Source organism: Nocardia ignorata NBRC 108230, assembly GCF_001612905.1.
Taxonomy (GTDB): domain Bacteria; phylum Actinomycetota; class Actinomycetes; order Mycobacteriales; family Mycobacteriaceae; genus Nocardia; species Nocardia ignorata.
The window spans coordinates 1-193,103 of sequence record NZ_BDBI01000020.1 but is presented as its reverse complement, the minus strand read 5'-3'; the positions used below and the strand labels follow the sequence as shown (position 1 = coordinate 193,103).

General features: G+C 68.5%; 186 protein-coding genes and 2 pseudogenes. 85 read left to right on the top strand and 103 right to left on the bottom strand.

The window, feature by feature from the left end:
• Positions 1-17: 17 nt before the first annotated feature.
• Both NI2_RS17875 and NI2_RS17870 read right to left on the bottom strand, forming a co-directional pair.
• Positions 18-1,307, bottom strand: coding sequence for an acetyl-CoA C-acyltransferase (locus NI2_RS17875; RefSeq protein WP_067492177.1), 1,290 nt, complete (start codon positions 1,305-1,307; stop codon positions 18-20).
• Between the two features lie 62 nt (positions 1,308-1,369).
• Complete coding sequence (locus NI2_RS17870; RefSeq protein ID WP_067492176.1) at positions 1,370-1,750, bottom strand: PPOX class F420-dependent oxidoreductase; 381 nt, start codon at positions 1,748-1,750, stop codon at positions 1,370-1,372.
• A 67-nt stretch (positions 1,751-1,817) separates the two neighbouring features.
• Between NI2_RS17870 and NI2_RS17865 the strand changes: the two genes are divergently transcribed.
• The 3 genes from NI2_RS17865 to NI2_RS17855 all read left to right on the top strand — a co-directional run bounded on the left by NI2_RS17865 (position 1,818) and on the right by NI2_RS17855 (position 4,420).
• On the top strand, positions 1,818-2,537 hold the full coding sequence (locus tag NI2_RS17865; RefSeq protein WP_067492175.1) for a DUF8817 family protein: 720 nt from the start codon (positions 1,818-1,820) through the stop codon (positions 2,535-2,537).
• 267 nt (positions 2,538-2,804) lie between these two features.
• Positions 2,805-3,512 carry an SMP-30/gluconolactonase/LRE family protein gene (locus tag NI2_RS17860; protein ID WP_133733760.1) on the top strand — a complete coding sequence of 236 codons (708 nt, stop codon included), beginning with the start codon at positions 2,805-2,807 and terminating at the stop codon, positions 3,510-3,512.
• 143 nt (positions 3,513-3,655) lie between these two features.
• Positions 3,656-4,420 (top strand): 2-phosphosulfolactate phosphatase, encoded by a 765-nt coding sequence (locus tag NI2_RS17855; protein ID WP_067492173.1) that lies wholly within the window; start codon positions 3,656-3,658, stop codon positions 4,418-4,420.
• 60 nt (positions 4,421-4,480) lie between these two features.
• On the opposite strand, the gene NI2_RS17850 is transcribed toward NI2_RS17855, so the two are convergent.
• The 4 genes from NI2_RS17850 to NI2_RS34650 form a co-directional block, all read right to left on the bottom strand.
• Positions 4,481-5,005 carry a DUF8020 domain-containing protein gene (locus NI2_RS17850; protein WP_067492172.1) on the bottom strand — a complete coding sequence of 175 codons (525 nt, stop codon included), beginning with the start codon at positions 5,003-5,005 and terminating at the stop codon, positions 4,481-4,483.
• Between the two features lie 107 nt (positions 5,006-5,112).
• Positions 5,113-5,880: a type I methionyl aminopeptidase gene (gene map / locus NI2_RS17845; protein ID WP_067492171.1), complete on the bottom strand. Its 768-nt coding sequence runs from the start codon at positions 5,878-5,880 to the stop codon at positions 5,113-5,115.
• A gap of 60 nt (positions 5,881-5,940) precedes the next feature.
• Positions 5,941-6,750 carry a mycofactocin-coupled SDR family oxidoreductase gene (locus NI2_RS17840; protein ID WP_067492170.1) on the bottom strand — a complete coding sequence of 270 codons (810 nt, stop codon included), beginning with the start codon at positions 6,748-6,750 and terminating at the stop codon, positions 5,941-5,943.
• Positions 6,751-6,835: 85 nt separating this feature from the next.
• Entirely contained in the window at positions 6,836-7,426 is a 591-nt protein-coding gene (locus NI2_RS34650; protein WP_174552214.1) for a hotdog family protein, read from the bottom strand.
• Positions 7,427-7,625: 199 nt separating this feature from the next.
• On the opposite strand from NI2_RS34650, the gene NI2_RS17830 reads away from it, so the two are divergent.
• The 4 genes from NI2_RS17830 to NI2_RS17815 all read left to right on the top strand — a co-directional run bounded on the left by NI2_RS17830 (position 7,626) and on the right by NI2_RS17815 (position 11,981).
• Positions 7,626-8,801 (top strand): 3-ketosteroid-9-alpha-monooxygenase, oxygenase component, encoded by a 1,176-nt coding sequence (locus NI2_RS17830; RefSeq protein WP_166655704.1) that lies wholly within the window; start codon positions 7,626-7,628, stop codon positions 8,799-8,801.
• A gap of 32 nt (positions 8,802-8,833) precedes the next feature.
• Complete coding sequence (locus NI2_RS17825; protein WP_067492167.1) at positions 8,834-10,012, top strand: acyl-CoA dehydrogenase family protein; 1,179 nt, start codon at positions 8,834-8,836, stop codon at positions 10,010-10,012.
• A gap of 26 nt (positions 10,013-10,038) precedes the next feature.
• Positions 10,039-10,944 carry a biphenyl-2,3-diol 1,2-dioxygenase gene (gene bphC / locus NI2_RS17820; protein ID WP_067492166.1) on the top strand — a complete coding sequence of 302 codons (906 nt, stop codon included), beginning with the start codon at positions 10,039-10,041 and terminating at the stop codon, positions 10,942-10,944.
• Positions 10,945-11,123: 179 nt separating this feature from the next.
• Positions 11,124-11,981, top strand: a complete 858-nt coding sequence (locus tag NI2_RS17815) for an IclR family transcriptional regulator (protein WP_067492165.1) — start codon at positions 11,124-11,126, stop codon at positions 11,979-11,981.
• Positions 11,982-12,068: 87 nt separating this feature from the next.
• Here the strand turns inward: NI2_RS17815 and NI2_RS17810 are convergent, their stop codons facing one another.
• The gene (locus NI2_RS17810; RefSeq protein ID WP_067492164.1) at positions 12,069-12,692 is read right to left on the bottom strand and encodes a Dabb family protein; all 624 of its coding nucleotides are present in this window, start codon (positions 12,690-12,692) and stop codon (positions 12,069-12,071) included.
• Positions 12,685-13,032, bottom strand: coding sequence for a hypothetical protein (locus NI2_RS17805; protein ID WP_067492163.1), 348 nt, complete (start codon positions 13,030-13,032; stop codon positions 12,685-12,687). The genes NI2_RS17810 and NI2_RS17805 overlap by 8 nt, the downstream gene beginning before the upstream one ends.
• A gap of 145 nt (positions 13,033-13,177) precedes the next feature.
• Here NI2_RS17805 and NI2_RS17800 point away from each other — a divergent pair, with 145 nt between their 5' ends.
• Positions 13,178-14,137, top strand: coding sequence for an alpha/beta hydrolase (locus tag NI2_RS17800; protein ID WP_084476492.1), 960 nt, complete (start codon positions 13,178-13,180; stop codon positions 14,135-14,137).
• A gap of 27 nt (positions 14,138-14,164) precedes the next feature.
• On the opposite strand, the gene NI2_RS17795 is transcribed toward NI2_RS17800, so the two are convergent.
• The gene (locus NI2_RS17795) at positions 14,165-14,791 is read right to left on the bottom strand and encodes a PadR family transcriptional regulator (protein ID WP_243749795.1); all 627 of its coding nucleotides are present in this window, start codon (positions 14,789-14,791) and stop codon (positions 14,165-14,167) included.
• A 168-nt stretch (positions 14,792-14,959) separates the two neighbouring features.
• Here NI2_RS17795 and NI2_RS17790 point away from each other — a divergent pair, with 168 nt between their 5' ends.
• Entirely contained in the window at positions 14,960-15,466 is a 507-nt protein-coding gene (locus NI2_RS17790; protein WP_067492161.1) for a flavin reductase family protein, read from the top strand.
• A gap of 51 nt (positions 15,467-15,517) precedes the next feature.
• Here the strand turns inward: NI2_RS17790 and NI2_RS17785 are convergent, their stop codons facing one another.
• The gene (locus NI2_RS17785) at positions 15,518-17,143 is read right to left on the bottom strand and encodes a flavin-containing monooxygenase (RefSeq protein ID WP_067492160.1); all 1,626 of its coding nucleotides are present in this window, start codon (positions 17,141-17,143) and stop codon (positions 15,518-15,520) included.
• Between the two features lie 195 nt (positions 17,144-17,338).
• Between NI2_RS17785 and NI2_RS17780 the strand changes: the two genes are divergently transcribed.
• Positions 17,339-18,874: an FAD-binding protein gene (locus NI2_RS17780; RefSeq protein ID WP_067492159.1), complete on the top strand. Its 1,536-nt coding sequence runs from the start codon at positions 17,339-17,341 to the stop codon at positions 18,872-18,874.
• Here NI2_RS17780 and NI2_RS17775 read toward each other — a convergent pair.
• The gene (locus NI2_RS17775; protein ID WP_243749661.1) at positions 18,871-19,881 is read right to left on the bottom strand and encodes a Rossmann-fold NAD(P)-binding domain-containing protein; all 1,011 of its coding nucleotides are present in this window, start codon (positions 19,879-19,881) and stop codon (positions 18,871-18,873) included. The two genes, NI2_RS17780 and NI2_RS17775, sit on opposite strands and share 4 nt — an antisense overlap.
• A gap of 81 nt (positions 19,882-19,962) precedes the next feature.
• Here NI2_RS17775 and NI2_RS17770 point away from each other — a divergent pair, with 81 nt between their 5' ends.
• The 7 genes from NI2_RS17770 to helR all read left to right on the top strand — a co-directional run bounded on the left by NI2_RS17770 (position 19,963) and on the right by helR (position 26,936).
• Positions 19,963-20,553 carry a TetR/AcrR family transcriptional regulator gene (locus tag NI2_RS17770; protein ID WP_067492157.1) on the top strand — a complete coding sequence of 197 codons (591 nt, stop codon included), beginning with the start codon at positions 19,963-19,965 and terminating at the stop codon, positions 20,551-20,553.
• Positions 20,554-20,646: 93 nt separating this feature from the next.
• Complete coding sequence (locus NI2_RS17765) at positions 20,647-21,018, top strand: nuclear transport factor 2 family protein (RefSeq protein ID WP_067492156.1); 372 nt, start codon at positions 20,647-20,649, stop codon at positions 21,016-21,018.
• A gap of 11 nt (positions 21,019-21,029) precedes the next feature.
• On the top strand, positions 21,030-22,691 hold the full coding sequence (locus NI2_RS17760; RefSeq protein ID WP_067492155.1) for an FAD-binding protein: 1,662 nt from the start codon (positions 21,030-21,032) through the stop codon (positions 22,689-22,691).
• Positions 22,692-22,704: 13 nt separating this feature from the next.
• The gene (locus NI2_RS17755; RefSeq protein WP_067492154.1) at positions 22,705-22,962 is read left to right on the top strand and encodes a hypothetical protein; all 258 of its coding nucleotides are present in this window, start codon (positions 22,705-22,707) and stop codon (positions 22,960-22,962) included.
• A gap of 24 nt (positions 22,963-22,986) precedes the next feature.
• Positions 22,987-23,778, top strand: a complete 792-nt coding sequence (locus NI2_RS17750) for an SDR family NAD(P)-dependent oxidoreductase (protein ID WP_067492153.1) — start codon at positions 22,987-22,989, stop codon at positions 23,776-23,778.
• Positions 23,778-24,629, top strand: coding sequence for an alpha/beta fold hydrolase (locus tag NI2_RS17745; protein ID WP_067492152.1), 852 nt, complete (start codon positions 23,778-23,780; stop codon positions 24,627-24,629). Before NI2_RS17750 ends, NI2_RS17745 begins: the two co-directional genes overlap by 1 nt.
• Positions 24,630-24,749: 120 nt before the next feature.
• Positions 24,750-26,936 (top strand): RNA polymerase recycling motor ATPase HelR, encoded by a 2,187-nt coding sequence (gene helR, locus NI2_RS17740; protein WP_174552213.1) that lies wholly within the window; start codon positions 24,750-24,752, stop codon positions 26,934-26,936.
• A 19-nt stretch (positions 26,937-26,955) separates the two neighbouring features.
• Here helR and NI2_RS17735 read toward each other — a convergent pair whose 3' ends face one another.
• Both NI2_RS17735 and NI2_RS17730 read right to left on the bottom strand, forming a co-directional pair.
• Positions 26,956-27,783 (bottom strand): mycofactocin-coupled SDR family oxidoreductase, encoded by an 828-nt coding sequence (locus NI2_RS17735; protein ID WP_067492151.1) that lies wholly within the window; start codon positions 27,781-27,783, stop codon positions 26,956-26,958.
• Position 27,784: 1 nt separating this feature from the next.
• The gene (locus NI2_RS17730; RefSeq protein ID WP_067492150.1) at positions 27,785-28,579 is read right to left on the bottom strand and encodes a mycofactocin-coupled SDR family oxidoreductase; all 795 of its coding nucleotides are present in this window, start codon (positions 28,577-28,579) and stop codon (positions 27,785-27,787) included.
• Between the two features lie 198 nt (positions 28,580-28,777).
• On the opposite strand from NI2_RS17730, the gene NI2_RS17725 reads away from it, so the two are divergent.
• From NI2_RS17725 to NI2_RS17710, 4 genes are all read left to right on the top strand, one after another.
• Positions 28,778-29,188 (top strand): hypothetical protein, encoded by a 411-nt coding sequence (locus tag NI2_RS17725; protein ID WP_067492149.1) that lies wholly within the window; start codon positions 28,778-28,780, stop codon positions 29,186-29,188.
• Positions 29,185-29,715, top strand: a complete 531-nt coding sequence (locus tag NI2_RS17720; protein ID WP_067492148.1) for a hypothetical protein — start codon at positions 29,185-29,187, stop codon at positions 29,713-29,715. Before NI2_RS17725 ends, NI2_RS17720 begins: the two co-directional genes overlap by 4 nt.
• A 115-nt stretch (positions 29,716-29,830) precedes the next feature.
• A complete protein-coding gene (locus NI2_RS17715; protein ID WP_067492147.1) occupies positions 29,831-30,298 on the top strand; it encodes an NUDIX hydrolase in 468 nt (155 codons plus the stop codon).
• 165 nt (positions 30,299-30,463) lie between these two features.
• Positions 30,464-30,751, top strand: coding sequence for a hypothetical protein (locus tag NI2_RS17710; protein WP_133733762.1), 288 nt, complete (start codon positions 30,464-30,466; stop codon positions 30,749-30,751).
• Between the two features lie 197 nt (positions 30,752-30,948).
• Here NI2_RS17710 and NI2_RS17705 read toward each other — a convergent pair whose 3' ends face one another.
• The 4 genes from NI2_RS17705 to NI2_RS34760 all read right to left on the bottom strand — a co-directional run bounded on the left by NI2_RS17705 (position 30,949) and on the right by NI2_RS34760 (position 33,770).
• Positions 30,949-32,157: an SMI1/KNR4 family protein gene (locus NI2_RS17705; protein ID WP_067492145.1), complete on the bottom strand. Its 1,209-nt coding sequence runs from the start codon at positions 32,155-32,157 to the stop codon at positions 30,949-30,951.
• A 234-nt stretch (positions 32,158-32,391) separates the two neighbouring features.
• Positions 32,392-32,793 carry an SgcJ/EcaC family oxidoreductase gene (locus tag NI2_RS17700; protein WP_067492144.1) on the bottom strand — a complete coding sequence of 134 codons (402 nt, stop codon included), beginning with the start codon at positions 32,791-32,793 and terminating at the stop codon, positions 32,392-32,394.
• On the bottom strand, positions 32,790-33,191 hold the full coding sequence (locus tag NI2_RS17695; protein WP_243749662.1) for a hypothetical protein: 402 nt from the start codon (positions 33,189-33,191) through the stop codon (positions 32,790-32,792). Before NI2_RS17695 ends, NI2_RS17700 begins: the two co-directional genes overlap by 4 nt.
• 447 nt (positions 33,192-33,638) lie before the next feature.
• Positions 33,639-33,770: a VOC family protein gene (locus NI2_RS34760; RefSeq protein ID WP_208115297.1), complete on the bottom strand. Its 132-nt coding sequence runs from the start codon at positions 33,768-33,770 to the stop codon at positions 33,639-33,641.
• A 181-nt stretch (positions 33,771-33,951) separates the two neighbouring features.
• Here NI2_RS34760 and NI2_RS17685 point away from each other — a divergent pair, with 181 nt between their 5' ends.
• Positions 33,952-34,371 carry a hypothetical protein gene (locus NI2_RS17685; protein WP_067492141.1) on the top strand — a complete coding sequence of 140 codons (420 nt, stop codon included), beginning with the start codon at positions 33,952-33,954 and terminating at the stop codon, positions 34,369-34,371.
• Between the two features lie 64 nt (positions 34,372-34,435).
• Here NI2_RS17685 and NI2_RS17680 read toward each other — a convergent pair whose 3' ends face one another.
• Positions 34,436-35,053: a uridine kinase family protein gene (locus tag NI2_RS17680; protein WP_243749663.1), complete on the bottom strand. Its 618-nt coding sequence runs from the start codon at positions 35,051-35,053 to the stop codon at positions 34,436-34,438.
• Position 35,054: 1 nt separating this feature from the next.
• On the opposite strand from NI2_RS17680, the gene NI2_RS33150 reads away from it, so the two are divergent.
• Entirely contained in the window at positions 35,055-35,621 is a 567-nt protein-coding gene (locus NI2_RS33150; RefSeq protein WP_218018529.1) for a hypothetical protein, read from the top strand.
• A gap of 101 nt (positions 35,622-35,722) precedes the next feature.
• Here the strand turns inward: NI2_RS33150 and NI2_RS17675 are convergent, their stop codons facing one another.
• Positions 35,723-36,241, bottom strand: coding sequence for a winged helix-turn-helix transcriptional regulator (locus NI2_RS17675; protein WP_067492140.1), 519 nt, complete (start codon positions 36,239-36,241; stop codon positions 35,723-35,725).
• 82 nt (positions 36,242-36,323) lie between these two features.
• On the opposite strand from NI2_RS17675, the gene NI2_RS17670 reads away from it, so the two are divergent.
• The 6 genes from NI2_RS17670 (at position 36,324) to dmpG (ending at position 42,866) form a co-directional block, all read left to right on the top strand.
• Complete coding sequence (locus NI2_RS17670; RefSeq protein ID WP_067492139.1) at positions 36,324-36,755, top strand: tautomerase family protein; 432 nt, start codon at positions 36,324-36,326, stop codon at positions 36,753-36,755.
• Between the two features lie 674 nt (positions 36,756-37,429).
• On the top strand, positions 37,430-38,467 hold the full coding sequence (locus tag NI2_RS17665; RefSeq protein WP_067492138.1) for a ferredoxin--NADP reductase: 1,038 nt from the start codon (positions 37,430-37,432) through the stop codon (positions 38,465-38,467).
• A 15-nt stretch (positions 38,468-38,482) separates the two neighbouring features.
• Entirely contained in the window at positions 38,483-39,892 is a 1,410-nt protein-coding gene (locus NI2_RS17660) for an MDR family MFS transporter (protein ID WP_067492137.1), read from the top strand.
• A gap of 127 nt (positions 39,893-40,019) precedes the next feature.
• Positions 40,020-40,805: a 2-keto-4-pentenoate hydratase gene (locus tag NI2_RS17655; protein WP_067492198.1), complete on the top strand. Its 786-nt coding sequence runs from the start codon at positions 40,020-40,022 to the stop codon at positions 40,803-40,805.
• A gap of 85 nt (positions 40,806-40,890) precedes the next feature.
• Positions 40,891-41,799 carry an acetaldehyde dehydrogenase (acetylating) gene (locus NI2_RS17650; protein WP_067492136.1) on the top strand — a complete coding sequence of 303 codons (909 nt, stop codon included), beginning with the start codon at positions 40,891-40,893 and terminating at the stop codon, positions 41,797-41,799.
• A gap of 38 nt (positions 41,800-41,837) precedes the next feature.
• On the top strand, positions 41,838-42,866 hold the full coding sequence (dmpG, locus tag NI2_RS17645) for a 4-hydroxy-2-oxovalerate aldolase (RefSeq protein WP_067492135.1): 1,029 nt from the start codon (positions 41,838-41,840) through the stop codon (positions 42,864-42,866).
• Between the two features lie 9 nt (positions 42,867-42,875).
• On the opposite strand, the gene NI2_RS17640 is transcribed toward dmpG, so the two are convergent.
• Both NI2_RS17640 and NI2_RS17635 read right to left on the bottom strand, forming a co-directional pair.
• Entirely contained in the window at positions 42,876-43,340 is a 465-nt protein-coding gene (locus tag NI2_RS17640; RefSeq protein ID WP_084476488.1) for an SDR family oxidoreductase, read from the bottom strand.
• A 101-nt stretch (positions 43,341-43,441) separates the two neighbouring features.
• Positions 43,442-44,419: an NAD(P)-dependent alcohol dehydrogenase gene (locus NI2_RS17635; protein ID WP_067492133.1), complete on the bottom strand. Its 978-nt coding sequence runs from the start codon at positions 44,417-44,419 to the stop codon at positions 43,442-43,444.
• Between the two features lie 124 nt (positions 44,420-44,543).
• Here NI2_RS17635 and NI2_RS17630 point away from each other — a divergent pair, with 124 nt between their 5' ends.
• Together NI2_RS17630 and NI2_RS17625 are read left to right on the top strand one after the other, a co-directional pair.
• Entirely contained in the window at positions 44,544-44,903 is a 360-nt protein-coding gene (locus tag NI2_RS17630; RefSeq protein WP_067492132.1) for a winged helix-turn-helix transcriptional regulator, read from the top strand.
• 90 nt (positions 44,904-44,993) lie between these two features.
• Positions 44,994-45,257 (top strand): helix-turn-helix domain-containing protein, encoded by a 264-nt coding sequence (locus NI2_RS17625; RefSeq protein WP_067492131.1) that lies wholly within the window; start codon positions 44,994-44,996, stop codon positions 45,255-45,257.
• Between the two features lie 44 nt (positions 45,258-45,301).
• Here NI2_RS17625 and NI2_RS17620 read toward each other — a convergent pair whose 3' ends face one another.
• Positions 45,302-47,710, bottom strand: a complete 2,409-nt coding sequence (locus tag NI2_RS17620; protein WP_067492197.1) for an MFS transporter — start codon at positions 47,708-47,710, stop codon at positions 45,302-45,304.
• Positions 47,711-47,959: 249 nt separating this feature from the next.
• Positions 47,960-48,811 (bottom strand): NAD-dependent protein deacetylase, encoded by an 852-nt coding sequence (locus NI2_RS17615; protein WP_067492130.1) that lies wholly within the window; start codon positions 48,809-48,811, stop codon positions 47,960-47,962.
• Positions 48,812-48,921: 110 nt separating this feature from the next.
• On the opposite strand from NI2_RS17615, the gene NI2_RS17610 reads away from it, so the two are divergent.
• Together NI2_RS17610 and NI2_RS17605 are read left to right on the top strand one after the other, a co-directional pair.
• Positions 48,922-49,377 (top strand): hypothetical protein, encoded by a 456-nt coding sequence (locus tag NI2_RS17610; RefSeq protein ID WP_067492129.1) that lies wholly within the window; start codon positions 48,922-48,924, stop codon positions 49,375-49,377.
• The gene (locus NI2_RS17605) at positions 49,374-49,916 is read left to right on the top strand and encodes an IQM protein middle domain-containing protein (protein ID WP_067492128.1); all 543 of its coding nucleotides are present in this window, start codon (positions 49,374-49,376) and stop codon (positions 49,914-49,916) included. Before NI2_RS17610 ends, NI2_RS17605 begins: the two co-directional genes overlap by 4 nt.
• A 9-nt stretch (positions 49,917-49,925) precedes the next feature.
• Here the strand turns inward: NI2_RS17605 and NI2_RS17600 are convergent, their stop codons facing one another.
• The gene (locus NI2_RS17600; RefSeq protein ID WP_067492127.1) at positions 49,926-50,777 is read right to left on the bottom strand and encodes an acyl-CoA thioesterase domain-containing protein; all 852 of its coding nucleotides are present in this window, start codon (positions 50,775-50,777) and stop codon (positions 49,926-49,928) included.
• Between the two features lie 199 nt (positions 50,778-50,976).
• On the opposite strand from NI2_RS17600, the gene NI2_RS17595 reads away from it, so the two are divergent.
• Positions 50,977-51,519, top strand: a complete 543-nt coding sequence (locus NI2_RS17595; protein ID WP_067492126.1) for a hypothetical protein — start codon at positions 50,977-50,979, stop codon at positions 51,517-51,519.
• Here the strand turns inward: NI2_RS17595 and cobN are convergent.
• The 6 genes from cobN to NI2_RS17565 form a co-directional block, all read right to left on the bottom strand.
• Positions 51,489-55,151 carry a cobaltochelatase subunit CobN gene (cobN, locus tag NI2_RS17590; RefSeq protein WP_067492125.1) on the bottom strand — a complete coding sequence of 1,221 codons (3,663 nt, stop codon included), beginning with the start codon at positions 55,149-55,151 and terminating at the stop codon, positions 51,489-51,491. The genes NI2_RS17595 and cobN overlap by 31 nt on opposite strands.
• Before the next feature lie 181 nt (positions 55,152-55,332).
• Positions 55,333-55,689: a DMT family transporter gene (locus NI2_RS17585; protein WP_067492124.1), complete on the bottom strand. Its 357-nt coding sequence runs from the start codon at positions 55,687-55,689 to the stop codon at positions 55,333-55,335.
• 41 nt (positions 55,690-55,730) lie between these two features.
• Entirely contained in the window at positions 55,731-56,051 is a 321-nt protein-coding gene (locus tag NI2_RS17580; protein WP_067492123.1) for a DMT family transporter, read from the bottom strand.
• Positions 56,052-56,123: 72 nt separating this feature from the next.
• Entirely contained in the window at positions 56,124-56,591 is a 468-nt protein-coding gene (locus NI2_RS17575) for a MarR family winged helix-turn-helix transcriptional regulator (protein ID WP_067492122.1), read from the bottom strand.
• Positions 56,592-56,643: 52 nt separating this feature from the next.
• Positions 56,644-57,795 carry a DNA polymerase III subunit beta family protein gene (locus tag NI2_RS17570; RefSeq protein ID WP_067492121.1) on the bottom strand — a complete coding sequence of 384 codons (1,152 nt, stop codon included), beginning with the start codon at positions 57,793-57,795 and terminating at the stop codon, positions 56,644-56,646.
• A 33-nt stretch (positions 57,796-57,828) separates the two neighbouring features.
• Positions 57,829-58,503, bottom strand: a complete 675-nt coding sequence (locus tag NI2_RS17565; RefSeq protein ID WP_067492120.1) for a hypothetical protein — start codon at positions 58,501-58,503, stop codon at positions 57,829-57,831.
• Positions 58,504-58,677: 174 nt separating this feature from the next.
• Between NI2_RS17565 and NI2_RS17560 the strand changes: the two genes are divergently transcribed.
• The gene (locus tag NI2_RS17560; protein WP_067492119.1) at positions 58,678-59,292 is read left to right on the top strand and encodes a dihydrofolate reductase family protein; all 615 of its coding nucleotides are present in this window, start codon (positions 58,678-58,680) and stop codon (positions 59,290-59,292) included.
• Between the two features lie 40 nt (positions 59,293-59,332).
• Positions 59,333-60,595 (top strand): precorrin-3B synthase, encoded by a 1,263-nt coding sequence (gene cobG, locus NI2_RS17555; RefSeq protein ID WP_067492118.1) that lies wholly within the window; start codon positions 59,333-59,335, stop codon positions 60,593-60,595.
• Here cobG and NI2_RS34475 read toward each other — a convergent pair.
• Together NI2_RS34475 and NI2_RS34470 are read right to left on the bottom strand one after the other, a co-directional pair.
• Positions 60,592-60,816 (bottom strand): nuclear transport factor 2 family protein, encoded by a 225-nt coding sequence (locus NI2_RS34475; protein ID WP_255284026.1) that lies wholly within the window; start codon positions 60,814-60,816, stop codon positions 60,592-60,594. The two genes, cobG and NI2_RS34475, sit on opposite strands and share 4 nt — an antisense overlap.
• Entirely contained in the window at positions 60,789-61,031 is a 243-nt protein-coding gene (locus NI2_RS34470; protein WP_167355148.1) for a nuclear transport factor 2 family protein, read from the bottom strand. The genes NI2_RS34475 and NI2_RS34470 overlap by 28 nt, the downstream gene beginning before the upstream one ends.
• A gap of 108 nt (positions 61,032-61,139) precedes the next feature.
• On the opposite strand from NI2_RS34470, the gene NI2_RS17545 reads away from it, so the two are divergent.
• Positions 61,140-62,231 carry an RNA ligase (ATP) gene (locus NI2_RS17545; RefSeq protein WP_067492116.1) on the top strand — a complete coding sequence of 364 codons (1,092 nt, stop codon included), beginning with the start codon at positions 61,140-61,142 and terminating at the stop codon, positions 62,229-62,231.
• A gap of 37 nt (positions 62,232-62,268) precedes the next feature.
• Here NI2_RS17545 and ddaH read toward each other — a convergent pair whose 3' ends face one another.
• Positions 62,269-63,120, bottom strand: coding sequence for a dimethylargininase (ddaH, locus tag NI2_RS17540; RefSeq protein WP_067492115.1), 852 nt, complete (start codon positions 63,118-63,120; stop codon positions 62,269-62,271).
• A gap of 129 nt (positions 63,121-63,249) precedes the next feature.
• On the opposite strand from ddaH, the gene NI2_RS17535 reads away from it, so the two are divergent.
• The 4 genes from NI2_RS17535 to NI2_RS17520 all read left to right on the top strand — a co-directional run bounded on the left by NI2_RS17535 (position 63,250) and on the right by NI2_RS17520 (position 66,570).
• Complete coding sequence (locus NI2_RS17535; RefSeq protein WP_067492196.1) at positions 63,250-63,687, top strand: Lrp/AsnC family transcriptional regulator; 438 nt, start codon at positions 63,250-63,252, stop codon at positions 63,685-63,687.
• A gap of 49 nt (positions 63,688-63,736) precedes the next feature.
• Complete coding sequence (locus NI2_RS17530) at positions 63,737-64,372, top strand: precorrin-8X methylmutase (protein ID WP_067492114.1); 636 nt, start codon at positions 63,737-63,739, stop codon at positions 64,370-64,372.
• Positions 64,369-65,934: a precorrin-3B C(17)-methyltransferase gene (cobJ, locus tag NI2_RS17525; RefSeq protein ID WP_067492113.1), complete on the top strand. Its 1,566-nt coding sequence runs from the start codon at positions 64,369-64,371 to the stop codon at positions 65,932-65,934. The genes NI2_RS17530 and cobJ overlap by 4 nt, the downstream gene beginning before the upstream one ends.
• A gap of 93 nt (positions 65,935-66,027) precedes the next feature.
• Entirely contained in the window at positions 66,028-66,570 is a 543-nt protein-coding gene (locus tag NI2_RS17520) for a PadR family transcriptional regulator (protein ID WP_067492112.1), read from the top strand.
• A gap of 2 nt (positions 66,571-66,572) precedes the next feature.
• On the opposite strand, the gene NI2_RS17515 is transcribed toward NI2_RS17520, so the two are convergent.
• From NI2_RS17515 to dprE2, 3 genes are all read right to left on the bottom strand, one after another.
• Entirely contained in the window at positions 66,573-67,325 is a 753-nt protein-coding gene (locus NI2_RS17515) for a cobalt-precorrin-6A reductase (protein WP_067492111.1), read from the bottom strand.
• A 503-nt stretch (positions 67,326-67,828) separates the two neighbouring features.
• Entirely contained in the window at positions 67,829-69,064 is a 1,236-nt protein-coding gene (locus NI2_RS17510) for a bifunctional cobalt-precorrin-7 (C(5))-methyltransferase/cobalt-precorrin-6B (C(15))-methyltransferase (RefSeq protein WP_067492110.1), read from the bottom strand.
• Positions 69,065-69,152: 88 nt separating this feature from the next.
• Positions 69,153-69,908: a decaprenylphospho-beta-D-erythro-pentofuranosid-2-ulose 2-reductase gene (dprE2, locus tag NI2_RS17505; RefSeq protein WP_067492109.1), complete on the bottom strand. Its 756-nt coding sequence runs from the start codon at positions 69,906-69,908 to the stop codon at positions 69,153-69,155.
• 387 nt (positions 69,909-70,295) lie between these two features.
• On the opposite strand from dprE2, the gene NI2_RS17495 reads away from it, so the two are divergent.
• Positions 70,296-70,694: a PPOX class F420-dependent oxidoreductase gene (locus NI2_RS17495; RefSeq protein ID WP_067492107.1), complete on the top strand. Its 399-nt coding sequence runs from the start codon at positions 70,296-70,298 to the stop codon at positions 70,692-70,694.
• Between the two features lie 11 nt (positions 70,695-70,705).
• Here NI2_RS17495 and NI2_RS17490 read toward each other — a convergent pair whose 3' ends face one another.
• On the bottom strand, positions 70,706-71,833 hold the full coding sequence (locus NI2_RS17490; protein ID WP_067492106.1) for a M24 family metallopeptidase: 1,128 nt from the start codon (positions 71,831-71,833) through the stop codon (positions 70,706-70,708).
• 153 nt (positions 71,834-71,986) lie between these two features.
• Here NI2_RS17490 and NI2_RS17485 point away from each other — a divergent pair, with 153 nt between their 5' ends.
• Positions 71,987-72,961 carry a 5'-3' exonuclease gene (locus NI2_RS17485; RefSeq protein WP_067492105.1) on the top strand — a complete coding sequence of 325 codons (975 nt, stop codon included), beginning with the start codon at positions 71,987-71,989 and terminating at the stop codon, positions 72,959-72,961.
• A 79-nt stretch (positions 72,962-73,040) separates the two neighbouring features.
• Here the strand turns inward: NI2_RS17485 and NI2_RS17480 are convergent, their stop codons facing one another.
• From NI2_RS17480 to NI2_RS17420, 13 genes are all read right to left on the bottom strand, one after another.
• Entirely contained in the window at positions 73,041-73,799 is a 759-nt protein-coding gene (locus NI2_RS17480; RefSeq protein ID WP_067492195.1) for a DUF4333 domain-containing protein, read from the bottom strand.
• An 88-nt stretch (positions 73,800-73,887) separates the two neighbouring features.
• The gene (locus NI2_RS17475; RefSeq protein WP_067492104.1) at positions 73,888-76,590 is read right to left on the bottom strand and encodes a DEAD/DEAH box helicase; all 2,703 of its coding nucleotides are present in this window, start codon (positions 76,588-76,590) and stop codon (positions 73,888-73,890) included.
• A 3-nt stretch (positions 76,591-76,593) separates the two neighbouring features.
• Complete coding sequence (gene tatC, locus NI2_RS17470) at positions 76,594-77,547, bottom strand: twin-arginine translocase subunit TatC (RefSeq protein ID WP_067492103.1); 954 nt, start codon at positions 77,545-77,547, stop codon at positions 76,594-76,596.
• Positions 77,548-77,642: 95 nt separating this feature from the next.
• Positions 77,643-77,909, bottom strand: coding sequence for a Sec-independent protein translocase subunit TatA (gene tatA / locus NI2_RS17465; RefSeq protein ID WP_067492102.1), 267 nt, complete (start codon positions 77,907-77,909; stop codon positions 77,643-77,645).
• Positions 77,910-78,001: 92 nt separating this feature from the next.
• Entirely contained in the window at positions 78,002-79,030 is a 1,029-nt protein-coding gene (locus NI2_RS17460; protein WP_067492101.1) for a 2-dehydropantoate 2-reductase, read from the bottom strand.
• A complete protein-coding gene (locus tag NI2_RS17455) occupies positions 79,027-80,004 on the bottom strand; it encodes a helix-turn-helix transcriptional regulator (RefSeq protein WP_067492100.1) in 978 nt (325 codons plus the stop codon). The genes NI2_RS17460 and NI2_RS17455 overlap by 4 nt, the downstream gene beginning before the upstream one ends.
• On the bottom strand, positions 80,001-80,996 hold the full coding sequence (locus tag NI2_RS17450) for a helix-turn-helix transcriptional regulator (protein ID WP_084456314.1): 996 nt from the start codon (positions 80,994-80,996) through the stop codon (positions 80,001-80,003). The genes NI2_RS17455 and NI2_RS17450 overlap by 4 nt, the downstream gene beginning before the upstream one ends.
• A 65-nt stretch (positions 80,997-81,061) precedes the next feature.
• The gene (locus NI2_RS17445; RefSeq protein ID WP_208115299.1) at positions 81,062-81,424 is read right to left on the bottom strand and encodes a VOC family protein; all 363 of its coding nucleotides are present in this window, start codon (positions 81,422-81,424) and stop codon (positions 81,062-81,064) included.
• Between the two features lie 79 nt (positions 81,425-81,503).
• Positions 81,504-82,997: a long-chain-fatty-acid--CoA ligase gene (locus NI2_RS17440; RefSeq protein ID WP_067492099.1), complete on the bottom strand. Its 1,494-nt coding sequence runs from the start codon at positions 82,995-82,997 to the stop codon at positions 81,504-81,506.
• Between the two features lie 305 nt (positions 82,998-83,302).
• Positions 83,303-84,487 (bottom strand): 3-oxoadipyl-CoA thiolase, encoded by a 1,185-nt coding sequence (gene pcaF, locus NI2_RS17435; RefSeq protein ID WP_067492098.1) that lies wholly within the window; start codon positions 84,485-84,487, stop codon positions 83,303-83,305.
• A complete protein-coding gene (locus NI2_RS17430) occupies positions 84,487-85,644 on the bottom strand; it encodes an acyl-CoA dehydrogenase family protein (RefSeq protein ID WP_067492097.1) in 1,158 nt (385 codons plus the stop codon). The genes pcaF and NI2_RS17430 overlap by 1 nt, the downstream gene beginning before the upstream one ends.
• A gap of 15 nt (positions 85,645-85,659) precedes the next feature.
• Positions 85,660-86,412 carry a 3-oxoacyl-ACP reductase FabG gene (gene fabG / locus NI2_RS17425; protein WP_067492096.1) on the bottom strand — a complete coding sequence of 251 codons (753 nt, stop codon included), beginning with the start codon at positions 86,410-86,412 and terminating at the stop codon, positions 85,660-85,662.
• A gap of 16 nt (positions 86,413-86,428) precedes the next feature.
• Entirely contained in the window at positions 86,429-87,580 is a 1,152-nt protein-coding gene (locus tag NI2_RS17420) for an acyl-CoA dehydrogenase family protein (protein ID WP_067492095.1), read from the bottom strand.
• 137 nt (positions 87,581-87,717) lie between these two features.
• Between NI2_RS17420 and NI2_RS17415 the strand changes: the two genes are divergently transcribed.
• Complete coding sequence (locus NI2_RS17415; RefSeq protein WP_067492094.1) at positions 87,718-88,350, top strand: TetR/AcrR family transcriptional regulator; 633 nt, start codon at positions 87,718-87,720, stop codon at positions 88,348-88,350.
• Between the two features lie 136 nt (positions 88,351-88,486).
• Here NI2_RS17415 and pafA read toward each other — a convergent pair whose 3' ends face one another.
• The 5 genes from pafA to dop form a co-directional block, all read right to left on the bottom strand.
• Positions 88,487-89,845, bottom strand: coding sequence for a Pup--protein ligase (gene pafA / locus NI2_RS17410; RefSeq protein ID WP_181696425.1), 1,359 nt, complete (start codon positions 89,843-89,845; stop codon positions 88,487-88,489).
• Between the two features lie 164 nt (positions 89,846-90,009).
• Complete coding sequence (prcA, locus tag NI2_RS17405) at positions 90,010-90,777, bottom strand: proteasome subunit alpha (protein WP_067492092.1); 768 nt, start codon at positions 90,775-90,777, stop codon at positions 90,010-90,012.
• The gene (prcB, locus tag NI2_RS17400) at positions 90,774-91,547 is read right to left on the bottom strand and encodes a proteasome subunit beta (RefSeq protein ID WP_084456337.1); all 774 of its coding nucleotides are present in this window, start codon (positions 91,545-91,547) and stop codon (positions 90,774-90,776) included. Before prcB ends, prcA begins: the two co-directional genes overlap by 4 nt.
• A 65-nt stretch (positions 91,548-91,612) precedes the next feature.
• On the bottom strand, positions 91,613-91,807 hold the full coding sequence (locus NI2_RS17395; protein WP_067492090.1) for a ubiquitin-like protein Pup: 195 nt from the start codon (positions 91,805-91,807) through the stop codon (positions 91,613-91,615).
• 117 nt (positions 91,808-91,924) lie between these two features.
• Entirely contained in the window at positions 91,925-93,424 is a 1,500-nt protein-coding gene (dop, locus tag NI2_RS17390) for a depupylase/deamidase Dop (RefSeq protein ID WP_067492089.1), read from the bottom strand.
• 170 nt (positions 93,425-93,594) lie between these two features.
• Between dop and NI2_RS17385 the strand changes: the two genes are divergently transcribed.
• Positions 93,595-94,776: a DUF418 domain-containing protein gene (locus NI2_RS17385; protein WP_067492192.1), complete on the top strand. Its 1,182-nt coding sequence runs from the start codon at positions 93,595-93,597 to the stop codon at positions 94,774-94,776.
• A gap of 3 nt (positions 94,777-94,779) precedes the next feature.
• Here the strand turns inward: NI2_RS17385 and NI2_RS17380 are convergent, their stop codons facing one another.
• On the bottom strand, positions 94,780-95,511 hold the full coding sequence (locus tag NI2_RS17380) for a TetR/AcrR family transcriptional regulator (RefSeq protein ID WP_243749664.1): 732 nt from the start codon (positions 95,509-95,511) through the stop codon (positions 94,780-94,782).
• A gap of 159 nt (positions 95,512-95,670) precedes the next feature.
• Between NI2_RS17380 and NI2_RS17375 the strand changes: the two genes are divergently transcribed.
• The 3 genes from NI2_RS17375 to NI2_RS17365 all read left to right on the top strand — a co-directional run bounded on the left by NI2_RS17375 (position 95,671) and on the right by NI2_RS17365 (position 97,446).
• On the top strand, positions 95,671-95,970 hold the full coding sequence (locus NI2_RS17375; protein ID WP_243749665.1) for a DUF6412 domain-containing protein: 300 nt from the start codon (positions 95,671-95,673) through the stop codon (positions 95,968-95,970).
• A gap of 81 nt (positions 95,971-96,051) precedes the next feature.
• A complete protein-coding gene (yidC, locus tag NI2_RS17370; protein WP_067492087.1) occupies positions 96,052-96,885 on the top strand; it encodes a membrane protein insertase YidC in 834 nt (277 codons plus the stop codon).
• A gap of 9 nt (positions 96,886-96,894) precedes the next feature.
• On the top strand, positions 96,895-97,446 hold the full coding sequence (locus NI2_RS17365) for an NUDIX hydrolase (RefSeq protein WP_067492086.1): 552 nt from the start codon (positions 96,895-96,897) through the stop codon (positions 97,444-97,446).
• Positions 97,447-97,449: 3 nt separating this feature from the next.
• On the opposite strand, the gene NI2_RS17360 is transcribed toward NI2_RS17365, so the two are convergent.
• Positions 97,450-97,761, bottom strand: a complete 312-nt coding sequence (locus tag NI2_RS17360; protein ID WP_067492085.1) for a hypothetical protein — start codon at positions 97,759-97,761, stop codon at positions 97,450-97,452.
• A 172-nt stretch (positions 97,762-97,933) separates the two neighbouring features.
• Positions 97,934-98,302, bottom strand: a complete 369-nt coding sequence (locus NI2_RS17355; RefSeq protein WP_067492084.1) for an arsenate reductase family protein — start codon at positions 98,300-98,302, stop codon at positions 97,934-97,936.
• A gap of 216 nt (positions 98,303-98,518) precedes the next feature.
• On the opposite strand from NI2_RS17355, the gene NI2_RS17350 reads away from it, so the two are divergent.
• From NI2_RS17350 to NI2_RS17340, 3 genes are all read left to right on the top strand, one after another.
• Complete coding sequence (locus tag NI2_RS17350; RefSeq protein WP_067492083.1) at positions 98,519-99,637, top strand: 50S ribosomal protein L11 methyltransferase; 1,119 nt, start codon at positions 98,519-98,521, stop codon at positions 99,635-99,637.
• A gap of 27 nt (positions 99,638-99,664) precedes the next feature.
• Positions 99,665-100,162, top strand: coding sequence for a nitroreductase/quinone reductase family protein (locus NI2_RS17345; RefSeq protein WP_067492082.1), 498 nt, complete (start codon positions 99,665-99,667; stop codon positions 100,160-100,162).
• A 94-nt stretch (positions 100,163-100,256) separates the two neighbouring features.
• Entirely contained in the window at positions 100,257-100,955 is a 699-nt protein-coding gene (locus NI2_RS17340) for a peptidylprolyl isomerase (RefSeq protein ID WP_067492081.1), read from the top strand.
• Positions 100,956-101,266: 311 nt separating this feature from the next.
• Here NI2_RS17340 and arc read toward each other — a convergent pair whose 3' ends face one another.
• A complete protein-coding gene (gene arc, locus NI2_RS17335; protein WP_067492080.1) occupies positions 101,267-103,027 on the bottom strand; it encodes a proteasome ATPase in 1,761 nt (586 codons plus the stop codon).
• Positions 103,028-103,228: 201 nt separating this feature from the next.
• On the opposite strand from arc, the gene NI2_RS17330 reads away from it, so the two are divergent.
• Complete coding sequence (locus NI2_RS17330) at positions 103,229-103,750, top strand: WKL family lipoprotein (RefSeq protein ID WP_067492079.1); 522 nt, start codon at positions 103,229-103,231, stop codon at positions 103,748-103,750.
• Between the two features lie 65 nt (positions 103,751-103,815).
• Here the strand turns inward: NI2_RS17330 and NI2_RS17325 are convergent, their stop codons facing one another.
• Positions 103,816-104,325 (bottom strand): DUF4442 domain-containing protein, encoded by a 510-nt coding sequence (locus NI2_RS17325; protein WP_067492078.1) that lies wholly within the window; start codon positions 104,323-104,325, stop codon positions 103,816-103,818.
• 145 nt (positions 104,326-104,470) lie between these two features.
• On the opposite strand from NI2_RS17325, the gene NI2_RS17320 reads away from it, so the two are divergent.
• Positions 104,471-105,751, top strand: coding sequence for an acyltransferase family protein (locus tag NI2_RS17320; RefSeq protein WP_067492077.1), 1,281 nt, complete (start codon positions 104,471-104,473; stop codon positions 105,749-105,751).
• 65 nt (positions 105,752-105,816) lie between these two features.
• On the opposite strand, the gene NI2_RS17315 is transcribed toward NI2_RS17320, so the two are convergent.
• A complete protein-coding gene (locus NI2_RS17315; protein ID WP_067492076.1) occupies positions 105,817-106,650 on the bottom strand; it encodes a tRNA (adenine-N1)-methyltransferase in 834 nt (277 codons plus the stop codon).
• Positions 106,651-106,720: 70 nt separating this feature from the next.
• Complete coding sequence (locus NI2_RS17310) at positions 106,721-107,857, bottom strand: DUF7373 family lipoprotein (RefSeq protein ID WP_067492075.1); 1,137 nt, start codon at positions 107,855-107,857, stop codon at positions 106,721-106,723.
• 74 nt (positions 107,858-107,931) lie between these two features.
• Here NI2_RS17310 and NI2_RS17305 point away from each other — a divergent pair, with 74 nt between their 5' ends.
• Positions 107,932-108,843, top strand: coding sequence for a RecB family exonuclease (locus NI2_RS17305; RefSeq protein ID WP_084476496.1), 912 nt, complete (start codon positions 107,932-107,934; stop codon positions 108,841-108,843).
• A 265-nt stretch (positions 108,844-109,108) separates the two neighbouring features.
• On the opposite strand, the gene NI2_RS17300 is transcribed toward NI2_RS17305, so the two are convergent.
• On the bottom strand, positions 109,109-110,329 hold the full coding sequence (locus NI2_RS17300; RefSeq protein WP_067492074.1) for a cytochrome P450: 1,221 nt from the start codon (positions 110,327-110,329) through the stop codon (positions 109,109-109,111).
• Between the two features lie 94 nt (positions 110,330-110,423).
• On the opposite strand from NI2_RS17300, the gene NI2_RS17295 reads away from it, so the two are divergent.
• Entirely contained in the window at positions 110,424-111,272 is an 849-nt protein-coding gene (locus tag NI2_RS17295; protein ID WP_166655706.1) for a helix-turn-helix domain-containing protein, read from the top strand.
• Positions 111,273-111,377: 105 nt separating this feature from the next.
• Here the strand turns inward: NI2_RS17295 and NI2_RS17290 are convergent.
• Positions 111,378-112,316: pseudogene (locus NI2_RS17290) on the bottom strand (YeiH family protein); the annotation flags it as partial.
• 271 nt (positions 112,317-112,587) lie between these two features.
• On the opposite strand from NI2_RS17290, the gene NI2_RS17285 reads away from it, so the two are divergent.
• The 5 genes from NI2_RS17285 to NI2_RS17265 are packed head-to-tail and all read left to right on the top strand — an operon-like array spanning position 112,588 to position 121,841.
• Positions 112,588-112,998 carry a hypothetical protein gene (locus NI2_RS17285; protein WP_067492073.1) on the top strand — a complete coding sequence of 137 codons (411 nt, stop codon included), beginning with the start codon at positions 112,588-112,590 and terminating at the stop codon, positions 112,996-112,998.
• A complete protein-coding gene (locus tag NI2_RS17280; RefSeq protein ID WP_067492072.1) occupies positions 112,995-113,615 on the top strand; it encodes a hypothetical protein in 621 nt (206 codons plus the stop codon). The genes NI2_RS17285 and NI2_RS17280 overlap by 4 nt, the downstream gene beginning before the upstream one ends.
• A gap of 3 nt (positions 113,616-113,618) precedes the next feature.
• Entirely contained in the window at positions 113,619-120,737 is a 7,119-nt protein-coding gene (locus NI2_RS17275) for a putative T7SS-secreted protein (protein ID WP_067492071.1), read from the top strand.
• Positions 120,734-121,138 carry a hypothetical protein gene (locus tag NI2_RS33865; protein WP_133733767.1) on the top strand — a complete coding sequence of 135 codons (405 nt, stop codon included), beginning with the start codon at positions 120,734-120,736 and terminating at the stop codon, positions 121,136-121,138. The genes NI2_RS17275 and NI2_RS33865 overlap by 4 nt, the downstream gene beginning before the upstream one ends.
• A gap of 55 nt (positions 121,139-121,193) precedes the next feature.
• Entirely contained in the window at positions 121,194-121,841 is a 648-nt protein-coding gene (locus NI2_RS17265; protein ID WP_067492069.1) for an SMI1/KNR4 family protein, read from the top strand.
• A 72-nt stretch (positions 121,842-121,913) separates the two neighbouring features.
• On the opposite strand, the gene hisG is transcribed toward NI2_RS17265, so the two are convergent.
• The 8 genes from hisG to metH all read right to left on the bottom strand — a co-directional run bounded on the left by hisG (position 121,914) and on the right by metH (position 133,319).
• Positions 121,914-122,765 (bottom strand): ATP phosphoribosyltransferase, encoded by an 852-nt coding sequence (gene hisG, locus NI2_RS17260; RefSeq protein ID WP_067492068.1) that lies wholly within the window; start codon positions 122,763-122,765, stop codon positions 121,914-121,916.
• A gap of 57 nt (positions 122,766-122,822) precedes the next feature.
• Complete coding sequence (locus tag NI2_RS17255) at positions 122,823-123,086, bottom strand: phosphoribosyl-ATP diphosphatase (RefSeq protein ID WP_067492188.1); 264 nt, start codon at positions 123,084-123,086, stop codon at positions 122,823-122,825.
• A gap of 194 nt (positions 123,087-123,280) precedes the next feature.
• On the bottom strand, positions 123,281-125,092 hold the full coding sequence (locus NI2_RS17250; protein ID WP_067492067.1) for a choline/carnitine O-acyltransferase: 1,812 nt from the start codon (positions 125,090-125,092) through the stop codon (positions 123,281-123,283).
• Positions 125,093-125,101: 9 nt separating this feature from the next.
• Positions 125,102-125,917 (bottom strand): class I SAM-dependent methyltransferase, encoded by an 816-nt coding sequence (locus NI2_RS17245; RefSeq protein ID WP_067492066.1) that lies wholly within the window; start codon positions 125,915-125,917, stop codon positions 125,102-125,104.
• 9 nt (positions 125,918-125,926) lie between these two features.
• Positions 125,927-126,790: a HalD/BesD family halogenase gene (locus tag NI2_RS17240; protein ID WP_067492065.1), complete on the bottom strand. Its 864-nt coding sequence runs from the start codon at positions 126,788-126,790 to the stop codon at positions 125,927-125,929.
• 157 nt (positions 126,791-126,947) lie between these two features.
• Entirely contained in the window at positions 126,948-127,640 is a 693-nt protein-coding gene (locus tag NI2_RS17235; protein WP_255284025.1) for an HAD family hydrolase, read from the bottom strand.
• A 76-nt stretch (positions 127,641-127,716) separates the two neighbouring features.
• A complete protein-coding gene (locus NI2_RS17230) occupies positions 127,717-129,507 on the bottom strand; it encodes a serine/threonine-protein kinase (protein ID WP_067492064.1) in 1,791 nt (596 codons plus the stop codon).
• Positions 129,508-129,722: 215 nt separating this feature from the next.
• Positions 129,723-133,319, bottom strand: a complete 3,597-nt coding sequence (gene metH, locus NI2_RS17225; RefSeq protein WP_067492063.1) for a methionine synthase — start codon at positions 133,317-133,319, stop codon at positions 129,723-129,725.
• Between the two features lie 126 nt (positions 133,320-133,445).
• Between metH and NI2_RS17220 the strand changes: the two genes are divergently transcribed.
• Entirely contained in the window at positions 133,446-134,330 is an 885-nt protein-coding gene (locus NI2_RS17220) for a PAC2 family protein (protein WP_067492062.1), read from the top strand.
• Positions 134,331-134,397: 67 nt separating this feature from the next.
• Here the strand turns inward: NI2_RS17220 and NI2_RS17215 are convergent, their stop codons facing one another.
• A complete protein-coding gene (locus NI2_RS17215) occupies positions 134,398-134,703 on the bottom strand; it encodes a hypothetical protein (protein ID WP_067492061.1) in 306 nt (101 codons plus the stop codon).
• Between the two features lie 237 nt (positions 134,704-134,940).
• Here NI2_RS17215 and NI2_RS17210 point away from each other — a divergent pair, with 237 nt between their 5' ends.
• The 4 genes from NI2_RS17210 (at position 134,941) to NI2_RS17195 (ending at position 143,780) form a co-directional block, all read left to right on the top strand.
• Positions 134,941-136,173, top strand: coding sequence for an NsdA family TPR-like regulatory protein (locus NI2_RS17210; RefSeq protein WP_243749666.1), 1,233 nt, complete (start codon positions 134,941-134,943; stop codon positions 136,171-136,173).
• A 134-nt stretch (positions 136,174-136,307) separates the two neighbouring features.
• Entirely contained in the window at positions 136,308-137,807 is a 1,500-nt protein-coding gene (locus NI2_RS17205; protein WP_067492185.1) for a TIGR02677 family protein, read from the top strand.
• Entirely contained in the window at positions 137,804-139,165 is a 1,362-nt protein-coding gene (locus tag NI2_RS17200) for a DUF2398 family protein (RefSeq protein WP_067492060.1), read from the top strand. The genes NI2_RS17205 and NI2_RS17200 overlap by 4 nt, the downstream gene beginning before the upstream one ends.
• Before the next feature lie 4 nt (positions 139,166-139,169).
• Entirely contained in the window at positions 139,170-143,780 is a 4,611-nt protein-coding gene (locus NI2_RS17195; RefSeq protein ID WP_067492058.1) for an SbcC/MukB-like Walker B domain-containing protein, read from the top strand.
• Positions 143,781-143,790: 10 nt separating this feature from the next.
• On the opposite strand, the gene NI2_RS17190 is transcribed toward NI2_RS17195, so the two are convergent.
• On the bottom strand, positions 143,791-144,762 hold the full coding sequence (locus tag NI2_RS17190; RefSeq protein ID WP_067492056.1) for a helix-turn-helix transcriptional regulator: 972 nt from the start codon (positions 144,760-144,762) through the stop codon (positions 143,791-143,793).
• 97 nt (positions 144,763-144,859) lie between these two features.
• On the opposite strand from NI2_RS17190, the gene NI2_RS17185 reads away from it, so the two are divergent.
• Positions 144,860-145,261 carry a RidA family protein gene (locus NI2_RS17185; protein ID WP_067492055.1) on the top strand — a complete coding sequence of 134 codons (402 nt, stop codon included), beginning with the start codon at positions 144,860-144,862 and terminating at the stop codon, positions 145,259-145,261.
• A gap of 8 nt (positions 145,262-145,269) precedes the next feature.
• Here NI2_RS17185 and NI2_RS17180 read toward each other — a convergent pair whose 3' ends face one another.
• Positions 145,270-146,229, bottom strand: a complete 960-nt coding sequence (locus tag NI2_RS17180; protein WP_067492053.1) for a helix-turn-helix transcriptional regulator — start codon at positions 146,227-146,229, stop codon at positions 145,270-145,272.
• Positions 146,230-146,315: 86 nt separating this feature from the next.
• Here NI2_RS17180 and NI2_RS17175 point away from each other — a divergent pair, with 86 nt between their 5' ends.
• On the top strand, positions 146,316-147,449 hold the full coding sequence (locus tag NI2_RS17175; protein WP_067492052.1) for an epoxide hydrolase family protein: 1,134 nt from the start codon (positions 146,316-146,318) through the stop codon (positions 147,447-147,449).
• 23 nt (positions 147,450-147,472) lie between these two features.
• Here the strand turns inward: NI2_RS17175 and NI2_RS17170 are convergent, their stop codons facing one another.
• The 3 genes from NI2_RS17170 to NI2_RS17160 form a co-directional block, all read right to left on the bottom strand.
• Positions 147,473-147,961, bottom strand: a complete 489-nt coding sequence (locus NI2_RS17170; protein WP_243749668.1) for a M15 family metallopeptidase — start codon at positions 147,959-147,961, stop codon at positions 147,473-147,475.
• A 38-nt stretch (positions 147,962-147,999) separates the two neighbouring features.
• Positions 148,000-149,370: an ABC1 kinase family protein gene (locus NI2_RS17165; protein ID WP_067492051.1), complete on the bottom strand. Its 1,371-nt coding sequence runs from the start codon at positions 149,368-149,370 to the stop codon at positions 148,000-148,002.
• A 116-nt stretch (positions 149,371-149,486) separates the two neighbouring features.
• Positions 149,487-151,163, bottom strand: a complete 1,677-nt coding sequence (locus NI2_RS17160) for a fumarate hydratase (protein WP_174550282.1) — start codon at positions 151,161-151,163, stop codon at positions 149,487-149,489.
• 150 nt (positions 151,164-151,313) lie between these two features.
• Here NI2_RS17160 and NI2_RS17155 point away from each other — a divergent pair, with 150 nt between their 5' ends.
• Both NI2_RS17155 and NI2_RS17150 read left to right on the top strand, forming a co-directional pair.
• A complete protein-coding gene (locus NI2_RS17155) occupies positions 151,314-151,889 on the top strand; it encodes a MarR family winged helix-turn-helix transcriptional regulator (protein WP_243749669.1) in 576 nt (191 codons plus the stop codon).
• Positions 151,890-151,953: 64 nt separating this feature from the next.
• Positions 151,954-152,154: a hypothetical protein gene (locus tag NI2_RS17150; RefSeq protein ID WP_067492049.1), complete on the top strand. Its 201-nt coding sequence runs from the start codon at positions 151,954-151,956 to the stop codon at positions 152,152-152,154.
• Positions 152,155-152,162: 8 nt separating this feature from the next.
• On the opposite strand, the gene mftD is transcribed toward NI2_RS17150, so the two are convergent.
• Together mftD and mftE are read right to left on the bottom strand one after the other, a co-directional pair.
• On the bottom strand, positions 152,163-153,377 hold the full coding sequence (gene mftD / locus NI2_RS17145) for a pre-mycofactocin synthase MftD (protein WP_067492048.1): 1,215 nt from the start codon (positions 153,375-153,377) through the stop codon (positions 152,163-152,165).
• Complete coding sequence (gene mftE / locus NI2_RS17140; RefSeq protein WP_067492047.1) at positions 153,374-154,072, bottom strand: mycofactocin biosynthesis peptidyl-dipeptidase MftE; 699 nt, start codon at positions 154,070-154,072, stop codon at positions 153,374-153,376. Before mftE ends, mftD begins: the two co-directional genes overlap by 4 nt.
• Before the next feature lie 76 nt (positions 154,073-154,148).
• On the opposite strand from mftE, the gene mftR reads away from it, so the two are divergent.
• The 7 genes from mftR (at position 154,149) to NI2_RS34465 (ending at position 159,859) form a co-directional block, all read left to right on the top strand.
• Entirely contained in the window at positions 154,149-154,739 is a 591-nt protein-coding gene (gene mftR, locus NI2_RS17135; RefSeq protein WP_067492045.1) for a mycofactocin system transcriptional regulator MftR, read from the top strand.
• A gap of 107 nt (positions 154,740-154,846) precedes the next feature.
• Positions 154,847-155,755: an STAS domain-containing protein gene (locus NI2_RS17130; RefSeq protein ID WP_067492043.1), complete on the top strand. Its 909-nt coding sequence runs from the start codon at positions 154,847-154,849 to the stop codon at positions 155,753-155,755.
• Positions 155,756-155,764: 9 nt separating this feature from the next.
• Positions 155,765-156,148: an STAS domain-containing protein gene (locus NI2_RS17125; protein WP_067492042.1), complete on the top strand. Its 384-nt coding sequence runs from the start codon at positions 155,765-155,767 to the stop codon at positions 156,146-156,148.
• Positions 156,126-156,551, top strand: coding sequence for an ATP-binding protein (locus NI2_RS17120; protein ID WP_067492040.1), 426 nt, complete (start codon positions 156,126-156,128; stop codon positions 156,549-156,551). The genes NI2_RS17125 and NI2_RS17120 overlap by 23 nt, the downstream gene beginning before the upstream one ends.
• On the top strand, positions 156,544-157,167 hold the full coding sequence (locus NI2_RS17115) for a SpoIIE family protein phosphatase (protein WP_067492038.1): 624 nt from the start codon (positions 156,544-156,546) through the stop codon (positions 157,165-157,167). The genes NI2_RS17120 and NI2_RS17115 overlap by 8 nt, the downstream gene beginning before the upstream one ends.
• 10 nt (positions 157,168-157,177) lie before the next feature.
• Complete coding sequence (locus NI2_RS17110; RefSeq protein WP_067492037.1) at positions 157,178-159,532, top strand: SpoIIE family protein phosphatase; 2,355 nt, start codon at positions 157,178-157,180, stop codon at positions 159,530-159,532.
• Positions 159,533-159,706: 174 nt separating this feature from the next.
• On the top strand, positions 159,707-159,859 hold the full coding sequence (locus NI2_RS34465) for a hypothetical protein (RefSeq protein WP_166655707.1): 153 nt from the start codon (positions 159,707-159,709) through the stop codon (positions 159,857-159,859).
• A gap of 47 nt (positions 159,860-159,906) precedes the next feature.
• Here the strand turns inward: NI2_RS34465 and NI2_RS17105 are convergent, their stop codons facing one another.
• From NI2_RS17105 to hutC, 13 genes are all read right to left on the bottom strand, one after another.
• Positions 159,907-161,388 (bottom strand): flavin-containing monooxygenase, encoded by a 1,482-nt coding sequence (locus NI2_RS17105; protein ID WP_067492035.1) that lies wholly within the window; start codon positions 161,386-161,388, stop codon positions 159,907-159,909.
• Positions 161,385-162,557, bottom strand: a complete 1,173-nt coding sequence (locus tag NI2_RS17100; protein ID WP_067492033.1) for a hydroxymethylglutaryl-CoA synthase — start codon at positions 162,555-162,557, stop codon at positions 161,385-161,387. Before NI2_RS17100 ends, NI2_RS17105 begins: the two co-directional genes overlap by 4 nt.
• Complete coding sequence (locus NI2_RS17095; RefSeq protein WP_208115300.1) at positions 162,554-163,612, bottom strand: hydroxymethylglutaryl-coenzyme A reductase family protein; 1,059 nt, start codon at positions 163,610-163,612, stop codon at positions 162,554-162,556. Before NI2_RS17095 ends, NI2_RS17100 begins: the two co-directional genes overlap by 4 nt.
• Positions 163,605-164,702, bottom strand: coding sequence for a type 2 isopentenyl-diphosphate Delta-isomerase (fni, locus tag NI2_RS17090; RefSeq protein WP_067492031.1), 1,098 nt, complete (start codon positions 164,700-164,702; stop codon positions 163,605-163,607). Before fni ends, NI2_RS17095 begins: the two co-directional genes overlap by 8 nt.
• Positions 164,699-165,856: a phosphomevalonate kinase gene (locus NI2_RS17085; RefSeq protein WP_067492030.1), complete on the bottom strand. Its 1,158-nt coding sequence runs from the start codon at positions 165,854-165,856 to the stop codon at positions 164,699-164,701. The genes fni and NI2_RS17085 overlap by 4 nt, the downstream gene beginning before the upstream one ends.
• On the bottom strand, positions 165,853-166,878 hold the full coding sequence (gene mvaD / locus NI2_RS17080; protein ID WP_067492028.1) for a diphosphomevalonate decarboxylase: 1,026 nt from the start codon (positions 166,876-166,878) through the stop codon (positions 165,853-165,855). The genes NI2_RS17085 and mvaD overlap by 4 nt, the downstream gene beginning before the upstream one ends.
• Complete coding sequence (mvk, locus tag NI2_RS17075) at positions 166,875-167,882, bottom strand: mevalonate kinase (RefSeq protein ID WP_243749670.1); 1,008 nt, start codon at positions 167,880-167,882, stop codon at positions 166,875-166,877. Before mvk ends, mvaD begins: the two co-directional genes overlap by 4 nt.
• Positions 167,883-167,963: 81 nt before the next feature.
• Positions 167,964-168,761, bottom strand: coding sequence for a methyltransferase family protein (locus NI2_RS17070; RefSeq protein ID WP_067492024.1), 798 nt, complete (start codon positions 168,759-168,761; stop codon positions 167,964-167,966).
• Positions 168,752-169,747 (bottom strand): fatty acid desaturase, encoded by a 996-nt coding sequence (locus tag NI2_RS17065; RefSeq protein ID WP_067492022.1) that lies wholly within the window; start codon positions 169,745-169,747, stop codon positions 168,752-168,754. The genes NI2_RS17070 and NI2_RS17065 overlap by 10 nt, the downstream gene beginning before the upstream one ends.
• Before the next feature lie 31 nt (positions 169,748-169,778).
• Complete coding sequence (locus NI2_RS17060) at positions 169,779-171,047, bottom strand: hypothetical protein (protein ID WP_067492020.1); 1,269 nt, start codon at positions 171,045-171,047, stop codon at positions 169,779-169,781.
• Positions 171,044-172,111 (bottom strand): polyprenyl synthetase family protein, encoded by a 1,068-nt coding sequence (locus NI2_RS17055; RefSeq protein ID WP_067492019.1) that lies wholly within the window; start codon positions 172,109-172,111, stop codon positions 171,044-171,046. The genes NI2_RS17060 and NI2_RS17055 overlap by 4 nt, the downstream gene beginning before the upstream one ends.
• A gap of 653 nt (positions 172,112-172,764) precedes the next feature.
• A complete protein-coding gene (locus tag NI2_RS17050; RefSeq protein WP_133733768.1) occupies positions 172,765-173,034 on the bottom strand; it encodes a hypothetical protein in 270 nt (89 codons plus the stop codon).
• A 191-nt stretch (positions 173,035-173,225) separates the two neighbouring features.
• Entirely contained in the window at positions 173,226-173,996 is a 771-nt protein-coding gene (gene hutC, locus NI2_RS17045) for a histidine utilization transcriptional repressor HutC (RefSeq protein ID WP_084476493.1), read from the bottom strand.
• A 125-nt stretch (positions 173,997-174,121) separates the two neighbouring features.
• Between hutC and hutU the strand changes: the two genes are divergently transcribed.
• The gene (gene hutU, locus NI2_RS17040) at positions 174,122-175,798 is read left to right on the top strand and encodes a urocanate hydratase (protein WP_067492014.1); all 1,677 of its coding nucleotides are present in this window, start codon (positions 174,122-174,124) and stop codon (positions 175,796-175,798) included.
• A 229-nt stretch (positions 175,799-176,027) separates the two neighbouring features.
• Here hutU and hutH read toward each other — a convergent pair whose 3' ends face one another.
• Both hutH and NI2_RS17030 read right to left on the bottom strand, forming a co-directional pair.
• Entirely contained in the window at positions 176,028-177,596 is a 1,569-nt protein-coding gene (hutH, locus tag NI2_RS17035; protein WP_067492182.1) for a histidine ammonia-lyase, read from the bottom strand.
• Positions 177,597-177,637: 41 nt separating this feature from the next.
• Positions 177,638-179,035: an amino acid permease gene (locus NI2_RS17030; protein WP_067492012.1), complete on the bottom strand. Its 1,398-nt coding sequence runs from the start codon at positions 179,033-179,035 to the stop codon at positions 177,638-177,640.
• Positions 179,036-179,257: 222 nt separating this feature from the next.
• Here NI2_RS17030 and hutI point away from each other — a divergent pair, with 222 nt between their 5' ends.
• Both hutI and hutG read left to right on the top strand, forming a co-directional pair.
• Positions 179,258-180,430, top strand: coding sequence for an imidazolonepropionase (gene hutI, locus NI2_RS17025; protein ID WP_084476483.1), 1,173 nt, complete (start codon positions 179,258-179,260; stop codon positions 180,428-180,430).
• A gap of 10 nt (positions 180,431-180,440) precedes the next feature.
• On the top strand, positions 180,441-181,352 hold the full coding sequence (hutG, locus tag NI2_RS17020; protein WP_067492008.1) for a formimidoylglutamase: 912 nt from the start codon (positions 180,441-180,443) through the stop codon (positions 181,350-181,352).
• Here the strand turns inward: hutG and NI2_RS17015 are convergent.
• From NI2_RS17015 to NI2_RS17005, 3 genes are read right to left on the bottom strand one after another with little or no spacing between them, the layout of a single operon-like run.
• Positions 181,343-182,626: an ArsB/NhaD family transporter gene (locus NI2_RS17015; RefSeq protein WP_067492006.1), complete on the bottom strand. Its 1,284-nt coding sequence runs from the start codon at positions 182,624-182,626 to the stop codon at positions 181,343-181,345. The genes hutG and NI2_RS17015 overlap by 10 nt on opposite strands.
• 12 nt (positions 182,627-182,638) lie before the next feature.
• Positions 182,639-183,097, bottom strand: coding sequence for a CBS domain-containing protein (locus NI2_RS17010; RefSeq protein WP_067492004.1), 459 nt, complete (start codon positions 183,095-183,097; stop codon positions 182,639-182,641).
• 29 nt (positions 183,098-183,126) lie between these two features.
• On the bottom strand, positions 183,127-183,402 hold the full coding sequence (locus NI2_RS17005; RefSeq protein WP_067492003.1) for a cation:proton antiporter regulatory subunit: 276 nt from the start codon (positions 183,400-183,402) through the stop codon (positions 183,127-183,129).
• Between the two features lie 180 nt (positions 183,403-183,582).
• On the opposite strand from NI2_RS17005, the gene NI2_RS17000 reads away from it, so the two are divergent.
• Complete coding sequence (locus NI2_RS17000; RefSeq protein ID WP_067492181.1) at positions 183,583-184,599, top strand: sensor histidine kinase; 1,017 nt, start codon at positions 183,583-183,585, stop codon at positions 184,597-184,599.
• The gene (locus NI2_RS16995; protein ID WP_067492001.1) at positions 184,596-185,249 is read left to right on the top strand and encodes a response regulator; all 654 of its coding nucleotides are present in this window, start codon (positions 184,596-184,598) and stop codon (positions 185,247-185,249) included. The genes NI2_RS17000 and NI2_RS16995 overlap by 4 nt, the downstream gene beginning before the upstream one ends.
• A 1-nt stretch (position 185,250) precedes the next feature.
• Here the strand turns inward: NI2_RS16995 and NI2_RS16990 are convergent, their stop codons facing one another.
• Genes NI2_RS16990 through NI2_RS16980 form a run of 3 tightly spaced genes read right to left on the bottom strand, consistent with a single transcriptional unit; the run spans position 185,251 to position 187,477 of the window.
• Positions 185,251-186,444, bottom strand: coding sequence for a cation:proton antiporter (locus NI2_RS16990; RefSeq protein WP_133733889.1), 1,194 nt, complete (start codon positions 186,442-186,444; stop codon positions 185,251-185,253).
• Positions 186,445-186,454: 10 nt separating this feature from the next.
• A complete protein-coding gene (locus NI2_RS16985; RefSeq protein WP_067491996.1) occupies positions 186,455-186,937 on the bottom strand; it encodes a cation:proton antiporter regulatory subunit in 483 nt (160 codons plus the stop codon).
• Positions 186,938-186,997: 60 nt separating this feature from the next.
• Positions 186,998-187,477 carry a cation:proton antiporter regulatory subunit gene (locus NI2_RS16980; RefSeq protein WP_067492180.1) on the bottom strand — a complete coding sequence of 160 codons (480 nt, stop codon included), beginning with the start codon at positions 187,475-187,477 and terminating at the stop codon, positions 186,998-187,000.
• Positions 187,478-187,740: 263 nt separating this feature from the next.
• On the opposite strand from NI2_RS16980, the gene NI2_RS16975 reads away from it, so the two are divergent.
• Positions 187,741-188,076: an STAS domain-containing protein gene (locus NI2_RS16975; protein ID WP_067492179.1), complete on the top strand. Its 336-nt coding sequence runs from the start codon at positions 187,741-187,743 to the stop codon at positions 188,074-188,076.
• Positions 188,077-188,149: 73 nt separating this feature from the next.
• On the opposite strand, the gene NI2_RS16970 is transcribed toward NI2_RS16975, so the two are convergent.
• Positions 188,150-189,187, bottom strand: coding sequence for an LLM class F420-dependent oxidoreductase (locus NI2_RS16970; protein ID WP_067491994.1), 1,038 nt, complete (start codon positions 189,185-189,187; stop codon positions 188,150-188,152).
• Positions 189,188-189,325: 138 nt separating this feature from the next.
• On the opposite strand from NI2_RS16970, the gene NI2_RS16965 reads away from it, so the two are divergent.
• The 3 genes and pseudogenes from NI2_RS16965 (at position 189,326) to NI2_RS16955 (ending at position 192,024) form a co-directional block, all read left to right on the top strand.
• Positions 189,326-189,985: a cyclodeaminase/cyclohydrolase family protein gene (locus tag NI2_RS16965; RefSeq protein WP_084476482.1), complete on the top strand. Its 660-nt coding sequence runs from the start codon at positions 189,326-189,328 to the stop codon at positions 189,983-189,985.
• Between the two features lie 203 nt (positions 189,986-190,188).
• A pseudogene (locus NI2_RS16960) lies at positions 190,189-190,599 on the top strand (L,D-transpeptidase); the annotation flags it as partial.
• Between the two features lie 111 nt (positions 190,600-190,710).
• Positions 190,711-192,024, top strand: coding sequence for a DUF8176 domain-containing protein (locus NI2_RS16955; protein WP_133733769.1), 1,314 nt, complete (start codon positions 190,711-190,713; stop codon positions 192,022-192,024).
• A 13-nt stretch (positions 192,025-192,037) separates the two neighbouring features.
• Here the strand turns inward: NI2_RS16955 and NI2_RS16950 are convergent, their stop codons facing one another.
• Positions 192,038-192,889: a bifunctional 5,10-methylenetetrahydrofolate dehydrogenase/5,10-methenyltetrahydrofolate cyclohydrolase gene (locus NI2_RS16950; RefSeq protein WP_067491988.1), complete on the bottom strand. Its 852-nt coding sequence runs from the start codon at positions 192,887-192,889 to the stop codon at positions 192,038-192,040.
• Between the last annotated feature and the right edge of the window lie 214 nt (positions 192,890-193,103).

Here is a 193,103-nt window from a genome sequence, read left to right as displayed (position 1 = left end):
ACGCGAGTTGCTCCGCCTCACACCCTCTCGAGGACCGCCGAGGCCCCGATACCACCCGCCGCGCAAATGCCCAGCAGCGCGGTCTCTTTTCCGCTCCGAGCCAGCTCATTGGCCATGGTCGTCACCATTCGGGCACCGGTGGCGCCGAACGGGTGCCCGAGCGAGATGGAACCGCCGTGCACGTTCAAGGTGTCGATATCGACGGACCCCACCGCTTCATCGCGGTCGAGCCGGTTCTTGGCCCACTCCGCGCTCTCCAACATACGAAGCACCGAAAGGGTCTGCGCCGCGAAGGCTTCATGGATATCGACGAGGTCGATATCGCCCAGGGACATCCCCGCCTTGTCGAGCGCGCGCGGCATCGAGATCGCCGGTCCGATGAGGACCTGGTCCGCTGGGTCGACGCTCACATAGCTCCACGAACGGAATGCGGCCAGTGGCGTGAGACCCAGTGCCCGAGCCTTCTCCTCGCTCATCAACAACACCGCCGACGCACCATCGGTGAGCGGGCTCGCGTTACCTGCGGTGACCGTGCCGTTCTCGGCGAAGACCGGCTTCAGCGCGGCCAGCTTCTCCACGCTCGTATTCGGCCGGACCAGACCGTCGGTCTCGATCCGTTTGCCGGACGGCGTCTCGATCGGCACGACCTCGTCATCGAATCGGCCCGAGGCGATAGCGGCGGCCGCGCGCTGGTGGGAGCGGGCGGCGAAAGCGTCCTGGTCGGCGCGGGAGATACCGTTGATCCTTGCCATCTTCTCGGCGGACTCGCCCATCACCTCACCGGTGGTCCGCTCGGAGATCTTGGGCTGACGCGGCAGGATGTCGGTGAACGGCGCGAGCTGACGCACGACGTCGAGATAGTCCTTGGCCGACGGTTTTCCGAGCGCGACGGGTGCGACCGCGTGCACCACTTTCTGCGGCAGTTTGATCTCGGCGTTGCTGGTGGAGTCGCTGCCACCCGCGATCATGATGTCGTATTCGCCGCGTTCGATCGCCGCGGCCGCCGAGGTGACGGCCTGCAAGCCCGACGCGCACGCCCGGGTGACCGTGTATCCCTCGCACCCGAAATCCAGGTTCAGATCCAGGGCCACTTCGCGCGCGATGTTCGGCGCATGACTGGGCAGGATCACCCCGCCCCACACGATGGACTGGATCTCGGCGGGCGCGATGCCGGTGCGCGCGAGCAGACCGCGCACCGCCGCACCCGCCAGGGCGATACTGTCGAGCCGGGTCAGGTCGGTGAACGCGCGGACGAACGGGGTGCGGGCACCCGCGATCACGACGGCGCGGCGGCGGTTCTCGGCCATGGGAGTCCTTTCGTCTGAACCCCCACGGTATCCGATACCGGCGGTACTGGGTACCGTTTCGGTCAGGCGGGCGTGATCTCGAGACCGATGGTGCCGTCCTTGCCCCGGCGCAGGTTGCTGAAGAAGATCACCAGCGGGCCGGTGAGCCGGTACTTGCGCCGAAGCAACGAGCGGACCTGCTCGGTCTCGGCCCCGTCGAGTACGCGCGCGGTACCCGACACCACCGCACCGTGCGTCTTACCGCGCGCATCGCACGGCTGCACGGTCACCTCGGGGTTGCGGCGGATGCGCTTGACCTTCCAGCTGTCGGTCACCGTCCACACATACAGCTTGTCCTCGCGCGACACGGCCCACACCGGGGTGCCGACGGGCGTGCCGTCCTTACGAAAAGTGGTGAGCAGAACATAGTTCGCGGTCGCAACCTCGCCCAGGCGGTTCGTCATCCTTCGAGCCTAGCGGTGGGGAAACTGGTACGGGCGGGGCGGCGGAAAGGTTCGTAGGCTCGGATTCATGAGCGATGCCGCAGTGCCGATGTTGTGGAGTGGTGATCTCGGGGCCACGTTGGCGTTCTATCGGACGCTGGGGTGGACGGTGACCCACGAGCAGACACGGCCGTATGCGTACGGGGTGGTCGAGGGTCATGGGACAGCGTTGCATTTCTCGCCGGCTCCGGGCGGGGTCGAGCTGCCGCTCGAACATGTCGCCGCGCTGCTGCTGGTCGACGACGTCGCCGACCGGCACGCGAAATTCACCGCCGCGCTGCGCGCCGAGTACGGCAAAATCCCCGTGAAGGGTTGCCCGCGGATCACCCGTTTCCGGCCTGGGCAGTCGCGATTCACCCTCGTCGATCCGGTCGGCAATACGGTGCTGGTGATCCAGCGCGACGAACCGGAGTCCCTCGAATACGGCGGTTCCCGCGATCTCGACGGCTTGCCGAAAGTTCTCGACAATGCCCGCATCTTCCGCGATTTCAAGAACGACGACCGCGCCGCCACGCGCGCCCTGGAAACCGGTCTACGCCGGTTCGGCGCCGCTGCTGCCGCGCCGGATCTGGCTCGCGCGTATGCCGCTCTCGCAGAACTCGCCGTCGCCGCAGGGGATTCCGACCGTCTCGCCCATTGGAAATCCGAATTGAACGCTCTCGCTCTCACCCCCGAGGAGCGCTCGGCGCTGGCTACAGACGCAGCCGCGTCCGACCAGCTCACTGCCTGGCTCGCAACCACCGACTGATTGCCACCGGCGGCGGGTAGCGCAGACCTGACGGCTCGTCGCGCCCGAATCGCAGGCGAATGGCACCTCGGCGAAACATTTGCGACGGGCCACTCGCAGCGGAGCCGAGAGGCGGCCACCGAGTCCGTCCGAGCGAGCATCACCGACACCGCTCGTCACGAACGCGGCTCAACCGTGCACAACGAGCTTCGACCGGCGCCACACCGACGCGGGCAGTACGCTGCTTCTGTGCTGGGGTGGAGCAGTAGAGTACTCGTCAGGCGTTGCGTGGCAACAACATTCGCGGCGGTGGCGTTGACCGCGGCGATACCGGGTACCGTCGCCCAGGGAGAAGTCCGCTCTTGCGCCGACGGCTGGCAGGCCGACGTGCTCGCCACCGATCTGGGCCCGCTCGAGAACCTCGAGTACGACGGTGCGGGCGGCTTCTACGTCAGCGGCCTCCTGCGCGGTGAAATCCTGCACGTCGACGCGGCAGGCACCGTCACCCTCGTTCTGTCCGGCCTCGACCGTCCTGCGGGCCTGCGATTGTCCGGCGACACACTGTATTTCGTCACCGGCGACGGCAGCACCCTCAACGGTGGCGGCACCCTGCGCTCACTGGACCTGTTCCAGGTCCTGCGCATCCCGCTGGACGCACCGGACGAACCCGAGGTCGTCGCCACCATCACCGACGGCTTCCTCCCCGTCCTCGACGACCTCGACGTGGCCGCCGACGGCACCGCCTACGTCACCGGCGACTACTCGGGCAACGTCTACCGCGTCGACACCACCACCGGCGCCTGGTGCACCATCGCCACCGGCTGGACCACCCCACCCACCCCGCTGCCGTCCCCACCGCCGATCGGCCCCACCTCGGCTCGTTTCGCCCCGGACGGCCCCTCCTGGTCCCTCTACGTCACCGGCATCGACGGCACCCTCCGCCGCCTCCGCCCACCCCCGCCCCTCGACCTCACCCCACCGACCCTCCAACTTTGACCTCTAGCCGGACACCACTGCAGGTTCTCCGCTCCCGGTGAGTAGAAGGCTGCCCGACCCACGTTCCGGCTGGTTTCCTCTCACTGAACAGACGAAAGCACTGACCGGACGATCCGTTTCGATGCGGAGATCGGAGCGAAACCATGAGCCCGAGGTGGGCCAGGCAGGAAGGTTTCGGGATTCGCCTCGACTGGGGGCCGACGGGAGCCGCAGTGATCGGCGCGGGTGCGGCATGTGTCGTGGTGGTCGATGTGTTGTCGTTCAGTACCTCGGTGTCTGTTGCCGTCTCGGCGGGCACAGCGGTCTACCCCTATCGGTGGCGTGACGATTCCGCCCAGGAGTTCGCCGCGCGGCACGGTGCCGAGCTCGCCGTCGGACGACGTGCTGTCGATGCCACCCATCCGTGGTCACTGTCTCCGGCGGCGCTGCGCCGAGCACCGTTCACCGATCGCCTCGTCCTGCCCTCCCCCAACGGTTCCACCATCGCCTCGGCCGTCGTCGGTGCGCCCGTCGTCGCGGCCTGTCTTCGCAATGCCGATGCGGTCGCCACGTGGATCACCGAGCGGCGGTGGGCCACGCCCGAGCAGCCGATCGCGATCGTTCCCGCTGGTGAGCGCTGGGCGGACGACGCGACACTTCGGCCCGCTGTCGAGGACCTACTCGGTGCCGGAGCCCTCGTGGCCGCGCTGATCGACCGAGGTTGTGGTCACCCCTCACCCGAAGCGCGTTCCGCCGCACACGCTTTCCTGTCCGTGACGAACATCGGCACGGAGCTGGACGAGTGTGCGTCGGGCCGAGAACTTCGGTCGGGCGGGTTCGGGGACGATGTCGACATCGCGGCGCAGATCGATGCGGACACCGTCGTTCCAATCCTCGCCGACGGCGCGTTCACCGATCACAGCCTCTGAGCCGCCCTCCCCGCCGGCCGGTGGGCGGTGAGTCGCGGCCGCTGACCCACCGCCACGGTTCTACTGATTCGCGCCGATCACACCGCCGATCACCGCACCGATGATGCACCCCGGAATGGCACTGACCAGCAGGAAGATCAGTCCGATGAGCGCGCCGACGACGCAACCGATGGCGACGCCTGCGACGATATTGCCGGTCTGATCGATGTGCTGCAGAGCCGCCGGGTTCGGGGCGGGTGCGTTGACGGGCGTGAGGGTGAGTGACGTTGCGCTAGCGTCGATTTCGGGAATCACCTGCACGGCCGGACCAGCGACCATGGCCACCGTGGTGGGGATGAACCCGACCCGCGCGCCGTCCGGTGAGAGCACGGCCACACCCGCGCCGGGAGCGAGTTCGAAAGTGCCCGAGGTCAATTCGACCGTCGCCTCCGACCCGTCCGAGGCGAGAGCGGCGGAGTAGGCGACGGCGCCGTCGACACCGGCGAGCGACGGACCCGCCACGGGAGCGCCGTGAGCGGTGGCGGCGGTGATACCGGTCGCGGCGACAGTGAACAGACCGGCGGCCAGCAACTGCGTGAATTTCATGGGATGTCCCTCCGATGCGCTGATCCGACTACCCCGGGACCAGCTCGACACCACCCATGATGCGCCATTGCTATGGGCCATAAGTCCGATTCGGCAGAGGATACCGATCAGTTTCGCGAGGTCAGCACGCTCGGCCCGTCGGCGGTGACGGCGATCGTGTGCTCACTGTGGGCGCAGCGCGATCCATCGGCCGAGCGGATGGTCCACCCGTCGGCGTCGGTGTAGACCTTGTCGGTGCCCGCCGCGAACCAGGGCTCGATCGCGATGGTGAGCCCCGGCCGCAGCAGGAAACCGCGCCCGGCCCGGCCGTTGTTGGCCACGTGCGGATCTTCGTGCATGGTCCGCCCGATGCCGTGCCCGCCGTATTCGGTGTTGATCGGATACCCGTATCCGCGTGCGACATCGGCGATCGCGGCCGAGATGTCGCCCAGCCGGTTGCCGGGCTGCGCGGCGGCGATCCCGGCGGCCAGTGCCTCCTCGGTGGCCCGCACCAGCCGCAGATCGTCGGCCGAGCCGGTTCCGACGGTGAACGAGATCGCCGAATCCGCGCTCCAGCCGTCGATGGTGACGGCCAGGTCGGCGGTGAGCAGATCACCGTCGCGCAGCACGTAATCATGCGGAAGCCCGTGCAGGACAGCATCATTGACAGCCAAGCACACCGTATTGCGGAACGGTCCACGCCCGAACGAGGGCGAGTAGTCCCAGTAGCACGACACCGCACCACGCTCGCGAATCCGTTCGCGTACATAGGCTTCCAGCTCCAGCAGGTTCACTCCCACCAGCGCTCGTTCGCGCACGCCGGCCAGTACGTCCGCGACGAACCGGCCGGTCACCCGCATTCGTTCGATCTCCTCGGGAGTCTTCAACTCCACCATCACGCCTCCACTCGGTATTTTCATACCGACACTAGCCGTGCCGGTATAAAAATACCAAGCTCAGCGATTGAGGTTGCCCATGTCGACCGGGATCTGCGCGCCCGTCACCTGACCCGCCTCGTCCGAACACAGCCACGCCACCGCCGCCGCGATCTCCTCCGGCTGACAGATGTAGCTGGGCAGCGCGTTCATGAAGATGGGGCCGAGGGTGCTCGCGTGTGCCTCGAGCAGCGGGCCCATCTCGCCCATCTGCATCCCGGTCGCCACGCCCGCCGGGTGCACGGTGTTCACCCGGATGCCGTACCCGCCGAGCTCGTTGGCCATGGTCTTGGCCAGGCCGGTGATGGCGTGTTTGCTGGCGACGTAGTGGCCGACGAACGGCATGCCCTTGAGTCCGGCCACCGAACTGGTGAACACCATCGCGCCGCCGCTGCCCTGCGCGATCAGGTGTGGCACAGCCGCTTTCGCGGTATGCCACACACCGGTCAGGTTCACATCGATGGTCTCGCGCCACTGTTCGGGCGTGATCTCCCACGACAGCGCCGCCGAGCAGATGCCCGCGTTGGCGACCACCACGTCGAGCCTGCCGAGCTGCTCGATCCCCGCGGCCAGCGCGGCCGAGAGCGCGTCGAAATCGCGCACGTCGACCTTGCTCGCGACGATCCGGCCACCGGCGGCCTCGACGAGCTTCACCGTCTCGGCCAGGTCGTCTTCCGTCGCCCCCGCGTATCCGGTGCTGCCGAATTCCGCGCAGGCGTCGACGGCGATCACATCGGCGCCTTCCTCGGCGAAGCGCACCGCCTCGGCCCTGCCCTGTCCGCGCGCCGCGCCCGTCACGAAGACCACCTTGTCCTCGAACCGTCGTGCCACGTTCCTACCTCCGAACCTCGTCGTCCTACTCGATCACTTCACCACTGCAACACGTTCACTGCGATGCGAACCGGATTTTCCGACATCATTCCCCGTGGGCGAAGCTCGCCCAGGCGCGCACGACAATCTCGCCCGAGGCGTCGGCACCGGCGAGAGTGACATCCACGCGTGGCTCACCGTCCTGGATGTAGTGCTGGGTGATGTGCCCTGAGCAGGTCACCGTGTCGCCCGCAGGCAGGGCGCGGAGCACGCGGGTGCGGAAGCGGCGGATGTTCTCGGCGCCGAGCCAGTCGGTGGCGTAGGTGGCGAGCAGTGCGGCCGCAGGCACCTCGTCGGCTATAACAGGTTCAGAGGTCGAGGCCCACGACTCGGCGACCAGCCCGCCGGTGCGGTCGAAGTACTGCACGAGCGATTCGGACCCATCCGGGCGATGCCGGTCGATCGTGCGGATCGCGGTCAACCGGTCACCGGCGCGCGGCGGCGGCCCGAAGAACCGGTGGTCGGTCTCGGTTCGTCCCCCGACGACGCGCCCATTCGCGGACAGGAACGTCGGTGGGACCACGGGCCGTTCGGCGAGCCGGTAGGCCGGATCCCGTGACAACGCCCGGGCCGCGAACAACCGGATGTCCTCGGTGTCCAGATCGACGGCCACCGCCCTACCTGCGTGCACGCTCACGATCACTCCTCTCGTCCTGCTCGGCGGCCACGCTAGGCGGCCGCCGGTGTTGTGACCGGTTCCTCTCCCGCTGATCGGGACATCGCGACGCGGGCGGGAAAACATGTCCACTGACCGGGACGACCCCATCACCGCCGGGCCCGCGCGGGCACACCATCGGCGCAGCTCATCCCCACTCCGCCCGAACATGGAGGTTTCGATGCCGGAGAACCCGCCGAACGGCCGAACCCAGTCCGCCACACCCGAATTCCGGGAGATCGAGGCCGCTGCCGCACCCACCCGCTTCGCCCGCGGCTGGCACTGCCTCGGCCTGCTCTCGTCGTTCCGCGACGGTGTGCCCCACGAGGTCAAGGCTTTCGGCACCACCCTGGTGGTGTTCCAGTCCGAGACCGACGGCGCACTGCACGTGCTCGACGGCTTCTGCAGGCACATGGGCGGCAACCTCGCCCACGGCACCATCAAGGGCGACTCGATCGCCTGCCCCTTCCACGATTGGCGCTGGGGCGGCAACGGCAAGTGCACGGCGATCCCGTACGCGCGCCGGGTTCCCCCGCTGGCCAAGACCCGCTCCTGGCCGACGCTGGAACGCAACGGCCAGCTCTACATCTGGCACGACCCGCAGGGCAGCAAGCCCACCGACGCGGTCACCATTCCCGAAATCGAGGGCTACGGCAGCCCGGAATGGACCGACTGGACGTGGAACTCGATGCTCATCGAAGGCTCACACTGTCGTGAGATCGTCGACAACGTCGTCGACATGGCGCACTTCTTCTACGTGCACTACGCGTTCCCGCGCTATTTCAAGAATGTCTTCGAGGGCCACGTCGCCACCCAGTACATGCGCTCGACGCCGCGCCACGACATCGAGGTCGGCACCAGTTACGACGATCCGAACTCGACGTTGCGTTCGGACGCTTCGTATTTCGGCCCCTCCTACATGATCGATTGGCTGTGGAGCGAGGCCAACGGCATGACGATCGAGACGGTCCTCATCAACTGCCACTACCCCGTCAGCGAGAACTCCTTCGTGCTGCAGTACGGCGCGATGGTGAAGAAGCCGCAGGGCATGTCCGATGCCGACGCCGAGGCGATGGCCGCGCAGTTCGCGCGCGGTGTGGAGGTCGGCTTCGAGCAGGACGTCGAGATCTGGAAGAACAAGGCGCCGATCGACAACCCGCTGCTCTCGGAGGAGGACGGGCCGGTCTACCAGCTGCGCCGCTGGTACAAGCAGTTCTACGTCGATGTCGACGAGGTCACCGAGGACATGACCAAGCGCTTCGAATTCGAGATCGACACCGAGCGGGCCGTCACCAGCTGGGAGGCCGAGGTGGCCGACAACATCGCCCGCGGCCGGGTCGTCGACACCACCGCCTGATCCGCACCCCCACCCGAGAGAAAGCACCACCCATGACCAACGTGCTCGACAACATCATGGCGATCGCCGACCGCCTGCGCGAGCAGAGCCCCGAGGCCGAACGCCTCGGTCAGCTGCCCGACGCGACCGCGAAGATGCTGAAGGCGGCCGGCCCGATCCGGTTGCTGCAGCCCAAGAAGTACGGCGGGTTCGAGGCCCATCCGCGCGAGTTCGCCGAGACGGTGATGGCCGCCGCCTCGCTCGACCCCGCCACCGGCTGGATCTGCGGCATCGTCGGCGTGCACCCGTGGCAGCTGGCCTTCGCCGATCCGAAGGTGCAGGAGGAGGTGTGGGGCTCCGACAGTGACACCTGGATGGCCTCGCCCTACGCACCGACCGGCATCGCGCGCCCGGTGGAGGGAGGCTACATCTTCAACGGCCGCTGGCAGTTCAGCTCCGGCACCGACCACTGCGACTGGATCTTCCTCGGCGCCATGCTCGGTGACGCCGAGGGCAGGATGGCGATGCCGCCGACGATGCTGCACATGATCCTGCCGCGCGCCGACTACACCATCGTCGAGGACTCGTGGAATGTGGTGGGGCTCAAGGGCACCGGGTCCAAGGACATCATCGTCAAGAACGCCTTCGTGCCGTCCTACCGGGTGATGAACGGCGATCACGTGATCGACGGGACCGCGCAGCGCGAGTACGGCGTCACCGACACGCTCTACAAGATGCCGTGGTCGACGATGTTCCCGCTCGGCATCAGCGCCGCCGTGGTCGGCATCGCCGAGGGCGCGCTCGCCGCGCACCTGGACTACCAGCGGGAACGGGTCGGCGCCCAGGGCACCGCCGTCAAGGACGACCCGTACGTGCTGTTCGCGATCGGCGAGGCGGCGGCCGATATCAATGCCGCGCGCCAGGAGCTGCTGGCCAACGTGGATCGCGTGTGGGATCTGGTCGACGCCGGGAAGGAGGTCGGCTTCGCCGATCGCGCGGCGGGCAGGCGCACCCAGGTGCGTGCGGCGTGGCGGGCGGTGATGGCGGTGGACCAGATCTTCGCCCGGTCCGGCGGCAACGCGCTGCGCATGGACAAGCCCCTGCAGCGCTTCTGGCGCGACGCGCACGCCGGCCTCAACCACGCCATCCACGTGCCGAGCACGGTCTACCACGCCTCGGCGCTGAGTTCGCTCGGCATCGACCCCGCCCCGAACCTGCGCTCGATGATCTGAGCGAATACCGAAGAAGGACAACGCACATGACAGATATCAAGAGCCTCGGCTATGTGAAGATCCAGACCGCCGACATGGACCGCTGGCGCAAGTTCGCCCTCGAAGTCCTCGGTTTCGCGCAGGGCAGCGGCCCCGACGAGGACGCGCTGTACCTGCGCATGGACGAGCGCGCGGCCCGCATCGTGGTGGTGCCGGGCGAGTCCGACGCGGTGGTGACCATCGGGTGGGAGGTGCGCGACCACGCCGCCCTCGTCCGGGTGCAGGAGGCGGTCACGGCGGCCGGTATCGCGGTGAAGCCGCTGTCGGTCGAGGAGGCCGAGACGCGACGGGTCGAGGAGGCCATCACCTTCCAGGACCCCACCGGCGCCACCCTCGAGGTGTTCCACGGCGCGCTGCTCGACCACAGCCCCGTGGTCACCCCGTTCGGCGCGAAGTTCGTCACGGGCGCACAGGGGCTGGGCCACGTGGTGCTACCGACGATGGATCTCGGCGGTGCGTTCGAGTTCTACACCGAGGTGCTCGGCTTCCTGCCACGCGGCGCCTTCCGCATCCCCGCGCCGCCGGAGTACGGGCCGGTGCGGATCCGGTTCCTCGGCGTCAACGAACGCCATCACAGCCTGGCGCTGTGCCCCGCGCCGCACGGCGGGGCGCCGGGCCTGATCCACATCATGGTCGAGGTCGACAGCCTCGACGCGGTCGGCCAGGCCCTCGACCGGGTGAGCAAGGACGGCTTCTCGGTGTCCTCCACGCTCGGCAGGCACACCAACGACAAGATGGTGTCGTTCTACGTCCGCGCGCCCGGCGGCTGGGACATCGAGTTCGGCACCGAAGGCATGCGGGTCGACGAGCAGTACTACACCGCCGAGGAGATCACCGCCGACAGCTACTGGGGCCACGACTGGTCCGGCAGCGAGCCGCTCGCGGCGATGTAACCGGCACACGCGCCGACCAGCCCCCGTTCCGAGCCTCTCGCTCGGAACGGGGGCTTTGTGTTTTCGCCATGCGATGCCCCGCTTTCCTGTGACAGCTACCACAGGAGGTGGTATAAATAGGCATATGCCTAATCGAAATATGCGCTAGGCATCAGCTCGTTGATCCGAATGGAGAGCTCATGGTCATCCAGGCCGAGGCCACCACCCCGAGCGCGATTCTCGATCGCGCGTCCCTGCTGCTCGACGCCTTCGACGGGCCGGGCAGGCTCACCCTCGCCCAGATCGTGCGCCGTACCGGCCTACCCAGGTCCTCGGCGCACCGCATGCTGGAACGATTGGTGCAGTTGCGGTGGCTACGCCGCGAAGGCCGTGACTACGAGCTCGGCATCCGGCTGATGGAACTGGGTTCGCTCGCGGTGCACCAGGATCGGCTGCATCGCGCCGCCATGCCCTTCTTGCACGAATTGCACCGCGCCACCGGGCTCGTCGTGCATCTCGCGGTGCTCGACGGCGCGGACGTGGTGTACCTGGACAAGATCGGCGGCGACCTGGCCGCAGCGGTGCCCACCCGCGTCGGCGGACGACGGCCCGCGCACTGTACCGCGGTCGGCAAGGCGATCCTCGCCTCCGCCGACGAGCGCCGCCTCGCCGAGGTCCTCACCGCCCAGGCGGGCACACGCACCCGCTACTCGATCAGCACGAAGGCCCAGCTCGACGCGGATCTGGCCAAGGTGCGCGCGCACGGCGTCGCGGTGGAACGCGAGGAATCACTGCCCGGATTCGGCTGTATCGCCGCACCGATCGGCGACCTCGGGCAGGCCGCCGTCGCGGCGGTCTCGGTGTGCGGGCCGGTGGACCGGATGCAGTTCGATCACCGCCTCAGTGCCCCGGTGCGCACGACGGCACTCAATATCTGGCGTCATGTCGACGACGGGCAGGTGCGCGTGCGCCCGACTCTGCAGCAGCACGCGCGCCCGCTCAATGTCGGTCCCCGCCCCCTTGTGCCGGTGGACCGGCGAGCACGCGACTACGCCTGAGGAGCCGGAGCGCCGCCCTGTTCGCGGAGACGACGGTCGTGCGTCCGCGTCGGGCGGCGTGCGGATCTTGCCGATGCGTGGATGCGCTCACCCACGCATCGGCTCATTGACGCAGAAACTGTGGCAGATGCGATCGCGCACAACGACTTCCGGATGCTCCGGGTCGAACCAGCGGTCCACGTGAGCCCAGTGGACGGGGTGCATGAGATACGCGCCGTCCAGCCCGTCGAGGTCGCTGAACTCCTGTTCCCAGACATGCGTCCACGACGCGGATCCGGTCGCGCGCGTGGTCCGGCTCAGCCGCCAGGACCGGATGGTGGAGATGTAGCGGGGCATGCGCAGCAGATCGGCCTCGAACCGGTCGACCGTCTCCGGCGCGGTGGCGGGTGAGACACGCAGCAGCAGAACGCGATGCACCGATCCGGTGGACGGTTCGGCGGCGCCGCCGATGCCTGCCCGGTACTCGGCGCCGTCCACGTGGGCGATCCCGTCGACCACCGAGTCCCACTGTGGTGCAACGCTTTCCCAGACGGACGCGTCGTCGAAGCGCAAATGCACCAGGATGTCCCCGCCGTTGCGCACGCCGTGCAGGGTCGGTTGGACGAGGACCCGGCGGGCCGGTGACGCGAGCGCGCGGGCCCGCAGATCCGCGAGTATTCGGTCGGCATCGGCGGTAGGGGCCAGGTGAACGAGCCGGACGACGTCAAACATTGCCGAGCCTTTCGATGTCGGCGGGTGCGGCGCCGGTGGTCCTGGTGCGTTCGAGGACGAGATCGTCGACGTCGTCCCACCAGCGCCGCACCGATTCGTCGAGGCGGCCCTGCCAGGTCATCGCCCACCAGCCGGCGGCACCGTCGAGGACCCAGGTGGCGGTCACCGTGTTGGACTCGTCCGGGAACCAGACGGGCGGGCTCACGACCAGCCGTTCCAGCGTCATGCCGCGGGCCCGGGCGCCCGGCGCGTACCCGCTCAGATAGGTGTCGACGAACTCCTTGGCCCGGCCGGGTCTCGTGACGACGGTGTCGATGACATAGACGTTCGTGGTGTCCATCCGCCGACGATAGGCAGCCGTCGCGGCAGGCCGGCGGGTTGTTTCCGCCCAGCGGGAGAACCCGGTCCGGCGCACCGGGCTCCCGCCCTACGGTGAGGCGCACGACGCGCCGACCGACCGCGTCGGCACATTCACAGGAGGATCAGTGACAATCCGTGACTACCCGACCACGGAGCCCGGCGCCGTGCCGGATCCCGAGGTGGCGGCGATGCTGGCCGTCCTCGACGCGGGATTTCCCGACGTGGCCGCGATGTCGGCCGCCGACGCGCGAGCCGCGATCTTCGCGAGACGTGCTGCGCCACAGCGACTTCCCGATCTTCCGTCGGTCGACGACGTGATCATCGACGGACCGGGCGGTGCGTTGACGGTGCGTGTGTACCGGCCTCACGCCGACGGGCCGCCCCGGCCGGTGATCGTGTTCGCACACGGTGGCGGTTTCGTCTTCTGCGATCTCGACAGTCACGACGAGTTCTGCCGCTCCATGGCAGTGGGTGTCGGGGCGGTGGTCGTCGCGGTCGACTACCGCCTCGCCCCGGAACATCCCGGGCCCGCCGCCCACGACGACATGCTCGCAGCGGTCCGGTGGGCAGCCGAACACATCGCCACCTACGGCGGCGACCCGGCGCGCATCGCGCTGGCGGGTGACAGCGCGGGCGGCAACCTCGCCGCCACGGTCGCGCTCGCGGTGCGTGACGGGAACCCGCCGGTGGCCGCCCAGATCCTGCTCTACCCGGTGATCGACGACGATTTCGACACCGAGTCCTACCGCCGCTTCGGTACCGGCCACTACAACACCACCCGGGCTATGCGCTGGTATTGGCAGCAGTACGCCCCGCACGGCACCGACGACGTGCGCCTGGTCCCCACCCGCGCCGAAACCCTCGCGGGCGTGGCACCGGCCGTCGTGGTGACCGCCGAACTCGACCCGCCGTGCTCGGCGGGCGACGCCTACGCCGCGCGCCTGGAAGCCGACGGCGTGCCGGTGCGCCACCGCCGCTACGACGGCCTGTTCCACGGCTTCCTGACCATCCCGTCCCTGGCCGCGACCCAGTCGGCCCGCACCGAGATCTGGGCGATGATCCGCGAAACCCTCGGCCTGGACTAGACCCGATCCCGGGCCATCCGGCGATGCCTACTCGGGCGCGTCCGGGTGCCCGCCTGCCGCCTGCACACGCTGCTCGATCTCACGCCAGCGTCCGGGCGTGGGGTGCGGGTACTCGGCGCGGTCGTCGTGTTCGGCACCGGCCAGGATCGTCGCGGCCTGGTCGATCTCGTCGATCAGTTGCTGGGCGAGTTCGCGTTCGGCGGCGTAGTGGCGCTGTGCCCATTGCAGCACGATCTGCGAATAGGCCCAGCCCGGTTCGGATTTGGCGGCTTCGGCGTCGACGGCGGCGCGCTGCTCGAGCTGGTCGACGTCGGCGATGTGGTCGCGCAGGATCTGCTTGAGCCGCTCGGGTGAGCCGAGGTGGCCGAACATGACGCGCAGCAGCACATGGTGTTTGAGCACCGAGGGATCGACGGGCGCCTCGTTCCACCAGGTGGTGACGGCGGCACGGCCCGCGTCGGTGATCTGGTACAGCCTGCGCCCGCGCATGGCGTTGTCGCTGTCGAGCCGGGAGGAGGCGAAACCGTGCTGTTCGAGCTTCTTCAGTTCCGCGTAGATCTGGCTGTAGGACGGAGTCCAGTAGAAGTAGCGCAGGCTCCAGTCGGCCCACTTCTTCAGGTCGTAGCCGGAGATCTCCTCTTCGAACGAGAGCATCGCCAGGACCGCCCAACTGGTCGGCGGCAGGTTGGGCACGCCGGGGTCGGGGTCGGTGTTCGGCACCGGTGCATGGTAGCAACCGGCCCGGTCACCTCGGCTGTGTCGGCAACCGCTCACCGGGAGGACATCTTGAGAGCCGCGCCGTTCGCCACCGATTCTGGGGGTATGAATGCAGACAATGTCGTCGTCGACGCAGGTGTTCCCAGCCCGGCCGAGCTGCGCGCGGTGCTCGGGCATTTCGCGACCGGGGTGGCGGTGATCGCCGCGCACGACGGCACCCGGCCGATCGGTTTCACCTGCCAGTCGGTGGTGTCGGTGTCGCTCGACCCGCCGTATGTGTCGTTCTGTCCGGCCAAGAGCTCGACGAGCTGGCCGCTGCTGCGCCGCACGGGGACGCTGTGCATCAACATCCTGGCCGAGGATCAGCGGGCGGTGTGCGGCCGGTTCGCGGTGAGCGGCGGCGACAAGTTCGCCGGTGTCGAGTGGAGTCCCGCGGGCAACGGCGCACCCGCGCTGCACGGTGCGCTCGCCCATATCGAGGCGTCGGTGGAACTCGAGCACGACGCGGGCGACCACACCGTCGTGCTGGCCCGGATCAGTGGTCTGCGAGCCACCGAGGGCGCGCGACCGCTGCTGTACTACCGGGGCGGTTTCGGCGGTTTCGCCGGCTGACACGGCGAACGGGGTGGTCGTCCGAAGACGAACCACCCCGTTACCGGCGCTTCACGCCTCGAGAACGTCGAAACCCTTGTAGCCCGCGGCCGCCACCTCGGCGATGATCTGCCCGTAGACGCCGAACCCGCCGACGAACGGCATGAACACCCTCGGCTTGCCCTCGATATTGGCGCCCAGATACCACGAATTGGCTTCGAGCATCAGGGTTCCCGCTGCCCGGTCGGCGCATTCCCGCACCCAGGCCGCGACCGCGTCGGGCCGGGCTTCCAGCGCCACCGCGCCGCGGTCGTCGAGGAACCCGATCGCCTCGGCCACCCAGTCGACGTGCAGTTCCGAGTGCAGCACCATGTTCGCCAGCACCGAGGGACTGCCCGGTCCGGTGAGGTTGAACAGGTTCGGAAACCCCGAGATGCCCAGTCCGAGGTAGGTTTTCGGGCCTTCCGCCCAGGTCTCGTCGAGGGTGACGCCACCCCGTCCGACGATGTTCATCCGCGAGACCGACCCGGTCATCGCGTCGAATCCGGTGGCGAGCACGAGGGTGTCGAGCGGGTAGTGCGTCTCGGTGGTGTGCACACCGTCGGCATCGATGGCGGTGATCGGAGTGGCGCGCAGGTCGACGAGCTCGACATTGTCGCGGTTGAAGGTCTGGTAGTAGTTCGTGTCGGTGCAGATCCGTTTGGTGCCGATCGGATGATCGCGTGGGATCAGGATGTCGGCCACGCGCGGGTCGTCGATCACCGCGCGCACCTTCTCCTCCCAGAACAGCCGCGCGGTGTCGTTGGCCTCGCGGGTGAGGAGCTGATCGGGGAAGGTCTTGGAGAACAGCACCCCACCCAGCTCCCACCGGCGCTGATACGCCTCGCGACGCTCCTGTTCGGTCGCCTCGACCGCGAGCTTCGGGTGTGGCTGGTGCGGCGAGCCGCCGCCACTGGCCATCGACAGCCGCCTGCGCTCGGCGTAGTCCGCCTTCTGCGCCTGCCGCTGTTCGTCGGTGAGCGGCGTATTGCCCGCGGGGACACTGTAATTGGGCGTGCGCTGGAAGACGTGCAGGCGCGCGACCTCCTCGGCCAGGCACGGAATCGTCTGGATCCCAGACGAACCCGTGCCGATCACACCCACCCGCTGCCCGGCCAGATCGACACCGTCGTGCGGCCAGTGCGAGGTGTGCAGTACCCGGCCCGCGAAGGTGTCGAGGCCCGGGATGGCCGGGGTGTTGGCGTTCGACAGCGGGCCGGTGGCCAGTACCACGAACCGGGCCGACACCGCGCGCCCGGTGTCGGTGCCGACCTGCCAGCGCAGCGTCGGCTCGTCGAGCACGATATCGGTGACGCGCGTACCGAATTCGATGTCGCGGCGCAGGTCGAAGCGGTCGGCGACGTGTTCGAGGTAGGCCAGGATCTCGGGCTGGGTGGCGTACTTCTCGCTCCAGTTCCATTCCTGCTGCAGGTCCTCGTCGAAGGAGTACGAATAGTCGACGCTCTCGACATCGCAGCGGGCACCCGGATAGCGGTTCCAGTACCACACGCCGCCCACGCCGTCGGCGACTTCGAACACCCGCACGGTGAGTCCTTGCTCGCGGAACTTGTGCAGGGCGTAGAGCCCGGCGATGCCCGCGCCGACGACGACCACGTCGACCTCGGCCGGACCCTTTCCTGGTGACGATGGGGTCTTCACTGTGCCTGCCTTTCGATGGAGACCGGTTCTCCGCCGCGACGCTAGGGATCCGGTCGGCATCCGAGCAGGTGGCCTTCCCGCTGACCGGCACGTTCGCCGGATCGTTGTCGCCTCCCGGTGATCGGGATGACCCGCATCACACCGGCGGACACCGGCTTACCGTCGGAACAAGTTCAGGCGGTATCAGGAGGAACAGTGGTGGACTGGAACGACGAGGTGGACGTGCTGGTCGCGGGCTCCGGCGGCGGCCTCGCGGGTGCGTACACCGCGGCCCGCGAGGGGCTCACCGTCGCGGTGGTCGAGGCGACCGACAAGTTCGGCGGCACGACAGCGTATTCCGGTGGCGGCGGCGTCTGGTACCCCTGCAACCCCGTCCTCGAGCGGGCGGGCACCGACGACACCCTCGACGACGCGCTCACCTACTACCGTGCCGTCGTCGGTGACCGCACCCCCGAGGACCTGCAGCAGACCTATGTGCGGCGCGGTCGCGACCTCATCGAATACCTGGAAGCCGACCAGCATTTCGCGTTCCAGATGCTGCCCTGGCCCGATTATTTCGGCAAGGCGCCCAAGGCGCGGCTCGACGGTCAGCGCCACATCATGCCGACACCGTTGCCCGCCGCCGAACTTGGCGACCTGCGGGAATCCCTGCGCGGACCGCTCGACACCGATCGGCTCGGGGCACCTCTGCCCGAGCTGCTGATCGGCGGGCAGGCGCTGATCGGGCGGTTCCTGCGGGCGCTGTCGGGCTATCCGAACGTCACCTTGCACCTGTCCTCGCCGCTGGTCGAGCTGGTGATCGAGGACGGGGTGGTGACCGGCGCGATCGTCGAACGCGACGGGCACCGCCACGCGATCCGCGCCCGCCGGGGCGTGGTGCTCGCCGCGGGCGGTTTCGAGCAGAACCAGCAGTTGCGCGAGCAGTACGGTGTGCCCGGCCAGGCCCGGGACACCATGGGGCCCTGGGGAAATCAGGGACTGGCGCACCAGGCGGGGATCGCCGCGGGCGCCGACACCGACCTGATGGATCAGGCCTGGTGGTCGCCCGGTCTGACCCATCCCGACGGACGTTCGGCGTTCGCGCTGTGGTTCACCGGCGGCATCTTCGTCGATCGGAACGGCGAACGGTTCGTCAACGAGTCCGCCCCCTACGACCGGCTCGGCCGCGAGGTGATCCGGCGGCTCGAGGCGGGCGAGATGACGTTGCCGTTCTGGATGATCTACGACGACACCGAAGGCGAGGTGCCGCCGATCAAGGCCACCAACGTGTCCATGGTCGAGACCGAGAAATACGTCGCCGCGGGCCTGTGGCACACCGCCGACACACTGGCCGAACTGGCCGCGAAGATCGGGGTGCCCGCCGACAAGCTCGAGGCCACCGTCGAACGGTTCAACAGCATGGTCGCCACCGGCGTCGACCCGGACTTCGGCCGCGGCGACGAGGCCTACGACCGCGCCTTCTCCAACGGCGAACCACCACTGGTTCGCATCGACAAGGGCCCGTTCCACGCGGCCGCCTTCGGCATCTCCGATCTCGGCACCAAGGGCGGCCTGCGCACCGACAGCGCCGCGCGCGTCCTCGACCGCGACGGGCAACCGATCCCCGGCCTGTACGCCGCGGGCAACACCATGGCCGCGGTGAGCGGCGAGGTGTACCCCGGCGGCGGCAACCCGATCGGTGCGTCGATGCTGTTCAGCCACCTCGCCGTCCTGGACATGCTGGGCAGTTAGGCCCCGGTCTCCTCGAAGGTGGCGCCACTGTGCGTCATCCGTTCGAGGGCGTAGGCGGGGTCGATCAGTGCCTCGGGCATGTGGACACCCGGTGGCACGGCCGCACCGCGGAGCCCGAGCAACCGTTCGGCCCCGAGCGCGATCCCGAGCGCGGTCAGCGGACGCTGCCCGTCCGGATGCGCGAGTGTGCGACGCACTCGCGCAGCGGCGCCCGAGAGGTCGGTTCCCTCGACGTCGACGACGACCTCGAGGGAAGCTCCCGCGCCGCGCCGTCGGCCCGCGGACTCGCCGACCGCCAGGTCGAACCGGACGTTCGGCGCGCCCGTGGCCAGCGCGAGACTCGGCACGTCCAGGATCGGAATGCTCTGCCCGGCGAGCACCACCCCGTCACCGACCCGTACGTCGGCTCGGGCGTCGTCGCCGCTCACCCAGGTGAACACGCCGTCGCGGCGGATCAGCCCGGCGGTAGTGACTGCCGACCAGCGCTCCAGATCCGCGATGCCCGCCGGTCCCCCGATATCGGAATCATCCAGTGCCGCGGCGATTCCGATGCGTTCGACCCGATCGAACTCCGCCGCGACAGCGAGGGTGGCGAGCACGGCGATCCCGGCGAGATAGTGACTGGCCACCAGGATCGGCGCCGCACTCGCCCGCCCACCGCCCGCCACGACCTCGGGAGCGATGTCGAGCAGACCGCTGGACAGGCTCAGATACGGCACGCCGTGGCGCGCGGCGAAGCCGAGCCCGTGCAGATGGTCGTCCCACAGTGCCGCGATGACCGCGGAATACGCGGCGTCGGCGGGCAGACCGAGGTCGGCGCGAGTGATGTCGATGGTGACCGCGTTCGCGCCACCGAGGCTCTCGGCGACCCGCCGCGCGCGTTCGATGTCACGGCCCGCGATCGTGAGCTCGAGTTCCGGATACCACCGGCGCAGCAGCGCCGCCGTCCCCGCGCCCGCCTGCCCCGAGCCGCCCATGATCAGTACCGATGTCGCCTGTCGCGTCACGTCTTCTCCTTCGCTCAATTAAGCTACATTTTGTAACTTACACTTTGTAGCTAAACTGGGGCGACAACGCAAGGGAGGAAGATGCCGACCACGCCGACGCGCCTGTCCAGACCCGCCAGGCACGAACAATTGATCGAGACCGCGCTGGCGATCGTGCGCGCCGAGGGCGCCGACGCACTGACCCTGCTCAGCCTCGCCGAGGCCGCGGGGGTGAGCCGGCCGATCGTGTACGACCACTTCGGCACCCGTCCCGGACTGCTGCTCGAGCTGTATCGACGGCTCGACGAACGCCATCGGACCGCGACCGCCACCGCGCTGGCGAGCGCCGCCCCCACCCCGGCCGGGATCGCGCGCGTACTGAGCGGTGCGTACTTCGCGTGCGCCACCGACATGCCCGAATTCAGCGCGGTCTCCGCCGCGCTCAAGGGGAATCGGGACATGGAGACGATCCAGCGGGACCTGCTCGATGCCTATCTCACGGTGATGACGGACGCGCTGATCCCGCACAGCGACCTCGCGGCCGACGCTCTTCGACTGCGGTGCGTCGGCATTCTCGGTGCGGCCGAAACGATCGCCGAGGAGCTGAACGCGCGGCGTTGCTCCCTCGATGCCGCGATCGGAGCCCTCACCGATCTGATCGTCGGCAGCATCGCGACGGGCGTCGTGACCTAGACCTCCCACTGGCTGGGAATCCGCCGCCCACCCGCCCACCCGCCGTGATTGCGTTCATCGACCACTCCATCACCCATCTCCAGGAGCGACACGATGACATCAGCGGACCACATTCGAGACACGGTGCGGCGGTATGTGGAGACCGTCGGCACCGGGACAGCCGCCGACGTGGTCGCGCTCTACCGCGAGGACGCCACCGTGGAGGACCCGGTCGGCAGCGAGGTGCGAGTCGGTCACGCCGCGATCACCGAGTTCTACGCCGCCATCGAGTCACTCGACACGTCGACGGAACTGCTGAGCATCCGGGTCGCGGGCAACAGCGCCGCGTTCAACTTCCGCGTGGTCACCCGCTTCGGCGAGCAGACGTTCACGCTCGAACCGATCGATGTGATGACCTTCGACGAGGACGGGCGCATCACCAGCATGCGGGCGTTCTGGTCGCAGGACGACATGGTAGTGAGCTGAGGAGCCCGAGAATGACTGCGAACCAGCGACAGTGGGATCACGAGGTCGGCTTCCTCGTCGTCGGCAGCGGTGCGGGTGGGCTCACGGGCGCGCTCGCCGCGGCCGACCGCGGCCTCGACACCCTCGTCATCGAGAAGGCCGCCTACTACGGCGGCAGCACGGCTCTCTCGGGTGGCGGTATCTGGGTGCCGAACAATCCGACCCTGCTACGGGAGGGTCTGCGTGACGATCGCGCCGACGTGCGCGCCTATCTCGACGCGGTGGTCGGCGACCGCGTGCCGACCGCCAATCTCGACCGTTTCATCGACGAGGGCCCGCGCATGCTGGAGTTCCTCGAGACCAGCCCGCACCTGCGATTCCAGTGGTGCACAGGCTATTCCGACTACCACCCCGAGGCGCCGGGTGGCCGCCCGGCCGGCCGATCGATCGAACCGCTGCCCGTCGATCTCAAGCAGCTCGGCCCCGACGAGGATCTGCTGCGCCCGGCGGCCCTCGCCACCCCACCGGGTCTGTTCATCACCTCCAAGGACTTCGTCCAGCTCAATATGGTGACCCGCACCTGGAAGGCGCGCTGGACCGCGCTGCTCACCGGGTTGCGCGCGATCAAGGCCATCGTGTTGCGCAGGCACATGGACACACTCGGCCGCGCACTGATCGCCCGGCTGCGCCTCGCCCTGCGAGACGCCGGGGTGCCGCTGTGGCTGAACACCCCGCTGCGGTCGCTGATCACCGACGACACCGGCGCGGTGATCGGTGTGGTCGCCGAGCGCGGCGGCCGCGAGATCCGCATCCGCGCCCGCGACGGCGTCCTGCTGGCCACCGGCGGGTTCGAACACAACCAGGCCATGCGCAAGCGGTACCTGCCCGACGGCGGCCGCGACAATTTCAGCGCGGCCTCGGCAGACAACACCGGCGACGGCATCGTGGCGGGCGAGAAGGTCGGCGCCGCAGTCGATTTGATGGACGACGCCTGGTGGATGCCGTCGTTCCAGCGCCCGGAGGGTGTCAACCAGGTGCTGGTGTCGGAGCGGTCGATCCCGTGCTCGATCATCGTCGACAGCTCGGGCACCCGCTTCACCAACGAGGCCGCGCCCTATGTCACCTTCGTGCACGCCCAGCTGGCCGGATCGCACGACCCGGCCTGGCTGGTCTTCGACGCGAAAGCCAAGAGCCGCTACCCGATCGGCGGCATCGTGCCGGGCCAGAAGTTCCCGGCGTCCTGGCTCGAGAGCGGCCTTCTGCGCACCGGCGCGACGGTCGACGAGCTGGCCACGGCCATCGGTGTGCCCGCACTCGGCTTGCGCGCGACCGTCGAGCGGTTCAACGGGTTCGCCCGCGACGGCCACGACGACGACTTCGGGCGCGGTGACAGCGCGTACGACAACTACTACGGCGACCCGACCCTGCCCCAGCCGACCCTCGACCCGCTCGACCGTGGTCCGTACTACGCGCTGCGGATTCGCATCGGTGATCTCGGCACCAAAGGCGGGCTGGTCTACAACGAGAACGCCCAGGTGCTGCGCGCCGACGGTTCCGTCATCGACGGGCTCTACGCGGCGGGCAACACCTCGGCCGCGGTGATGGGCAACGACTACGCGGGCGCGGGCGCGACCATCGGTCCGGCCATGGTGTTCGGGTACGTCGCCGCCGACCACGCCGCGGCCGCGCGCTGACCCGGGGAAGATCATGCAACCCATCCAGTGCGCCACCTGCGGAAACCGGGTGCTCGCCGAGAAGTTCAGCCCGAGTCACACCAGCGTGCAGTGGCTCGACGACGCCGAGTCCGCCTGCCCGGAGTTCGCCCGCCGGGCGGCCCTCGGCGAGCCGAGCAGCTGGATCCCCACCTGCCCGGCGCTGCGCGATTCCATCGAACGAGCTGTCGCCGCAGGCGAATTGGCGACCGATCAGCTCCGCAACGAACCGGTCCCCGGCCGCCTCGGCTGAGGCGACAGAACCAGGAGAAACATCATGCACAGACTCGACGGTCATCGGGCGCTGGTCACCGGCGCCGGATCCGGTATCGGCCGCGCGACGGCGCTGCGCCTGCTCGACGAGGGCGCCACGGTGGTCGGCGCCGACGTGTCGGCCGACGGCCTCGCGGCCACCGCCACGCAGGCGAAGGAACGCGGCACGGGTGAACGTTTCAGCGTCCTCACCCTCGACATCGGCAGCGAGGAATCGGTGGTCGAGGGTGTCCGGTCGGCCACCGCCACCCTGGGCGGTCTGGATTCGGTGGTGAACGCGGCGGGCATCCTGCGCGCTTCGCACACCGAGCAGACCTCCCTCGAGTTGTGGAACCAGATCATCGGGGTGAATCTCACCGGCACGTTCCTGGTGGTCCGCGAGGCACTGCCCGCGCTGCTGGCCAATCCGCGCTCGACCATCGTGAACTTCAGCTCCACCTCGGCGGCCTTCGCGCACCCGTACATGGCGGCGTACGCGGCGAGCAAGGGCGGCATCCAGTCCTTCACCCATGCCATCGCCCTCGAGTACGGCGGCAAGGGTGTGCGTGCGGTGTCGGTGGCGCCGGGCAGCATCAAGTCCGGGATCACCGATGCCACCGGCGGTTACGTGCCCGCCGATGCCGACTGGTCGCTGTTCGCCAAGCTGTCTCCCGTGTTGCCCACCGAACTCGAGTCCGGTGGCGCGGGCATGGGCGACCCGGACGCGGTGGCGGGCGTGATCGCCATGCTGGTGTCCGAGGACGGCGCGTTCATCACCGGCACGGAGATCCGTATCGACGGGGGTACCCACGCCTGATGAGCATCACCTATGACGGCACGTTGCGCGAATTGCCCACCGACGCAGGGGTTCTGCGTTACCACGAGGCCGGCGACGGCCCGCCCCTGCTGTTGCTGCACGGCTCCGGTCCCGGGGTGACCGGGTGGCGCAACTTCCGTGGCAATCTGGCCACCTTCGCCGAGCGGTTCCGCTGCCTGGTTCTCGAGTTCCCCGGTTTCGGCGTGAGCGACGACTTCGGCGGGCACCCGATGGTGACCGCCCTGGACGCGGTGGCGCGCTTCGTCGACGGGCTCGGCCTGGAGCGGGTCGATATCATCGGTAACTCGATGGGCGGTGGCGTGGCGCTGAATTACGCTATCGCGCAACCGGACCGGGTGGGCAAGCTGGTGACCATCGGCGGGATCGGGCGCAACCTGTTCAGCCCCGGCCCCGGCGAGGGGATCAAGCTGCTGCAGGAGTTCACCGAGGAGCCCACGCGGGAACGTCTCGTGCAGTGGTTGCATTCGATGGTGTTCGATCCGGCGATGGTGACCGAGGAACTCGTCGAGGAGCGCTGGACGCAGGCCACCGATCCCGCGACCCTGGAAAGCGCCCGGCGCATGTACAGCAAGGCGGCGTTCACGGCGATGGTGCGGGCGATGGAAGCCTCGGACGCGCCCCCGCCCTGGGCCATGCTGCACAAGGTGCAGGCGCCGACGCTGGTCACCTGGGGCCGCGACGACCGGGTGAGCCCGCTCGACATGGCGCTGATCCCCATGCGCACGATTCCGCGCGCCGAATTGCACGTGTTCCCGAACTGCGGGCACTGGGCGATGATCGAGCGGAAGGAAGAATTCGAATCGACGGTGCTGGCGTTCCTCACGCGCTGACAGCGTCTCTTTCCACCTTCACTGTATACCGTAAAGGGGGCCTTGCCACAAGGCCCCCTTTGTGGCGCATAATCGTCGGCCGCAGCATTTCACCTGCGGAAACACCGAAAGTGAGGGCTTGTGCCGGAACACGGTCACGACGAGGAATTGCGGTCGGAGCGCGAGTACGTGGCGCGCCTGTACGCGCGGCTCGACGCCGAGCGCGCACAGGTGAAGGGCCGCTACAGCGCCGCACTGCGCGGCACCGGTAACTCTCCGATGGAACGCGACAACGAGGTGCGCGCGCTCGGGAAGGAGATCCAGCGCCTGAACGTCGCCGACAACGGTCTGTGTTTCGGCAGGCTGGACGCGGTCTCGGGCGAACGGTCCTACATCGGCCGCATCGGCCTGTTCGATGCCGGCGACGATTTCGAACCACTGCTGCTCGACTGGCGCGCACCCGCCGCACGCCCGTTCTATGTGGCCACCGCCGCCAACCCGGAGGGCATGCGCAGGCGACGGCAGTTCCACACCCGCGATCGCCGGGTGCTCGACTTCACCGACGAGGTCCTCGGCAGGCCCGACGCGGGCGAAGGCGGCGACGCGGCGCTGCTGGCGGCGGTGAACGCACCGCGCGGAGACGGGATGCGCGACATCGTGGCGACCATCCAGGCCGAGCAGGACGAGATCATCCGCCTCGAACACCCGGGCGTCACCGTGATCGAAGGCGGCCCCGGTACCGGCAAGACCGTCGTGGCGCTGCATCGGGTGGCCTATCTGCTCTACACCCAGCGCAAGCGGATGGAACGCCAAGGTGTACTGGTGGTCGGCCCGAATCCGGCGTTCCTGAACCACATCGCGCACGTGCTGCCCGCCCTCGGTGAGACGAATGTCGTCTTCGCCACCGCCGCCGATCTGATGCCCGGGTTGCACGCCACGGCGGAGGACATACCGGAAGCGGCGCGCGGCAAAGGCTCGCTGCGCATTCTCGATGTGCTCGGTGCCGCGATCGCGGACCGGCAACGCCTCCCCGCGGCGCCGCGGGACATCGAGCTGGCCGACGCGACGGTGCGCGTCGACGCGGCCGTCGCGGAGTGGGCGCGCGAGGAGGCGCGGGCGAGCGGACGACCGCACAACGAGGCGCGGGCGGTGTTCGCCGAGATCGTCACCTATGTGCTCACCGAACGGGCGATCGCCCGCATCGGGAAGGGCTGGTTGACGCGCGAGGACAGCGAGGCGTGGGAGCAGCTGCGAGCGGACCTGACCGCCGAACTCGCCGAGAACGCCGACTTCGTCGCTGTGCTCGACGAATGCTGGCCTGTTCTCACCCCGGAAGGTCTTCTCGGCGAACTGTATTCGTCCCCGGAGCGACTTCGCGCCGCGAACGCGGACGAGTCGCTGTGGCGGGCCGACGCTACCGCGTGGACGGTCTCGGATGTGCCGCTGCTCGACGAACTGGTCGACCTGCTCGGTCGCGACACTCCCGCCGACGACAGCGCCGAACGCGCCCGCAAGGCCGAAGCCGCCTACGCCGAGGGCGTGCTCGACACCCTGATCAGCCGCGAAGACCTGATGGACGACGAGGATCACCTGCTCGCCCAGGACATGCTCTACGGCGAGGACCTCGCCGACCGGTTCCTCGAGCGCGACACCCGCGAGCTCGCCGAACGTGCTGCGGCCGACCGTGATTGGACCTACGGGCACGTGGTGGTCGACGAGGCCCAGGAGCTCTCGGAGATGGACTGGCGGGTGCTGATGCGCCGCTGCCCGAGCCGGTCGTTCACCATTGTCGGTGACCTGGCCCAGCGCCGGTCACCGGCAGGGGCCACCGCGTGGGCGACGGTGCTCGACCCGTATGTTCCGGGCCGCTGGGTGTACCGCTCACTCACGGTGAACTACCGCACGCCCGCCGAGATCATGACGGTCGCCGCCGCCGTGCTCGCCGAGTTCGCGCCGGAGGTTCGGCCACCCGACTCGGTGCGCGCGTGTGGTGTTCAGCCGTGGTCGCAACAGGTCGACGCCTCCGAATTTCGTTCGGCTATCGAGGCATTCGTGCGTACCGAGGCGGACCGGGAGGGCACGAGTGTGGTGATCGGCCCGGTCGGCATGCCGGGCACCGTGCCCGCGTCGGAGACCAAGGGCCTGGAGTTCGACTCCGTGCTCGTCGTCGAACCGGGAAGGATCCTCGCGGAGGGACCGCGTGGCGCGGCGGAGCTGTACGTCGCACTCACCCGCGCCACCCAGCGCCTCGGCGTGGTCCACCACGACCCCCTCCCGAACGCACTCACCGGCCTTGTCGAGGCTCCGGAACCCCTCCTGGTCCGGTGATGTTCCGGAGGCCACCGACCTAGCGTTGGGTGCTGCCCGCGTCCACCGGCAGGGTGACGGCGGTGATGTAGCGGGCTTCGTCGGAGGCCAGGAACAGGGTGGCGTTGGCGATGTCGACGGGGTCGACCCACGGGATGGGCAGCATGTTCATCGACGTGGCGGCCTCGGCGAACTCCTCGCGGGTCGGATTCTCCCGGTCCGGCCGAAAGACCTTGCGCACCATGTCGTTCTGGATCATCGGCGTGTCCACGTTGGTCGGGTGCACGGTGTTCACCCGGACATGGTGCGGCGCGAGTTCCTTCGCCAGCGAACGCATCAACCCGACGACACCGTGTTTGGCCGCGACATAGTGGGAGACGCCGACCAGCCCGCGCAAGCCGGCGATGGAACTGGTCAGGATCATCGCTCCCCCGTCACGGGCGATGAGGTGGGGTGTGGCCGCCTTGCAGGTCTGCCACACACCGGTGAGGTTGACGTCGATCATGGTCTGCCACTGCTGCTCGGTCAGCTCGAGAGCGAACGCGCTCGAACTGATTCCGGCTGTGGCGCAGACGATGTCGAGCCCGCCCAGCTCACCGACCCCGGCGTCGACGGCGGACCGCAACGCCGACCCGTCGCGCACGTCGACGACCGTGGCGACGATCCGCGCACCCGTCGCCTCGACGGCACGAACGGTCTCGTCGAGATCGTCTCGGCTCGCCGGTGGCGTCACCACGGTGTCGACCGGTCCGCAGAGGTCGACCGCGATGATGTCGGCACCCTCCTCGGCCAGCCGGATCGCCTGCGCGCGCCCGATACCGCGCGCGGCGCCGGTCACGACCGCTACTTTGCCCGAAACCCGTCCCATGTCACACCTTCTGAGTCAGTCCGGCATCCACCACGAGCTGGGTTCCCGTCACATAACGGGACTCGTCGGATGCGAGGAAGAGCACGGCATTGCTGACGTCGACCGGTTCCACCCACGGAACCGGCAGCAGGGTACGGCGGGCCAGCGCCTCGGCCGCGTCCTGCCGCGTCGGATTCGGCAGGTCCGGGCGCAGTTTCGCGTAGACCTCGTCGTTGAGAATCATCGGCGTCGCCACCGACCCCGGATGCACGGTGTTCACCCGGATGCCACGCGGGCCGAGCTCGTTGGCGAGCGTGCGCGCCAACCCGACCACGGCATGCTTACTCGCCGAATAATGCGCCGCCATGGCCCCGCCCACGATCCCGTTGACGGAGCTGACGATCACGATCGACCCACCGTCGGCCAGGGCCTGTGCACCGGCACGCACCGTGTGCCAGGCACCGGTCAGATTGATATCGATGGTCCGCTGCCAGGCCTGATCGGTGAGCTCCCACGACGGCGCGAGGTCGGTGTAGATACCCGCGTTGGCCACGATCACGTCGAGCCTGCCGAGCTCATGCACTCCACCGGCAACGGCCGCATCGAGCACGTCCGCCTCACGCACATCGGCAGTAGCGGTGACGCACCGCCGCCCAAACGCCTCGACGGCCTCCTTGGTCGTCGCCAATTCCGTTGCGGCGTCTATATCGAGCGCGATGATATCGGCGCCCTCCTCGGCGAGCCGCATACAGTGCGCACGACCCATACCCCTCGCCGCACCGGTGACCAGCGCGACCCTGTCCTGCATGCGATTCATCGGGCGCCCCTACCAAATCGAGTGTCCACCCGGCCGACGCTAGGTTCGCCACACCCCCGAATCGCCAGGCTTTCCCGGTGAGCGGGCGATGCGACGAGACTTCCCACCTAGCGGGAGCGCCCGCCCGAGCCCGATGCCTGCGGCGACCCGCCCTCGCCGAATCGCCGAGATTGCGCTGAGTTGGTTACCTTGCTCTGCATGATCTATCCAAGCGGGAACTCGGCGACTCGAGTAGCGCAACTGGCCAACATCCCGCACGAAAACTGGATGCAGGACTGGCCTGTCGAGGTGTCCGATCCGGAGCGGCTCGATGACTTCGCTCGTCTGCTACTCGCACACAAATCCGACTGGGAACTGAGTTACTGGTTACTGGATCTGGTCCTCGATTCGGCCGAAAGCCATCTGGCCACCACGGCGGCACAGGACGATCCGCCGGAACGAACCCAGCAGTTGATCGACACGCTGGTTGCGGTGTACGAGGCCACACGAGCGCCAGCAATAGCGGAAAGGCTCGAGTACTGGGCAGATTTGGAGAACTCAGACCCTGGTGAGATGTTCCGCGTGAGCCCGCTGGTTCGGGAGGCCCGTCGCCGGGTGGTCGCGCAATGACCGAACCCGACCCGAACGAACCCAGCCTCGACGCGGCTCGCAGAACATATCCGGTCGGCGACCACGTGACCGGAGTCGTCACGATGATCCCGCGCCCCGGCACCATCGGATTGTTTGTCGATCTAGGCCGGCCGCCAACAGGATTCGTCGATGTCCTCAACCTTCCGGAATCCGTCGATCACTGGCCGACCGTAGGCACCGTCACAGAATTCGAGGTCCTCCAGCACACGCACCGACAAGTTCGGCTCTGGCCGCTCGATGCCACCTTCCGGCCGAGCGCAGCGGCCGGGTGGACCATGAGTGACCGAGAATGGCATGCTGTGAAGCGCCGCCATCCTGTGGGTTCGGAAGTGACCGCCGAAATCACTCACGTCTTTTCATCGAACCGTGAATACGTAGTCGAATTCGACGGCGTGTGGTCCGCACTGCCGTGGACAGGCGAACCACCCATAGCCGGAACCACCGCTGGATTCGTTGTCGACCGACACCTCGATGAGACCCACAGGATCCTGCTTCGCACCGGCTGACCAACCAGGCAAGCGGAACTTTTCGAATACCATTGCACACGTGCGATCGTGGTACCGAGGTTCACCACCAGTACCGGTCCTGCCACCACGCGGGCGCGGAGATAGAATTCACCGGGTGACTTCGAGAATCGCGGCATACGGCGTCTGCCGCGAACATGATCGGGTGCTGCTCGTTCGCCACATCGCCGAAAGCGGCGAAACCACCTGGACGCTTCCGGGAGGTGGGGTCGATCAGGGAGAGGACCCCTTCGATGCCGTGACCCGCGAGCTTGCGGAGGAGACCGGTCTCACCGGCGTCGTCGAACGATTACTCGGAGTCGATTCAAGGGTGATCCCGGCACATGAGGCCCACTCGGGCGAAGAGCACCAGAACATCGGCATCTTCTATCTCGTCCGCGTCACCGGCGGCCGCCTCCGAGCCGAACCGAGCGGGGCCACAGTCGAACCGACCTGGACCCCGATCTCCGAAGTCGCCTACCTCCGCCGATCATCCCTTGTCGACTCCGGCCTGGCCCTGGCACAAACCCTCCCGGCGACCGGCCACGTCACGTCTACTCCGGTCGGCGGTCTTATCCGGCATTGAGCTGGCGACGAGACCAGGAGTAGTCACTGCGCCGTGATCGACACGCGCGACCATGCTGCCCGAGTACGCGGCATGCGCAGGATTTTACTACCACCGATCTCGGATATGGTCTGAAGTACTCGCCCGTCGACGGCACACGTATGCCCATGTCAGTGAGGATGCGTGATGCTTGTCGAGACGATTCCCATGTGGACCGAGCGGGGAACCCCGGTGCTCCTGCGTGAAATCCTCACGCGGTTCCGCTCGAACGATTGGCGGTGGCACGTCGAGGAGTTCGACGGCATCGGACGCTTCCCCGGCGGCCTCACGTGGACCGAATTCCAGGCCGAGGTCGAGAACGGAGCCGCCGTTTTCGATTGGGATGGAATCCAGCAGTTCGCCGCGCGCGACAGTACCGAATACGAGATCGCCATCGCGTCCGTGCCGGGTCACCCTGCGGGTACTTCACACTGATCTGATGCTGGGCGCGCGCCACCTCGCGGCCATTGGCGCTCAATCCTCGTCTTCCTGGACCGCCCGAGGCCGACGACCGCGGAAGAGGGCGATCGTGATCCAGGATGCTTGCTTCCCGCGTTGCGCGGTGTGGCGTGAAATGAGTTGCCGCCGGGCGGTACAACCACGGAAAGAACTGATTTCGCCTATCTCGTGGATCAGCGGCCGCCACGCGGTTGACTCAGCAACGCGCGACCACGTTCCGGGGTCAGGCTGTACGCCAGCACAGGGTCGGCGAGCAGGGCGACCGGGGCGATGTGATCCGGAGTGCGGGGCTGCCAGTGCGTCATCGCGGTCCCGAGCGCATCCCACAGTGCCGCTGGGTCGGAGTGGTGTTGTGCGAGCGCCTTTCGTACTGCGGCGTCGAAGGCTTGATTGCCGTAGGTAAGCCGGTAGCCGGGGCGCTGTACCCGTGCCCTGTGCTCGTCGATAGCAGGTCCGATCTCGAGCCCGGGATCGTTTTGTGCGTTTTCCAGGAGCTGGGCGATATCAAGGGCGGAGACATGTGAGTGCTTGTCAGCGGCGTGTTTCTGGGCGAGTTCGAGGGCCTGGCGGTGTCCGGTGAGTGCGCGTTTTGCCAGATATTCGGCAATGTCGAGGGCGGAGCCGTACCAGGGTTCTTTATGCGCGTGCTGGAGGAACATGCACGGCAGAAACTCGTCGGTGAACAGCGGACTGCTGAAGAATCCGTCCGGGACGGGCGTCGAAGGCAGCAGATGCGTAAGGATCCGGGAGGCCTCGTATGGAGAGGAAGTGGTGAGGAACATCTGGAGCTGGGTTCTCAGGACTGTGGCGCGCGGCTCGCCGGAATTCTGAGCCTTTTCCAGGGACACCATGGCTTTGTCGAGGCCCCCGGAAAGGGCTCGACCTCGAGCCTCCTCGGCCACCGAAGCCCAGTTGTCACGAGTTTTGCCCGCAGGCTGACGCAGACGATGGAAGCTTTGGTACAGCGATTTCATGAGTGCGGTGAACGATGGATACCGCTGCGGAAATTCACTCCAGGCAAAGACGCTATAGGCGGCCCATTCGCCGTCCTCGTCGCGGTCGGCCGGGTCGAGGAACAGAATCCCGACGTCGGCGTGCAACGAGATCAACAACCCGCGACTGAAGGGGTTACCCGGCGCATCACCTGGAGCTTCGGTGATCAGGTCGGCCCAGGACTCCCAGTTGGGTTCGAGGTCACGCAGCCACCCCAGGTTGGTCGTGTCACGCATCTTCCGCACGAACTCCCCGGCATGGCGCCATCCATCGGTGGTCAGCAGGAAACTGCGATAAGAGGGTGGCAACCTCAGGCCGAGACGCCGCTCGACGGCTGCGACCTCGGCCTGGGTGGCCGCGGGATAGCCGAGCCAGCGCTGCTGCACCACCTCGGGATCCAGCTCACCGGGATCGCAACTTGCTATCCGTTCCTCACTCCAAAGCTCCAGCCACGGCCTCCAATTCATTCCGTGCACGCTACGGACAGGCTCCGACAAAGTTCATGCTGACGGCGTGGATTTCGATGAGCCGCCGGCGGCTGAGTAGGGCGCGTCCGTTCATAGTCGGCCGACCTGGGCATGCGGGTCACGAAGACAACGCGAACGCGTTGTCATGTTCCCGACTCACTGTGGGAACTGGCTGATCCGGGTGTTCTGGAAGGTGGTGAACAGCCAAGTTCCTTTGTGGCGCACCGCGACCCGGGTCTGGACGGACCGGGTATCGGGCGGCGCGGGCTCGCCCTGCGGCATGGGGCGATCGCCCACGGTGACCAGCACCGCGATATTCGGTGCGGGGAAGCGCAGCGTGGTGGTGTCGGGTTCGGCCATGCGGGTGCCCCTCATGAACCCGTCGAAGCCCTCCTGCATGACGGTGGCGAGTTCGGTTCGGCCCTGGATGCGTTCCCCGACGACCGAGACGAAATCGGCGTCGGGGGTGAAGGTGGCGGCGAAGGCGGCGCCGTCACCTGCGGCCCAGGCGTCCATCTGCGCGTGCAGCAGGGCGAGGACGGCGGTTTCGTCGGTCATGGCGCCACCGGCCCCCGGCGACGCAGGCCCGCGAACTCGAGGGCGGCGAAACTCGCGACGAACGCCGCTCCCGCGAACAGGAAGACTCGGCCCCAATTCGTCAGCGGAATCAGGTCGATCACAGCAAGCTCGACCATGAGTACCGCCGATAGCGCGTTGACCGCGACAACGACGGCAGCCAGGCGAGACGGTAGCCGAGGGTGGCGCGCCATGAGCAGCAGTGCCGCGGCGCCGCCCAGCATGCCGACGCCGAAGGGGACCGACCAGGAGGTCGGCAAGCCGAGCGGTTCGCGCAACAACGGGGCGGTGGCCAACAGAAAGGTGCCGAAAACGCCGGTGCTCCAGCCGTCTACCCGCAAGGCGGTGCGCAGGCCGGGGCCGGCTTCAAAGGTGGTCATCGTGGTCATGGCGTCGACGTTGCCAGCGGCCGATCATCGGCTCAATGACCTCCGAGGTCATGGCACCCGGTCGCGCCGGACCGATAGCGTGGCCGAGTGGCGCGTTCGATGCAGGAATCCCCGGTCGGCACACTGCTGCGGGATTGGCGGCGGCGGCTGAGTCAGCTGGAGCCGGCGCTGGCCGCCGACAGTTCGGCACGGCATCTGTCCTGCGTCGAGACCGGGAAAGCCAAGCCGAGCCGTGCCATGTGCTCAAACTCTGTGATGTCTGGAAGTTTCGCTGCGCGAACGCAATACGGAGTTGCTCGGGGGAGGATTCGCTCCGAGTACCGAGAAAGCACCCTGAACTCCCGCAGCGAGATCCGGTTGCCGTCCGGGTCTATCGCCTCGACCCGGATTCCGAATGGATAGTCCTCGGGCTCGGATTCCACGAGAGTCACTCCGCGGCTACGATGAGGAAACGCCCGTCGGGCCGGTGAAGTCGATCCGATTGTCCAAGCCGAGCCCGTCGGTGTAGAACTCCAGCGCGCGGTCTTGATCGGTGACGTAGATCGTCACGTACATGATGTTGGTCAGCATCGTGTGCTCCACTTCGGTCATAAGTGCGAGACCGTCGGTGATCGGTCGTCGCTTCTATGACGAGCGCCGCCCGCGAAAGGTAACAGGATCGCCGCCGACCCAACGCACTGTAATGCCGCCTACCGCGCGGTCACGAACGTCCGCTTCTGTCGAGCCTGTCAGATGTCACCCATAAGGTGGCATGACCGAGTCGAGGTGGGAGACGTTCATGGCTGGGACCGTTACTGGGCTGACGCAAGAAGATGGGCGGACCATCGGCTTCGTGCTGAGCTGCTATTTCACGCAAGCGATCGACCTAGCCGAGCTCCGCAAGTGGTGTGAGTACGTAATCATCACCAACGAGATGCAGGACATCCCTCAGTACATGTTCGATCTGGTGAGCATTACTTCAGCCGGAGAGATCTCGTCCATCATCGGATTCTCCGTCGGCGGAGGATCTCGGCAGGAGGATAACGCCTTGTACGGCATCGCGTTCGGACGCGGTCGAGACGTTTTCGATCCGCCTTTCGGGCCGGCGCAGGCGAAGCGCGCGTTGCATACCAGACCGGGTGTGCTTCGGCGATTCCGAGACGTTTTCCCGTTCATCGAGCTCGAGATCTAGTCGACGGCAGAACGATCTTCTGTCGCCTACCTTGGTCGAAACACCCGCTTCTGCCGATGAGCGTTCATTCCTGTGGGTGCCAGCCGTCGACTATCACGTCCGCGTGGTCTGGCGTCCGATCGGCAGCGAAGTGGGCATCCTCGGCAGCCATCCAGCGCTGCCACAACGGCAGCGCTTGCGCCCCGTCGCGGTCCAGCCCACGCCTGAGCCGCGTATCGCGCGGGGTTTCCACCCAGATCGACAGCGACAGGCGGTCACGGACCGCTGCGCGCGCGGCCGAAACCCCTTCCAGAATCAGCACATCTGGGCTCGCCAGCTCGTGCCATTCCGAAAAGGCGCGCGAAGTCCAGTCATACCGCTGGTACTGTGCGGGACGGCCCTGGCCGAGCGGTTCCAGTACCTGGGCTTCCAACCTCGGCCACCAGTCGAGTTGGTTGTCCCAGGATGCGAAGTCGTCGGTGTGGAGCAAGTCGGCACAGCACGCGACGGCGAGGCGGTCCGCCAGAGTGGATTTCCCTGCGCCGCCGGGCCCGTCTACAGCGACCAGTCGGGTCGATCCCAGCCGGGGCACGCTCTGCGCTACCTTGACAGCGATTTCCTCTATCAGCACAAGCTCCATTCTGGCCTGGCGTCCACTCCGGCTCGAGCGTGTGGCCTCGGCATCCGAACGAATGATCTCCATGGTGACCGACGGTGACGTGTGGAAAACCGTCCAGCGGGTGGTCGGATGCGATCTGAAGCAGTGGGAGAACCTGTTCGTTGTGACATCCGAAGAAATGTCGGGTCGGGTGGTCGGAGGCTCGGTAGACGGCCGCACCGGTCCTGAATGCGGTTCCCGCGAGCCGATAGGAGATCGTGGCAGCGAGTTGCTGTTCGTGCGCTTCCAAGCCGTAGTACAGAGTCGCTCGGGTTGGTTTCCAGGAGTATTCGCTTTAGTGAACGGGCTATCCCGGGCGGGTCGCCTGACTACCGCTGAAGAGCATTTCCGCCAGCGTGAAAACGCTTGGTACCACTGTAATCTCGTCGATCCGAGCGTTGCGGACCCGTCTGTTTACGACCGGCAGTTGCATCCTGGCGCCGCGGCCTGGTTCAAGCCGTCGGCCACTGAGATGATCTCTCGTGTAGACGGTTACACGAGGATCCTGGACGCACACGGAATCGGATGGGCTCGGGTGCACTCCGGAAACCCGGGCCGCATCCTCTATGAGGACGTCCATCAGATCATCGCGAAACCCAACTGTTCGGGCTGATGATCGTGGTGGCGTCCGAGGCTGACCGCGGCCCGATTTGCGGTACTGCGAGGCGCGTCAGCGACCGGTTGGAGCGAGATCAGAGTTGCCTCTTCGCCGGTTCAGCACTTGGCATCAGGCTGTGCCGGCAGTTCGTTGAGGCGGGCGAGCACTGTGGTCCCCGGTCCCGAGGCCGCACCCGGGCCGGGTAGGGCGGTAACACTCTGCGCGGTTACCGGTTTCGCACACTCCGAGCAGCAGACCTGCGGCGTGAATTGGTGCCCGCATTCGTCGTGCACCAATCGGACCGGCGGACCACCCGGCGGGGTGGCCCATTTGTCACCCCAGGCCATCAGCGCCATCAGCACAGGGACGAGTTCGCGTCCCGCCTCGGTGAGGTGGTATTCGTGCCGCAGCGGTCGTTGCTGGTACGCCCGGCGCTCCACGATGCCGTCTGCCACCAGCGCTTCGAGTCGTCGAGTGAGCAGATTGCGGGAGATTCCGAGGTTCTCGGCGAGGTCGTCGAAACGGCGCAGGCCGAGGTAGAGGTCGCGCACGATCAGCGGCGACCACCATTGCCCGACCCGCTCCAGGGACTGCCCGATCGAGCAGTGCATCTCCGCGAAGCTGGTCCTGTGCATGCCCTCAGTATAGAGGGTTGATTCATTGAACTCACCGGGCGTACGGTGATGGAGTCATAGAGTTCAATGAAAGGACTAACCGATGCCGTTCGTGGAATTGTTCGTTCCCAAAGGTTCACTCGACCAGGAGAGCCGGGAGAAGATCGGCGGGCAGCTGGTCTCGGAGGTGATGCTCGCCGAGGGTGCGCCCGACACCGCCGCGGCTCGTTCCATCTCGTGGCTGGTGGTGAACGAGATCGACGCCTGGTTCGTGGGTGGTCAGCGACTCCCGGCCGGTGGCAGTCCGAAATATGTGGTGCGAGTGGGAGTTCCAGCCGGCTCGATGAACGACGACAAGCGCCGCGACATCGTGCGCCGAGTCAACCGGGTGCTGGCGGACGCCGACGAGGACCCTGCACGTTTCGCCGACGCCGCGACCGCGTGGGTGCACATCAACGAGATTCCGGAAGGCAACTGGGGTGCCGGCGGCGAAATCGTACGGATCGAGGACATCGTCGCGTTGGTGTCCAGCTAGGCGCGGCCGGGACGAGCGTTCCTTGGTCCGAACCACAATCAGCCCGAAGGAGCAGTCCTATGAGTGACAACGAATCTCCCGCCGAGGACGTCGCAGTCGGCATCACTCCGAGCGAGGAACAAGGGACTGGTGACAACGCGGTTGCGACACCCGTGGTGACTTCTCGCGGAGGGGTTGGTGGCCACCAGGTCGGGCTCGGTCTCGAGCTGGAGCCGTAGCGCCCACAATCCCCTGGCCAGGTGGCTGACAACCACGGCCCCGCTTTGGCGCGAATTCGGCCAGGCGGGGCCATCGTCGTACTACGCACTCGTCTGTCGTATGCCGCCACTCCTCGATCGGCTACACGACCGGATGTATACCGAGCGTCGAACCCCCTCGTCGGGTCGTCTTCCGCAATGCCCACCGAGGCGGGCGAGACCATGACCGAACAAGGTCACGACGCGCATGGCCACACCCGGTGACGATTGTCAGCTACGGCCATATCGGGAACCGGATGCACGCGTCGTCCCTCTGCGTTCGTGACCTCCTCGTGGTCGACTCCACCGCCGGACCCCCGCTCTCCCGGTGGGCGGGTTGGTCGCCGCGATCTCCCGACCACCGGGAGCCGGGGCTGCCAGGACGCCACGGGACTGGGACCGTCGTGGCGACGTGTTCGCGAGCGTAGGAGGACATCGGTGACGAGGGCGAGTGTCGACGTGGCGCTTGGTACGCGGGTGGTGACGCTGCGGGTCGCGGCGGTGGTCGAGGAGACTGCCGAGGCGCGTTCGTTCGTGTTCGAGGTTCCCGAGGATGCGAAGGAGAGGTTCGGGTATCGGCCCGGTCAGTTCCTCACGCTGCGGATACCCGGGGAGCCGCCGGTGGCGCGGTGTTATTCGCTGGCTAGTTCGCCGTTCACGGGGGAACCGCCCAAGGTGACGGTCAAGCGAACCGAAGGCGGGTATGGCTCGAACTGGTTGTGCGACAACCTGTCCCCGGGCGACAGTATCGACGTGTTGCCGCCGACCGGCACCTTCACGCCTGCCTCGCTCGACGAGGATCTGCTGTTGTGGGCCGGGGGCAGTGGGATCACGCCGGTGTTGTCGATCCTGGTCTCGGCGCTGGTCGGTGGGCGGGGCAAGGTGGTGTTGTTCTACGCCAACCGTGATCGGGACTCGGTGATCTTCGATCGGGCGCTCACCGAACTCGCGCGGCGATACCCGGACCGGCTCACAGTGACCCATTGGCTGCAGTCCGAACGCGGTCTGCCCGATGCCGGTTCGCTGGCCGACTTCGCCGCGCCGTATGCCGATTTCCACTCGTACCTGTGTGGTCCCGCCCCGTTCATGGCCGCGGTGACCGAGGCCTTGGCGGATCGTCCACGGGAGCGGGTGACCGGCGAGGTGTTCGTCTCGCTGTCGGGCGACCCGTTCGCCGAGCCGGTACCCGTCGCCGCCGACGACACGGCCGCCGACGTGGACGTGGAGCTCGACGGCACCGTCCACGCGCTGCGTTGGCCCCGCGAACGGACGCTCGTCGACGTGATGCTCGCGCGCGGACTCGATGTTCCGTACTCGTGCCGGGAAGGTGAATGCGGTTCGTGCGCCTGCACGGTGCTCGACGGCGAGGTCGAGATGGGCAGGACCGGCGTGCTGGACGACGACGACATCGCCGCCGGCTACATCCTCGCTTGTCAGGCGCGCCCACGCACCGGCACTGTCCGCATCCGCTTCTGATCCGGGAGGTGGGCTGTGGCTATTGATACCGCGCGGGAATCGGTCGGGTTCGGGTCCGAGCGTGGGCCGGTGCTCGTGTCGCTGATGCTCGCGACGGGGCTCGTCGCCCTCGATTCGACGATCCTGGCCACCGCGGTGCTCGCCATCACCGACAGCCTCGGCGATTTCGCGCTGTTCCCGTGGTTGTTCTCCAGTTATCTACTCGCCCAGGCGGTCACGGTTCCCGTCTACGGCGCGCTGGCCGACACGTTCGGCCGGAAACCGGTGATGCTGTTCGGGATCGCGGTCTTCGCGCTCGGCTCGCTGCTGTGCGGGCTGGCGAGCAGCATGCTCGCGCTGATCGTGTTCCGCGCGGTGCAGGGGCTCGGTGCGGGTGCGATCCAGCCGACGACCATGGTGATCGCGAGCGATCTCTACACCCTGGCCGAACGCGCGACGATCCAGGGGTATCTCGCCGGGGTGTGGGCGGTGGCGTCGGTGACCGGTCCGCTGCTCGGCGGCGTCTTCGCCGACTATCTCGGCTGGCGCTGGATCTTCCTGATCAACCTGCCGCTGGCTGTGCTCGCCGCGTGGATGCTGGTGCGCGGCTTCCACGAAACGGTGCCTCGGCGGCAGTCCCGCATCGACTATGCCGGGGCGTTCCTGCTCACCGCCGGTGCGAGCGCGCTGGTCCTCGGTCTGCTCGAAGGTGGTCGTGCCTGGGTGTGGGATTCGCCGACGGGGATCGGCGTGTTCACCGGAGCCGCACTGCTGCTGGCGGTCTTCGTCGTGGTCGAAACCCGTGCGGCACAGCCGATTCTGCCGTTGTGGATCTTCACCCGGCCGGTGGTGCTGGCGAGCACGGTGGCGGCGATGCTCGGTGGCGCGCTGCTGTTCGGGTTCACCACCTATGTGCCGATGTTCAACCAAGGGGTACTGGGGACCGGCGCGCTGGTTGCCGGGCTCGTCACCGGTGCGCTCACCCTGGGCTGGCCGTTGTCGGCCGCGCAGGCGGGAAAGGTGTACCTGCGCTTCGGCTTCCGGGCCTGCGCGGTGTCGGGAGCTTGTGTCGCGACGATCGGGGCCGCATCGACCCTGCTCATCGACGAACACTCGGCGCTGTGGCAGGTGGCGGCATCCTGTTTCGTCGTCGGTGCGGGGATGGGGCTGGTGGCCACCCCCACGCTCATCGCGGCACAGACCGGCGCAGCCTGGTCGGAGCGGGGTGTGGTCACCTCGGCCGCACTGTTCGCCCGCTCGCTCGGTAGCGCCGTGGGTGTGGCCGTGTTCGGCGCCATCGTCAACGCTCGGATCGCGGGGTCCCCGGCTCCGGAAAAGCTGGCCGGGGCAATACATCTCGTCTTCGTCGCCATCGCCGCGATGACGGTGGTTATGGTCGTGGCCTGCGCATTCATGCCTCGCCGGGCCGACACCGCCCAGCTGTGAGCACAGCTTTCCCAGGATCCGGGAAGACCGCCGAATTTCTTTCCGGCCAGCGGGAAGCGGACCGTTCAGCTGCTCGCCTGCCGAGGAGCATGGGTTGCATGATCACGACGACAAGGACGGAGGCAGCATGCTGAGCCCCACCGTGCGCAGCGAGCTCGCGGACGAATTGGCCCGCGCCGAACAGAATCAGGTGGCCGTGCCGCCGCTGGTCGACCGGTACCCCGACATCGACGTGGTCGACGCCTACGAGATCCAGTTGCTCAACATCCAGCGCAGGCTGCGCGACGGCGCCCAGGTGGTCGGGCACAAGGTCGGGCTGTCGTCCAAGGCGATGCAGCAGATGATGGGCGTCGACGAACCCGACTACGGACACCTGCTCGCCGAGATGGAAGTCTTCGAAGACGTCCCCGTCGACACCTCCCAGTACCTGCTGCCCCGCGTCGAGGTCGAGGTCGGGTTCGTCCTGGGCAAGGACCTGCCCGGCGAGGACTGCACCGAAGCCGACGTGCTGGCCGCGACCGTCGCCTACGCACCCGCGATCGAGTTGATCGACTCACGGATCACCGACTGGAAGATCGGGTTGGCCGACACCATCTCCGACAACGCCTCCTCGGCCGGGTTCGTCCTCGGCGAACAACGCGTCGCCCCCGCCGACATCGACATCACCGCCATCGACGCGGTCCTCACCCGCAACGGTGAGGTCGTCGCCGAAGGCCGCAGCGACGCGGTCCTCGGAGACCCGGTGATCGCGGTCGCCTGGCTGGCACGCAAGGTCGCCACCTTCGGTGTGCGGCTCAAAGCCGGTGACATCGTGCTGCCCGGCTCCTGCACCCGCGCCATCGACGCCCGCCCCGGCGACGATTTCCACGCCGAATTCACCGGACTCGGTTCGGTCCGTTTGCGTTTCGCCTAGGCCCGCGCTACCTCTCCGCCGCTGAGTCGACGCGGTGATCCAGTACTTCGCCGGTTCGCCGGCCCCAAACTCGAGGAGGCTTACCGTGGCCAACGGGAACGTCACCGCCGCGATCGTCGGATCCGGCAATATCAGCACCGATCTGCTCTACAAACTGTTGCGGTCGGAATCCATCGAACCCCGGTGGATGATCGGGATCGACCCGGCCAGTGAAGGGCTGAAGCGGGCTCGTGGGCTCGGCTTGGAGACCTCGGCCGAGGGTGTCGACTGGTTGCTCGCTCAACCGGAGAAGCCCGACCTTGTTTTCGAAGCGACCTCGGCCTATGTGCATCGTGCCGCCGCACCGCGATATGCCGAATTGGGCATTCGGGCAGTCGATCTGACTCCGGCCGCGGTCGGCCCGGCGGTTGTTCCACCGGTCAATCTCGTATCGTTGGTCGACGCCCCGAATGTCAATATGATCACCTGTGGTGGACAGGCGACGATTCCGATCGTGGCCGCTGTCTCGCGAGTCGTTCCGGTGCCCTACGCCGAAATCGTGGCTTCGGTGTCGTCGGTGTCGGCCGGGCCCGGTACCCGCGCCAATATCGATGAATTCACCAAGACCACCAGCCGGGGTGTGGAAACCATCGGCGGGGCCGAACGCGGCAAGGCGATCATCATCCTCAACCCGGCCGAACCGCCGATGATCATGCGCGACACCATCTTCTGCGCCATCCCCGAAGACGCCGACCAGGCCGCGATCACCGACTCGATCCACCGCATGGTCGCCGACATCCAGCAGTACGTGCCTGGTTACCGGCTTCTCAACGAACCCCAATTCGACGAACCCTCTGTGGTTTCCGGCGGCTTGGCGAAGGTTTCGGTGTTCGTGGAAGTCGAAGGCGCGGGCGATTTCCTGCCGCCGTATGCGGGCAATCTCGACATCATGACCGCCGCCGCCACCAAGGTCGGCGAAGTCATGGCCGATCAGATCCACGCCGCCCGCGTGTGAGCGCGCATCCCTCCGCCCCGGCCTCGTTAGGAATTTCCATGCCGTACTCCGCTGATCTCGACATCCGCATCACCGACACCTGCCTGCGCGACGGGTCACACCACAAACGTCACCAATTCACGACCACCGAGGTCCGCGATATCGTCGCCGCCCTCGACGGCGCCGGTGTTCCCGTCATCGAAGTCACCCATGGTGACGGACTCGGCGGTTCCTCGTTCAACTACGGATTCTCCAAAACCCCTGAACAGGAACTGGTGCGAATCGCCGCCGACACCGCCGAGCAGGCCAAGATCGCGGTCCTGATGCTGCCCGGGGTGGGGGTCAAAGAAGACATCAAGGTCTCCCAGGACAACGGCGCCTCCATCTGCCGCATCGCCACGCACTGCACCGAAGCCGACGTGTCCATCCAGCATTTCGGCTACGCCCGCGACCTCGGTCTGGAAACCGTCGGGTTCCTCATGATGTCGCATACCCAGACCCCTGAGGCGCTGGCGAAGCAAGCCCGCATCATGGCCGATGCCGGCTGCGAATGCGTCTACATCGTCGACTCCGCGGGTGCCCTGGTCCTCGATCAGGTCTCCGACCGCGTGGCCGCCCTGGTCGCCGAACTCGGCAACGACGCCCGGGTCGGCTTCCACGGTCACGAAAACCTCGACCTCGCCGTCGCCAACAGCATCTACGCCATCCGCGCGGGCGCCACTCAAATCGACGGCAGCGCACGCCGCTTCGGTGCGGGCGCGGGCAACACACCCGTCGAAGCCCTCGTCGGCGTCTGCGACAAACTCGGGATCGAAACCGGCATCGACTTCTTCGCCATCGCCGACGCCGCCGAAGATGTCGTGCGCCCGGCCATGCCGCAGGAATGCCTCCTGGACCGCCAATCGCTCATGATGGGCTATGCGGGCGTCTATTCCAGCTTCCTCAAACACGCCGAACGCCAAGCCGAACGCTACAACGTCTCCGCCGCCGAAATGCTTGTCCGCGCAGGCGAACGCAAACTCGTCGGCGGCCAGGAAGACCAGCTCATCGACATCGCCCTCGAACTGCAACGCCGAGCCACGGTGTAGCCGCGGTCACTACCCGACGGCACTCGAGGTGAGATAGTCCGAGCCGCCGACATAGATCGTCCGCCCGTCGGCGTCGTCGGACTCGGCCGCGGTCACGATCGCCGCGGCGAAATCCTCGACAGTCGGCAACGGGCCCGCCGCACGGCGTGACGCGACACTGCTCGCGTCACGCCGTTCCAGCAGCCGGACGATGATCGTGCCGTCGATCATGTCGCCGGACACCACGGTGAAACCAACTCCCCGCGAGCGGAATTCGGGCATCAGCGCGCGCAGGGCGTCCTCACCCGCGCGCTTGCTCCGCGCGATCGGTGCGTAACCCGCAGGCACATCGGACTTCTCGTGAATGAAGTGGGCCTGATGGCTGGTGACGAACACGATGCGTCCACCCGACGGCGTCAAGGGCAGCATCGCCTTCGCGAGATCCACCTGCGCGTCCCGATTGAGGCGCAGGGATCGTGTTCCTCCCGCCCGCATGCTTCTGATTCAGAAGCAACTATCGCGCTTCTGAATCAGAAGCGCAACCGGCGGATGATCCCGACACCCGGTAGAAACCCCGCTCCGCCAGGCGATTCGACCTATTCGGCGACGATGATCACGATCTTCGCCCTGGCATGTTCGGATTCCATGTAGCTGATGGCCGCGGGCGTCTCGGCCAGTGGGTAGGTCCGGTCGATGGCCGGGCGGACCTGACCCGACTCGATCAGCTCGCGGAGTTCTGTCAGCGACTCCGGACTCTGCTGAGCCAGCGGGACGCGGATCGACGGTTTCACGAACGGCCGAGCCAGCTGGCCGAGCGCGAGCAAGCCGACCGGACCGAACACGCTCCCACCGTCGAAATTGCCACCACCGGACAGAACGAGGGTGCCGGTGGGCTCGACCAAGCGAAGGAGTTCGCGTAGGCCGCGCGTGCCCACCAGGTCGAGAACCGTGTCGTAGCGGCCGGTTACGGTCTCGCGGGTGTAGTCGAAGACATGTGCGGCGCCGAGTGACCGTGCCGCCTCGACATTGCGGGCACTGCACACCCCGGTGACCTCGGCACCCCTGGCCCGGGCGATCTGGACCGCGAAGGTGCCGACCCCTCCGGAGGCACCGATGATCAACACCCGGTTTCCGGCGTCGACGTGACGCAGGCAGGTCAGGGCGGTGTTGGCGGCCAGCGGTACGGCCGCGGCCTCCTCGAAGCTCAGGTTATTCGGCTTTCGGTCGAGGAGAGCGCGCGGCACCGCGAGGTACTCCGCGAACGCGCCGCTGACCGCCTCACCGAACACCTCGTCGCCCACCGCGACATCGGTGACCCCATCGCCCACCGCCTCGACCGTCCCCGCGAAGTCCCCGCCCTGCACCGGATTCGCCGGGCCCTTGCGACGGAACACCGACCGATCCATCCACCGCGCGATCTTCGGATCCCCCCGCATCACGTGCCAATCGCGCGCGTTCACCGACGCCGCACGAACCCGAACCAGCACCTCCCCCGCCCCCGCTTCCGGGCGCCCGACATCGGCCACCGTCAACATCGCCGACGACCCGTAAACCTGCTGCACGATTGCCTTCACCTCGACAACGCTAGGCGTCGCGACCACCCGCACACATCGGGGAACTCCCCGAGGTATTCCGGATTCAGGACCCCGCCCGATCGCCCGAGTGCTTCTGATACAGAACCAGCTATCGTGCTTCCGAATGAGAAGCGCAACCGGCGGTGACGAGACCGCAGAACCCTCCGCGACGATCGTTGCCGCGATAGACCTGCTCGGCCAGCGGTGGATGCTGCGCGTGATCTGGGAACTCGAACCCGGTCCCCTCGGCTTCCTCGACCTGCGCCGCCGGATGGGCAATTGCTCGTCGAGCATGCTGTCCGACCGCCTCCAGCAACTGCAGTCAGCGGGCCTGACCCGCAAGAACGGGCCGCGCGGCGCCTACGAACTCACCACCGAGGGCGCCCTCCTGGCCGAGTCCCTCCAGCAGGTCTGGGACTGGGCCGAACAATGGACACCCACCGGCGACGGTAACGGCCGAATCCCCGGGCGTCCCACCCGCTAGTTCATGGACGCCGCGACGCCCTGGGACGGATCAGCGCCGTCAGGAGAGCTTTCTTGGCGGCTCGGTGAGTGAGCACTTACCATCGGGGGCATGGTTCGTCTTCCGCTCAGTCCCGCCCAAGTCGAAGCCGGGCGCCGGCTGGGTCGGCGGCTGCGGACGGCTCGGGGCGATCGCGAACTGAACGAGGTGGCCGGGCGGGCGGGGATCTCTCCCGAGACCCTGCGCAAGATCGAGTCCGGGCGCATGCCCTCCCCCGCGTTCGGCACCATCGTCGGCCTCGCCGAAGCACTCACGATCCCGCTCGCCGAGCTGGCCGAGGTCTACCGCGCCGAGCAGGTCGCCGAATCCGCCTGAGCCGTTCGGGTTCACGCTCGTCGATGGCGAGGCGCTGGAACGACCTACCGGCGATGCATCGATTCTTCGTTGTCGTATCCCAGGGTGACGTCGTGGGTGATCTCGCCACGAGTGACCGCCACCTGACTCGCGACCGGTGGGTACCCGCGCGCGACGACCGTGTACTCCCCCTCGGGCAGGTCTGGCACGAGGTAGCGGCCCTTCTCGTCGGTGCGAGTGGTTGCGGCGGGGTCGCCGCCGGAATCCAGGACGGTGATCTCGACATCCGCGACCGGGCGGTCGCCGTCGACCCAGGCCGAGCCGGTCAGGATGGCCATCGGCTCCAGATCGATATCGCGGTGCAGTGAGCCGGTTTCCGGGACGGTCAGGGCGAGTGCTGTCGGGCGCATGTGGTCGGCCACCGCGACCAGGGTGTACGTGCCGCTGACGACATCACGGCAGACGTAGGTACCGTCCTCGCCCGTGATCGCCGCCCCGACCACCTCCCCCTCGGGATCGGTCAGGGTCACGGTCGCACCCCACAGTGGTTCGCCGCGCCGCGCCGAGCGCACCACCCCGGTGAGCTCACCCGCCCCGGTGAGCATCAGGTCGACGTGCTGGGCCCGTTCCCCGATCGACACGCTCACCGCCTCTGGCTGATGACCGGCGGCGGCCGCGATGAGGACATAGTTGCCCGGTCGCGGTGCCTCGATCATGTAGGCGCCGTCGGCGTCGCCGTTGCCGCGCGCCACCTGGTGACCGTGCTGATCGATCAGGGTGAGCGTCGCCGACGGGACCGGGCGGGCATCGTCACGGCGCAGCAGACCCGCGATCACCCGGCCCGTCGCGCCCGGCCGCAGTTTGCCCGCCATCTCGTGTGCGTCGTAGAGGCTCACGTCCCGTAGCTGGGCACCTTCGTCGGCCTCGTCGGGCACCGGATCCTCTTGCAGCGGAATCTCTTTCATGAACACCAGGACCAGGCAGGCGACGATCGCCAGATCGGCGGCCAGCAGGAACACGGTGTGCATCGAGTCGGTGAAACCCTCGAGGATCGGGATCCGCAGGTGGTCGGGCAGGGCCGCGATGCCGCTGGTGTCGCTCTGCAGGGCCTCGAGCCGGGCGGCGTCGAGACCCGGCGGGAGGGTGCCGCCGAACGCGCTCAGGATGGAACCGGGGAGCCGATCGAACAGCACGGTGAGAAAGACCGCGACGCCGAGGGTGCCGCCGAGTTGCCGGAAGAACGTGGCCGCCGCCGTCGACACACCCATCTCGGTGCGCCCGACAGCGTTCTGCGCGGCGATCACCAGTGTCTGCATGCAACCACCGAGCCCGAAACCCATGATCGCGCTGTAGGCCAGCGGCTGCCACAGCGGACCGTCGTAGGTGATGCGGGCGAACAATCCGCAGCCGATGGCCAGGATCAGCGCGCCGAGCACCGGCAGCACCTTGTAGCGCCCGCTGGCCTTGGTGATCAGGCCCGACAGCTGGGCGCCGACCATGATGCCGAGCACCAGCGGCAGCATCAGCAGCCCCGCCTCGGTGGGCGAGAACCCGCGCACCACCTGCAGGTATTGCGGAACCATCGTGATGGCCCCGAACATGGCGACACCGATGAGGAATCCGCCGAGAATGGCGACGCTGAAGGTGGAACTGCGGAACAACCGCAACGGGATCAACGCCGCGTCCTTCATCAGGAACTCGACGATCACGAACACCAGCAGCCCGCCAACGCAGATGCCGTAGCAGAGCAGCGATTTCGGGGACGTCCAGCCCCACAGCCTGCCCTGCTCGGCGACGATCAGCAGGGGCACCACCCCGACGACCAGCGCCAGCGCACCGAACCAGTCGATCCGGCTGCGCTGCCGGGTGTGGCCGACATCGAGCACCCGCCACACCACCAGGAACGCGAGCAGACCCACCGGCACGTTGACCAGGAACACCCAGCGCCAGCCTTCGATACCGCCGAGGCTCTCGTAGTCGGACAGGAACCCGCCGACCACCGGCCCGAGCACCGTCGCGATGCCGAAGACCATGAGGAAATAACCCTGGTAGCGGACCCGTTCACGGGCGGGCACGATGTCACCGACGATGGTGAACGCCAACGACATCAGCCCGCCTGCCCCGAGGCCCTGGAAGGCGCGGCACCCGGCCAGCTGATACATGGTCTGGGCGAAGCAGCAGGCCGCCGAACCGATGACGAACAGTGCGATGGCCAGCAGATAGAACGGTTTACGCCCGTAGATGTCGGCGAGTTTGCCGTAGAGGGGCGTGGTGACGGTCGCGGTGATGAGGTATGCCGTTGTCGCCCAGGCTTGTTCGTCGAAGCCGTCGAGGCTGTTCGCGATCCGCACGATCGCGACGCTGACGATGTTCTGATCGAGTGCGGCCAGGAACACCCCGAGTAGCAGGCCGGACAGAATGGTGAGTGTCTGGCGGTGCGTGAGGCGTGGTTCGGCGACGACGGTATCGGTCATGGAAAAGCCCTGGTTCTGATCGGCTGGCTGGTGGGTGTCGATCATTCGGCCCACGCAAGGGCCGACAACCCCGCTGCGAGGAAAACTTTGCGCCGCGGGTGGAACTCTTCATGCGCTGGTGGCCAGAGCTTACCCACGTCGGATTCGCGGCCGTCACCGAGGGATCAAGTTACCGTCCATTTTGCACCCACCTGCGTCAACCGGTAGACCGGCAGTAGCGCGCCTCGACGGCGGGGTCGGCGGAATCGCTCATCGCGGTACCACGGTGGTGAGCTGGTCGGCCAGGGTGGACAGGGTCTGCGAACAGCCGGCCGGAATGCGCACGGCGGCCAGGTCGTCGGCGCGGGTCGCGCCGCGGTTCACGATCACCACCGGCACACCGTTCTTCGCGGCGCGGCGGACGAATCGCAGCCCGGACATCACGGTGAGTGACGATCCAGCTACCAGCAGTGCCTCGGCGTCGTCGACCAGGGCGAAGGCCGCCGCCACCCGCTCGGCGGGGACGGTTTCGCCGAAGTAGACGATGTCGGGCTTGAGCATGCCGCCGCACCGGGCGCAGTCGAGCATCCGGAAGCGGTCGGTGTCGGTGACCACCGCGTCCGCGTCGGGCGCGACCTCGATACCGCCGCCGTGCGAAACCTGGTCGGCGAAATCGGGATTGGCCGCCTCCAGCTGTTCGGCCAGCGACATGCGGGAGATCACCGCCGCGCAGCGCAGGCAGCACACGCGGGCGTACGTGCCGTGCAGGTCGATGACCCGGCGAGCACCTGCTTTCGTGTGCAGCAGGTCGACGTTCTGCGTGATCACAGCCGACACCACGCCCGCGTGTTCCAGCCGGGCCAGCGCGCGGTGGCCCGGATTCGGGCGGGCGGCGTCCATCCGCCGCCAGCCGATGTGGTTGCGGGCCCAGTACCGCTGCCGGAAGTCGGCGTCGCCGACGAACTGCTGGTAGGTCATCGGATTGCGGGGTGGTGAATCGGGGCCGCGGTAGTCGGGGATGCCGCTGTCGGTGCTCAAACCCGCCCCGGACACCACCACGACGCGGCGTCCGGCCAGCAGCTCGGCCGCACGCTCCACCAGGTCCCGGGTGGGCTCGCCCATGAAGTCATGGTACGAGTGGGCGGGCGCTGGGCGGCACGCCGGTGGAGTTGCGTGGCGAGCGGGTGCGGCGACATGATGACTCATCTGCCCGGCGATGTCAGAGGAAACTGGTGTCCGACAACGACGAACACGGCCGAAGCGCGCTCAACGGCGCGGTCGACGGGACCATTGTCGCCGTCCGCCGCATGTTCTATGTCCTCGGTGACGAGGTCGACCGCTCCGAGGGCCCGATCGAGTTCACCTTCCACAACGGTGCCACCCTGCTGCTCGATTCCGGGGTGGACGGCTCGGAACTGCGGATCCGGTCGGCGCCGTGGCGTGACCCGTTCGAGCCGCTCGTCGACCCGGTCAATATCGAATACGTCGCCGAATCGGGCAAATACACCGCGTTCGACGTCACCGACGAGGAACCCTACAGCGCCTTCACCGGCCGCCGCGTCGACGCCGTCTCGGTCGTACCCCTGCCCGACGGCCGACCGCGCGCCGCAACCCTGTACCTCGGCGAGGCCGTGGTGAAAGCGGAAACGGTGGCCGACGAAGTGATCGTCACCCTGGTGCCCGCATGACGGGCTTCGCCCACCGCATGCGCCGATTGTTAGGCACCGGAACGGATTCCGCACCGACCGTGTTCGAGACGACGCCGTTGCGGCCGGAGTTCGCCGGTGAGCACCTGCCGGGGAACCGGGTATGGGACGGCAGTCACGTCACCTATCTCGACGAGCAAGCGCGCCTGCGGTTCCGGCTTCACACCCGCGACGGGCTGCTCCACACCGCCGACGGCGCCCTGTTCGACACCACGGCGGCCAGTACCCTGTGGTCACCGGAAGGTGGCCGGGCGATCTTCGTCATGGACAGCGCTGGCACGCTGTACTCCTCGCCCCAGCATCTGCTCGGTCGGTTCCACCATTCGAGTTTCCTGGCCGGTGGCCCGGTGGCCGCCGCCGGGGAGATCGTGGCGCGGCAGGGCCGGGTGCTGCTGGTGTCGGATCACAGCACCCACTACCGGCCCCCACGACGCTTCACCCGGCAGGTTCCGCTCGCCTTGCGTGCCCAGGGCATCGAAGCCGGCGACCTGCCTCTCGAAATGCGTTCGCAGGAACCGTGATCGGCGGGCTCAGTGCCCCGACGCCAGTTCCGCCATCACCCTGTCGGTGAGTTTGTCGATGACGGCACCGCGAATCTGGTGGCTCTCGTTGGCCAGTGCCGTGGTGGTGCACATCCCGAACGCGCCGTCGGCGTCGTAGAGCACGGCCGCGCCCGCCGCGATCCCGTCGTCGCTGAGGTGACCTTCCGCCTCGATGCCCATCTCGACGCCGATCGGCATGCGCGAGAACGTGATCGACACATCGGTATTGATGAAACCGATGCCGTCGGTGCCCCAGTTGGTGACCAGACTCGTCTGCTCACCCGTCATCGCGGCGTAGCAGAACGGGGAGGACTCCTCACCGGCGACGACCGGGATGTTGCGCACCCATTTGCGTTTACGGGTGTCGTTCTGGTGCTCGGTCATCCGGATCGACCAGCCGTCGGCATGGCCGTCGCTGCCGAACAGGTGCAACCCCTCCTCGATCGCCGCGCGCGCGTCCGGCGGCGGCAGCGGCCGCTCCCGGTCGGGCCGCCACACCGCACCGGGCGGCTGCGCCGAGCGTTTCAGCAGCAACGCGCTGCCCCTGGCCACCACCGCGTCGTCCGAGCGCAGGCTGACGGCGATCGCGCGCACGCGCTTGCCGTCGCGCACCAGCTCGCTCTCGACAGTAACGGGCACGGCGGGCACCGCGCGGTGCAGGTCGACGGTGAACCGGGCGGGCACGAACTCCTCGGTGCAGTACCGCGCCTCCACCTCCCGCGCCATCAACCCGCACACCGGCGGCCCCGACAGCGTCTTGGGGCCCCACAGGCTCAGCGAGAACCTGGTCGGCTCGAACACCGCGCCCGTGCGGGTGAAGTACGCCGGTGAGGTGGTCATGGCGACCCTTTCCGGCCAGGGTGTTTCCCGGGCTCACCCGCCAAGATTAGAACGCGTTGCAGTTTTACGGCAACCCACTCGCGTTCGCCGTCGATCACGAGACCTGGGTGAGTTCCCCGACCCGAGTTCAGGGTCGGCACCGGATGTCTCCGTTACGACGTCGGCCTAGCGTCGACAGCACACCCACGAGGAGAACACCATGCGAAAACTCACTGTCGCACTCACGGCCGCGACCGTCTACGCCGTGCTGGCGACCCTGGTGGTGTGCACCACGATCGCCGAAACGGTCTTCCTTTACCCGAACTACTTCCACGACATTCCGGCATCGCTGGAAGTGGGCGAGGCATTCACCGCCGTGGTCTCGGTCGGCGACGTGATGCGCCCGCTGGGGATGTTCCTGACCCTGAGCGCTGTGCTCGCCGTGGCTGCCGGTGCGTGGACGGGGCGCGCCCGCGGCTGGCTGCTCGCGTCGCTGGTGCCGTTCGTCTCGGGGATGTTCCTGCTGTCGATGCTGTACCTGTGGCCGCGCTGGCCGATCCTGTTCGAGGATCGCGCCATGTACACGGTCGACGAATTGCACCGCACCGTCGCCGAGATCGAGGTCGCGCATGCGGTGCGCATCGCCTGCGGCCTGCTCACCGCGGTCTCGGCTGTCATCGCGGCACTGCGGATCTACCGCGACCGGGTTCTGCTGCAGGCCGCGCAGGCGGACTACTCCAGTTCGCCCTCGGTCTCGAGGTAGATCTGGCGCAGCTTGTCCAGGGTTTCCGGTTCGGGGTGTTCCCAGAGCTTGCGCTCGGCCGCCTCGAGCAGTCGTTCGGCGATGCCGTGCAGGGCCCACGGGTTGGACTGCTCCATGAACTTGCGGTTCACATCGTCGAAAACGTAGCTCTCGGAAAGCTTTTCGTACATCCAGTCGGCGACGACATTGGTGGTGGCGTCGTAGCCGAACAGGTAGTCGACGGTCGCGGCCATCTCGAAGGCACCCTTGTAGCCGTGGCGGCGCATCGCCTCGAGCCAGCGCGGGTTCACCACGCGCGCACGGAACACGCGGGTGGTTTCCTCGGAGAGGGTGCGGGTGCGCACCGCGTCGGGGCGGGTGGAGTCGCCGATGTAGGCCTCGGGGTTCTTCCCGGTGAGCGCGCGCACCGTGGCGACCATGCCACCGTGGTACTGGAAGTAGTCGTCGGAGTCGGCGATGTCGTGCTCGCGGGTGTCGGTGTTCTTGGCGGCCACCGCGATTCGCTTGTACGCGGTGCGCATGTCGTCGGCGGCGGGAGCGCCGTCGAGGTCACGGCCGTAGGCGTAGCCGCCCCAGGTGGTGTACACCTGCGCGAGGTCGTCGTCGGTGCGCCAGCTCTTGGAGTCGATGAGCTGCAGCAGGCCCGCGCCGTAGGTGCCGGGCTTGGAACCGAAGATGCGGGTGGTGGCGCGGCGGGCATCGCCGTGCTCGGCCAGGTCCGCATCGGCGTGGGCGCGAACGTAGTTGGCGTCGGCCGGTTCGTCGAGGGCGGCGACGAGGCGGACGGCGTCGTCGAGCAGGGCGAGGACGTGCGGGAAGGCGTCGCGGAAGAAGCCGGAGATGCGCACGGTGACGTCGATGCGCGGGCGACCGAGTTCGTCCAGGGAGATCACTTCGAGCGAGGTGACGCGGCGGCTCGCCTCGTCCCACACCGGCCGCACGCCGAGCAGCGCGAAGACTTCGGCGATGTCGTCGCCGGAGGTGCGCATGGCCGAGGTGCCCCACACCGACAGGCCGACCGACTTCGGGTACTCGCCGTGGTCGGCCAGGTAGCGGGCGAGCAGGGACTCGGCCATGGCCTGACCCGTCTCCCACGCCAGTCGCGACGGGACGGCCTTCGGATCGACGGAGTAGAAATTGCGGCCGGTCGGCAACACGTTGATCAGACCGCGCAGGGGTGAACCACTCGGGCCAGCGGGGATGAAACCACCGTTGAGGGCGTGCAGGACCCGGGCGATCTCGATGCCGGTCTCGCGCAGGCGGGGCACGACCTCGGTCGCGGCGAACCGCAACACGGTCTTCACCGCGTCGAGGCGCCCGCTCACCGCGACGCCGCCCGCCGACTCGGGCGCGGACGAATTCTCCACTCCCCCAGCGAGAATCGCGGTGGCGTAGTCGTCGACCAGCGCGTCCACGGCTTCCACGGACCAGTCCGTTGCTTGCAGGGCCCCGAGCAGCTCGCGGGCGCGGGCTTCCACTACATCGACGCGGGTGCGGGCTTCGTCACCGGCTTCGCTGAGCCCCAACGCTTCTCGCAGGCCGGGCACGTTCTGTTCGCCGCCCCACAGCTGGCGGGCACGCAGCATGGCCAGCACCAGGTCGAGTTCCATCTCGCCCTCGGGCGCCTGGCCGAGGATGTGCAGGCCGTCGCGGATCTGCACGTCTTTGATCTCGCAGAGCCAGCCGTCGACGTGCAGGAGCATGTCGTCGAAGACGTCCTCGTCGGGGCGTTCGGCCAGGCCGAGGTCGTGGTCCATCTTGGCCGCGCGCATCAGGGTCCAGATCTGCTGGCGGATGGCGGGCAGTTTGGCCGGGTCGAGGGCGGAGATGTTGGCGTGTTCGTCGAGCAGTTGCTCCAGGCGCGAGATGTCGCCGTAGGTTTCGGCGCGCGCCATCGGTGGGATGAGGTGGTCGACGAGGGTGGCGTGGGCGCGGCGCTTGGCCTGGGTGCCCTCACCGGGGTCGTTCACCAGGAACGGGTAGATCAACGGCAGATCGCCGAGGGCGGCGTCGGTGCCACAGGACGCGGACATGCCGAGGGTCTTGCCCGGCAGCCATTCCAGGTTGCCGTGCTTGCCGAGGTGCACCATCGCGTCGGCTCCGAAGCCGTCGGCCGACGACAGCCAGCGGTAGGCCGCCAGGTAGTGGTGGCTCGGCGGCAGATCGGGGTCGTGGTAGATGGCGACCGGGTTCTCCCCGAAACCGCGCGGCGGCTGCACCATCAGCACCACATTGCCGAAACGCAGTGCGGCGATGACGATCTCGCCCTTAGGGTCGGCCGACCGGTCCACATACAGTTCGCCGGGCGGCGGCCCCCACGCCTCCACCACGGCTTCGCACAGGTCGTCGGGCAGCGACTCGAACCAGCGGGTGTAGACGGTGGCGCCGATGCGGATCGGATTGCCCTCGAGCTGTTCGGCGCTGAGCCAGTCGGGATCCTGGCCGCCCGCCGCGATCAGGGCGTGGATCAGGGCGTCACCGTCGCCTTCGGCGAGGCCGGGGATCTCGTCGATATCACCGAGATCGTAACCGGCGGAACGCATTTCGGTGAGCAGCCGGATGGCGCTCGCCGGGGTGTCCAGGCCGACGGCGTTGCCGATGCGGGCGTGCTTGGTCGGGTAGGCCGACAGCATGAGCGCGATCCGCTTGTCGCCGTTGGGAATATGACGCAGGCGGGCGTGGCGTACCGCGATCCCGGCGACGCGGGCGGCGCGTTCGGGATCGGGGACATAGGTGGACAGGCCGTCCTCGTCGAACTCCTTGAACGAGAACGGGACCGTGATGATGCGCCCATCGAACTCCGGGACCGCGACCTGGGTGGCGACATCGAGCGGGGACAGGCCGTCGTCGTTGGCCTCCCACTGGGCGCGCGGGCTGGTCAGGCACAGGCCCTGCAGGATCGGCACGTCGAGGGCGGCCAGCGCGGCCACGTCCCAGGCCTCGTCGTCGCCACCGGCCGACGCGGTGGCGGGCTTGCTGCCGCCCGCGGCGAGCACGGTGACCACCAGGGCGTCTGCCCGGCCGAGGAGGGTGAGCAGTTCCGGCTCGGCGGTCCGCAGCGACGCCGCGTATACGGGCAGGGCGCGGGCGCCCTTGGCTTCGATGGCCGTGCACAGGGCATCGACGTAGCCGGTGTTGCCCGCCAGGTGCTGGGCGCGGTAGTAGACGACGGCGACCGTGGGGGCGTGCGGTTCGAGGATGCGCGCCGAGCGTTCGAGCTCACCCCACGTGGGCAGCTGGACCGGCGGCTCGAACCCGTGACCGGTGAGCAACACGGTGTCGGACAGGAAGTTGTAGAGCTGACGCAGGTTGTCGGCGCCACCCGCGGCGAGATAGTTGTGGGCGTCGGCGGCGACACCGACCGGCACGGTGGAACATTCCATCAGTTCCGCGTCGGGTGCGATCTCGCCGCCGAGGGCGACCATCGGAATACCGCTGGCCCGCACCGCGTCCAGGCCCTCTTCCCAGGCACGTTTGCCGCCGAGGATGCGCACGATCACCAGGTCGACGCCGTCGAGCAGCTGCCCGAGATCCTCGACCAGCAGCCGGGCGGGGTTGCCCCACCGGTACTCGGCGCCGCTCGCGCGGGCGCTCAGCAGGTCGGTGTCGGAGGTGGACAGCAGCAGGATCACAGGGTGAGACCTTCCTCGGGTTGACGCGCCCATCGGGTTGCGGTGCTCGCCGGAGAGGGTCTGGCTGTTCACAGTGGCGCGACCGCACCGGATTTCCACCGGTTTCCTCGACGCCCGCCGAGCAAGTCGATGGTACTGGCCCGGACGCGCCCGCAACTTTCCAGCCCGCGTCCCGGGTCGCTCAGGCGGCTTCGGCGCGGTCCGCGAGTTTGAGCCAGACCACTCCCGCGATCACCACGGCGAGCCAGAACGCCTTGAGGGGGGTGAGCGTTTCCTCGAAGAACACCGGTCCGAGGAGTGCGGCGCCGACCGCGCCGATGCCCGCCCAGACGGCATAGCCGATTCCCACGTCGATCGTTTTCAGCGCGACGCTGAGGGCGAAGAGAGTGAGGAGGAAGAAGACGATTGCCACCAGCGACCAGGTGAGCACGGTGAAACCGTGGCTGCCGCCGACGGCGAGGGCATATCCGACTTCGAAGGCGCCGGCGAGCAGCAGGACGAGCCAGGCGGTGGCGGGAGTGCGGTTGTCGGTGATCATTGTTCGGCCTTTCGGTGAGAAGTGGTTGAGGACGAGGTTGCTCAGGCGCCGCTGCTGAGCTGCAGGCCGACGACACCGCCGATGACGATCACGATGCCGATCGCCTTTCGCCAGTCGACTCGTTGGCCGAACAGCACCGCTCCGAGAGCGACGATTCCGACACCGGCCAGGGAGGTCCAGATCGCGTAGCCGGCGCCGACGTCGAAGGTGAGCAGCGCCAGGCTCAGGAAGTAGGTCGCGATCGCGCCGCTGACCAGGGTGGCGACAGTCCATCGAATATCGGTGAAGCCCTTCGCTTTTCCGGCGGCCAGAGCGACGGTGACCTCGAAGACGACGGCGATGGCGAGGTAGAGCCAGTTCACGATAGTGCCTTTCTATGGTTGTACATACATATATATACCGAGCGGAAGACCCTCCCGGCATGTCAGGTCAGGTCAGGAGCGTTCGCGCCCCGTTCGACGCGCGAGCAGCGCATCGAACATCGGCGACAGCTCTTCGGCGTCGTCGAGCAGACGTTCCAGCTGGAGTTGGAAGGGTTCGCGCGCGTCCCCGACGAGCGCCTCCCCCTCCTCGGTGATCACGGCGTACACACCGCGCCCGTCCTCGGAACACAAGTCCCGCCGCGTGAACCCTCGCGCCTCGAGCCGCCCCAGCAATCGGGTCACCGAACTCTGATTCAACCCGATCCGATGGGCCAGCTCGCTGACCCGGATCTCCTTGTCCGGTGCGGCGGCAAGCTGCCGGAGCGCGTGGTACTCGGTGAGCCCGATGCCATGGTGCAGCGTCAGCCATTTACCGAGGCCCGAATCGACGGTCGCGACGAGAGCGGAAGCACGAAACCAGTCGTCGACCGGGCCGCCGACCGAGGGAGTTCCCCGTTCCGTAAGTTCATGCTTGTGCATGCACTTAACTTAGCAGTGAACCTGCCGGGCCACAACCCGGCAGGTCGAGCGATCAAGGGGCCGGTTTGCACGGCATGGCGAGGGTGCGGAGGTCACCGTCATCGGCGGAGCGGATGTGGGCAGGGAGGTCGGGGGCGGACAGATCGAGCATGATGTCGGGACCGATGGCGCCCGCGATGGCCGGATAGAGGGTGGTTACGGCGAAGTGGATGGTGATCGGTGGGCCGGAGACCGTCGCACGCAGCTCGGTGAACGGGTTCTGCATGCCGTCCTGGGTCGACGCGTCCGGGCTCGGCACCGAGATCGTGGCCGTGTCCGGGGAATCGAAGCGCAGAGTCACGATCGGTGAGTCCGCGCGTTCCAGCGTTTCCAGCAGGTGCGCGCGGTCGAGGACGGCTCTGGTCGGGGTCGAGGGCAGTGCTGCCAGCATGCGGCGGTAGTCGGGGAATTCTTCGGGCGAGCGGCGGCAGCGCTGACTCGCCGCTGAATCCTCGGTGGCCGTGCGGAATTCGATGGAATCGGGCGTGGGACGCAGGATCACCGTGTGCCGGCGGCGCAGCCAGGACGCGGTGGCACGCAGTTCGGCGGCATCGATGGTCGCGGACCACTCCGCCGTCGCCGAAGACATCGGGCGCAGGGTTCGCGAGGCCAGCCGGTAGCGGTCGGTGGCGGTGAGGACCAGTTCGCCGGGGCGGGCTTCGAACAGGATCGTGTCGAGCACGGGCAGGGCCGGATCGGTGAGGGTTGCCGTGGAGACCTGGTCGATCGCTGCCGCGAGCGCCGGTCCGCCGACCCGCACGGCCTGGTCGGGTTCGGTGCCGGACACCGCGCCGTGGTCGTTTCGGTCCGGCAACGGTCGGGGGTCCGCGCCGAGCGCGCGGTGCGCGGCGGCGGCCGCGGCATCGAACTCCCTGCGGCGGCAGTGCATTTCGGCGAGGTGGGCGTCGAGGAGGTCGGCGGCCCTGGCTGCGTCGGGTTCGGCGAGCATCGCCGCGACAGTCGGCAACGGCATGTCGACGGCGCGCAGGTGGCGGATCAGGCAGGCGGGACCGGCCTGTTCGGAGGTGTAGTAGCGGTAGCCGGTGTCCTCGTCCACCAGGGCGGGAACGAGGACTCCGGCGTCGGCGTAGAAGCGCAGGGCGCTGGCGTTCAGTCCGCAGACGCGGGCGAACGCTCCGATGGTGATCAGTTCGGTGTCAGGCACCGGCTCATGATCGGGGTTGCAGCGACTCGAAGGTCAAGACGAACCATCACGGGTGCCCGCGGCGACCATCTCGGGCGAACCGGTGCCCAGGTGGCGGTAGACGTTGGCGATGACCAGCTGACCGAGGGCGTTGTTGCCGTAGCCGCCGATCACCGCGCCGATTCCGGCGGGGATGAGGGTGCCGAAGAGCAGCAGTCCGCGTTTGACCAGGTAGTTGACGATGAACCGTTTGGCAGGTCCGTCGGGCATGCTCGCCAGACCGGGAATGTGGTCGGTGACGACGGCGAGCCACTGGCCCTTCGTGTGGCCGGCGGTCTGTTCGAGGACTTTGGTGCCCGACTCGCCGAGCACCACCTTCGACACCAATCGCTCCTGGCGCGGATCCTCCGGCGCGATGCCGTACGCCGCGGCGGCGCCCACCGAGAACACCGAGGACGCCTCCACGAAGACGGCGGTGTCCACACCGGTGGCGGCGAGGCCGATCAACGTGCCGATGCCGGGGACGGCGGCGGTGAGCCCCACCGTCACGCCGCTGGCGGTGACGACAACGAGGTACTGGCGTGACAGCCGCTGCACGAGTTCCACCGGTGAATCGTCGGGGTGCCTGCTCCCCAGCCAGTCGACGTAACGCCGCACCACCGGTGCTTGCGTATGGGCGACCTTGTCGAGCGCGGGAACTACACGCTTGTCCACGAATTCACGCAGCATGCGGTTGACCTCTCCTGTCGGCACTGCTCCGGCGGCGATCCGCCACTCACACTAGGCGGATACCGTTTCCATCCGGTGCGCAAACACGAGCACGTCGCGGATCACCGATGAGTTCGGCCACGTTGTGGCGTCTGTTCCTCTGAACGAGCAACCGAACGAGAACGGATGTCGCCCATGTCGAATACCCCGCAGAGCACCGGCCGCCGAGTCGTCGCCGAAGTCACCGTGTCCATGGACGGATACAGCGGCACCGGTCCCGACGACGATATGAGCTGGTGCATGGACTACATCACCAGCCCGCAGACCGAGATCACCTACGAGGGCATCTGGCGCGGCGCCGACACCGTCGTCCTCGGACGCACCAACTGGGAAGGGTTCACCGCGGTCTGGCCGGGCATCACCGCCGACCCCGCCAGCTCCGCCCGCACCCGTGAGCTGGGCGAATGGCTCGCGAAGGTCGAGAAGGTCGTCTTCACCACCACCCTCGACCAGTCCGACCTGGACAAGGCCGCGTGGTCCAACGCCAGAATCGGTCGCGACCCGGAAGCCGACGTGCGCGCGCTCAAAGCGGACCCCGGACGCGACATCCTGATCACCAACAGCGCCAGCATCATTCAGCGTCTACTGCGCGCCGACCTGGTCGACGACCTCTACCTCACCATCGTCCCCACCACCCTCGGCGGCGGCCTGCGCCTGCTCCCCGACAACTACGCGTCGACCTGGCGCCTCGCGGCCGCGACCACCCTCCCCGACTCGGGCGCCGTGTCGGTGCACTACACCCGGCCCTGACGCCGGATCGCTCCCGGCGGTGGTCGTAGGCTGGGGAATCATGACCAGGAGCGCTCCCGATTCTTGCCCAGGGGTTCTGCGGCTGCACGAGGCCGCGGACGGGCCGTTGGCGCGGATCCGGGTGCCCGGCGGACGACTGGAATCCGGGCAGGTCCAGGAACTCGCGGAGGCCGCGCACGACCTGGGCAACGGAAGCCTCGAGCTGACCTCCCGCGGCAATGTGCAGTTGCGCCGGGTACGGGACGCGAACGAACTGGCCGCCCGGCTGGCCACAGCGGGCCTGCTGCCGAGCCGCACGCACGAGCGAGTCCGCAATATCGTCGCCTCACCGCTGTCCGGGCGGGTGGGTGGATTTGCCGATGTACACGGGCTGGCCACCGACCTGGATGTGGGCTTGCAGGCCGATGCCGCGCTGGCGGACCTGCCCGGCCGGGTTCTGTTCACCCTTGACGACGGTCGCGGTGACGTGAGCACTCTGCGCGGCGATATCGGGATCCAGGCCGTCGGCGACGAGTTCGCGTTGCTGCTCGTCGGGACCGACACCGGCATCCGCGTCACTCCCGACGAGGCCGTCACGGTCATGCTCGACGCCGCCCGCGGATTCCTCGACCTGCGTGCGGAATCGGGGCAGTGGCGGTTGCACGAGATCCCCGGCGGTGTCGAGAAGGTCACCGAGACCCTGGACCGCTCCCCCACCGGTGCGCGCCTGGAATTCGCTGCGACACATGACATTCCGATCGGCTGGCTCGAACAGGACAACGGCCTGATCGCCCTCGGCGCGGGTGTTCCGCTCGGCACACTGCCCGCGCGGGTCGCCGAATTCCTGGCCGCCGTCGAACGCCCCGTGTTCCTCACGCCGTGGCGCAGTGTGGTGCTACCCGACCTGGAGGAGGGCCCCGCGGAAACGGTGGTGCGGGTGCTGGCGCCGATGGGCTTGATCTTCGACGCCGGCTCCCCGTGGTTACAGGTGAGCGCCTGCGCGGGCCGCCCCGGCTGCGCCAAGTCCCACACCGACGTCCGCACCGACCTCACCGAAGCCATCGAAACCGGGCGCGTGCTCGGCGACGAACCACCCGACCCGACCGAGGGGCGTCCCGCGACAGTCGAGCCTGGCCGCGATGCCGAGCGCACCCTTCCCGCCGACGCGGCGGACCGTGCCGAGTCCGGCCTCGATGCCGCCGACGTGGTGGCGACCGGCCGTCAACACTGGTCCGGCTGCGAACGCCGCTGTGGCCGCCCGACCGGACCTGTCACCGATGTCGTCGCCACCGAAGGCGGGTACCGGATCAACAGACCGGACTAGGTGAGGTCGGCGTTGCCCTCGATCACTTTCAGCAGGTAGTGGAACTTGCTGATTCGCCAGCCTGCGGCGGTGCGGCGGGCGGTGAGGGCGTAGCTGCCGATGAAGGTGCGGGTCTTGCCGTTGGTCGCGGAGTTGTTCACGTGGACGGCGACGGAGTCGGCGTGGGCGGTGGCCTCGTCGCCGTCGAGGTCGATCAGGTAGTTGCCTGCCTGGTGGTGGATGGCGTCGAGGGTGTCCAGGTTCGCCTTCCAGTCGGCGCGATGCCCTTCGAGAGGCGGATCGAGACACCGCCACCGAACCCACCGTCGAAGTCGACTTCGTCGGCGAAGACCTCGGTGACCAGGTCGTCCCAGCGTTTCCGATCGCAGTACACGAGCATCCGGGTGATCGTCTCGGTTATCGCCAGAGTGTCTGCGAGAGTAATGGATTCGGCCATGCCGGCGAGCTTGGAACGCCACTCGCGGGCGTGCATCCCACGCGAAAACCGCTCGACTCCGCGATCGGGCCAGCCCTACGCTGACCTCCTCTGAACGAGGGGGTTCTCATGTCCACATTGCAGGTGACAGCCGAGCGGCTGGTCGTCCATCCACACCCGAACGCCGACCGATTGGAGCTGGCCCAGGTCGGGCTGTACCGGGCCGTCGTCGCCAAGGGGCAGTTCGTCACCGGCGACTACGCCGTCTACATTCCGGAACAGGCGATCGTGCCGGACCCGCTGATCGCCGAGCTGGGTCTCACCGGCAAATTGGCCGGGGCACAACGTAATCGGGTGAAGGCGGTGCGGTTGCGCGGTGAGGTGTCTCAAGGCATCGTCTGCACGCCGAGCGCTCTGTCGGGCACGGATCTCGCGGCAGCGGCCGAGGCGCGCACCGACTTCGCCGCCGAGCTCGGTGTGACGAAATGGGTGCCGCCGGTGCCGGTTTCGATGTCGGGACAAGTGGAACCCGCTCCCGATCTGCTGCGCTGGGTCGATGTGGAGAACATCAAGCGGTTTCCCGACATCTTCACCGAAGGCGAGCCGGTGGTGGCGACGGAGAAGATCCACGGCACCGCCTTTCTGCTCACCCATCTACGCGCCGAGGACCGGATCTTTGTGTCGTCCAAGGGAATCGGTGGCCGGTCGCAGGCCTTGATCCGCACCGAGGGCAACCTGTACTGGCGGGCGGTGCACAGCCATCGGCTCGACGAGGCGGCCCGCGTGCTCGCCGACGCCCTCGACGCCGACCGGGTCGGGCTTTTCGGTGAGGTATTCGGGGCGGGCGTGCAGGACCTGCACTACGGCGCGTCGGCCGCGCACGACGACACGCTCGGTTTCGCCCTGTTCGACGTCGCGGTCGAGCAGGCGGCTGCGCCGGTGCGCTGGCTCGACCACCACGAGATCGGTTCCCTACTAGGCGAACTCGGCCTCGACGTCCCGCGCGTACCGGTCCTCTACGAAGGCCCCTACGACGCGGAGTTGTTGCTGAAGCTGGCCGAGGGCACCGAGACCGTCAGCGGGTCGGGCGGCAATATCCGCGAGGGGCTCGTGGTGCGTGCCGCGCGCGAGCGGCACTCGCCCGTGCTCGGCGGCCGTGCCATCGGCAAGATCGTCTCCGACGCGTACCTGCTGCGCGACGGCGGCACCGAGTTCGAATGATCGGGTCGGCCGGGGAACCCAGCGCTCCCCGGCCGGTTCAGGGCCGGGGTGTGTGCAGTTCGAGGACGCAGCACTTCACGCCGCCACCACCTTTGCGCAGCTCGGACATGTCGACCGGGACCGGTTCGAAACCCCGCTCGCGCAGGGCTGCGATCAGCTCGGTCGCGCCCGGGTCGAGGAAGACGTGGCGGCCGTCGCTCACCCCGTTGAGGCCGAAGGACATGGCATCGGCCTCGGTGGCCAGGATCGCGTCCGGGTAATGGACGGCCAGGGCCTCGCGGGCCTGCGGGCTGAAGGCACCTGGGTAGTAGGCGATGGTGGCCTCGTCGAGGCACATCAGCGCGGTGTCGAGGTGATAGAAGCGGGGGTCGATCAGCTCGAGCGAGAGCACGGGCAGACCGAAGAACCGTTGCGCCTCGGCGTGGGCCGCCGCGGTGCAGCGGAATCCCACTCCGGCCAGGATCCGCTCGCCCGCGAACGTGAAATCGCCCTCCCCCTCGTTGGTTTCGGCCGCCACCGCCAACTCACGTAACTCCCGCGCCGCGAACCAGCGGTGGAACGCCGGGCCCTCCGGCTGCCGCTCGGGATGGGCGAAGCGGGCCGACAACGCACGACCACCGATCACGATCGCGCTGTTGGCCGCGAACACCATGTCGGGCAGGCCCGGCTCGCCCGGCACGGTCTCCACCGAATGCCCGTGCTGTTCGAGCAGCGCGCGCAGGATCTCCCACTGCGACAGCGCCCGCGCCCGGTCCACCGGCGCCGCCGGATCCATCCACGGATTGATCGCGTAGGTGACCTCGAAGTGGTCCGGTCGGCACATCACGAAGCGGCGCGGGGTGGCCACCCGCGCCGGAGTCGAGGAGGGAAGGGGAAGGACGGCGGTCATCAGGACTCCCGGTGGCTGCGCGGCGCGAATCGACGCCTCGACGGTAAATGTCGTCGCGTTGCGTAGGGAACACCGATTCATTGCGTGTATCGATGGGAAACTGGCGATCCATTGCGTGAGAGGATCCTCATGGACGACATCGACCGCCGCATACTCGCCGCCCTGCTGAAGAACGCACGCGCCACCTTCGGCGAGATCGGCTCGACCGTCGGATTGTCGGCGCCCGCGGTGAAGCGGCGGGTGGACAAGATGGTGGCGGGTGGGCAGATCACCGGGTTCACCGCCCTGGTCAATCCGGCCGCCCTCGGCTGGACCACCGAGGCGTATGTGGAGGTGTACTACCGCGACAACATCTCCCCCGCCGAACTGCGCCGGACATTGGAACCGATCCCGCAGGTCGTCGGAGTGTGCACCATCGCGGGCGAGGCCGACGCGCTGGTGCACGTGATGGCCACCGACATGGCCGAGATCGAGGTGACCGTGGAGCGGATCAGGGAGAACGCGCGTGTCGGGCGCACCAGGAGTTCGCTGGTGATGTCGCGCATCCTCGAGCGCCCACGCACCTGAGCCGACCGCGCCGAACACCACGTCGCGGCCAGGTTCTAGGGTTGTGCGCATGTCCGACGTGCGCACCAGCTACCTCACCGACGGGGCCGAGATCTATCGGCGCTCGTTCGCGACCATCCGCGCCGAAGCCGACCTCGCCGGTTTCCCCGCCGATGTCGAGCGCGTGGTGGTGCGGATGATCCACGGGTGCGGACAGGTCGACCTCGCGGGCGACATCGCCTACACCCCCGGTGTGGTCGCGGCCGCGCGCGCCGCGTTGCGGGCGGGCAAACCGATCATCTGCGACGCCAACATGGTCGCCTCGGGCGTCACCCGCAAGCGGCTGCCCGCCGACAATCCGGTGCTGTGCAACCTCACCGATCCGCGTGTGCCCGAGCTGGCCGCGAGCATGGGCAACACCCGTTCGGTCGCCGCGCTCGAGCTGCTGCGCGCCGAACTCGACGGCGCGGTGGTCGCCATCGGCAACGCCCCGACCGCGCTGTTCCACCTGCTCGACATGCTCGACGCAGGCGCACCGCGACCCGCCGCGATCATCGGCATCCCCGTCGGTTTCATCGGCGCGGCCGAATCCAAGCAGGCGCTGATCGACTTCGGTGGCGTCGAATATCTGACCGTGCGCGGCAGGCGGGGCGGCAGCGCCATCACCGCGTCGGCGCTGAACGCGATTGCGAGCGAACAGGAATGAGCGGCACACTCTGGGGCATCGGCCTCGGCCCCGGCGATCCCGAACTGGTGACGGTGAAAGCGGCCCGGCTCATCGGCGCCGCCGACGTGGTGGCCTTCCACAGCGCCAGGCACGGGCGAAGCATCTCCCGAGGTATCGCCGAGCCGTACATGCGGCCCGGCCAGATCGAAGAGCACCTCGTCTACCCGGTGACCACCGAGACCACCGACCACCCCGGCGGGTACCAGGGCGCGATCGACGAGTTCTACGAGCAGGCCGCCGCCCGGCTGGCCGCCCACCTCGCCGCCGGACGCGATGTCGCCCTGCTCGCGGCCGGTGACCCGCTGTTCTACTCCTCGTACATGCACATGCACCGCCGCCTGGCCGACCGGTTCCACGCCGAGATCGTCCCCGGCATCACCTCGGTGAGCGCGGCCTCGGCGGCGCTCGGCACCCCCCTGGTGGAAGGCGAGCAGGTACTCACGGTGCTGCCCGGCACAATGCCCGTCGACGAACTCACCGAGCGGCTGCGCGAGACCGACGCCGCGGCGATCATGAAGCTGGGACGCACCTTTCCCGGTGTGCGCCGGGCGCTCGCCGACGCCGGTCGCCTCGACGACGCCTACTACGTCGAGCGCGCGAGCAGCACCCGTCAGCGGGTGCTCGCGGCCGCCGATGTCGACGAGGCCGATGTGCCGTACTTCTCGATCACGCTGGTTCCCGGGCCGACCCCGACCACCGGGGTCGCGTCCCTCCTCGGCGGACAGCACCGCGGCGCGCCGACAGACGGGTCGGAGCGGATCGAAACGAGTTCGCACGACGAATCTGCAAGCCCCGCAGGTGAAGTCGTGGTCGTCGGCCTCGGGCCAGGTGCCGCCGACTGGACCACGCCGGAGGTCACGGCCGCTCTGGACGAGGCGACCGATCTCGTCGGCTACACGACATACATCAACCGTGTCCCCGAGCGGGCCGGCCAGCGCAGGCACGCCAGCGACAACAAGGTCGAGTCGGAGCGCGCCGCGATGGCACTCGATCTGGCCAAGCGGGGTGCGCGGGTCGCCGTGGTGTCCTCCGGTGATCCGGGGGTGTTCGCGATGGCTTCGGCGGTGCTCGAGGTGTCGGCCGAACCGCAGTTCAAGGATGTGCCGGTGCGGGTGCTGCCGGGGCTCACGGCGGCCAACGCGGTGGCGAGCCGGGTCGGGGCGCCGCTGGGCCACGACTACGCGATGATCTCGCTCTCCGATCGGCTCAAGCCGTGGGAGGTTGTGGCGCAACGGCTTTCGGCTGTCGCGGCGGCGGATATGGCGATCGCGGTCTACAACCCGGCCTCCACGCAGCGACGTTGGCAGGTGGGCGCGATGCGCGAGATCCTGCTGACCCATCGTGACCCGGAGACGCCGGTGGTGCTCGGTCGCGATGTCGGCGGGCCGACGGAATCGGTGCGGGTGATGACCCTCGCCGACCTGAACCCCGACGAGGTCGACATGCGCACTCTGCTGATCATCGGCGCCTCCACCACGACGGCCTTCGACACGCCTGAGGGGACCCGCGTCTTCACGGCGCGCCGCTACGAGAACACCTAAACCCACGACACGCCGCGACACGGGCAACCTTGGCGCGATCCCCACCCTGGCCTAACATTCCACATAGGAATGTAGTTCGAAGGGAGTTGACCGTTGACCGACACCGCGACCCGCCGCCGCCCGCTGAACTCCACCGCGGCTTCACTGCTGGGGTTCCTGCACGAGGGTCCGATGTCGGGCTGGGACCTGGCGACTCTCGCCCAGCAACGCATCGGCGACTTCTGGACCATCACCCAGAGCCAGGTCTACCGCGAACTCGCCACGATGGACACCGCGGGCCTGGTGACCAAGGGCGAACGGGGTGCGCGAGAGCGCATTCCCTACCGGATCACCGAGACCGGACGGGAGGCGTTCGCCGAATGGATCGCCCGCGATCCCGGCGCCGAGACGATCCGGGTGCCGTTGCTGCTCACACTGTCGTTCGGCGAGCACCTCGATCCCACGCACCGCGACCGGATCATCACCGCCAACCGCAACATCCACCAGGACCGGCTAGACCGGTATCTCGACGAGGACGCGACCGCTCTGGCGCCCTACCAGCGGGCCACTCTCGAATTCGGAATCTGCTACGAGCGCGCCGTCCTGCAGTGGTTCGACCAGCTGCCCGCCGTCTTTGCCGGGCAACCGCCGCGCTGAGCTCAGGAAACGCTGTGCGCGGTCGCGAGCCGCAACCAGTCGAGGGCGGCGCCGACCTCGTCGACGACGTTCGCGCCCGCGGGCAGGGGTGGGCGTTCGATCACGACGACCGGCACGCCTGCCGTGCGCGCCGCGGCGATCTTCGCCTCGGTCTGCGCGCCGCCGCTGTTCTTGGTGACCAGGACGTCGATGCGATGACGCGACATCAGCACCAGCTCCTCGTCGAAGGTGAACGGCCCACGCGCGAGCAACAATTCGTAGCGCGGTGGCAGCGGGCCGGTCGGCGCGTCGATCGCTCGGATGACGAAACGCTGCCTGCGACAGCCCGCGAAGGCGCCGACACCTTGGCGGCCGATGGTGAGCAACACGTTCTCGCCCCGGTCGGCCAGGGCGGAGGCGGCCCCGGCGAGATCGGGTACCCGCGTCCACAGGTCGCCCCGGCGCGGCACCCATTCGGGGCGGCGCAGGTGCAGCGCGGGCAGGCCGAGGTCGGCGGCCGCGGTCGCCGCATGAGTACTGACCTGGGCCGCGAAGGGGTGGGTGGCATCCACGACGGCATCGATACGGTTCTCGCGTAGCCAGGTTCGGAGGCCCTCGACACCACCGAATCCGCCGATGCGCACCGGACCGACCGGCAATCGCGGGTTGGCGACACGTCCCGCCAGCGAGGAGACGATATCGACTCCACGCTCACCGGACGCCAGGTTCGCCAGCTCACGAGCCTCGCCCGTACCGCCGAGGATCAGAACTCTCAGGACTGCCCGCTGACGTCGTCCCGGTCAGGGGTGGTCGACCTGGTGCACCGCATACAACTCCGTCCATCGAAATCGAGGCGCCGAGTTTTGCCCGGGGCCGCGCCCGACCATACCCCCGTCGAGGAAGTGTTACACCTTCGGTGCATAACTTTCTGGGTGAGCTTGCAGATGCACTCACCGTTCGGCCGTGATCTGGTCGTGATCTGACCGTGATCGGCACGGTGGCGACATGGACGGTTGACCAGCATGTTCGCTGCCCGCGCCCGGGTCGACGGTGCGGGCGCACCGGCGAGCCGGGCAACGGTTTCGAGTCCGGCAGCGGCACTGGGCGATTGCCCAGCATCTCGATGCCATCGGAGACATACGCCGTGTGCGAGCGATGTTCGGCCGGTGGTGCGCGAGACCACGTGCGGACTGAACAGTCGCATCGGGCGCTCACGCGAAAAAGAGCAAATTCGGGGCGCACACCCCGTCACATCGTTATGCGAGAGACGGGTGACCCGTCAGGAATTCGCGCGCGGTTTGACGACGATCCACTGCGCGACGGGAAGCTGCGGCCGCCACGCGGTGAATCCGCCGAGCGGTTCGCCTCGGTAGATCTGAAATTTGCGCAGGGTGCCACCGTGGCGCGCGCACCAGGCCAGCAGCAGCGTTTCCGACTCGGCGGTCACCGCATTGGCCACCAGACGGCCGCCGGGCCGCAGGCGTTGCCAGCAGGCGTCGAAAACGCCGTCCTGGGTGAGTCCGCCGCCGAGGAATATCGCGTCGGGCGCCGGGGAGTCGGTGAGGGTGTCGGGGAACGCGCCGCGCACCGCGATGCCGGGTACACCGAGCGCGTGCGCGTTGGTGGTGATCTGCTCGCGACGGGCGGGCAGGCGTTCATAGGTGACCGCGCGGCACGCCGGGTGGGTACGGCACCATTCGATCGCGATGGTGCCCGAACCACCGCCGACATCCCACAGCAGTTCGCCGGGGGCCGGGGCGAGGGCGCTGACGGTGAGTGCGCGGACCTCGGCCTTGGTGAGCTGGCCGTCGCCGGTGAACGAATCGTCGCGCAGGCCCGGCATCCTCGTGCGGCGGGGGTGTTCGGGGTCGGCCACGCAGTCGACGGCGCAGAGATTGAGCGGGTCGCCGGGCGGGTGCGGCCAGTCGTCGGCCGTGCCGGTGCGCAGGCGCTCGCGCTCGCCGCCGAGCTGCTCGAGGACGGTCAGGGTGGAGGCGCCGAAACCGTTGTCGCGCAGCAGTTCGGCCAGCGCGGCGGGGGTGGTTTCGGTCTCGCTCAGGACCAGAAGGCGACGGCGGTCGGCCAGTTCGGGCAGCACCGTGGCGAGCGGTCGGGCGACGACGCTCACGACCGGTGTCTCGGCCAGGGGCCAGCCGAGCCGGGCACAGGCCAGCGACGCCGACGAAGGCTGCGGGTAGACGTCGAGGGCGCCCGGTCCGACGAGGCGGGCCAGGGTGACGCCGATGCCGTAGAACATGGGGTCGCCGCTCGCGAGCACCGTGAGGCGCCGATCATTGTGGCGCGTGAGCAGTTCCGGTAAGGCGGGCAGCAGAGGTGTCGGCCACGGAATCCGCTCGAAGTCGCCGTCCGGGACCAGCGACAGTTGCCGATGCGACCCGAACACGACTTCGCTGTCCTCGACGACGGTTTTGGCGCGCTTCCCCAAACCTGCCCAACCGTCGGCGCCGATACCGACCACTCTGATCGGTGCGCCCGACCACGCGGCAGCGGTCATGGGGTCGACCTCCCCGTCCGAGGAGAGAGCGGGATCGCCACAACCGCCCCGGCGGCGGCGACGGCGTGCCGGGCGACCGGTGCGGCGGTCACCGTGGCATCCGGCGCCAGATCGATTGCGGCAGCAGCCGCATCACGAAGAACGCCACGGCGAGGCGGCCGGGGATCGCGACACGAGTCGCACCCTTGGCCAAGGCGCGGACGACAGCGTCGGCGACCTGGTCGGGGGTGCTGGCCATGGGTGCGGGGTCCATACCCTCGGTCATGCGGCCGATGACGAAACCCGATCGGACCAAGAGCAACTGCACGCCCGTGCCGTGGAGGGCGTCACCGAGACCGCTGGCGAACCCGTCCAGGCCCGCTTTCGCCGAACCGTAGACGTAGTTCGCCCGCCGGACCCGTACGCCCGCGATGGAGCTGAAGACGACGATCTGGCCACTGCCCTGTACGCGCAGCAGATTCGCGAGGGTGGTGAGAACGCTGACCTGGGCGACGTAGTCGGTGTGCACGACGGCGACAGCGTGGTCGGGGTCGTGTTCGGCGCGGGCCTGGTCGCCGAGAACGCCGAAAGCCAGGACGGCCGTGCCGATGCCACCGTGTTCGGCGGCGATCTTCTCGAGCAGCGTGGCGTGCGTCGCGGTGTCGTCGGCGTCGAATTCGACCGTGTGCACCGCGGTCGCCCCGGCCGCGCGCACCTGCTCGACCTCGGCGGCCAGCGCGTCGGAGCGGCGGGCCGCGAGGATCACCACCCGATCCGGTGCTAGCCTGCGCGCGACTTCCAGCCCGATCTCACTGCGCCCACCCAAGACCAGAACCGGCCCCTGGTTCGCCTGCTGCTTACCCATACGCCCAGTCTGTCATCCCGGATCACCGCCGCCGCCGGGCCGCCCCGCGATCATGGAGCGCGAGCGGCCGAGCCACACCGGGACCCCGGCGTTCGAACACGCGGTGTGACACCGACAGTTGCCGAACAGCCAGGTGTCGCACGACAGCCACGCGGCTGCGACACCCGACAACTGACCGAACAACAGGGTCCCGCGTGACAGCCACGCGGCTGCGACACCGACAGCCGACCCGAACAGCCGGGTCCCGCGCGACAGTCCGCTCGAGCGGCAGGCCCGCGAACGCCCCTGCAACCCGCTCGGCGCTGCCTGAGCTCGGCCGGTCGGCTGCCGCTGCGGGTGTAGCGCCCGCCGACCGGGCGCGCGTGGTGACGGACTAGCGTCGAACACATGCCCACCGCGACCACACAGCTCTCCCCCGCCGCCCTCGCGTTCGTCGCCGAGCGGCACCTGGCCACCCTCACCACCCTGCGGGCGGACGGCACACCGCATGTCGTCGCCGTCGGGTTCACCTGGGACGCGGACAGCGGCATCGCGCGGGTGATCACCGATGGCGCGTCGGTGAAGGCCCGTAATGCCGCGCGGGGTGGGTACGCGGCCGTCAGCCAGGTCGACGGGGCGCGGTGGCTCACCCTCGAAGGGCCGGCCACCGTGCTGACCGACGCCGACGACGTCGCCGAGGCCGTGCGCCGCTACACCGAGCGCTACCGCGTGCCGCGTGAGAACCCGACGCGCGTGGTCGTCGCGATCCAGGTGCGCCGGGTGCTGTCGTCGAGCACGCTCAAATAGCTTGTGGCCGTTTACAACACGGTCAGGCCGTGCGGGCGCTGGTTCATGGACTCCACACCGTCCTCGGTGACGACCACGATGTCCTCGATGCGCGCGCCCCACTGCCCGGGGAAGTAGATGCCCGGTTCGATACTGAACGCCATGCCCGGCTCGAGCACCAGGTCGTTGCCCGCCACGATGTAGGGCTCTTCGTGCACCGACAGGCCGATGCCGTGTCCGGTGCGGTGCACGAACGCATCGCCAAGACCCGCGTCGGCCAGCACGGTGCGGGCGGCGGCGTCGATGGATTCGGCGGTGACGCCGGGTCGCACGGCGGCCACCGCCGCCGCCTGCGCCGCCTCGAGCAACGCCATCCGCTCGGCGACCTGCTTCCGCGGCTCGCCGAGCACATAGGTGCGGGTGGAATCGGAGTAGTAGCCGGGCGTCACCGGTCCGCCGATATCGATCACCACCACGTCGCCCTGCTCGATGACACGGTCGGAGAAAAGGTGGTGTGGGATGGCACCGTTCGGGCCGCTGCCGACGATGACGAACTCCGCCTCGGTGTGCCCCTCCTCGACGATCGCCGCCTCGATGTCGGCATACACCTCTGCCTCGGTGCGGCCCGCCCGCAGGAACTCGCCCATCCGGGCGTGCACGCGGTCGATCGCGGCGCCCGCACGCCGTAAGGCGTCGATCTCGGCTTCGTCCTTGATCATCCGCGATTGGCGCAGCACGGGAGTGGCCGAGGACGGCAGCCCCGTGGTCTGCTCGGCCAGCGGAATCAGGTGCAGGGCGGGCATGGCGTCGGCGACGGCGATGCGTGAACCGGCGTGCAGGGTGGAACGAACGAGCTGGTACGGATCGACGCCGTCGACCCAGTCGAGTATCCGCAGACCCAGTTCCCCGGCCGCCGAGCCGTCGAGCGCGGCGAGTTCGAGCTTCGGCACGATGATCGACGGTGTCGCGCCGTCGGCGGTGATCACCAGGCAGGTGAGCCGTTCGAACGATTCGGCATCGGAACCGACGAGGTACCGCAGGTCGGGGCCCGGCGTGATGAGCAGGGCGTCCAGATGCGCCGCGCGCATCAATTCCACCGCCCGCTCGAGCCGCTGACCGTAGACATCCGCCGCGAACCTGGCATTCGTGTGCGCGCTCATAGTCTCCGACGTTACCCGCCGCGCCGCGTGACGCGCAGATTCGCCCGCACGACGTGCGATCTCGGGCGAACGCACCACAACAGTGGCCGAGCGCGACGGCCGACGCGGCACCGATCTCGCTCACCTGTCGGAACCACAGGGCACAATCACCGGGTGACCGTTGCCGAGAGCACCCGTGGACCCCTGTTGATCCTCGACGGCGCCAGCCTCTGGTTCCGCGCCTATTACGCGATCCCGGACAAGCTGCGCGGCGCCGACGGCCGCTCGGTGAACGCGGTGCGCGGCTTCACCGACATGGTCGCCTCGCTGATCACCAAACACCGGCCGAGCAGGCTCGTCGTCGGGCTGGACCTGGACTGGCGCCCGCCGTTCCGGGTGGCGCTCGTGCCGTCGTACAAGGCGCACCGCCTCGACACCAGCAGCACAGCCGCGCCCGGCGCCGAGGAGGTTCCCGACACTCTCACCCCGCAGGTGCCGATGATCCTGGACGTGCTCGCGGCGGCCGGGATCGCCACCGGCGGCGCCGAGGGGCTCGAAGCCGACGATGTCCTCGGCACTCTCGCCCACCGCGAGCGCACCGATTCCGTGGTGGTCGTCAGCGGCGACCGCGACCTGCTGCAACTGGTCCGCGACGACCCGGCACCGCCGGTGCGGGTGCTCTACGCGGGCCGTGGCCTGGCCAAGGCCGAGCTGTACGGACCCGCCGAGGTGTCCGCGAAATACGGTGTGCCCGTGGTCAACGCGGGGCCCGCCTACGCCGATATGGCCACCTTGCGTGGCGACGCCTCCGACGGGTTGCCGGGTGTGGCGGGCATCGGCGACAAATCCGCCGCCCAGCTCATCTCCCGGTTCGGCTCCCTCGACGCCCTGATGGCCGCCGTCGACGATCCCGCTTCCGATCTCGCCAAGGGCGTACGGGCCAAACTCGTTGCCGCACAGGACTATCTGAAGGCCGCCGCACCGGTGGTCCGGGTGGTCTGCGATGCCGATGTCGAACTGTCGGGGCCCGACGCCCTACCCGCGGTTCCCGCCGACCCGGAGCGGCTGCGCGAACTCGCCGCCGCCTACAACGCCGAGAGCCCGATCACCCGGCTGATCGCGGCGCTGGCCGCCGCGCACACCGCGTGAACGACGCCGGGCCGCCCGCATACAGTGCGGGCGGCCCGGAAACCACCTGGCGGTAGGCTGAAAACCGCGGTACGACAGCCTAGTTGGGGCGGCCGACCTCGTAGGTACCGTCTTCCTTCGTGATCTTCACGGTGACCTTCTTGTCCTCACCGCTGACCTTCAGGTCACAGGTGAACGTCGCGTCGACCTCGACCTTCTGACCCGACGGGCACGACACATCGGAGACATCCGCGATGCCGTAGGAGCCGGTGAGCACCGAGGAGACACCGTCCTGCACCGCCGACTGGTCGAGCTCGTCGGCCGAGAACACGACGAGCAGCAGGCCGATCACGGCGGCGATCACCAGCACACCGGCCACGACGAGGCCGATGATCAGGCCCTTGCCCTTACCCTTGCCCCCTGGACCCTGCTGCGGCTGCTGACCCCACTGCTGCTGCGGCTGCTGGCCCCACTGCTGGGCGCCTGCGGGCTGCTGCGCGTTCCAGTCCTGCGGCGGCGGCTGGGTCTGGCCCCACTGCTGCTGCGGACCCGTCGGCGGCTGCGGCTGCGGCTGACCCCACTGCTGCGGCTGCTGGGGTTGCTGCGGCTGACCCCACTGCTGCTGGGGTTGCTGCGGCTGCTGGGGCTGGCCCCACTGCTGCTGCGGTTGCTGTCCGGCGTTGGGGTCACCCCACTGCTGGGTCGGCTGGGCGCCCTGGGGCGGCTGCTGCGGCGGCTGAGCCGCACCACCCCAGTGCTGGGTGGGACCGGCGCCACCGGCCCCCTGCTGACCCCCCCAGTGCTGGGTGGGATCGTTGCTCCCCTCCCCTGGGCCGTTCGGTCCGTACGGGCCGCTCATCCACTCGCCTCCACTCGCATAGTTGTACACACGGTAGCCCCCCGCGCCAGGCCGGCTACGCCAGGAAATCAAATCACAGACGAAACATCTACGCGGCGTCCACCGCGACGACACCCCGTCGAACGGCACGCACGGCTTTGGCCGCGGTGCTCGCGATCTCGGTGTCGTCGGCGGTGTTGTGGATCTGGTCGAGCAGGTCGATCACCTGCCTGCACCAGCGCACGAAGTCGCCCGCCGACATCACGCTGCTCTGATCGCCGCTGGCCAGCAACGCCTCGGCCAACGCGTCACCGCGCGCCCACTTGTACACGCCGTTCACGAAACCGAGGTCGGGTTCGCGGGTTGGCGGCAGCTTGTGCCTCGCCTCGTCGGCACGCAACTGCCCCCACACCTCGATGGTCGCGGCGACCGCGCGCCGGATGGGGTCGGTCGGGCCGTGCGCGGTGAGCAAGCCGGACTCCTGCCGCGATTCGTACACCAGCGCGGACACCACTCCGGCGAGCTCGGCGGGACCGAGTCCGCGCCACAGCCCCTGCCGCAGGCATTCCGCGACGACCAGGTCGCTTTCGGCGTAGATGCGGGCCAGCCGCCTGCCGTCGGGCGTCACTTCACCGTGCTCGACGAAACCGCGTTCCTGGAGCAGGCCGACGATGCGGTCGAAGGTGCGCGCGAGGGAATTCGTCGTCGCGGCAACCTTCTGGCGCATCGACTCGGTCTCGCGGGCCAGCCGCGCGTAGCGCTCGCCGATGCGGCTGAGCTGTTCGCGGTCGGGCCTGCTGTGCGCGGGGTGGGCGCGCAGGCTGCGGCGCAGGGTGGCCAGCTGACGGTCCTCGCCCGCGCGGGCGTGATCGTTGCGCCTGCGCCTGCCACGGCCGGGCGCCGAGATGCCGGTTCCGCGCAGCGCCGAGGCGAGGTCGCGGCGGATGCGGGCGGTGCGGTGGTCGACCCGGCGCGGCAACCGCATGTGCCCGAGGGGTTCAGCGGGGACGGGGAAGTCGGCGGCGGAAATCCTTCCGGCCCAATGGTCTTCGGTCAACACCAGAGGTCGTGGGTCGCCGGGGGTCTGATCGGGTTCGAGGATCACCGCGAGCCCGGCGCGCTTGCCCGACGGGATCGCGACCACATCGCCGCGCCGCAATTCGATCAGCGCGCGCACCGCGGCGCCGCGCCGATCGGCCCGGCCCTGCTGCTGGATGTCGCGCTCGCGCTGCTTGATCCGGTCCCGCAGCGACAGGTACTCCATGAAGTCACCGTCGACGCCGCCGAGCTGGCTCTCCAGCTTGCGCAACGCGCCCTGGTTCTTCTCGATACCGCGCACCAGCCCGACCACCGAGCGGTCGGCCTGGAACTGGGCGAAGGACCGTTCCAGCAGGTTGCGGGCGTCTTCGGCGCCCATCCGGTCGATCAGGTTGATCGACATGTTGTAGCCGGGCCGGAAGGAACTGCGCAGCGGGTAGGTGCGGGTGGAGGCCAGACCGGCGACCGCGCTGGTGTCGACCTCCGGCTGCCACAGCACCACCGCGTGGCCTTCGACATCGATACCGCGCCTGCCCGCGCGACCGGTGAGCTGGGTGTACTCGCCGGGGGTGAGTTCGGCGTGCGTCTCGCCGTTGAACTTCACCAGGCGCTCGAGCACCACCGTGCGGGCGGGCATGTTGATACCGAGGGCAAGGGTCTCGGTGGCGAACACGGCCCGCACGAGGCCCTTGACGAACAGTTCCTCCACCGTGTGCCGGAAGGCGGGCAGCATGCCCGCGTGGTGGGCGGCGAGCCCGCGCTGCAGCGCCTCGCGCCATTCCCAGTACCCGAGCACCTCGAGATCGGCCTTGGGCAGGTCGCCGGTGTGTCTTTCGATGATCTCGTCGACGACCTCGGCGTCGCCCGGCCTGCTCAGATCGAGTCGGGCACGCAGGCATTGGGCCAGCGCGCCGTCGCAGCCTGCCCGGCTGAAGATGAAGGTGATGGCAGGCAGCAGCCCTTCCTCGTCGAGGCGGGCCAGCACCTCCGGGCGCGGCAACGGCCGGAAATTGCCCCGAGCGCCGCGGCCGCGCGGACCGCCGTACCCGTGCATGCGGTCACTGGCCTCGCGCTGCCGGATGAACCGGACCAGGTCCTCGTCGACGAGGACCTTCTGATCGCTGGATTTCGTGTCGAACAGGTCGAACATCCGCTTGCCGACCATCACGTGCTGCCACAGCGGCACCGGGCGCGTCTCGTCGACCACCACCGCGGTGTCGCCGCGCACCGTCTCCATCCACGCGCCGAACTCCTCGGCGTTCGACACCGTCGCCGACAGGCTCACCAGCCGCACATCGGGCGACAGATGCAGGATCACTTCCTCCCACACCGCGCCGCGGAACCGGTCGGCCAGGTAGTGCACCTCGTCCATGACGACATACGACAGTCCGCGCAGCGCGTCGGAGGAGGCGTAGAGCATGTTGCGCAGCACCTCGGTGGTCATCACGACCACGGGCGCGTCGGGGTTGATGGACTGGTCGCCGGTGAGCAGGCCGACGCTGTCGCGACCGTAGCGGGCGGTGAGGTCGGCGAACTTCTGGTTCGACAGCGCCTTGATCGGCGTGGTGTAGAAGCACTTGCCGCCCGAGGCGAGAGCCAGGTGCACGGCGAACTCGCCGACGATGGTCTTACCCGCACCGGTGGGCGCGCAGACCAGCACGCTGTGCCCCTCTTCCAATGCCTCGCACGCGGTGCGCTGGAAGGGGTCGAGGTCGAACGAGATTTCGCTGGCGAACTGCGCCAACTCGCTGGTCCGCGCGGGAGAATCGGTCACATCTCAGAGCGTATCGGAGTAGTCCGACACCGGTCGCTCGGTTTTCCGTGCGTCCTCGACGGGTCCGCTCGGCGCGACCGGATCGGGCGTGCCGAGCGGCGACGCCTCGTCGTCGGACAGCCCGGCCAGGCCGTCGGCGGCCGCACGCCTGGCCCGGCGCGCGTCGTTGAAACGGGCGAACTGCACCGCCAGCTCGAACAGCACGGTCAGTGCCAGTGCGAGCGCGAGCATCGAGAACGGGTCCTGCGGGGTGACGATCGCGGCGAAGACGAACAGGCCGAACACGATGCCGCGCCGCCACGCCTTGAGCTTCGCGTACGGCAGCACGCCGACGAGGTTGAGCCCGATGACGATCAGGGGCGTCTCGAAGCTGACACCGAAGATGATGAGCAGCTGGATGATGAACCCGAAGTACTGCGTACCGCTGAGCGCGGTGATCTGCACGTTGTCACCGATGGTGAGCAGGAACGACAGGGCATGCGACACGACGACGTAGGCGAGCACGGCACCGGTGACGAACAGCACCGATCCCGCACCGACGAACCCGAAGGCGTACCGGCGTTCCTTGGCGTAGAGGCCGGGGGTGATGAACGCCCACAGCTGATACAGCCAGAACGGCGCGGCAAGCACCACACCGGCGGTGAAACCGACCTTCAGGCGGAGCATGAACTGTTCGAACGGCCCGGTCGCGAGCAGTCGGCAGGCGCCGTCGGGCGTGAGGGTGGCGCGGGCGGAGGCGGGCAGCTCACAGTAGGGGCCGCGCAGGATCTCGCCGAGGCTGTCGAGCCCGAACAGCGGGGTGGCGTACCAGAAGAAACCGAGCAGGGTCGTGACCGCGATGGCGGCGAGGGCGAGCAGCAACCGGGTGCGCAGCTCCTGCAGGTGCTCGACCAACGACATGGTGCCGTCGGGATTCGTCCTGCGCTTGCTGCGCCGTGGATCGAACGGGATGCGCATGGTTGGTGTGGCCTCTAACCCTCGGTTCGGCGGATGCTCGGCAAACAGCACGGCGCCCCGGAGCGGCCGCTACCGCCCCGGGGTGAATGCGTGGGTCAGAGCGTCTTGTGCTGCGGCTGCGGCTGCGCGACCGGGGTGGCCTGGACCTGCGGAGCCGAGGCGGGCAGCTGCTGCTGTGGCGCCGCGTCGGTGGGCGCGGTGGTCGTGGCCGAGGACTCGGCCTGCATCTGCCCGACCTCGCTCTTGAAGATCCGCAGCGACCGGCCGAGACCGCGCGCCGCGTCCGGCAGCCGCTTCGCACCGAAGAGCAGGACGAACAGCAGCGCGATGATCAGCAGGTGCGACCAGCTGAACGTTCCCATTATGAGTTACCTCCAAAGACTGTGGTGATTACCGATGCTACCTGTGCGCGGAGTTTCGTGGACCCGCGCCCGTGGAGGTGTTCGCCACCCGTTCAACGGGCGACGGCGCGTGCGGCGGCGGTCAGTTCGGCGAACAGGCGGCTGCCGCTGAAGCGTCGTTCGTCGCCGGATTCGGCGGCGCGGATCAGTTCCACGAGCCTGCGGTTGACCGGTGTCGGCCGTCCGACCATCTCGCCGAGGCGCACGATTTCCCCACACAGCCAAGCGATTTCGGTGCGTTTGCCACGTGCCAGGTCGTCGGCCATCGATGACCGCGCCACCGGGTCGATGGCGAGGACCCGACCGAACACCCGCCGGAACAGCGAGTCGGGAACGCGCAGCAGATGCACCATCAGTTCCGGTGGCACCGGGGTGAGCTGAGCGGGCCGAATTCGCGCAGTGTTCATCACCGCGAGGGCTTCGGACTGGGTGAGGGCGAGGCAGCGCCGGTAGTCGCGGTCGGCCAGTTCCTCGCGCAGCGGCCTGCCCGACAGCGCGTTGATCGGGTTGTTGAGGTTGAGCAGAAGTTTGGCCCACTGGACGGGCCGCAGGTCACGGTGGCGTCGCAGCGGCAGGCCGGCCTCGCGGAAGCGGTCGGCGAACCGGTCGACGACCGGGTCGTCCTGGACGGCGACGACACCGTCGCTGGCCCGGTGGAACCGGCCCTCGCCCCGGTGCACCACGTTGAACATCACCATGCCCGCCAGGACCACACTGGTCGGCAGGATCTCGCGGATGACGGTGTCGTTGCCGATGCCGTTCTGCAGGCTCACCACCGGGGTGCCCGGGCGTAATCGGCCCGCGACGGCGCGCGCGGCGGCGGCCGTGTCGGCGGATTTCACGGTGACCAGGACGAGGTCGGCGCGTTCGGGTTCGTCGGGGGCGAGCGCCAGCCCGAACCGGTCGGGGCCGACTTCGGTGGCGCCGCCGTCGAGGTCGGTCAGGCGCAGACCGTGTTCGGCGATGTCGTCGAGGACCCGCTGACGTCCGACGAAGATGACTTCCATACCCGCCGCGGCCAGCTGACCACCGACGAAAACCCCGACGCTACCCGCGCCGAGGACGAGGACTCGCTGACTCACGCGGGTTCGGTCTCCCCCAGCAGTCCGGCCGCCGCGTAGGCGGCCAGGGCGGCATCGGCGCGCTCACGCACCGCCGAGACAAGTTCGGGCGGTCCGAGCACACTCACGCCGGTGCCGAACCCGAGCAGCAGCCGTGCCATCCAGTCGGCCGAGGCGAACCGCATGCCCGCTTCGATGCTGCCGTCGGGGCGCGACCGGATGCGGTGCATCGGGTACTGGTCGAGCACCCAGGCGTAATCCGCGCGGATGCGTAAGCGGGCCAGTGGAACGTCGGGGTCGTCCTGGAACAGGTCGAGCGCGGCGGCGTCGGCGGCGGCGTGGCTCGGTGGGCGGGCCGGTTCGTCGAGTTCGGTGGCGTCCTCGATGCGGTCGAACCGGAACAGCCGGACGCCTTCGGCCTGGCGGCACCAGGCCTGCAGGTAGCTGTTGTTGTCGACGAGCACGACCCTGATCGGGTCGACGACGCGTTCGGAGACCTCGTCGCGGCTGGCCGAGTAGTAGACCAGGCGCAGTGCGTGCGCGTCGGCGAGGGCGGCGCGCACGGTGGCCACCACCGGCCGTTCGACGGGCACCTGCGCGGGCGGGCGACTGACATCGCCGCCCGCGATGGCGGATTCGATCTTGGCGATCGCGGCGTGCGCGGCGGTCGGGTCGACCATGCCCGGCATCTCGACGATCGAGCGCAGCGCCACCAGCAGCGCGGTGGCCTCGGTGGAGGTCAGGCGCAGCGGGCGTTCGATGCCGGCCGAGAAGGTGACCTCGATGCTCTCCTCGGAGAACGACAGGTCGATGAGGTCGCCGGGGCCGTAGCCGGGCAGCCCGCACATCCACAGCTGGTTGAGGTCGCTCATCAGCTGCTTGGTGGTGACGCCCAGTTCGGCCGCGGCCTCGGCGGCGCTGATGCCGGGGTGCGCGAGCAGGTAGGGCACCATGTTCAGCAGGCGTGAAAGTCGTAGGGACAGGCGCGAACTCACGATGTCACCTCCGTGTGGTCCAGTACCGACCGTAGCCGGTTCATCACGTCGGCGCGCAATTCCGGTGGATCGAGCACCAGCACATCGGGGCCGAGACCGGTGATGAGCCGGGCCACCCAGTCGCGTGAGCGCACCGGGACCTCGAGCACCGAGCCCGGGCGGCCGCCGAGGTCACGGGTGTCGACTTCGGTGCCGATGCGGCGCAGTTCGCGGCCGCGACCCTTGGCGACCCACACGGTGGCTGTCCCGGTGACAGGCGCGTCGCCGGTGACCCGGTCGACGATGGCGCGCAGGTCGGCGTCGGCCGGTTTGTGTACCGCGTTGACCGGCCCGTACGCCTTCACCTCGCCCCCGATCCGCGAGAGCCGGAACGTGCGCACGGCGTCGCGTTCCCGGTCGTGGCCGACCAGGTACCAGCGACCGTGGCGGGTGACGACACCCCACGGTTCGACATCGCGGGTGACGAACGGGTCGGTGACGGCGCTGTGGTGCCCGAACCGCACGGCCTGTCCCGCGTCGATGGCGGCGAGCAGTTCGCGCAGCACCGGTTCGGAGCCTCGCGTGCGGGCGGGCACCGCCGGCACCGAGACGCCAACATTGTCGGTCTCCACGGTGACACCGGCCGCCCGCAACTTCAGCAATGCGCCTTCGGCGGCACCGGCCAGTTCCGGCGACGCCCACATCTGCACGGCGACGGCGACAGCGGCGGCTTCCTCGCTGGACAGGTCGATATCGGGCAGTTCGTAGGCGTCGCGATTGATCCGGTAGCCCTCCAGCGTCGAGAAGCGACCCACCGGACCTACTTCCAGCGGGATGCCGAGGTCGCGGAGTTCGTTCTTGTCACGCTCGAACATCCGGCTGAACGCCTCGTCGGTCGCGGACTCCTCGTAACCTGCCACGCTGTCACGGATACGTTCCGCGCTCAGGAACTGCCGGGTCGACAACAGCGCGATGACCAGATTCATCAGCCGCTCGACCTTGGATATCGCCACCCGTTAGAGGGTAATGGTCGAGGGCGTCGGCTCGCGCGTCGGCGCACGATTGCCGTCGACCGGCCTCAGGCGCCGTCGATCACCAAGCAGAACGGGTGCCCCGCCGGATCGATGAGGACACGCCAGCGATCCGGTTCCGGTTGCACCTCGGCTTTGGTGGCGCCGAGCGTCAGCAGCCGGGCTTCTCCTTCGTCGAGGTCCGGGACCGCGAAATCGAGGTGGCACTGCTGGGGTGTCTGCTGTCCCGGCCACTGCGGTGGGCGGTAGTCGGCGACACGTTCGAAGCCGAGTGACACTCCGTTCGGGCCGGTCAGCTCGATGTACTCGGGATCGGAGTCGGGGCTGCGCTCGAAGCCGGTGGCCCGCGCGTAGAACTCGGCGAGCGCATCCGGGTCGGGACAGTCGATCGTGACGGCGGCCAGCTTCATCCATACCTCCTGCATCGATGGCGAGAAGTACCTGTCCTCCGAGCGTGGCACGACGAGCGGTTTCTCGCCACGGCATCGGTCATTCCCCGGAACCGAAACGCTGCCGCAATTCCCGCTTGAGCACTTTGTGCGTCGGCCCGAGCGGGAGTTCGGTGACGAACTCGACGCGACGCGGGTATTTGTACTTGGCGACCCGGGATCTGGCGAAGTCGATCACCTCCTGCTCGCTCACTGCACCGTCGGGCACGACCACCGCGACGATCTCCTCGCCGTAGTGCTCGTCGGGCACCCCGATGACAGCCACCTGGGCGATGCGTGGATGCCGCATCAGTGCTGCCTCGACCTCCGTCGGGTACACATTGAAACCGCCGCGCAGGATCATCTCCTTGATGCGGTCGACGATCCGGATCCGGCCGGTCTCGTCGCGGGTGCCGAGGTCGCCGGTGCGGAACCAGCCGTCGATCACGGCGGCGGCGGTCGCCTCGGGCTTGCCGGTGTAGCCGCTGAACACGTTGTGTCCGCGCACCACCACTTCCCCGACCTCGCCGACCGGCAGCAGCTCGATGCGGTCGGCGATGTCCGGGTCGGCGATCTCCACGTCGACACCCCATACCGGGTGCCCGACGGTGCCTGCCTCGGTTCCGTACACCGGCTGATTCACCGCGGCCGTCGGTGAGGTCTCCGACAGGCCGTACCCTTCGAGCACGGGCGCCCGGAAGAGCCGTTCGAACTCCTCGAGCACGGACACCGGCAGTGCGGCACCACCGCTGACACAGAGCTTCAGTGCCGGGAGCCCGGTCGCGGTCGCGGCGGCCTCGATCAGCGACAGGTACATGGTCGGCACCCCGTGGAAGAGGTTGACCCGTTCGGCCGTCATCAATGCGATCGCCCGCGCGGCGTCGAATCTCGGCATCAGCACCAGGGTGCCGCCGACGCGCCAGTGCGAGTTCATCGACACGGTCTGCCCGAACACATGGAACAGCGGCAAGGCGCCGAGGGCGATGTCGTCGCGGTGGATCTCGTTGGCGTCGAAGGTGTTCACCGTCGCGCACATCACCATGTTGAGATGGCTCAGCTCGGCGCCCTTGGGGGTGCCGGTGGTGCCGCTGGTGTAGAACACCACGGCCGTGTCGAGCGGCCCACGCGCGACGAAGTTCGGGATCGGCTCGCCGACAAGGTCTTGCGGCGCCACCACCTCGATTCCGGCGGCCCGCGCGGCCTCGCCACCGGTCTGCGCGACCATCGGGTGGCAGATCAGCAGGCGGGCGCCGCTGTCGCGCAGGACGTATTCCATCTCCGGCGCGGTGAGCAGCAGATGCACCGGCACCACCGTGGCACCCGCGGCCAGCACGGCGAAGTAGGCACGCGGGAAATCGGCGGTGTTCGGGCACAGCAGCGCCACCCGGTCACCGGGTTTCACACCACGCGCGATCAGCGCGGCGGCCTGCGCACGGGCTTGCCGCCACAGATCGGCGAAGGTGATGCGGTGTTCGCCCTCGATCAGGGCGAGGTGCTCGGGGCGGCGGCGGGCGGGTTCGGCGAGGATGCTCGCCAGGGAGAGGGTGGCGTTCACGGGTGCTCCTGAATTCGACGACGTCGGCGAGGTGTTGTCCGAACCCGCTGGTGCGAGCGGACATTGTTGCGGTGATGGGCGAGAAACAACTCCGACCGGGTCGGGATCGTCATGGATTGCGGGTGGGGCTGGGCGGGGCCGTCGGGTTGCACGACGGTGGCCGATATCGGTGCCGATATCGAGGCCGATCAGGCCGGTGCCACGCGGGTCGGGCAGTTGTGCGTGGCGGCCGGACGTTTCGCCCGGGTGCGGGCGTGTCGCGGGCGCGATCGGATGGCGACACGCTCGGCGGTTGTGCGGGCCGATCACCGGTGCAGGTGGACGGCCAGACCTTGGCCCACGCCGACGCACAGGGTGGCGATCGCGTGGTGCGCGTCGCGTTCGGCCAGTTCGATCGCCGCGGTGAGTGCCAGCCGGGCACCGCTTGCCCCGAGCGGATGGCCGAGGGCGATCGCCCCGCCGTTCGGGTTGATGTGCTCGGCGTCGTCGGGCAGACCGAGCGCCCGCACCACCGCGAGCGCCTGGGCGGCGAAGGCCTCGTTCAGCTCGATCACGTCGACGTCACCGATGCCGAGACCCGTTCTCGCGAGTAGCTTGCCGACCGCCGGAACCGGCCCGATGCCCATCGTGCGCGGCGGCACGCCCGCCGCCGCGACCGCACCTACGCGGGCGAGCGGGGTGAGACCGTAGCGGTGTACGGCGGCTTCGGAGGCGAGCAGGACCGCCGCGGCACCGTCGTTGATGCCCGAGGAGTTGCCCGCGGTGATCGAGCCCCCCGCCACCACCGGTGGCAGGGCGGCGAGCTTGTCGGCGCTGGTCTCGCGAGGATGTTCGTCGCGCTCGACGACGACCGGTTCGCCCCGCCGCTGCGCGACCGGGAGCGGCGTGATCTCGCGGGCGAGGCGCCCGCGCGCGATCGCGGTCGCCGCCCGCTGCTGCGAGCGCAGGGCGAAGGCGTCCTGATCGGCGCGGGTAACGCCGTGCTCGTCGGCGACGTGCTGGGCTGTCTCGGGCATGGTGTCGGTGCCGTACCGCTCGTGCAGGCGCGGATTCACCAGCCGCCAGCCGAGGGTGGTATCGGCCAGCTGGGTCGAGCGATCCCAGGGCACGGCGTTTTTGGGCAGCACATAGGGTGCCCGCGTCATGGACTCGACCCCGCCGGCGATCACGAGGTCGGCATCTCCGGCCCGGATCGCGCGTGCCGCGTACCCCACCGCATCCAGCCCCGAGGCGCACAGACGGTTCACGGTGACGCCCGGCACGCCGACCGGCAGCGCCGCCATCCGCGCGACGTTACGGTTGTCCTCACCCGCCTGATTGGCGCAGCCGAACACCACATCGTCGACGGCTGCCCAGTCCACAGCGGGAAACCTTTGCACCAGAGCGGAAATCACGTGGGCGGCCAGGTCGTCGGGCCGCACCTCGGCCAGTGCGCCACCATACCGGCCGAAGGGAGTTCGCACACCGTCGACCAGGTACGCGGTGGCCATCACAGACCCATGTTCTTGGCGATGATCATCTTCATCACCTCGCTGGTGCCGCCGTAGATCCGGTTCACCCGGTTGTCGGCGTACAAGCGCGCCACCGGGTATTCGGTGATATAGCCGTAGCCGCCGTGCAGTTGCAGGCAGCGGTCGATCACGCGCGAGGCCACCTCGGTGCAGAACAGTTTGGCCGACGCGGCGTCGGCGGGGGTGAGCTCGCCGCTGTCGAGCGCGTCGAGGGCCCGGTCCACCACCGCTTCGGCCGCGTCGACCTCGGCCTGGCAGGCGGCCAGCTCGAACTTGGTGTTCTGGAACTGCGCCACCGGCTGACCGAAAACCTTGCGGTCCCTGGTGTATTCGAGGGCGAACCGGATCGCCGCCTTCGCCTGCGCGTAGGCACCGAGCGCGATCGACAGCCGCTCCTGGGGCAGGTTCTGCCCCAGATAACCGAACCCCTGGTGCGGCTCACCCAGCAGATCCGACACCGGCACCCGCACATCGGTGAAGGACAGTTCCGCCGTGTCGGACACTTTCAGCCCGAGCTTGTCCAGTTTGCGCCCGACCGCGTACCCCGGCGAGGTCGTGTCGACCGCGAACAGCGAGATCCCGTGTCTGCGATCGGTATCCGAGGGCGGCGCGGTGCGTGCGCAGACGATCACGCGGTCGGCGTGTACCCCGCCGGTGATGAACGTCTTCGCGCCGTTGAGCACGTAATGCGTACCGTTCTCGGACAATTGGGCGGTCGTGCGCATTCCGGCGAGGTCGGAGCCGGTGCCCGGTTCGGTCATGGCGATGGCGAACATGATCTCGCCCGACACGAAACCCGGCAGCCAGCGGTGCTTCTGTTCCTCGGTGGCGAGGTTCTTCAGGTAGGGCAGGCACAGCCCCACGTGCACACCGGACCCACCGAAAGACACACCCGCACGAGCCGTTTCCTCGAGCAGGACGGCCTGGAACTTGAACGATTCGATACCGGCGCCACCGTATTCCTCGGGCACTTCGATCCCGAACACACCCAGCTCGGCCAGCTCGCGGTAGAACTCGCGCGGCACGATGCCCGCCTCGTACCACTGGTCGTACACGGGAACGACCCGCGACTCGACGAACGCGCGTACCGTCTTACGAAACGCTTCGTGCTCGTCGGTGAAAACTGTTCGCTGCATGATGATCTCCGCGATTCAGAGACGGCGTCCGCCGTCGACGTACAGGGTTTGCCCGGTGACGAATCCGGCGTCGTCGGAGGCCAGGAACGCGACCACGTTCGCGATGTCGGCGGGGGTGCCGACGCGCCGCAACGGGGTGATCTCGGCGGTCTTCGCCTGCAAGTCCTCGGCGCTCACACCCATCCGTTCGGCAGTGGCCGCGGTCATCTCGGTGGCGATGAAGCCCGGCGCCACCGCGTTGACCCGGATACCGAACGGGCCGAGTTCCATCGCCAGCGTCCGGGTGAGTCCCTGGATACCCGCCTTGGCCGCGGCGTAGTTGGCCTGGCCGCGATTGCCGAGCGCCGACACACTCGAGGTGTTGACGATGGCCCCACTTCGGTTGTCCACCATGTGTTTCTGCGCCGCCCGGCTGCACAGGAACGCGCCGCGCAGGTGCACGGACATGACGGTGTCCCAGTCGTCGACCGACATCTTGAACAGCAGGTTGTCGCGCAGCACGCCCGCGTTGTTCACCAGCACATCGAGGGACCCGAGATCGGCGACGGTGCGGGCCACCGCGTCGGCGACCTGGGTCTCGTCGGACGCATCACAGCCGATGCCGATCGCGGTGCCGCCCGCGGCGTTGATCTTTCCGGCGGCCTCCATCGCGGCGTCGGGGTCGAGGTCGACCACGGCCACCGCGTAGCCGTCCTCGGCCAGGCGCGCCGCGGTCGCCGCGCCGATACCGCGCGCGGCCCCGGTCACGAAGGCAGTTCTCGAGGGCATGAGTCGTACTCCTGTGTCAGACAATGGCGTTCACGCCGGTGAGGGCGCGGCCGATGAGCAGTTTCTGGATCTGGGTCGTGCCCTCGTAGAGGGTGAGCACGCGGGCGTCGCGCAGATACTTGGCGACGGGGTATTCGTCGATGTAGCCGTACCCACCGAACACCTGGATGGCGTTGTTCGCGGCTTTCACCGCGGCTTCGGAGGCGAACAGCTTCGCCATCGAGGCGGCGGTACCGAACGGCTCACCCCGGTCGACGAGGTCGGCCGCGCGCCAGGCGAGCAGTCGCGCGGCCTCGGTTTCCACCGCGATGTCGGCCAGCAGTTCCTGCACGAGCTGATAGCCCGCGATCGGTTTGCCGAACTGCTCGCGTTCACCGGCGTAACGCACCGACGCCTCCAGGCAAGCCCGCGCCACACCCACGCACCCCGCGGCGACGCCGATGCGGCCTTTGTCCAGCGCGCCCATCGCGATACGGAAACCCTGGCCGAGCTCTCCCAACCGATTCGCGTCGGAGACACGCACGCCGTCGAGGACGAGTTCGGCGGTGGCCTGGCCACGCAGCCCGAGTTTGCCCTTGATCTCGGTCCGGCCGAAACCCGGCGCGTCGGTGGGCACGAGGAACGCGGTGATCCCCTTCGGACCCGGACCGCCGGTGCGAGCGAACACCAGGGCGATGTCGGCCCAGGTGCCGTTGGTGATGAAGATCTTGGTGCCGGAAATGACCCAGTCGTCGCCCTCGCGGGTCGCGCGGGTGACCAGGCCGGCCGCGTCGGAGCCGGTGCCCGGCTCGGTCAGCGCGAAACAGCCGAGTCGCTCGCCCTCGCACAGCGACGGCAGGAACCGGCGCTTCTGCTCCTCGGTGCCGTAGGTCGCGATCGACTTGCCGACCAGGCCGAGCGAGACCGACACGATGCCGCGCACCGCGCTGTCACCGCGACCCAGTTCCTCGAGCAGCACGCAGTAGGCGAGCATGTCGCCGCCGGACCCACCGAATTCCTCGTCGATCCCGATGCCGAGGAACCCCATCGCGCCGAGTTTGCCCACGATCGCCGGGTCGACCGATTCCTCCCGGTCCCACCGCGTCGCATGCGGCACGACCTCCTTGTCCACCCAGCTGCGGGCGAGATCGCGCAGATCACTGTGCGCCGACGAGAGTTGGAAATCCACAGGACACTCCTGAACCAAACAGCGTTAGGTTTACCCGGGCACCGTATCCTAACGGCGTTCGGTTAATCAAGAGGTGTTCTCCGCCCGCGGTGATACGGTTCGTGTCCCGAGGAGTTCCCGCAGGAGAGGAAGGCGCATTGGCCAGGCCGCGCGTACCGCTGTTGAGCCGCGAGCGCATCCGCGAGGCCGCGCTGGCCCTGATCGACCGCGACGGCTTGGCCGAGGTCTCCATGCGCAAGCTGGCCGCCGAACTCGGCGTGCAGGCCGCCTCGCTCTACGGCCACTACCCCAACAAGGACGAGCTGCTCGACGACATCGCCGCCCGCATCATGAGCCGCGTCGACACCTCGGCCTTCGACACCGCGACCTGGGACGAGGCGCTGGCCGCGTGGGCCCGCAGCTACCGAGCCGCCCTGGCCGCCCACCCCAACTTCGTGCCGTACCTCGCCGCGGGCCCCGGCCGCCGCACCGAGAATCTGCGCGCCGCCGACGCCGTCCACGGCGGCCTCGTCGGGGCAGGCTGGCCGCCCCGCTACGCCACCATGATCGGCGCCGCGACCCGCTACCTGGTGATGGGCTCGACGGTCGGCTCGTTCGCCGGCGGTTTCGCCGACGACGTCCAGGTCTACCGCGACCGCTACCCCCACCTGAACCAGGCCCACCTGCTCCGCGCGATCGCCGACGAAATCGACGACGACAGCTTCGAATTGGCACTGACAGCGTTCATCGCGGGGCTACAGACCACCTATGCGGCGATTGTCGCCGACTGATCCCCGGCACTGGCCGACAGCGGCGTAGCGGCGCCGACAACCTCAGCTCCTCCGCACAGCACAAAACCGGTGGCGCCTACGCATTCGCTCCCATGCGCCACCGGTTTTGTCGGTCCCCCCGTCTGTGGGGGTTCGCCTACATCGAGGCGATCAGCCGATCGACTCGTTCGTCGACCGACCGGAACGGGTCCTTGCACAGCACGGTGCGCTGCGCCTGATCGTTGAGCTTCAGATGCACCCAGTCGACAGTGAAGTCGCGACCGGCCTCCTGCGCCGCGGTGATGAAGTCACCCCGCAACTTGGCGCGGGTGGTCTGCGGCGGCGTCTCGACCGCGGCGTCCACCGCCTCGTCCTCGGTGATCCGCTTCGCCAGTCCCTTACGCTGCAGCAGGTCGAACACCCCACGTCCACGCTTGATGTCGTGGTAGGCGAGGTCCAGCTGGGCGATCTTGGGATCGGACAGTTCCATGCTGTACCGGTCCTGGTACCGCTGGAACAACTTGCGCTTGATCACCCAGTCGATCTCGGTGTCGACTTTGGCGAAGTCCTGCGCCTCGACCGCGTCGAGCGTGCGGCCCCACAGGTCGACGACCGCATCGATCTGCGGGTCGCGGTCCCGGTTGCGCAGGTGGTCGACGGCCCGCGCGTAGTACTCACGCTGGATCTCGAGCGCACTGGCCTGCCGTCCGCCCGCCAGCCGCACGGGTCGGCGGCCGGTGAGGTCGTGGCTCACCTCGCGAATGGCGCGGATCGGGTTGTCGAGGGCGAAGTCGCGGAACGATACCCCGGCCTCGATCATCTCCAGCACCAGCGAGGCGGTGCCCACCTTGAGCATCGTCGTCGGTTCGGCCATGTTCGAGTCGCCGACGATCACGTGCAGGCGCCGGTACTTCTCGGCGTCGGCGTGCGGTTCGTCGCGGGTGTTGATGATCGGGCGCGACCGGGTGGTCGCCGAGGACACACCCTCCCAGATGTGCTCGGCGCGCTGCGACAGGCAGAAGGTGGCCGCCTTCGGCGTCTGCAGCACCTTGCCGGCGCCGCAGATGAGCTGACGCGTCACCAGGAACGGCAACAGCACATCCGAGATCCGGGAGAACTCGCCGGCACGCACCACGAGGAAGTTCTCGTGGCAGCCGTAGGAGTTGCCCGCGGAGTCGGTGTTGTTCTTGAACAGGTAGATGTCGCCGCCGATGCCTTCTTCGGCCAACCGCTGTTCGGCGTCGATGAGCAGCTCTTCGAGCACCCGCTCACCGGCCCGGTCGTGGGTGACCAGCTGCACCAGGCTGTCGCATTCGGCCGTGGCGTACTCGGGATGCGATCCGACGTCGAGGTACAACCTGGCACCGTTGCGAAGGAAGACATTAGAGCTACGGCCCCAGGACACCACCCGGCGGAACAGGTACCGGGCCACCTCGTCGGGGGACAGCCGACGGTGACCGTGGAAGGTGCACGTCACACCGAACTCGGTCTCGATCCCCATGATTCGTCGCTGCACACTATCGACACTACAGCTATGACCAGTACCCGCGCGGCGCTCTGAGATCCCATTCGCATACGTGTTCACAACGATTCGGACAGCGAACGACCGTGTGCCCACGACGAGGTCGGGCCCGTGAACCGAGGTGGTTCACGGGCCCGATCACGATCTTCACCCAGGCGTCAGCCGTCCGAACCGTCCTCGGGTTCGGGCAGCTTCGCCTCGGTCACCTTCTTGCCGGTGGTCCCGGCCAGGGCCTGCTCGAGCGGGGCGCCCTGCAGGCGCCGGAACGCCCGGCGCGGACGTGCCTGTTCGAGGGTGGCCACCTCGAGCGAGGCGACACCGAGCGAACGCTTGTCCTTGTCGGCTTCGGGCTGACCGGCCTGCAACGCGCCGATCGCCACCTTCAACGCCTCGTCCAGGGTGAGCCCCGGCTTGTAGGCGGCCTTGAGCGCGGTGACGATGGGTTCGGTGGTGCCACCCATCACGACGAACTCGCGTTCGTCGACGATCGACCCGTCGAAGGTGATGCGGTACAGCACCGAGGTCGGCGCCTGTTCCGGGTACCCGACCTCGGCCACACACAGCTCCACCTCGTAGGGCTTGAGCTGATCGGTGAAGATCGAACCCAAACTCTGGGCGTAGAGATTGGCCAGCGAACGACCGGTGACATCGCGCCGGTCGTACTGGTACCCCTTCAGATCGGCCTGCAGGATGCCGCCGCGGCGCAGGGCCTCGAACTCGTTGTACTTACCGACCGCGGCGAACCCGATGCGGTCGTAGAGCTCGCTGATCTTGTGCAGGGTCGCCGACGGGTTCTCGGCGACGAACAGCACACCCTTGTCGTACACCAGCACGACCACGCTGCGGCCCCGACCGATGCCCTTGCGGGCCAGTTCGGTCTTGTCCCGCATGATCTGCTCGGCGGACGCGTAGTAAGGCAGCGTCATGCGCTGGCACCCCCGTTCACTGCGGCTTCCCGGTCGGCCGCGATCGCCGCGGCGACCTCACCGAGACGTTCCTCGGTGACATCGGCCGCGCCCTCGGCGTCGATGGTCACCACCGTCGGGTAGATCCCGCGCAACGCGTCGGGCCCGCCGGTGGCACTGTCGTCGTCGGCGGCATCGACCAGCGATTCCACCGCGATCCGCAGCGCCTGGTCCGCGTCGAGTCCGCGCCGGTAGAGCTTTTTGAGCGAGGACTTGGCGAAGTTCGAGCCCGAGCCGACGGCGGTGTAGCCGAACCGTTCCTCGCTGCGCGAACCGACCACGTCGTAGGACACGATCCGCCCGGCCTTGTCGGGGTCGGTGACCTGATCGTCGTAGCCGACGAGCAGCGGGATCACCGCGAGTCCCTGCATGGCGGCGGGCAGGTTCTCACGCACCATCTTCGACAGCTTGTTGGCCTTGCCGTCGAAGGTGAGCGAGACCCCTTCGATCTTCTCGTAGTACTCGAGTTCCACCGCGAACAACCGCACCATCTCCACGGCGAGCCCGGCCGTACCGGCGATGCCCGCGGCCGAGAAGGTGTCGGTGATGTACACCTTCTCCATGTCGCGCGAGGCCACCAGGTTGCCCTGGGTGGCGCGGCGATCGCCCGCGATCAGCACACCGCCGCGGTAGTTGACCGCGACGATGGTCGTGCCGTGCGGCGCGAAATCCGCGCCGACGAGCTCGCTGCCGCCGAACCTGTTGGCGGGCAACAGGTCCGGCGCGTGCATGCGGAGATGTTCGGTGAACGAGGAGAGCGTCCGACCTGGGTGCAGACGCAACGGGTCACCTGAGGTCACTGGCCGCCCTTCTGCACATATGCCCGCACGAAGTCCTCGGCGTTCTCCTCGAGCACATCATCGATCTCGTCGAGCAGGTCGTCGGTTTCCTCCGCGAGCTTCTCGCGCCGCTCCTGTCCTGCCGCACCGTCGCCCTCGGGGCCCTCGTCCTCGTCGCCACCCCCGGCGCGCTTGGTCTGCTCTTGTGCCATGGCAGCCGACCTCCTCTTCCACTCAATGATCGTGCTCGTTCTTCAACCCTACCGAGCAGATCCGACAACATGGTCGATTAGCGATCGTATTGTCGCCCGGTCGTGCTGCTGCTCGCCTCAGTGGGTGAGCTGTTCGACGAGATCGGCCGCCGATTCCGCGGCCTCGAGCAGCTTGCCTACGTGGGCTTTCGTACCGCGCCGCGGCTCCAGCGTCGGGATGCGGACCAGCGAATCGCCACCGAGATCGAAGATCACCGAATCCCAACTGGCGGCGGCGATATCGGCACCGAAGCGGCGCAGGCACTCGCCGCGGAAGTAGGCGCGGGTGTCGGTCGGCGGGTTGGTCATGGCGTCGAGCACATCCTGCTCGCTGACCAGGCGCTTCATCGACCCGCGCGCCACCAGGCGGTTGTAGAGGCCCTTGTCCAGGCGCACATCGGAGTACTGCAGGTCCATCAGGTGCAGTTTCGGGGCGGCCCAGCCCAGGCCCTCACGGCTGCGCATGCCTTCGAGCAGGCGCAGTTTGGCCGGCCAGTCGAGTAGATTGGCGCATTCCATCGGGTCGCGCTCGAGCAGGTCGAGCACCATGGCCCAGTTCTCGACGATGTCGCGCACGCGCGGGTCGTCGTTGCCTTCGCGGTCGATGAACTTGGCGACCCGCTCGTGGTAGAGACGTTGCAGCGCAAGGCCGGTCAGCTCGCGGCCGTCGGCGAGGGCCACGGTGGCGCGCAGGGTGGGATCGTGGCTGATCTGGTGCACGGCGGTGACGGGTCGGGCCAGCTGGAACTCCGAGAGGTCCTCGCCCGCCTCGATCAAATCGAGCACCAGCGCGGTGGTGCCGACCTTGAGATAAGTCGACATCTCGGCGAGGTTGGCATCACCGATGATGACGTGCAGGCGCCGGTACTTGTCCGCGTCGGCGTGCGGTTCGTCGCGGGTGTTGATGATGCCGCGCTTGAGGGTGGTCTCGAGACCGACCTCGACCTCGATGTAGTCGGCGCGCTGGGACAGCTGGAAGCCCGCGTGGTCACCGGACTGGCCGATGCCGACCCGGCCGGACCCGCAGATCACCTGGCGGGAGACGAAGAACGGGGTGAGACCGGCGATGATGTGGCTGAACGGCGTATCACGGTTCATCAGGTAGTTCTCGTGGGTGCCGTAAGAGGCGCCCTTGCCGTCGACGTTGTTCTTGTACAGCTGCAGGCGCGGTGCGCCCGGCACGCTCGAGGCGTGGCGCGCGGCGGCCTCCATGACCCGTTCGCCCGCTTTGTCCCAGATGACGGCGTCGAGCGGGTCGACGACCTCGGGCGCGGAGTACTCCGGGTGGGCGTGGTCGACGTAGAGCCGGGCCCCGTTGGTGAGGATCATGTTGGCCGCGCCGACCTCGTCGGCGTCGATGACCGGGGCGGGCCCGCTCATCCGGCTGAGGTCGAAACCGCGTGCGTCACGCAGCGGGGATTCCACCTCGTAGTCCCAGCGGGTGCGCTTGGCGCGCGGCACCCCTTCGGCGGCCGCGTAGGCGAGAACGGCCTGGGTGGAGGTGAGGATCGGGTTGGCCGTCGGCTCCGTGGGGGTCGAGATGCCGTACTCGACCTCGATTCCGATGATGCGCTGCATGCTGTCGAGCCTAGGCGACGTGCCACCCCCGCACCGTCATCTCGGCCCCACGGGGTCGCCTCAGGCCTCCGGCACGGCTCATCGATGGGGGTCGAGGTCCCCCGGACGGGGGACCTCCGGTGGTCCTCGCGGGCGATCCGATCCGAGCCGTCGCTCGCGATACTCGGATCATGAGTGAGATCGTTACGCGGACCGAGACCGCGGTGCAGGCGGCGCCACGGCGGTTGCCCGCGCTGGATGTGTTGCGTGGCATCGCGATTCTGGGCACGCTCGGCACCAATGTGTGGATCTTCACCGATCCCGAGGGCCTCGTCGGATATCTCGACGGGCTCGGTGCGGCCGCCGAGGGTGGGTGGATGTGGACCGAGCGGGTGCTACAGCAGTTCGCGCAGGGGAAATTCCTCGGTCTGCTCACGGTGATGTTCGGGATCGGGCTGGCGATCCAGCAGGATTCCGCCCGGCGGGCGGGCCGGAGCTGGCCGGGGAAGTATCCGATCCGGGCGGCGTTGCTGTTCCTGGACGGTTTGCTGAACTTCCTGCTCGTCGCGGAATTCGACGTGCTGATGGGGTACGCGGTCACCGGTCTCGTCGTGGCCTACCTACTGGCGACAAGTGAACGCGCGCAACGCCGTTGGGTGATCGTGGCGAGCGCCGTGCACGTGAGCATGCTCACGCTGCTCGCGGCCGCACTCGCCGTCGAACCGGACGACACGCGCGCCACCCCCTCGACGCTCGACCCGAACCCTTACGCGGACGGCTCGTTCTGGGAGCTTGTCGCCTTCCGGATCGACAACGCCCTCACCTTCCGCATCGAGACGATCTTCGTCTTCCCGATGTCGATCGCGCTGTTCCTGCTCGGCGCCCACCTGTACCGGGCGGGCGTGTTCCGGGCCGAGGGCGCGCGAATTCGCCGGTGGCTCATGGTGATCGGTTTCGGCGTCGCCGCGCCGGTGGACTTCGCGGTCGGCGTGTTCGGCGGTGGTGACCTGGTCCTGTTCACCCGGTACGGCACCGCGCCGTTCGTGGCGCTCGGCATCCTCGCCGCCGTCGCCGCCTACTACCTGCGCGATCCGCGCGTGGGGTTCACCGGGGCACGCCTGAGCGAGGTCGGCCGCACCGCGCTGAGCTGCTACATCCTGCAGAATCTGATCGCCGGAATCCTGTGCTACGGATGGGGCTTCGGGCTGGCGGCCCGGGTGTCCGACGGTGCGCGCGTGCCGTTCACGATCGGGATCTACCTGCTGGTGGTCGCACTCATCGCCTGCTTCGCCCACCTGTGGTTGCGGCGGTTCGAGCGCGGGCCGGTGGAGTGGCTGTGGCAGCGCACCTACACCGCGCTGGCCCGCGGCTGACGCTCAGCGCAGCCGGTCCTCGGGCGGCGGGGCCGCCTCGGGGGTGACGAGCAGGTCCGCGACGAGCGAGTCCCGTTGCAGCGGAACACCGAGGCTGCGCGCGTTGCCCTCCAGCAGCGACAGCACCGATTCGGTGAGGATGCCCTGGATCTGCTCGGCGCCGAGCACCGGTTCCGGTTCGGCCCGCCAGCCGGCGATCACCGCGTCGACCAGGCCGACCACGGCCAGCGCCATCGGCCGGGCGCGTGCCGGATCGATGCCGAACCGGGCCAGGGTCGCGGAGAACATGTCGGCCAGCTGACCGCCCATCTCCCGGCCCGCGGGCGACAGCGTGGGGGCGCCCTCCACTTGTGGTGCGGCGTCGCTGAGGAAGCGGTGCAGGTTCGGGTGGCGTTCGATCCAGCCGAGGTAGGTGCGGATCACCGCGCGCACCACCTCTTTGAGGGTGCCGTCGGGGCGCAGGGTCGGCAGCAGTTCGGCGAGCAGCAGATCGAGGATGCGCCTGCGGGCCAGGGCGTCGAGTTCGGAGCGCCCGCCGACGTGGCGGTAGACCACCGGTCTCGGCAGTCCGAGATGTTCGGCGATCAGCTGCACCGAGATCTCGTTGCCGTGTTCCTCGATGACCTCGATGGCGGCATCGATCATCTCCGTGCGGCGCCGGGCCTTGTGGCCCTGCCAACGGGTGGCGCGCCCGTCGCCTGCGGTCTGCTCGGCCTGCGCGGATGATGCGATCACAGTGCCAACGATACGCGGCACAAAACTGACCGTGACATCGCGTTCCAGCAACCGGTGACCACGGTCCGGTTCCGCACCAGCGTAGCGCGATCACGTGCCGCTCGGAGCACGGGCCTCGATCCATCGGCACAGTGCGGGCGCGCCGGTATGCTCGGCGGCGTGCAGGCACGGGCGATGATTCTGGCGTACGCGGTTCTCGCGTGCGTGCTGCCCGCCTTCGTGCTCATGACGACCCCCGGCGGCGAGACCGCGCGCATGCTCGCCTTCGGCGCGCTGGCGGCCGCCATGGTGTGCGCGCTGGTCGCCGTCACCAGCGGCAGGCACGTGCCCGTCCGAGTCGCGTGTGCCGGTCCGCCCCGTTCGGCGCAGCGCAGGCTGCGTGGCGCGTTCCTGCCGCAGAGCAATCCGGACGGCGCCGGTCGCCCACGTCCTCGAGCACCGGGAGTCGATCACCGCTGACGGGCCGCGCGCCTGTCGGATTCCGTGATCCCACTCCCCTGCCGTGCCGTCGCGCACGCCCTTCGGACAGGTCGTTCCGCCATGCTCGATTTCGTGTACTTCCCCGTGTCCGCACTCCTGTGGTGCTGGCATCAGCTCTCGGCCCTCGCCTTCGGCCCGGCCACCGGCATCACCTGGCTGATCGCCGTCTTTGCACTCGTTGTCACCGTGCGCGCGCTGCTGGTCAGGACAGCGCTGCGCCAAGCCCGCTCGCAAGCGGTTCTGCGCACACTGCAACCACGCATCGACAGCATCCGCCGCACCCACAAGGACGATCCGCTCGCCCAGACGACCGAGATCCGCCGGCTGCACCGCGAGCACGGCGTGCGCCTGTTCGCGGGTTTCGGGCCGATGATCGCGCAGGCCTTCGTCTTCCTCGGCCTGTTCCATGTGCTGCGCTCGTTCGACCGCACCGGGGCGTTCGCCGTCGGCCCGTTCACCGCGACGAGCACACCGTTGTCGCCGGAGGTCAACGCGGCCACCGCGAACTACTTCTTCGGTGCCGACGAGGTCCGGGCCTTTCTCGATGCCCGCCTGTTCGGTGCGCCGTTGTCGGCGACGCTGTTCGGGGCCGGCGCGTCGGCGGCTGTGTTCGTGGTGGCGCTGGTGGTGATCGCCGCGCTCGCCACACACTGCACCGCTCGCCTCACGCCCCTGTCAGCCGACAACCCGACGGCCTCGGTGATGCGGACGTTGTCGCTGTGTGTGTTCCCGGTGGGTGCGCTGGTGAGCGGGGCGATCCTGCCGATCGTGGTCCTGGTGTACTTCGCGACGAACGCCGTGTGGACCCTCTGCCAGCAATATCTCCTCCGCCGGGCCTTCATGCCCGAGGCCGCGGCACCCGACGCGGCACCGCGACATCGAAAGGCCGGTTAGTCTCGGGCCGTGTCGCCGCATCCGGAGTCCGAACTGCTCGCCGTGTACGACGCCGAGTGCAGGGTGACCGGCACGGCCGAGCGGGGTGTCGTCTATCGCGACGGGCTATGGCACGCCAGCGCGGGCGTCCTCGTCCGGTCGATCGACGGCACGCGGATCTATGTGCATCGGCGCACCGACAGCAAACTCGTCTTCGGGGGCATGCACGACTGTCTGGCGGGCGGCGTGGTCGACGCGGGTGAGGACCCGGCCGACACGGCGGTCCGCGAATTGCGCGAGGAACTCGGCATCACCGTCACGCCGGGCACGCGCCTACCGCTACGCGCCACGGCGTCCTGGGACGGCGTGTGGGCGGGCAGGCACCTGCGTTGTCATCTGTTCGGTTTCGAGTACCGCCACGACGGTCCGATCCGCCACCAGCCGTCCGAGATCGCGGACGGCTGGTGGTGGACCGAGGCCGAACTGCGGGCCGCGCTGAGCGACCCGACGTGGCCCTTCGTCCCCGATACGCGGGCCGTCCTCGATGACCTGCTCACCGGGGACGAAGGCCCCCGGGACTGAGGGTCAGGGGTGGACGACGACCGACCAGGTCTGCATGCTGAAGGGCAGGTCACAGGCGGTCTGCGAGTGGAATCCATGGAACGCGGGCTGGCCGTAGCGTTCGTAGCTGCTGAACCAGTTCCACCACGCCCAGCACGTGACGCGCACCTGGTGCCAGACCGGGTCCCCGCACTGCGAGAAGGCGCCGGTGGCCGCCACGGGATTCGCCGAACAGCGCCCCGGTGGGGTGGCTTGCGCCGGCGCGGCGAGCATGGTCGACGCGCCGATGAGCCCGGCGGCGGTGGTCGCGACAGCGATCTTGCGAAGCGATTTCATGTCAACCTCCACGCGCGTGGTCGGGCTGCTCGGTGATCCGCAGGCTTGGCCACGCTCGGTCCGAATAGATGTGCAGCGGACACGGTGTCGCGCTGATGTGAGCTACATCATCGGATCCGGTCGACACGTTACGCCCGTGCCCGAATAGTTATCGCCGGGCAATCGCGGGTGTTCAGTCGAGCGCGCGCAGGGATTCCTCGTCGCGAGCGACGACGGCGCCGCCGTCGGCGGTGAGCACGATCGGGCGCTGGATGAGTTTCGGGTGCTCGGCCAGCGCACTGAGCCACCGGTCCCGGTCGGCGGCGGTGCGGCCCCAGCTCGCCATGTCGAGGTCCTTGGCGATCTGCTCGCCGGTGCGGGTGATGTCCCACGGCTCCTTGCCGAGGCGGGCGAGCACGGCGCGCAACTCCTCGACGGTCGGCGGGTCGTCGAGGTAGCGCCGCACGGTGTACTCCACGCCGTTCGCGTCGAGGTGCGCGGTGACGTTCCGGCTCTTGGTGCACCGCGGGTTGTGCCAGATCTCGGTCTGTCCAGATGTCATGACCGCAGCCTAATCCCGGCCGGTGGGCGGCCCACCTGGCCTGTACGGCAGAATGTAACCTTCCTCCCCTCGAAAGGCAGCAGTGGTGACGCTCGGCATGGTCCTCGGCGACGCCGACCCGCGCATTTCGACGCGGTAGCGACCGCGGTTTCCCCTGTCGTCTCCCGTCGAAGTGCTCGTCGCGTCTCACAGCACATCGATCACCGGGAGATCCCCGTGTCCACCATCGCCTGGACCGAAGACAACAACCGCTTCCACGCCGACTGGCATTCGGAGAACGGCACGCCCGCCCCGAAAACCGTCACCGTCGCCGACGACACCCTCTCGGCCGATCACGCCTTCCGCCGCATCCGCGCGGGTGAGTCGTTGCTGTGGCGCGGCGACTACCACAACGGACGTCAGCTGCTGCAGGCGCTCGGTCGCCGGGCCGACCGCAGGCCCGCCAAGCAGGCGCCGACCGATCTCGGTGCCCTCTACCAGCGCGAGCGAGCTCGCAAGCGCACGCGCGCAGGCGTTCTCGGCAAGGTGCTCATCTGCCTCGACGCGGCCAACGAACTGGATCTGCGCCGCGCGCCCGACGTTCGGGCCGCGTGCACCGCTGCCTACGGTCGCGCCGACGGCGCCCGAATCGTCACCTTCGCCGAGCTGCTCGGCGTCCTGGGCGCGCAGCGCTGGCACGAACAGGGCATCCAGGTGCCCGCACTCGGTGCCCGCATCCACCCCGGCTACGGGGTTTTCGCGCCGACCCGCGGCGAATACGTCGACCTGGTCGCCGACGCTCCCCTCGACCCCGAAGTCCGCACCGCCTTCGATCTCGGCACCGGCACCGGCGTGCTCGCGGTCCTGCTGGCCCAGCGCGGTGTCTCCGAGATCGTCGCCACCGACATCAATCCCCGCGCGCTGCGGTGCGCGGCCGACAATGCCCAGCGCCTCGGCTGGTCGGATCGGATCGCCGTCACCGGCCCCGCCCTGTATCCACCCGGGCGCGCCGACCTGGTGGTGTGCAACCCGCCCTGGCTACCCGGCGATCCCACCTCCGACCTGGAACGTGGTGTCTACGACCGGGATCAGTCGATGCTGCGGGAATTCGCGCACGGCCTGCGCGCCCATCTCACCCCACACGGCGAGGGCTGGCTGGTGCTGTCGGACCTCGCCGAATTGCTCGGCCTGCGCCCGCCCGAGGAGATCGCCCGCCTGCTCGACGACGCGGGCCTGCACGTGATGGGCAAGCTCACCACCCGCCCACGCCACCCCCGTGCGAGCGATCGAGACGACCCGCTGGCCGCCGCCCGCACCGCCGAGACGACCACGCTGTGGCGCCTGCGGGCGCGCTGATCGGCGCATGCGGCGATACTGGGAGCCATGAGCGTCCCCTCCGAAAACCCTTACGGAACACCGACAACCACCGGTCCCGAGCCACTTCGTCCGTATCAGAACCGGGTCAACGCCTTCGTGCGCGGACTGCTGAAGGTGCCGGTGCTGTCGCGCATCGTCGGTAAGCGTCTGGCGACCCTACACGTCACCGGACGCAAATCCGGCAAGGTCTACGACATTCCCGTGGCCTACACGGTCCACGAGGGCACCCTGCTCATCGGTACCGCGCTGCGCCCCTGGGTGAGGAACCTGCGCGGCGGCGCCGAGGTGCGGCTCACTCGCGGCGGGGCGCCCGAGACCTTCACCGCGACCGCGCATTCCGACGAAGCCGCCGTACTCGACCTGTACACCGTGATCGCCAGGGACAACAAGCAGAACGCCAAGTTCAACGGGATCGGCTACACCGCCGACGGCGAGCCGTCCAAAGCCGACATCTATCAGACGTGGCAACAGGGTGGTGTGGTCGTCCAGCTGACTCCGCGCTGATTCCTACACCAAAGCCTGGCCCCCGGCGGGCGCGACTGGCAGGATGCGCGGTACATCGTCCGGCAGCACCCCATTTCGAGGAGACACCGCCCAGGTGAGCAGTCATTCGCAGGATCGATCCATCGGCACTCTCCGGCGCGCGATGCTCGGCGTCGGCGTCGGCGTCGGCGTTGCCGCGGCCGCACTCGTCGCCCTCGCGCCCGCCGCGCAGACCGCGCCGCAGCAGCAGGTACTCCCCGGTTGCAGCCCGGCCGCACCGGGCCAGCCCAACGGCAAGCAGTGGCCTGCCGAGCCCGCGCTCACCATCGACCCGGCCGCCGCCTACACGGCGACTCTCGAAACCACCTGCGGCACGGTCGAACTGGAACTCGACGCCGCCGCGGCGCCGCGCACGGTGAACTCGTTCGCCTTCCTCGCCGGCGAGGGCTACTTCGACCACACCCGGTGTCACCGGCTCACCACCGAGGGCATCTTCGTCCTGCAGTGCGGCGACCCGACGGCCACCGGCCTCGGCGGACCCGGTTACAAGTTCGGCGACGAGAACCTCGCGGGCGCGGTGTACCCGGCAGGCACCGTCGCCATGGCCAACGCGGGACCGGGCACCAACGGCAGTCAGTTCTTCCTGGTCTACCGCGACAGCACGCTGCCGCCCAACTACACCCCGTTCGGACGGGTGGTCTCCGGCATGGACGCGCTGACCACGATCGCGAACGGCGGCGTGGCGGGCGGCGGCTCGGACGGCACCCCGCTGGCCGAGGTCGTCCTCGACCAGGTGAGCACCGCCGCGAACTGAGCCACAACGCACGAGGGCCGCGTCTCCGACAACGGAGACGCGGCCCTTCGGCGCAACCGGGCTGGATCAGCCCGCGCTGATCGAGCTGAACAGATTGGCGATCGTCTGCAGGATCACTTCGGTCAGGAAATCGGCGGCCGAACCGGTCATGGCAACACTCCCTCGTTTACTGGTCTCCCTCACTGGGAGAGACAAGTGAAGCGTGCCCTATTCACTTATCCGCGCGCAGCGTTTCGGTGAAAAAAATCCGAACAAAAAGCCGAGGAGGCCGTGCTCCCGCAGCGTGAACACGGCCTGACCTCAGCCGATGGTCACAGGTACTGACCGGTATTCGACTCGGTGTCGATCGCCCGGCTGGCCGAGGCGTTCTTGCCCGTGACGAGCGTGCGGATGTAGACGATCCGCTCGCCCTTCTTGCCCGAGATCCGCGCCCAGTCGTCGGGGTTGGTGGTGTTGGGCAGGTCCTCGTTCTCGGCGAACTCGTCGACGATCGAGTCGAACAGGTGCTGGATACGCAGACCGGGGTTGCCGGTGTCGAGCACCGACTTGATCGCGTACTTCTTGGCCCGATCGACGATGTTCTGGATCATCGCGCCGGAGTTGAAGTCCTTGAAGTACAGGACCTCCTTGTCACCGTTGGCGTAGGTGACCTCCAGGAACCGGTTGTCGTCGCTCTCGGCGTACATCCGGTCGACGACCTTCTCGATCATCGCCTCGACGCAGGCCTGCTTGTCGCCGTCGAACTCGCGCAGATCGTCCTCGTGCAGCGGCAGCGTCTCGGTGAGGTACTTGGAGAAGATGTCCTGCGCCGATTCCGCGTCGGGTCGCTCGATCTTGATCTTCACGTCCAGGCGGCCGGGCCGCAGGATCGCGGGGTCGATCATGTCCTCGCGGTTGGACGCACCGATCACGATGACGTTCTCGAGCCCCTCCACACCGTCGATCTCCGAAAGCAGCTGCGGCACAACGGTAGTCTCCACATCGGAGGACACACCCGAACCACGGGTCCGGAAGATCGAGTCCATCTCGTCGAAGAACACGATCACCGGGGTGCCCTCGGAGGCCTTCTCGCGCGCCCGCTGGAAGATGATGCGGATATGGCGCTCGGTCTCACCGACGAACTTGTTGAGCAGCTCGGGGCCCTTGATGTTGAGGAAGAAGGACTTGGCCTCCTTGGCGTCCTCACCTCGGGCTTCGGCGATCTTCTTGGCCAGCGAGTTGGCGACGGCCTTGGCGATCAGCGTCTTACCGCAGCCGGGCGGACCGTAGAGCAGCACGCCCTTGGGCGGGCGCAGCGCGTACTCGCGGAACAGGTCCTTGTGCAGGAACGGCAGTTCCACCGCGTCGCGGATCTGCTCGATCTGCCGACCGAGACCACCGATGTCGGTGTAGTCGACGTCGGGAACCTCTTCCAGCACAAGGTCTTCCACCTCGGCCTTGGGCACCCGCTCGAAGGCGAAGCCCGCCTTGGTGTCCACGAGCAGCGAATCACCCGGGCGCAGTTTGCGAATGGGCGAATCGGGGTCGTCGATGTCGTCGTACTCGGCGATCTTCGACAGCGGGCCCGACAGCCAGACCACGCGCTCCTCGTCGGCGTGACCCACCACGAGGGCGCGGCGGCCGTCGTCGAGAATCTCACGCAGGGTGCCGATTTCGCCGATCGCGTCGAACTTGCCCGCCTCGACGACGGTGAGTGCCTCGTTCAGGCGCACCGTCTGGCCGTACTCGAGGGTCTCGGCCTCGATATTGGGCGAGCAGGTGAGGCGCATCTTGCGACCGGAAGTGAACACGTCGACCGTTTGATCGTCGTAGGTGTGGATGACGATGCCGTAGCCGCTGGGCGGCTGACCGAGGCGATCGACTTCCTCACGCAGGGCGATCAACTGCTGGCGCGCTTCCTTGAGCGTGTCCATCAGTTTGCCGTTGCGGATGGTCAACGAATCGATTCGTGCTTCCAATTCGCGTGCGCGATCCGGCGAGTCGGCGAGTTGCCTGCGGAGAGCAGCCGCCTCGGCGCGTACCGCCTCGAGCTCTCGCCAGGCCGCCGAATCCGAATTCTCGTTGGGGCTCATGATGCTGCTCCTCCCAGTCCCGGTCTATCAACGCTACCGGGCGCGGTCCGTTCTCGCTTTCCGACATGGTTTCGTCGTGATCACATCTTGTACGGTCGGTACGACATCAAACCACCGAATACCTCCTGTTAGGCTCCCCTAAGCCCGTACGGGGCACAGGGCGGGCTACTTGCCCATCGAGCCGAAAGGTTGTTGCCGAACATGCTCCTTCCTACCCGCACGATCCGTGTCACCGTCGCTGCCGCCGCCGCGGCCCTCGCCGTCGGCCTCACCGCTTGCGGTTCCGACGACTCCTCGACGAACGCCACCAGCAGCAGTACCAGCATCTCGGCCGCTCCGTCCAGCGTTTCGGCAACTCCGGCACCCACCGGAGACAACGCGGGAGCACCGTCCGCCGATTCCCTGAAGGCCACGCTCGTCCAGTTCGCCGACCCGGGATTGTCCAGCGACGAGAAGGCGAAACTGATCGTCAACGGTGAGGCGCGCAAGGCCAACATCGACCAGATGAACGGCATGCTGGCCGGCTACACCCTGACCTTCGCGGTCGACAACGTCGCGACCAGCGGCGACAAGGCCACCGCCGACGTCACCATCACCTCGCCGCACGGCACCGCGCCCGCGTTCCCGGTGACCTGGGAGCGCGTCGACGGCACCTGGAAGCTCTCCGACGCCAGCGGCTGCCTGCTCCTCGGCTTCGCGCAGGCGCCCTGCACGCCCGCCTGACGTTCCGCTCCGGCCCGGGGCCCCCGATGTACCACCCCGGGCCGATAGGCCACGTAGCGGCCCGCTCAGTCCCGTAAGCGGCGCACGTAGAGCGTCTGCCCGGCGCGCGCGACGAGCGTCCCGTCCCGATCGAAGATCTGCGCGGTGTGCTGGGTGAGCGACTTCGCCCCGTCGGCGGTGGTCTTCCTGATCGCCGCCACCTCCTCGGTCGACAGAGTGATGTCGGTGGCGACCGTCCCGCGGCCCGGTGTGAGGAACTCGATCGACCCGGTGGTGTTCCAGATCCGGTACCCGCGCCCGAGCTGGCCGTAGGCGAGGATCGCGAAGAACGGGTCGGTCATCGAGTACAGCGTGCCGCCGAAGGCCGCCCGGTTGGGGCTGTTGCGGTTCCACCACCGGACCGTGTAGGTGATGTGCGCCGAAGTCCAGTCGGGGGCAATGCTTTTCACGCGCACGCCGCCGAACAGGTACGGCGGGAACACGTTGAACGCGGCGCGGTAGAACCGGGTCGAGGTGCCCGGGTACAGGGTTCCCGCCGACGGGTCACGCACCGGCTTTTCGGACCGATCGGTCATACGTTCTCCCCCTCGTGTGCCGCCGGGCGGCGATCCGCCTCCGGCGCGCGGAAATCGGTTCGGCGGATCGTATCCGAGTAATTCCACGCACGGGGTGGGTAGTTCCGCGCTGTGGTCGCGGCCTGGTTTCTGCGATGGTTGCGGCATGAGTGTTGTGCCGAGTGTGGCTGTGGTGGCGGCGAATACGCCTGCCGATCGCGATCGGTTCCTCGATCTGCTGCGGATCTCGTCGCTGGTGGTCGTGGTGGTCGGTCACTGCCTGATGCTGACGGTGTCGGCGTCGGGCGGCGACGTCCGCTTCGGCAATGTGCTCGCCGATCTGCCTGCCCTCCAGCCGCTGACCTGGCTGCTGCAGGTGCTCCCACTGTTCTTCTTCGCGGGCGTCGCGGCGGGCGCGCGAAGTATTGCCCCCGGAACTTCCTGGGGTGCTTGGCTTTTCCGGCGCACGCAGCGGCTGATCCGGCCGGTCGGCTACTTCCTGGCCGCCTCGGCGGCGCTGGTATTCGTGGCCGGGCTGGTACTGGCGCCGGGTTGGCAGCGGCCACTGGCGATCACCAGCGTGCAACTGCTGTGGTTCCTCGGCATGTATCTGGCGGTGCTGGCCTGTACACCGCTGCTGGCCACCTGGGTGACCGGCACCGGCAGGATGTTCGCGACGATCGCGACGATCGTGCTGGCCACCGCGATCGTCGACGCGGTGCGGCTCGGCGGTGGACCTGCCGAAGCCGGCTTCCTGAATCTCGTCGTGTGGCTGATCCCGGCGGTGCTGGGCATCGGCTATCTGCGCGGCCTGCTGTCCCGTCGGGTCGCCGCGTTGCTGGCCGGTGTGGTCCTGCTCGTCGACGTGGCGCTGGTTGTCGCCGGGCCGTACGACACCAGCATGGTGACGGTTCCCGGGCAGCGGTTGTCGAACCTGGCGCCACCGTCGCTGCTGCTCGCGGGACACGCGATGGTGCTGTGCTGCGCGGCGATCGCCGTGGCACCGTGGCTGCGGCGGGTGGCGGCGCGACCGCGCGTGTGGTGGCTGACGGTGATCGGCAATACCGGGGCGATGACGCTGTACCTGTGGCACATGCCCGTCCTGCTCACCGTGCTGGTGCTCAGCCACCTGCTGGGATTCGACCGCGGCGGCCCATCGGAGGCCGGGTTCTGGCTGCTCACCGTAGGTCAGCTCACCGCGACAGCCGCCCTCACCGCAGTGCTGTTCGTCGCGCTGCGTGGGCTCGAGAACACACCGCTTCGCTGGTGGGACGGTCCGGTCGCGCCGGTGCGCGGCCTGCGCTCCGCCGCGGTCGTGCTCACCGTCGGCGCGGCCGGCCTCGCCATCCTGCAGGCGACTCGCGGAGGCCTCACCCCGGAGGGTCTGCCCTGGTTCGCGGGCGCCGCCACAGCACTGTTCGGTGCGCGACTGCTCACCAGGGCATGAACGGCCCACGGCTCCGGGGCGGCAACGGCGGTGTGCACCCGATCCGGGGCAGACCCTAATCGAACTCAGCCCTTCGACGGACGGCGCTGCGGTTTAGGGGTCACCGTGCCTTCGGCGAGGCGACGCGCGCTCACCAGGAACGCGGTGTGCCCCTGCATCCGGTGTTCGGGACGCACCGCGAGCCCCACCACATGCCACCCGCGAACCATCGACTCCCAGGAGCGCGGCTCGGTCCAGCACTCCTGCTCACGCATCGCCTCGACGACCTTGGACAGCTGGGTGACCGTGGCGACATAGACGATGAGCACGCCACCGGGCACCAGCGCCTTCGACACCGCGGGCAGCGCGTCCCAGGGCGCGAGCATGTCGAGCACCACCCGGTCGACCTGCTCGCCGTCGTAGTTCGCCACGTCGGCGACGGTCAGCGACCAGTTCGGCGGCCGCTCACCGAAGAAAGTCTCCACATTGCGCACGGCGTGCTCGGCGTGGTCGTCGCGGATCTCATAGGAGATCACCCGCCCCTCGGAGCCGACCGCCCGCAGCAGCGAGCAGGTCAGCGCACCGGAACCGGCGCCTGCCTCGAGCACCCGCGCACCGGGGAACACGTCGCCCTCGTGCACGATCTGGGCGGCGTCCTTGGGGTAGATGACGGTGGCGCCGCGCGGCATCGACAGCACGTAGTCGGTGAGCAGCGGGCGCAGGGCGAGGTACGGGGTGCCGTTGATCGACTTCACCACGGAGCCCTCGTCGGCGCCGATGAGGTCGTCGTGCTTGATGCCGCCGCGGTGGGTGTGGAACTCCTTGCCCTCCTCGAGCACCACCGTGTAGAGGCGCCCCTTGACATCGGTCAGCTGCACCCGGTCCCCGATCGCGAATGGACCGGTCCGTCTGGCCGTCATGTATCTCCCGTTCTTCGAATGGAAGTCTCAAGCCTGCCAGGCGGGGCGATTCGCGCGATCGACGGGTCAGCTATTTCGCGGCAGTGAGCACACGGTGCTGTTCGGCGGTGAGGGAGTGCGCTTCGGCTTCGGTGTCGGCCGGGACCTGCGCGACGTAGCGACCGACCGACACCAGGCATGCCCAGCTGCTCTCGTCGGTCTCGGCCCAGCAGACCGATCCGGGGACGGCCGTCGGGGCCGCCGTCGACTTCCATTCCCGATCGGAACCGAACTCGGCGGTGTCGGCTGCGAGCAGGGCAGCCGCGCCTGCGGCGTCGGCGGCGCGGTACACGATGCTGCCTTCGACGCCGAACGCGCTCACCCCGGCCCTGTCGAACAGTGCGCGGGCCGCCTGCTGATCGTCGGCGTAATGCGCCGCGGCGCGCCTGCCGAAGGCTCCCCGGCTCGCACCGCCCTTGCCGACGGCGAGCGCGTGGATCCCGGTCGGGTCGAAGGGCACTTTCGCCAGCTCGGCGACCGGAGTGGCCGCGTACGAATCCAGTTCGGGGCGTTGACGTTCGAGCGCGGCGCGGATGATCTTTCCGATCTCGGGGAGCGCGCCGTTGCTCATCCGGGTGAACACCACGTATTCCCGGTGCGGGGTGAAGGCCATGCCGTCCAGCCTGCCGCGGTTCGTCATCGTGACGACCCGGCTGTCCGGTGCTTCCGGCAGGTCGGTAACCACCCAGTCACCGGATTCGAGCAGACCGCTCTGTGTGGTCGCGGCGGTGGCCAGAGCGCCGGCCGCCCTGGTCGCGGACGCCTTGTCGGGGAAACGCATGATGCCGTGGGTGAGCCACTGGGTGTCGGCGCTCGTCTCGCCGCCGTTGGAGCGCTGGACGGCGAAGCCCGTGATCAGGCCCTCGGCCGCGGCGGCGGTGCTCACCGCGTTGTTGTGGCCCGCCATGATCGTGAACATCGGCCCGGTGAGGACGCCGAGCGGTCCCCGGCGCACGAAGGTCGGGTCGATATCGGAGCCGAGGGTCAGCACGTCGGCCATCCGGAAGCCCTCGGCGAGTTCGCCGGTCCGCAAATCCTGCTCGGGGCTGGTCGCGGTGGTCGTCGGTGCGCTGGCCGATGTGCTCGTGGCCACCGGCGGCAATTGTTCCTCGCACGCGCTCAGCATGATCATCGCGGCCACGGCCGCCCCCACCCGGATCGTTCGCATTCGGCGATCTTGACAGACACCGCCCCGATGGACGAATCGTGAACCTGTCGGTATGTGCCGTTACCGTGGCGAACATGTCAGTGCCCCTGTCCGCGTCGATCGCCGACGAGACCTCCGCCGAACCGGTCACCCGGTCACGTCCGGCGTTGTCTCCTTCGCGCGCAGCCGATTTCAAGCAGTGCCCGTTGAAGTACCGCTTACGGGCGATCGATCGGGTGCCGGAACCACCCACGCGCGCGGCCGTACGCGGCACGGTGGTGCACGCGGTGCTCGAGGACCTGTTCGGGTTACCCGCGGCCGAGCGTGGGCCCGGCCGGGCGGCCGAGCTGGTTCCCGGCGCATGGGAGCGGGTGCGGGCGGATCGGGAGGGGCTCGACGAGCTGGTGGCGGCGGGCGGTCCGGAGGCGCTGTTCGAGGAGGTGCGCCGCCTGGTCGCCGGGTACTACGAGCTCGAGGACCCCACCCGTTTCGATCCGGACGGTCTGGAGGAGCGAGTCGAGGTCGACCTCGACGGTGAGATCCCGTTGCGTGGCTTCGTCGACCGCATAGACGTGGCGCCCAACGGTCTGCTGCGCGTGGTCGACTACAAGACCGGCCGCGCGCCCGGCCCTCAGCACGAGGCCCGCGCCCTGTTCCAGCTCAAGTTCTACGCCCTGGTCATCCTGCGCACCCGCGGTATCCTCCCCGCACAGCTGCGCCTGATCTACCTGGCCGACAAGGTGCTGCTCACCTACACCCCCGACCGCGAAGAACTCGACCGCTTCGCCCGCATCCTCACCGCCCTGTGGCAAGCCATCCTCGACGCGGGCCGCACGGGCGACTTCCCACCCCAACGCAATTCGATGTGCCGCTACTGCGACTTCCACGCCCTGTGCCCCGAATTCGGCGGCACTCCACCCCCCTACCCCGGCTGGCCCACCCGAGACGCCGCCACCACCGACATCGACCTCGGCCTTCCCCTGGTCCGCACCCCCGAAGACGTCTGAGCCTGCCCGACGCGCCAACGGAGATCCTCGAGCCCGCTTTCATCTCAGGCCCGACGGCACAGTTGGTTGGCTCAGATTACGGTTCGGCTGGATTCAACGCAGGCGGCGTTCCTCTTCTTCTTCCAGTCTGCGGCGTTCTTCCTCGCGCTCGACCTGTTCCTTTTCGATCTTCTCTTCGTGTTCGTTCTTGTTCGACATTGTTCGCCCCGATCCGTTGTCGTCCGGACAAAGCACCAGTTCAGCCTACGCGCCAAGATGTTGCCGGTCAGGAAGCCGCTCGGTTCCAGCGGACGCGCAGGGCACCGGGGCCGCGGAGCGCGGTGCCCACCTGGCTGGTCACGGTGGCGTCCTCGGCCGCCGCCGCATCGGCCAGCCGCAGATCGGGGAGGCGGGTGAGTAGAGCGGTGAGGGCGGTGCGGAGTTCGGCCAGCGCCAGCCAGCTGCCGAGGCAACTGTGTGGGCCCTGCCCGAAGGAGAGCATGGTGGTGGCGCGGCGGGTGATGTCGAATTCGTGTGGCGCGGGGTATTTCGCCGGGTCGCGGTGAGCGGCATTGACGGCGAACAACATCGGGGTCAGCGCGGGAATGTCGAGTCCCTGCCAGTGGGTGTCCCTCGGACAGGCGCGCGGCAGCAGCCCGACCGGTGGTTCCCAGCGCAACCCCTCCCAGATCGCCCACTCGGCCTGTTCCTCCGGGTCGGCCGTCACCAGGGCGAGCTGGTCCGGGTGAGTCAGCAAGGCGGACAACGTATTTCCTAGGGCCAGCATGGTGGTGTCGGCGCCCGCCGGGAACAGCAGCCGCAGGAAGGCGAGTATCTGATCGTCGGACAGGGTGGTTCCCTCGACGCTTTCGGTGACCAGCTTCGAGATCAGGTCCGCACCGGGCTCCTCGCGCCGTGCGGCGATGATCGGCAGCACATGGTCGGCGAACTCGCGCGAAGCCCGGTGCGCGGCAGCGGGATCCAGTGGGAAATAGAACAGGTCGTGTGCCCAGCGCAACACCGTCGCCTCGTCACCGACGGGCAGACCGAGCAACCTGCTGATCACGAGAACCGGGTAGCGCGTGGTGAATTCGGCCACCAGGTCGGCGGCACCGAGAGGAGCGAAGCGATCGATCACCTCGTGGGCGACCGGCGCGAGGAGCGGTTCGATCCAGCCGCTCACCAGGCTGCGCCGGAACGGTGGGGCGACGATGGCCCGGTTCACCCGGTGTTCGTCGCCGGTCATGCACTGCAAGGTGCGGCCGAGCACCGGCTCGGTGGTGAGCGAGTACACCGCCTGGGCCGGGAAGGTCTCCTCGTCCTTGAACGCCGCCGACACCAGGTCATGGGTGAGCAGCAGCACCGCACGCGTCCCCGCGAAGGGGACGATCGCGTACGGCCGGCGGGCGCGCAGGTCGGCCAGCACACGGTGCAGGTCGGGCGTGTCCTGGAAGGCGAAGTCGATGTCGGTGATGTCGAGGTGGTCCAGGAGCGACGAGTTCGGCATAACATTCCTCCGGACACGAATATTCGTGTCATCGAATCGGATTTTCGGCACGCGGACGGTAGACGACCGCGTCGGGAAGAACAAGAGGGAATGCGTGAGCGCGTCACCACCGACCGATCGGGTCGTCTCCGTCGTCGAACTGCTCGCCGCCGAGGCGCCGCTCACCGCCGCGAGCGTCGCCGACCGGCTCGCGCTGAGCCGCTCGACGGTCGCCGCCATCCTCACCACACTGGAGTCGCGTGGCTGGGCGCGGCGTTCTCGCGACCTGACCTACCGGCTCGGGCCCACGTTCCCCACCGCACACCGGGCGTCCGCACCCGCGGGCACGGACGCCGCGTTGCGCGAGCTGGCCCGCCGGGTGGGGTGCGGTGCCGCGCTCTCGGTGGTCTCGTCGAACTCGATGACTTTCGTCGGCCTGGCAGCCCATCACGGCCGGGTGCCCGCCGGGATCGAGGTCGGTGCCCGCGTGCCGCTGCGCGCTCCCGCGGGCGCGAGTGTCATCGCGTTCTGCCCGCCGCAACGGCAGCACGCGTGGCTGGCCACCGCCGACCCCGGCCGACGCGACGAACTGACCACCGCGCTGGCCGAGATCCGCTCCGCCGGCCTGGTGGTCTGGGGCATCGACCCCGCCGACCTCGCCACCCTCGATGTCCTCGCCGAAGTAGCGGGCCACCTGGCACATTCACCGGCTTCCGGACCACTACGCCGTCGTGTCCTCGGCCTGCTCGGCGACCTCAGCGGCTACCCCCACACCGCCGCCGACCTCGCCGCCGCGGCACCGTTACCCATCGCCTACCTCGCGGCACCGGTGTTCGACCGCGACGAGGTTCCGCGCTGGGAGCTGCAGATCGGGCCCCTGCATCCAGCCGTCTCCCCTGGCGACCGCGAGTTGTACCGCACAGAACTCCTCGTCTGCGCCCAAAAGCTCGGCGCCGCGACCTGACCGCTCAGAGCACCTGGGCGCCCCTACTCAGCCGCCGACGGGCTCGGCGCTGCCGGTGGGTGCAGCCCCTCCGATACCCGCCGGGCGAGCAGGCGTTCGACCACGTCACGCCGCGAAGCCACGGAACAGCAGCACCGAAAGGCCGAGTCCGGCAGCGAGGTTCACCAGCACCGCCGAACCGAAGGCGGCGATCGGCCGCCACCCCGCCTCGCGCAATCCGCGCAGCGAGAATTCCAGGCCGATGGACACGAAGGCCAGGATCAGGAACCAGGTCCGCAGGTCGTTGACGATCGCGATCTGCGCGGCACCGGTCTTCTTGTCGACCGATTGCAGGTACAGGGTGCCGATGATCGACGCCGCGACGAACCCGAGCACGAATTTCGGGAACCTGGCCCAGAATTCACCGAGGCTCGGGCGCGCGGCACCCGGCGTGCGGTCGACCCGGAACGCGAACCACGCGGTGAGCGCGATCGCGACGAGTCCGATCAGAGCGTTCTGCGTCGTGTTGACGATCGTCGCGATCTGCAACGATTCCTCACCCGCGAGCGCACCGGCGGCGGCCACCGCGGCTGTGGTGTCGATAGTGCCGCCGATCCACGCACCCTCGACCGCATCCGAAAGCCCGAGAAGGTCGGCGAGCCAGGGCAGCAGGAAGATCGACGGCAGCGCGAAGATGATCACCAGCGAGGCCGCGTACGCGATCTGTTCACGCCGCGCCTGCACCGCTCCGGCCGCCGCGATGGCCGCGCTCACCCCGCAGATCGACACCGCGGACGACAGCAGGGCGCGCAGTTTGTCGTCGAGCCCGAGCACCCCACCGAACCACCAGGTGAATCCGAAAACAATGGTGATCAAGGCCAGTGCCTGCACGATCGCGGGCGCCGCCGCAGTCACCAGAATCTTCAGATCGACGGAGGCACCGAGTAGCACCACGCCCGTCTTGATGAAGAACTCCGTCCGGAACCCGGCCGAAAGCCGCTCCCGCAGAACGAGTTTGCCGAGCACCACATTGCCGATCAGGCCGATCGCAATGGCGTACACCGGGCTCTGCTTGCGACACTGTCACTCCTTGCGTCCTCATCGAGAACCGGAAACTAACCGCGCCACCCGCCCGCACACACCGATTACACTCACCCTGAACCGATCTCGACCGATCGACCGCCGGGCTCACGACCTCGGCATTCACTCCCGTCGCACACGGAATCGCGCGAATTATCCGACAAACCCCCGGATTACAGGACTCCCTACGACGGCCGCCATTCGCGTACACTGCCGTTCGAGAGTGAAGGACGGGGCACGGGGGAGGTTGCGTCGGATGTCCGATGGCGACGGCAGGGAGCGCCTCCACGCCGAAATAGCCGCCTTCTACGCGGGATTCGGGCAGCCGGAAGAGTTGCACGCCGCGTTTCGACAGGCGGCCCTGCTGGTTCCGCTCACCGCCGAGCACCGGGTCTTCTTCCTGCCGTTCGGCGGTGTCGACTGGTTGTGCACGTTCACCAGCGTCGAGGAATACGCCCGATTCATCGCCGCGCGCGATCGCCTCGACGACGCCACCGACCTCGACCAGGACTACCGCTACCACTGGATTTTCGGGCGACGCCTGCACGACTACCTGGACACGCGCGACGACCCCGCCGGAATCGCGATCGACATCCTCGGATCCGCGCCGATGGCGTTTCCACCTGATCTCACCGAACACGCGACAGACGGGCAGGGCATGCGATGACCACGGTGAAAGTCGACCCGGCGGTGCTGCAGCAGGCCGCGACGGGCATCGAAGGCACCATCGGCGAGCTGTCGGCGATGGGGATCGGCGAAACCGGCAATATGGGCCGGGGATTCGCGCTGCTCACGATGTCGACGCTCGAGGCAGGCAAACACACCGTGCAGAAGACCTTCGAGGAGTTCACCGAGCGATGGTCGTGGGGCGTGCGCGCCCTGGTGCAAGCAGGCAACTCGATCGCCCGCACGCTCGGTTTGGCGGCGGGCCGCTACGACGAAATGGAAACCAAGTCCGAGGACACGCTGAAGACAATGTGGACGCATATGGCGGGCAATCCACATCTGTCGGGTGAGGAGATCACCAAGCGTTCCTGGGGTGAGACGTTCGCCGACAATTCGTTCAACCACATTCGCAACGCCGATTACAGCGCGAAGTCGTTTCAGGACGCCAATCAGCACATTCAGACCAATATGAAGGTCATCGAGGCGGTCGGACCGCAGGCGTACGCGAATATCAGTCCGGTGACCGGCAGCCTGCTGGCCGGTGAATCTCCCGGCTGGAATACCGGTGCGGCCGAGCGAGCCGCGGAGATCATGAAGAAGGAGCAGGGGGGCCAGTAACCCGTGGGGATCGGCGAAATCTTCGACAAAGTCGGCAGCGCGATCGAAGACGGCGTCGAGAATGTCGTCGAGGGTGCCGGCCAGATCATCGACGACGGCCTGGACGTGGTCGGTGACGCCGCCGAACATGTCGGGCTGGAGAAGATCGGCAATGCGCTCGACGATCTCGGCGACAACATCGCCTCCGCGACCGGCGGCGACGTCGAAGAGGAGGAGCTGGGGCAAACAGAGGACCCCAAAGAGCTGATCCTGGGCGAGCCGTCCGAAATCGGTTCGGCCGCCGAGACATTGACGAAGATGGCCGAGGCGATCGAATCGACGGGTCAGGCGTTGCAGAAGATCGATGCCGCCGAATGGACCGGTAAGGGCGCCGACGCGTTCAATGCCGTCTACGACAAGCAGCCGAAACTCTGGTTCGACGGCGCCGACGCGATGGCGGCCGCGGCGGAGGCGCTGAAGGCCTGGCAGAACGAGGTGAAAGCCGCCCAGGACAAGGCCCAGACCGCCATCGACCGCTGGAAAGCGGCCGACGCCGAAGAACGTCGCCAGAAGACCTGGTGGAACGGCCTCACCGGCGAGCAGCAGCAGGCCAATCCGCTCATCGACACCTGGACGGCCATTCGCAACGAGGCGCGCGAGATTCTGCGCGGCGCACGGGTGCAGCGTGACAACGGCGCATCGATCGCGGTCGGCGCGATCGAAACAGCTACCGAGCGGGCACCGAAGGAACCGCCGTTCAGTGAGCGGTGGATCGCGAATATCTCCGACCTCAAAGGGGTTTTCGACCACGCTGCCCTGAATTTCACCGCCGGTTTTCTCACTGCGGTCACCGGAATGGTGCAACTGGTGCGTCAGGTGAATCCGACCGATATCTACAACATCACCCATCCTGCCGAATACGCCAAGGGGCTGTCCGATCTGGGAACCGGACTCGTTGTCGCCGTGGCCGATCCGGGTGCGGCGGTCGACGCCATCCTCAAAGAGGCCAGGGCCAACCCGTTCGAATTCGCCGGGTCGCTCGCCCCCGACCTCATCCTCACGGCCGCGACCGGTGGTGGTGGCAGTGTGAAGACAGCGATCTCCGCGCTCAAACGCGGCGCCGACGCGGGCAGACGCGTGTCGGGCAACGGCGCCGACCCGAACCCCACTCCGACTCGGGCCCCGGAAACCCCCAGCCCGACCCGAGACGCCGACCCGCCAGGGCAGACCGCGCCGCGTGAGGGTGCGGGGCTACCGCAGAACGACCGAGGGTCCTCCCCCTCTGACGTGCGGCCCGTCGAGGCGAGCCCACAGCGCGAGGCCCCCACCCAGCGCACCGAGGACATCGGCGGCTACTCGAACGCACCCGAGAACCCCGAGCCGCGCCAGGCCGAGCCGGCACCACGAACACAGCAGGAAGAGCCGGTCCCGACCGCCGAAAACCCGGGCACCACCCGCGATCCCGAGCCCACCACCGAGGCGGCGCCCACCCACACACCGGAACACACCCCCGACCCCGAGCCGCCGACAAGCCGCCCGGAACCGCGCCCCGAAGCGGCGGGAACCACGAACCCCGACACGTCCGCCCCGACCCAGCGGGCAGAGCCTTCGCCCACCCACACCGACCAGTCACCGACACAACGCACAGAACCGGCCTCGACCCACCAGACCGACAACACGCCGACCTCGCGATCAGAACCCACGCCGACACAACAGACCGACAACACACCCACCTCACGTACCGACCAGCAGGACGACAGTCCGGCGCAGCGCTCGGACCCGACATCCACCGACTCGCCGACCCAGCGCGCCGAACCCACGCCCACACAGCGCTCGGAGCCTGAATCCACTCAACACAATCCGAGTTCGCCTACGGCTACCTCCGATATTCCGCACACGCGAACCGACGGACACCCGGATTCCGGCGCCCCGTCGCGCACGGAACCGGACGGCCGGTCGACCGCCCGCAACGACGCCGACCACCCCTCGAGCAGCCCTTCCTCCCCGGACACCGCGACTACCCGCCCTCCACAGACTGCCGACACCTCACCGGCCTCGACCAACACCAACACGACGACCGCCTCGGCCACCCAAACATCGAACCCAGCCACCTCCTCCCCCCTCTGGCAACCGGGCCCTGCCACCCATGCGGACGCTGGCCAGAGCCCCCGCAACCCCGACGCGACACCCATACGCCCCCACTCCACCCCGCCGAGCCCAACCCACACCCCACCGTCGCCGCCCCGGCCCGATACGACATCCGCACGCCGACCACCTGATTCATCACCCACGCCACGACCGACCGTGGACACCCCACGCGCGGGCGTCTCCCCTGACCCGTCGGCCCGGCTGAACGGGAACTCACCGGTCACCGCCAGCCGCCCCGACACCCCGCGCGCTCACCCGACCCAGTCGGCTCACCCGAGCTCTCCCACCGGCCTTCCCGACCGAGGACCGAGTCGTCCCGTCGACGACGGCACGAACCCCACCCGCACACCCGACCCAGACCGCGACGCACCCACCGACCGGACCCCCGGCGGCGATCCGAACACCTCTACCGATCGCACGCCCGACCCACACCGCGCCCCGCAGACGGATCACACACCGGACCGCGACGTGCCAACCGACCGCCATCCGGACCACGACACCCCCACCGACCGCGATCCGGGCACCCCAACCGATCGCACGCCCGACCGCGACACACCTACCGACCGCAGCCCAGACCGTGGCCCCGACAACGGCAACGATCGCGACGTACCGACCGACCGCACACCGGATCGCGACCCCGAAACCAGCAAGGATCGTGACCCGGACTCCGACACGCCCACCGCGAAAGACCGGGCGGACGCCGACAGCGATGCTCACGACCAGGCGCGCAATTCCGGGGCCGAGCACGATCGCACACCCGAACAGAAGACCTGTTCCACCGATCCCGTCGATATCAGCACCGGCGAATTCCTGCTGCCCGAAACGGATCTGGAGTTGCCTGGGGTGCTGCCGCTGGTGCTGCGCCGTTCGCATCATTCGAACTACCGTTTCGGGCGGTGGTTCGGGACGTCGTGGTCGTCGACCCTCGATGCTCGCGTCGTCGTGTCGGACGACGGCGTCACCTTCCTCGGCGACGAGGGCATCATGCTCGCCTACCCGCACGCCGAGGTCGGTGAGCCGGTGCGGCCGCTCACCGACGGCCAGTCCTGGACGCTGACCCGCACCGACGCGGGCGGTTACCGCGTGTGGGATCAACGCCGCGAACTGATCTGGCATTTCGCCCCGGAAGCCCACCTCGACAACCTCGATGTCGAGCTCGGAAACTTCGCGGTCTCGGCGATCACGGACCGTCACCACAACCGCATCCGGTTCCATTACGACGCCGACGGTGTGCCGGTCGAGGTGTCGCATTCCGGCGGTTACCGGGTGCGCGTGGAGTCCGCGCACGGCCGCGTCACCGGCCTGGTGTTGCTCACCGACGGCGAGCACGGGCTACCTGTGCGCGAATTCGGTTATACGACAGGGTTGTTGACCTCGGTCACCAACGCCGACTCGGCGACGACCCGGTACACCTACGACGCCGAGCACCGGATGACCTCGTGGACCGATTCGAACGGCAACCAGATGGTCAACACCTACGACGATGCCGGTCGAGTGGTCCATCAGCGCGGCACCGCGGACATCCTGAACTGCGTCTTCGCCTATGTGGACTTCCCCGGCGGCGCGGGCAGACTCACCGCCGTCACCGACTCCCTCGGCGCCGTCACCACCCACGGGTTCGACCGCGAGTTGCAATTGCGCGATCGGGTCACCCCCGACGGCGCCCATTTCCACACCGACTACAACGCCGAACGCAAACCACTGACCGTCACCGGACCCGACCCGGACACGACAACCACCTACCGCTACAACGGCGCGGGTGACCCGGTGGAAATCGTTCGCCCGGACGGTGTTTCGCTCGCGTACGACTACGTCTGGCGTCACCGCCCGAGCACCATCACCACCGCCGACGGTTCGGTGCACCGCCGGGAATGGTCCGACAACGGCGATCTGACCGCCGCCGTCGATCCCGCCGGTTCCCGCACCGAGTTCACCTACCACCCCTCGGGTGCGCTGGCGAGCGTGCTGGTCGGCGGCGCGCGCACCACCATCCACACCGACGCCGCCGGGCTGCCGATCATTCTGATCGATCCGCTCGGCGCGACGACCCGCATCGACCGTGACGCCGCGGGGCGCCCGATCCGAACCGTCGACCCCACCGGCGCGGTGACCACCTACGAGTGGTCGCCCGCCGGAAACCTGCTGCGCAGAACCGATCCCGACGGCCGGACGGAGTCGTGGGCATACGACGGCGAAGGCAATATCGTCGCCCACACCGATCCCGCCGGGGGCGTCACCTCCTACTCCTACCGCGCGTTCGACCTGCTGCGGTCACGTCGCGATCCCGACGGATCGCTCACCCGCTACGAGTGGGATACCGAACGTCGCCTCACCGCGGTGCACAATCCGCTCGGCCAGACCTGGACCTACGAATACGACCACGCGGGCCGGCTCGTCGCCGAAACCGATTACAGCGCAGCGCGAACCACGTATACGTGGGATTCCGCAGGCCGAATCGCCACTGTCACCCCGGCGACCGGGATCAGCCGCCACCACCGCTACGACATTCTCGGCCGGTGCACCGAGGTCGCCACCGACGACGGTGACTGGATCCGCTATACCCACGACCCTGCGGGCCGGGTGCTCACCGCGAGCACCGGCAACGGTGACAAGCATCATCACGTCATCGAATACACCTACAGCTCAACGGGCTTGCTCGAAGCCGAACAGATCGACAATCGGCCGCCGATGCGATTCCGGTACGACCAGCATGCGCGCCGGATCACCCGCACCAGTCCGACCGGGGCCGAAACCACCTGGCATCACGACTTGACCGGACGTGTCGACCGGCTCGGTGTCGGCGGCCACGACGTCAGCTTCGAGTACAACCTCGCCGGACATCTCACCCGCTGGCGCACCGGCGAGGTCGCGGTCGATCGTCTCGTCAGCGCGCGCGGACAACTCGTCGGCCAGGAGGTCATCGGCTTCCCCGCCCGTCTCGTGTCCCTCTCTCTGGACCGGGCCGCGCGACCCGCGCCACAACACCTCCGCCGCGACGAATTCCTCTATCGCGCAGACGGATACCTCACCTCCCACGCTGTCAGCCGCCCGAACATCCCGGTCACGCACCACGACTACACCCTCGATGTCCGCGGCCGCGTCACCACCGTCGCCCGCAACAACCACCCCACCGAGCGCTACGGCTACGACCCCCTCGGCAACCTCACCGGCACCGCCCGCGAATACCGCGACAACCTGCTCGTCCGCGACAGCGACACCGAATACCACCACGACCCCGCCGGTCGCCTCATCCGCAAAACCACCGGCGCACGCACCTGGCACTACCGCTACAACAGCTTCGACCAGCTCACCGACGTCTACACCCCGGACCGGCAGTGGTGGCACTACACCTACGACGCCCTCGGCCGCCGCACCACCAAACAACACCTCGCAACCGACGGCACCGTCCTCGACCGCACCGACTACACCTGGGACGACACCCACCTGATCGAGGCCACCACCGCCACCAGCACAACCCGCTGGGAATACCACCCCGGCACCCACCTCTCCCTCACCCAATCCGTCGACGACGCGGCCACCTCCGAGTTCCGCGCGATCATCACCGACCTCGTCGGCACCCCCACCGAACTCATCGACCCCGCCACCGCCGCAACCACCGCCACCGCGACCACCACCCTCTGGGGCAAAACCACCTGGCAGGGCACCACAACCACCCCCCTCCGCTTCCCCGGCCAATTCCACGACCCCGAATCCGACCTCCACTACAACCTCCACCGCGTCTACGACCCCCACACCGCCCGCTACCTCACCCGAGACCCCCTCGGCCTCACCGCCGCCCCCAACCCCCACACCTACCCCCACAACCCACTCACCTGGCGCGACCCTCTCGGCCTCATCCCGGACTCGTGCGACAGCGATTCGTCCGACGACACTCCCGATCCCAACACCGTCAACCCGCCGGACCCCACGCCCACGCGACCGACCGCCGACACAGGGCAACCCCGCACCACACCGGACACAGTGCCCGATCCGAACGCCGACGCGGGCACCACGCGACCGGGATCGAGCGACACAGGGCCGCCGACTACCAACACACCACGAGGCCGACAAGAGCCGTTCGGCGACCGCCGCGATGCGGTCCGCGACCGGATCACCCCACCACGACGGGTCGTCGACGGACCCGAACTCGACCCCACCAATCCCGACCACGCGAATACGCGCGGCACGCTTCGTCCCGATGACTATCCGCTCCCCGTGCCGGACGGCCCTCCGACCCGAATTGTCAACGGAACGACCGATTCCGGCACCCGGTACACCGACACGATTTACGGAGACCCACCGAACCACACAGTTGTTCGTGATTACCCGCCACGTTCGGTCGAGTACAAGACACGTACGGGCGGTACATTCAGGGCACTCCGCCACGAGCAGCACGTCATCCATCCGCCGGATGCCGACGGAAACGTCCGCTCGTTCTCGCGGTCTCAAGTCGGTGACAACGTAGTCCGTACCGAATCACTCAACGGACGCCATGTTTCTACCCAAGGCGTCATCCGGCACGACTTCTCCAGCAGCGACAAGGTCAAGCGCAAAGGAGACAGTCCCGAGAGCACGGCAGCGACGAACACAGGTCACGAGGGAGTGGACCCTACAGGCACGGGCCTCCAGTACGATGGCGGCCACGCGTCCAGCTACCGAACGACTCTGGACCGAGGGTTGGCGAACCTCTTCGCACAGGAGCGGTGGTTCAATCAGAAGGAGTTCAAGGCGCTGGAGGCTGGTATTGCAGATTGGCCCTCATCGGGCCCTGGCCGGGAAACACGCATCGGTTTCTACACTGATCCGCCAGGTGCAGTCACACCCGACAGGGTGACGGGGCGGGTACGCATGCAAGACGCCAATGGGGAGACATTCCGTCAGTTCCCGATCGATTTCAGCAACCATGGCGGGAACACGTTCAAGCGCATGGATTACGGGATAGACCGAAAAACGTTCAACAGTTACTCGAAGGATCGAGATCAGGAGGATCAGTGACCGATATCGACGAGGTCGAGGTTACGACAGAACTGGTGCAGGCAGCCGCTGATGCCGGAGCACTCGTATACCCTGATTGGGATTTCGTGGTTGCGACCAGGGTACATCCTTCGCAGGGCGTTGGCACTTGGGAGGTAGCTGCGTACCGGGGGGATGACGGCGCAATTGTCGATCTATTCGACCACAGAGAAATAGACAACCGAGTGCAAACCAATTCAGCCGAGCTGCTGGCAGCACAGGGTCCAGAATGTATGGGCCTGAAGTGTTCCGTCGCCCGATCAGGACAATTTCGGATCGAATACTCCTACGAAATCGATGAGGCGATCAAATGGGCGAACCAGGTATTCAGTGGGCTCCCACCTGAGCAACTCGTGGACATCCTGCGACCGCATGACCTGTAAGCAATTCTCGAGGTCGCAGCACCGCTGAGCGGCCGGTCAGATCAGTGGGTGACCGATGAGCGACGTAACGAACCTGGCGCACCAGATCTGGAATCTGTTGGTGAAGAAGGGATTCGAGCCGGTTTTGCGGCGCGGGTCCGGGGATGTGGGCCGATACCAGGAGTGGACCGGCGTGCCGGCTCCGCCGGAGGTCGCCGATTTGTGGTCGGTATTGGCCGGTCGCGACATTCTGGGGATGTGTCTGGAAGGCCCTGACTCGGCGGGGCAGTACGTGGCCGCGCGCGCGAACGAGGCCGAATCCAGTGGCCCCGGAGAACCTTTCGAGGAACTGGACGGCTCGACCGATGGTGCGGTACGGAAGGTGTGGTGGGACCGCGGTTGGTGTGCCCTGTACGCGACGGCCGATCACGCGATAGCGGTCGATTCGCATCCCGGCGCGACAGGGCAGGTCGGGCAGGTGGTGTACTGCGAAATGGACATGTACGGCGACCGCGAAGCGGTATGGGAGTCGGTCGAGGATTTTCTCCGTGATCTGCTGGCGGTGATTTCCTCGGACGGGCTGATCGTGGAGGACGGGTTCGGGTTGCTGGCAGGGACGGATGGTGATCGGTACCTGGTGTCGATGGCGGTCCTCGAGATGGGGCAGGCACGGCGCGATGGTCGCCCCGTGCCGCTGGTTGCGTTCGCCGACGACCGGAACTGAACAGGCGACCGCCGGAACGCACGAAGGCCCCCTCCGGCACGGAACCGGTGGAGGGCCTTCGAACAGGTCGACTCAGAATGCTCGGCAGGAGCGGATGTCGGTGGCGAGGATGGCCTTGGCACCCAGCTCGGCCAGACGGTCCATCAGCTCGTTGCCCTGCTTACGGGGGACCAACGCGCGCACGGCGACCCAATCGGGGTCGCGCATGGGCGAGACGGTCGGTGATTCCAGGCCGGGGGTGATGGCGGCGGCTTGGTCGAGCAGCGACTTGGGGCAGTCGTAGTCGAGCATCAGGTACTGCTGGGCGAACACCACGCCCTGGATGCGGTTGATGAGCTGGTTGCGGGCGCGGTCGTCGCGGTCGGCACCCGTCCGCTCGATGAGCACGCCCTCCGAGTCGCACAGGGACTCGCCGAAGGCGACGAGGTTGTGCTGACGCAGGGTGCGTCCGGAACCGACCACGTCGGCGATGGCGTCGGCCACGCCGAGCTGGATGGAGATCTCGACGGCGCCGTCGAGGCGGATCACCTCGGCCTCGATACCGAAGCGGGCCAGGTCGGCGCGCACCAGGTTCGGGTAGGAGGTGGCGATGCGCTTGCCCGCTAGGTCTTCGACCTTCCAGTCCTCCCCGGCGGGGGCGGCGTAGCGGAAGGTGGAGCGGCCGAAGCCGAGGGAGAGGCGTTCGGTGACCGGGGAACCGGAGTCCAGGGCCAGGTCGCGGCCGGTGATGCCGAGGTCGAGTTCACCGGAGCCGACGTAGATGGCGATGTCCTTGGGCCGGAGGAAGAAGAATTCGACCTGGTTGGCGAGGTCGAGGACGGTGAGGTCACGGGAGTCGGTGCGTTTGCGGTAGCCGGCCTCGCTGAGGATGGAGACGGCGGATTCCGACAGCGAGCCCTTGTTGGGAACTGCGACGCGCAACATGGAAGGTGGTCCTTTCGGGGGATGACGGGAGGAGTGTCGAATCGGACGGATCAGCCGTCACAGATGTCGGTACACGTCCTCGAGCGTCAGCCCGCGACCAACCATCATCACCTGCACCCAGTACAGCAACTGGGAGATCTCCTCGGCGAGGGCTTCGTCGCTCTCGTGCTCGGCGGCCAGCCAGATCTCACCGGCCTCCTCGAGCACCTTCTTCCCCTGGAAATGCACGCCCGCGTCCAGCGCGGCCACGGTGCCCGACCCCTCGGGACGGGTCTTGGCACGCTCGGTCAGCTCGGCGAACAGGGACTCGAAGTTCTTCACGATCAGCAATGCTATTTGAGCGCTGGCGCGCTCGAGTTCGCGGCCCCACCGGTCCCGTCGATCAGGCACCGTTGCTTGCTCCTTCGTCGCCTACGCAACGGCACCTGATCGACGGGACGGCCGCGAACCCGCCGCTGCGCGGCGGACCCTCCTCGAGGTCGGGTGCGCGGCCACGACCGCGCACCCGACCAGGCTCACGCGAGCAACTCCCGCAGTTCGGCTACAGCCGTGCGCAGGTGGTCGGCGAACGCGTACATCTGATCGGCCACCGACTTCGGCGTGGCCAGGTAGATGTTCCAGCGGTCCGGCAACAGCACGTAGGCGATGCCGATACAGCGCGGGCTGGTCGACCCGAAACCGAAGTAGCGGATGTACTGCGAGGGCGCCGAGCTGGTCGACAGGTAGTCGTCGCGCATGACCGTCCAGCCGGGGCTGTCGAACAACGCGATCCGCTCACCGTCCACACCGAGCTCGGCACCGCGGCGGCGCTGGATCCACTCCAGCTCCCACAGGTGCTGCTCGGGTGCCTGGCCCGCCTGGCATTCCTTGGCGCGGTTCACGTGCGCGGTGGCGGCGGCCCGCGCGGCGGCGAGCTTGGTCTCCTGGTCGGCCTCGGGGTCGACCATGGCGTCGACGAAGGCCACCATCTCCGGTGTCACCACCCGCATGGCCTCGGTGCGGCCGTTGCGGAACTGACGGGTCGCGATGGACTCGTAGGTCGCCCCGGTGATGCCCTTGCTGCGCCGGTGCGCGAGCTGATAACTCAGCTGCGCGAACGCGTCCGGCGAGATGCCGAGCTTCTTGGCGTCGGCGGTGCCGAAGTCGTCGAACGACACCAGCGAGGTGGCGGTGTCGGCGGCGAACTTCGCGAAATCCGCTCCGGCGGCGGCGATATCGGCGCGTGCCGCCGAGTCGAGCTCGAACTCGATCGGCTCGACGGCAGGCAGGCCCTGTGCCTTCGCGCCACTGGTGGCGGCGTGGTCGTCGGCGCCGCGCTCGAGCAGCGCGTCGACGAACGACAGCACCGTTGTGCCGTCGAGCCCGCAGTGCTCGATATTGATGCCCGCCTGGCCGTCGGCGAAGACGATGAACGACACCGACTTGTCGAAGTAGCGGTTGCCGCTGTCGCCGTGCAGGAGCTGATCGCAGGCGTGCAGTTCGTCGCGGGGCGCGAAGTCCTCGAGGCACACCGAGAACAGTGCGGTCTCGATGGCGTCGAACGCCTCCACATTGGCGGGCACGGTGCGCAGGGCGGCCCGGCTGCGGGCCCATTCGGCGCGTGCCTTGGTGGTGAGATGACCGACCGAGGTATCGGTGGCGGCCGGCTTGGTGCCCGCCTTGATCACCGCACGCAACCCGTCGACGAGGTCGGAGAACGCGTACGGCGCACCGTCGGCCCCGACCACGTCCATCCGGAAGATGTTGCCGCGGTAGAAGACCGCGATGTGGCGGGCGTCTGATGGCCCCGGCCATTCGTCGCTGTAGGGCTTTCGAACGGAGTCCTGCACCTCGCCGGGAATCCGGGTCTCGGAGAACAGGTACTTGTTCTGCCACATCGACAACTGCTGTCCACGCTGGGTGACCGGCGGGATCTTCTCCGCGTCCAGGGCCAGCTTGTAGTCGACAGCGGCGCCGATGAGCGCGGCGGCCCGCTCGGCCTGCCCCGCCACCGTCGACGACGCCAGCGGCGTGTCGTCACGGAACAGGAACACGAAGTTGGCGTTGAGCGCGATCCGGTCGCGGCGGCCGAGGTACCGCGAGGGCCAGAACTCGTCGAGCCAGCTGCCGACACCGGGTGTGGCGTCGTATTCGGCCAGCGCGGCGTGCAGGGTGCGCCCGGCCCCACCGGGGCGCAGCAGCTCGGCTACCGCGCCCTCGGTGGTTGCGTATTCCTCGGCGCCGAGCAGCGGAGCGCACCACCGCAGGAACCGCGCGCAACTGTCTTCCAGTGTCGGCAGCGGAACCCGGGGCAGGGTGTCTTCGGCGGCGAACGTGGGTTGGTTCAATCCAGATCCTCAGGTCTCGATGGGATGCGGGCGGGACAGGAACAGGTTGGCGTAGAGCCAGCCTTCGGCTTCGTGATCGGTGGTGTCGATTCCCTTGGCCGCCAACGCATCGAGTACCTGCTGACGTTCCTGCGCCGAGGCGAAGCGACGCTGCTGGAACATACCGGGCCGCTGCTCACTGCGATAGCCGAGCGCGGCGAGTTCGGCGGCGATGGGATCGAAGTCGAACATCCGCAACACGAAGTGCGCCATCCACGGTCGCTTGTGTGGATCGGCTTGCGCGACCCTGGACAGGGTTTTCTCGGTGATGTAGCCGACGCATCCGGTGGAGATCACCAGATCGGCGGAGGCGAGCACACGTCGCTGTGCCTCGGTGGGCTCGGTGGCCTCGAGGTCGGCGTGCACGAAATCGTGCAGGAGTCCGGCGGCGTGGGCGTAGGTCAGCGCCGGGCGTGCGGCGTCCATCCCGATGAAGCGTACGTCGGGCATCAGGTCGGTGCGTAACCGCTCCCGGTCCGCGGCGATGAGGCCGACGCGGTCGGTGTCGGCGTGTTCGCGGTAGTGCGTGGCCAGCTCGTCGACGGTGGTGTCGGTCCGCAGCAGCGCCGCGTTCACTCCGTAGGAGCAGCCCAGGTCGAGCACCGTCGGGATGCGGTCCGGACGTGCGGCGCGCAGCTGGCGCAACTGCTCGGCGAAATGCGGCTTCGCCAGTTCCGGGATCCGGTAGTCCAGCTCGTTCATGCGCGCGAAATACGCACGCGGGTCCGGACTCTCGTAGATGTCGTCGAAGGATGCTTTACCGGTGGTGTGCAACGGAACGGACATGGGTTCCTCTCAGTCGAGCAGTCGGTCACCTCGGACGGCGGCGGCCGCGGCGGCCACGTGATCGGGTAGCACACGGCCGAACAGCTGCCTGGTGCGTTCGACAGTGCCGATCACCCCTGGCCGGTCCGTGTAGGCGAAGATCGCCGAATGTCGTTGTCCGGCACCGGTCACCTCGGTGACGCGGTGTAGGGAGAATCGGCCCTTGAACAGTTGCAGGTCGCCCGGGCGCAGCTCGAGCGCCCGGATGAAGCGCTCGCCCTCGCCGGTCAGCACGGCCCGCACGTCGTCGAGATTCTCGGCGTGCGGGTCGCGGATGTTGGGGCAGTACTCGAAGACACCACCCGAGTCGGGGCGGCGGGTGAGCATGCTGACGGTGAATTCGTTGGTGTCGAAATGCCAGGGGTGCGACATGCCCGGCTCGACCACGTTCAGACACAGCCCGGCCAGCGGGTCGGCGAATTCGTGCAGCTCGTCGAGTTCGAAGCAGTCGGCGACGAAGCGCTGGAACACCGGGTCGGTGTAGAGGCGCTGGATCAGCGCGTCGGTGGGGATGTGGTCGCGGGCGACGAAGGCGTTGCCCCGGTCGAGCACGATGCGCGCCGGGTGATCGGCGGGCAGGTCGGCGTCGAGCGGAATGTTGTAGGCGTTGACCCGCTCCACCTTGTAGTGGGCGTGCGGGGCGATGGCCTCGCCCTCGGCGCGCAGGGTGTCGAGCAGCTGCGGGCGGATGAATTCCCGCAGCACGGTACAGCCGTCCTCGGCGAGTTCGGCACGAGCCGCGTCTATCGCGGCCTGTCTACCCGGACCGCCCGGATCGGTGAGTGGATACCGTGCGATGTCGACGATTTCGTCAAGCCCCCGCGTGCCTGTCATGGAAACAGTTTGCGCGAAAATTCTGTGACACGCCCGGGATTCGGCCGAATCGGCCAATCCCGAACAGATCACAGGGCGGTGAATTCATCTGTGCCACAACGGTTTTCGTAAATTCTACCCCGATGACAGAATTATCACGGTAGGCTATTACGCCCTATCACGCGGTGGCAGTGGCCCGTTCGTCCCGTGCGGCGAAGGCGGCACGCAGGTCGGCCACCGACAATCCGTTCAGTGATTCCCTGAATACCCGCCCGGCGACCTCGGGAACCTCGATTTCGCAGGGAATCACGATCACCGCGCAGCCGGCCCCCTGCGCGGCCAGCGCACCGGTCGGCGAGTCCTCCAGCGCCACACAGTCGGCCGGATCGACACCGAGCAGTTCGGCCGCACGCAGGTAGACGTCGGGCGCGGGCTTGCCGTGGGCCACCTCGTCACCGCAGACCGACAGGTCGAAGAAGTGCCTGCCGAGGGTGTCGAGGCCGTACTCGGTGAGCGAGCGTTTGGTGTTGGTCACCAGCGCGCAGCGCAGACTCGCGGCGCGCACCATGTTCAGCGCGTCGAGCGCGCCGGGGCGCCACGGGATGGGGCCGAGCATCAGTTCGGTGACGCGCTGTTCGAGGAATTCCCCCGCCGCCGCGATCACCTGCGGGGTCGCGGTGACGCCGACACCGTCGAAGAGCATGCGCAGCGCATTGGGCCCGGAAGCACCGATGAGGGAGTGACGCAACTCGTCGCTCATCTCGTGGCCGTGTTCGCGAGCCAGCTCGCGCACCGCGATGTCCCACAGCTTCTCCGAATCGAGCAGCGTGCCGTCCATGTCCCACAGCACCGCGGCCGGTCGCGCGCTCACGTGTTCACTCGCCTCGTTCTCGTCGTCTCGCCGGCACCAGCGCTCGCGGGGCCCGGTCAAGCCTAACGGGTTCGGTTCATACCCCTGATCCGGCGATCTGGAGGTTGCCCGCGTCGCCGGTGACCTGGATCCACCGGTTCTCCGAGCTCACCGACCCGTTGGTGAGGTGGTAGGTGAGCGAGACGACCGCGCGATCGGGGCCGCTGGGGGTGATCGATCCGACAGTCACCGAGCGCACCGTCGACCAGAACGACGAGTACTGGCCGAAGCCGCCGGTCTGGGCCTGGTAGCCGGGGGCAAGGCGCGACCAGGCACCGCTGGTGTTGCCGGGCAGCATCCCGTAGTAGCTCGCGATGAACTGGTTGATGCGTTCGGGCGTCGGTGGGCCGAACGGTGTCGTGGTGATGGTGGTCGTGGTGGGGCGCGGGGTGGAGGTCGCGCTGCTCGTGGCCGGGGTGGAGGTGGGTGCGGTGGTGGCCCCGGACGGCGGCGGCGCCGAGACGGTGATCGTCTCCTGCTCGGGCACGATCACCACGGTGCTCACCTTGCCGTCGACCATGGTGGTCACCGTGACGGGTGAGGGCGGGTCCTGCGCCTGCCGCCCGGCGTCACCGCCACGGTCACGGGTGACGACCAGCACCACCAGCATCACCGTGAATGCGGCGACGGCGGCGGCGAGCAACAGCACGGCGCGGTTGTTGGACGAATCGGTCCGCGGCGGCGCGGCGGGGAAGGCGGGTGGCCTGCCCGACGAATGCCCGCCGGTATCACCTACACCACCGATGAATTCGGTCGCGGCGGTGGAGTCGATGTCGTTCGCCGATGCCGCGGCGTCCTGGACCCGCGGTTCGGCCGGGGGCGGTGGTCCGACCAGGCCCACGGGGCCCGACGAGCCGCCGGTGATCGCGGAGCGGGCCGCCTTCGCGAGAGCCAAACCGCTGCCGAGCAATCCGGCGGCCTTCACTCCCCCGCTCTCGGGTGCGGGCGATACGACAGGCGTCTCACCGAGCGCGAGCACCTTGGTCGCGGTGGCGGGCAGCGCCGGAACACGTCCCGCCGCAACGTCTTCCAGCGCACGCCTGGCCTGTGCCATGGTCGGGCGCTCGGTGTCGTCGGCGGTGAGCAACCACATCAGCACCGGTCCGAGCGGGCCCGCCTTCTTCGGCTCGGGCACCACCCCGCGCGCGACGGCGTGCAGGACAGCGAGGGGATTGTCGCCCTCACCGAACGGCGGCGCGCCCTCGACGGCCGCGTAGAGCGTGGAACCGAGGGCGAACACGTCGGCGGCCGGTTTCGGGTTGTCGCCACGGGCGATCTCGGGCGCCAGATAGGCCGGGGTGCCCGCGAGGAACCCCGTCGCGGTGACGGTGACATCGCCGGTGGCGTGCGAGATGCCGAAGTCGGTGAGCTTGACGGTGCCGTCGTCACCGACGAGCAGGTTGGCCGGTTTCACATCGCGGTGCATGATCCCGGCGTCGTGCGCGGCGGACAACGCCGCCGCGGCCTGCGCGCCGATCCCGGCCACCTCGATCGGCGACAGCGTCGCCCCGCCGGAGATCTTCACCGCGAGGCTCGGCGCGTTCATGTATTCCATGACCAGCCAGGGCTGGCCGTCCTCTTCGGCGACATCGAAGACGGTGATGGCGTTGGGGTGGTGCAGGCGGGCGGCGATACGCCCCTCACGCATGGCGCGCAATTTCGCTTCCAGCGCTTGGGTTCCGGTGAGACCCGGCGCGAGCAGCACCTGCTTGACCGCGACGGTGCGCCGCAACCGGACGTCGGTGGCGCGCCACACCACACCCATCGCACCCGTGCCGATCGGGTCGGTGAGTCGATAGCGTCCCGCGATCAACCGATCCGATGTCATAACGTGTGCCCCTCCTGCTTACCGCCGAGTCGTCCAGCCCTCCGCGCCACAGCGGGATGAAACTTCCGAAAATCCTACGTGCCTCAGTGCTTCGATTCCGTTGCCGACCGTCGACCACCATGGTCGACCCGCCGGGTTCGTGATCAGATTCACAACGGGCACAGTACGAATCGGGCCGGTCCGAGGTGGACCGGCCCGATCACCGAACACCGATGTCAGGCGTTGAAGTACTTCGCCTCGGGATGCAGCAGAACGAAGGCGTCGGTGGACTGCTCGGGATGCAGCTGCAGTTCTTCCGACAGCGTCACCCCGACCCGGCCCGCGTCGAGCAGGTCGACGAGCTTGGCGCGATCCTCGAGGTCCGGGCAGGCGCCGTAGCCGAAGGAGTACCGCGCACCCCGGTAGCCGAGCTTGAAGTAGTCCTGCACATCGGCCGGGTCGCTGTCGGCGACCGACTGCCCGTCGATGCTCAGTTCCTCGCGCACCCGGCGGTGCCAGTACTCGGCCAGCGCCTCGGTGAGCTGCACGCCGATACCGTGCACCTCGAGGTAGTCGCGGTAGCTGTCGCCCGCGAACAGGGCATTGGCGAAGTCGGCGATCGGCTGGCCCATGGTGACCAGCTGGAAGGGCAGCACGTCGACCTGACCGGTCTCGCGTGCCTTGTCCCGCGAGCGGATGAAGTCGGCGATGCACAGGAACCGGTCACGCTGCTGACGCGGGAAGGTGAACCGATACCGAACGGGTGCATCCGGTTGCGGCTCGGTCAGCACGATGACCTCGTCGCCCTCCGATACCGCCGGGAAGTACCCGTACACCACGGCGGCGTGCTGCAACACGCCCTCGGTGGCCAGCCGGTCGAGCCAGTACCGCAGCCGGGGACGGCCCTCGGTCTCGACCAGTTCCTCGTAGCTCGGCCCGTCACCAGCACGCTGCCCGCGCAGACCCCACTGCCCGAGGAACAACGCCCGCTCGTCGAGCAGACCCGAGTACTCCGCCAGCGGAAGGCCTTTCACCACACGCGTGCCCCAGAACGGCGGGGTCGGCACCGGCTGATCGGCGGCCACGTCGGAACGCTCGGGCACCACGATGGGCGCCTCGGCGGCCTTGCGCTCGGCGGCGATCCGCTTGGACCGTTCGTGGCGGGCCTTGCGCTCGGCGGCCTTCTTCTTCGCCTCGATCGCCTCGGGGCTGTCGGGGTCGAGACCACCGCCGCGCTTGACGGTCATGATCTCGTCCATCAACCGCAGACCTTCGAAAGCGTCACGCGCGTAGTGCACCTCACCGTCGTAGACCTCGGTGAGGTCGTTCTCCACGTAGGAGCGGGTGAGCGCGGCACCACCGAGGAGCACCGGGAACTGCTCGGCCACGCCCTTGGCGTTGAGCTCGGCCAGGTTCTCCTTCATCACCACGGTGGACTTCACCAGCAGGCCGGACATGCCGATCACGTCGGCCTTCTTGTCCTGGGCGGCGTCGAGGATGGTGGCGATGGGCTGCTTGATGCCCAGGTTCACCACCTCGTAGCCGTTGTTGGACAGGATGATGTCGACCAGGTTCTTGCCGATGTCGTGCACATCGCCCTTCACCGTGGCCAGCACGATGCGGCCCTTGCCCGAGTCGTCGGTGGCCTCCATGTGCGGTTCCAGGTGCGCCACCGCGGTTTTCATCACCTCGGCCGACTGCAGCACGAACGGCAGCTGCATCTGACCCGAACCGAACAGCTCACCGACGGTCTTCATGCCCGACAGCAGCGTCTCGTTGATGATCTGCAACGGCGGCACCGACTTCATCGCCTCGTCCAGATCCTCGCCGAGACCGTTGCGTTCACCGTCGACGATGCGGCGTTCCAGGCGCTCGAACAACGGCAGCGCGGCCAGCTCCTCGGCGCGCGAGGCCTTCGACGACGCGGTCGACACGCCTTCGAACATGGCCATGAGCTTCTGCAGCGGGTCGTAGTCCTCGCCGCGGCGGTCGTAGATCAGGTCGAGGGCGGTCTCGCGCTGTTCGTCGGGGATCCGGCTCATCGGCAGGATCTTCGAGGCGTGCACGATGGCCGAGTCGAGCCCGGCCTCCACGCACTCGTGCATGAACACCGAGTTCAGCACCTGCCGGGCGGCCGGGTTCAGGCCGAAGGAGATGTTGGACAGACCGAGGGTGGTCTGCACCTGCGGGTGGCGGCGCTTGAGTTCGCGGATCGCGTTGATGGTCTCGAGACCGTCCTTGCGCGATTCCTCCTGCCCGGTGCCGAGGGTGAAGGTCAGCGTGTCGATGATGATGTCGGACTCGGCCAGCCCCCAGTTGCCGGTGATGTCCTCGATCAACCGCTCGGCGATGGCGACCTTGTGCTCGGCGGTGCGGGCCTGGCCCTCTTCGTCGATGGTCAGCGCGACCACGGCGGCACCGTGCTCGGCGACCAGCGCCATGATCTGCTGGAACCGCGACTCAGGGCCGGCACCGTCCTCGTAGTTCACCGAGTTCACCGCGCACCGGCCGCCCAGGTGCTCGAGCCCGGCCTGCAACACGGCGACCTCGGTGGAGTCGAGCATGATCGGCAGGGTGGACGAGGTGGCCAGGCGCGAGGCCAGCTCGTTCATGTCGGCGGCCCCGTCGCGGCCCACGTAATCGACGCACAGGTCGAGCATGTGGGCGCCGTCGCGGGTCTGGTCCTTGGCGATCTCGAGGCAGCGCTGCCAGTCGGCGGCCAGCATCGCGTCACGGAATGCCTTGGAGCCGTTGGCATTCGTACGCTCACCGATCATCAGGATCGAGGCGTCCTGCTCGAACGGCACGGCGGTGTACATGCTCGACACCGCGGGCTCGTGCTCGGGGTGACGGCGATCGTCGATCGGCGGCAGCGTCTTTTCGACCTCGCGCACCGCCTCGGCGACCTGACGGATGTGCTCGGGCGTGGTGCCACAGCAACCACCAACCATCGACAGCCCGAACTCGGAGACGAAACCGCTCATCGCGACGGCCAGCTCCTCGGCGGTGAGCGGGTACTCCGCGCCCTTGGCACCGAGCACCGGCAGACCAGCGTTCGGCATCACCGACACCGGAATGGTGGCGTGGCGCGACAGGTGCCGCAGGTGCTCGCTCATCTCGTCGGGCCCGGTGGCGCAGTTCAGGCCGATCATGTCGATACCGAGCGGTTCCAGCGCGGTGAGCGCCGCACCGATCTCGCTGCCGACGAGCATGGTGCCGGTGGTTTCCACCGTCACGTGGGTGATGATCGGGATCCGGCGACCGGCGGCGAGCATCGCCCGGCGGCTGCCGGTGATCGCGGCCTTGACCTGCAGCAGGTCCTGGCAGGTTTCGATGAGGATGGCGTCGGCGCCGCCGTCGAGCATGCCGAGGGCGGCCTCGGTGTAGGCGTCGCGCAGCGCGGCGAACGGGGCGTGACCCAGCGTCGGCAGCTTGGTGCCCGGGCCCATCGACCCGAGGACGTAGCGCGGGGTGCCGTCGGCCGAGGGACCCATCTCGTCGGCGACCTCGCGGGCGATACGGGTGCCGCGCTCGGACAGGTCGCGGATCCGGTCGGCGATGTCGTAGTCGGCGAGGTTGGGCAGGTTGCACCCGAAGGTGTTGGTCTCCACCGCGTCCGCGCCCGCCGCGAAGTACGCGCGGTGGATGTCGGCGAGGACATCGGGGCGGGTGTCGTTGAGGATCTCGTTGCATCCCTCGAGGCCGCGGAAGTCGTCGAGCGTGAGGTCCGCGGCCTGCAACATCGTGCCCATCGCACCGTCGCCGATGACGACACGGCGTCGCAGCGTGTCGAGGAGCGTGGTATCGAAAGTGGTGGGCAAGGACGCAGGCATGGTTCAAGACTAGTGGGCGCCTCCGACACACGAGACCACTGTCGGTGATCCAGTGGCCCGGGCCACACAACACGCAACCCTGCCGGTCGCCACAAAACAATTGGCCCAAGACACTAGGCTGACCTGGTGGATGCCAGTGAGACCCCCGAGACGGAACTGCCGACGTTGCGCAATCCCGTGCTGGTCGCGGCCTTCGAGGGCTGGAACGACGCCGGAGATGCCGCCAGTGGCGCGGTCGAACACCTGGAGTTGCTCTGGGACTCCGAGCCGCTGGCCGAACTCGACTCCGAGGACTATTACGACTACCAGGTGAACCGGCCGACCGTGCGTCAGGTCGACGGGGTGACCAGGGAGATCCAGTGGCCCTCGACCATGTTGTCGGTGTGCTCGCCGCCCGGCAGCGATCGCGACGTGGTGCTGCTGCGCGGTATCGAACCCAATATGCGCTGGCGCAGCTTCTGCAACGACCTGCTCGAGTTCATCGAACAGCTGGGTGTGGAGACGGTGGTGATCCTCGGCGCGTTGCTGGCCGACACGCCGCACACCCGGCCGGTGCCGGTCACCGGTTCGGCCTACAGCCCGGAGGCCGCCGAGCGATTCAATCTGGAACAGACGCGCTACGAGGGTCCGACCGGAATCACCGGCGTGCTGCAGGACCAGTGTGTGAAGGCGGGCGTGCCCGCCGTGTCGTTCTGGGCCGCCGTTCCGCACTACGTGTCGCAACCGCCGAATCCGAAGGCGACGATCGCGCTGCTGCACCGGGTGGAGGAGGTCCTCGACATCGAGGTGCCGCTCGGCGAGCTGCCTGCTCAAGCCGAGGAGTGGGAGGCCGCGGTGAACGAGATGACCGTCGGCGACGAGGAGATCAGCGAATACGTGCGCTCGCTCGAGGAACGGGGCGATGCGGCACTCGATCTCAACGAGACGATGTCGAAGATCGACGGTGACGCGATCGCCGCGGAGTTCGAGAAGTACCTGCGCAGGCGCGGGCCGGGAAGCTTCGGGCTGTAGACCCGATGCACCGGCCCGCTCGGGCCGCCGCCGTCAGAATGGTCGTTCGGTGTCGAAGGCCGCCATCTCAGCGCTCCAGGGTGAGGACTTGGGCGGCGGCTTCGTGCGCCAGCTTGGCGATCAGCATGTCGCGCGGAATCGTCTGCCCGGCAAGATGATCGAGCGACGGGACCACCACGTGGTGTGCGTCGGCCCGCTTCAATTCCTGGGTGAGTTCGGCGAAGGCCGCACCGTCACCCGCGGTCGATTCATGGAACGTCGCGGCGAAACACATCCCCGCCGTAGCCGCGAGGCTGCGTAGCGCATCCTCCAATTGATCGCCCTGGCCCTCGGCCAGATCGTCACGCAAGTATCCATAGATCAACGCTTCCACCCGAACCTCCGTTGGATTGGGATCGCTGTTCTGTTGTCGGATCCCCCCGCGCGGCGCCAGCCGCCGCGCGGGGGTACTGCGTTGCCTCGCAAGCTCTCCTGCGGGGCGGGTGATCGGTCCGGCCGAGCACCTACTTACAGCATGCGCATTCGTCCTCCGTTGTAGCAGATGTCAAACCGATGACATCTACGTGCCCTATCCGGGACGCCGAACGTTAACTGGTGGAATACTACGGCCGTGACCGCAACTGATGATCGACCCGTCTGGGCTGTCCGGATGCGCTCGGAACGTGACGCGAGGGGATGGTCGCAAGCCGACGCCGTCCGCGCGATGCGTGCCAAGTCCTCACACAACCTGCCGACGGACAGTACTCTGCTGCGCAATTGGCGCCGCTGGGAGTCCGGTGAATCACGACCCGACGAGTTCTACGCGCCGATCATCGCGGCCGCGTTCGACACCGTCCCCGCCGCGTTCTTCCCCAAAGCCCGTCCCAACCGCGATGACGAGCTGTTATCCGCAACCGGTATGGACACCCTCGAATTCATCGGCAGGCTACGCATGTCCGATGTCAACAGCGCCACCCTCGACGCGGTGCGGATCACCGCCGAACGGTTGTGCTGCGAGTACGCCTACGCCGACCCGCACGAGCTGCACGCCGAGGGAACCGCGTGGTTGCGCCGGATCACCTCGCTGCTCGACGGCCGACTCACCCTGAGCCAGCATCGGGAGATCCTCGTACTGGCCGGCTGGGTGGCGTTGCTGGTGGGTTGCGTCGACTACGACCTCGGCCACCGGGCGGGCGCGGAAGCCACTCGGCGGGCGGCGGATTCGCTCGGCCGTGAGGCGGGCAACCCCGAGATCGTCGGCTGGGCGGCGGAGATGTCGGCGTGGTTCGCGTTGACCCAGGGCAACTTTCGTGGCGCCATCGATGTCTCCGAGAAGGCGATGGCGGGGACCACGTCGATGGGTGTCGGGGTGCAGCTGGCCGCGCAACGCGCCAAGGGCTGGGCGCGCCTGGGCGATCGCCGGGCGGTGCAGACCGCGCTCGACGAGGGCCGGGCGATTCTGGCGCGGATGGGTCATCCGGCCGATCTGGACAACCACTTCGTCGTCGACGCAACGAAATTCGACTTCTACGCCATGGACTGCTGCCGGGTGGCCGGGCAGGACCGGCTGGCCGAACGCTATGCCCAGCAGGTGATCAAGGATTCGACGCGGCCCGACGGCAGTGTGCGCAATCCCATGCGCGTGTCCGAAGCCCGACTCACCCTCGCCGTGGTCGCGGTGCGCGACCGCGATCTGGAGCGGGCCGTGGAGGAGGGCGTCGCGGCGTTCACGGCGGGCCGCAAGTCGCTGCCGTCGCTGGCCTGGATCGCGGGCGAGGCGGCGCGCGAGATCATCGAACGCTTCCCCGGTGATCCGCGTACCCAGTCGTTCCTCGAGCAGTTGCGCTCGCTCAACGTCGGGTGAGCGCGGCGGCGGTGCCACGCCGATCCGGGGCGGGTCGGTCGGAGCAGTGCTCGGTCACCACTAATCTGTCTACGGTGACCGACCACCGCGCCGACGGCCTGCCCAGCGCCGTCCCTGCCCTGTGGGACGAGCGGCTGCGGTTGTTCTCGTTCGCCACCGCCGAGAAACGCGCCGACTACCTGCGGGTTCTGCGCGCCTTCGACAGTGCGCGCGCGGCGTACGTGGTGTTGCTGCACGCCGACGATGTCGCCGAGTGGATCGCCAAGGCCGAGGCGGGCACGCAGGGTCCCGCTCCGGCGGGGGTGCCGCTCTCGGCGGCCGAGATCGGTCCGCTGCTCGAACAACTGCACCGCTGGGGTGTGCTCGAGCGCAGCTACGACGGCACCCGGGCGGCCACGCTGGCCGAGTACCGCAACCGGCACTACGTGTACCAGTTCGCGCAGGCCGGTTTCCAGGCGTATCAGGCGGTGGCCGGGGTGCTGTCCGCGCGGATGGAGGACGCGTCGCTGTCGCGGTTGGTGCTCCCCGAGCTCCTCGCGGACCTGCGCACTCTGGCGACCGCTAATCGCGAGGGCGACGCCGAGCGGGTCTACACCACCCTGCGCAGGCTGGACGCCGCGCTCACCGACATGGCGGCGCGCGCCGCGCACTTCTATCTGTCGCTGGGCGATCTGGTGCGGACCACCGAGATCACTCCCGAGTCGTTTCTGGCGCACAAGGACGCGCTGCTCGCGCACATGCGGGAGTTCAGCATGGATCTGGCCCGGTTCGCGCCGCGCCTGTCCGCCGCGATCGGCGAGGTGGAGGACACCGGCGTCGAGGCGTTGATCGGTCGGGCGGCCGGGTGTGACGAGCGGGTGCTGCTGAGTTCGGTCGAGCGGGAGGCGGATTGGCGGGCCCGTTGGGACGGATTGCGCACCTGGTTCGTCGCGGGCACCGAGCCGGGTGAATCGTGTGAGGCCGACCGGCTGCGGGAGGCGACGATGAGCGCCATCGCGGCCGTGTTGTCGCTGTTGCGCCGGGTCACCGAGACCCGCCGGGGCGGGATCAGCCGGGAATCGGCGCTGCGCCACCTGGCGGCGTGGTTCGTCGCCACCCCCACCTCGGACAGTGCGCACGCCCTGTACGACGCGGTGTTCGGCCTCGGCAAACCACGGCACCTGTCGCTGGAACACCCCGACGCCGACCTGGTGCCGGCCGACCGGTCCTGGTGGGACGCACCACCTTTGGAGATCTCCCGCACCCTCGCCGAAACCGGCCGAGCCCCCGCCGCCGGCGCGCCCGCCCGGATCTCACGCAACGACGCCGGGGTACGCCGCCTGCGTGAGGCGCAACTCGCCGCCCAGCGCGAACGCGCGGCAGCCGCCGCGTCCCTGGCCACCGGCAACGTGCACGAACGGGTACTCGACCAGCGCGAGACCGAGGTGCTGCTGCGCCTGCTCGACGCGGCCTCCACAGCCTGGGTGCCGGTGAGTGGACGGATCGAGGGCACAACGGGTTCCGACAACGGCGTCACCCTGACGGTTCGCCCGTGCGACGGGTCGACGGTCATCCGCACGGCGGCGGGATTGCTCCACTTGAACAACCGCCGCCTCGAAGTACAGGGTTCGACGGGGCGGAGGACCAGGAGGTGAAGCGGCAGCGGATCGATGTGCTCGCGCTCGACAGCTACCAGCGGGCGGTCCGGGTGATGCTGGCGAATCACCTTGTCACGCGGGTGTATCCGGATCGGATCGCGTTGCCGCTGATCCGGCGGTGGGCCACCGAGCTGCGCGAGGACATGGCCGAGCTGTTCGGGTATCGGGTGGAGATCACCGAGACGACGGCGCGGCTGTACCCGGTGCACGATCGGCTCGAGGATGCCCGGCCCGCGCGCAGTGTCAACGATCGGGTGTTCGACCGGCGGCGCTACGCGTATCTGTCGCTGGCGTTGGCCGCGTTGGGGCGGGCCGGGGATCAGATCACCCTGTCGGAACTGGCAGAGCATGTCGCCGATTACGCGAGCCGCATCGATGGGCTCGAACTGTCCACCGAGCGGGCGGCCGATCGTGACGCCTTCGTCGACGCCGTCGGCTGGCTCGGTGCGCGCGGCGCGTTGACTCTGGCCGACGGTGACGCGGGCGGGTGGGCCAGCGACCCCGACGCGGGTGAAGCGCTCTACGACATCGACCGCCCGGTGGTTTTCGCGCTGTTCCGGCCACCGCGGGCATTGCAGCACCTGCACAGCGTGCGTGGTCTGCTGGCCGAGGACACCGAGGTGGCGGCCGACGTCGCTCGCCGGGTGCGGCGCGCACTGGTGGAGCGACCGGTCGTGTATCTCGCGGATCTGACGCCCGCCGAACGGGCACTGCTCGGTCAGCAGCGCCTGATCGGTGAGGTGGAATACTGCACCGGGCTGCGGGCCGAACGGCGGGCCGAGGGTCTCGCTCTCATCGACACGTCGGGTCGCCTCTCGGATACCCGGTTCCCCGGCACGGGCACCCTTGCTCAGGTGGGGTTGTTGCTGATCGGCGAGATCGCCGACGCGGTGCTGGATCTGGACAACCCGCTGCCGCACCGGCCACTGCCCGACCTCGATCCGGCCGAGGAACTGCTCGACCAGCTCGACACCGCGATCCCCGAGGCGGGGGTGTTCGTCCCGCTGGCCGACGAAACACCCGACCCGGCAACGGATTCCGACGACGAGGTCGCCGAGGAACCCGGCACTTATCCATTCCTCGACGATGCGTGGGTGCGCACCACCGTCACCGCGCTCACCGATCGCTACGGTGCCACCTTCGCCGCGCAATGGCAGGCCGACGCCGCCGGCCTCACCGCCGAGGTACTGGCCTTGCTCACCAAGTTGCGGCTGATCCGGCCCGTCGAGGACGGTCTGCTCGTGCTGCCCGCGCTGGCCAGATACCGGGGTGCGGTCGTCACGGTACGGGTGCGCAAGACCGAGGAATTGTTCGTCACCGCCGCTGATGTCGGCATCGGAGTGGGAGGGAGCTGAGCAGATGACGCTCATTCACGGCGGAGTGCGATTCGTCCCGACCCGCGCGGGCATCGTCAACCTGTGGGACTACCGCGACCAGGAGTTCTGTTTCGCCGACGGACGCCTGGTACTGCGCGGACCCAACGGTTCCGGCAAGACCAAGGCTCTCGAGGTGCTGTTCCCGTTCGTGCTCGACGGGCGGATCGAGCCGCGCAGGCTCAATCCGTTCGCCGGTGAGGAACGGACCATGAAGTCGAACCTGCTCTACCGCAAGCAGGAATCGGCGTACTCGTATGTGTGGATGGAATTCGCGCGCGGCAGCTGGGAGGATCCCGAGGTCGTCACGGTCGGTATCGGGATGCGCGCCACCCGGTCCTCGGACAAGGTGACGCGCTGGTATTTCGTAGCCGACGGGCGCGCGGGTGTCGATTTCTCACTCATCGGTCCCGACGACCGCCCGCTCACCCGCAAACAGCTCGCCGAGCAGATCGGCAGCGACGCCATCGTCGACCGGCCGGTCGAATACCGGGCCGCGATCGATGCCCGCATGTTCGGGCTCGGTATGCAGCGCTACGACCAGCTCATCAACCTGATCCTCACGCTGCGCCGCCCACAGCTCGCCAAGAACCTCGACCCGCGGGGGTTGTCCCAGGCCCTCACCGACGGACTGCGGCCCCTCGACGAACAGCTCATCCTCGACGCGGCGCGTTCCTTCAGCGATATGGAGGAAGTGGGCCGCACTCTCGACGGGCTCGTCCAGGCCGACACCGCCACCCGACGGTTCGTCGACGTGTATCGCAAATACCTCGCGGTGCAAGCGAAGTCGGATGTCGATCAGGTGCGCACCCGGCTCGACGCCGTCACCAATGCCTCGACCGCCCTCTTCGCCGCGACCGCCCTACGCACCCGCCGCGACGCCGACCGCGCCGCCGCCGAGGCCCGTGCCGAAGAGGCCGACCGCGCCTACGAACAGGCCGTCGCCGACCGCGAGAACCTGCAGCGATCCAGCGCCTACGAGGGCAAACAGCAACTCGACGACCTCGCCGACGCCGTACGCCGACTCGAAACCTCCGCTGCCGCCCACCGCGACAAGGCCGCCGAAGCGGCGCAGACGTTGCAGCGTCGCGCCGAGGAAGCCGAGAAGGCGGCCGAAGCGGTACGCACCGCCGCCGCCGCGCTGGTGCGCGGCGAAGAGGCCCTCCGATCGGCCGCCGAGGAAGCGGGCATCGAGTGGACCACGCCCGGCACCGACGGCCGGGGCGACCAGTTCACCGCCGCCGTCCGCGGCCACGCCGAAGAACGCGACGCCGACGTGCGCGCCGTCCGCAAGGCGGTGAGCAAGTGGGAATCCGCCGCCGCCGACCGAACCCGCGCCGAACGCCTCGCCGAACGCGCGGTCGAGCTGCGTGACGCCGCAGCCGCCGAAGTCGCCCACGCGGAAGCCGCGGTTGCCTTGGCGCGCAAGGAGTCTGCCGCGAACCTACGGGCCTGGTGGAAAACCAACTCCGGTGTCCTCGCCGGCCTCGCCGAGTCCTCGGTGAATGCGGATTCACCCGCGAACCACAGGCCAGGAGTCGGCGCCATCAAGGACGCGGATTCACCACACGGCCCTGGATCGGGGGCCGACCGCAGCACCGGCGTCACGGCGAGCACTGCCGCAGACCACAGTTCGGACGAAACCTTCGACGCCAATGCCGGTCGCGGCGTTCGCGCGTCGGGCGCCGAAGCGGTGGCCGACGGGGAAAATGGGCGGCGGCGCGGCGACTCCGTCCAGGGCATGATCGGGGCGCGATCCGACCGGACCGATGCTGGTGGCGCCGGACTGTTCGCGGCGCTGGAGACCGCCTTCGCCGGTGCCGGAGTAGAGGACATACCCTCTGCCGCAGAGGTTTTGACGGAGCGGATCGAGCCGCTACGCGAGCAGATCCGTACCCGTCGGCAGGAGTCGCGGGCGCGGGCTGATGCTGCGGCCGCGCGCCGCGACGCACTTACGGCCGAACGCAAGCAGATCGCTGCTGAACACGATGACGCCCCTCCGTCGTCGTCGGCCAGAACCGGTATGCGCGAGGGACTTCCGGGCGCTCCGCTGTGGAAGCTGGTGCGGTTCGGGGATGGGGTGTCCGCGCAGGAGGCGGCGGGAATCGAGGCCGCGCTTCAGGCCGCAGGTCTGCTCGACAGCTGGATCTGCGGGCCGACCCTGCCCGCCGAGGTCGAGTCATACCACTTCCTGCTCCCACTGCCCCTCGACCAGCGCCCGACCGGTCACACCCTCGCCGATGTTCTTGTGGTGGAGGAGAATACGGCGGAGGTCGAGGTCTCGAGGGACACGGTCGCTGCCGTGCTCGCCTCCATCGCCCTCGACGGACTCCTCCCGGAATCGGACAGCTCCGCCCCTACGGCTGCGACGGGTGCGCATCACGCCGGTGTTGCGGACGGCGAAGGCATGGGACGGACCATGCCAGGCGCCACGCTGAGTGCGCTGACCGCCGAGGCAGGCCCCGTGGTGATCGGAACAGCGGGCCACTTTCGACTGGGTGTCCTGGTCGGCAGGCATCACAAGACCGAGGCCGAGTTCATCGGTGCGACCGCGCGGGCGCGCAGGCGAGCGTTGCGGCTCGCCGAGATCGAGGCGGCGATCGAGGCGGCCGGCGCGGAATGCGAGGCGGCTCGGGCCGAAGAGTCTTCGGCGGCAGCGCAATCGGCTGAGCTCACCGCTGCGGCGAAGTCGTTGCCACGACCTTCGGCGGTGACCGCCGCACTTCGGGCGGTCGCGGAGACCGCCGGACTGATGCGGTCGCGGGCGGAGGCCGCAGTGCAGGCCGAGCGGGAGCTCGATCAGGCCGTGGCCGAGGTAGCCGCCCAGGACAAGAAGGTGCGGGCGTCCGCGCAGGCGCACCGCACGCCGCGGGAGGCGCGTGAACTCGACGCGCTGGCCGCGGCGATCCGGCATTTCGAGAACACCGGCACCGGGCTGTTGCGGTTGCGTGCCGAGCACGAGCGGGAACGGGAGCGCGAACGGGAGGGCGCCGATCGGCACGACGAGGCCCGTGCCCTGGCGGAGGCGTTCGCCGAGGAGGCCGAGGCTGCCCGCGCCGGATATACCGAGCAGCAGCGCAAGCTCGAGACGCTGCGAGAAGCGTTGGGCGCCAGTGCTGCCGACATCGACCGTGAGCTGGATGCGGCGCGTGCGGCCATCGAGGCCGCGAAAGCCGAGCAGCGGGCCGCGCGCAAGGCGGCCAATGCGGCGATCGAGGCGGTGGGTGATGCGGAAGCGGCTTATCGCACGGCGCACGAGGCGCTCGCCACGGCGCTCACCGAGGTGCTCGCCGAAGTGCGGTCGCTGGCTCCGTACGCGCGGCCCGACCTGCTGAGCCTGCTCGGCGCGTCGGTCGAACACCGGTGGCCGAGCAGCGAGGCCGCCTGGTCGACACCCGAGCAGCTGCAGTACCGCATCGTCGCCGCGGGCCCGGAAACCGATCCGGTGGTCTTGCCGGACGAGGTCGCGGCCCTGTTCGCCGACCTGGATGCCGCCACCGCCCAGGTTCGCGCCACCGAGGCCGGGCGCAAGTCCACCCGATCGGCGGTGACCAGCGCACTACAGGAGTTCGACGCCGCGCTCACGGCCTCCGGCCGCGACTATCGTCTGCACTGGGATGCCGCTGACGGGCTCACCGTGGTGGCCGTGCACGACGAGAACGGCCAGACCGCGCTCGCCGATTTCGCGGCGCGCATCGACGCCGCACGCCGCGACCAGGAACTGTTGCTCACCGATGCCGAACGCCGCATCCTCGAAGACGCGCTCCTCACCGGCTTGGCCCAGCAGATCCACGAAAGAACAACCGACGCGAGGGAACTCATCTCCCGCATGGGCGCGGAGATGAAGCAGCGGCGGATGTCGTCGGGCAACACCATCGGCGTGCACTGGGTGCTGGCCGACGGCCTGTCGGAGGCCGCGCGCGCCATGTGCAAGCTGCTCGACCGCGACACCTCGGCGCTGAGCCCGGACGATCTTGGCGCGGTGCGCGCGCATTTCGCGGCCGAGATCCGGGCCGCCCGCGCCGCCCACCCGGAACGCTCCTACCCCGAAATCCTCGCCGCCACCCTCGATTACCGGTCGTGGCGGGTGTTCTCGTTCACGCTGATCTCCGGAGACGGCTCCGAGGACAAGCTCACCGTCGCCCGCCACAGCGCGCTCTCCGGTGGTGAGCAGTCGGTGTCGCTGCACCTGCCGTTGTTCGCCGCCGCCCACGTGATGCTCGATTCCGCCGACCCACAGGCACCACGCCTGCTGGCGCTGGACGAAGCCTTCGCCGGCGTCGACGACAACGGCCGCAGCGAATTGCTCGGCCTCAGCGTGCAATTCGACCTCGACCTGTTCATGACCGGCTACGACCTGTGGATCACCTACCCACACGTCCCCGGCTGCGCACACTACGACCTGGCCCATTCCACCGCCGAGAACACCGTGAGCGCGACCCTGCTGGTGTGGGACAGCGGCGAACTCCTAGCCGAACACGACGGCGGCGACCTCACCACCGCCCTCGGCTCCCCCAACCGCCGCCGCCTCCCCAACACCATCGAGGGCGGCCTCACGTTGGAAGGGATGCCAGGAGAACCGGCGTCGGTCGGCTGAGATCACTGTCTCAGGACGACCGGTAGTGGGCGGCGAGCGTGGTCGCGCGGTCGCGCAGGGTGGTGCGCAGCCATTGCGGCGCAAGGATTTCCGCGTGGGTGCCGAGTTGCCAGAGGGCCCATTCGGCATGACGCGGGTCTTGGAAGGTCAGCTCGAGGCGGAGCCGGCCGTCTGCCTCGACCGTTTCGGCGCTAAGTGTCACCGCCGTGGCGATGAGTTCCGCACGGCGGGTGGGGTTCACCCGGACCTCGACGGCTACCTGGTCGCTGCCGGCACGGAATTGGGTGCTGCGTTCCTTCCATGCCTGATCCAGGTCGACATGCTCCGGCCGCTGCGCGAGTTCGGGCCGTTCCTCCGCGTCGAGGATGCGCGACAGGCGATAGGTGCGGTCCTCCCCCGACCTGGTGGCAAGCAGATAGCTCTGGTCGGCGACGGTGACCAAGCCGATCGGGTCCACGGTTCGCCACTGCGCGGACTGGTCGACGGCGGCGTAGTTGATGCGCAACCGATGACCGGTCAGCACCGCGCGGCGGACCTCGGCCACTACGGCGTCGGGCAGGTCCTCGGGCACGACGCGACGCGACAGGAGGTCGGTCTCGGGGTCGACGAGCAGTCGACGAGCGGCGCCGGTCGCGGTGTCGCGATAGCTCTCGGGCAGTGCGTCGACGACCTTGCGCATGGCCGACGCCAGCGCACCGCCGAGGCCGAAAGCTTGTGCCCCGCGCCGTGATCCGGCGACCAGTAGCGCCAGCGCCTCGTCGTGATTCAGCCCGCTGAGTTCGGTTTGGAAGCCTGGGAGCAGGGCGAATCCACCGTGCCTGCCGCGTTCTGCGTACACCGGCACGCCGGCTGCGGAGAGCGCCTCGATATCGCGCAGCACGGTGCGAGTGGAAACCTCCAACTCGCGGGCCAGCACGTCCGCGGTCAGCCGTCCGTGTCTGCGCAGCAGCAGCACGAGGGAGACAAGCCGGTCGGCGCGCACTCGCGAAAGATTACCCGGAATACACGACAGAGGATGTCGTGTATTGCTGACAGGCTCATCAGCGTCACAACGACCCATCACACGAGAGGTGCCTCGCATGGCGCACACCATCGTCAACCCCGACGGCCTGCACAATCCGGTTCCGTTCGGTTACAGCCACACCGCCGCCGTCCCGGCGGGCACCGAGCTGGTCTTCGTCTCCGGCCAGTACGGTTCCGACGCCGACGGCGCGGTCGTCTCCGATGACTTCGCCGACCAGGTGAAGCGGACCTTCGACAATATCGCCACCGCCCTGGCAGCCCACGACCTGGATCTCAGCCACGTCGTCGCGCTGCGCACCTACGTGGTGAACCACGATGTCACGAAACTCGGCCCGATCGCCGGTGCCGTCGCCGAGCACTGGGGCACCACCCCACCCACCCAGACACTCCTCGGTGTCGCGGCGCTGGCCACCCCCGATGTGCTGTTCGAGGTGGAAGCGGTCGCGGCCCGGCCCTGACGCGGTCCTCACCCCACCGCGTGCCCGATGCGCTCCGCCATCGCGCGCAGTCGCGCGGACAGTTCGGGCGAGTCGTGTACCCGGAACGCGACTCCGAGCGAAACCAATCGGCGGGCAAGCCAATCGGGGTCGTCATCGCGGACGCCGGTGAGGCGGCAGGTGGTGGCACCGGTGGAGTGCAGTGTGGCGGGGTCCTCGCCGAGTCGGCCGGTGACCCGGGCGAGCGGGGCGTCGATGGTGACGTCGGCCCGGTACGGGACGGTGGCCCAGTCGGTGCGGCGTCCCGCCACATAGTCGGCGGCGTCGGCCGCGGGTAGCTCGCGCGCGGTGATCCGGGCACCGGTCGGGTGCGGGTGGGCGATCCGGTCGGCGCGGTAGGTGCGCCAGGCGTCTCGGTCGAGGTCGTAGGCGACCAGGTACCAGCGCCGACCGGACGCGACGACGCCGACCGGTTCGACATGGCGGCGTGACTCGGCGCCGTCGGTGTCGAAGTAGCCGAAGCGCAGTCGTTCCCGGTTGGTGACGGCCGCGGCGAGGGTGGTGAGGACCTCCGGCTCCACGGCGGGCCCCTCACCCACCCGGACCGCGACCGCCGTACCGACCACCCGCACCCGGCGGCGGAGCTTCGCGGGCAGGACCTGCTCGAGTTTCGTCAACGCCCGCACCGACGCCTCCTCGATCCCACCGACCGCCTGCCCGGTGGCGACTCGTAGCCCGACGGCGACCGCGACCGCTTCGTCCTCGTCGAGCACCAGCGGCGGCAGCGCCGACCCGGCGGTGAGGCGGTAGCCACCGCTCGCGCCCAGCGCGGCGAGCACCGGGTAGCCGAGCTCTCGCAACCGGTCGATATCGCGGCGCACGGTCCGATCGGTGACGCCGAGGCGGTCGGCGAGTTCGCTGCCCGGCCATTCGCGTGGCATCTGCAGCAGCGAGAGCAATCGGAGCAGTCGGGCGGCGGTGTCGGTCATGATGTCGATTCTCGCGCACATCTAGGACCGATCCTGTCCTAGATGCCTCGTAGCGTCGGGTTCACACCGATCACGAGGAGTTCCGAATGACTGTCCGCCCCTTCCACATCGACATCCCGCAGACCGATCTCGACGACCTGCGCGACCGGCTGGCCCGAGCCCGATGGACCCCCGAACTGCCGGGCGACGGTTGGGAACGCGGCGTGCCTGTCGCGTACCTGCGCGAGCTCGCCACCTACTGGGCCGACGAATTCGATTGGCGGGCCCAGGAAACCGCGCTCAACGCCTTCCCGCAGTTCCAGACGACCATCGACGACCTCGACGTGCACTTCGTCCACGTGCGCTCCCCCGAACCCGATGCGGTGCCCCTGCTGCTCACCCACGGGTGGCCGAACACCTTCGCCGAATTCACCCGGGTCATCGGCCCGCTGACCGACCCCCGCGCCCATGGTCTCGATCCCGCCCTGGCCTTCGACGTCGTCGTCCCGTCGGTCCCCGGCTTCGCCTTCTCCCAGGCTCCACGCGAGGCCGGGATGACCACCGCACGAGTGGCGAGGATGTGGACGCAGCTCATGGCCCGGCTCGGCTACCAGCGCTACGGCACGCAGGGCGGTGACCTGGGCGCCTACATCGCACCGGAGATGGCGCTCGCCGCTCCGGAGCACGTGATCGGGGTCCATCTCGACGGCGGAATCGGCATGCCGACCCAAGCCGACGTCCCCGCGATGTCGGACGAGGACCGCGCCGAGTGGGACCAGATGCAACTGTGGATGACCGGCGGCGTCGACCACCACACCCTGCTGCGCACCGCACCGCAGACCTTCGCGCTGGGCTGGAACGATTCCCCGGTCGCGCTGCTGGCGTGGATGATGCAGAAGTTCCAGGAGTTCACGCCGATGGCCGAGCTCGCCGAGGACGTGATCGACCGCGACCACCTGCTCACGACGGTGTCGCTGTACTGGTTCACCCAGACCACCGGCACGTCGTCGTGGCCCATGTACAACGGGCTGCGTGACGGCGGTTTCGGTTGGCCGACCGGCCAGAACCTGGTGCCGACGGGCGTCTACGGTGGCGGCTCACCGCTCATGCGCAAGCTCGCCGAACGTGACAACAAGATCACCCACTGGCCGTCGGGCAACCCGGGCAACCACTTCGTGGCGATGGAGGAACCGGCGGCGCATGTCGCAGACATCCGGGCGTTCTTCGCCGCCCTGCACTGACAGACAAGACCGCGCCGGGCGACCTACCGCATGCTCGCGTCGGGCACGGTCGGCGGGCACGGCGCCCCCGGTACCGTCACCAACTCGAAATGCCACCACTCGTTGTCGAAAGTCCTGCACAACCCCCAGCGGTTGCCGTTGGCCTCGAGCCACTGGGCGCCGATCTGCGGGCCGACGTCGACCGCGTGGCCGGAGACGTGGGTCGATTCGGCGGGCGGGAGGACCCAGCGGCGGGCCTCCTCCGGGGTGCCGTGGGTGGCCAGGCCTTCCTGCCACAGCGCTTCCTGCTGTTCGGGGGTGCGGTAGCCGGAGGTGACCGACAGCGGCACGCCCTCGGCGTGGGCCTGCTGCTCGGCCAGGGTGTAGGCCAGGGCGAGCGGTGGGTCGAGGCCCTCGGTGCCCGCGGCGGACTGAACTTGTTCGCGCTGATCGGGGTCGGCCGTTGCGGTGCCGGTGGCCGTCATCGCGGCGACCGCGCTCACGCCGACCAGGATGCGGAGAACAGAGTTCATGCCGGAATCCTATCGACCCCGGTTCGGCGCGGTTCGGCTCACCCGCATCGGCGCCACCGGTCGATCTCGCGACCGACCTCGGTGACGGGCGGCTCGCGGTAGAGCCATTCGCGGGCCAGCAGGTGCCAGTTCGCGGTGGCCCGCAACTGGCCGAGGGTGGCGAAGGTGAACAGGTCGGCCCGGCGGGAGAACACGTGCTCCGGCGGCAGCAGTTGCCGGTGCATGCCGTGGAATTGCGACGAACGCGGGTCGACCGCGAGCAGCAGTGCGCCGGTGGCCAATTCGGGGGTGATGGTGACGTCTTCGTCCAGCAGGTGCCAGCCCGTGGCGGCCCACACGTAGGCCAGGCTCTCCTCGACCGACACCCCGGCGCTCGGGTCGACGATCCCCCGGTCGACCCACGCGGTGTACAGGTCCTCACCGCGCCCCTCGGCGGCCGCACGCAGCACGTCGCGCTCGAAATCGACATGCGCCGGGTCCATCTGCTTGTACAGGCCGAAGTCGACGAAGGCGAGCTTCCCGTCGGCGGCCAGCAGCATATTGCCCGGATGCGGGTCGCCGCAGAACTCGTTGTCGACGAACAAGCTGGAGATGTAGAACCGGTAGATCAGTTCGCCCAGGTGGTCGCGGTCGGCGTCGGGCAACGTGCGCATGTGCGAAAAAGGTTGTGACTCGACGTATTCGGTGACGAGCACATTGTGCGAGCAGTGTTCGACGATCGCGTCCGGCACGGTGATGAACGGGTGACCGCGATACCGCCGCGCCACCCGGTGCTGCGTGCCGGCCTCGCGTTCGTAGTCCAGTTCGCTGCGCAGGTTGTCGGCGATCTCCTCGAGCACGCCGGTGTCGGCCATGCTCGGCAGCACGGATCTGCCCATCTTGCTGAGGAATTCGAGGTTGCCGATATCGGCCTGGACGGCGCGCTCCACCCCGGGGTACTTCACCTTCACCGCGACCACGCGCCCGTCGCGCAGGGTGGCCCGGTGCACCTGACCGATCGACGCGGCCGCGATGGCGGTCTCGTCGAAGTCGGCGAAGACGCCGCCGAGCGGTCCGAGATCCTCCTCGATCACCGCACGCATGGTGGGGAACGCGACCGCGGGCGCCTTGTCCTGCAGTGCGGCCAACTGGGCGCGGAAATGTTCGCGATGTGATTCGGGAACGAAGTCGAGGTCGAGCACCGAGGCCATCTGCCCCAGCTTCATCGCCGACCCCTTCATGCTGCCGAGGACCGTGACGATCTGCTGCGCGGTCGTCATCGCCGAGCGCTCGGCCAGCACCTGCCTGGCCTCCTCGGTGCGACCGATCATCGACAGTCGTCTGCCGACCCCGCGCACCGCTTGGCCCGCGGCGAACTGTCCGAGCTTGGCGCCGCGCGCCACCCGGCCCCCAGGAATTCCAGCGGGCATAGCCACCCCGTTCACCGTATGTCGCCGGTCACGTTACACCGCGACGGCTGGACGCACGACCAGAAGACCCCGGCGCCCGCGATTACGCAGCCGCCGGGGTCTCCGGGAGTGGGTCTCTACACGCGTTCCTTGGAGCGGGTACGCACGCGCAGGGCGATCGGCTTGGAGGTCTCGGCGAAGAAGTCGTTGCCCTTGTCGTCGACGACGATGAAGGCCGGGAAGTCCTCGACGTCGATCTTCCAGACCGCCTCCATGCCGAGCTCGGGGTACTCGAGCACCTCGACGTTCTTGATGCAGTCGAGGGCCAGGCGCGCGGCCGGGCCGCCGATGGAACCGAGGTAGAAGCCGCCGTGCTCCTTGCACGCCTTGGTGACCTGGGCGGACCGGTTGCCCTTCGCCAGCATGATCATCGAACCGCCCGCGGCCTGGAACTGGTCGACGTAGGAGTCCATGCGCCCGGCGGTGGTCGGACCGAACGAGCCGGAGGCGTAGCCCTCGGGGGTCTTGGCCGGGCCCGCGTAGTAGACGGCCATATCGCGCAGGTACTGCGGCATCGGCTCGCCCGCGTCGAGGCGTTCCTTGATCTTGGCGTGCGCGATATCGCGGGCAACGACCAGCGGGCCGGTGAGCGAAAGCCGGGTCTTCACCGGATATTTCGACAGCTCGGCGCGGATCTCGTCCATCGGGCGGTTCAGGTCGATCTGCACCACGTCGCCGCCGAGGATGTCCTCGGTCTGCTCCGGAAGATACTGCGCCGGTTCGGTTTCCAGCTGCTCGAGGAAGATGCCGTCCTTGGTGATCTTGGCAAGGGCCTGACGGTCGGCCGAGCACGACACCGCGATGGCGACCGGGCAGGAGGCGCCGTGGCGGGGCAGGCGCACCACGCGCACATCGTGGCAGAAGTACTTGCCGCCGAACTGGGCGCCGATACCGAACTCACGGGTGAGCTGGAAGACCTCTTCCTCCAGTTCGAGATCACGGAAGGCGTGACCGGTGATGGAACCCTCGGTCGGCAGGTTGTCCAGGTAGTGCGCCGAGGCGTATTTCGCTGTCTTCAAAGCGAATTCGGCGCTGGTACCACCGATGACCACGGCCAGGTGGTACGGCGGGCAGGCCGCGGTGCCGAGGGAGCGGATCTTCTCGTCGAGGAACTCGAGCATGCGCTCAGGGTTCAGGACGGCCTTGGTCTCCTGGTACAGAAACGACTTGTTGGCCGAACCGCCACCCTTGGCCATGAACAGGAACTTGTAGACCGGGTTGTCGGCGTCGCCCTCGGTGGAGTACAGCTCGATCTGGGCGGGCAGGTTGGAACCGGTGTTCTTCTCCTCCCACATGGTGATCGGCGCGAGCTGGGAGTAGCGCAGGTTGAGCCGGGAGTAGGCGTCGAACACGCCGCGGCTGATCCACTCGGCGTCGTCGGCGCCGGTGAGCACACCCTCGCTCTTCTTGCCCATCACGATCGCGGTGCCGGTGTCCTGGCACATCGGCAGCACGCCGCCCGCGGAGATGTTGAGGTTCTTGAGCAGGTCGAGCGCCACGAATCGGTCGTTGCCCGAGGACTCCGGGTCGTCGATGATCTTGCGCAGCTGCCGCAGGTGCGCGGGGCGCAGGTAGTGGCTGATGTCGTGGATCGCCGTCTCGGTGAGCAGGCGCAGGGCTTCGGGCTCTACCTGCAGGAAGGTGCGGCCGTTGTGCTCGAAGGTGCTGACCCCCTCGGTGGTCAGCAGACGGTACGGCGTGTCGTCCGCGCCGATCGGCAGCAGATCGGAATAGCGGAACTCCGGCGCGGTCACGGATCGCACTCCTTCAGGCAGGTGGGCAGAGCATCGCAGAGCCTATCCACCACCGGCCGCCGAGCTGCGGATTAGGCAACCCTTACTCAACATAAAGCATGGTCGAGGTTGCACGTTCAACACAAACGGTGCTACCCATTCTCCCGGGCGGTGGTGGGCGTGCGCCGTTCAATCCGAAGCTTGCACCGGCGAATCTGGAGCTCGATCGTGACCGATCCACAGTGGCTCGATGATGTCGAAATGCGCGCCTGGCTGGGCTATGTCCGTACCCGCGACCTGATCGCCGCGGCGATCGGGCGTGACGCCGGCCGGGCGGCCAATCTCAGTTATGTCGAATATTCCGTGCTGGTGTACCTAGCGGACGCACCGGGCCAGCGTTTGACCTTCGCTGACCTTGCGGGTGCGCTCGAGTGGTCGCAGAGCCGACTCTCACACCAGATCACGCGCATGCAGAAGCGTGGGCTGGTGGTGCGCGAGACGATGCCGCACGATCAGCGCCGCACCGTCGCGCGGCTGACGAGGGCGGGCGGTCAGTTGCTCACCACGGCGGCTCCCGCCCATGTGCGCAGCGTGCGACGGCACATGATCGATGTGCTCGACCGCTCGCAACTGGCGGCGCTCGCCGAGATCTACGACGTGCTGATCGACCACCACCGCAGCGCGGCAAGGGAACTCGGCACACGCGTAGCAGCGAAGGAGGCGACACCGGCGGCGGACATGGCGTGAGTCAGGACCCCGAACCTCCGCCGCCGCCGCTCGAGTCGGGTCGCACCGGTCGTCGGCCACCCGTTTGTTCGTCGCCGTCTCCACGCAGACCCCCGCCGAGGCCGGGCGGGCGGCGGTGCCGGCGGTGGGCCGCGCCGACGAGGTGATGGCAGGCACGGAGATGGTGGCGCGCGGGGTGGTCATCGCCGGGCGGGTCGACCGACAGGTCGACGCTCGACCACAGCGACCGGTCCCCGCCCGGACAACACATCCGGCCCTCGGGTGAAATACCGCTTACCGCAATACTTTCTCGGCGGTGTTCGCGGTGCGGGCCGTGTCGGGGATGCCGAGGGCGCGTTCGAAACCGTCCGGGACCACGATGTCGTCGCGGGTCAGGTCGGTGACCGAGGTCTTGCGCAGGCCGAGCAGGGCGGAGTCGATGCCGCCGCGCAGGATGTCGAGGACGTTCTCCACACCGGCCTGGCCGTTGGCGGCCAGACCCCACAGGTAGGCGCGGCCGATGAGGACCGCGCGGGCACCGAGGGCGACGGCCTTGACGACATCGCTACCGCGCCGGATACCACCGTCGAGCAGGACCTCGATCTGGTCGCCCACGGCGTCGGCCAGCACCGGCAGGGCCCGGATGGCGGCGGGGGTGCCGTCGAGGTTGTTGCCGCCGTGGTTGGACACCGAGATGCCCGCGACGCCGGCGTCGACCGCGCGCAGCGCGTCGTCTACTCGCATCACGCCCTTGAGCAGCACCGGGCCGTCCCACTGCGCACAGATCCAGGCCACGTCGTCCCAGTCGGGGGCTGGTGTCTGCATCCATTCGCCGTAGGCGCCGAAGAAGCCGGGCGCGGCGCCGCCGCCGACCGACATGTTGGGTGCGGTGAGGTCGGGGATGGAACCCGAGCGCAGGTAGGTGGCCAGCCAGCGCGGGCGGGCGAGGGTCTGCGGTGCGAATTTCATCATGGTGCGCAGGTTCAGCGATTCGGGGATCTGCGGGCTGCCCCAGTCGCGACCGTGCGAGAAGGACCAATCGAGGGTGAGGATCAGCCCGACCGCACCGGCGGTCTTCGCGCGTTCCATCCGTTCCAGGATCTGGTCCTTGCTGCCGCACCAGTACAGCTGGAAGAAGGTGGCGGGGTTGGCCGCGATCACCTCTTCGACCGGCTTGCTCGCGAACGAACTCAGGCCCATGGCGATGCCGCGTGCGGCCGCGGCCCGTGCCACGGCGACCTCACCGTCGGGGTGCACCGCCTGCACGCCGGTCGGCGAGATCAGCACCGGCATCGACACCTGTTGCCCCAGGACGGTTGTCGACTGGTCGCGGTCCCCGATGGGGCCCGCGCAGTGCGGTGCGAAACCGAGTTCGGTGAACGCGGTCTGGTTGTCCTCGATGGTCTGGCCCCGTTCGGAACCGGCGATCAGCGCGCCGTACACCGACTTCGGCAGCCGCTTGCGGGCGCGACGCTGCGCCTCGGCGACGGTCTCGAACCAGGGGTTCATCGACGTGGTCCTTCCTCGTTGTCACCCGGCCACCAGCGGCCCAGGTCGTGCAGGAGCGCGGCGGTCGCCGCACTCAGCAGTTCGGTGCCCGCGGCGGCATTCGCCCCGGTCGGGTCGCCGAGAATTCCGTTGTGGCTCACCGCGGCCACCCCGCCCGTGCGCAGCAGCGGCAGCACCTCGGCGAGCGGGCGGGTGTCGCCCGGTTCGGCCAGCTCGGTGCGCACCCGGTCGGGCGCGATGGCGAGCTGGAGGGAGGTTTCGGTGTGGCCCGCGTGCGCGTCGCCGCCGTAGCCGGGGCAGAACAGGCGCACGTCGCGCGATTCCGAGCGCAGTAGGGTGACGGCCCGACGCAGCGCCTCGACATTGCCGCCGTGGGCATTGACCAGCACGATCCGCTCGAAAGTCGCGGTGGCCGAACGACACAGCTCCACTACGAGCAGCTCCAGCGCGGCCTGCCCGATCGACAGCGTGCCGGCGAATCCGGCGTGCTCGCCGCTGGCGCCGTAGGGCACGGCGGGCGCGACGAGCACGTCGTCGCGAGCGGCGGCGGCCCGCGCGCACAGCGCCGAGGCGATGTCGAGATCGGTGGACAGCGGCAGGTGCGGTCCGTGCTGCTCGATGGCGCCCAGCGGAACCAGCAGGATCGACGCGCGACAGGCGTCGACCTCCGGCGATGTGAGCTGGGCCACGAACATGACCGAACATTAACGTCAGTCACTGACATAATCAAGACCCGGCTCCAGCGGGCGGCCCACTCCCTACGCTGTATCCATGTCAGCCCCGACCCAGCGCGGCCGCCCACCGCGCACCACGCGCCGCGCCCTGGAACTCATCGCGATGCGCCTGTTCACCGAGCACGGCTTCGAGGAGGTGACCGTCGGGCAGATCGCGGCCGAGGCGGGCGTCAGCGAACGCACCTTCTTCCGCTACTTCCCGAGCAAGGGCGAGGTGCTGTGGCACCAGTTCGACGACGAGGTGGCCGACCTGCGCGCGGCCTTCGCCGCCGTTACCGACGACGAGCCGATGATGACCGCGGTGCGGCGGATCGTGTTGGCGGCCAACAGGTATCGCGCCGAAGACATTCCCGAACTGCGCACCAGGATGCGCCTGATCTCGGGAATTCCCGCGCTGTCGGCGGGCGCGGGTGCGCACTACGACGCCTGGGAGCGCGCGGTCGGCGAATTCGCCGCGCGCAGGCTCGGCACCAGCGCCGACGACCTGATCCCCCTGGCGGTCGGCCGCGCCACCCTGGCCGCCGCCCGCGCGGCCTTCGACGCCTGGCTCGAACGCGGTGACGCCGATCTCACCGTGTACCTGGATCGGGCCCTGGCGGCGCTGGCCCGCGGCTTCACCCCCGGATAGCCGGTTACCGGCAGGTTTGGACAGCACCATGGATGGGGTATGAGTAGGCTTCGGTCAACGTGTGCGGTGCGCACCTGGTGAAAACGTCGAAAGGGGCAGGAGCTTCCATGTCCGAGGTGTCAACGAGTCTTTCCGCGGATGCGCCACCGGCGCGCCCGGTGGACAACAACCTGCTCCCCCAGTTGGTCGAGCACCTCCGGCAGAACCGCACCGGCCTGCGTGAGGAATGGGCACGGCGCATCACCGAGGCCGAACTGCTCACCGCGATGACCCCGGAGGAGATCTTCTCCGAGGCCACCTCCATGTACGACAACTACGTCGAGGTGCTGGTCACCGGTAGCGTCGAGGCCCTGCAGGCCTACGCCCGCGACCTGTCCGAGCGCATCATTCCCCGCGGCGTCGAGACCGACGAGGTCCTCGGAATCGTGCTGCTGCTGCGCGACGTGCTCGCCCGCTCGCTGTTCTCCAAGTACCAGTCCAACTTCGAGATGCTCAACCAGGTGCTCGACGCCTACGAGCCCGCCGCCAACCGCATCGCCAACACCGTGGGCGTGTCGTTCGTGCAGGAGCGCGAGCGCGTCATCAGCCGCCAGCAGGAAGCCATCCGCGAGCTGTCGACCCCGGTGCTGCAGGTGCGCGAGCAGCTGCTCATCCTGCCCATCATCGGTGTGCTCGACTCCCAGCGCGCCCGTCAGCTCACCGAGCAGCTGCTGCGCGCCATCCGGGCCAATCGCGCCAAGGTGGTCGTCATCGACATCACCGGTGTGCCCGCCATCGACTCCGTGGTCGCCAACCACCTCGTACAGACCGTCGACGCCTCGGGCCTGATGGGCGCCAGCGTCATCATCACCGGTCTGTCCTCCGAGATCGCGCTCACCCTGGTGACCATCGGTCTCGACCTGTCCAAGATGAACGCGGTCGGCGACCTGCAGGGTGGTATCGAAGAGGCCGAGCGGCTGCTCGGGTACGAGGTCACCCGGGTCACCGAGCGGCTGAGCGAGCGGGACGGGCGCTAGCAGTCCGCCATGCCGGTACCCATCCTGAAACAGGGCACATTCCTGATCGCCTCGGTCCAGTCGGCGCTGACCGACGCCGACACCGAGCGGCTGCAGGACGATCTCATGACGCAGGTCAGCCGCTATCGCGCGACCGGCATCATCGTCGACGTCACGGCCATCGACGTGATGGATTCCTTCGCCGCCCGGTCGCTGCGCACCATCGCCCACATGACCCAGCTGCGCGGTGCGGAAACGGTGATCGTCGGTTTACAGCCCGAGGTCGCGTTCGCGATGGTGCAGCTCGGACTCACCTTCGAGGACATGCAGACGGCCCTCGACCTCGAAGAAGGTCTCGCCTGGCTGAACCGTCACCCGCGCAGCCGACGAGATGGTCGTGACAGTGGCCGCTGAGCAGGTCGCGATCGCAGTAAAGGTGTCCGAGGACATCGTGACCGCACGCCAGGCCGGGCACGAGCTGGCGGCTCACCTCGGCTTCACCCTCACCGACCGCACCATGATCTCCACCGCCATCTCCGAAATCGCCCGCAACATCACCAGTTACGCGGGCAGTGGCGAGATCCGACTGCTCGTCGACATCCGCGACGGCCGCCAGAGCCTCGTGGTCCAAGCCGAGGACCAGGGTCCCGGCATCCGTGACATTCCGCGCGCGCTCGAGGACGGGTACTCCACCGGTCGCGGCCTCGGCCTCGGCCTGCCGGGCGCTCGCAGGCTGATGGACGGCATCACCATCGATTCCGCCCCCGGCCGAGGGACGTTGATCGAAATGTGGAAGTGGGTACCCGACGGTGCATGAAGACGGGATCACCGGCCGCACGGAATGGTCGACGGCAGGCCGGGCACTACCCGGCCAGGACGTCTCCGGTGACCGTGGCGTCGTCCTCGACACCGGCGACGGCGGCGTGCTCTTCGGCGTGCTCGACGGTCTCGGCCACGGCGCCGCGGCGGCGGACGCGGCCGATCGCGCGACCCTCGTGCTGTCGGACAACCGCGGCGAACCACTGGATGTGCTGATGGTGCTGTGTCATCGGGCGATGGCCGAAACCCGCGGCGCCGCAATGTCTTTGGCGCTGATAGGGCCGGGCGACACCCTGCAATGGATCGGCGTGGGCAATGTGGAGTCGCGGCTGCTCACGCTCGGTCCGGCGGGCCCGGAGCTGCGGGCGACCATGCTGCTAACCGGCGGTATCGTCGGCTACCGGCTGCCCGCGCACCTCCAGCCGCAGACCCTGCCGATCAAACAGGGCGACCTGCTGCTGATGGCCACCGACGGTCTCGTCACCGCCGACGCCGACAAGATCGACCTGGCCAGGCCCGCGGCCGCCATCGCGGGCGACCTGCTCGCCCGCGACGCCAAGGACACCGACGACGCGCTGGTCCTGGCGGCCCGATTCCGGGGAGCAGGATCGTGAGAGGGTGCCGATGAGTGCTGTCCTGGCCGCGTTCCTCGACGACTATTCGGCTGCCCTGCGCCGCCATGTCGCCGCGCCGGGCCAGACAGGCCTGAGCGAGGGCTACGACCTCGGCAGGCGCGCCCTCGTCGAGGGCATCAGCCTGCTCGATCTCACCGAGCACCACTTCCGCACCGTCGCCGAACTCGCGGGCAGCGAGGCGTATTCGCGCGGGGCGGAGGTGGCGCTGGAATTCCTGCTGCAGACGATGGCCGCGCTCGACATCGCCACCCGCGGCTACCTCGACGGCACCAAGCGCTACGAGCAACAGCGTTCGCGCGCCGAGGATCTGGCGGGCCGCGACGCGTTCCGCACCGCGCTGGTCGAGTCGCTGCAGGACGGGTTCTTCGTCGCCGACGAGCACGGGACGATCGTCGAGGTGAACTCGGCGTTCGGGGTGCTCACCGGGTACGGGCCCGAGGAGGTGCCGTTCGCGCTGCCGCATCCGTGGGCACTGCACGATCGCAAGGGCTATCCCCAGATCGGTACCGAGGCCTCACGTTTCGTGATGCCGGTGCGGCATCGCGACGGCCGCGAACGCTGGCTGGCGGTGAGCGCGAGTTCGCTGGTGAAGCAGGAGAACAACGAGCGGATCTTCGTCGGCACGGTGCGCGACGTCACCGCCGAGCACGACGCGCAGGCCCGCGACCAGGCGGCCTCGCGACTGGCGACCGCGGTCGGCGCGGCCACCAGCATGGTGGAGGTCCTCGCCGTCGGGCTCGACGAATTGCGGCGGACGATGGGCGCGCGCACGGCACTCGTGGCGGTGTGGCCGAGCCGCACCGGTCGACCCGACCTCTACTCCTGCGGCGAGTCCCCCACCGCGGCGCAGGCCCCGACGGAACCCGAATTCGTCTCCGCCAACGCCAGATTCGTCGCGACGCCGGTGCAGCAGCCGAGTTCGCGCGGTGAGGCTCCGGTGGTGCTCGACGAGCAGACCAACGAACTGCTCGACCGGGCGCGCAGGCAGTCCGCGCGCGGCCTGTCGGCCATCACCGGCGACGAGGGCGGCGTGGACGCCGTCGTGGCGCCGCTCGGTGAGACCGGCGACGCGGCGCTGTGGGTGCGCTTCGGCGCCCCACGCGCGGTGAGTGCCGCCGATTGGGCGCTGTATTCGCTGCTGGTCGGCCATCTCAGCGTCGCGTTGCAGCGTGCGCGCAACTTCGACCAGGCCCGTGCCACCTCGCTCACCCTGCAGCGTGCCATGCTCGGCCCGATCGAACTGCCGCCGCGATTCTCGGTGCACTACGAACCCGCCCTGCCGCCGCTCGAGATCGGTGGCGACTGGTACGACGTGGTCCCGCTGCGCGACGGCACCATCGGTGTGGTCGTCGGCGACTGCGTCGGCCGAGGCCTGTCCGCGGCGGTGGTGATGGGCCAATTGCGCACTGCCGCACGGGCGCTGCTGCTGCGCGGCGCCGGACCCGCCCAGCTGCTCGCCGAACTCGACGCGGTCGCCGCGCGGATTCCCGGCGCCATGTGCACCACCGTGTGCGCCGCCGTGCTCGACCCCGAGCGCGGCGTGGTTCGCTACTCCAACGCTGGCCACATGCCGCCGATCCTGGCGGCTCCCGGTGGGCCGGGCCGGATCCTGGAAGGCGGGCGGGCGGTGCCACTGGCCACCTTCGACACTCCGCGCCGCCCCGAGGCGACCACCGCGCTGCCCGCGGGCTCCTCCCTGGTGCTGTTCACCGACGGGCTGGTGGAACAGCGCGGCTACGACATCGAGGAGGGGTTCGTGAAGATCGCGGACGTCCTCAGCGAAACCGGCGGCGCGCTCCCCCGCGATGTGGCCGACGCCGTGCTGTCGCGGCTGTGCCCGCCCGCGGGCTACGACGACGACGTGGCGATGGTCGTCTACCGCCAGCCGCCGGAACCGCTGCACGTCGACATTCCCGCCGCCGCAGTGGAATTGACCGGCCTGCGCCGCACCCTCTACCGCTGGTTCGCCACGGCCGCCGTGCCGCACGACCTGGCGGCCGACCTCGTCGCCGCCGCCAACGAGGCCTGCAGCAACAGCGTCGAACACGCCTACCGCGACACCGCACCCGGCCGGGTCGTCCTCACCGCCACCTGCGAGGGTGACCGGGTGGTCATCAAGGTCACCGACACCGGCCGCTGGGTGCCCACCCCCACCGACCCCGGCTATCGCGGCCGGGGTGTGGAGATGATGCGGGTACTCACCGAGGATCTCGAATTCACCCACGACGAAAAGGGCACCCGGGTACGCATGTGGGTGACGCTGCCGTCGATCACCTTCCCGACCGCGAATCCACTGCGCGCCTCGACGCGCCCGCCGGGAATGTCGTCGCTGAGCTCGTCCTGACAACTGCCGGAAAATGCGGCGGCGGGCCGGAAAAAATCCGCGCTGACACGTCTACCCGTTGCTTGTCGGAGTCAAACTCCATTGCTACGGTGATAGCGCACTCCCACACCGAGCCAGGTGTGCATCCGGATATCCAGCGATCATCTCGCTGATTCGTTGAGCTGCACAACCCCGATGACACCGACGCTGTCGGCGCATTCGGGTGCTCTTTTCGCGGATGATCCCCCATATCGAAGGAGAAAATCAATGTTTTCTGCTGCACTCGGAGGCCTGCTCGACGTTGCCCTGACGCTGCTCGATTCGATGTCCGGCACCATCGGGCTCTGAGCCGACGTCGATCCCGGAGCCGCACAGCAGCTCCGGGATCGACGGGTTCAGTTGGCGGTCGTCTGATACGCCTCGAGATCGAAAGAGCGCATCTGCCTGCGGTAACGGAAACTGAAGTCCGGCCACAGCACTGCGTTGTTGCCCATGCTGTCGAGGAACCAGCTGCGGCACCCACCGGTGGCCCACACCGTTTTCGCCATCTTGCGCTGGATTCCCCGGTTGTATTCTTCCTCGGCGTCCTTGCGGACTTCGACGGTGCGCAGGCCTCGCTGCTCCATGGTTTCCAGTGCCGAGATCAGGTACCGGAACTGGGATTCCATGATGTAGATCAGCGAGGTGTAATTCAAGCCGGAATTGGCACCGAGCATGAAGAACAGGTTGGGAAAGTTCGCGACCGTTGTGCCCTTGTAGTTGCGATACCCTTCCGCCTCACCGATTTCCGACAGGGTGCGCCCGTCGCGGCCGACGTACAGGTTGTAGGTCGGGGAATCCGATACCTGGAATCCCGTGCACAACACAATCGCATCGACTTCGCGTTCGGTGCCGTCTTCGGTGACGATCGAATTCGCCCGGACCTCCGCGATCGAATCCGTCACCAGATCCACATTGTCGCGGTCGAGCGCCGGATAGAAACGGTTGGACACCAGCATCCGTTTACAGCCGAGACGATGCGCCGGCACCACCTTCCGGCGCACCTGCGGATCACGGATCTCGAGGAACATCTTGACCCGGCCGACCAACTCCAGCAGCACCGCCGCACGCGGGTACTTGGCCTGGAAGACGACGAAGATCTCGCGCAGCAGGTAGATCAAGGCCCGGACCAGCCGCTGGAAGCCGGGAATCCGCCGGAACGCGAACCGCTCGACCGCCGTATAGCGACGGCCCAGATGCGGCATCACCCAGGTGGCGGTGCGCTGATACACATCGAGGCTCGCCACCTCCGGCGCGATCGACGGAATGATCTGCACCGCGGACGATCCCGTGCCGATCACCGCCACCCGCTTACCGGCGAGAGTCGACTCGTGATTCCACCGCGCCGAATGGAAGATCTCTCCCTCGAAGCTCGACATCCCCTTGATATCGGGAAGATTCGGCTCCGCGAGCACACCGGCCGCCGACACGACCACATCGGCGGTGAACTGCCCACGGCTGGTATGGATCTCCCATCGGCCATCGGTGTCGTTCCAGCGCGCCGCCGTCATCTCGCAATCGAAGATGTGTTTGTCACGCACCCCGAAACGCTCCGACACGTCCCGGATGTAGCGTTCGATCTCGGCCTGCGGGGAGAACGACCTCGTCCAATTCGGGTTCAGCGCGAACGAATACGAATACAGCTGCGAGGGGACGTCGCACCCGGCACCCGGGTAGGTGTTCACCCGCCACGTGCCACCGACATCGGGTCCACGTTCGAGCACGAGGAAATCGGTGTGCCCCTGCTGACTCAACCGGACCGCCGCGCCGACGCCCGACAGCCCGCTTCCGACGATGATGATCCTGACGTGCCGTATTTCCGGATCGGCCACGGTCACCGAGCTTCGTAGATGCGTTTGTGGCCCGACATCGCGGCCAGCCGGAACGGGCGCCGGGTTTCCTCGGCCATGGCGTGGTAGGCGCCGTCGGTGGGCAGCACCGCTTCGTGCAGGGCACGGTAGTGGTCGTAGTCGAGCATCTCGCGCGAGCTGATCGCGGCCTGGTTGGCCTCGGTGCGCAGGTGCGCGCGGTAGCCGGGTTGTACTGTGCCGCTGAAGAACTCGGCCACACTGCCGGAGCCGTAGCTGATCATGGCCAGGGCCTTGCCGGTGAGGTCGTCCGCGTGGTCGAGCAGCGAGGCCAGGCCGAGGTACAGCGACGCGGTGTAGCTGTTGCCGACGGTGCGGTTGTAGGTGGTGGTGGCGCCGATGGCGGCCTCGAGATCGGCGGCCTCGGCGGTGTGGCCCTGGCTCTCGAGCAGGTGCCGGTGCGCCTTGTAGGCCATCTTGGTGAAGGGCTGGTGGTAGCAGAACGCGGCGAACTCGCCGAGCTCGCGACCGCCCTGGCGGCGGTAGTCGCTCCACGCCTCCTGTGCGGCCTTCTGGTAGGCGTTCACCGAGGTCTTGCCGTCGACGATGGCTTCGGAGCGGTAGTTCGGGCGCCAGAAGTCCATGATGTCGGCGCTGTAGAGCCCCGAGATCGGGTCGAGCGCGAGGATGGCCGGGTTCGCGGTGACCAGCATCGCGACCGCCGCGGCGCCCTGGGTCGGCTCGCCCGGGGTGTCGAGTTCGTACTTGGCGATGTCGGCGGCGATCACCAGCACCCGCTGCGAGGGGTCACGCGCGATCAGGCCCGCGGCGAACGCCAGCCCGGCGGTGCCGCCGTAGCAGGCCTGCTTCAGCTCGACCACCCGCGCCGCGTTGGGCAGCCCGATCAGCGAATGCAGGTACAGGGCAGCGGCTTTCGACTGGTCGACACCGGTCTCGGTGGCCAGCAGCACCGTGCGGATGTTGTCGGTGCCGTGCCGTTCCAGGATCGGCTGGGCGGCCGCGGCGGCGATGGTGACGATGTCCTCGTCGGCGGCGGCCACGCTCATGCGTTCCTGGCCGATGCCGAGGTAGAACTTGTCGCGATCCACCCCGAGTCGCTCGGCGAGGACGGCGTGATCGAGGGCGTAGTGGGTGGTGGCGAACGAAAGGTCGTGGATACCGACCGGCGTTGTGGTCATCGTTGTGTCCCGTTGCTCGTGGTTGACCGCTCGAATTGGGTATGGGCACGCATCAATTCACCGCGATTGGTCTGCGCGGCCATCAGCGACAGCTCACCGCACAGCACGGTGGCCGCACCGATCACGGCGAGGCGGCGCGCGTTCTCGCCGGGCTCGCGTTCGGCCCGGCAGCCGAGGCGCACCAGGTTGTCCTCGACGAAACTGGCGTGCTTGCCGTTACCGACCGTACCGACGATCAGGTTGGGCAGGGTGCACGAGAAATACAGATCACCGTCGCGGTCCTCGGCGTGGGTGACGCCCTGGGAGCCCTCGACGATATTGGCGGCGTCCTGACCGGTGGCCAGGTAGTAGGCCAGCAGCATGTTCGCGTAATGCGCGTTGGCGGAACGGATTCCGCCCGCGAGCAGGGTGCCGATCAGGTTCTTGCGGATATTGAGCTCGACGACCTTGGCGGCGGTGGTGTGCAGCCGCGCCTCGACCACCTCGCGCGGGATCAGCAGTTCGGTGACGACGTTCTTGCCGCGGCCGAGGATGCCGTTGACGGCGGTGGCCTTCTTGTCGGTGCAGTAGTTGCCCGAGATGGAGCCGTAGCGCACACCGGGCATGGTCGACAGGATGTGGTCCATCAGGTGGTCGCTGGCCAGGGTGGCCATGTTGTGGCCGGAGGCGTCGCCGGTGGTGAACTCGAACCGCAGGAACAGCAGGTTGCCGGCGATCTGGTGGTTCAGGTCGATGAGCCGGGCGAAGCGGCTGCTGCCCGAGACGACCTCCTGCAGCTCGGGCATACGGGCCTCGAGCTGCCGCACGGTGGTGTAGGCGGTGTAGGCGTCGTCGGCTTCGAGCAGGATCGACCGGGTCATCCGCTCGTCGATGAGGGTGGCGACGATGCCCTTCTCGGTGAGGGTGCTGATCCGCGCACCGCGCCCCACCGAGGGCCACAGCGGGGTCTCATAGGTGGCCAGCGGCACATCGACGGAGTCGTCGACGACATTGCCGGTGATCCGCAGCGGACCGACCCACTGCATCGGGACAGCCGCGTACGACATGTCATTCATGGATGACTCCTTCTCGGAGGTTCGATTCGCGCCACCAGGGACTCCGGTGGGCGAGACAGGCCACATCGATGCCGCGCAGCGCGCAGAAGCCGGCCAGGTCGCCGGTGACGAGCACATCGCGACCGGTGAGCTCGGCGGGCGTGGTCGCGCCGAGGACGGTCATGATGTTGCGCAGCTGATCGAGCCAGGTGGTGATCTTGGCGACGAGGGCCTCGGTGCCGTGGTCGACGAGCGTTTCCAGGAACGCTCCCGCCACACCGGTCGCCTTGGCGCCGAGCGCCAGGGCGCGGGCCATGTCCAGCGGCGAGCGGATGCCGCCGGAGGCGGAGATGTCGATGCCGGTGATGCCGGTGCAGTCGAGCAGGCACGCGGCCGTCGACTGACCCCACTGTTCGATGAAGGCGAAGTCGGCGCCCGCGCGCCGGTCGTTCTCGATGCGCGCGAAATTGGTTCCGCCGCGTCCGCCCACGTCGGCCACGGTCACCCCGGCCTCGCGCAGCCACGTGACGGTCTGCCTGCTGAGGCCGAACCCGACCTCCTTGACGATCACCGGCACCGGCACGCCCGCGACGATCTCCTCGATGCGGCGCGGCCACCCGGCGAAGGCGCGGTCGCCCTCGGGCATCACGACTTCCTGCACCGAGTTCACGTGGATCTGCAGCGCGTCGGCCTCGAGCAGGTCGATCGCGCTGCGCACCTGGTCGAGGGTGGCGTTGGCGTTCACATTGGCCAGGACGAACCCGTGCGGGTTCTCTTCGCGCAGCACCCGGAAGGTGCCCGCGACGGCGGGGTCACGGAAGTAGGCGCTCATCGACCCCGAGGCGATGGGGACTCCGGTCTCGCGGGCCGCGACGGCCAGCTGCCGGTTGATCTCGCCGGTGTTGGTGCTGCCACCGGTCATCGCGTTCACGTACAGCGGTGAGGTCCAATGCTTTCCGGCGAAATCGACGCCGAGCCGCACGTCGGCCGAGTCGATGCCGGCCAGGGCGTGGTGCACGAAGGCGACGGAGTCGAAATCGTTGCCACCGCTGTGGTTGCGGCGATGGTTCACCGCGTGGCGAACGTGGTCGTCCTTGCGGTCGGCGATCATGCGCGAACTCCTTCGGACGGGTGGATCCGCAAGGGCAGCTTGCGGATTCCGGCGGCTTCCCAGCCGTCGGTCAGTGCGGCGACAGCGTCGGCGCGGCCGTGCTCGAGCAGGGCGATACCGCAGTCGCCGCCACCGGCACCCGAGGGTTTCGCGGCGGCGCCGACCTCGGCCGCCACGTGACACAACGCGGCGAGGCGTTCGGTCATGACGCCGAGCCGCTCGGCGGCGTCGAGACCGAGGAGAAGCTCACGCGCGCAGTCGATTTCGGTGCGGATGGCGGCGGGGTCGTCGGCGTCGACAGCCGCGGCGAGGCGTTCGACGCAGGCATCGCTGCGCACCAGGAACTCCGCGCGGTCGAGGGGTGCGCCGAGGCCCGCGACCAAGGCGGGGGTGGAGGCGGGGGTGCCGGTCCAGCCGATGTGCAGGTCGAGCGTGGTCGGAGTGGGCAGCGGGCGCACCGACAGACCCGGCCACGGCAGGCGAAGTGCCGCGTCGACGCCGTGGACCTCGGCCGCCTCCGCCACCCGGGCGCGGTCCGGGGAGCTGTAGGCGAGCCAGCCGCCCCAGGTGCTGGCCGCGACATCACCGCCGGAAGCACGGGGATGAACCGTGACCGTGGCGAGCATGGCGAGGCGGTAGCGGTCCATCGAACTCAGGCCGAGCTCGTAGAACTCGCCGAGCGCGGTCACCGCCGCGACCGTCACCGCCGCGCTCGAACCCAGGCCGAACTTACGGCCGTCGGCGTCACCGAGATCGGCAGTGACATCCAAACGATAAGGGCGCGGGGTGATTCCGCGTTCGAGCACCAGTCGGTCGAGCACCGATGCGGCGGCGAACAGATAGGAGAAGGTGGCCGGAACCGACCCTGTCGTGGACACGAAGGAGCCGGAATGACCTGCGAGTGCGGCCGTCGCCGAGTTCGTGGTGGCCGGTTCCGCCGAGGCAGCCACACCAGCCTGGTCGGCTGTCACGCGGCGACACCGGAGGGAGCTGCCGCCCTCCAGATCCGAGGCCAGGACGGTGTCACCGTCGGTCGCCGTGACCGTTGCGGTTGCGTAGCGGTCGACGGCGACCAGCACGGCCCGGTGACCGGGTTCGACGACGGCGTACTCCCCCGCGACGAACAGTTTGCCCGGGGCGCGACAGGAAATCATGAGACCCCGACCTGCGCGGTGTCCGGGAGCAAGGCGGCGCCGGGACCGATGTGCGCGGTGCGGGTGGTGACGAAATCGCCGAGGCTCTCCACGGTCGCGGCCACTCGGGCGGCGTCGGCGCGGGTGCACAGCACCTTCACATTGGGGCCCGCGTCGATGGTCGCGTAGGCGAGCACACCGTCGGCGCGCAGGGCCTGCACGGCGTCGAGCACCGCGAGCGAGTGCGGCGAGAGGTAGCGGATGCCAGGGCGGGCCGTGAGCATGGTGGCGTGCATGCCGAGTGCGTTGCGCTCGGCGATCTCACCGATGGCGGCCAGGTCACCGCGGGCGACGGCGCGGCGCATCTCGTCGAAGTCCAGCATCGACGACTCGGCCCACGGCCGGTAGAACGGGGAGGTCTGGGTGGTGGCGCGCATGGCGTCACGGCTCGACACCGTTTTGGCGGTCTGGTTCACGACCGCGACCACCAGGGCGGGGTCGAGTTCGTCGCCGCCGATCGGCTCGGCATAGGAACTCAGATCGCCCGCCTCGCCGTCGCCCTCGCCCGCGTGCCACACCACGAAACCGCCGAAGATCGAGCGCGACGCCGACCCGGACCCCCGCCGGGCCAGCCGCGACAACGCACGCCCGTCCAGGTCCAGACCGTAAGCGGTGGCCGCGGCCGTGGCCAGCGCGGCGAAACCACTCGCCGAGGAGGCCAGCCCGGCCCCGGTCGGGCCGTCGTTGACGGTGACGACGGTGGCGCGTTCGGTACGACCGGCCTCGGCCCGCACGAGGTCGAGGAAACGTTCGATGCGGCTGTGCGCGGAACCGGTGGCGGCGGTGCCGTTGAACTCGATCTCGTCGGCCGGGCCGTCGGTGACGCGCACGGTGGTGGTGGTCGCGAAGATGTCGAGCGTCATCGACAGGCTGCTCGTGACGGGCAGGAACATCGTTTCGTCGCGCTTGCCCCAGTACTTCACGAGGGCGATGTTCGGGTAGGCGAGCGCGGTGGCCTCGCCGGTGGCGGAGGTCGAAGTCATTGGTGGGTACCGGGTTCCGAAGTCGTGGCGGACAGGGGCGTGGCGCCGGCGTGCATGGCGCGAGTCGGCACCGTCCAGGTTCGCACGGCACCCGCACGGCGCAGCGCGGCACTCACCCCGGGCGCCGAGGCGGGCTCGGTGAGGGCGAGCACACAGCCGCCGAGACCGGCGCCGGTGAGCTTGGCGCCGTGGGCGCCCGCACCGAGCGCGGCGGTGACGAGGGCGTCGATGTGCGGCGTGCTCACCCCCAGTTCGGCGAGCAGTTCCTGGAAATCGAGCATGGTCTTGCCGAGCGATTCGGCGGCACCGGCCGACAGCTCGTCGCCCGCGGCCTCGATCAGGCCCGAGGCGCGCTCGAGCAACGACCCGGCCCGCACCGGGTCCTCGGCGAGCCTGCGCCGCACGCCTGCCACCGCGTGCTGGGTGGAGCCGGGCACGCCGGTGTCGGCGATGACGAGCGCGGCGTCGAGCCCGATCGGCATCGGCTCGGCCCGGCCCTGGTGGAACCGGATCGGACCGTTCGCCAGGACGGCACTGGCGTCGATGCCGCTGGCCCGCCCGTGCGCGACCTGTTCGCCACATTGCACGAGGTCGTACAGTTCGCCGGGTTCGACGACGAGCCCGTGCAGATCCGCGACCGCGCGCACCGCGGCCCCCGCGCACGCGGCGCTGGAACCGAGCCCACGAGCCAGCGGAATCCCGCACTCCACAACGACTTCGACGGTAGTATCGGTGATTCCCCACCGCCGCAACGCTTCCTCGGCCGCGACCCGTGGACCGGACAGGGCGGTGTCGGTTCCCCCGACGGTGAAACGGAAGTGCCCGTCGGCCGGAACCTGCGACCCGGTGCCGGGTTCGGCCGGGCGCGCGAGGGCGCGCACCGGCAGGGCGGGCAGGGGGAACGCGATCGCGGGCGTGCCGTGCACGACCGTGTGTTCGCCCAGCAGGATCGCTTTGGCGTGGGCGCGCCCGATCCCTACGACCATGCCCGTTTTCGTGGTCACATCGATTCCTCTCCCAACTCGGGCAGGTTCACCGCCCGACATCCTTCCTACCGGAACGACGCCGGGCGGTCGGCCTCGCGCTTACCGAGTCGATCGGCCGAGAATACTGCGCACGGACGGGAAGAACGCGGGCACCTGTGCGGCATAGGCGCGATACGACGCACCGAAGCGGGCGATCAGGTCACGCTCCTCCAGGTAGGTACCGAGCAGGATGTACCCGGTCAGACCCAGCGCCCACACCAGGTGGCCGACCGTGAACTCCCTGGCGAACCAGAACGACACGAGCAGCCCGGTCATCAGCGGATGCCGCACCAGCCGGTACACACCGTTGACCTGCAACCGGTCGACGGTGGCGTCCGGCACCTGGATCACGTACTGCCGGTAGGCCTGGCTGATACCGAGTAGATGGAAATGGTTCAGCAGCAGAGTCGCCGCGTAGACCAGCACGAACCCGATCCAGAACCCGACATCGAGCGCGATACCCACCGCACCTTCAGCAGACCAGAGTACGTGTGGTATGGGCTGCCAGGCCAGCATGATGACCCACATCACCAGGCACACGCCGATGATGTAGACCGTCCGCTCGAGCGCTTCGGGCACCCAGCGGGTGATCAAGGCCTTGAACGCCGGCCGGGCCATGCCCGAGTGCTGCAGGGCGAACAAGGCCAGCAGCACCAGGTCGATCGCGACGGCGGGCACCGCGGACAGGTGCGGTCCCTTGTCGACGGTCTTGGGCAGGAACCAGCCGCCGGCGAACAACAGCATCAGCGGAACCGTGATGCCCGCGAAGGCGTACACGGCGAAAGAGAACAGGAACGGGACGAGCCGACCGGGCGTGCTCAGCACGCCCCGCGCCTGCTGGGGAGTCATCAGATCCATGCGAACCACGGCAGGTATCGGTTGCGGACGGTGCCCGACTCCAGGCGCTGCTCGAGACGCGCCTTCCACTTGGTGCCGTAGCGCTCGTTGAGGAAGCCACCGGGCACGACCAGGCGCCAGCCCGACTGCGCGACCATCCAGTACGGCACGATGACGCCGGGGTTGACATCACGCATGTAGTCGAGCTTGTCGGGGATCTGGCTCCAGTGGATACCGGGGTAGCGGTGATGCACGCTGTGGTAACCCTGGTTGAAGATGAGGAAGTTGAGGATGTTGCCCGCGTTGTTGAGCGAGGTGCTCGGTTCGTCCTCGAACCGGCGCGCCGGCGCGTGGCTCAGCCAGGCGAAGTAGCCCGCGTTGACCTGCGTGATGAGGAACGGCACCCAGTAGAACAGCACGAACCGTTCGGTGCCCGCCGCGTACCAGACCGCGGCCATGACCACGAAGTACACCGCCAGGTCGAAGATGAACTGGTGGCGGGTGCGGCGGCGGCGCGGGGCCGGGTTCGCGGCGAACACCGTGCGCACGGTGTGGATCTTGACGATGGTTCCGTAGCGGATCCAGTACCAGATGGCGCCGAGACCCTTCTCCATGCCGGTGGTGGCGGTGACGTCACCCGGACCGTCGTTGAACCGGTGATGGTTGAGGACGTGCACCTCGCGCATCTCGGCGGCGGTCAGGTTGCCCGGCAGGCAGCACAGGATGTCGACCACCCGGTTGGGCAGCTTCGACACGAACAGCGGGCGATGGGTGTGCATGTGCATCACGCCGATGGTGAGCGAGAGGTTGAGCAGCGACAGCACGATGATGAGCGGGATCGCGATGTACCAGTTGCCCGCGGCGGGGACGAACAGGGCGGCCGCGGTCATCCCCATCCACAGTGCGATGTGCACGAGCGGACCGACATTGGAGGCGTGCTCGAGTTTGAGGACCCGCCGGCTGAACGGCGGTTTCTCGGTAGGCGCGACGGGCGTTGGGGTGCTCATGGGCGAGCTCCTTCGCTAGTAGTGACGATGCTCATGAACGAATTGCGTCGGTGGCGAGCGCTGCCTGTTGCAGGCGCTCGGCGAGGTCGCGCAGGGCGTCGGGCCGGTTGCCCGGCACCCGCTCCATGGCCCCGAAGGCCAGGTGGTCGGCGATCATCATGGTGCGCACCGTCGAGCCGGCCGGTTCGCCGGTCATCGGCTCCTCGGGCAGGGCCCGCACCAGGGCGAAGGTGGTGTCGACGATCAGCGGGACCAGCGAGGTCGCGGCCGAGTTCTCACCACCGGCGCGCAGCACATCGGTCTTGGGGACGTGGCGCTCGGCCGCGAAGTCCGGCGCGGCGTCGAGCATGGTGTGGATGGCGCCGTCGGCGCCCGCGCGCACCCGCTCGAGCATGCGGGTCCAGTACTTCGGTGAACCCGCGGCCAGCACGGACGCCGTGAGCGGACGCCGGTACGGCTTGGGTGCACCGACCGCACCGCACAGGAATGCCGAGGTGGTGATGGTCATGTAGGCCATGGCCGCGCGGGCGCCGAATCCCGGCGTGCCGGGGCCGAGCCTGGCGAGCAGCGCGAATCCACCGAGGGTCGGGGCGAGCTGACGCAGCATCACCATGCGGGTGAGTTCCTCGCGGTCGGCGGCGCCGTAGAGCTCGAGTTCGCCGTCGCGCAGGTCGTTGGCCGACTGGGCGATCACCGCGATACAGCCGGTGAGCTCGCGCAGGTCGTCCTCGGGCAGTACGCCGTCGGCGACCAGGGTGCACGCGTAATGAGTGACGCGGCCGAGCACACCCTCGCTGTAGGTGACGCGCGGCAGCGGCTTGTCGAGGTTGCGGGCCATCACGGCGGCCATGTCGGTGAGCACGCTCGCCACCCGTTCGCGCGCCTGCGGCGACAATCCGGTGACCAGCGCGCGGATGTCGGCGATGCGCTCGGCGAGCAACAGATCCAGCGCCTCGCTGTCGCGCACGACGCCGGTGATCGGCGGCAGCGCGGGCGGGGCGGAATCGCTTGTGCCGTTCAGGTATTCGGCTGCGGCCAGCACAGCCGCACCCGCGTGGTCGCGGTCGGCGAGATCTTCGTAGGCGTCGAGCACCCGGCACGCGAGCAGGGCCGCGGCGGCTTCGGCACGCTGGTGGCCGGGCAGGAAACTCACCGCGATACCGAGGTTGCGTCCGGCCGGAACGAGGGCGAGCCGGGCCAGTTCCTCGGGCGTGCGCGCGGCGCGCATGGCGGCCAGGTCGGGGGCGCGGCGCAGGACACGCAGGCCGCGGGCCAGCTGGAGGAGTCGGACATCGCTCATCGGGAGATCACCTGCCGCAGAAGTTCGCGCAGGTCGTCCCGCGCCGGAGAGGGGCCGAACACGTCGAGCGCGTCGGCCGCGGTTTCGGTGGCGGTCACCGCGACCACGCGGGCGGCCTTGGTCGCACCGCTGTCGACGAGGTCGGTGCGCAGGGTCTCGCTCGGTGTGGCCGGGTCGAGCCACAGGTCGCGGGCGCCCTCGCGCAGGTCGAGCCACTCGATGACCGGCCAGGTCGGCACGCGACGTTCGAGATCACCGCCTGCATCCTTGCCGAGGCCGGGGCCGCCCTCGATATCGCGGACGTCGTCCATGATCTGGAAGGCCATGGCGAGCTGGTCGGCGTACACCATCAGCGCGTGCAGCCGGTCCAGGTCGACGCCGCCCGCGGTGCCGCCGTAGGCGCACGACAGCCGGAACAGGGTGCCGGTCTTGGCGATGGCGACCAGTTCGTAGTGCCTGCGCAGCGCGGGCACGTCGACGGCGGGTGGCAGGGTCTCGATGAGCTGGCCGAACGACAGCTCCGAGAGCCGGTCGGCGAAGGTGATACCGGGAGCGTCGATGACGCGATCGGCCATCGCCGGGTTGTCGGCGAGCACGCGGGCCACGACCTTCATCGCGGCGCCCGCCATGTGGAAACCGGCGCGGGCGGCCTGGCGGACACCGAAGGCCGCGGGGACCGACGGCGCGGCGCGGCGCAGCAGGGAGCCGTCGCAGATGTCGTCGTGGATCAGCGAGGATTCGTGCAGCATCTCCATCGCGCAGGCCAGGTCGACCGCGTCGGCAGGCGACACCGCGTCGCCTGGTGCCTCGGGGAGCAGGGTGGCGCAGGCCAGCACGAGCCTGGCCCGCACCCGCTTGCCGGGCGCGGCGAGCACATGGCGGTAGATGTCGTCGAAATCCTCACCGGTGAGCAGGATTTCGGGCAGGCGCGCGGTGACGAGCGGGAGCTGCTCGACCGGCCCGGCCGGCCGCGGCAGGACCCTCACCTGGTCACCGGGGTGCTCCACGTGCACCGCCTGGGGAACCTCGGGGCGATGGGCTGAGGCTAGCGCGGAGTTGTCCATAGCGCTGAACTCCTTTGGTGTGGTCACGATGGCGGCAGGGCTCATTGCGCCTGGTGGACAGGGTTTTTCGAGGAATCGCCGCGGAGGAGTCGGAGGGGTGTCGCCACCGGCGGGCGTCGGGGCCGTGTTGTCCCGATCACTGGCTACCGACGGGTAGTTTTGTAGACGGTTGTCCCAATTGTCAAGCACTAGTGAAGGTTTCGCTCTGACGTGCACGAATAGTGCTGTCGCACATAGTTTTTGAGCAGAAGTAACTGATGACAGAGTTACAGCCGACGTCTTGATGTCATCACCGTAGTGACATGCAACACGCTGCGGCACAAGCGATTACGCACGTGCGGCAAGCAGGCCGGAGGGGTGCGGTCAGCGCGCGACTGTTCATCGCGGGTACGGTTTCACGGAGGGGTGCCACGACACTGTGGGCTTGCGCATCTGGGCTGAGAGGTCAGCGGGAGACGTCCAGAGGCCGGCGACTTCGACGGCCGAGAAGTGTTACGTTCGCGACTCTACAATCGGTGACGCGGTCGCGCGAATCGAAAACCACAGCCGCACGGCCCCGAAATGGGCTGCGCTGCAGCGAAACATCGGTTCAGGGGGGATTCCGTACGACGACACGCCACGGGCGAGGACCCCGTGGCGCGGCGCGGCGGTTGTCAGCGGGGGCGCGAACCGAAGGGCCGGTGACCGCGCTGCCAAGCCAGCCGGAACGACCACACGGCGGCGAGGATCGAACCGACGACCACCACCGCGATCGCGGACAGGACGAGTCCCCCGGACCAGCCGACACCGGCGTAGTGCGCGATCATCGCCGAGGCGGCGATCGGGCCCGCGGTGAGCAATACCGGGATCAAGAGGATCAAACCGAGAGTTACCAGAGTCGAGGGCGCCATCGTCGCCCCGGAGCGTCGCGTGATCGTAGCCATTTCCGCCCTCTCCATGGTGGAACTCAGCGAACGTCGAACTCAGCGATCCATAAACAAAGCTACAGCCCGGTGAACGCCATTCGCCCGATTGTCACGAAATGGCGATAACTCGGTTTGCGAAATATTTGCTCATGGGTCATGTTAATTCAGCGACGCCGATGAACGCGGTCACCGGAACGGGCGAGTCGCCCTCAGCCCGGTTCGGTACCGAAAGTGCCTTCGAGACGATTACGTGATCCCGGATGAATCAGCCGCGCCGCACTCACCAGGCCGCCGGAGGACCAGGTGCGGCGCCGGATCAGCAGACACGGCTCGTCGGGGGCGATGCCGAGCAGCGCGCACTCGTCCTGGCTCGCCCGCACGGCTTCGACGACGTGCTCACCGCGCAGCAGCGGGGCGACCTCGCTCAGATAGGTGTTGGGGGTGACAGTGGTGAAATCCTGGGCGAGGTAGTCGGGCGCCTGGGCCGGGTTGACGTAGCGATCCTCGAGCTGGATCGGCACCTCGTCCTCGCGGTGCACCAGCAGCGAGTGGAACGCCGTGCCGCTCAGGTCGTTTCCGAGGACCGGATGGCCTTCGTCGATCTGCTCGGCGCGCACGAAGACGACCTCGGTGCGGTGCCGGTGCCCACGCCGCGCGATCTCGTCGGCGATGTTCCTGACCTCGAACAGCGGCGAGGTGGCCTTGCCCGCGGCGACGAACGTGCCGACGCCCATCACCCGGGTGAGCGCACCGTCGGCGGTGAGATCGCGCAGGGCGCGGTTGATCGTCATTCTCGACAGCCCGAGCGCGGCGACCAGCTGATTCTCCGAGGGTATCTGCTCCCCCGCGCTCCATCGGCCGCCCTTGATCTGCGCCATGATCAGCTGCTTGACCCGCTCGTATGCCGCGAACTCCGTACCGAGCTCGCCGTAGAGCGCGGCCAGCTCCGCATCGGCCACTTCGATCGCCACCACCGGTATTTCCCTCCGCTCGACCAAGAGAATACGTCGCGGCCGATTCCGGCAGCTACTTGTATAGACAGGACTATACCACTAATCTGGTGTTCAGTGACCCCGGACACACCCGTCTTTCGAGGAGTGAACACATGACCGACGACACCGCGCCCGCCGCAGGTCCGCGCCCCGTCCGCGCCCCGCGCGGTCCCCAGCTGCACACCAAGGGGTGGCAGCAGGAGGGCGCCCTGCGGATGTTGATGAACAATCTCGACCCCGAGGTCGCCGAACGCCCCGACGATCTGGTCGTCTACGGCGGTACCGGGCGCGCGGCCCGCAGTTGGGCGGCCTACGACGCCATTGTGCGGACCCTGGAAACCCTCGAGTCCGACGAAACACTGCTCGTGCAATCGGGGAAACCGGTCGGCGTATTCCGCACCAACGAATGGTCGCCGCGGGTGTTGCTGGCCAATTCCAATCTGGTCGGCGACTGGGCCAACTGGGAGAAGTTCCGCGAACTCGAACAGGCGGGCCTGATGATGTACGGGCAGATGACCGCCGGTTCGTGGATCTATATCGGCAGCCAGGGCATTCTGCAGGGCACCTACGAGACTTTCGGTGCGGTGGCGCGTAAACGTTTCGGCGGGTCGCTGGCCGGCACGATCACGCTCACCGCGGGTGTCGGCGGGATGGGCGGCGCGCAGCCGCTCGCGGTGACGATGAACGACGGCGTGGCCCTGTGTGTCGATGTCGATCCGGCCCGCATCGATCGCCGCATCGCGCACGGCTATCTGGACACCAAGGCGGACTCGCTCCAGCAGGCGCTGGAGCTGGCCGTCACCGCGCGCGACGAGCGCAGGCCGCTGTCGATCGGTCTGGTCGGTAATGCCGCCGAGGTGTTCCCGGCGCTGCTTGCCATGGACGCGCCGATCGATGTGGTGACCGACCAGACCTCCGCGCACGACCCGCTGTCCTACCTGCCGATCGGGGTCGCGCTCGAGGACTGGCACACCATGGCCGAGAAGGACCCCGTGTGGTTCACCACCGAGGCGCAGGCATCCATGGCCAAGCATGTCGAGGCCATGGTCGGGTTCATGGACAAGGGTGCCGAGGTGTTCGACTACGGCAACTCGATCCGTGACGAGGCCCGCAAGGGCGGCTACGACCGCGCCTTCGCGTTCCCCGGTTTCGTGCCCGCCTATATCCGGCCGCTGTTCGAGGAGGGCCTCGGCCCGTTCCGCTGGGCGGCGCTCTCGGGTGACCCGGCCGATATCGCCGCCACCGACCGCGCGATTCTCGAGCTGTTCCCCGACAACGAGCATCTGAAGCGCTGGATCACCATGGCCGGTGAGAAGGTGACATTCGAGGGTCTGCCTGCCCGTATCTGCTGGCTCGGCTACGGCGAACGGCACCGCGCCGGACTGCGTTTCAACGAGATGGTGGCCTCGGGCGAGCTGTCGGCGCCGCTGGCGATCGGGCGCGATCACCTCGATTCCGGTTCGGTCGCCTCGCCCTACCGCGAGACCGAAGCCATGGCCGACGGCTCGGACGCCGTCGCCGACTGGCCGCTGCTCAACGCCCTGCTCAATACGGCATCGGGCGCCTCGTGGGTGTCGATCCACCACGGCGGCGGTGTCGGCATGGGCCGGTCCATCCACGCGGGTCAGGTGTGTATCGCCGACGGCACGCCCCTGGCGGCGCAGAAGCTGGAGCGGGTGCTCACCAACGATCCCGGTATGGGCGTGATCCGTCACGTGGACGCGGGCTACGAGCACGCGGCCGAGGTCGCCCGGGAACGCGGTGTGCGAATCCCGATGCAGGAGAGCTGATATCGCATACTTCGGCGCCGGGTGTGAAACGCACCCGGCGCCGAATCGTGTCACGGGTAACTACGCGGCGGATGTCCGGAATCACCTGCGTGAGTCGCGGCCTTACAGCCCCCAAGACGCGCCGGCCGCTTTCACCACGCGGAGCCCGGAATCCACGACAAAACGGCCCCAGGTGGTGGGAACCACCTGGGGCCGAGTCGGTTACAGCGACGCGGTCGGCACCGCCGGGTCAATCCAGCGGGCCGACAACGGATTCCGCGGCCTCCAGCAGCGCGCCCGACGCGGCCAGATTCACCGCCGCCTCGATTTCGGGCGCGAGGTGACGGTCGGGGCCGGGACCTGGGACGAGGGTCCGCAGGGCATCGCGGACCGCTGCCGTGGCGGGTGACGATGTGAGCGGCGCACGCAGGTCGAGGGCGCGGGCCGCGGTGAGCGCCTCGATGGCCAGTACACGGGTGAGGCCGTCGATGGCGCGGCGCAGTTTGCGGGCGGCCGACCAGCCCATGGACACATGGTCCTCCTGCATGGCCGAGGACGGGATCGAGTCCACCGATGCGGGCGCGGCGAGGCGCTTGAGCTCGGAGACGAGCGCGGCCTGGGTGTACTGCGCGATCATGTGGCCGCTGTCGACACCGGGGTCGTCGGCGAGGAACGGCGGCAGCCCGTGGTTGCGCGCCTTGTCGAGGAAACGGTCGGTGCGGCGCTCGCTGATGCTGGCCACGTCGGCGACGACGATGGCGAGGAAGTCCAGCACGTACGCCACCGGGGCGCCGTGGAAGTTGCCGTTGGACTCGACGCGGCCGTCCAGGGTGACCACCGGATTGTCGACGGCGCTGGCCAGTTCGTACCCCGCGACCCGCTCGGCGTGGGCGAGGGTGTCGCGGGCGCCACCGGCTACCTGCGGTGCGCAGCGCAGCGAGTAGGCGTCCTGCACCACGGTGCAGTCGGGGGTGGCATGACTGGCCACGATCGCCGAATCGGCCAGCAGCCGGGTCATGTTCGCGGCGGCGACCGCCTGGCCCGGTTGCGGGCGCAGCGCCTGCAGGTCGGCGGCGAACACCTTGTCGGTACCGAGCAGGCCCTCGACGCTCATGGCGGCGGTGACATCGGCCAGCCGCAGCAGCGCGCGCAGATCGTGACAGGCGAGCAGCAGCATGCCGAGCATGCCGTCGGTGCCGTTGATGAGAGCGAGCCCCTCCTTCTCCGCCAGCTCCACCGGTGCGATCCCGGCGGCGGCGAGTGCCTGAGCGGCGGGCATCGCGGTGCCGCTCGCGTCGCGGACCGTGCCCTCCCCGATGACGGCGAGAGCCACGTGCGCCAACGGTGCGAGATCACCGGAGCAGCCGAGGCTGCCGTATTCGTGGACCACCGGGGTGATGCCCGCCGACAGCAGCGCGGCGTAGGTCTCGGCGACCACCGGTCGCACGCCGGTGCGGCCGGTGGCCAGCGTCGAGAGGCGGAGCAGCATGAGGGCGCGCACCACCTCCCGCTCCACCTCGGCCCCCGATCCGGCGGCATGCGAGCGGATGAGGCTGCGCTGCAATTGCTTACGCGACTCACGCGGGATGTGGCGCACGGCGAGCGCGCCGAACCCGGTCGAGACCCCGTACACCGGTCGCGGGTCGGCGGCCAGCGCCTCGATGCGCTCGCGGCTTTCGCCCATGGCGGCCAGCGCTTCCTCGGCCAGCCGCACCGCGGCACCCTCCCGTGCCACCCGCACCACCTCGGCGGGTGACACCGGACCGGTGCCGACGACGACCGGTTCCAGCGTGACCGACCGGTTCGAGTCGATACCCACGATATTTCTCCATTCCGAATAAGCGTGCAGGACAAGCAACTTCAGGCGACGTCGGCCGGTACGGCGACCGGCTCGGGTTCGGCGGTCGCGGGCCGGACCCACAGGCGGTAGGCGATACCGAGCAGCGCGAGCCACACCACACCGACCACCAGGGCCACCCGACTGTCGGCGTCGAAGGCGATGACCCCGATCACGAACACCAGGAACGCGATGGTGATCAGCTGGCCGTAGGGCCACAGCGGCACCGGGAACTTCAGTGCGGCGACCTGTTCGGGGCTCATGCCGCGCCGCGAGCGCAGGTGCGCGAGCAGGATCATCAGCCAGACGAAGATGGTGGCGAAGGTGGCGATCGAGGCGATCACCAGGAACACCCTGTCGGGGATCAGGTAGTTCAGCAGTACGCCCACCAGCAGGGTGACGGTCATGATGACCACCGTCATCCACGGCACCCCGTTGCGCGAGACCCGCTTCATCGCCGCGGGCGCCTGGCCGCGCTGGGCCATGCCGTACATCATCCGGCCCGCACCGAAGATGTCGCTGTTGACCGCCGACAGCGCGGCCGTGATGACCACGACGTTGAGCACCGCCGCGGCGGGCCCGAGGCCCAGGCTCTGGAAGATCTGCACGAACGGGCTGCCCTCGTCGCCGATGGTGCGCCAGGAGTCGATCGCCATGATCACCGCGAGGGTGAGCACGTAGAACACGATGATGCGCACGGGCACGGTGTTGATCGCGCGCGGGATGGTGCGCTGCGGGTTCTCGGCCTCGCCCGCGGTGATACCGATGATCTCGGTACCGCCGAAGGCGAACATCACGATGGCGAAGCAGGCGATGAAGCCGCCGATTCCGGTGGCGAAGAAGCCGCCGTCGGCCCACAGGTTCTGCACGCCCGCGCTGGTGTCGTGGAGGCCGAAGCCGAAGATCAGCACGGCGATACCGCCGGCGATCATCGCCACGATGGCCACGATCTTGACCAGGCTGAACCAGAATTCCACCTCACCGAAGACCTTCACGCTGAGCAGATTGATCGCGCCGATGAAGAAGATGACCGAGAGCACCCAGACCCAGCGTGGCACGTCCGGGTACCAGAACCCCATGTACACACCGAACGCGGTGACGTCGGCCAGACACACGATGAGCATTTCGAAGGTGTAGGTCCAGCCGGTGAAGAAGCCCGCGAGCGGGCCGAGGTGCTGGCTGGCGTACTCACCGAACGAGCCCGCGACCGGATTGCTCACCGCCATCTCGCCCAGCGCCCGCAGCACGAGGAACACGGCGGCGCCGCCGATCAGGTACGCCAGCAGCACCGAGGGACCTGCCCGGTGGATCGCCTCGGCGGACCCGTAGAACAGGCCGGTGCCGATGGCCGAACCGAGCGCGATGAAACGGATATGGCGGGCGGTGAGGCCGCGGGTGAGCGCGGCGGCGGGCTTGTTCAAACCATTCTCCCGGGATCGGAAAGGGCGCAGGGTCGCCGGTGATGCCCGGTCTCTTCGCCTGTGGGGCCGGTCACAACGACCCCTACATGTATATGCCTGTCTATACAGCCGTGTCAATGTCCAGTTACCCTCTGGCACCGTAGCGCTTGACTATCCTGTATAGACAGGCATATACATAGCTGGCGTGATCCATCGCACAGCCCGCCGCCAGGAGGACAACCCGTGCCAACCACCGTGCTGCGCGATATCGGCACCCTCGTCACCAACGACCCGGCTCTCGGGAACGGCCCGCTCGGGCTGCGACGCGACGCGGCCGTCGTCTTCGACGACGCGCAGGTGGTATGGGTGGGTGACAGCGCCGACGCACCCGCCGCCGATCAGGCGGTCGACCTCGACGGTCGCGCGGTGCTGCCCGGTTTCGTCGAGTCGCATTCGCATCTGGTCTTCGCCGGTGACCGCGCCGACGAGTTCGCCGCGCGCATGTCCGGCCGCCCCTACGGCGCGGGTGGCATCCGCACGACGATCGCGGCGACGCGCGCGGCGACCGACGAGCAACTCGACGCGACCGTGCGGCGGCTGCTCGCCGAGTCGCTGCGGGCAGGCAGCACCACGGTCGAGATCAAGAGCGGTTACGGCCAGACCGTGGACGACGAATGGCGCAGCGTGCGCATCGCGGGCCGCCACACCGACGAGGTGACCTTGCTTGCCGCGCACGTTCCGCCGCCCGAATACGCCGGGTGCGCGGACGATTACGTGACCATGGTGTGTGCGGAGATGATTCCGCGTTGCGCGCCCGAGGCCCGGTGGATCGACGTGTTCTGCGAGCAGGGCGCCTTCGACCGGGACCAGTCGCATGCCGTCCTCAGTGCGGGCATCGCGCACGGGCTGGTGCCGCGCGTGCACGGCAATCAGCTGCACCAGGGGCCGGGCGTGCAGCTCGCCGTCGAACTGGGGGCCGCGTCGGTCGATCACGTCGCCCATGTCAGCGCCGCCGATATCGATGCGCTCGCGAACAGCGACACCGTGGCGACGCTGCTGCCCAGCGCCGACTTCTGCACGCGCAACAGCTATCCCGATGCGCGTGCGCTGCTCGACGCCGGGGTCACCGTTGCCCTCGGCGCCGACTGCAACCCGGGCACGAGCTACACCACCAGCCTGCCGTTCTGTATCGCCCTGGCCGTGCGTGAGCTGCGCATGACACCGGACGAGGCGGTCTGGGCGGCGACGGCGGGTGGGGCGAAAGCGTTGCGGCGCGGCGATATCGGCGCCCTCTCCCCCGGCATGCGGGCCGACGCCGTCGCGTTGGACGCGCCGTCACATCTGCATCTGGCCTACCGTCCCGGCGTTCCGCTCGTGCGCCAGGTGTGGCGCGGCGGCGTGCTCGCATCGAACTGAGGTGTCCCCTATGAAGTCCTGGACCGGCCGCGTCGACGGCACGTCACCCGAGCATCTGCGCTGGCATCAGGCCGTCGCACCCTATGAACCCGGCGTCGACCCCGGCGCCTGCGTGTTCGTCGGCTTCGCCAGTGACGAAGGCGTGCGCCGCAACAAGGGACGGCCGGGCGCCGCCGACGGGCCCGACGCCCTGCGCCGCGCGCTCTCGCCGATGGCACTGCCTGCCCCGGTGCGCGCGTTCGACGCGGGCACGATCGCGGTCACCGATCAGCGGCTCGAGGACGGCCAGCGCAGGATCGGCGACACCGTGACCGCGCTGCTGGACGCGGGTGCCTTCCCGATCGTGCTCGGGGGCGGCCACGAGGTCGCCTTCGGCACCTACCTCGGCCTGGCAGGTGCCGAGTGCGCCAGTGGCGCCATCATCGGAATCCTGAATCTGGACGCGCATTTCGATCTGCGTTCGGACCAGGTACCCAGCTCGGGAACCCCGTTCCGGCAGATCCTCGAATCCGGCGCCGACGTGCGGTACGCGGTGCTCGGGATCAGCCAGCCGGCCAACACGACGATCCTGTTCGACACCGCCGATCGGTTCGGCGTGCGCTATCTGCTCGACGACGACTGCACCGCCGAGCGTGCCGAAACCTTCGTCGCGGACTTTCTCGCCGACATCGACCTGCTGTATCTCACGATCGATCTCGACGTCCTGCCCGCCGCGGTCGCGCCGGGTGTCAGCGCGCCCGCCGCATTCGGTGTCGCGCTGCCGATCGTGCAGGCCGTCTGCGACCAGGTCGCCGCGAGCGGCAAGCTCGTGGTCGCCGACGTCGCCGAACTCAACCCGGGGCTGGATATCGACAACCGCACCGCCCGCACCGCCGCCCGACTCCTGCACCGCCTCGTCACCCGGCGCGTCTTTCAGAAGTAGCGCACACCGACGTAGGCCCAGGCGATGACGCAGCTGAACACGGTGACGACCGCGCCGTATTTCGTGAACTGCCAGAAGCTGATTCGCTGGCCTGCCCGCGCGGCGATGCCGAGCGCGACGACATTGGCGCTGGCCGCGACGGCCGTGCCGTTGCCGCCGAAGTCGGCGCCGAGCGCGAACGCCCACCACAGCGAGCGCGCGGTCTCGGGGTCGGGGGCATCCGCCACGATGCCCTCCACGACCGGTGCCATGGTCGCGGTATACGGGATGTTGTCCACGAAGGCACCGAGCAGCGCGGACCCGAAGACGAGTGCGGTGGCGGCGAGGAAATAGTCGTCGCCGACCCATGCGCTCGCCGCCGCGCCGACCGCGGCGATCACCCCGGTGTGCACCAGGCCGGCGACCATCACGAACAGGCCCATGAAGAACACCAGCGTCGGCCATTCCACTTCGTGCAGGATGTCCCCGATGTCGAGTCCGGACACCAGCACCATCACGCCCGCACCCACGAGTGCGATCACCGATGGCGCCACGTGCACCACGCTGTGCAGGCAGAACCCGGCCACCACCGCGGCCAGCACGATCAGCGATCGCACGAGCAGTCTCGGGTCACGGATCGCGCGCCGCTCCCGCAGGGCGAGCACGGCCTCCACCGAGTCCGGGTCGGTACGCAGCGCCGAACGGAACAACACCCGCGTGAACAGCACGAACAGCGCGAAGACCAGCACCACGATCGGGGCCATGTGCACCAGGAAGTCGTTGAAGCTCAACCCCGCCCGGCTGGCGATGATGATATTGGGTGGGTCGCCGATCAGCGTCGCCGCGCCACCGATGTTGGCGGCGAGCACCTCCGCGATCAGGAAGGGCTGGGCGCTGATACCGAGCCTGCGGCACACCACCAGCGTCACCGGGGCGACCAGCATGATGATGGTGACATTGTCGAGGAACGGTGAGGCCACGGCGGTGATCAGCATGAGCATCACCATCAGCCGGTAGGGATTGCCGCGCGAGCGCTTGGCCGACCAGATCGCCAGGTAGTCGAACAGCCCCGTCTGCTTGACGACGCCGACGATGATCATCATGCCGAGCAGCAGGAAGATGACGTTCCAGTCGATGCCCTCGTGCGGGGAGAAGAACACCTTCTCACCGGGGATCAGTCCCAGCACCGCCATCAGTCCCGCGGCGATCAGCACGGTTTTGACCTTGTCGGCGCGCTCCGTGGCGATGAAGAAGAACGCCACCACGAAGATGGTCACGGCGAGGACGGCGGCCATCGTCGGCGCCGATCAGTCGCCGGGGCCGGCGAGGGCGAGACTGGTCAGCAACCGTTCGAGGGTGATCGCCCCGCACAGGGTGCGGGCCCGGTCCACGACCGCGATGAGCGGACTGTGCTTGCGCGCCATCAGGATCGCGATCTCGAGCAGGGTGGCGTCCGGGGTGACGGTGGCCGGTCGTGGGGCGCCGTCGGCCAGGCAGTCGCCGACGGTGAGGCTGCCTGGTTCCTGCCAGAACAGGTCGGCGTGCACCTCGTCGATCGTGCGGACCAGGGTGGTGTCGTCCTGATACGACGCCGGGATCGCCAGGCGGAGCACTTGGGTGCCGGGCAGCACGGCCACCGGTCGGTCCTCGGCGTCGACCACGACCAGGCCGGGCAAACGGTTGACGACCATCACCCGCACCGCGCGGGCCACCGGGTCGGTGATGCGAACGGTCGGCAGGTTCATCGCGATATCGCGTGCGCGCATGGCTCGGCTCCGGGGTGATTCGACGGTGCTCACGGCTCGGCCCGCTGTCCGGCGAGCCGATCGACCCGCTGCTCGAGCCTGGTCAACCGATCGGCGAGGGGACTGGTGTGCATCAGCTCGGCCACGTGGTCGGCTTCCTCGGGTTCGAGCGCGAGGTCGACGCTCGGCTCGTCACTGCCGGGGGCGTACACGAGCAGCCTGCGCCCGCCGGACGACTCGGTGAGCAGCGCGAAGTCGATGCCGCGACCGGTGCGGAAATGGTGCAGCACCCCGGTGCCGGGGATCGTCGTCCTGTCGGTATCCATCCCGGGCGGTCCTTCCCCTGACACGATCGAGTGCGTGCGGATTCGAGTCTGGTGCGCCCGCGGGCAGGCGACCATCGGCGCGGGCACCCATTTCCGGTGCCGATCCGGCGGTCGTGCGCAGGCACGGATGGGTGTCGCACCCGATGGACAGCGGCCGGGCTCGTCAGCATGCTGGAAGCTATGAAGCGTCTCGCGAGGGTGCGAGCAGAACGGGAGCAGCGCACGCCGGTGACGGCGCTGTTCTGGCGGATCTGTCTGCTCAACGGTGTGGTGTTCACGCTCGGCACGCTGATCCTCGCGCTCTCCCCCGCCACCGTGTCGGCCCGGCTGCGCTTGACAGAGGTGCCGGTGCTGGTGATCGGCCTCGCGGTGATCCTCACCGCCAACGCGCTGGCGTTGCGCACCAGCCTGGCGCCCCTGGACGAACTGGTCACGGCCATGCGCCGCGTCGACCCGCCACGACGCGCGGTGCGTTTCGACCGGCGCGCCAGTGGCGACTTCCACCGGCTGATCGAGACCTTCAACGCGATGCTCGACCGGCTCGAGGCCGAGCGATCGGCGGCCGGAGCCACGGCACTCGCCGCACAGGAAGGTGAGCGTCAGCGGATCGCCCGCGAACTGCACGACGAGATCGGCCAGAGCCTGACCGTGGCGTTGTTGCGGCTGAAACGGGTCGTGGACCGCGCGCCGGAGGAATTGCGGGACGAGGTGACCGACGCCCAGGAAACGGTGCGCGGATGTCTCGACGAGGTGCGCGGTATCGCGTCACGATTGCGACCCGACGTGCTCGACGACCTCGGGCTGCACAGTGCCGTCACCGCGCTGTGCCACGAGTTCACCCGCAGCGCGGGCATTTCCGTGCACCGTGAGGTCGACCCGTCGATCAGCAGGCTCGACCCCGCGGTCGAACTCGTCTGCTATCGCATCGCTCAGGAGAGCCTGACCAACGTGCTGCGCCACTCGGGCGCCGACCAGGTGAGCCTGCGACTCGCCGGCCACGACGACTCGGTGGTGCTTCGCGTGCACGACAACGGGTGTGGTGGGGTGGTCACCGAGGGCGCCGGAATCCGGGGGATGCGCGAACGCGCCATGCTCGTCGACGCGACGCTCACGATCACCGCATCCGACGACGCCGGCACCACAGTGGAACTGGTCGTCCCGGTTCACCGCGAGGCACACGTCGGAGAACCGGTATGAGCGCCCCCATCCGGATCCTGCTCGCCGACGACCACGCCCTGGTACGCAGCGGGCTACGGCTGATCCTCGACAACGAACCCGACCTCACCGTGGTCGCCGAGGCGGCCAACGGCTACGACGCGGTGACCGCCCTCGCCGGCGAAATCGTCGACCTGGTGATCCTCGACATCGCGATGCCGAGGATGACCGGCATCCAGGCGGCGCGCGAGATCACCCGCGCGCATCCGGGTGTCCGCATGCTGATGCTGTCGATGTACGACAACGAGCAGTACTTCTTCGAGTCGCTCAAGGCGGGCGCCTCCGGGTACGTGCTCAAATCGGTCGCCGACCGCGACCTCATCGAGGCCTGCCGGGCGACGATGCGTGGCGAATCGTTCCTGTACCCGGGTGCGGTCACCGCCCTGGTCCGCGACTATCTGCACCTGGCCCGCCAGGGCGGACGGCTGCCCGAGACCATTCTGACCGCCCGCGAAGAGGAGGTGCTCAAGTTGATCGCGGAAGGGTATTCGGCGCGGGAGGTGGCGGCCGAACTGGTCATCAGTGTGAAGACCGTCGACCGCCACCGCGCCAATATCCTGCAGAAACTCGGCCTGCGTGACCGGCTCGACCTCACCCGCTACGCGATCCGCTCAGGTCTGATCGAGCCGTGAGTCATTCCGCGTTCGGATCGATGCGCACCTTCGACTTGCGCCCGACGGTCGCCCGGACCACCGGTTCGACCACGCGCGCCGCGATCGGTCCCATCACGGCCATCAGCAGCACGTACGTGGTGGCCAGGGCGGCGAAGCTGTCGGGTACCGCACCCGCGGCGACGGCGAGGCCCGCGATGACGATGGAGAACTCGCCGCGCGCGACCAGGGCAGCACCCGCGCGGGCCCGGCCCAGTTGGGAGGCGCCCGCGCGCTTGGCCGCCCACCAGCCGGTGTACAGCTTCGTCACAGTGGTGACCACGACCAGCAGGATTGCCCAGCCGAGGACCGGTGGGATGGTCGCCGGATCGGTGCTCAAGCCGAACAGGACGAAGAACATGGCGGCGAACAGGTCGCGCAGGGGTTCGAGGATCTTGGTCGCCTCGTGCGCGGTCGCCCCCGAGATCGCGATGCCGAGCAGGAACGCGCCGACCGCGGCCGACACCTGCACCGCCGAGGCGACCCCGGCCACCAGCAGCGCCGAACCGAGCAGTTTGAGCAGGAAGATCTCGCGGTCCTCACTGGCCACGATCGCCGACACGTACCGGCCGTACTTCAGCGCGACGATGAGCACCAGCGTCACCGCGACCAGCGCGATACCGACGGTGGTGAGCCCGGCCATGAAGCCGACACCCGCCAGTACGGCGGTGAGCACCGGCAGGTAGATCGCCATCGCCAGGTCCTCGAACACCAGGATCGACAGCACCACCGGTGTCTCGCGGTTACCGAGCCTGCCCAGGTCGTTGAGCACCTTGGCGACGATGCCCGAGGAGGAGATGTAGGTGACGCCCGCCATCGCGATGGCACCGGTCGGTCCGAGCCCCAGCCACAGCGCGACGATCACGCCCGGCGTGGCATTGAGGACCAGGTCGAGCAGACCGGCGATCCACGACTTGCGCATGCCGGTGACCAATTCACCCGCGGTGTACTCCAAACCGAGCAGCAACAGCAGCAGCACCACACCGATCTCGCTGGCGATGTGAATGAACTCCTCCACCTCGTGCAGCTCGATCAGGCCGCCGGTGCCGAAGAGCAGCCCCCCGAGCAGATAGAGCGGAATGGGTGACAGGCCGATGCGGCCCGCGATGCGCCCGAGCACACCCAATCCGAAGAACACAGCCCCCAGCTGGATCAGCGCCAGCGTTGTTCCACTGATCTGCACGGGCTCAGCCGTCGGACAGGATCGAAGCGGCAGCGTCGAGCCCGGCGGTCGTACCGACGATGACGACCATGTCGCCCCCGAGGAAACCGAACTCCGGTCCGGGCGAGGGGTGGACCTGACCGGCGCGCAGCACCGCGACGATGGAGGCCAGTGTCCGGGTCCGCATCTCCGTCTCGCCGAGGCGGCGGCCCGCGTAGGGCGAATCGGGGAGCACCGGCAGCGACCGGGTGCTCACACCGTCGAGATCGCGGTGTTCCTCCTGCAGTTGCGCGACGAGTCGCGGGGCACCGAGCAGGCTGGCGAGCGTGCGCGCTTCGCCGTCGGAGAGCGGGACCTGCACGGTGGTGTCGGGGTCGTCGATCTTGGTGAAGATCAGATCGGTGCCACCGTCGCGGTGGTCGACGACGCCGATGCGCCGAGCCACCTTGGTCAGCGAGAACTCTTTCCTGACACCGATTCCGGGCAGGGATGTGACTTCAACATTCATGGGATCACCTAACCTCAGCTAGGCGATACCTTACCTTCTCTTTACTATCGCCACGGCTCGTCAGCCCGCGTCGAGCAATTTTCCGGCAGCCTCGAGGCCCTTGCCGGTGCCGACGACCACCACGAGGTCCCCGGCGACGAAGACGAAATCGGTTCCCGGCGAAGGGGTCACCTCCCCCGCGCGGACCACCGCGACCACCGAGGCCTTGGTGCGGGTGCGCATGGCGGTGTCGCGCAGCGGGCGCCCGTCGAACGGGCTGCCGCGATCGATGGCGAACTGCCTGGTCGACAGATCGTCGACACCGAGCGAGTCGGCCTTCTTCTGCACCACCTGCGGCGCACCGAGCAACCCCGCCAGCACACCGATCTCGGTGCTGGACAACGGGATCGAGGTCTTGGTCTCGGCGTCACCGGCACGGGACACGACCAGATCGACAGTGCCGTCACGGTGTTCGATCACGCCGATCCGGCGGCGGGCCTCCGCCAGCGGAAAGTCCTTGCACACGCCGATTCCCGGTAACGGCGTCACATCGATGTTCACGCCCACACAGTACGACGACCGCGCCCGTCGGTGCGGCCACCCCCGCGCGGGGCCCGCGACGATGCCCATCCGCCGTCGATCGTGACGCACCGCACGCCGCCGTTTCCGCCGGATCGATGGCGGTCACGACCGGGGCGCGGGCACCCGGTGGCGCACCGGTGCGCAGACAGCGATCGGGGCAACGGCTTGCGTATTCGGGCGAAGTTGTGTGTTGTTGATCGGTGACCAACACACCCGGAGACGCTTATCCACTCACGGACACGATGACCACCACGACGGCGGTACACGACGGCGTCACGGTCCTGACGGTGACCGGTGAGGTCGACTTGGCGACCGCGCCCGCCCTCGACGCCGCCATCGAGGCCATCCTCGCCGACAAGCCCGCGACCCTGGTGATCGACCTGACCGCGGTCGGGTTCCTCGCCTCGGCGGGCATGGCCACGCTGGTCGCCGCGCACCAACGCGCGGGCGACGACACCGCCATCGCGGTGGTCGCCGACGGGCCGGCAACCAGCCGTCAGCTGAAGATGACCAGCCTGGACCAGGTGTTCGCCATGCACACCACCCTCGCCGACGCCCTGGCGTCGCTGCGGTCGTGACCGCGTAGTCCACCGACGCAGACGCGCCGCGTCCCGGAGTCGTCCGTGATGCGGCGCGTCGCGTTGTGATGGGTCAGCAGAGGCCGCGCAGCTGCTCGATCAGCTTGATCCGCCCCGCCGCGTTCTCGGCGATCGGGGTGACGTTGAGCGTGGTGACCCCGGCCTCGGCGAAGGCGGCGATGCGGTCCTTGACGAAGCCCTCGGGCCCGATCAGCGACACATCGCGCACCAGGTCGTCGGGCACCGCGGCCGCAGCGGCCTGCTTGTCGCCGGCCAGGTACAGCTCCTGGATGCGGTCGGCGGCCTCACCGTAGCCGTACTTGGTGGCCAGGGTGTGGTAGAAGTTCTTGCCCTTGGCGCCCATGCCGCCGATGTAGAGCGCCAGGTGCGGCTTCACGAACTCCAGCAGCGGCGTGACGTTCTCGCCGATCGCCAGCGCGGGACCGGCGTACACCTCGAGGTCGCCCAGCGACGGATCGCGCTTGGCCTTGCCCGCGGCCAGCGCGTCACCCCAGACATCGTTCGCCTTCTCCGGCAGGAAGAAGATCGGCTGCCAGCCCTCGGCGAGTTCGGCGGCCAGCTCCACGTTCTTGGGGCCGAGCGCGGCCAGCAGCACCGGAATGTTCTCGCGCACCGGGTGATTGATGAGCTTGAGCTCTTTGCCCAGGCCGGTGCCCCGGTCGGCGGGCAGCGGGATCTGGTAGTACTTGCCCTGGTAGTTGAGCTTCTCGCGGCGCCACACCTTGCGGCAGATCTCGATCAGCTCGCGGGTGCGCCCGATCGGGGCGTCGTAGGGCACGCCGTGGAAGCCCTCGATCACCTGCGGGCCGGACGCGCCGATGCCGAGGATGAACCGGCCGTCGGAGACGAAGTCCAGGCCCGCCGCCGTCATCGCGGTGAGGCTGGGGGTACGGGTGTAGAGCTGCAGGATGCCGGAGGCCAGCTGCACCCGCTCGGTGCGCGCGGCCAGGAAGCCCAGCGCGCTCACCGCGTCGAACGAGTACGCCTCCGGCACGAAGACGACGTCGAGGCCTGCCCGTTCCAGGTCGGCGACCTCGGCCGCCACCTCCTTGAAACCGCCCGAGTAGTTGATGCTCAATCCGATCCGCATGCACCCAACATAGACCCGGACCCACGGACGCACCCCGACCGGTCGGTCCGTGCGCACACCCGCTGGTCGGGCGGGGTGCGCGGGTGGGCACGCGGTAGCGTTGAGGGGTAGCAATCCCCGTCGAAAGGCCACCACGTCGTGTCGCAGCCCACCGTGTCACCGCAGCAGACCGCACCCTCCTTCGGTGACGTGACCCTGGAGCACTATCTGTCGGAGCTGGCCGCCAAGGTGCCCGCCCCCGGCGGTGGCGCGGTGGCCGCACTGCACGTCGCCCAGGCCGCGGCACTGGTCGCGATGGTCGCGCGCTACACCACCCGGGCCAAGGACGCCGAGAACCGGCCGGTGATCGACCGGATCATCGAGGCCGCCGACGCCGCCCGCGCCCGCTCGCTGGCGCTGGCCGATGCCGACGCGGCCGCGTTCACCGCCGTCGGCGCCGCCTACAAGCTGCCCAAGGACACCGACGACCAGGTCGCCGAGCGCACCGCCGCGATCAACGCCGCCCTCGTCGAGGCCGCCCGGGTACCCGCCGCCGTGGTCGACGAGGCCGACGAAATCCTCTCCCTCGCAGGGGAACTGCTGCCGATCGGCAACCCGAATGTGGTCACCGACATCGGTGCCGCCGCCGACGCCGCCCGCGCCGCCGCGCAGAGTTCGCAGCTCAATATCGAGATCAATGTGGCCTCGCTGCCCGCCGAACTGGGTGACGATTTCGCAGCAGCACTGGTGCGGGTGGAGACCATCGCCGCACGCGCCGACGCGCTGCACGCCCAGGTCCTGCACGTCGTGCGCGGCTGAGCACAAGCCGACACTCCGATCGACCCGTAGGCCGTTACCACTTCGAGAGGTCCAGTTGATCATGGACGCCTAGACTCGGGAGACGCCTACGAGTGACCGAAGGGGTGGCGTTTATGAGAAACGCACTTCGTTTTCTGTTCGTCGCGATCATGGCGGCACTACTGGCCGCGTCCTGGTCGGGAGCCGCGTCCGCGGATCTGATCGGGGACCAGCGCACCCAGTACGGTGGCGGAACCTATGCCGAAGCGGACCTGTCGAACCACACCTTCACGGTGACCGCCAACGGCGAGACACGCGTGATGCCCGCGTCCATGGGCAAACCCGGATTCGAGACGCCCACCGGCACCTTCAGTGTGCTGGAGAAGGACCGGGCGGTGGTGTTCGATTCGCGCACCATCGGTATCCCGCTCGACGACCCGGAGGGCTACATCATCGACGGTGAGTACGCCGTGCGCCTGACCTGGGGTGGCGTGATGGTGCACTCGGCGCCGTGGTCGGTGGACTCGCAGGGTAACGCCAACGTGAGCCACGGCTGCATCAATCTCTCACCCGAGAACGCCGCCTGGTACTACGAGAACGTCGGCATCGGCGACCAGGTCTATATCCACTGGTGACGCGCTCATCGCCCGCGCATTCGGCGAACACGGCGTCAGGGCAGTATCGTGCCCGTAATGAAATCGTTGCGGGACATTCCCTGACGGCGGAAGCCTGATGAAGGTGGGGCGATGGATCGACCGGAAGCGCGCAGACCGATCGGGGCTCGACAGCAGGACCCGGGATCGGCTGGTGTTCCGCTCCGAGGTGCCCTGCCACGGCGCCGCAGCCGCGAGGCAGGCACCTCGGGAACCGGTGCCCGGCACCGGATAGAGGGCGGGCCGACCACGCCCGCCGGTATTCCGGTCGTCTCGCTGTCGGCTCCGGTACCCGTGCGCGACGCCTTCGCCACCGATAGGCTCCCGATCGTGGGTGGGCCGATGGATCCCGGTGCGGGCCAAGTCGATACGCCGTTCATCTTGCCGAACAACGGACCCGACACCGACAAGCTGCCCATCGTCGGCGCCGACTTCCCCGCACCCGAACCGGCTGACGCGCAGGGCGAATGGGAATCGTCCACCTCGGCACGATCGGCATCGACGTGGCCCGCGTCGTCGTGGTTCGACTCGGCTCGACCGGAAACCGCTCGGCCGGAAGCTCCCTGGCAGGAATCCGAGCGGCCCGAATCGGCCGCTGAACCCGGGCGGCACCGATCGGCTCGACCGGGATCGGCCCGGCCGGAATCGACGTGGTCCGAATCGGCTCGGCCCGAGCCGGAATCGGACTGGTCCGAATCGGCGGCGCCCGTGCCGGCCCGGCAGGAAGCGGCGGCGACACCGACCGAATCGCCTGCTGCCCCAGCTGGTGCTGGTGACGGCTGGTCGGATCGGTATACGGCGGAGTGGGAGCCGCGTCCGGCACCCGACTACAACGGTGACGACGAGGTTTTCGCGCGGATGATCGACCGGTCCAAGCGCCGGCGCACACCTCGGTGGGTGGCTCCGCTCGCCGCGTCGGTAGCCGGGGCGGTCCTGATCGGTGTCGGATACTTCCAATTCGGCGGTCCCGCACCGGCTTCCACGTCGGCGAGCACCACGCTGTCGACCGTCGCCGCGCCCGCGCCCGGCGTCGGGCACTGCCCGTCCGAAAAGGTCGGCAGCCTCGTGCGTGGCAACGGTCCCGGCGGAACCGACAGCGGGGTCTCGGCCATCATGGCCTTCCAGCACGCCTACTACGTCGCACGGTCCGGCGATCAGGCGCGCACGCTGGTGGCCGGTGACGCCGCGCTGCCCACGGGCGCGCAGATCCAGTCGGGCATCGACACCATTCCGGTCGGTACCACACACTGCCTCGACATCACGCCGGGCGCCTTCGCCGGACAGTACTTCGTGACGATCACCGAGTACCGGCCCGACGAGGTGCCGATCGTCTACAACCCGCAACTGGTCGGCACGACCAAGGTGGGCGCCAAAACGCTGATCACCTCGATCGGGCCGGTCCGCTAACCCCGGAAAGTGTTCAGGCCCTTGCCTTCTCGGCCGCGACCACCACGTGCCGCATGAGCAGCGCGGTGGTCACCGGGCCGACGCCGCCGGGCACGGGGCTCAGTGCGGCGGCCTTGCCGTCGACCGAGGCGGCGTCGACGTCACCCACGATGCCACCGTCGGCGGCCTCGTTGGTGCCCACGTCGATCACCACGGCGCCCTCACGGATGTGCTTGCCGGTGACCAGACCGATCCGCCCCGCGGCCGCGACCACGATGTCGGCGGCCGTGGTGACGGCGGCCAGGTCCGTGGTGCGTGAGTGCGCGACCGTGACGGTGGCGTTCTCGGCGAGCAGCAGCTGCGCCAGCGGCTTGCCGACGATATTGGAGCGGCCGACCACGGTGACGAGCTTGCCCTGCAACGCGATCGAGTGATGCTTCAGCAGCTCCACGACCGCCTCGGAGGTGGCGGGGACGAACCCGTCGAGGCCGGAGGCGAGCAGGCCGAGTGACAGCGGGCTCACACCGTCGACGTCCTTGCTCGCGGCGATCGCGGAGCTCACGTCGTCGAGGCTGACGCCCGCGGGCAGCGGGGTCTGCAGCATGATCGCGTCGGTGGCCGGGTCGGCGCTGCGGGCATCGAGTTCCGCGCGGATCCGCTCGGCGGTCGCGTCGGCGCCCAGATCGATCTTCTCGCAGGCGATGCCGAGCCGTTCGGCGGCCTTGCGCAGGGAGTTCACGTACCAGGCACTGGCCGGGTCGTCGTTGGCGACGACCAGCGCCAACGTGGGCGCGGTGCCCGCGTCGGTGAGCGCGGCGGCGCGCTGTTTCGAGTCGGCGTTGATGGCGGCGGCGAGTTCCTTGCCGGTCAGCGAAGCGGTATCCACGGTTGGTCAGCCTATCGGCCACCGGGTGCACCCCGAAGCGCCGGGCCGCGACGCGCCTGCCGACGGCGGGTTACCCGGACCGGACCGTCACGGGTCGTAGGGTGTCCGGCAGCTCTGCCATCAGCTCTGCCCGCATGTACGCCACCCGGAAGGTCGCGACTGTCGTGAAGATCTCGAGGCAATGGAAACAGCTCGCCGCAGCGTTCGCCGCGGT

What these genes read in the sequence shown, in the direction of transcription:
- arc (WP_067492080.1), bottom strand. Translation starts at nt 103,027, where the DNA reads ATGAGCCCCAACGAGAATTCGGATTCGGCGGCCTGGCGAGAGCTCGAG.
- NI2_RS17330 (WP_067492079.1), top strand. Translation starts at nt 103,229, where the DNA reads ATGCTCCTTCCTACCCGCACGATCCGTGTCACCGTCGCTGCCGCCGCC.
- NI2_RS17000 (WP_067492181.1), top strand. Translation starts at nt 183,583, where the DNA reads ATGAAGCGTCTCGCGAGGGTGCGAGCAGAACGGGAGCAGCGCACGCCG.
- NI2_RS17490 (WP_067492106.1), bottom strand. Translation starts at nt 71,833, where the DNA reads ATGAGCGCGCACACGAATGCCAGGTTCGCGGCGGATGTCTACGGTCAG.
- NI2_RS17875 (WP_067492177.1), bottom strand. Translation starts at nt 1,307, where the DNA reads ATGGCCGAGAACCGCCGCCGCGCCGTCGTGATCGCGGGTGCCCGCACC.
- NI2_RS17670 (WP_067492139.1), top strand. Translation starts at nt 36,324, where the DNA reads ATGCCGTTCGTGGAATTGTTCGTTCCCAAAGGTTCACTCGACCAGGAG.
- NI2_RS17735 (WP_067492151.1), bottom strand. Translation starts at nt 27,783, where the DNA reads ATGGGACGGGTTTCGGGCAAAGTAGCGGTCGTGACCGGCGCCGCGCGC.
- NI2_RS17085 (WP_067492030.1), bottom strand. Translation starts at nt 165,856, where the DNA reads ATGATTTCCTGTCGCGCCCCGGGCAAACTGTTCGTCGCGGGGGAGTAC.
- NI2_RS17700 (WP_067492144.1), bottom strand. Translation starts at nt 32,793, where the DNA reads ATGACCGACGAAACCGCCGTCCTCGCCCTGCTGCACGCGCAGATGGAC.
- NI2_RS17850 (WP_067492172.1), bottom strand. Translation starts at nt 5,005, where the DNA reads ATGAAATTCACGCAGTTGCTGGCCGCCGGTCTGTTCACTGTCGCCGCG.
- NI2_RS34470 (WP_167355148.1), bottom strand. Translation starts at nt 61,031, where the DNA reads ATGGCCGAATCCATTACTCTCGCAGACACTCTGGCGATAACCGAGACG.
- NI2_RS17010 (WP_067492004.1), bottom strand. Translation starts at nt 183,097, where the DNA reads ATGCGCGCACGCGATATCGCGATGAACCTGCCGACCGTTCGCATCACC.
- NI2_RS17605 (WP_067492128.1), top strand. Translation starts at nt 49,374, where the DNA reads ATGACGGGCTTCGCCCACCGCATGCGCCGATTGTTAGGCACCGGAACG.
- yidC (WP_067492087.1), top strand. Translation starts at nt 96,052, where the DNA reads ATGCTCGATTTCGTGTACTTCCCCGTGTCCGCACTCCTGTGGTGCTGG.
- NI2_RS17560 (WP_067492119.1), top strand. Translation starts at nt 58,678, where the DNA reads ATGTCGAATACCCCGCAGAGCACCGGCCGCCGAGTCGTCGCCGAAGTC.
- hutG (WP_067492008.1), top strand. Translation starts at nt 180,441, where the DNA reads ATGAAGTCCTGGACCGGCCGCGTCGACGGCACGTCACCCGAGCATCTG.
- NI2_RS17055 (WP_067492019.1), bottom strand. Translation starts at nt 172,111, where the DNA reads ATGGACAACTCCGCGCTAGCCTCAGCCCATCGCCCCGAGGTTCCCCAG.
- NI2_RS34465 (WP_166655707.1), top strand. Translation starts at nt 159,707, where the DNA reads ATGACACCGACGCTGTCGGCGCATTCGGGTGCTCTTTTCGCGGATGAT.
- NI2_RS17355 (WP_067492084.1), bottom strand. Translation starts at nt 98,302, where the DNA reads ATGACATCTGGACAGACCGAGATCTGGCACAACCCGCGGTGCACCAAG.
- NI2_RS17070 (WP_067492024.1), bottom strand. Translation starts at nt 168,761, where the DNA reads ATGGATCTGATGACTCCCCAGCAGGCGCGGGGCGTGCTGAGCACGCCC.
- prcA (WP_067492092.1), bottom strand. Translation starts at nt 90,777, where the DNA reads ATGACGCTGCCTTACTACGCGTCCGCCGAGCAGATCATGCGGGACAAG.
- NI2_RS17005 (WP_067492003.1), bottom strand. Translation starts at nt 183,402, where the DNA reads ATGGATACCGACAGGACGACGATCCCCGGCACCGGGGTGCTGCACCAT.
- NI2_RS16970 (WP_067491994.1), bottom strand. Translation starts at nt 189,187, where the DNA reads ATGCGGATCGGATTGAGCATCAACTACTCGGGCGGTTTCAAGGAGGTG.
- tatA (WP_067492102.1), bottom strand. Translation starts at nt 77,909, where the DNA reads ATGGGAACGTTCAGCTGGTCGCACCTGCTGATCATCGCGCTGCTGTTC.
- NI2_RS17315 (WP_067492076.1), bottom strand. Translation starts at nt 106,650, where the DNA reads ATGACGGCCAGACGGACCGGTCCATTCGCGATCGGGGACCGGGTGCAG.
- NI2_RS17770 (WP_067492157.1), top strand. Translation starts at nt 19,963, where the DNA reads ATGCCGACCACGCCGACGCGCCTGTCCAGACCCGCCAGGCACGAACAA.
- NI2_RS17185 (WP_067492055.1), top strand. Translation starts at nt 144,860, where the DNA reads ATGGCGCACACCATCGTCAACCCCGACGGCCTGCACAATCCGGTTCCG.
- hisG (WP_067492068.1), bottom strand. Translation starts at nt 122,765, where the DNA reads ATGTTGCGCGTCGCAGTTCCCAACAAGGGCTCGCTGTCGGAATCCGCC.
- mvaD (WP_067492028.1), bottom strand. Translation starts at nt 166,878, where the DNA reads ATGACTTCGACCTCCGCCACCGGCGAGGCCACCGCGCTCGCCTACCCG.
- NI2_RS17795 (WP_243749795.1), bottom strand. Translation starts at nt 14,791, where the DNA reads ATGCTCTCGTTCGAAGAGGAGATCTCCGGCTACGACCTGAAGAAGTGG.
- cobG (WP_067492118.1), top strand. Translation starts at nt 59,333, where the DNA reads ATGACCAGGAGCGCTCCCGATTCTTGCCCAGGGGTTCTGCGGCTGCAC.
- NI2_RS17685 (WP_067492141.1), top strand. Translation starts at nt 33,952, where the DNA reads ATGACCGAGTCGAGGTGGGAGACGTTCATGGCTGGGACCGTTACTGGG.
- NI2_RS17245 (WP_067492066.1), bottom strand. Translation starts at nt 125,917, where the DNA reads ATGTCCGTTCCGTTGCACACCACCGGTAAAGCATCCTTCGACGACATC.
- NI2_RS17575 (WP_067492122.1), bottom strand. Translation starts at nt 56,591, where the DNA reads ATGCACAAGCATGAACTTACGGAACGGGGAACTCCCTCGGTCGGCGGC.
- NI2_RS17730 (WP_067492150.1), bottom strand. Translation starts at nt 28,579, where the DNA reads ATGAATCGCATGCAGGACAGGGTCGCGCTGGTCACCGGTGCGGCGAGG.
- mftE (WP_067492047.1), bottom strand. Translation starts at nt 154,072, where the DNA reads ATGTTCGTGGCCCAGCTCACATCGCCGGAGGTCGACGCCTGTCGCGCG.
- NI2_RS17865 (WP_067492175.1), top strand. Translation starts at nt 1,818, where the DNA reads ATGAGCGATGCCGCAGTGCCGATGTTGTGGAGTGGTGATCTCGGGGCC.
- NI2_RS17230 (WP_067492064.1), bottom strand. Translation starts at nt 129,507, where the DNA reads ATGACATCGGATCGGTTGATCGCGGGACGCTATCGACTCACCGACCCG.
- NI2_RS17240 (WP_067492065.1), bottom strand. Translation starts at nt 126,790, where the DNA reads ATGACAGGCACGCGGGGGCTTGACGAAATCGTCGACATCGCACGGTAT.
- NI2_RS17750 (WP_067492153.1), top strand. Translation starts at nt 22,987, where the DNA reads ATGCACAGACTCGACGGTCATCGGGCGCTGGTCACCGGCGCCGGATCC.
- bphC (WP_067492166.1), top strand. Translation starts at nt 10,039, where the DNA reads ATGACAGATATCAAGAGCCTCGGCTATGTGAAGATCCAGACCGCCGAC.
- NI2_RS17480 (WP_067492195.1), bottom strand. Translation starts at nt 73,799, where the DNA reads ATGAGCGGCCCGTACGGACCGAACGGCCCAGGGGAGGGGAGCAACGAT.
- NI2_RS17830 (WP_166655704.1), top strand. Translation starts at nt 7,626, where the DNA reads ATGCCGGAGAACCCGCCGAACGGCCGAACCCAGTCCGCCACACCCGAA.
- NI2_RS17825 (WP_067492167.1), top strand. Translation starts at nt 8,834, where the DNA reads ATGACCAACGTGCTCGACAACATCATGGCGATCGCCGACCGCCTGCGC.
- NI2_RS17195 (WP_067492058.1), top strand. Translation starts at nt 139,170, where the DNA reads ATGACGCTCATTCACGGCGGAGTGCGATTCGTCCCGACCCGCGCGGGC.
- NI2_RS17815 (WP_067492165.1), top strand. Translation starts at nt 11,124, where the DNA reads ATGGTCATCCAGGCCGAGGCCACCACCCCGAGCGCGATTCTCGATCGC.
- NI2_RS17585 (WP_067492124.1), bottom strand. Translation starts at nt 55,689, where the DNA reads ATGATCACCGACAACCGCACTCCCGCCACCGCCTGGCTCGTCCTGCTG.
- NI2_RS17320 (WP_067492077.1), top strand. Translation starts at nt 104,471, where the DNA reads ATGAGTGTTGTGCCGAGTGTGGCTGTGGTGGCGGCGAATACGCCTGCC.
- NI2_RS17720 (WP_067492148.1), top strand. Translation starts at nt 29,185, where the DNA reads ATGACCGAACCCGACCCGAACGAACCCAGCCTCGACGCGGCTCGCAGA.
- mftR (WP_067492045.1), top strand. Translation starts at nt 154,149, where the DNA reads ATGTCAGCCCCGACCCAGCGCGGCCGCCCACCGCGCACCACGCGCCGC.
- map (WP_067492171.1), bottom strand. Translation starts at nt 5,880, where the DNA reads ATGGTGGAGTTGAAGACTCCCGAGGAGATCGAACGAATGCGGGTGACC.
- NI2_RS17640 (WP_084476488.1), bottom strand. Translation starts at nt 43,340, where the DNA reads ATGCGGGCGGGAGGAACACGATCCCTGCGCCTCAATCGGGACGCGCAG.
- NI2_RS17325 (WP_067492078.1), bottom strand. Translation starts at nt 104,325, where the DNA reads ATGACCGATCGGTCCGAAAAGCCGGTGCGTGACCCGTCGGCGGGAACC.
- NI2_RS17545 (WP_067492116.1), top strand. Translation starts at nt 61,140, where the DNA reads ATGTCCACATTGCAGGTGACAGCCGAGCGGCTGGTCGTCCATCCACAC.
- NI2_RS34760 (WP_208115297.1), bottom strand. Translation starts at nt 33,770, where the DNA reads ATGCTGACCAACATCATGTACGTGACGATCTACGTCACCGATCAAGAC.
- NI2_RS17385 (WP_067492192.1), top strand. Translation starts at nt 93,595, where the DNA reads ATGAGTGAGATCGTTACGCGGACCGAGACCGCGGTGCAGGCGGCGCCA.
- NI2_RS17360 (WP_067492085.1), bottom strand. Translation starts at nt 97,761, where the DNA reads ATGAAATCGCTTCGCAAGATCGCTGTCGCGACCACCGCCGCCGGGCTC.
- NI2_RS17630 (WP_067492132.1), top strand. Translation starts at nt 44,544, where the DNA reads ATGAGAAGCGCAACCGGCGGTGACGAGACCGCAGAACCCTCCGCGACG.
- dmpG (WP_067492135.1), top strand. Translation starts at nt 41,838, where the DNA reads ATGCCGTACTCCGCTGATCTCGACATCCGCATCACCGACACCTGCCTG.
- NI2_RS17305 (WP_084476496.1), top strand. Translation starts at nt 107,932, where the DNA reads ATGTCAGTGCCCCTGTCCGCGTCGATCGCCGACGAGACCTCCGCCGAA.
- mftD (WP_067492048.1), bottom strand. Translation starts at nt 153,377, where the DNA reads ATGAACCCCTGGTTCGAGACCGTCGCCGAGGCGCAGCGTCGCGCCCGC.
- dprE2 (WP_067492109.1), bottom strand. Translation starts at nt 69,908, where the DNA reads ATGGGTAAGCAGCAGGCGAACCAGGGGCCGGTTCTGGTCTTGGGTGGG.
- NI2_RS17695 (WP_243749662.1), bottom strand. Translation starts at nt 33,191, where the DNA reads ATGACCACCTTTGAAGCCGGCCCCGGCCTGCGCACCGCCTTGCGGGTA.
- NI2_RS17265 (WP_067492069.1), top strand. Translation starts at nt 121,194, where the DNA reads ATGAGCGACGTAACGAACCTGGCGCACCAGATCTGGAATCTGTTGGTG.
- NI2_RS17625 (WP_067492131.1), top strand. Translation starts at nt 44,994, where the DNA reads ATGGTTCGTCTTCCGCTCAGTCCCGCCCAAGTCGAAGCCGGGCGCCGG.
- NI2_RS17175 (WP_067492052.1), top strand. Translation starts at nt 146,316, where the DNA reads ATGACTGTCCGCCCCTTCCACATCGACATCCCGCAGACCGATCTCGAC.
- prcB (WP_084456337.1), bottom strand. Translation starts at nt 91,547, where the DNA reads ATGCACGCGCCGGACCTGTTGCCCGCCAACAGGTTCGGCGGCAGCGAG.
- NI2_RS17280 (WP_067492072.1), top strand. Translation starts at nt 112,995, where the DNA reads ATGACCACGGTGAAAGTCGACCCGGCGGTGCTGCAGCAGGCCGCGACG.
- NI2_RS17710 (WP_133733762.1), top strand. Translation starts at nt 30,464, where the DNA reads ATGCTTGTCGAGACGATTCCCATGTGGACCGAGCGGGGAACCCCGGTG.
- NI2_RS16955 (WP_133733769.1), top strand. Translation starts at nt 190,711, where the DNA reads ATGGATCGACCGGAAGCGCGCAGACCGATCGGGGCTCGACAGCAGGAC.
- NI2_RS17655 (WP_067492198.1), top strand. Translation starts at nt 40,020, where the DNA reads ATGCTGAGCCCCACCGTGCGCAGCGAGCTCGCGGACGAATTGGCCCGC.
- NI2_RS17765 (WP_067492156.1), top strand. Translation starts at nt 20,647, where the DNA reads ATGACATCAGCGGACCACATTCGAGACACGGTGCGGCGGTATGTGGAG.
- NI2_RS16995 (WP_067492001.1), top strand. Translation starts at nt 184,596, where the DNA reads ATGAGCGCCCCCATCCGGATCCTGCTCGCCGACGACCACGCCCTGGTA.
- NI2_RS17725 (WP_067492149.1), top strand. Translation starts at nt 28,778, where the DNA reads ATGATCTATCCAAGCGGGAACTCGGCGACTCGAGTAGCGCAACTGGCC.
- NI2_RS17565 (WP_067492120.1), bottom strand. Translation starts at nt 58,503, where the DNA reads ATGCTGCGTGAATTCGTGGACAAGCGTGTAGTTCCCGCGCTCGACAAG.
- NI2_RS16985 (WP_067491996.1), bottom strand. Translation starts at nt 186,937, where the DNA reads ATGAATGTTGAAGTCACATCCCTGCCCGGAATCGGTGTCAGGAAAGAG.
- NI2_RS17100 (WP_067492033.1), bottom strand. Translation starts at nt 162,557, where the DNA reads ATGACCACAACGCCGGTCGGTATCCACGACCTTTCGTTCGCCACCACC.
- NI2_RS17745 (WP_067492152.1), top strand. Translation starts at nt 23,778, where the DNA reads ATGAGCATCACCTATGACGGCACGTTGCGCGAATTGCCCACCGACGCA.
- NI2_RS17345 (WP_067492082.1), top strand. Translation starts at nt 99,665, where the DNA reads ATGAGCGTCCCCTCCGAAAACCCTTACGGAACACCGACAACCACCGGT.
- NI2_RS17680 (WP_243749663.1), bottom strand. Translation starts at nt 35,053, where the DNA reads ATGGAGATCATTCGTTCGGATGCCGAGGCCACACGCTCGAGCCGGAGT.
- NI2_RS16975 (WP_067492179.1), top strand. Translation starts at nt 187,741, where the DNA reads ATGACCACCACGACGGCGGTACACGACGGCGTCACGGTCCTGACGGTG.
- NI2_RS17110 (WP_067492037.1), top strand. Translation starts at nt 157,178, where the DNA reads ATGAGTGCTGTCCTGGCCGCGTTCCTCGACGACTATTCGGCTGCCCTG.
- tatC (WP_067492103.1), bottom strand. Translation starts at nt 77,547, where the DNA reads ATGCGCATCCCGTTCGATCCACGGCGCAGCAAGCGCAGGACGAATCCC.
- NI2_RS17600 (WP_067492127.1), bottom strand. Translation starts at nt 50,777, where the DNA reads ATGACCACCTCACCGGCGTACTTCACCCGCACGGGCGCGGTGTTCGAG.
- NI2_RS17065 (WP_067492022.1), bottom strand. Translation starts at nt 169,747, where the DNA reads ATGAGCACCCCAACGCCCGTCGCGCCTACCGAGAAACCGCCGTTCAGC.
- NI2_RS17595 (WP_067492126.1), top strand. Translation starts at nt 50,977, where the DNA reads ATGCGAAAACTCACTGTCGCACTCACGGCCGCGACCGTCTACGCCGTG.
- NI2_RS17445 (WP_208115299.1), bottom strand. Translation starts at nt 81,424, where the DNA reads ATGAAGCTGGCCGCCGTCACGATCGACTGTCCCGACCCGGATGCGCTC.
- NI2_RS17180 (WP_067492053.1), bottom strand. Translation starts at nt 146,229, where the DNA reads ATGACCGACACCGCCGCCCGACTGCTCCGATTGCTCTCGCTGCTGCAG.
- cobJ (WP_067492113.1), top strand. Translation starts at nt 64,369, where the DNA reads ATGAGCGGCACACTCTGGGGCATCGGCCTCGGCCCCGGCGATCCCGAA.
- pcaF (WP_067492098.1), bottom strand. Translation starts at nt 84,487, where the DNA reads ATGGCCACCGCGTACCTGGTCGACGGTGTGCGAACTCCCTTCGGCCGG.
- NI2_RS17675 (WP_067492140.1), bottom strand. Translation starts at nt 36,241, where the DNA reads ATGCACAGGACCAGCTTCGCGGAGATGCACTGCTCGATCGGGCAGTCC.
- NI2_RS17060 (WP_067492020.1), bottom strand. Translation starts at nt 171,047, where the DNA reads ATGAGCGATGTCCGACTCCTCCAGCTGGCCCGCGGCCTGCGTGTCCTG.
- dop (WP_067492089.1), bottom strand. Translation starts at nt 93,424, where the DNA reads ATGCAGCGCATCATCGGAATCGAGGTCGAGTACGGCATCTCGACCCCC.
- NI2_RS17285 (WP_067492073.1), top strand. Translation starts at nt 112,588, where the DNA reads ATGTCCGATGGCGACGGCAGGGAGCGCCTCCACGCCGAAATAGCCGCC.
- NI2_RS17095 (WP_208115300.1), bottom strand. Translation starts at nt 163,612, where the DNA reads ATGAATGACATGTCGTACGCGGCTGTCCCGATGCAGTGGGTCGGTCCG.
- metH (WP_067492063.1), bottom strand. Translation starts at nt 133,319, where the DNA reads ATGCCTGCGTCCTTGCCCACCACTTTCGATACCACGCTCCTCGACACG.
- NI2_RS17015 (WP_067492006.1), bottom strand. Translation starts at nt 182,626, where the DNA reads ATGGCCGCCGTCCTCGCCGTGACCATCTTCGTGGTGGCGTTCTTCTTC.
- NI2_RS17395 (WP_067492090.1), bottom strand. Translation starts at nt 91,807, where the DNA reads ATGGCACAAGAGCAGACCAAGCGCGCCGGGGGTGGCGACGAGGACGAG.
- NI2_RS17050 (WP_133733768.1), bottom strand. Translation starts at nt 173,034, where the DNA reads ATGGCTACGATCACGCGACGCTCCGGGGCGACGATGGCGCCCTCGACT.
- NI2_RS17430 (WP_067492097.1), bottom strand. Translation starts at nt 85,644, where the DNA reads ATGCAGCGAACAGTTTTCACCGACGAGCACGAAGCGTTTCGTAAGACG.
- NI2_RS17125 (WP_067492042.1), top strand. Translation starts at nt 155,765, where the DNA reads ATGCCGGTACCCATCCTGAAACAGGGCACATTCCTGATCGCCTCGGTC.
- NI2_RS17855 (WP_067492173.1), top strand. Translation starts at nt 3,656, where the DNA reads ATGAGCCCGAGGTGGGCCAGGCAGGAAGGTTTCGGGATTCGCCTCGAC.
- NI2_RS17810 (WP_067492164.1), bottom strand. Translation starts at nt 12,692, where the DNA reads ATGTTTGACGTCGTCCGGCTCGTTCACCTGGCCCCTACCGCCGATGCC.
- NI2_RS17165 (WP_067492051.1), bottom strand. Translation starts at nt 149,370, where the DNA reads ATGCCCGCTGGAATTCCTGGGGGCCGGGTGGCGCGCGGCGCCAAGCTC.
- NI2_RS17870 (WP_067492176.1), bottom strand. Translation starts at nt 1,750, where the DNA reads ATGACGAACCGCCTGGGCGAGGTTGCGACCGCGAACTATGTTCTGCTC.
- hutU (WP_067492014.1), top strand. Translation starts at nt 174,122, where the DNA reads ATGACCGACGACACCGCGCCCGCCGCAGGTCCGCGCCCCGTCCGCGCC.
- NI2_RS17120 (WP_067492040.1), top strand. Translation starts at nt 156,126, where the DNA reads ATGGTCGTGACAGTGGCCGCTGAGCAGGTCGCGATCGCAGTAAAGGTG.
- NI2_RS17535 (WP_067492196.1), top strand. Translation starts at nt 63,250, where the DNA reads ATGGACGACATCGACCGCCGCATACTCGCCGCCCTGCTGAAGAACGCA.
- NI2_RS17615 (WP_067492130.1), bottom strand. Translation starts at nt 48,811, where the DNA reads ATGGGCGAGCCCACCCGGGACCTGGTGGAGCGTGCGGCCGAGCTGCTG.
- NI2_RS17760 (WP_067492155.1), top strand. Translation starts at nt 21,030, where the DNA reads ATGACTGCGAACCAGCGACAGTGGGATCACGAGGTCGGCTTCCTCGTC.
- NI2_RS17510 (WP_067492110.1), bottom strand. Translation starts at nt 69,064, where the DNA reads ATGACCGCTGCCGCGTGGTCGGGCGCACCGATCAGAGTGGTCGGTATC.
- NI2_RS17530 (WP_067492114.1), top strand. Translation starts at nt 63,737, where the DNA reads ATGTCCGACGTGCGCACCAGCTACCTCACCGACGGGGCCGAGATCTAT.
- NI2_RS17620 (WP_067492197.1), bottom strand. Translation starts at nt 47,710, where the DNA reads ATGACCGATACCGTCGTCGCCGAACCACGCCTCACGCACCGCCAGACA.
- NI2_RS17300 (WP_067492074.1), bottom strand. Translation starts at nt 110,329, where the DNA reads ATGCCGAACTCGTCGCTCCTGGACCACCTCGACATCACCGACATCGAC.
- NI2_RS17495 (WP_067492107.1), top strand. Translation starts at nt 70,296, where the DNA reads ATGCCCACCGCGACCACACAGCTCTCCCCCGCCGCCCTCGCGTTCGTC.
- fni (WP_067492031.1), bottom strand. Translation starts at nt 164,702, where the DNA reads ATGATCGCCGACCGCAAGGACGACCACGTTCGCCACGCGGTGAACCAT.
- fabG (WP_067492096.1), bottom strand. Translation starts at nt 86,412, where the DNA reads ATGCCCTCGAGAACTGCCTTCGTGACCGGGGCCGCGCGCGGTATCGGC.
- NI2_RS17790 (WP_067492161.1), top strand. Translation starts at nt 14,960, where the DNA reads ATGAATGCAGACAATGTCGTCGTCGACGCAGGTGTTCCCAGCCCGGCC.
- NI2_RS17805 (WP_067492163.1), bottom strand. Translation starts at nt 13,032, where the DNA reads ATGGACACCACGAACGTCTATGTCATCGACACCGTCGTCACGAGACCC.
- NI2_RS17130 (WP_067492043.1), top strand. Translation starts at nt 154,847, where the DNA reads ATGTCCGAGGTGTCAACGAGTCTTTCCGCGGATGCGCCACCGGCGCGC.
- NI2_RS17310 (WP_067492075.1), bottom strand. Translation starts at nt 107,857, where the DNA reads ATGCGAACGATCCGGGTGGGGGCGGCCGTGGCCGCGATGATCATGCTG.
- NI2_RS17170 (WP_243749668.1), bottom strand. Translation starts at nt 147,961, where the DNA reads ATGAACTCTGTTCTCCGCATCCTGGTCGGCGTGAGCGCGGTCGCCGCG.
- ddaH (WP_067492115.1), bottom strand. Translation starts at nt 63,120, where the DNA reads ATGACCGCCGTCCTTCCCCTTCCCTCCTCGACTCCGGCGCGGGTGGCC.
- NI2_RS17755 (WP_067492154.1), top strand. Translation starts at nt 22,705, where the DNA reads ATGCAACCCATCCAGTGCGCCACCTGCGGAAACCGGGTGCTCGCCGAG.